General features: G+C 63.7%; 209 protein-coding genes and 2 pseudogenes (1 of these 211 cut by a window edge). 121 read left to right on the forward strand and 90 right to left on the reverse strand.

What is annotated here, in order from left to right; genetic code table 11:
- Positions 1-117 precede the first annotated feature (117 nt).
- Genes BXA07_RS11110 through tssF form a run of 3 tightly spaced genes read right to left on the reverse strand, consistent with a single transcriptional unit; the run spans position 118 to position 5732 of the window.
- Positions 118-2862 (reverse strand): type VI secretion system Vgr family protein, encoded by a 2745-nt coding sequence (locus BXA07_RS11110; protein WP_076568012.1) that lies wholly within the window; start codon positions 2860-2862, stop codon positions 118-120.
- 48 nt (positions 2863-2910) lie between these two features.
- Complete coding sequence (tssG, locus tag BXA07_RS11115; RefSeq protein ID WP_083708169.1) at positions 2911-3939, reverse strand: type VI secretion system baseplate subunit TssG; 1029 nt, start codon at positions 3937-3939, stop codon at positions 2911-2913.
- A complete protein-coding gene (tssF, locus tag BXA07_RS11120) occupies positions 3900-5732 on the reverse strand; it encodes a type VI secretion system baseplate subunit TssF (protein ID WP_076568218.1) in 1833 nt (610 codons plus the stop codon). Before tssF ends, tssG begins: the two co-directional genes overlap by 40 nt.
- A gap of 296 nt (positions 5733-6028) precedes the next feature.
- On the opposite strand from tssF, the gene BXA07_RS11125 reads away from it, so the two are divergent.
- From BXA07_RS11125 to BXA07_RS11140, 4 genes are all read left to right on the forward strand, one after another.
- A complete protein-coding gene (locus tag BXA07_RS11125) occupies positions 6029-8269 on the forward strand; it encodes a serine/threonine-protein kinase (protein ID WP_076568013.1) in 2241 nt (746 codons plus the stop codon).
- The gene (locus BXA07_RS11130; protein ID WP_139335533.1) at positions 8266-8826 is read left to right on the forward strand and encodes a hypothetical protein; all 561 of its coding nucleotides are present in this window, start codon (positions 8266-8268) and stop codon (positions 8824-8826) included. Before BXA07_RS11125 ends, BXA07_RS11130 begins: the two co-directional genes overlap by 4 nt.
- A 239-nt stretch (positions 8827-9065) precedes the next feature.
- On the forward strand, positions 9066-11759 hold the full coding sequence (gene mutS / locus BXA07_RS11135) for a DNA mismatch repair protein MutS (RefSeq protein ID WP_076568015.1): 2694 nt from the start codon (positions 9066-9068) through the stop codon (positions 11757-11759).
- Positions 11756-12799, forward strand: a complete 1044-nt coding sequence (locus BXA07_RS11140; protein ID WP_076568016.1) for a hypothetical protein — start codon at positions 11756-11758, stop codon at positions 12797-12799. Before mutS ends, BXA07_RS11140 begins: the two co-directional genes overlap by 4 nt.
- Positions 12800-12999: 200 nt before the next feature.
- Here BXA07_RS11140 and BXA07_RS11145 read toward each other — a convergent pair whose 3' ends face one another.
- Positions 13000-13545: an FKBP-type peptidyl-prolyl cis-trans isomerase gene (locus BXA07_RS11145; protein WP_076568017.1), complete on the reverse strand. Its 546-nt coding sequence runs from the start codon at positions 13543-13545 to the stop codon at positions 13000-13002.
- Between the two features lie 93 nt (positions 13546-13638).
- On the opposite strand from BXA07_RS11145, the gene BXA07_RS11150 reads away from it, so the two are divergent.
- Together BXA07_RS11150 and BXA07_RS11155 are read left to right on the forward strand one after the other, a co-directional pair.
- The gene (locus BXA07_RS11150) at positions 13639-14760 is read left to right on the forward strand and encodes a cupin domain-containing protein (protein ID WP_076568018.1); all 1122 of its coding nucleotides are present in this window, start codon (positions 13639-13641) and stop codon (positions 14758-14760) included.
- Between the two features lie 354 nt (positions 14761-15114).
- Entirely contained in the window at positions 15115-15369 is a 255-nt protein-coding gene (locus tag BXA07_RS11155) for a hypothetical protein (RefSeq protein WP_071650198.1), read from the forward strand.
- A gap of 171 nt (positions 15370-15540) precedes the next feature.
- Here BXA07_RS11155 and bamC read toward each other — a convergent pair whose 3' ends face one another.
- The 9 genes from bamC to BXA07_RS11200 form a co-directional block, all read right to left on the reverse strand.
- Positions 15541-16734, reverse strand: coding sequence for an outer membrane protein assembly factor BamC (bamC, locus tag BXA07_RS11160; protein ID WP_076568019.1), 1194 nt, complete (start codon positions 16732-16734; stop codon positions 15541-15543).
- A gap of 81 nt (positions 16735-16815) precedes the next feature.
- On the reverse strand, positions 16816-17694 hold the full coding sequence (gene dapA / locus BXA07_RS11165) for a 4-hydroxy-tetrahydrodipicolinate synthase (RefSeq protein WP_076568020.1): 879 nt from the start codon (positions 17692-17694) through the stop codon (positions 16816-16818).
- 85 nt (positions 17695-17779) lie between these two features.
- A complete protein-coding gene (locus BXA07_RS11170) occupies positions 17780-18352 on the reverse strand; it encodes a class I SAM-dependent methyltransferase (RefSeq protein ID WP_076568021.1) in 573 nt (190 codons plus the stop codon).
- A 43-nt stretch (positions 18353-18395) separates the two neighbouring features.
- Positions 18396-19073: a site-2 protease family protein gene (locus BXA07_RS11175; protein ID WP_076568022.1), complete on the reverse strand. Its 678-nt coding sequence runs from the start codon at positions 19071-19073 to the stop codon at positions 18396-18398.
- A 220-nt stretch (positions 19074-19293) separates the two neighbouring features.
- Entirely contained in the window at positions 19294-19917 is a 624-nt protein-coding gene (locus tag BXA07_RS11180; RefSeq protein ID WP_076568023.1) for an L-threonylcarbamoyladenylate synthase, read from the reverse strand.
- A gap of 38 nt (positions 19918-19955) precedes the next feature.
- Positions 19956-20840, reverse strand: a complete 885-nt coding sequence (gene htpX, locus BXA07_RS11185) for a protease HtpX (protein WP_076568024.1) — start codon at positions 20838-20840, stop codon at positions 19956-19958.
- A gap of 143 nt (positions 20841-20983) precedes the next feature.
- Positions 20984-21817, reverse strand: a complete 834-nt coding sequence (locus BXA07_RS11190; protein WP_076568025.1) for a 3',5'-nucleoside bisphosphate phosphatase — start codon at positions 21815-21817, stop codon at positions 20984-20986.
- A gap of 127 nt (positions 21818-21944) precedes the next feature.
- Positions 21945-23648 carry a group II intron reverse transcriptase/maturase gene (ltrA, locus tag BXA07_RS11195; protein WP_070221431.1) on the reverse strand — a complete coding sequence of 568 codons (1704 nt, stop codon included), beginning with the start codon at positions 23646-23648 and terminating at the stop codon, positions 21945-21947.
- 1193 nt (positions 23649-24841) lie between these two features.
- Positions 24842-25723, reverse strand: a complete 882-nt coding sequence (locus tag BXA07_RS11200) for an alpha/beta fold hydrolase (RefSeq protein WP_076568026.1) — start codon at positions 25721-25723, stop codon at positions 24842-24844.
- A 207-nt stretch (positions 25724-25930) separates the two neighbouring features.
- Here BXA07_RS11200 and BXA07_RS11205 point away from each other — a divergent pair, with 207 nt between their 5' ends.
- The 5 genes from BXA07_RS11205 (at position 25931) to BXA07_RS11225 (ending at position 31554) form a co-directional block, all read left to right on the forward strand.
- Positions 25931-26455 carry a gamma carbonic anhydrase family protein gene (locus BXA07_RS11205; protein ID WP_076568027.1) on the forward strand — a complete coding sequence of 175 codons (525 nt, stop codon included), beginning with the start codon at positions 25931-25933 and terminating at the stop codon, positions 26453-26455.
- 4 nt (positions 26456-26459) lie between these two features.
- Positions 26460-27440 (forward strand): Hsp33 family molecular chaperone HslO, encoded by a 981-nt coding sequence (hslO, locus tag BXA07_RS11210; protein WP_076568028.1) that lies wholly within the window; start codon positions 26460-26462, stop codon positions 27438-27440.
- Between the two features lie 141 nt (positions 27441-27581).
- The gene (locus tag BXA07_RS11215) at positions 27582-29990 is read left to right on the forward strand and encodes a TonB-dependent receptor (protein WP_244556250.1); all 2409 of its coding nucleotides are present in this window, start codon (positions 27582-27584) and stop codon (positions 29988-29990) included.
- A complete protein-coding gene (locus BXA07_RS11220; RefSeq protein WP_076568029.1) occupies positions 29990-31120 on the forward strand; it encodes a glycerophosphodiester phosphodiesterase in 1131 nt (376 codons plus the stop codon). Before BXA07_RS11215 ends, BXA07_RS11220 begins: the two co-directional genes overlap by 1 nt.
- Positions 31121-31272: 152 nt before the next feature.
- Positions 31273-31554: a hypothetical protein gene (locus BXA07_RS11225; RefSeq protein ID WP_076568030.1), complete on the forward strand. Its 282-nt coding sequence runs from the start codon at positions 31273-31275 to the stop codon at positions 31552-31554.
- Positions 31555-31909: 355 nt separating this feature from the next.
- On the opposite strand, the gene ftsB is transcribed toward BXA07_RS11225, so the two are convergent.
- From ftsB to BXA07_RS11240, 3 genes are all read right to left on the reverse strand, one after another.
- Positions 31910-32233: a cell division protein FtsB gene (gene ftsB / locus BXA07_RS11230; RefSeq protein ID WP_035821182.1), complete on the reverse strand. Its 324-nt coding sequence runs from the start codon at positions 32231-32233 to the stop codon at positions 31910-31912.
- Positions 32234-32294: 61 nt separating this feature from the next.
- On the reverse strand, positions 32295-33578 hold the full coding sequence (eno, locus tag BXA07_RS11235; protein ID WP_076568031.1) for a phosphopyruvate hydratase: 1284 nt from the start codon (positions 33576-33578) through the stop codon (positions 32295-32297).
- A 140-nt stretch (positions 33579-33718) separates the two neighbouring features.
- On the reverse strand, positions 33719-35371 hold the full coding sequence (locus BXA07_RS11240; protein WP_076568032.1) for a CTP synthase: 1653 nt from the start codon (positions 35369-35371) through the stop codon (positions 33719-33721).
- Between the two features lie 246 nt (positions 35372-35617).
- Here BXA07_RS11240 and BXA07_RS11245 point away from each other — a divergent pair, with 246 nt between their 5' ends.
- The gene (locus tag BXA07_RS11245; protein WP_070221439.1) at positions 35618-36025 is read left to right on the forward strand and encodes a PRC-barrel domain-containing protein; all 408 of its coding nucleotides are present in this window, start codon (positions 35618-35620) and stop codon (positions 36023-36025) included.
- Between the two features lie 31 nt (positions 36026-36056).
- On the opposite strand, the gene BXA07_RS11250 is transcribed toward BXA07_RS11245, so the two are convergent.
- The 5 genes from BXA07_RS11250 to BXA07_RS11270 all read right to left on the reverse strand — a co-directional run bounded on the left by BXA07_RS11250 (position 36057) and on the right by BXA07_RS11270 (position 41354).
- Entirely contained in the window at positions 36057-38312 is a 2256-nt protein-coding gene (locus BXA07_RS11250; RefSeq protein ID WP_076568033.1) for a TonB-dependent receptor domain-containing protein, read from the reverse strand.
- 41 nt (positions 38313-38353) lie between these two features.
- Positions 38354-39151, reverse strand: coding sequence for an energy transducer TonB family protein (locus tag BXA07_RS11255; RefSeq protein WP_076568034.1), 798 nt, complete (start codon positions 39149-39151; stop codon positions 38354-38356).
- Positions 39148-39573: a TonB system transport protein ExbD gene (exbD, locus tag BXA07_RS11260; protein WP_076568035.1), complete on the reverse strand. Its 426-nt coding sequence runs from the start codon at positions 39571-39573 to the stop codon at positions 39148-39150. The genes BXA07_RS11255 and exbD overlap by 4 nt, the downstream gene beginning before the upstream one ends.
- Positions 39574-39576: 3 nt before the next feature.
- Complete coding sequence (gene exbB, locus BXA07_RS11265; protein ID WP_076568036.1) at positions 39577-40332, reverse strand: tonB-system energizer ExbB; 756 nt, start codon at positions 40330-40332, stop codon at positions 39577-39579.
- Positions 40333-40448: 116 nt separating this feature from the next.
- Positions 40449-41354 (reverse strand): ChaN family lipoprotein, encoded by a 906-nt coding sequence (locus BXA07_RS11270; protein WP_076568037.1) that lies wholly within the window; start codon positions 41352-41354, stop codon positions 40449-40451.
- Positions 41355-41543: 189 nt separating this feature from the next.
- On the opposite strand from BXA07_RS11270, the gene BXA07_RS11275 reads away from it, so the two are divergent.
- Positions 41544-42953 (forward strand): FAD-binding oxidoreductase, encoded by a 1410-nt coding sequence (locus tag BXA07_RS11275; protein ID WP_076568038.1) that lies wholly within the window; start codon positions 41544-41546, stop codon positions 42951-42953.
- On the opposite strand, the gene BXA07_RS11280 is transcribed toward BXA07_RS11275, so the two are convergent.
- Both BXA07_RS11280 and BXA07_RS11285 read right to left on the reverse strand, forming a co-directional pair.
- The gene (locus tag BXA07_RS11280; RefSeq protein WP_076568039.1) at positions 42954-43433 is read right to left on the reverse strand and encodes a GNAT family N-acetyltransferase; all 480 of its coding nucleotides are present in this window, start codon (positions 43431-43433) and stop codon (positions 42954-42956) included.
- Between the two features lie 39 nt (positions 43434-43472).
- Complete coding sequence (locus BXA07_RS11285; RefSeq protein WP_076568040.1) at positions 43473-46610, reverse strand: error-prone DNA polymerase; 3138 nt, start codon at positions 46608-46610, stop codon at positions 43473-43475.
- A 97-nt stretch (positions 46611-46707) separates the two neighbouring features.
- On the opposite strand from BXA07_RS11285, the gene BXA07_RS11290 reads away from it, so the two are divergent.
- Positions 46708-47493, forward strand: coding sequence for a PhzF family phenazine biosynthesis protein (locus BXA07_RS11290; protein WP_076568041.1), 786 nt, complete (start codon positions 46708-46710; stop codon positions 47491-47493).
- Positions 47494-47670: 177 nt separating this feature from the next.
- Positions 47671-50073: a TonB-dependent receptor plug domain-containing protein gene (locus BXA07_RS11295; protein ID WP_076568042.1), complete on the forward strand. Its 2403-nt coding sequence runs from the start codon at positions 47671-47673 to the stop codon at positions 50071-50073.
- A 93-nt stretch (positions 50074-50166) separates the two neighbouring features.
- Here BXA07_RS11295 and BXA07_RS11300 read toward each other — a convergent pair whose 3' ends face one another.
- Positions 50167-50925 (reverse strand): substrate-binding periplasmic protein, encoded by a 759-nt coding sequence (locus BXA07_RS11300; RefSeq protein WP_083708170.1) that lies wholly within the window; start codon positions 50923-50925, stop codon positions 50167-50169.
- A 204-nt stretch (positions 50926-51129) separates the two neighbouring features.
- Between BXA07_RS11300 and BXA07_RS11305 the strand changes: the two genes are divergently transcribed.
- Both BXA07_RS11305 and BXA07_RS11310 read left to right on the forward strand, forming a co-directional pair.
- On the forward strand, positions 51130-53328 hold the full coding sequence (locus BXA07_RS11305) for an OsmC domain/YcaO domain-containing protein (RefSeq protein WP_076568044.1): 2199 nt from the start codon (positions 51130-51132) through the stop codon (positions 53326-53328).
- Positions 53329-53343: 15 nt separating this feature from the next.
- Positions 53344-53940 carry a 2-hydroxychromene-2-carboxylate isomerase gene (locus BXA07_RS11310; protein WP_076568045.1) on the forward strand — a complete coding sequence of 199 codons (597 nt, stop codon included), beginning with the start codon at positions 53344-53346 and terminating at the stop codon, positions 53938-53940.
- A 6-nt stretch (positions 53941-53946) separates the two neighbouring features.
- On the opposite strand, the gene coaD is transcribed toward BXA07_RS11310, so the two are convergent.
- From coaD to BXA07_RS11335, 5 genes are all read right to left on the reverse strand, one after another.
- Positions 53947-55092, reverse strand: coding sequence for a pantetheine-phosphate adenylyltransferase (gene coaD / locus BXA07_RS11315; protein WP_076568046.1), 1146 nt, complete (start codon positions 55090-55092; stop codon positions 53947-53949).
- Positions 55093-55187: 95 nt separating this feature from the next.
- Positions 55188-56522: an ATP-binding protein gene (locus tag BXA07_RS11320; protein WP_076568047.1), complete on the reverse strand. Its 1335-nt coding sequence runs from the start codon at positions 56520-56522 to the stop codon at positions 55188-55190.
- Between the two features lie 2 nt (positions 56523-56524).
- The gene (locus tag BXA07_RS11325) at positions 56525-57184 is read right to left on the reverse strand and encodes a response regulator (RefSeq protein WP_076568048.1); all 660 of its coding nucleotides are present in this window, start codon (positions 57182-57184) and stop codon (positions 56525-56527) included.
- A 51-nt stretch (positions 57185-57235) separates the two neighbouring features.
- The gene (locus BXA07_RS11330; protein ID WP_076568221.1) at positions 57236-58750 is read right to left on the reverse strand and encodes a Do family serine endopeptidase; all 1515 of its coding nucleotides are present in this window, start codon (positions 58748-58750) and stop codon (positions 57236-57238) included.
- Positions 58751-59008: 258 nt separating this feature from the next.
- Positions 59009-59482: an Hsp20 family protein gene (locus tag BXA07_RS11335; protein ID WP_076568049.1), complete on the reverse strand. Its 474-nt coding sequence runs from the start codon at positions 59480-59482 to the stop codon at positions 59009-59011.
- Positions 59483-59681: 199 nt separating this feature from the next.
- Between BXA07_RS11335 and BXA07_RS11340 the strand changes: the two genes are divergently transcribed.
- Positions 59682-61565: a M61 family metallopeptidase gene (locus BXA07_RS11340; RefSeq protein WP_076568050.1), complete on the forward strand. Its 1884-nt coding sequence runs from the start codon at positions 59682-59684 to the stop codon at positions 61563-61565.
- A gap of 71 nt (positions 61566-61636) precedes the next feature.
- A complete protein-coding gene (locus BXA07_RS11345) occupies positions 61637-61987 on the forward strand; it encodes a hypothetical protein (protein ID WP_034783462.1) in 351 nt (116 codons plus the stop codon).
- 82 nt (positions 61988-62069) lie between these two features.
- On the opposite strand, the gene BXA07_RS11350 is transcribed toward BXA07_RS11345, so the two are convergent.
- The 5 genes from BXA07_RS11350 to imuA form a co-directional block, all read right to left on the reverse strand.
- Positions 62070-62828: an alpha/beta hydrolase family protein gene (locus tag BXA07_RS11350; RefSeq protein ID WP_076568051.1), complete on the reverse strand. Its 759-nt coding sequence runs from the start codon at positions 62826-62828 to the stop codon at positions 62070-62072.
- 70 nt (positions 62829-62898) lie between these two features.
- On the reverse strand, positions 62899-63603 hold the full coding sequence (locus BXA07_RS11355; RefSeq protein ID WP_076568052.1) for a glutathione S-transferase N-terminal domain-containing protein: 705 nt from the start codon (positions 63601-63603) through the stop codon (positions 62899-62901).
- A 92-nt stretch (positions 63604-63695) separates the two neighbouring features.
- Complete coding sequence (locus BXA07_RS11360) at positions 63696-65336, reverse strand: S41 family peptidase (RefSeq protein WP_170909648.1); 1641 nt, start codon at positions 65334-65336, stop codon at positions 63696-63698.
- Between the two features lie 218 nt (positions 65337-65554).
- Complete coding sequence (locus BXA07_RS11365) at positions 65555-67042, reverse strand: Y-family DNA polymerase (RefSeq protein ID WP_076568054.1); 1488 nt, start codon at positions 67040-67042, stop codon at positions 65555-65557.
- A complete protein-coding gene (gene imuA, locus BXA07_RS11370) occupies positions 66972-67682 on the reverse strand; it encodes a translesion DNA synthesis-associated protein ImuA (RefSeq protein ID WP_070310954.1) in 711 nt (236 codons plus the stop codon). The genes BXA07_RS11365 and imuA overlap by 71 nt, the downstream gene beginning before the upstream one ends.
- A 206-nt stretch (positions 67683-67888) precedes the next feature.
- Between imuA and BXA07_RS11375 the strand changes: the two genes are divergently transcribed.
- Positions 67889-69154 carry a putative Na+/H+ antiporter gene (locus BXA07_RS11375; protein ID WP_076568055.1) on the forward strand — a complete coding sequence of 422 codons (1266 nt, stop codon included), beginning with the start codon at positions 67889-67891 and terminating at the stop codon, positions 69152-69154.
- Between the two features lie 51 nt (positions 69155-69205).
- Here BXA07_RS11375 and BXA07_RS11380 read toward each other — a convergent pair whose 3' ends face one another.
- From BXA07_RS11380 to BXA07_RS11390, 3 genes are all read right to left on the reverse strand, one after another.
- Positions 69206-71239, reverse strand: a complete 2034-nt coding sequence (locus tag BXA07_RS11380) for a GNAT family N-acetyltransferase (protein WP_076568056.1) — start codon at positions 71237-71239, stop codon at positions 69206-69208.
- Between the two features lie 78 nt (positions 71240-71317).
- Positions 71318-72532: an MFS transporter gene (locus tag BXA07_RS11385; protein WP_076568057.1), complete on the reverse strand. Its 1215-nt coding sequence runs from the start codon at positions 72530-72532 to the stop codon at positions 71318-71320.
- A 273-nt stretch (positions 72533-72805) separates the two neighbouring features.
- Complete coding sequence (locus BXA07_RS11390) at positions 72806-74017, reverse strand: extracellular catalytic domain type 1 short-chain-length polyhydroxyalkanoate depolymerase (protein WP_076568058.1); 1212 nt, start codon at positions 74015-74017, stop codon at positions 72806-72808.
- 399 nt (positions 74018-74416) lie between these two features.
- On the opposite strand from BXA07_RS11390, the gene BXA07_RS11395 reads away from it, so the two are divergent.
- Complete coding sequence (locus BXA07_RS11395) at positions 74417-74995, forward strand: PRC-barrel domain-containing protein (protein WP_076568059.1); 579 nt, start codon at positions 74417-74419, stop codon at positions 74993-74995.
- A gap of 176 nt (positions 74996-75171) precedes the next feature.
- Here the strand turns inward: BXA07_RS11395 and hrpA are convergent, their stop codons facing one another.
- On the reverse strand, positions 75172-79377 hold the full coding sequence (gene hrpA / locus BXA07_RS11400) for an ATP-dependent RNA helicase HrpA (protein WP_076568060.1): 4206 nt from the start codon (positions 79375-79377) through the stop codon (positions 75172-75174).
- 56 nt (positions 79378-79433) lie between these two features.
- On the opposite strand from hrpA, the gene argA reads away from it, so the two are divergent.
- Positions 79434-80744 (forward strand): amino-acid N-acetyltransferase, encoded by a 1311-nt coding sequence (gene argA, locus BXA07_RS11405; protein WP_046685875.1) that lies wholly within the window; start codon positions 79434-79436, stop codon positions 80742-80744.
- 45 nt (positions 80745-80789) lie between these two features.
- On the opposite strand, the gene kdsA is transcribed toward argA, so the two are convergent.
- A complete protein-coding gene (gene kdsA, locus BXA07_RS11410; protein WP_034750794.1) occupies positions 80790-81635 on the reverse strand; it encodes a 3-deoxy-8-phosphooctulonate synthase in 846 nt (281 codons plus the stop codon).
- Positions 81636-81854: 219 nt separating this feature from the next.
- On the opposite strand from kdsA, the gene BXA07_RS11415 reads away from it, so the two are divergent.
- Both BXA07_RS11415 and BXA07_RS11420 read left to right on the forward strand, forming a co-directional pair.
- Positions 81855-82127: an oxidative damage protection protein gene (locus BXA07_RS11415; protein WP_034750797.1), complete on the forward strand. Its 273-nt coding sequence runs from the start codon at positions 81855-81857 to the stop codon at positions 82125-82127.
- 175 nt (positions 82128-82302) lie between these two features.
- Positions 82303-82827, forward strand: coding sequence for a DUF6622 family protein (locus BXA07_RS11420; protein WP_076568061.1), 525 nt, complete (start codon positions 82303-82305; stop codon positions 82825-82827).
- Between the two features lie 36 nt (positions 82828-82863).
- Here BXA07_RS11420 and rpiA read toward each other — a convergent pair whose 3' ends face one another.
- Complete coding sequence (gene rpiA, locus BXA07_RS11425; protein ID WP_076568062.1) at positions 82864-83541, reverse strand: ribose-5-phosphate isomerase RpiA; 678 nt, start codon at positions 83539-83541, stop codon at positions 82864-82866.
- A gap of 205 nt (positions 83542-83746) precedes the next feature.
- Between rpiA and BXA07_RS11430 the strand changes: the two genes are divergently transcribed.
- From BXA07_RS11430 to BXA07_RS11540, 23 genes are all read left to right on the forward strand, one after another.
- Positions 83747-84115, forward strand: coding sequence for a response regulator (locus tag BXA07_RS11430; protein WP_076568063.1), 369 nt, complete (start codon positions 83747-83749; stop codon positions 84113-84115).
- 2 nt (positions 84116-84117) lie between these two features.
- Positions 84118-84744, forward strand: a complete 627-nt coding sequence (locus BXA07_RS11435) for a chemotaxis protein CheC (RefSeq protein ID WP_076568223.1) — start codon at positions 84118-84120, stop codon at positions 84742-84744.
- A gap of 5 nt (positions 84745-84749) precedes the next feature.
- The gene (locus BXA07_RS11440) at positions 84750-85721 is read left to right on the forward strand and encodes a GGDEF domain-containing protein (RefSeq protein ID WP_076568222.1); all 972 of its coding nucleotides are present in this window, start codon (positions 84750-84752) and stop codon (positions 85719-85721) included.
- A 150-nt stretch (positions 85722-85871) separates the two neighbouring features.
- Positions 85872-87539 carry a sensor histidine kinase gene (locus BXA07_RS11445; protein ID WP_170909649.1) on the forward strand — a complete coding sequence of 556 codons (1668 nt, stop codon included), beginning with the start codon at positions 85872-85874 and terminating at the stop codon, positions 87537-87539.
- Positions 87536-88237 carry a response regulator gene (locus tag BXA07_RS11450; protein ID WP_244556251.1) on the forward strand — a complete coding sequence of 234 codons (702 nt, stop codon included), beginning with the start codon at positions 87536-87538 and terminating at the stop codon, positions 88235-88237. Before BXA07_RS11445 ends, BXA07_RS11450 begins: the two co-directional genes overlap by 4 nt.
- A gap of 213 nt (positions 88238-88450) precedes the next feature.
- Positions 88451-88633, forward strand: coding sequence for a hypothetical protein (locus tag BXA07_RS11455; RefSeq protein ID WP_139335535.1), 183 nt, complete (start codon positions 88451-88453; stop codon positions 88631-88633).
- An 83-nt stretch (positions 88634-88716) separates the two neighbouring features.
- On the forward strand, positions 88717-88887 hold the full coding sequence (locus BXA07_RS11460; protein WP_076568067.1) for a Flp family type IVb pilin: 171 nt from the start codon (positions 88717-88719) through the stop codon (positions 88885-88887).
- Between the two features lie 95 nt (positions 88888-88982).
- Positions 88983-89156 (forward strand): Flp family type IVb pilin, encoded by a 174-nt coding sequence (locus BXA07_RS11465; RefSeq protein ID WP_076568068.1) that lies wholly within the window; start codon positions 88983-88985, stop codon positions 89154-89156.
- Positions 89153-90223 carry a phosphatase PAP2 family protein gene (locus BXA07_RS11470; RefSeq protein ID WP_076568069.1) on the forward strand — a complete coding sequence of 357 codons (1071 nt, stop codon included), beginning with the start codon at positions 89153-89155 and terminating at the stop codon, positions 90221-90223. Before BXA07_RS11465 ends, BXA07_RS11470 begins: the two co-directional genes overlap by 4 nt.
- Positions 90220-90807, forward strand: a complete 588-nt coding sequence (locus BXA07_RS11475; RefSeq protein ID WP_212592289.1) for a prepilin peptidase — start codon at positions 90220-90222, stop codon at positions 90805-90807. The genes BXA07_RS11470 and BXA07_RS11475 overlap by 4 nt, the downstream gene beginning before the upstream one ends.
- A 39-nt stretch (positions 90808-90846) precedes the next feature.
- Positions 90847-91467 (forward strand): methyltransferase family protein, encoded by a 621-nt coding sequence (locus BXA07_RS11480; protein WP_076568224.1) that lies wholly within the window; start codon positions 90847-90849, stop codon positions 91465-91467.
- Positions 91468-91500: 33 nt separating this feature from the next.
- Positions 91501-92847, forward strand: a complete 1347-nt coding sequence (locus BXA07_RS11485; protein WP_076568071.1) for an ATPase — start codon at positions 91501-91503, stop codon at positions 92845-92847.
- Positions 92844-93692 carry a Flp pilus assembly protein CpaB gene (gene cpaB / locus BXA07_RS11490; protein WP_076568072.1) on the forward strand — a complete coding sequence of 283 codons (849 nt, stop codon included), beginning with the start codon at positions 92844-92846 and terminating at the stop codon, positions 93690-93692. Before BXA07_RS11485 ends, cpaB begins: the two co-directional genes overlap by 4 nt.
- Positions 93693-93714: 22 nt before the next feature.
- Positions 93715-95325 carry a type II and III secretion system protein family protein gene (locus tag BXA07_RS11495; RefSeq protein ID WP_076568073.1) on the forward strand — a complete coding sequence of 537 codons (1611 nt, stop codon included), beginning with the start codon at positions 93715-93717 and terminating at the stop codon, positions 95323-95325.
- A gap of 9 nt (positions 95326-95334) precedes the next feature.
- Positions 95335-95622 carry a hypothetical protein gene (locus BXA07_RS11500; protein ID WP_076568074.1) on the forward strand — a complete coding sequence of 96 codons (288 nt, stop codon included), beginning with the start codon at positions 95335-95337 and terminating at the stop codon, positions 95620-95622.
- A gap of 46 nt (positions 95623-95668) precedes the next feature.
- The gene (locus BXA07_RS11505; RefSeq protein ID WP_076568075.1) at positions 95669-97216 is read left to right on the forward strand and encodes a TadE/TadG family type IV pilus assembly protein; all 1548 of its coding nucleotides are present in this window, start codon (positions 95669-95671) and stop codon (positions 97214-97216) included.
- A gap of 7 nt (positions 97217-97223) precedes the next feature.
- Entirely contained in the window at positions 97224-97691 is a 468-nt protein-coding gene (locus tag BXA07_RS11510) for a TadE/TadG family type IV pilus assembly protein (protein WP_076568076.1), read from the forward strand.
- 10 nt (positions 97692-97701) lie between these two features.
- Complete coding sequence (locus BXA07_RS11515; RefSeq protein WP_076568077.1) at positions 97702-98220, forward strand: TadE/TadG family type IV pilus assembly protein; 519 nt, start codon at positions 97702-97704, stop codon at positions 98218-98220.
- A 22-nt stretch (positions 98221-98242) separates the two neighbouring features.
- Positions 98243-99394 carry a CpaE/TadZ family protein gene (locus BXA07_RS11520; protein WP_076568078.1) on the forward strand — a complete coding sequence of 384 codons (1152 nt, stop codon included), beginning with the start codon at positions 98243-98245 and terminating at the stop codon, positions 99392-99394.
- 24 nt (positions 99395-99418) lie between these two features.
- Positions 99419-100786 (forward strand): TadA family conjugal transfer-associated ATPase, encoded by a 1368-nt coding sequence (locus BXA07_RS11525; RefSeq protein ID WP_076568079.1) that lies wholly within the window; start codon positions 99419-99421, stop codon positions 100784-100786.
- A 10-nt stretch (positions 100787-100796) separates the two neighbouring features.
- On the forward strand, positions 100797-101771 hold the full coding sequence (locus BXA07_RS11530) for a type II secretion system F family protein (protein WP_076568080.1): 975 nt from the start codon (positions 100797-100799) through the stop codon (positions 101769-101771).
- Positions 101772-101790: 19 nt separating this feature from the next.
- The gene (locus tag BXA07_RS11535; protein WP_076568081.1) at positions 101791-102738 is read left to right on the forward strand and encodes a type II secretion system F family protein; all 948 of its coding nucleotides are present in this window, start codon (positions 101791-101793) and stop codon (positions 102736-102738) included.
- Positions 102739-102751: 13 nt separating this feature from the next.
- Positions 102752-103789: a LytR C-terminal domain-containing protein gene (locus tag BXA07_RS11540; RefSeq protein ID WP_083708172.1), complete on the forward strand. Its 1038-nt coding sequence runs from the start codon at positions 102752-102754 to the stop codon at positions 103787-103789.
- 6 nt (positions 103790-103795) lie between these two features.
- On the opposite strand, the gene BXA07_RS11545 is transcribed toward BXA07_RS11540, so the two are convergent.
- The 3 genes from BXA07_RS11545 to edd all read right to left on the reverse strand — a co-directional run bounded on the left by BXA07_RS11545 (position 103796) and on the right by edd (position 106917).
- Positions 103796-104308 carry a hypothetical protein gene (locus BXA07_RS11545; protein WP_083708173.1) on the reverse strand — a complete coding sequence of 171 codons (513 nt, stop codon included), beginning with the start codon at positions 104306-104308 and terminating at the stop codon, positions 103796-103798.
- 62 nt (positions 104309-104370) lie between these two features.
- The gene (eda, locus tag BXA07_RS11550; protein WP_076568084.1) at positions 104371-105000 is read right to left on the reverse strand and encodes a bifunctional 4-hydroxy-2-oxoglutarate aldolase/2-dehydro-3-deoxy-phosphogluconate aldolase; all 630 of its coding nucleotides are present in this window, start codon (positions 104998-105000) and stop codon (positions 104371-104373) included.
- Positions 105001-105003: 3 nt separating this feature from the next.
- A complete protein-coding gene (gene edd, locus BXA07_RS11555; protein ID WP_076568085.1) occupies positions 105004-106917 on the reverse strand; it encodes a phosphogluconate dehydratase in 1914 nt (637 codons plus the stop codon).
- 311 nt (positions 106918-107228) lie between these two features.
- Here edd and pgi point away from each other — a divergent pair, with 311 nt between their 5' ends.
- Both pgi and BXA07_RS11565 read left to right on the forward strand, forming a co-directional pair.
- A complete protein-coding gene (gene pgi / locus BXA07_RS11560; protein ID WP_076568086.1) occupies positions 107229-108893 on the forward strand; it encodes a glucose-6-phosphate isomerase in 1665 nt (554 codons plus the stop codon).
- A 14-nt stretch (positions 108894-108907) separates the two neighbouring features.
- A complete protein-coding gene (locus BXA07_RS11565) occupies positions 108908-109804 on the forward strand; it encodes an SMP-30/gluconolactonase/LRE family protein (protein ID WP_076568087.1) in 897 nt (298 codons plus the stop codon).
- A 69-nt stretch (positions 109805-109873) separates the two neighbouring features.
- Here BXA07_RS11565 and BXA07_RS11570 read toward each other — a convergent pair whose 3' ends face one another.
- Both BXA07_RS11570 and BXA07_RS30115 read right to left on the reverse strand, forming a co-directional pair.
- Entirely contained in the window at positions 109874-110827 is a 954-nt protein-coding gene (locus BXA07_RS11570) for a chemotaxis protein (RefSeq protein WP_076568088.1), read from the reverse strand.
- A gap of 210 nt (positions 110828-111037) precedes the next feature.
- Positions 111038-111379 carry a hypothetical protein gene (locus tag BXA07_RS30115; RefSeq protein ID WP_139335536.1) on the reverse strand — a complete coding sequence of 114 codons (342 nt, stop codon included), beginning with the start codon at positions 111377-111379 and terminating at the stop codon, positions 111038-111040.
- 2 nt (positions 111380-111381) lie between these two features.
- On the opposite strand from BXA07_RS30115, the gene zwf reads away from it, so the two are divergent.
- From zwf to tal, 3 genes are all read left to right on the forward strand, one after another.
- Positions 111382-112854 (forward strand): glucose-6-phosphate dehydrogenase, encoded by a 1473-nt coding sequence (zwf, locus tag BXA07_RS11575; RefSeq protein WP_076568089.1) that lies wholly within the window; start codon positions 111382-111384, stop codon positions 112852-112854.
- Positions 112855-112941: 87 nt separating this feature from the next.
- Positions 112942-113796 (forward strand): SIS domain-containing protein, encoded by an 855-nt coding sequence (locus tag BXA07_RS11580; protein ID WP_071075885.1) that lies wholly within the window; start codon positions 112942-112944, stop codon positions 113794-113796.
- Positions 113797-113874: 78 nt separating this feature from the next.
- Positions 113875-114810 carry a transaldolase gene (gene tal, locus BXA07_RS11585; protein ID WP_076568090.1) on the forward strand — a complete coding sequence of 312 codons (936 nt, stop codon included), beginning with the start codon at positions 113875-113877 and terminating at the stop codon, positions 114808-114810.
- A 209-nt stretch (positions 114811-115019) separates the two neighbouring features.
- Here the strand turns inward: tal and BXA07_RS11590 are convergent, their stop codons facing one another.
- A complete protein-coding gene (locus BXA07_RS11590) occupies positions 115020-115838 on the reverse strand; it encodes a hypothetical protein (RefSeq protein WP_139335537.1) in 819 nt (272 codons plus the stop codon).
- 209 nt (positions 115839-116047) lie between these two features.
- Here BXA07_RS11590 and BXA07_RS11595 point away from each other — a divergent pair, with 209 nt between their 5' ends.
- Positions 116048-117121: a patatin-like phospholipase family protein gene (locus BXA07_RS11595; protein ID WP_076568092.1), complete on the forward strand. Its 1074-nt coding sequence runs from the start codon at positions 116048-116050 to the stop codon at positions 117119-117121.
- A 122-nt stretch (positions 117122-117243) separates the two neighbouring features.
- Positions 117244-118965 (forward strand): methyl-accepting chemotaxis protein, encoded by a 1722-nt coding sequence (locus BXA07_RS11600; RefSeq protein WP_076568093.1) that lies wholly within the window; start codon positions 117244-117246, stop codon positions 118963-118965.
- A gap of 31 nt (positions 118966-118996) precedes the next feature.
- Here BXA07_RS11600 and BXA07_RS30120 read toward each other — a convergent pair.
- Positions 118997-119185: pseudogene (locus BXA07_RS30120) on the reverse strand (IS1595 family transposase); the annotation flags it as partial.
- Positions 119186-119381: 196 nt separating this feature from the next.
- Between BXA07_RS30120 and BXA07_RS11605 the strand changes: the two are divergent.
- Entirely contained in the window at positions 119382-120560 is a 1179-nt protein-coding gene (locus tag BXA07_RS11605) for a tetratricopeptide repeat protein (RefSeq protein WP_076568094.1), read from the forward strand.
- Here the strand turns inward: BXA07_RS11605 and hemW are convergent.
- From hemW to rph, 3 genes are all read right to left on the reverse strand, one after another.
- Positions 120557-121831, reverse strand: a complete 1275-nt coding sequence (gene hemW / locus BXA07_RS11610; protein ID WP_076568095.1) for a radical SAM family heme chaperone HemW — start codon at positions 121829-121831, stop codon at positions 120557-120559. The two genes, BXA07_RS11605 and hemW, sit on opposite strands and share 4 nt — an antisense overlap.
- Positions 121828-122412, reverse strand: coding sequence for an RdgB/HAM1 family non-canonical purine NTP pyrophosphatase (gene rdgB / locus BXA07_RS11615; protein ID WP_076568096.1), 585 nt, complete (start codon positions 122410-122412; stop codon positions 121828-121830). Before rdgB ends, hemW begins: the two co-directional genes overlap by 4 nt.
- Before the next feature lie 138 nt (positions 122413-122550).
- On the reverse strand, positions 122551-123279 hold the full coding sequence (gene rph / locus BXA07_RS11620) for a ribonuclease PH (RefSeq protein WP_034787067.1): 729 nt from the start codon (positions 123277-123279) through the stop codon (positions 122551-122553).
- A gap of 299 nt (positions 123280-123578) precedes the next feature.
- Between rph and BXA07_RS11625 the strand changes: the two genes are divergently transcribed.
- Positions 123579-124469 carry a YicC/YloC family endoribonuclease gene (locus BXA07_RS11625; RefSeq protein ID WP_076568097.1) on the forward strand — a complete coding sequence of 297 codons (891 nt, stop codon included), beginning with the start codon at positions 123579-123581 and terminating at the stop codon, positions 124467-124469.
- Between the two features lie 3 nt (positions 124470-124472).
- Positions 124473-124799 carry a hypothetical protein gene (locus BXA07_RS11630; RefSeq protein WP_076568098.1) on the forward strand — a complete coding sequence of 109 codons (327 nt, stop codon included), beginning with the start codon at positions 124473-124475 and terminating at the stop codon, positions 124797-124799.
- 15 nt (positions 124800-124814) lie between these two features.
- On the opposite strand, the gene BXA07_RS11635 is transcribed toward BXA07_RS11630, so the two are convergent.
- On the reverse strand, positions 124815-125225 hold the full coding sequence (locus tag BXA07_RS11635; RefSeq protein WP_083708174.1) for a DoxX family protein: 411 nt from the start codon (positions 125223-125225) through the stop codon (positions 124815-124817).
- A 221-nt stretch (positions 125226-125446) separates the two neighbouring features.
- On the opposite strand from BXA07_RS11635, the gene gmk reads away from it, so the two are divergent.
- The 3 genes from gmk (at position 125447) to BXA07_RS11650 (ending at position 128706) form a co-directional block, all read left to right on the forward strand.
- Positions 125447-126085: a guanylate kinase gene (gmk, locus tag BXA07_RS11640; protein WP_077407781.1), complete on the forward strand. Its 639-nt coding sequence runs from the start codon at positions 125447-125449 to the stop codon at positions 126083-126085.
- Between the two features lie 61 nt (positions 126086-126146).
- The gene (rpoZ, locus tag BXA07_RS11645; RefSeq protein ID WP_010400723.1) at positions 126147-126350 is read left to right on the forward strand and encodes a DNA-directed RNA polymerase subunit omega; all 204 of its coding nucleotides are present in this window, start codon (positions 126147-126149) and stop codon (positions 126348-126350) included.
- An 82-nt stretch (positions 126351-126432) separates the two neighbouring features.
- A complete protein-coding gene (locus BXA07_RS11650) occupies positions 126433-128706 on the forward strand; it encodes a RelA/SpoT family protein (protein WP_076568100.1) in 2274 nt (757 codons plus the stop codon).
- Positions 128707-128763: 57 nt separating this feature from the next.
- On the opposite strand, the gene greB is transcribed toward BXA07_RS11650, so the two are convergent.
- The gene (greB, locus tag BXA07_RS11655; RefSeq protein WP_076568101.1) at positions 128764-129330 is read right to left on the reverse strand and encodes a transcription elongation factor GreB; all 567 of its coding nucleotides are present in this window, start codon (positions 129328-129330) and stop codon (positions 128764-128766) included.
- 95 nt (positions 129331-129425) lie between these two features.
- On the opposite strand from greB, the gene BXA07_RS11660 reads away from it, so the two are divergent.
- From BXA07_RS11660 to BXA07_RS11715, 12 genes are all read left to right on the forward strand, one after another.
- Complete coding sequence (locus tag BXA07_RS11660) at positions 129426-130013, forward strand: hypothetical protein (RefSeq protein WP_076568102.1); 588 nt, start codon at positions 129426-129428, stop codon at positions 130011-130013.
- 17 nt (positions 130014-130030) lie between these two features.
- Complete coding sequence (locus BXA07_RS11665) at positions 130031-131530, forward strand: sensor histidine kinase (protein WP_244556252.1); 1500 nt, start codon at positions 130031-130033, stop codon at positions 131528-131530.
- A 23-nt stretch (positions 131531-131553) separates the two neighbouring features.
- Entirely contained in the window at positions 131554-132201 is a 648-nt protein-coding gene (locus tag BXA07_RS11670; protein ID WP_076568103.1) for a response regulator, read from the forward strand.
- A 222-nt stretch (positions 132202-132423) separates the two neighbouring features.
- The gene (locus BXA07_RS11675) at positions 132424-133995 is read left to right on the forward strand and encodes a GGDEF domain-containing protein (RefSeq protein WP_076568104.1); all 1572 of its coding nucleotides are present in this window, start codon (positions 132424-132426) and stop codon (positions 133993-133995) included.
- Positions 133996-134336: 341 nt separating this feature from the next.
- The gene (locus BXA07_RS11680) at positions 134337-135815 is read left to right on the forward strand and encodes a flagellin N-terminal helical domain-containing protein (protein WP_076568105.1); all 1479 of its coding nucleotides are present in this window, start codon (positions 134337-134339) and stop codon (positions 135813-135815) included.
- A gap of 84 nt (positions 135816-135899) precedes the next feature.
- Positions 135900-136271, forward strand: coding sequence for a flagellar protein FlaG (locus BXA07_RS11685; RefSeq protein ID WP_076568106.1), 372 nt, complete (start codon positions 135900-135902; stop codon positions 136269-136271).
- Between the two features lie 228 nt (positions 136272-136499).
- The gene (fliD, locus tag BXA07_RS11690; protein WP_244556253.1) at positions 136500-139181 is read left to right on the forward strand and encodes a flagellar filament capping protein FliD; all 2682 of its coding nucleotides are present in this window, start codon (positions 136500-136502) and stop codon (positions 139179-139181) included.
- 21 nt (positions 139182-139202) lie between these two features.
- Entirely contained in the window at positions 139203-139649 is a 447-nt protein-coding gene (gene fliS, locus BXA07_RS11695) for a flagellar export chaperone FliS (RefSeq protein ID WP_076568107.1), read from the forward strand.
- Positions 139650-139652: 3 nt separating this feature from the next.
- Positions 139653-139979, forward strand: a complete 327-nt coding sequence (locus BXA07_RS11700; protein ID WP_076568108.1) for a flagellar protein FliT — start codon at positions 139653-139655, stop codon at positions 139977-139979.
- A 44-nt stretch (positions 139980-140023) separates the two neighbouring features.
- Positions 140024-141190 carry a flagellar hook-length control protein FliK gene (locus tag BXA07_RS11705; protein WP_244556254.1) on the forward strand — a complete coding sequence of 389 codons (1167 nt, stop codon included), beginning with the start codon at positions 140024-140026 and terminating at the stop codon, positions 141188-141190.
- Positions 141183-141509 carry an EscU/YscU/HrcU family type III secretion system export apparatus switch protein gene (locus BXA07_RS11710; RefSeq protein WP_076568110.1) on the forward strand — a complete coding sequence of 109 codons (327 nt, stop codon included), beginning with the start codon at positions 141183-141185 and terminating at the stop codon, positions 141507-141509. The genes BXA07_RS11705 and BXA07_RS11710 overlap by 8 nt, the downstream gene beginning before the upstream one ends.
- Positions 141510-141534: 25 nt before the next feature.
- The gene (locus BXA07_RS11715) at positions 141535-142281 is read left to right on the forward strand and encodes a flagellar brake protein (protein WP_083708175.1); all 747 of its coding nucleotides are present in this window, start codon (positions 141535-141537) and stop codon (positions 142279-142281) included.
- 143 nt (positions 142282-142424) lie between these two features.
- Here the strand turns inward: BXA07_RS11715 and fliE are convergent, their stop codons facing one another.
- On the reverse strand, positions 142425-142727 hold the full coding sequence (gene fliE / locus BXA07_RS11720) for a flagellar hook-basal body complex protein FliE (protein WP_244556258.1): 303 nt from the start codon (positions 142725-142727) through the stop codon (positions 142425-142427).
- A 327-nt stretch (positions 142728-143054) separates the two neighbouring features.
- Here fliE and fliF point away from each other — a divergent pair, with 327 nt between their 5' ends.
- The 13 genes from fliF to fliR all read left to right on the forward strand — a co-directional run bounded on the left by fliF (position 143055) and on the right by fliR (position 154367).
- The gene (fliF, locus tag BXA07_RS11725) at positions 143055-144770 is read left to right on the forward strand and encodes a flagellar basal-body MS-ring/collar protein FliF (protein ID WP_076568113.1); all 1716 of its coding nucleotides are present in this window, start codon (positions 143055-143057) and stop codon (positions 144768-144770) included.
- Positions 144763-145761 (forward strand): flagellar motor switch protein FliG, encoded by a 999-nt coding sequence (fliG, locus tag BXA07_RS11730; protein WP_034787109.1) that lies wholly within the window; start codon positions 144763-144765, stop codon positions 145759-145761. Before fliF ends, fliG begins: the two co-directional genes overlap by 8 nt.
- A 43-nt stretch (positions 145762-145804) precedes the next feature.
- Entirely contained in the window at positions 145805-146506 is a 702-nt protein-coding gene (locus BXA07_RS11735; protein ID WP_076568228.1) for a flagellar assembly protein FliH, read from the forward strand.
- Between the two features lie 89 nt (positions 146507-146595).
- Positions 146596-147912 carry a flagellar protein export ATPase FliI gene (gene fliI / locus BXA07_RS11740; protein ID WP_244556259.1) on the forward strand — a complete coding sequence of 439 codons (1317 nt, stop codon included), beginning with the start codon at positions 146596-146598 and terminating at the stop codon, positions 147910-147912.
- A gap of 32 nt (positions 147913-147944) precedes the next feature.
- A complete protein-coding gene (gene fliJ / locus BXA07_RS11745) occupies positions 147945-148385 on the forward strand; it encodes a flagellar export protein FliJ (RefSeq protein WP_076568115.1) in 441 nt (146 codons plus the stop codon).
- A gap of 19 nt (positions 148386-148404) precedes the next feature.
- Positions 148405-149640 carry a flagellar hook-length control protein FliK gene (locus BXA07_RS11750; protein ID WP_076568116.1) on the forward strand — a complete coding sequence of 412 codons (1236 nt, stop codon included), beginning with the start codon at positions 148405-148407 and terminating at the stop codon, positions 149638-149640.
- Between the two features lie 185 nt (positions 149641-149825).
- A complete protein-coding gene (fliL, locus tag BXA07_RS11755) occupies positions 149826-150338 on the forward strand; it encodes a flagellar basal body-associated protein FliL (protein WP_076568117.1) in 513 nt (170 codons plus the stop codon).
- A 6-nt stretch (positions 150339-150344) separates the two neighbouring features.
- Complete coding sequence (fliM, locus tag BXA07_RS11760; protein ID WP_034754035.1) at positions 150345-151331, forward strand: flagellar motor switch protein FliM; 987 nt, start codon at positions 150345-150347, stop codon at positions 151329-151331.
- A 50-nt stretch (positions 151332-151381) separates the two neighbouring features.
- Positions 151382-151816: a flagellar motor switch protein FliN gene (gene fliN / locus BXA07_RS11765; RefSeq protein ID WP_034754038.1), complete on the forward strand. Its 435-nt coding sequence runs from the start codon at positions 151382-151384 to the stop codon at positions 151814-151816.
- Entirely contained in the window at positions 151813-152409 is a 597-nt protein-coding gene (gene fliO / locus BXA07_RS11770; RefSeq protein WP_076568118.1) for a flagellar biosynthetic protein FliO, read from the forward strand. The genes fliN and fliO overlap by 4 nt, the downstream gene beginning before the upstream one ends.
- A gap of 7 nt (positions 152410-152416) precedes the next feature.
- Positions 152417-153202 carry a flagellar type III secretion system pore protein FliP gene (fliP, locus tag BXA07_RS11775; protein WP_244556255.1) on the forward strand — a complete coding sequence of 262 codons (786 nt, stop codon included), beginning with the start codon at positions 152417-152419 and terminating at the stop codon, positions 153200-153202.
- A 9-nt stretch (positions 153203-153211) separates the two neighbouring features.
- A complete protein-coding gene (fliQ, locus tag BXA07_RS11780) occupies positions 153212-153481 on the forward strand; it encodes a flagellar biosynthesis protein FliQ (RefSeq protein WP_035821365.1) in 270 nt (89 codons plus the stop codon).
- A gap of 22 nt (positions 153482-153503) precedes the next feature.
- Entirely contained in the window at positions 153504-154367 is an 864-nt protein-coding gene (fliR, locus tag BXA07_RS11785; RefSeq protein ID WP_076568120.1) for a flagellar biosynthetic protein FliR, read from the forward strand.
- Between the two features lie 6 nt (positions 154368-154373).
- Here fliR and BXA07_RS11790 read toward each other — a convergent pair whose 3' ends face one another.
- Entirely contained in the window at positions 154374-155018 is a 645-nt protein-coding gene (locus tag BXA07_RS11790) for a LysE/ArgO family amino acid transporter (RefSeq protein ID WP_076568121.1), read from the reverse strand.
- Positions 155019-155091: 73 nt separating this feature from the next.
- On the opposite strand from BXA07_RS11790, the pseudogene BXA07_RS11795 reads away from it, so the two are divergent.
- Positions 155092-156010: pseudogene (locus tag BXA07_RS11795) on the forward strand (LysR family transcriptional regulator ArgP).
- Between the two features lie 9 nt (positions 156011-156019).
- Here the strand turns inward: BXA07_RS11795 and BXA07_RS11800 are convergent.
- The 13 genes from BXA07_RS11800 to flgB form a co-directional block, all read right to left on the reverse strand.
- Positions 156020-157279 (reverse strand): MFS transporter, encoded by a 1260-nt coding sequence (locus tag BXA07_RS11800; protein WP_076568122.1) that lies wholly within the window; start codon positions 157277-157279, stop codon positions 156020-156022.
- 48 nt (positions 157280-157327) lie between these two features.
- Positions 157328-157771 (reverse strand): MarR family winged helix-turn-helix transcriptional regulator, encoded by a 444-nt coding sequence (locus tag BXA07_RS11805; RefSeq protein ID WP_139335539.1) that lies wholly within the window; start codon positions 157769-157771, stop codon positions 157328-157330.
- 164 nt (positions 157772-157935) lie between these two features.
- On the reverse strand, positions 157936-159177 hold the full coding sequence (gene flgL / locus BXA07_RS11810) for a flagellar hook-associated protein FlgL (protein WP_076568124.1): 1242 nt from the start codon (positions 159175-159177) through the stop codon (positions 157936-157938).
- Between the two features lie 51 nt (positions 159178-159228).
- Positions 159229-161196, reverse strand: a complete 1968-nt coding sequence (gene flgK, locus BXA07_RS11815; RefSeq protein ID WP_076568125.1) for a flagellar hook-associated protein FlgK — start codon at positions 161194-161196, stop codon at positions 159229-159231.
- 88 nt (positions 161197-161284) lie between these two features.
- Positions 161285-162211 (reverse strand): flagellar assembly peptidoglycan hydrolase FlgJ, encoded by a 927-nt coding sequence (gene flgJ, locus BXA07_RS11820; RefSeq protein WP_076568126.1) that lies wholly within the window; start codon positions 162209-162211, stop codon positions 161285-161287.
- Between the two features lie 10 nt (positions 162212-162221).
- Complete coding sequence (locus BXA07_RS11825; RefSeq protein ID WP_076568127.1) at positions 162222-163337, reverse strand: flagellar basal body P-ring protein FlgI; 1116 nt, start codon at positions 163335-163337, stop codon at positions 162222-162224.
- Positions 163338-163339: 2 nt separating this feature from the next.
- Positions 163340-163990, reverse strand: a complete 651-nt coding sequence (locus BXA07_RS11830) for a flagellar basal body L-ring protein FlgH (protein ID WP_076568128.1) — start codon at positions 163988-163990, stop codon at positions 163340-163342.
- 50 nt (positions 163991-164040) lie between these two features.
- Positions 164041-164823, reverse strand: a complete 783-nt coding sequence (flgG, locus tag BXA07_RS11835) for a flagellar basal-body rod protein FlgG (RefSeq protein ID WP_076568129.1) — start codon at positions 164821-164823, stop codon at positions 164041-164043.
- 60 nt (positions 164824-164883) lie between these two features.
- Positions 164884-165627 (reverse strand): flagellar basal body rod protein FlgF, encoded by a 744-nt coding sequence (locus BXA07_RS11840; RefSeq protein ID WP_076568130.1) that lies wholly within the window; start codon positions 165625-165627, stop codon positions 164884-164886.
- A gap of 57 nt (positions 165628-165684) precedes the next feature.
- The gene (locus BXA07_RS11845) at positions 165685-167232 is read right to left on the reverse strand and encodes a flagellar hook protein FlgE (RefSeq protein ID WP_076568131.1); all 1548 of its coding nucleotides are present in this window, start codon (positions 167230-167232) and stop codon (positions 165685-165687) included.
- 54 nt (positions 167233-167286) lie between these two features.
- A complete protein-coding gene (locus BXA07_RS11850) occupies positions 167287-167985 on the reverse strand; it encodes a flagellar hook assembly protein FlgD (RefSeq protein ID WP_076568229.1) in 699 nt (232 codons plus the stop codon).
- 15 nt (positions 167986-168000) lie between these two features.
- Positions 168001-168402, reverse strand: a complete 402-nt coding sequence (gene flgC / locus BXA07_RS11855; protein WP_071075845.1) for a flagellar basal body rod protein FlgC — start codon at positions 168400-168402, stop codon at positions 168001-168003.
- A 2-nt stretch (positions 168403-168404) separates the two neighbouring features.
- Positions 168405-168857 (reverse strand): flagellar basal body rod protein FlgB, encoded by a 453-nt coding sequence (gene flgB / locus BXA07_RS11860; RefSeq protein WP_076568132.1) that lies wholly within the window; start codon positions 168855-168857, stop codon positions 168405-168407.
- Positions 168858-169048: 191 nt separating this feature from the next.
- Between flgB and flgA the strand changes: the two genes are divergently transcribed.
- The 3 genes from flgA to BXA07_RS11875 all read left to right on the forward strand — a co-directional run bounded on the left by flgA (position 169049) and on the right by BXA07_RS11875 (position 170640).
- Positions 169049-169744, forward strand: coding sequence for a flagellar basal body P-ring formation chaperone FlgA (gene flgA / locus BXA07_RS11865; protein ID WP_076568133.1), 696 nt, complete (start codon positions 169049-169051; stop codon positions 169742-169744).
- Positions 169745-169855: 111 nt separating this feature from the next.
- Positions 169856-170164 (forward strand): flagellar biosynthesis anti-sigma factor FlgM, encoded by a 309-nt coding sequence (gene flgM / locus BXA07_RS11870; RefSeq protein WP_076568134.1) that lies wholly within the window; start codon positions 169856-169858, stop codon positions 170162-170164.
- Between the two features lie 8 nt (positions 170165-170172).
- Entirely contained in the window at positions 170173-170640 is a 468-nt protein-coding gene (locus BXA07_RS11875; RefSeq protein ID WP_076568135.1) for a flagella synthesis protein FlgN, read from the forward strand.
- Between the two features lie 17 nt (positions 170641-170657).
- Here BXA07_RS11875 and BXA07_RS11880 read toward each other — a convergent pair whose 3' ends face one another.
- The 12 genes from BXA07_RS11880 to BXA07_RS11935 form a co-directional block, all read right to left on the reverse strand.
- Positions 170658-171218 carry a hypothetical protein gene (locus tag BXA07_RS11880; RefSeq protein ID WP_139335540.1) on the reverse strand — a complete coding sequence of 187 codons (561 nt, stop codon included), beginning with the start codon at positions 171216-171218 and terminating at the stop codon, positions 170658-170660.
- A 121-nt stretch (positions 171219-171339) separates the two neighbouring features.
- Complete coding sequence (locus tag BXA07_RS11885; protein ID WP_076568137.1) at positions 171340-172197, reverse strand: hypothetical protein; 858 nt, start codon at positions 172195-172197, stop codon at positions 171340-171342.
- 71 nt (positions 172198-172268) lie between these two features.
- Positions 172269-172631, reverse strand: coding sequence for a translation initiation factor Sui1 (locus BXA07_RS11890; RefSeq protein ID WP_076568138.1), 363 nt, complete (start codon positions 172629-172631; stop codon positions 172269-172271).
- A 51-nt stretch (positions 172632-172682) separates the two neighbouring features.
- A complete protein-coding gene (motD, locus tag BXA07_RS11895; protein WP_076568230.1) occupies positions 172683-173471 on the reverse strand; it encodes a flagellar motor protein MotD in 789 nt (262 codons plus the stop codon).
- Positions 173472-173476: 5 nt separating this feature from the next.
- Complete coding sequence (locus tag BXA07_RS11900; protein WP_076568139.1) at positions 173477-174223, reverse strand: flagellar motor protein; 747 nt, start codon at positions 174221-174223, stop codon at positions 173477-173479.
- Positions 174205-174936, reverse strand: coding sequence for an RNA polymerase sigma factor FliA (locus BXA07_RS11905; RefSeq protein ID WP_076568140.1), 732 nt, complete (start codon positions 174934-174936; stop codon positions 174205-174207). The genes BXA07_RS11900 and BXA07_RS11905 overlap by 19 nt, the downstream gene beginning before the upstream one ends.
- Before the next feature lie 45 nt (positions 174937-174981).
- The gene (locus BXA07_RS11910; protein WP_076568141.1) at positions 174982-175845 is read right to left on the reverse strand and encodes a MinD/ParA family ATP-binding protein; all 864 of its coding nucleotides are present in this window, start codon (positions 175843-175845) and stop codon (positions 174982-174984) included.
- Positions 175838-177166 carry a flagellar biosynthesis GTPase FlhF gene (gene flhF, locus BXA07_RS11915; RefSeq protein WP_076568142.1) on the reverse strand — a complete coding sequence of 443 codons (1329 nt, stop codon included), beginning with the start codon at positions 177164-177166 and terminating at the stop codon, positions 175838-175840. The genes BXA07_RS11910 and flhF overlap by 8 nt, the downstream gene beginning before the upstream one ends.
- 328 nt (positions 177167-177494) lie before the next feature.
- Positions 177495-179591 (reverse strand): flagellar biosynthesis protein FlhA, encoded by a 2097-nt coding sequence (gene flhA, locus BXA07_RS11920; RefSeq protein WP_076568143.1) that lies wholly within the window; start codon positions 179589-179591, stop codon positions 177495-177497.
- Positions 179588-180781 carry a flagellar biosynthesis protein FlhB gene (gene flhB / locus BXA07_RS11925; RefSeq protein ID WP_076568144.1) on the reverse strand — a complete coding sequence of 398 codons (1194 nt, stop codon included), beginning with the start codon at positions 180779-180781 and terminating at the stop codon, positions 179588-179590. The genes flhA and flhB overlap by 4 nt, the downstream gene beginning before the upstream one ends.
- Before the next feature lie 263 nt (positions 180782-181044).
- The gene (locus BXA07_RS11930) at positions 181045-182043 is read right to left on the reverse strand and encodes a fumarylacetoacetate hydrolase family protein (RefSeq protein ID WP_076568145.1); all 999 of its coding nucleotides are present in this window, start codon (positions 182041-182043) and stop codon (positions 181045-181047) included.
- An 85-nt stretch (positions 182044-182128) separates the two neighbouring features.
- Entirely contained in the window at positions 182129-182839 is a 711-nt protein-coding gene (locus tag BXA07_RS11935; protein WP_076568146.1) for a pseudouridine synthase, read from the reverse strand.
- A gap of 258 nt (positions 182840-183097) precedes the next feature.
- Between BXA07_RS11935 and BXA07_RS11940 the strand changes: the two genes are divergently transcribed.
- On the forward strand, positions 183098-183472 hold the full coding sequence (locus BXA07_RS11940; RefSeq protein ID WP_076568147.1) for a hypothetical protein: 375 nt from the start codon (positions 183098-183100) through the stop codon (positions 183470-183472).
- A 377-nt stretch (positions 183473-183849) separates the two neighbouring features.
- Here BXA07_RS11940 and BXA07_RS11945 read toward each other — a convergent pair whose 3' ends face one another.
- The 4 genes from BXA07_RS11945 to BXA07_RS11960 all read right to left on the reverse strand — a co-directional run bounded on the left by BXA07_RS11945 (position 183850) and on the right by BXA07_RS11960 (position 187009).
- Entirely contained in the window at positions 183850-184848 is a 999-nt protein-coding gene (locus BXA07_RS11945; RefSeq protein WP_076568148.1) for a S49 family peptidase, read from the reverse strand.
- A 41-nt stretch (positions 184849-184889) separates the two neighbouring features.
- Entirely contained in the window at positions 184890-185267 is a 378-nt protein-coding gene (locus BXA07_RS11950) for a Rieske (2Fe-2S) protein (protein WP_139335541.1), read from the reverse strand.
- Positions 185264-185923 (reverse strand): HAD-IA family hydrolase, encoded by a 660-nt coding sequence (locus tag BXA07_RS11955; RefSeq protein ID WP_076568149.1) that lies wholly within the window; start codon positions 185921-185923, stop codon positions 185264-185266. The genes BXA07_RS11950 and BXA07_RS11955 overlap by 4 nt, the downstream gene beginning before the upstream one ends.
- Positions 185924-186013: 90 nt before the next feature.
- Entirely contained in the window at positions 186014-187009 is a 996-nt protein-coding gene (locus BXA07_RS11960) for an RluA family pseudouridine synthase (protein WP_034785281.1), read from the reverse strand.
- Between the two features lie 679 nt (positions 187010-187688).
- On the opposite strand from BXA07_RS11960, the gene BXA07_RS11970 reads away from it, so the two are divergent.
- From BXA07_RS11970 to BXA07_RS11995, 6 genes are all read left to right on the forward strand, one after another.
- A complete protein-coding gene (locus BXA07_RS11970) occupies positions 187689-190865 on the forward strand; it encodes an Rne/Rng family ribonuclease (protein WP_076568151.1) in 3177 nt (1058 codons plus the stop codon).
- A gap of 88 nt (positions 190866-190953) precedes the next feature.
- Positions 190954-192294, forward strand: coding sequence for a chromate efflux transporter (gene chrA, locus BXA07_RS11975; RefSeq protein WP_076568152.1), 1341 nt, complete (start codon positions 190954-190956; stop codon positions 192292-192294).
- A 29-nt stretch (positions 192295-192323) separates the two neighbouring features.
- Positions 192324-193445 (forward strand): GTP 3',8-cyclase MoaA, encoded by a 1122-nt coding sequence (moaA, locus tag BXA07_RS11980; protein WP_076568153.1) that lies wholly within the window; start codon positions 192324-192326, stop codon positions 193443-193445.
- Positions 193446-193507: 62 nt separating this feature from the next.
- Complete coding sequence (glp, locus tag BXA07_RS11985; RefSeq protein WP_076568154.1) at positions 193508-195355, forward strand: molybdopterin molybdotransferase MoeA; 1848 nt, start codon at positions 193508-193510, stop codon at positions 195353-195355.
- A 270-nt stretch (positions 195356-195625) separates the two neighbouring features.
- Positions 195626-196543, forward strand: coding sequence for an MHFG family PEP-CTERM protein (locus tag BXA07_RS11990; RefSeq protein ID WP_076568155.1), 918 nt, complete (start codon positions 195626-195628; stop codon positions 196541-196543).
- Between the two features lie 57 nt (positions 196544-196600).
- On the forward strand, positions 196601-197386 hold the full coding sequence (locus tag BXA07_RS11995) for a hypothetical protein (protein ID WP_076568156.1): 786 nt from the start codon (positions 196601-196603) through the stop codon (positions 197384-197386).
- Positions 197387-197413: 27 nt separating this feature from the next.
- Here the strand turns inward: BXA07_RS11995 and rmuC are convergent, their stop codons facing one another.
- Positions 197414-198799, reverse strand: a complete 1386-nt coding sequence (rmuC, locus tag BXA07_RS12000; RefSeq protein WP_076568157.1) for a DNA recombination protein RmuC — start codon at positions 198797-198799, stop codon at positions 197414-197416.
- 4 nt (positions 198800-198803) lie between these two features.
- On the reverse strand, positions 198804-199199 hold the full coding sequence (locus BXA07_RS12005) for a group II truncated hemoglobin (RefSeq protein ID WP_076568232.1): 396 nt from the start codon (positions 199197-199199) through the stop codon (positions 198804-198806).
- Between the two features lie 131 nt (positions 199200-199330).
- On the opposite strand from BXA07_RS12005, the gene BXA07_RS12010 reads away from it, so the two are divergent.
- Genes BXA07_RS12010 through BXA07_RS12020 form a run of 3 tightly spaced genes read left to right on the forward strand, consistent with a single transcriptional unit; the run spans position 199331 to position 201480 of the window.
- On the forward strand, positions 199331-200596 hold the full coding sequence (locus BXA07_RS12010) for an MFS transporter (RefSeq protein ID WP_076568158.1): 1266 nt from the start codon (positions 199331-199333) through the stop codon (positions 200594-200596).
- Between the two features lie 12 nt (positions 200597-200608).
- On the forward strand, positions 200609-200956 hold the full coding sequence (locus BXA07_RS12015; RefSeq protein WP_076568159.1) for a GIY-YIG nuclease family protein: 348 nt from the start codon (positions 200609-200611) through the stop codon (positions 200954-200956).
- 56 nt (positions 200957-201012) lie between these two features.
- Positions 201013-201480 (forward strand): MarR family winged helix-turn-helix transcriptional regulator, encoded by a 468-nt coding sequence (locus BXA07_RS12020; protein WP_076568160.1) that lies wholly within the window; start codon positions 201013-201015, stop codon positions 201478-201480.
- Positions 201481-201486: 6 nt separating this feature from the next.
- Here the strand turns inward: BXA07_RS12020 and cqsA are convergent, their stop codons facing one another.
- Positions 201487-202731 (reverse strand): alpha-hydroxyketone-type quorum-sensing autoinducer synthase, encoded by a 1245-nt coding sequence (cqsA, locus tag BXA07_RS12025; protein ID WP_076568161.1) that lies wholly within the window; start codon positions 202729-202731, stop codon positions 201487-201489.
- 165 nt (positions 202732-202896) lie between these two features.
- Here cqsA and BXA07_RS12030 point away from each other — a divergent pair, with 165 nt between their 5' ends.
- Together BXA07_RS12030 and BXA07_RS12035 are read left to right on the forward strand one after the other, a co-directional pair.
- Positions 202897-204228: a sensor histidine kinase gene (locus BXA07_RS12030; protein ID WP_076568162.1), complete on the forward strand. Its 1332-nt coding sequence runs from the start codon at positions 202897-202899 to the stop codon at positions 204226-204228.
- A gap of 3 nt (positions 204229-204231) precedes the next feature.
- On the forward strand, positions 204232-205239 hold the full coding sequence (locus BXA07_RS12035) for a response regulator (protein WP_076568163.1): 1008 nt from the start codon (positions 204232-204234) through the stop codon (positions 205237-205239).
- Positions 205240-205246: 7 nt separating this feature from the next.
- Here the strand turns inward: BXA07_RS12035 and BXA07_RS12040 are convergent, their stop codons facing one another.
- A complete protein-coding gene (locus BXA07_RS12040; RefSeq protein WP_076568164.1) occupies positions 205247-207778 on the reverse strand; it encodes an ABC transporter permease in 2532 nt (843 codons plus the stop codon).
- A gap of 23 nt (positions 207779-207801) precedes the next feature.
- Entirely contained in the window at positions 207802-208833 is a 1032-nt protein-coding gene (locus tag BXA07_RS12045) for an adenosine deaminase (RefSeq protein WP_076568165.1), read from the reverse strand.
- A gap of 87 nt (positions 208834-208920) precedes the next feature.
- Here BXA07_RS12045 and BXA07_RS31600 point away from each other — a divergent pair, with 87 nt between their 5' ends.
- The 15 genes from BXA07_RS31600 to BXA07_RS12115 all read left to right on the forward strand — a co-directional run bounded on the left by BXA07_RS31600 (position 208921) and on the right by BXA07_RS12115 (position 226324).
- Positions 208921-209052, forward strand: coding sequence for a hypothetical protein (locus BXA07_RS31600; RefSeq protein ID WP_280175052.1), 132 nt, complete (start codon positions 208921-208923; stop codon positions 209050-209052).
- A 329-nt stretch (positions 209053-209381) separates the two neighbouring features.
- Positions 209382-211304 (forward strand): PrkA family serine protein kinase, encoded by a 1923-nt coding sequence (locus tag BXA07_RS12050; RefSeq protein WP_034754154.1) that lies wholly within the window; start codon positions 209382-209384, stop codon positions 211302-211304.
- Between the two features lie 69 nt (positions 211305-211373).
- Positions 211374-212642: a YeaH/YhbH family protein gene (locus BXA07_RS12055; protein WP_076568166.1), complete on the forward strand. Its 1269-nt coding sequence runs from the start codon at positions 211374-211376 to the stop codon at positions 212640-212642.
- Positions 212642-214243, forward strand: coding sequence for a SpoVR family protein (locus BXA07_RS12060; protein ID WP_076568233.1), 1602 nt, complete (start codon positions 212642-212644; stop codon positions 214241-214243). Before BXA07_RS12055 ends, BXA07_RS12060 begins: the two co-directional genes overlap by 1 nt.
- 584 nt (positions 214244-214827) lie before the next feature.
- The gene (locus BXA07_RS12065) at positions 214828-215484 is read left to right on the forward strand and encodes an energy transducer TonB (protein WP_034754161.1); all 657 of its coding nucleotides are present in this window, start codon (positions 214828-214830) and stop codon (positions 215482-215484) included.
- Between the two features lie 86 nt (positions 215485-215570).
- Complete coding sequence (locus BXA07_RS12070) at positions 215571-216500, forward strand: MotA/TolQ/ExbB proton channel family protein (RefSeq protein ID WP_212592290.1); 930 nt, start codon at positions 215571-215573, stop codon at positions 216498-216500.
- A gap of 5 nt (positions 216501-216505) precedes the next feature.
- Entirely contained in the window at positions 216506-216934 is a 429-nt protein-coding gene (locus BXA07_RS12075; RefSeq protein WP_071322342.1) for an ExbD/TolR family protein, read from the forward strand.
- 105 nt (positions 216935-217039) lie between these two features.
- A complete protein-coding gene (locus BXA07_RS12080; protein ID WP_212592291.1) occupies positions 217040-217471 on the forward strand; it encodes an ExbD/TolR family protein in 432 nt (143 codons plus the stop codon).
- Positions 217472-217549: 78 nt separating this feature from the next.
- Positions 217550-218761 carry a tetratricopeptide repeat protein gene (locus tag BXA07_RS12085; RefSeq protein ID WP_076568168.1) on the forward strand — a complete coding sequence of 404 codons (1212 nt, stop codon included), beginning with the start codon at positions 217550-217552 and terminating at the stop codon, positions 218759-218761.
- 190 nt (positions 218762-218951) lie between these two features.
- Positions 218952-219923 carry a bifunctional riboflavin kinase/FAD synthetase gene (locus tag BXA07_RS12090; RefSeq protein ID WP_076568169.1) on the forward strand — a complete coding sequence of 324 codons (972 nt, stop codon included), beginning with the start codon at positions 218952-218954 and terminating at the stop codon, positions 219921-219923.
- 67 nt (positions 219924-219990) lie between these two features.
- Complete coding sequence (ileS, locus tag BXA07_RS12095) at positions 219991-222891, forward strand: isoleucine--tRNA ligase (RefSeq protein ID WP_076568170.1); 2901 nt, start codon at positions 219991-219993, stop codon at positions 222889-222891.
- A 93-nt stretch (positions 222892-222984) separates the two neighbouring features.
- Entirely contained in the window at positions 222985-223494 is a 510-nt protein-coding gene (gene lspA / locus BXA07_RS12100) for a signal peptidase II (RefSeq protein ID WP_076568171.1), read from the forward strand.
- Between the two features lie 15 nt (positions 223495-223509).
- Positions 223510-224730 carry a bifunctional phosphopantothenoylcysteine decarboxylase/phosphopantothenate--cysteine ligase CoaBC gene (gene coaBC, locus BXA07_RS12105; protein ID WP_076568172.1) on the forward strand — a complete coding sequence of 407 codons (1221 nt, stop codon included), beginning with the start codon at positions 223510-223512 and terminating at the stop codon, positions 224728-224730.
- Between the two features lie 30 nt (positions 224731-224760).
- Positions 224761-225210 carry a dUTP diphosphatase gene (gene dut, locus BXA07_RS12110; RefSeq protein WP_076568173.1) on the forward strand — a complete coding sequence of 150 codons (450 nt, stop codon included), beginning with the start codon at positions 224761-224763 and terminating at the stop codon, positions 225208-225210.
- 10 nt (positions 225211-225220) lie between these two features.
- A complete protein-coding gene (locus tag BXA07_RS12115; RefSeq protein ID WP_076568174.1) occupies positions 225221-226324 on the forward strand; it encodes a M48 family metallopeptidase in 1104 nt (367 codons plus the stop codon).
- Positions 226325-226483: 159 nt separating this feature from the next.
- Here BXA07_RS12115 and BXA07_RS30795 read toward each other — a convergent pair whose 3' ends face one another.
- On the reverse strand, positions 226484-226624 hold the full coding sequence (locus BXA07_RS30795; RefSeq protein ID WP_170909650.1) for a hypothetical protein: 141 nt from the start codon (positions 226622-226624) through the stop codon (positions 226484-226486).
- Positions 226625-226724: 100 nt separating this feature from the next.
- On the opposite strand from BXA07_RS30795, the gene BXA07_RS12120 reads away from it, so the two are divergent.
- The 5 genes from BXA07_RS12120 to BXA07_RS12140 all read left to right on the forward strand — a co-directional run bounded on the left by BXA07_RS12120 (position 226725) and on the right by BXA07_RS12140 (position 230481).
- The gene (locus BXA07_RS12120) at positions 226725-227732 is read left to right on the forward strand and encodes an XdhC family protein (RefSeq protein WP_076568175.1); all 1008 of its coding nucleotides are present in this window, start codon (positions 226725-226727) and stop codon (positions 227730-227732) included.
- 68 nt (positions 227733-227800) lie between these two features.
- The gene (locus tag BXA07_RS12125; protein WP_076568234.1) at positions 227801-228712 is read left to right on the forward strand and encodes a DNA-3-methyladenine glycosylase family protein; all 912 of its coding nucleotides are present in this window, start codon (positions 227801-227803) and stop codon (positions 228710-228712) included.
- A gap of 57 nt (positions 228713-228769) precedes the next feature.
- A complete protein-coding gene (locus BXA07_RS12130; protein ID WP_076568176.1) occupies positions 228770-229141 on the forward strand; it encodes a COG4315 family predicted lipoprotein in 372 nt (123 codons plus the stop codon).
- Between the two features lie 21 nt (positions 229142-229162).
- The gene (locus BXA07_RS12135; RefSeq protein WP_076568177.1) at positions 229163-229684 is read left to right on the forward strand and encodes an RNA polymerase sigma factor; all 522 of its coding nucleotides are present in this window, start codon (positions 229163-229165) and stop codon (positions 229682-229684) included.
- The gene (locus BXA07_RS12140) at positions 229681-230481 is read left to right on the forward strand and encodes an anti-sigma factor family protein (protein WP_076568178.1); all 801 of its coding nucleotides are present in this window, start codon (positions 229681-229683) and stop codon (positions 230479-230481) included. Before BXA07_RS12135 ends, BXA07_RS12140 begins: the two co-directional genes overlap by 4 nt.
- A 30-nt stretch (positions 230482-230511) precedes the next feature.
- On the opposite strand, the gene BXA07_RS12145 is transcribed toward BXA07_RS12140, so the two are convergent.
- A protein-coding gene (locus BXA07_RS12145) for an MFS transporter (protein WP_076568179.1) crosses the window boundary here: on the reverse strand, positions 230512-230686 show its final stretch. 1028 nt of this gene lie beyond the right edge of the window; the window shows 175 of its 1203 coding nt (coding positions 1029-1203); its start codon lies off the right edge, out of view; the stop codon is at positions 230512-230514.

The following is a 230686-nucleotide window of genomic DNA, read 5'->3' on the forward strand; positions in this document are numbered from 1 at the left end:
GTCGCTGCTCTGGAAATTGGCGTTGCAGGAAAACTGGCCGAGGATATCGATTTGGGGATCGTCGCACAGCGGCGGGTGGGGATCGAATTGCATGGTGTGCTCTCCAGTGACGGGGGTTCAGGAACGGCGGCGGAAGAAAAATCCCTTCAGCCGCTGCAGATGATCGGTCGCCACCGTCGGCCCGCGCCCGTCGGCACCGCTGACGCCCGTCATGGGACTATCGCCTTCGCGCTCGATGTGCACTTCCACGCCTTCGACGGGCAAACCGTCGGTTGGACGCAGCAAGCGCGGCACGCGGCCCAGCTCGCCTTCGCCGAAGGTGGGCAGTTCCGCCTTCATGCTGGCCGGGCCGTTCCAGTGGTGGCCATCGGTTTTGACCGTCAGCGCGCCGGGGCCGCCCAGTTCCACCGCGCCGCCGGACAGTTTCAGGTAGGCGCCGCCCGCCGTCATGAAGGTGATCTCATCCTGCGCCACGCCGACCAGGCGCGTGCCCGCTGTCAGGCGGATATCCTTGGCGGCGTCCGCCTGCAGAAGATCGTGCTGGCTTTGCAGCAAAAACTTGCCGAAATGGGCCGCCTGCACGATGCCGTCCTGGTGCGCGAACAGGGAAATGCCCTTGCCCGCGTTGACGTTGCAGCGCTGGGCCGCGCTCAGTTGCAGATGCTGCTGGGCCACCAGGTCGATATTCGCGCCCGCGTTGCCGGCAATGGTTCGGGGCGTGCTCAGCGCCACGCCCTCGGGCGCCGTGATGCTGACGGCGGGCTGGTCGGCGGCAATCGCCGCTCCCAGCGCCTTGCTGCCGGCCGCGTCCAGCGCCAGCGCCTGGTGCTGGGCGGCAAACTCGCCCAGGGAAGTCAACAATTCCAGGCATTCTTTCATCACGGCGGCATGCTCGTTGCCGTCGAGCTGCTTGCCGCTGGCGCCCAGCTGTTTCCAGGCAGAGATCAGCAGCGAGCGGGCAGTGCGCACGCTGCCGCTGGCGTCGCTGCGCAACTCGAAGCCGTCGCCGCGCTGCCGCCCTGCGCCATCGCTGCGCGGTTCGGTCAGATAGCCGAGATTCAATTGCGTGGCCGCCTGGTCGCTGGCCAGCTGCGCGCTGATCTGCGACGGCGTGTCGTCAAAGCACAGCTGGTTGCCGCGCCCGCCCCGCACTTCGCGGCTGCGCATGCCGGACAGATAACGGTTGCCCGGCAAGGCGCCGCGCGCGCTCAAGCCCGGCGGCGCGCCCACGGCGTTGTACAGCTGCCCGACGATAATGGGCCGGTCCGGGTCGCCGCCGAGAAAATCGATCAGCACTTCCGTGCCGATGCGCGGCAAGCTCAAGGTGCCGCATTGGCTGCCGCTGCCCGGGCCATTGCCGGTCCAGCTCGATGCCACGCGCACCCAGGCCGAATCGCGCTCCGTATCGGAGGTGCCGGAACCGTTGGCATGCGCGTGGTCCGGCGCGCGCGTCGCAACAAAACGCACCTTGATACGCCCCAGCGCATCGCAATGCACTTCTTCGCCGGCCGGCCCGACGACCAGCGCGCTTTGCAGGCGGACGACGGGAAAATCGCTGCGCGGGTCAAAAGCGGGCACGATGGCGATGCCGCGCCGCACGCAAGTAAAACGGTTGCGGTAGCGCAAGGCCGGCTGGCCATCGGCGCCTGCCCCTTGTGCCGGGCCGGCATCGCACTGCCAGCCGCTCTGCGCAAACAGGCGCCCGACCCTGGCATCCAGGCCTGTCGGCAAGTTATTGCTGGCAGCCACGCTCAAGGCCGTGATGACGAAACTGCGCTCGGCCGCCGGGTGGCTGTCGATATCGGCATGCCCTTCCAGGCTGAACCATTGGCCCGCGCAAAAGTCGCGCACGCAGCCCTCTCCCTGGAAACACTTGCTGTCCATATCGTGACGCGCCATCGCCAGCTGGCCCAGTTGCCGCAATTCGTCATTGCTGCCGGCGGCCAGCGGCGGCTCCACGATATAGTCGTCCAGGCTGGCCGCCAGGCGATTGCCATTCCCGCCCTGATCCACGGCCCCCTGAGACTGCGTGGCCATGAACTGCGGACTGTGCGGGTGGCCATCGTCCCAGCTGTAACGTTCGGATTTTCCCGGCTGCAAACGGCGTACGGCGCTCCAGGCCGTCACGGCATCCCTTTCCTCGGTGGCGTCATCGCGGTGATAGCGCACCGTGCCAGCGGCATTTTCCGCCAGGCGGCTGGCGTCGTCGAACAGCAGCAGGGCATGCACGGGAGTGGTGGCGGCGTTCGGACCGGACGGCGCTCCCGTCTGGAAGCACCAGGCAATGCCGCGGCGCCGGAGCAGGCGGCGGATAAAGGCGGCATCAGATTCATTGTGTTGCATCGTGAATTCGCGCACGGGCAAGCTGCGCGCCGCCAGCGCCGCATCGATGGACAGATCCAGGCTGGCGGCAAGCACGCTATTGCACTGCCGCCATTCCTCAAACAGTAGCTGGACGATCTGCAATTCGTGCTTGTTGCGAAACACCCGCGTGTTGACGCGCTTTTCCATCAAGGCCAGGCCATCGCGCAGTACCAGTTGATAGGTGGCCAGGCCGCCGTCGCTTTGCCCCGCGCACGCTTCGGCGACGATGCCGCAGACCCTGCGCAGCTGCCCCTGGTCCGTCACGATCTGCAATTCGGCCGGCACGGCGATGAACTGTTTCAGCGGCAAGCGCGCTTCGGTGGCGACGCACAGGATGCGGTACTCGATCCCGCCGCAGATGGCCTCGCTGCCGCTGATGCGCTGCGGCAGCAAGACATCCTCATTGCTGCCTTCCGGGTAGGCGAGGCGCAGCCGCAAGGCCCGGTTGCCGGCGTTCAAGGCCTTGTCCACGGCCATCCATTGCGCGAAGTCTTCCATGGTTTTCTTCCTTCCAGCAGTCATCGGGGCACAACATGTATGGCGGTCTCAGGCGGAACCAGCGAATCGAATGTCGTAATGCATGTCGTCACGGTCGCGGGCCGGCAGCTTGCCGGCCAGAAACGCATCCTCCGCCAGGCAGGCACCCATGCCCAGGGCGCAGGTGCGCACGTCTTCCCGCCGCAGTACCAGGCGTATCTCGAAGCCCACGCCGGGCAAGCCGAACAGCGCCAGCATCTGGCGCAGGGCCAGCGCGCCCGGCCGGCCGGGCAAAAAATCCTCGTAGACACGGCGCGCCAGCGGTCCCAGCATCAGGCGCACGCGCAAGTCGGCGCGCCGGCAGCGCTCGCCCAGCATGGCGCCGTGCCCCAGCCGGGCGTGCGCGGTGGCCAGCAGGGTGCGCTCCTGCGGCGCGCGCCGGAACCAGGCGCCCACAAAACGCTGCACGCGCACGGGCACGCCGAAATACTCGGCCAGCACCGCCTGCATCACGTCGGCCGCCACGGGCCGATGCCGCAGCAAGGCCGCGTAATGGGCCAGCACATGCGCAGGCAAGCCATCCTCCTGCCGTGCCACCTCGGCAGGCCAGGCACCGGCCAGGGCCAGTTGCAGGGGCAGGAAATCGCCGCCGTCGGCGTCCATCTGGCATTCGATGCGGTAACGTGCCCAGGCCCGGTAAAACAGGGCCAGCGCGCGCTGCGACAGCGTATCGAGCCAGTCACGGGGCCCCCCATCGCCCGTTTGCCGTTCGTGGCGGGCGAGCGTTTCCGTGTAATGCAGCGGCAAGCTGCCATGCACGCCCAGAAAACCCAGCATCGCCGCCTGCACATGTACCTGCGTATGACCATCGGCTTCCTGCTCCAGCCACAGCTGTTCGATTTCTCCCGGCGCAAACGACAGCGATGCGCTGCCATGCAGGCGCAGGCAATCATCAAACACCTGCTCCTGCGAGATGCCCTGCTGCATCAGCCAGGCAGACAACAGCCGCACCGCCTGAAAGAAGCCTGTGCCGGACGGGTCGGCCAGCAGGCGCGCGACTACACCAGCGTCTGGTTTCCATTGCGGGGTAGGCAGCACAGCAACTCCTTTCCAGTCTTCTGCGACAAGACGATCAGGCGGGTAAACGAGCCCAGGTGCACGTACAGTCCGAGAAAACGTTCGATCACCTGGGCAAACGCATGCAAGCCGCTGCCGACAAAGGCGTCCTCATCGACGGATAGCAGGACGTCGATGCCGAACACCAGGCTGCCGCCCGCCTCATCCTGCAGCCAGGTACTGGCGGCGCGCTGGCGCAGTCCCGTCATGCCCGCGATCTGGCGCGCGGCGCTGGCCGAACCGGGCAAGTTGTACAGCTCGAGTATTTGCTTGAAGAGCGGCAAGCCCTGCTCGCTCAGCGACTGATGGTTCAGGGACAGTTGCGCGATCAGCCGCCAGTGCGATGCCACTCCCGCAGGGAAGCGGCAAGCCGCGCTGGGCTTGCGCAGCAGGCGCACCGGCAAGGCGCTGGCCACGCCGTCATGGCGCAGGTCGCCCGCGGCATTGCCGAATACCAGGCGGCTCGGCAAATCGCGGTTGCTGCAGGTGAGCATAACGGACACCGTTTGCGTGGCGTCGTGCAGCGGCTGCATGGTGCCGTCGACAAAGGCGATGCGCATGTCGTAGCCGGGATTGCTCAGCGCCATGTCCTCGTCGCGCCGCGTCACCCAGTAGCGTCCCTGGCGCCCGCCCGCCTCGCCATGGCGCATCGAATAGAACGGGTGAAACGCATCGAGTGCGCCATCTCTCTGCGTTTCACTGAGCACCTGCACGCTGTCGACGCTGTAAATATCGTAGCAATGCGCCTGCCGCACCGATGGCAGCAGCACATGCTCGGCGCTCGCATGCGTCAGGCGGACGGGAGTGGCCGCCTGGCGGAACAGGTTGACGACGGGCGTGCATCCCGTCAGCAGATGCCTTGCGGACAGGGGCCGCAAGATGCGCGCGATATCCGCATCGGCCTGCACGTCGGCCAGCAGCAGGTGCACAGTGCAGTGCCGGCAGGCCGGCGGCAACTGCGGGCGCAGCGCGGCCAGGTCCAGGTCGACGAAATTGAATTTATCCGGAAAGGCAAACCATTCGCCCAGCAAGCGGTAAGCGGGATGCGAGGCGGCCATGGCCGGCATCAATGCCTCCTCGACGGCAAAGCCGGCCGGATGCAAGGGCACCGCGTCCAGCGCATGCCATGCGCCATCGGCTTCCACATAGGCACAACGCACACGCAGGAACAGGCTGTCGCGCAAGGTGGCGCAAAACGCAGGCTCGCCATCGAGGAACAGGCGCAGCGCCGGCAGCGGCAGCCCGTCCAGCGTGGACGTGGCGCCCGTCGCTTCGAGCGTGATGCTGATCGCCGCCCCCAAGTCCGGCGTCAGGCGCAATGCGGGCGGCGCCGCCACGATGGACTGAAAGCGCACCTCGGACAGGCGCAGCGGCGCCACGGCGACATCGTAGGCGGTGGTGAACTTGCAGGCAATACCCTGATGCTCCGCTGCATGCATGAGCGTGCCGCGCGGGATCATGGCCGGCTCGGTCACCGTCGCAAGGTCGTTATCGATGCGGGCAATGGCGCAGGCAGGAAACGGGCGCAAATAATGGGGAAAGTTCACTTCCAACAAGGTTTCGCTGAAGGCGCCGAAGCCATCGGCCAGCCGCTTCGCCGTGCGCGCATTGAACATGGCAAACGCCTGCAGCATGCGCGCCAGGTGCGGGTCGCCCATGTCTCCACCCTGGATGCCCAGCGCGCCGGCGATGGCGGGATAGCGCCGGGCAAACGCCTGGTTGTGCGCATGCAAGGTGCCCAGTTCGCGCTCGTAATATTGTAGCAACTCGTCCATGTCCGCTCCCATCGCTTGCCCCGCACATGTAGATACAGCCCCATCTGCATTATTGAGGACGCGGGAAACAGGCAAATTGAGTTTGAACAAGATTGCAAGCATGAATCGGAAAGCAATGCCGTCCGCCCTGCGCCTTGGCAGCTTTTGTTCACTCCTTGCCAATATTAATTGACTTATTCTAAACAATCGTTTTAAATCAGGATGTTACTCAAAATCAATCATTTTGGGCATTCAAGCATCGCATTAACCCTCTCGGTGCTTGACGTCCACACTGATGCACTCTGAAGCCAAGGTATATGGAACTGCTCGACTCCCTGCGTCAGACCCCACCGCAAGACGACACGATCAGCGGGCACTATGAAGTGCGCCGCTTGCTGGGCGAAGGCGGTTTCGGCCATGTGTTCGAAGCGTGGGATGCCAAGCTGTGCCGCAGCGTGGCGCTCAAGCGCCTGAAGCCGCAGGCCGATGTGCTGCATCCGGAAAAACTCATCAATGAAGCGCGCCTGGCCGCCTCACTCAGGCATGCCGCCTTCGTGCGCATCTTCGCCATCGAGGGCCAGGGCACGGGCCAGTCCATCGTCATGGAACTGGTGGAAGGCCAGACCCTGGGGCAATACATGCACGGCGGCAAGGCCGAGCTGCAGGCCGCGCTCGACATCGCCTATCAGATCGCCGACGCCATGGACGAGGCGCACGCGATGGACCTCGTGCACGGCGACCTGAAACCGTCGAACCTGATGCTGGAGGCGAACGGCAAGGTGCGCATCCTCGATTTCGGCCTGGCGCGCCACATGGACCCGCAAGCCACGCAAACGACGACCCTGTGCGACTTGCAGGGCACCATCGCCTACATGGCGCCCGAGCGCCTGATGGGCCGCCTGCCCGACACGCGCGGCGACGTGTATGCCTTGGGTGCCATGCTGTACGAAATGCTGGCCGGCCAGCGCCACTTCGCCCACCTGAACGGCCTGGCCCTGGCCGCCGCCCACATGCAGGCAACGGAACCGTGGCCCGACCTGCCGGACTCCGTCCCGCCCGCCATCAACGCCCTCGTGCGCGCGATGACGGCGCACGACCCGGCCGAACGGCCACGCACCATGCGCGACGTGCGCGAGGCGATAGGCGCGCAGCGCGGCGAACCACTCACCCTGGCCACGCCCCTTGCCGACGCTACGCCGGCGAAGGTAGAGCCGCCCGCCAGCGTCTCCATCCGCCTGCCGCTGCCCCGCAAGCGCACCCTGCAATGGGGCGCGGGCGTGGCGCTGCTGGCGGTACTGGCGGGATGGCAGCTGCCCAATATCGTTCCTGCCGTCAAATCGTTCGTCACGGGCGAGAAAGCACCTGCGCCGTATTCGGAAATGGCCAGCATGGCGGCGGGGATGGAAGCGTTGCGGGTGTTTGATCGCGATACGAGCCAGGCACAGGCCATCGAGCACTTCACCACTGTATTGACACACAGCCCTGCAAGTGCGGCGGCGGCAGCCGGACTATCCTTGGCCTATAGCCTGCGCTACACAGGCAATGGTCGTGACGATACATGGCTGCAACGCGCTGATGCCAGCGCACAACAGGCCCTGGCCTCAGACAACCAATTGGCGCTGGCCCATGTGGCACAAGCGTGGGTACTGGAACTGAAAGGTCAGCACCAGGCATCCTTGATATCCACGGCAACAGCACTCAACCTCGATCCACACAATCTGATGGGTCTCATTGGCAAGGCGAGGGTGCTGATACGGACGGAAAAATTTGAACTGGCGCAAGCAGTCATCGACTTGGCACAGCCGGCATATCCGCGCGAGCGCCTTTTCCAAATTTTGCAAGGAATGCTGCATTATCGCAAGGCCCAATATGTTGAAGCGGAAAATGCCTTCCGTAAAGCGATCGAACTTGACCCCCAATCTGCCAATGCTTATGCCTACCTGAATGCAGTCCTGCTACGCCAGGATCGCGTCGATGAAGCCTTGCGAGTTTTGCAGCAGGGATTGCAAGTTCAGCCACATTGGGAGCTCTACAACAATCTGGGCACCTCTTTATTCGCCAAAGCCGATTATCTTGGCGCCGTTGAAGCGTTCAAGAACGCGGTTTCTTCCAGTAAAGGTAGCCCTGGAACTTATTTACTATGGGCTAACCTAGCCGATGCTCAGCGCTGGATTCCAGCACAGGCAAACGCATCGAAAGACTCCTACCGGCACGCGATCAATTTGCTAAGTCCGATGTTGCAGGCTATGCCCGATAACGGTAACTTTCAGTCACGTATGGCGTTATATCGCGCATATATCGGCGATAAGCAGGAAGCGCTGACCCATATCCGACATGCACTAAGCATTGCAAGCGAGATAGCTGACGTACAGTTCCGCGCCGCGCTAAGCCATGAACTGCTTGGCAACCACCACGAGGCGCTAACGGCATTAATGCAGGCCGTGAACCTTGGTTACCCCCTCAACCTGATCGAAACGGCACCCGATCTGTTGACCCTCAGGCGAGATGCTCGCTACCAGCAGTTTATTATTAACCTGAAAAGAGATCGTAAAACATGACGCATGTAAGCCCTTGGATGAAGTTATCCGTACATTTTGATGCAGACCAGACCAGCAGCCAGCTCGACTACAAATTCACCTCCTGCGATGGCACGGCAGATCCCCGCCACGGCGAATATATGGGAGGCGTGCACTTCCAGCAAGGGCAGCATGTCTACGTAGACGTCAATTGCTGCGGCTCCAAGAAAAGCGGCTTCACCTCATTTCAGATCGTCGATTGTTGCATCGTCACCATTCCGCAACTGACTCAGATTGGAGCGAATGTGCCGACCGTTTACTCGGCCCCCTCGCCATTCCTGCAAGCCATCGGTGCCACCTATCCGCTGCAACTGGATTTCGAATCGCACCTGCTGCCGCCAGATCCTGAACTGCCGGACCTGCGCCGCATTCGCCAGGAGTGGAAACATACGCTGGACGTCGGGCATACAAAAGGCCGCTGGGAATTGTCCTTTGTCATCACTGTACGCATACTGCGCGGCGAGGGTGTGCAGCCTGAGTTACGCGTATTCTCATTCGACCCGGAAAGCTCCGTGGGCGGGACACTGGGCGTCGACTGATCCTACGACACCTGGGAATGCCGTCAACAACGCATTGCCAAACCTGGATACCAGAAGCCGCGCCCCACCAGCGCGGCTTTTTCACATCCGCACGCAATACGCCGCCCCGCCCGCCGAAAGCGGTAAAATGACGGCCTTAACCCGAGCTGCGCCCACTGGCGCGGCCTGGCACGCACACAGCACCACCCACAGCCCGGCAGGCATGCATTCCCTGCCGCCGGACCAACGACAAAGAACACATGACCACCGTCCCAAAAGAAATCAACGCCGCCGCGGCAAAGAAGAATTCGGCTGAAAAGCTCACGCCCATGATGCAACAATATATGGGCATCAAGGAAAACCACCCGACGATGTTGGTCTTCTACCGCATGGGCGATTTCTATGAGCTGTTTTTCGAAGATGCGGAAAAAGCGGCGCGCCTGCTGGGCATTACCCTGACGGCGCGCGGCGTGGCCAGCGGCAACCCCATCAAGATGTGCGGCGTGCCGTTTCATTCGCTCGACGGCTACCTGGCCAAGCTGGTCAAGCTGGGCGAGTCGGTGGCCATTTGCGAACAGATCGGCGACCCGGCCACCAGCAAGGGCCCCGTCGAGCGCAAGGTCATGCGCGTGGTCACGCCCGGCACCCTGACGGATGCGGACTTGCTGCCCGAAAAGGCCGAGCGCCCGCTGCTGGCCATGTGCAGCATCACGCAGCGCAAGACAGTGACGACGGGCCTGGCCTGGCTGTCGCTGGCCAGCGGCGCCTTGAAACTGATGGAGTTTTCCGGCGACAGCGCCACCGTGGCGGCGCGCCTGCAGCAGGAATTGGAACGCATCGTGCCCGCTGAAATTCTCAGCGGCGACAACGGCAACCTGTTCGACGACTACGCGGGCACCCACATCAACCGCGTGCCGGACTGGCATTTCGACGTGGTGGGCGGCCACAAGGCACTGCTCGATCAATTGGGCGTGGCGACCCTGACGGGCTTTGGCGCCGATGGCCTCGGCGCCGCGTTCGGCGCGGCCGGCGCCCTGCTGCGCTATGCGCAATCGACGCAAGGGCGGGGCTTGCAGCACGTGCGCTCGCTGACGACGGAAACGGAAAGCGAATTCATCGGCCTGGACGCGGCCACGCGGCGCAACCTGGAATTGACGGAAACCATCCGCGGGCAGGAATCGCCGACCTTGTTCTCCCTGCTGGATCATTGCCGCACGGCCATGGGTTCGCGCATGCTGCGCCACTGGCTGCACCATGCGCGGCGCGACCAGAACGTGGCGCGCGCGCGCCATGAAGCGATCGCCGCGCTGGCGCAGAGCGAAGCGGCGGGACCGCTGGCCGCCACCCTGGCGCAAGTGCCCGACATCGAACGCATCACCACGCGCATCGCGCTGCTGTCGGCGCGTCCGCGCGACCTGGCCGCCTTGCGCGATGGTTTATTACAACTGCCGGCGCTGCGTGGCGACGTAGTCCGTTGTTACGGCCCTGGCCAGGGCGGCGAAAGCGGCTTGCTGGCCGCCATTCACGCGGCACTGGCGACACCGACCGCCTGCCTGGACTTGCTGGTGCGCGCCGTGGCGCAGGAGCCGGCGGCCATGGTGCGCGACGGCGGCGTGTTTGCCACCGGCTTCGACGCGGAACTCGATGAACTGCGCGCGCTGTCGGAAAACGCGGGCCAGTTCCTGCTCGACCTGGAAACGCGCGAACGGGCGCGCACGGGCATCGCCAACCTGCGCGTCGAATACAACAAGGTGCACGGCTTCTATATTGAAGTGACACACGGCCAGACGGACAAGGTGCCGGACGACTACCGCCGCCGCCAGACCCTGAAAAACGCCGAGCGCTACATCACCCCGGAACTGAAGGTATTCGAAGACAAGGCCCTGTCGGCGCAAGACAAGGCCCTCGTGCGCGAAAAACTGCTGTACGACCTGCTGCTGGCCGAGCTGGCACCGCACATCGGCACCTTGCAAACGATTTCGCAGGGCCTGGCCCAGCTCGATACCCTGAATGCGCTGACGGAACACGCGCAGCAGCACAACTGGGCCGCGCCGCAACTGGTCGACGAGCCGTGCATCAACATCGTCGAAGGCCGCCACCCGGTGGTGGAAAAGCAGATCGAACGCTTCATCGCCAACGATTGCCGCCTCGTCAACGAACGCCGCTTGCTGCTGATTACCGGTCCGAACATGGGCGGTAAATCGACCTTCATGCGCCAGGTGGCATTGATCACCCTGCTGGCCTACGTGGGCAGCTACGTGCCGGCCGCCTCCGCTACCATCGGCCCCATCGACCGCATCTTCACGCGCATCGGCGCCACCGACGACCTGGCGGGCGGACGCTCGACCTTCATGGTCGAAATGACGGAGTCGGCCGCCATTTTGAACGGCGCCACCGAACACTCTCTGGTGCTGATGGATGAAGTGGGCCGCGGCACCTCGACCTTCGACGGCCTGGCCCTGGCGTGGGCCATCGCGCGCCATCTGATCGACACCAGTCGTAGTTTCACCCTGTTTGCCACGCACTACTTTGAGCTGACGCAACTGCCGGACAGCCACCCGAGCGCCGCCAACGTGCATTTGTCCGCCGTCGAACACAAGGACAGCATCGTCTTCCTGCACGCCGTGCAGGCCGGTCCCGCCTCGCAAAGCTACGGCTTGCAGGTGGCGCAGCTGGCCGGCGTGCCGCAGCCCGTGATCAAGGCCGCGCGCAAGCACCTGGCGCGCCTGGAAGCGCAGGCGCTCGACGCCACGCCGCAGCGCGACCTGTTCGCCGCACCGGCAGCCGATCCATATGCGCAAGAGGAAGACGAGGCAGCGGCGGCGCCGCTGGCCGCGCTCAATGAAGCGCAGCAAGCCTTGCTCGACGCCATCGCCGACCTTGATCCCGATGCGCTCACGCCGCGCGACGCGCTGGAGCAGCTGTACCAGTTGAAACGGCTGGCCGCCGCATGACCATCGGGCGCCGCTTCGTTCGCCTGTCCCTGCTGGCGGCCGGCCTGCTGGCCGCTTGCCTGCAGGGACAGCCGGCGCTGGCCGCCCCCGCCGACCAGGCCGGCTTCGAGTTTGCCGTGCTGGGCCACTCCTTCAAGGCGGGGCCGGACGACGCGCCCTTGAAAAAGGCGATTGCCGACACGAGCGCCTTCAATGCCTCCTTCGTGGTAGCGACCGGCATCAAGGCGGCCAGCGAGTCGTGCAGCGACAAGCTGTACAGCCAGCGCAAGGACTTGCTCGACGCCAGCGGTCCGCCGCTGATTGTCTCGCTGTCGGCCAGCGACTGGGCCAACTGCCGCAATTCGCGCGGCCGCATCAATGCCATCGAACGCCTGAACCGCCTGCGCGACGTGTATTTCGCGGACGACCAGAGCCTGGGCCAGCGCAAGCTGACCCTGTCGCGGCTGTCATCGACGGCAAAGTTCCGCAGCTATGCGGAGAACGCGCACTGGGAATACGGCGGCGTGCTGTTTGCGACCGTCAACCTGCCCGCCAATAACAACCATTTCCTGCCGGAAGCGGGCCGCAACAGCGAGTTCGAAGACCGCCTGGTGGCCAACCGTTCCTGGCTGCAGCGGTTGTTCGCCATGGCGCAGCGCAAGAAACTCGATGGCATCGTGCTGTTTTCCGACGGCGACGTGGGCGTGCTCGATGAAGACGACAGTTCGCTGCTGCCCAGCTTCAGCGCAAAGCAGGATGGCTTTGCGGGACCGCGCAAGCAGATCCGCACCCTGGCGAAGAAGTTCAGCGGCAAGGTGTTACTGGTCGATACGCAGCGTGATGGCGACGCGGACGGCAAGGAAGGAAAAAGTAAAAAGGCCGCGGCCAGGACGGGCGCGCCGGCAATCCGCTGGAAAGGCAACCTGGGCCACGTCAGCATCGACAACGACTGGTCCGCCATCGCCGTGCGGCCCGGCAAGACGCCCTTCTTTGAGGTGCGTCAACGTGCCACGCGCCCATCGGCGCAAGCGCGGGCCAAGGCGTCGACTGTACGCAGATAAACGTGCGCCGCAATAGATAAAGGCCGACGCAAAGCCAGCCTTTATCTAATAGACAACAGACGTCACGACGCCTGACAAAACCGTCGCGAGCAGCTGCGCGGCGTGGCCGAGAAGCGCAACCGTACTCGGTACGGGGGCGCCGAGCCGGTGAGCATCGCCGGCCGCGCCCCGCCGCGCGCAGCAGGTTTGGTCAGGAGTCCTCAGTGGATAGGGTGGGTGCGGAAGTGATCGCCCTCTTCGCCTTCATCTTCATCATCGCCATGGTCATGGCCGTGTGCGCCATGCACGTGGCCATGGGCGATTTCTTCGTCGGTGGCTGCGCGCACGTCAGCGACGGTCAGCGAGAAGCGCAGCGCGATGCCGGCCAGTGGATGGTTGCCGTCCAGTACGACCTTGTCGTCGGCGATATCAGTGACGGTGAAGATCATCGCTTCTTCGTCGGTCGAATCGCTTTCCGGCATGCCTTCGAACTGCATGCCCACTTCCAGCGGCTCAGGCAGGCGATTGCGCGGCTCTACCTTGACCAGGGCTGGGTCGTATTCACCGAAAGCATCATCCGGTTCGATCTGGATCGTGTTGGAGTAGCCAACTTCCTTGCCGTCGAGCTCTTCTTCGATCTTCGGCAGGGTGTTTTCATAATCACCATGCAGGTAGACCATAGGCTGGCGGCCGTCTTCGATCAGATTGTCTTGCGCGTCTGACAGTTTGTAGTTGACAGTCACGACCGTATTCTTGGCAATCTTCATTATGCTTCCTTTCATTGTATAAGCTGGCAAATTATACCTTTACGCCGCCAACGACAGGCGCATTCCTGCATTTCCGGTTGTTATAATGGGCGCATGAATAAATTAACTCTCCTCGGCGATATCACGCCGGCGCAATTTTTGCGCGACTACTGGCATAAAAAGCCCCTGCTGATCCGCCAGGCCGTGCCTGGCTTCAAGGCGCTGTTCGATTTCAAGGCCCTGGCCGAACTGGCCACCCTGGACCACGTCGAATCGCGCCTGGTCAGCCATGCGGATGGCCACTGGAACATGCAGCAAGGTCCGCTGACCAGCCTGCCCTCGCTGAAACAGAAGGAATGGACCTTGCTGGTGCAGGGCGCCAACCTGCATAGCGCCAAGGCCGACGCCCTGCTGCGCCAGTTCCGCTTCCTGCCGGACGCGCGCCTGGACGACCTGATGGTCAGCTTCGCCACCGATGGCGGCGGCGTGGGCCCGCATTTCGATTCCTACGACGTGTTCCTGCTGCAAGGCCAGGGCAAGCGCCACTGGCGCATCGGCGCGCAGAAGGACCTGAGCCTGATCGACGGCCTGCCGCTGAAAATCCTCAGCAATTTCACGCCCGACGAAGAATTCACGCTGGAACCGGGCGACATGCTGTACCTGCCGCCCCACTACGCGCACGACGGCGTGGCCATCGGCGACTGCCAGACGTATTCGATCGGTTTCCGCTCGCCCACGTTCCAGGAGCTGGGCGAAGCCTTTTTGCAATTCATGGCCGACTCGATCGACTTGCCGGGCATTTACAGCGATCCTGACCTGAAAGCATCGGGCAAACCGGCGGAAATCCCCCGCGACATGCTCAGCACCATCACGGAAGAGCTGAACAAGGTGCGCTTCACGGAAGAGGATGTGACCATTTTCCTGGGTGAACACCTGTCGGAACCGAAGCACAATGTGTTTTTCACTCCGTTATCGAAGCCATTGACGGTGGGCCGCTTTGCGGATGCCGCGCAGAAAAAGGGTGTCGTGTTGTCGCGCAAGACCCTGATGCTGTATCGTGGCAAGAATGTCTTCATCAATGGCGAGTCGTTTGCCATTGGCAAGGCGGACAAGGCGGCGCTGGAAACCCTGGCCAACGAACGCGCCCTCGATGGCGCGGCCGTGGCCCAGGCCTCCGATGACGTCATGGATGCCTTATATACCTGGTATCAGGATGGCTGGATCGAACTGGCTTGAATGACGGCGGCGTAGCAAAAGTGGTATTGCACGGGCAACTGGTATGCGTTCTGCGCCAGCGCAACAAAACATATTATTTTTATATCGTTTTGTCGCGCTTTCGCAAAACACTTACACTTGCTTGCAATTTGCTTCGGCAAATATTGCGATATCACAAAATAGTTGCGAATTTGCCTCTTGCTCCTATTGCGACGCACCAAAAATCGCTATAATATTCGGTTAGGAAGTTTCCGTTGTCTGGCAGGCACCACCTGGTACGAAAAGCCTTCGAAGACGACCTAACGAGCGATAATTACCGGTAATTATTCATCGCAACAATATTGATTTATTTTTTGAAATAATTAAGGAAAACAAATGAAAAAATCCCTGCTGATCGCCTCCCTGATGGTTGTTGCTCTGGCTGCTTGCAGCAAAAAAGAAGAAGCTCCTGCACCAGCACCAGTAGTTGAAACCCCAGCACCAGCACCAGCAGTTGAAGCTGCTCCAGCTGCTGCTGCTGACGCTGCTGCTTCGGCCGCTACCGACGCTGCTGCTGCTGCTTCGAGCGCTGCTTCGGCCGCTTCGGACGCTGCTGCTGCCGCTTCGGCTGCTGCATCGGCTGCTAAGTAATTAGCACCCAGCACTAGAGAAAGCCGGCCTTCGGGCCGGCTTTTTTGCGTCCAGCGCTTTATCCGCAGGATAAAACGCTGGACGCAGGCAATAAAAAAAGGCTGGCCCGGTTTCCCGGGCCAGCCTTTTTATGATGGGTGACAGCTCTTGATCGCCGCCACTCAGCACACCTTATTTCAACTGGTCGTTCAACAGACCCAGGATCTTTTCGGCCACTGGCGAGGTATCAGGCTTGCCTTCGTTGCTGAGCACACTGACCAGGCTGGTCGAACCGTTGCCGGCCTTGACGAGAACGCGGTAGCGCTGCGCTTCCTTGTCCTTGTCGGACGACGAGCCCCAGCTGAACAGCTTCGAGAAGAAACCATCTTTCTTGACGGCGTCCGGATCGACGTAACGCACGAAATACGTGCCTTGCGTGCGGTCGCGGTCTTCCACGGTAAAGCCGACGCGGTCCAGCGCCAGGCCGACACGGCGCCAGGCGCGGTCGAAACCTTCATCGACCTCAATGGCGCGCGCCGGCGTGGCGGCGTCGCCCACGAGCTTGGCATGCTGCGGCTGCACGATGGCGGCATCGACGGCCGTCTTCGCTTGCGCCTCGTCGCTGGCAGCGCCCAGGCGCGTCATCAGCTTGGCCAGGAATTGCGCTTCCAGGCCGGGATCGTTGGGACGCGCCGTCCAGGTGGTGGTTTCCTTGTCGCGGCCCGTAACGACCTCTTCCACGCCGCGGTGGCTGATGTAGATCTCGGTCGAGCCGTCGGCCAGGCGTTCCACGCGGGTGCGGAACTTGTCTTTCTCGCCCGTCGAATACAGCGAATCGAAGGCCTTGCCGATGGTGTTGCGGATAAAGTCCTGCGGCAGCTTGGCGCGGTTCTCGTTCCATTCGGTTTCCAGGATGCCGGCCGTCGGCTGGTCGACGGCGATGGTGAAGCCGGAATCTTCCCAGAACTGCTTGAGTTGCGGCCACAGCACCTCAGGCGACTGCTTGACCACCAGCCAGCGCTGGTTGCCCGCGCGCTCGACCTTGACACCGCCTGCCGTGACAGGCACGACACCCACCACGCCGTCGGCACCCACGACGACAGGCGCGCCTGCAGCGGCATTGCGCTGGGCGTTGTAGCCGGACGCCGTGGCCACGCCGTTTTTCGCATCCGGCAGCGAGTAACGGTTGTCCTGCTGCAATTGCGTCAGGTCAGGCGGCACGTCCAGGGTGCTGGCTTTCTTGACCGACTTGTAGTCGACCTTGTCGCCGCCGACCACCGAACTGATCATGCCGCAGCCCGCGAGGCTGGCTGCGACGGCGCCGATGACGATGCCGCGGACGGCGATGGTGGCAGGCGCCGGTTTGGTTTTCTTGCAATTAGTCATGTCGTAACTGGATAAGAAGCTAAGTAGCAGCTGGAATCAGGGAAGGTCCGGACTGGTCGAGTCCGGGCTTGAAGTTCGGCCTTAAGACAGGACGCCCGCGTCGCGCAAGGCGTCGCGCACGGTGGCATGGCAATTGTCAGCCAGCGGCACCAGCGGCAAGCGTATGCCGGCAGGCATCATGCCCATTTCGGCCAGTGCCCATTTGACGGGCACCGGGTTGGGCTCGACAAACAATTTCTGGTGCAGAGGAAAAACTTTGTTATTGATGGCAATGGCCGTGGCGCGCTCGCCCGCCATCGCTGCCACGCACAGTTCGTGCATGGCGCGCGGCGCGACGTTGGCCGTCACGGAGATATTGCCGTGGCCGCCGCAGAACATCAGCGCCATGGCCGTCGGGTCATCGCCCGAGTACACGGCGAAGTCGGCTGGCACGAGGCGCAGCAGGTCGACGCCACGGCCGATATTGCCGGTCGCATCTTTCACGCCGACAATATTCGGAATGGCCGACAGGCGCACGATGGTGTCGTTGCTCATGTCGGCAACGGTGCGGCCCGGGACGTTGTACAGGATGACGGGAATGTCGACGGCTTCGGCGATGGCCTTGAAGTGCTGGTACATGCCTTCCTGGGTAGGACGGTTGTAGTACGGCACTACTTGCAGGACGGCATCGGCGCCCGCTTCTTTCGCATAACGCGTCAGCTTGATGGCCTCGGCCGTGGAATTGCCACCGGCGCCGGCGATGATAGGAATGCGTCCCTTGGCGTGCTCGACGGTCAGCTGTATCAGTTCGCAGTGCTCTTCCACGCTCACAGTTGCCGATTCGCCCGTGGTGCCCACGATAACGATGCCGTCCGTCCCCTCGGCGATATGCCAGTCGATCAGCTTGCGCAGACCTGGAAAGTCCAGACTGCCGTCCGCGTGCATCGGGGTGACGATTGCTACAATGCTGCCCTTGATCATAGTAAGTTTATAGCGCCGATAAATAAAACAACGATTGTAGCGGATAGCCCGCGCCTGTGGTGCATTCTGAAGTATAAACTGCCGCTCAAAACGTCGGCAGCAAGGCTGCCAACCGTGGAAAATCTGGCCGGACGGCGCAAATTCGTTGCACCAGAGCAGCTTTTGGCTGTTCCACCCTTCCATCCTCGTACGCTACCACACGCAAGCCGTGCTGCACGGCCCAGGCCAGCATTTCGCCTTCCTTCAACAGGAATTTCGGATTCGATGGCTTGCCGAACTGCTCATTTCCTTCAGCAAACGTTTCGTACAACAACACGCCATCGGGCGCCAGGCTGGCCACCATGGCTTCCAGCAGGGGGCGGTGCAGATAATTGGTGACGACGATGCCGGCAAAGCGGCCGGGAGCGAAGGGCCACACGGCGCCCGGCGCTTCCAGGTCCACCAGCGAGGTGGTGATGCCCGTGCCGGCTGCCTTTTCCAGCATTTCCGGATCATGGTCGAGCGCGATCACGGGGTGGCCCAGGCTTACCAGGTGGCGCGCGTGGCGGCCGGCGCCGCAGGCCAGGTCCAGCACTTCGCCGCCGGGCATCAGGGGCGCCCAGCGGCGCACCCAACCGGAAATCGTTTCAGTGTCTACTACTTGTTCAATTGCTTGCATCGGTACTTCCATCAGTTAGTTGCGTGCATCAGCTTGCGCGGCATCAAGTCAAGATGGCCGTCAGCGGGGTGACCAGGGTGACAAAAATGCCGATGACAAACTGGATCGCCACCAGCAGGGCGCGGTTCAGGATGCCCGTATACATCAGCAGCACCAGTGCGCCGAAGACATACAGGCCATAGCGCTCGATGCTGGCATACGGGCGCGCCAGGTGCATCGGCAGCAGGCCGGTGACGATGCGCCCGCCGTCGAGCGGCGGCACGGGAATCAGGTTAAACACAAACATGGCCGCATTGACGCTGACGCCGGCGCCAGCCATCTTGCGGAAAAACATGCCCATTTCCGTCGGCGGCAAGACGCTGAGCACGACGAAGGCGATCATCCAGCCAAGACCCATGACGAAATTCGAACCGGGACCGGCAAACGCCACCCAGGCCATCTGCTTCTTCGGATTGCGCAGGCGGCTGAAATCAACGGGCACGGGCTTGGCATAACCGAACGGTACCTGGATCGTGAAATACAGTAGCAATGGCAGCAATATCGTGCCGAAGGGGTCGATATGCCGCATGGGGTTCAGGCTCAGCCGGCCCTCGTTCGAGGCCGTGGGATCGCCGAAATAGCGGGCGGCGTAGCCGTGCGCCGCCTCATGCAGGGAAATGGCAAACAGCACCGGCACCAGGTACACGGCAACGGTCTGGACTATCGTATTGAAATCGCTCATGACCGCGATTCTACCAGAGGCGTCCCAGGCCCTTTCTTACGTTGTCATTAAAGACACCTGTCAAAACCTACTGCGCGTCGTAATTTGCGGCCTGCGATGCTCACCGTACTAAAGTACGGCTGCGCTTCTCGACCACAACTTACTTCCGCTCGCTACGGTTTTGTCAGGCGTTGCAACGATAGGTAAATATGGGCAGGCAATGCCGGTCTGCCGCATCGACCTAAAAGCCCAGCACGGCCGGGTCGCCGCGTCCCACGCGCACCACTTCCGGTTCCGGCCCCGTCAGGTCGATCACGGTGCTGGGGCCATGCGCGCAGACGCCGCCGTCGATGATCAGGTCGACCAGTTTTTCCAGCCGTTCGCGGATGGTGTCGGCGTCCGTCAGGCTGTCTTCGTCGCCGGGCAGGGTCAGGGTCGCGCCCAGCAGGGGCTGGCCCAGCTCTTCCAGCAGGCATTGCACGATGCGGTGCTGCGGCACGCGCAGGCCGATGGTCTTGCGCGAAGGATGGCTGAGACGGCGCGGCACTTCCTTGGTCGCTTCCAGGATGAAGGTGTAGGCGCCCGGCGTGGCTGCCTTAAGCAGGCGGAACTGGCGGTTGTCGACCCGGGCGTACACGCCCAGCTCGCTCAAGTCGCGGCACAGCAGGGTCAGATGGTGCTTTTCATCGACGCCACGGATGCGGCGCAGGCGCTCGACGGCGCCCTTGTCATCGAGCTGGCACACCAGCGCGTAGCAGGAATCCGTGGGCAAGGCCACGACGCCGCCGGACTGGATGATCTGCGCCGCCTGCTTGATCAGGCGCAATTGCGGATTGTCAGGGTGAATATGAAAAAATTGACTCATGTCTAAGCGTTCTGGCGAACCAGCTTGTTAAGTTAGCATTATTGTACGCTGCGCAGCGCGGCGATGCGTTGTTCGATCGGTGGATGGGTGGCGAACAGCGCGCCCCAGCCCCCATTGCCGCCGCTGATGCCCAGCGCCTGCATCGACTGCGGCAGTTCGCCCGGCGGCACGCCGCCCAGGCGGGCCAGCGCATGCATCATCGGCGTGGGACTGCCCAGCAATTTAGCTGAACCGGCATCGGCGCGGAATTCGCGCTGGCGCGAGAACCAGGCGACGATGATGGAAGCGAGCAAGCCGAAGATCACTTCGCACACCATCACGGTCACGAAGTAACCGATGCCGCGCCCGCCGCCTTCGCGGTTGTTATTTTTCAACAGCACATTGTCGACAAAGAAACCCACGACGCGGGCCATGAAGACGACAAAGGTATTCACCACGCCCTGGATCAGGGTCAAGGTGACCATGTCGCCATTAGCAACGTGGGCGATCTCGTGGCCCAGCACGGCTTCGACTTCATCGCGGTTCATGCTTTGCAGCAAACCGGTGGACACGGCCACCAGCGCCGAATTCTTGAACGCGCCCGTGGCAAACGCATTCGCGTCGCCTTCGTACACGGCCACTTCCGGCATGCCGATGCCGGCCCGCTCGGACAGCGCACGCACTGTATTGACCAGCCACAATTCCGTCGAGGACGTCGGGTTGTCGATCACGCGCGCGCCCGTGCTCCACTTGGCCATGGGCTTGCTGATCAACAGGGAAAAGATGGACCCGGTAAACCCGACCACGAGCGAAAACACCATCAGGCTGCCCAGGTTCAGGGTGCTGCCGCGCGCCGGATTGCCCACGCCCAGCAAGCTGAGGACGATGGACAGCACCAGCATCACGGCCAGGTTGGTAACAATAAAGAGGACGATACGTTTCATGGGCGATGGCTCCAGATGACTATGTATGACAAGAATAACGAAAAGATAAGTACGGACAGGCATATTTTCAAGCAGCTATGGCGATACGCCAGCGCATCGCCGGCCGCAAAGCGCGCCGCGCAGCAGATTTGCCTGGCTGCAAGCTAGAACCAGTCGTGCCAGATCGGGGTCACGTTGGCGGGTAGCGGAGGCAACTTGGCAAAATCCACGCGCGACTCGCCCGGCGCATGGAAATCCGTGCCGCGCGAGGCGAGGAAGCCGTAGGCATTGGCCAGTTGCGCATATTCCGGGTACTGGTCAGGACTGTGACTGCCCGTGACGACTTCGATGCCGACGCCGCCCAATTGCTTGAATTCATCGAACAGCACGCCTTGCGCCATGTCGCTGAAACGGTAGCGGCCCGGGTGGGCGATGACGGCCACGCCGCCCGCGCCGCGTATCCAGGCCACGGATTCGGCCAGGGTGGCCCAGCGGTGCTCGACGTAGCCCGGCTTGCCTTCCGACAGGTATTTCTTGAACACGTCAGGGATGTTTGCGCATTTCCCTGTTTCCACGATGTAGCGGGCAAAGTGCGTGCGCGACATCAAATCCGGGTTGCCGACGAATTTCAAGGCCCCTTCATAGGCGTCGGGGATGCCGGCCAGGTCCAGCTGGCGGGCAATTTCGCGGCCGCGTGCGTCGCGCCCCGAACGGGTCTGGTGCAAGCCCTGCACGAGGCCAGGATTGTTTTCATCGACTTGCAAGCCGACGATGTGCACGGTTTCGCCGGCCCACGTAATGGAAATTTCCACGCCGGCCACGAAGCGCATGCCCAGGTCCAGCGCGGCCGCGCGCGCGGCGGCGACGCCCGATACTTCATCGTGGTCCGTCAGCGCCCACACGTCGACGCCCGCCTTGCGGGCGTACGCGGCCACGGCGGCCGGTGACAGCACGCCGTCGGAGATATTCGAATGACAATGCAGGTCGACTTTAAGCATACGAAAACAATACCCTGCACGGGCTCTACATGAAGGAGGGTAGGAAGGGCCTGTTACCAGAGCCCCTCCCCCCTAAGAACCGTGCTTGCGACTTTCATCGCACACGGCTCAAGCTTAATAAAAATTCCTATACAGGAACCGGCTTAACAACTTGTAATTTCAGATTATGCACTTGATTATGACAGTTCGGGTGAAGTAGTACGCGATTTCCAAGGGCATCGGAGCCTCCCATCACACGGTATTCCATGTGGTGGTCGTGCCATCCAGTGTCCATGTTCATCTCATACCCACACAAAGCGCACAGGCCGCGTTGATCGAAATACAACTTCGCCCATTCCTTTCGGTAGCTCATCCTTTTCAGCATGCGCTCCTGTCGGAGGGTTTCGCCGTACACCTCCCATTGCGGATCATAGGGATGATAGTCCCCTTTGATCTTCCTGTGGCGCTCGATGAGCGTACCCGAAAGCGAATACAGCTCCATCACACCTTTACCGCCATCCTTTGTGACAACGTCCACAGCAAACACCCAATTTCGGTCACCGATTGTCCGCCAGTATTTCTTGCGAATCCAATCAGCATCTTTGTTCGGGTGTCTGCGCTTGGCCCACCTCATCAGTCGCCAGAATAGCAGCGACTGCATATACGAGAACGCCTGCTTGGCAACTACGGGACTGTGATATTGCGCCCAGCCTCGTAGCACCGGATTCAGCAGCCGGATCAAATCCTCCTGCTTTGCCGTCAATTGTTCGCCGATCACCTTCCTCAACTTTTCATAGAACGCTTTCACGTTTTTCTGACTCGGTTTGATGAGCAGCTTTCCCTCGTATTTCCGGAAATTCCACCCAAGGAAGTCAAAGCCTTGGTCAATATGTACGATATTGGTCTTGGCCTGCGACAGTCGCAGCCCACGCTTTGCGAGGAATGCTTCTATCCATGGCCGGATTTCTGTTTCCAGCAACTCTTGTGAAGCACTGGTTACCACGAAATCGTCCGCGTATCGCACGACACCAACTTTTAGCTTTTGGAATTTCGACGTTCCGAATCGGACACCGAGGTGTTCGATCAGTTCCGATTCCAGTCCATTCAGCGTCCAATTTGCCAATGCAGGGCTGATGATGCCGCCCTGCGGTGTTCCCGCTGTGGTTGCCAGCAATTGCGTCCGGTGAACCACCCCGGATTTCAACCACTTCCGAAGAATCAATTTATCCATGCAAACATGGTCAATCATCCAGTCGTGGTTGATGTTATCGAAGAAACCTTCAATATCCGCATCCAGTACCCATTGGGCCGAAGTCCTCTGGGACATTCTTACGAATATCTGGCTCATTGCATCGGCCGTTGAGCGGCTTTTCCGAAAACCATAAGAATTCGGGTCACTCACCGTTTCCAATACCGGATCAAGCGCCAGCAAATACAACGCCTGCATGGCTCGATCTTTCATGGTCGGGATGCCCAAGGGGCGCTCCTTCCCATTGGCTTTGGGGATATAAACCCTCCGTAGTGGCAGGGGTCGATACCGACGCTTCTCCAACTGCGCAATCGCCGCAAATTTCTGCGACGGCGTTTCCCATAACTGCCGGTCTACGCCTGCGGTACGCTTACCTTGATTCTCTGTCACCCGTTTAACTGCCAGCGCTTTTGCGCTGAACGAGCGGGTCAGCCACCGCTGCAAGGCTTTCACCCTGCGCCAGTCACCTTCCTGTGTTGCCTTCGTTAAACGAATCTGCATGACTTTCACGCTCTTCTGAACGCGTTGCCAGTTGATGGCAGCCCATTCATTGGGAACGTGCGAGGACGCAGAATCGATTGCGATACCTTCGATTACTTCCATTGCTGAACCTCGTCGTAGTAATGCCCGCCGAAGACGCAGCTTCCCCCGAAGGGGAGAACTGCATCCCTTCGGGGCGATTGAAATTAACCTACTTTTGTCTATGTAGTCGCTGACGACTATTGCACCAGATGGAAGTCTGCACGTTTTCACGTCGGGACAAATTTTGAATCCCTATTCCTGCCATTACAGCCGGACATTCACTTTTTCCATCCTCCCATACCCGCTCCGCCATGGGTTTCCCTCACGGGTTACTTGCCTTCGATGATCCGATAAGCGACGAGTCGGGCTTACCACGTTCCTTGAGATGCCCGCACGGCCGAATTGCGCCGCACATGACTGTTTAGGGTCTGACTTTCCCCCGGTGGTTTGACGACGACGTATCCCCAACTTCTACGGAGATATCCAACCACATACCTTTTGGTTCAGGCCAACAGCAGATTAGGCCTGTCAATGATCACGAGGGTTCAAGCGTCAGTTCACATTACATTACCCATGCAGCCTCACCTAGCCCCTCAACCGCCTTTCTGCTGGCAGTTTCCGCTCGACCATTCGCATGGCGTTCACGCCGCTTACGCGGGGGTACATTGTCATCGGAGCTTCAAAACCCCTCCGTTACCGGAGACGCATGTCCGAGTAGGTGACAAGTGGTCGCACACCCGGTCACAGCATCAGCATTCCAGGACGCAGAATAGTTGAGTGTGACAAGGCATCTCAGAGCTTGCGCGATCTTGCTGTTCCATTCTGTTTAGACAAGGCCGAAAATGACCTACCGTAGATTTCCTGCTAACGAGGAAATCAGATTGTTCAAAATCCCTAAAATTTCGTGGAATTTGTCGCAAATTAGCAACGCAATGACCGCCTTGTCAGCGGAGAATCGAGAAAAATAGTGCCTAAATTACAAATAACTCAGTAATCAAGACGTATTAAACCAAGTCATTGGAACATTGCGATTGTTTGATTTATCCCCGAATTTGCAGACGCAATTAGGGAGCCCACGGTGTTTAGTGCCAGTCTTATTTTTAAATTTAACGTAGTTAAATCAAAGACTTACCGCGAGGCTTGCAGGATGGATACAGCTTTCTTGATTACTACTTACTGCTTCGAATCAATGCCGCAGAGCGACGGATCGCGACTATCGTGTCGCACAGAAGTTTTCATTGTACGCTGCTTGTCAAAAGCGCATAGCGTTCGCGTCACGATCCGGCGAGGAAGGCCTCCACCAGGCGCGCCAGTGCCGCCGGCTGGTCATGGTGCAGCATATGGCCCGCGTCCGCCATCATTTCGCAGCGCACATCCTTGATGCAACGCAAACGCCGGTCGATCTCGATGCGCGCCTCCGCTTTCGGCCCCATCCACTGCCACATGTTCGTGTCATCGGCCTCCACCCACAGCACGGGCGCCGTGATGCGGCGCCAGCACGCCATCACTTCCTCCACCTGGTACAGGATGGGATTGACGCGCTTGTGCTGCGGGTCGCCGAGGATGTCCCATTCGCCTGCTTCGTTCTGCGCCGACCAGTGCTCGGCCAGGAAGGCAGCGCGGTCGTCCGGCAGGCGCGGATTGGTCTTTTGCAGGCGCTCGGCCACGGCCTGCTGACTCGGATAGCTGCGCATGGCGGGCGGCTCGCGCAATTCGGCCAGCCACTTGGCGTAGCGGCCCGGCGCCTGCTCCGGCTGCGTTGCCATCATGCCGAAGCCTTCCAGGTTGATGAAGCGGCTGATGCGCTCCGGGCGCACGCCTGCGTACAGGCCGGCCACGTTGGCGCCCATGCTATGGCCGAGCAGCTTGACCGGTGCGTCCGGCGAATAGTGGAGCAGCATGGCGTCCAGGTCGGCCAGGTAGTCGGGGAACCAGTAGGTATCGGACTGCGTGTAGTCGCTCAGGCCAAAGCCGCGCCAGTCGGGCGCGATCACGTGCCAGTCGCCGTGCAACTCGTCGACGACGAACTGGAACGAGGCGGCCACGTCCATCCAGCCATGCACCATGAACAGCATGGGCGCGCCTACGCGGCCCCAGTGGCGCACATGGGTGCGGGCGCCACGGATGGTGATGAATTCGGAACGGGAAAGTTTCATGGGTTTCATCTGATTGCCTGCCTTGAAAGTGGCGCGGATGGCGCCACATGCTGTGTCTGTAGATATTGCATGAATAAAAGTACGACCGTTCGATAATTATACCGGATTGACGGTCGGCGCTCGGACTTGTCCTGCAACAGCGTAAAATAGCGCAAAACTTCCGCGTCCGGCCGTGCCCGGCGCTTCCACCACCGCCACAGGCTAACGATGACACTCTACCAATTGGGCGCCGACGCGCCGCAGATTGACGCTTCCGCTTTTGTGGCCGACACGGCCAACGTGATCGGCAAGGTCACCCTGGGCGCGAACAGCTCCGTATGGTTCGGCGCCACGATTCGCGGCGACAATGAACGCATCACCGTGGGCGCCAACAGCAATGTGCAGGAAGGCGCCGTGCTGCATACGGACCCGGGCTATCCGCTGGACATCGGCGAGAACGTGACCATTGGCCACCAGGCAATGTTGCATGGATGCACGATCGGCGATGGCGCCCTGGTCGGCATCCAGGCCGTGATCCTGAACGGCGCGAAGATCGGCAAGGGCTGCCTCGTCGGCGCGGGCGCGCTGGTCACGGAAGGCAAGGAATTTCCCGACAATATGCTGATCCTCGGCTCACCGGCGAAAGCCGTGCGGGCCCTGACGGCAGACGATATCACCAGGCTACAAGGCAACGCCGTGAACTATGTACAGCGCGGCCAGCTATTTAATACGCAACTCAAGAAGATTGGATAAGAGAATGACGACTGAAACGACGGGCGCAGTCAGCGCAGCCGCTGCCGGCCAGGATACCCTGCAAAAATTTATTTTCGACAACGCCGCCGTGCGCGGCCAGTTCATCGACGTTTCCCACACCTGGCAGGAAGTGGTGTCGCGCCACGCCTATCCGCTGGCCGTGAAAAAAGTCCTGGGCGAAATGGTGGCGGCCGCCGCCCTGCTGTCGGCCAACCTGAAATTCAATGGCTCCATCATCATGCAGATCCACGGTGACGGTCCCGTGCGCCTGATGGTCGTCGAGTGCGATTCGGACCTGCGCCTGCGCGCCACGGCCAAGCTGGACCCGGACGCCGCCATCGCCGACGGCGCCACCGTGCCGCAATTGCTCAACGCCACGGGCAAGGGCCGCTTCATCATCACTCTGGACCCGGCCGACAAGGTGCCGGGCCAGCAGCCATACCAGGGCATCGTGCCGCTGGACGGCGACGACATGGCCACCGTCATCGAAAACTACATGCTGCGCTCGGAACAACTGGACACCCGTTTGTGGCTTGCAACGGACGACACCGTCTCGCGCGGCCTGCTGCTGCAAAAGCTGCCGCACCACGGCGGCAAGGCGGAAGCGACGCCCGTGTCGGAAGAAGACGCGCTCGACACGTGGAACCGCGCCGTGATGCTGGCCTCGACCCTGAAAGAGGAAGAAATCCTCGCCACCGACATCGACACCCTGATGCAGCGCCTGTTCTGGGAAGAAACGATCCGCGTCTTCGACCCGCTGCATCCGAGCTTCCACTGCACCTGCACCCGCGAAAAAGTGGGCAATATGCTCAAGATGCTGGGCGAGGAAGAAGTCAACAGCACCCTCGAAGAAATCGGCCATGTGGGCGTGAACTGCGATTTCTGCGGCCAGCACTATGATTTCGACAAGGTCGATTGCGCGCAGCTGTTCATCACGGATGCGCCGGCCGAGGTGCTGATCCCTCCCGCAGCAAGCATTAACTAATTGTAATATCCTCCCGCGCCGCCCCTCAGGCGGCGCAATTGTTTCCACTGTCATCGTTCCGTCATCAGTTCGTCATCAGCCCGTCACGCGCCGCCGTTACGCTGCGCAGCTTGTATTACTTCCAATATTTTCCACAGGCTGATGATGACGACCCACTTGACGCTGGCCCTGCGCCGCCATTCCTTCCATGTGTTGCTGGGCGCCTGCGCCGCAGGCTGCTCGCTGCCCGCGCTGGCGCAAACGGCCGTCGCCGCCGCCGTGGCGTCCGCCGCCACCGAGATGGCCGCCGCCCCGGCTGCCGACGACAACGCCCCGATGGCCACCGTGGAGATTTCCTCGCGCAAGACGCGCTCCTCGGTGGCCCTGAGCAAGAATGAAATCCAGAAAATCCTGCCCGGCACGAATCCGCTGAAAGCCCTGCAGACCTTGCCTGGCGTCAGCTTCCAGACGGCCGACCCATGGGGCAACAACGAGCAGAACCTGTCGCTGTTCGTGCACGGCTTTTCCGGCCAGCAACTCGGCTACACCATGGATGGCGTGCCGCTGGGCGACCAGCAGTACGGCAACTACAACGGCCTGTCGCCGCAGCGCGCCGTCATCAGCGAAAACGTGCGCAGCGTCGTGCTGTCCTCGGGCGCGGGCGACCTGGCGACGGCTTCGACGAGCAACCTGGGCGGCACCATCGAGACGTATTCCAGCGACCCGCTGGCCACGCAGGGCGCCAGCGTGCAGCAGACCGTGGGCAGCCACCGCACCTCGCGCACCTTTGCCCGCTACGACACGGGCGTTTTCGGCGACGGCAGCAGCGCCTATGTTTCCATCCTGCACCACGAAGCGCGGGCCTGGGATTTCGATGCGCGCCAGGGCGGCGACCAGTTCAACGCCAAATACGTCAACCGCAGCGAAGCGGGCAAGCTGACCCTGTTCTTCAATTACTCGGACAAGATCGAGCCGAACGAAGACAGCACCGTGCATGTGGCCGGGGAGACGAGCGCACCGTACACGCGCCCCTTCCTGTACCCGGACTTCAAGGCGGCCCTGAACTACCTGTCGCCCACGGGGGCGACGCCTGCCGCCGACGGCAACAATTACCGCAATTACTACAGCGATGCGCAGCGCACCGATTACCTGGCCTACGCCAAGTTCGACGCCAACCTGTCCGATGGCGTGACTTGGTCCAACCAGGTGTACTACCACAAGGATGACGGCGCGGGCGTGGTGGCCGGCCCCATCGGCGTGGCCGGCTTGCCGGGCCTGTTCAGCGTGTACTACCCGAAACAGAACCTGAAGGAAGTCTTCGGCAATTCCGGCTACGCCGTGCGCACGACGGAATACGACATCAAGCGCGGCGGCTTCCTTTCCACCGTGCGCAAGGAGCTCGGCAATCACCAGCTGGAAGCGGGCCTGTGGCTGGAACAGAACCGCTCGTCCGCCTACCGCCGCTGGTATGCGCTCGACGTCAATAAGCCCACTTCGCCATATGACCGCCCCAGCAATCCTTTGATCACGCAGTACGGCAGCGAGATCGACAACAAGGTGGTGCAGCTGCACCTGCAGGATGAATGGCGCATCCGCCCCGATATCGCCCTGCAGGCCGGCTTCAAGTCCAGCCTGCAGTTTGCCGACGGTCAATTCCCCGTGCAGCCGGCCAAGGGCGCCATCGCGGGCGGCTCGACGGCCTTGCCGGTCGGCACCATCAACACGAAAAAATGGTTCTTGCCGCAAGTGGGCGCCCGCTGGGATGTCACGCCGCAAGACCAGCTGTATTTCAACATCCAGAAAAACATGCGCCAGTTCGTCACCTATGGCGGCGGCGGCGCCTCGCCCTGGAGCTTGTCGAGCCAGGCCGCGTTTGATCTGTTCAAGCGCGACGCCAAGCCGGAAACGGCCCTCACCTATGAAGCAGGCGTGCGCGGCAGCCATGCCTTGAGCCTGGGCGCCATCACGGCCATCGATGGCCAGGTCAACGTCTACCACGTCGATTTCAGCAACCGCTTGCTGCAGATCAGCCCCACGCCCGTGATTTCCTCCATCATCGGCGGCAACCCCGTGCTGGCCAATGTGGGCAGCGTGCGCACGGACGGCATCGATATCGCGGGTACCGTGCACTTTGGTAACAATTTTTCGTTCTACAATGCCCTGTCGTACAACCGCTCGCAGTACGCGGACAATTACAACAATGGCGCCGCGCTGGTCTTGACGGCGGGCAAGAACGTGCCGGGCTCGCCGGAATGGCTGAACAAGTTCGTGGCTTCCGCCACGTTTGGCGATATCGAAGTGCAACTGACGGGAGACTATGTGGGCAAGCGCTACGCGACGTACACCAACGATTTGTCAGTCCCCAGCTATTTCCTGATGGGCCTGGGCGTGTCGGGCAAGCTGCCAGCCATGGCCGGCTGGCTGAAAAACCCGCGCTGGAGAGTCAATGTCAGCAACCTGGCCAACCGCGAAGGATCGCTGAACGTGGTCGTGGGCGCGGCCGACAAGACGTACAACACCTTCCCCATCGCCCCGCGCCAGGGCTTCCTGACCTTGACGGCGGACTTCTGATGCGCTCCCCCATCCTCCCGCAACGGCACTTCTCGCGCCGCAGCTTCGTCCAGGCGGCCGCGGGCGGCCTGGCCCTGGCGGCGGCGCCCGGCTTTGCCGCCGGCCTGCTGGCCACGCCCCCGAGCCGTCCGCTCGTGTTCGCCCACCGGGGCGCCAGCGCCCTGCGCCCCGAACATACCTTGGCGTCGTACGCCAAGGCCATCGCCGATGGCGCCGACTACGTGGAACCGGATCTGGTGGCCACGCGCGACGGCATCCTCGTGGCGCGCCACGAAAGCAACCTGATCGACACCACCGACGTGGCGCGCCGGCCCGAGTTCGCCAGCCGGCGCGGCAAGAAGATGGTCGACGGCGAATGGCACGAAGGCTGGTTCGTCGACGACTTCACCCTGGCGGAACTGAAAACCCTGCGCGCCGTCGAACGGCTGCCGAAAGTGCGCACCGGCAACACCTTGTACGATGGACAATTCCAGATCCCGACCTGGGAAGAAATCATCGATTTTGTTGCAGCGCAATCAGCCGCCAGCGGCCGCGTCATCGGCCTCGTACCGGAGCTGAAAAGCTCGACCTATTTCCGCGATGCGGGCCTGGCGCTGGAAGACCGTTTCCTTTCGACCATGCTGGCGCACGAGTACACGCGCCGTGCGCCCATCGAGATCCAGTCCTTCGAAGTGGCGAATCTGAAATACCTGCGCGAGAAGCTGGGACGGCGCGCCAACGTGCGCCTGATGCAGCTGGTGGTGGGCGGAGATATCCGCCCCATGGACGTGGGCAAGGCGGGCGGCAAGCTGACGTTCGGCCAGATGACGACGCCGGCCGGCCTGCGCGACATCGCGGGCTATGCGGACGTCGTGGCGCCGCCCACGCGGGGCGTCATCGCGCTGGGCGCCGACCAGCGCCTGGCCGCGCCCTCTTCCATCGTCGACGATGCGCACCAGGCGGGCTTGCTGCTGCACACGTGGACCTTCCGTCCGGAAAACCGTTTCCTGGCGGCCGACTTCCGCGATGGCAACGGAGACAATGCGCGCAACGAAGCCGGTTCCGTGGCCGAAATGCGGCGCTACATCGAGACGGGACTGGACGGCTTTTTCAGCGACGATCCGGGCCTGGGACGCATCGCGGCCGGATAAACATTTCGTAACAACTTTAATTTCAGGGCGTGGCCGGCGGCTACGCCCTTATTATTCGTTTCTTGAATTTCTGAAATTGGAATTTGAAATTAGACATATATCGCCAACTCCATTATTGTGCAATGCAACAACAGACCATACATGGAGGGCATATGTCCACTTTTACCAACACCTACAGCAACGACAACGACAACTACTTCAGCAACCTGGGCCGCGCCACGCGCGCCTTCCTGGGCGCCCTGCTCGCCTCCAAGCCGTACCGCGAACTGGCCCAGAAGGAAGTCATCGCCACCGCGACGACCAGCGCCGACGACGAGCGCTATGTGCGCCCAAGCAAGCGCGATTTCGCCCTGCTGAACTCGGAAGCGAACCGCTACGAAAAGCTGATGCCGAATCTGGCTTCGGAATTGCGTTTCCTGGCGTCGCGCGGTTAAAAAAACGCCCAAGGCGGCGTTGCCTGCGCCTCGCCGTACGTTCGTACTGTCTTCGGCTGGGCGCCTGGCCTTGGACGTTTTTTAAGCTAACTATTTACTCACAAGGATTTTTATGATGTTTCTCGAAACCGCACTGATCGCCGTAGCCGTCGTCGTTACCGGCATCCATTTCTACCTGATCTCGACCGGCAAGGCCCGTTTCTGATCAGCAAGCAGCAAGGCAGTCGCAGCACGCCGCGCCATGCGGCCAGTCGTGTGCAGCAGTACAAAGTAGCAAATACAAGGTAACAAGGTAGCAATATGACATGTCAGCCTGGCAATCGGTCCAGGCTGGCAAGCGGGAAATGTGTATGACTTAGTGTGGCGCGGCAGCGTCCACCGGTGTTTCCAGCAGTGGCGGGGTCTGGCCCTTGCGCACGATCTGCACGAAAATCTCATTCTGTTTGACCATGCCCAGCTCATAGCGGGCACGCTCCTCGACGGCGCCCGTACCATCTTTCAGGTCGCGCACTTCGGATTCGAGCTTGGCGTTTCTCGCCTTCAATTCCATATTCTTCTTGTTCGCCACCGCCACCTGGGCTTCCATGTCGGCAACACGCAGCCAGCCGCCTTTACCCAGCCAGAGGGGAAATTGTATCAACAGCAGCAAGGCTGCCAGGGCGAGCGTAATCAGGCGCATGGGGCATTCAGTTAAAAAACCGGCCGGATATCTCCGGCCGGCCAGTGGGTTTTACAGCAGCTTACTTCAGATTATAGAACGCATCGCGGCCAGGGTAGCTGGCGATGTCGCCCAGGTCTTCCTCGATACGCAGCAGCTGGTTGTACTTGGCCATGCGGTCCGAACGCGACATCGAGCCGGTCTTGATCTGCAGGGCGTTGGTAGCGACGGCGATATCGGCGATGGTCGAGTCTTCCGTTTCGCCCGAGCGGTGCGAAATGACGGCCGTGTAGCCGGCGCGCTTGGCCATTTCGATGGCGGCGAAGGTTTCCGTCAGGGTGCCGATCTGGTTGATCTTGATCAAGATCGAATTGGCGATGCCTTTCGAGATGCCTTCTTTCAGGATGCGGGTGTTGGTGACATACAGGTCGTCGCCGACCAGTTGCACTTTCTTGCCCAGTTCCTGGGTGAGGATCGCCCAGCCGTCCCAGTCGCCTTCGTGCATCGCGTCTTCGATCGAGATGATCGGGTACTTGTCGCACCAGGTCGCCAGCAGGTTGGTGAACTCGGTGGCCGTCAGGCTCAGGCCTTCGCCTTCCATTTCGTACTTGCCGTTCTTGTAGAACTCGGACGCGGCGCAATCGAGGCCGATGGCGATCTGCGTGCCTGGCTCGTAGCCCGCTTCTTCGATGGCCTGGATGATCAGCTTGATGGCTTCTTCATGGTTGGCCAAGGATGGCGCGAAACCGCCTTCGTCGCCCACGTTGGTGTTCAGGCCCTTCTTGTGCAGGATCTTTTTCAGCGTGTGGAACACTTCCGCGCCGTAGCGGACGGCTTCCTTGAACGACGGGGCGCCCACGGGAATGATCATGAATTCCTGGATGTCCAGGTTGTTGTCGGCATGCGCGCCGCCGTTGATGACGTTCATCATCGGCACTGGCATCTGCATGGCGCCCGAACCGCCGAAATAGCGGTACAGCGGCAAGCCCGCTTCTTCGGCGGCAGCCTTGGCAACGGCCATGGAGACGGCCAGGATGGCGTTGGCGCCCAGGCGCGATTTGTTTTCCGTGCCGTCCAGGTCGATCAGGGTACGGTCCAGGAAAGCCTGTTCATTGGCGTCCAGGCCCATGATGGCTTCGGAGATTTCGGTATTGATGTTTTCGCATGCTTGCAGCACGCCCTTGCCGAAGTAGCGCTTGGCGTCGCCATCGCGCAATTCCACGGCTTCGCGCGAACCGGTCGAGGCGCCCGACGGTACGGCCGCACGGCCCATCACGCCCGATTCCAGCAACACATCGCATTCGACGGTCGGGTTGCCGCGCGAGTCCAGGATCTCGCGACCGATAATATCAACAATAGCACTCATGTCATTCTCCAAAGTTAAGCGTAACAGGGGCTGCACACTGCGTTCTGATGCGCAATTGCACAAAGGGGGCAAAGAAACTCCCGGCGGGAACCATCTGGCCGGGAGCTGTCTTACGGGTAATACTGTCGTGATCGACCGCGTTATTCCGCGGCGGCGTTGGCTTGCTTGTGCGCCAGCGCTGCCTTGATGAACGAGGTAAACAGCGGATGGCCGGTGCGTGGCGTCGACTTGAACTCAGGATGGTATTGCACGCCCATATACCATGGGTGGGCATTTTCACCCGTGCGCGGCAATTCCATGATTTCGCACAAATCTTCGCTCGGCGTGCGGGCCGAAACGATCAGGCCAGCCGCTTCGACACGGGCCAGGTAGTGATTATTGGCTTCGTAGCGATGACGGTGACGCTCGGTCACCACGCTGCCGTAGATCTCGGAAGCGAGGGTGCCCGGATTGACGGCGCAGGTCTGCGCGCCAAGGCGCATGGTACCGCCCAGGTCCGAGTTTTCATCGCGCAACTCGACTTTACCATCGTGGTTTTGCCACTCATTGATCAGTGCAACGACAGGTTGATCCGTATCAAGGTCGAACTCGGTCGAATTCGCGTTCGGCATGCCAGCCTTGTTGCGCGCGTATTCGATCAGCGCCACCTGCATGCCCAGGCAGATGCCCAGGTAAGGGATCTTGTTTTCACGGGCGAACTGGGCCGCCTTGATCTTGCCTTCCACGCCGCGCTTGCCGAAGCCGCCCGGTACCAGGATGGCATCGTACTTGGCCAGGTTCTCGCAACCGGTCGTTTCGATTTCTTCCGAATCGATGTACTCGATGTTGACGCGGCTTTCCGTGTGGATGCCGGCGTGGCGCAGCGCTTCGATCAGCGACTTGTACGACTCGGTCAGCTCGACATACTTGCCGACCATGCCGACGGTCACTTCCGCCTTCGGGTGTTCCATCGTGTAGATCAGCTTGCTCCAGATCGACAGGTCGGCCGGTGCGGGATCGAGGTCCAGCGCGTCGCAGATGATCTTATCGAGGCCCTGGTCATGCAGCATTTGCGGCACTTTGTAGATGGTGTCGACGTCCCACACGGAAATGACGGCGTCTTCCTCGATGTTCGAGAACAGCGAGATCTTCGCGCGTTCGTCTTCCGGGATGGCGCGGTCGGCGCGGCACAGCAAGGCGTTCGGCAAGATGCCGATTTCGCGCAGCTTTTGCACCGAGTGCTGGGTCGGCTTGGTCTTCAGTTCGCCGGCCGAGGCGATGTAAGGCACCAGGGTCAGGTGGACGAAGGCCGTGTTCTTGCGGCCGGCGCGCAGGCTCAGCTGACGCGCCGCTTCCAGGAATGGCAACGATTCGATATCGCCGACGGTGCCGCCGATTTCGCACAGGGCCACGTCGTAGCCTTCGGCGCCACGGCGGATGTAATCCTGGATTTCATTGGTGATATGCGGAATCACCTGCACGGTCTTGCCCAGATATTCGCCCCGGCGTTCCTTGCGGATCACCGATTCATAGATCTGGCCAGTGGTGAAGTTATTCACCTTTTTCATGCGGGTGGAGATGAAGCGCTCGTAGTGACCGAGGTCGAGGTCGGTTTCGGCCCCGTCATCGGTGACGAAGACTTCACCGTGTTGCATAGGGCTCATCGTGCCAGGATCGACGTTGATATACGGGTCGAGCTTGAGCATGGTGACTTTAAGGCCGCGCGATTCGAGGATCGCGGCGAGGGAGGCGGCGGCAATCCCTTTTCCAAGGGAAGACACAACGCCACCAGTGACGAAGACAAATTTGGTCATTGCAGATGGTGCCGAACGGCACGTGCGGGAAATTGAAATTATACACTAAAGCCCGCCTGCGTCGCCCCCCGCACGTGGAAATTTGCGCCAAATACCGACTATCCGCCGCCCTCCTGCTGCCTACGCGCAACAAAATTACCGAATGGCAATAATTGAAATATTTCCAATTCCATACTTTGTGTGGGCGAGCGAACAGACCCTGCCGCGCCCCGGCCGCAGACTGGCATTTTCAACAGGAGGTCCATCATGAGCTACGAAGAACGCGACGCCTACGGCATGTATGTCAACCGCGGCCACAAAGGCCCCGGCCCTGAACTGATGGGTGCCGACACCCTGATCGGCGACCATGTGCACAACGCCAAGGATGAACACCTGGGCGAAATCAAGGAAATCATGATCGACATGCGCAGCGGCAAGATTGCCTATGCCGTCATGTCGCACGGCGGTGTCTTCACCATCGGCGAAAAGCTGTTCGCCGTGCCCTGGGAAGCGCTGCTGCTCGACACCGTCAACAAGCGCTTCACCCTCAACGTCGACAAGGAACGCATCGAAAACGCGCCCGGCTTCGATACGGATAACTGGCCGAACATGGCGGACCAGACGTGGGCCAATTCCATCCACAGTTACTATGGCACCACGCCGCGCGAGTATTAATTAGCCCCTGAGCGAAGGGCTGGGGTGCACCTTAAAACCGGTACTCCAGCCCCGCCACATACGTCCTGCCCCGCGCCGTGCTCAGCGGCGTGTTGTCCTGCGACTGCGACGGCATCGAGTTCAGCCGGTTCAGCGCTTCCGAGAAATCCTTGTTCATGGCGTTCTGCACGGACAGGCGCAGAAACAGGTTTTTCGACACCTGCCAGCTGGCATACAGGTCGACCACGGCCGGAATCTTCGGATTGTCGGCCTTCAGCACTTCGCCCGTCGCTTCGTCGGCTTCGTTGTCCGGCGACAGGCGGCGGTTCGCCCCCGTGTGCTTGATGATGGCGCCCAACTCCATTTTATTGTCCAGCAAACGCGTACCCACGTCGAGGTTGTAATACGTGCTGGGCAGTTCGCTGATGTCGGACGCGTCGAACCACGCGCTGGCGATCGACGTGGGCTGGCGCGTCGTTTCGCGCGTGTACGACAGGCGCGCATACGCCGGGCCCAGCTGGTATTGCGCTTCCAGTTCCCATCCGCGCGAGTGCACGGGCGTGGCCGAGTTGATGTAGATATACATGTTGGTCATGTAGTCATCCACGTTCTGCCAGTCATTGGCGAGCACTTCCGCGATATTACACTTGCGGCCGCGGTCGCACACGAGGAAGGACTGGCTGGTGATATAGCCGTCGATCTTGCTCTTGAAATACAGCGCCTTGAAGTGCAGCGCATCATTGGCGCTCAGCACGCCATGCAGGCTGGAATTGAAGCCCAGCTGATAGGTCGTCGCTTTTTCGCCCTTCAGGAACGGATTCATCGAGGCCCCGCCGTCGTTCGAGAAAAACACTTCCTGCGGATTCGGGCCGCGCATGGTGCGCTCGGCGCTGGCAAACGGCTGGAACCACGGCGTCAGCTGCGCGGAAACGAGCAGCGAAGGGTTGATGCCATGTTCCTTCAGCGCGATATTGCTCGCCCCTTGCGGGAAACACTGCACGCGCTCGTCGCAGGCCGGCTTGTGGCCCGTCAGCTCGAAGCTGGTGTAGTTCAGGCCCGCGTTGATCTGGGCCATGCCGCGGTTGTATTGCAGGCCAGCATACAGGCTGTCGATCTTTTGCTTGCCGACAGGGCCAAACGTGTTGTTTTCAATCGATTGCTGGTTCGCATCCCGATTATCCGGATCGTCGACGAGGCTTTCCACGTGCTTGCTGTACTTGTTGCGCATCAGCTTGCCACCCACCGTCACCAGCGCGTCGCCACCGGCCAGCCTGAAGCTGCTGGTGTTGTTGATATCAAAGGCATCGGCGCGGTTGGCCGCATTCGTGTTGATGAAATTGGTCAACGCCCCGGGCAAGTATGTCTGCTTGCCACGGCTGCTGCTGGCCACCACATTGAGGTCGATCAATTCGGAAAATGGCGTGTAGTGATATTTCACATAGTAATCATTGCTCTGGATATCGCGGCGCGTGTACGTATTGCGGTAATCGCGCGCCGACAGTTCCAAAGCGTGGAAGTCGCTCAAGGTGAGGTCCAGCTTGAGCAGCTGCGACTTGGGCTTTTGCTTGTAATAGCGGTTGTAACCGAAACCGAATTCCTCGCTGTTGACGCCTTTCGCATTCGTGTAGTTGTTGCCGATCACGCTGGCGCTGGTGGCGGCCATGAAGCCCACGCTGCCGCCGTCGAAGGCCGGGTTTTTCATCGCCACGGCCAGCATGGCGCTGCGGCCCACGCCGTTATTTCCTGTCGACAGCTTCGTGCGCGCGCCCGTTTTTTCGCCGGCGAAGACGACGTCATCGATGCCGATGGTGCGGAAGTTGGCGCTGCCTGCCAGCGCATTGACGCCGTCGCCGCCGGCGACATTGCCGCGCGACACGTCCACGCCGATGATGAAATTCGGGTCGATCAGGGCGCCGAACTGGCTGCTGGGCACGCCGCCGTGCGACACGGACGAGGGCGCGCTGCCATAGTAATTCTGGCTCACGCCATCGACCATCATGTTCACGCGGCCCAGGCCCGACAGGCCGCGGATGTTGACGCTGACGGCCCCTTGCGCCGGATCGATCTGGGTAAACGTGCCCGGCATGCTGCGCACGATCTGATCCACGCTCTGCAAGCGCGTGTCCGCGCCGCGCGCGCTGACGGCGCCCGGTTTTTCCAGCGCCTGCTGTTCCACGGAAACGGTTTCACCCGATACGTTCAGCGGCGAAAACACCACCTTGCCGCTTTCCTGCGACTGCGCCCCGGCTTGCTGCGCCAGCAGCGCCATGCAGACGCCCACGGCCCGTGCCATTGTCTTGATATGCATACACCCTCGATTTGTTATGTGATTGAAATAATGTGAAAAAATCAGCTGGCGCCGTGGCCGCTCCCGGCATCGAGCTTGAACGACACGGGCAAGGTGACCGTCACCGTGCCCTGGTGCAAGACGCTGGCGGGCGGCGCCGGCAGCGGCTGCGCCCGCTGCAGCACTTGCAGCGCTTCGCGGTCGAGCAGCACCGTGCCCGACGAAGTGACCAGTTCGCTGGCCAGCAGCTTGCCGTCGCCATCCACCTGGAAGCGCACCCAGGCGGCGCCGGCCCGCTTGCGCTGGCGCGCGTCGCCCGGATAGCGCGTGAAATGGGCCAGGTGGCCAAGCACCCGGCTTTGCCAGCTGGCCGGCGCCGCGCTGGCGGGCGGCGTGTCGCTGTCGAACGGCGCCGCCTGCGGACCGCGCACGGAGCTTGGTGCGGGCGTGGCGCTGCTGCTGGCCTGCGCGGGCACGGCAGCTTCCTTCGCGGCATCCTTGCCGGGATCAGGCGACGGACTGGCTTCTGCCTTCGCTTCTTGTTCCGCCACGGCAATGTCCGGCGCGGCGGCGCGCGCCAGCACGGGCAGCGCTTCTTGCCTGGTCGTACTCTTTTTCGGTTGGGCGGCGCTGGACGCGGCCGACCGGCGCGCCCCGACCGCTGCCGCCTGTTGTGTCTCCGGCGACATCGCCTGTGCGGCAAACACGACCATCACGCTGGCGGGCGGCTGCGCGGATGCCAGGGGCGCGGGGCGCCAGGCCGCCCACAGCAGCAGCGCCAGCGCCGTGGCCGCCACCAGCGCCGTGGCGATGCCCCAGCTCAATACCGGACGCAATTCCAGCGTGTACGGCCCTTTCACCCGCCCTCCCGGCCCACCAGGCCCACTTTCAGGTAGCCGGCCCGGCGCAGGGCATCCATCACGCCCAGCACGTCGTCATACGCGGCTTGCTTATCGGCCTGGAAGAACAGGGTGCGCTGGCGGTCGCCGCCCGTCTGCGCGTCGAGCAGACTGCCCAATTGCTCGCGCGCCACGGGCGACTCGCCCAGATACAGGCTGTGGTCGGCTTTCAGGGAAACGAACAGGGGCTTGTCGGGACGCGGTTCGGGCTGGGCCGTGGCGGCCGGCAAGTCGATCTTCAGGTCGACGGTGGCCAGCGGCGAGACCACCATGAAGATGATCAAGAGCACCAGCATCACGTCGATGAAGGGCGTGACATTGATCTCGCTCAATTCCGGCATGTCGGCCGCGTCGTCGTCCTGCGACGGGAAAAGGCTGGCCATGGCTCAGGCCTGCCGGCGCGCGTCGAGGTCGCGGCTGAGCATCAGCAGCACTTGCGCGGAAGCGGCGCGCAGCTGCGCCTTGTACTGATTGATGCCACGGCTCAGGACGTTGTAGATGACGACGGCGGGTATCGCCGCCACCAGGCCCAGCGCGGTGGCCAGCAAGGCTTCCGCGATACCGGGCGCGACGGTCGCCAGATTCGTGCTCTGGCTGACGGCGATGCCGATAAAACTGTTCATGATGCCCCACACGGTGCCGAACAGGCCGACGAAGGGCGCCACGGCGCCGATACTGGCGAGCAGGCCGATGCCCTGCGTCATCGCGCGCACCTGCTGCGCAATGAACTGTTCCTGGCGAAAGCCGGCCCGCTCCCTCAAAGACTCCGCCGGCGCGCTGGCGTGCGACAGGCTCAGCTCCTGCTGTACCTCAGCGAGCAGCTGCTGCGCCAGCGAGGCTGCACCGGCACCCTCCGCCTTGACGGCCGCATCCGGCAGGGACGTGGCCGTCTTCAGCACGGCGACGGCTTGCGCCGCCGCGCGCCGCGCCTGCAGCAAGCTGGCGCCCTTCACCAGCAGGACCACCCAGGTGGCCAGCGCGGCGAGCAGCAAGCCGATGAGCACGCTTTTGACGACCTGGTCGGCGGCAAGGAACATGCCCAGCGGCGACATATCGTGCGGCAAGGCGGACGCTTGCGCCGTTGCATGGAACAGGGAAAGAAACACGCCGCCGGCGGCGGCTTTGATACAGAGGATACGCATGGGAGCTTCAACAGGTAACAGGCATGGCTGCGCCAACGGCGCGCACGCGCATGCAAAAAATCGGAAAAACTACCTGGCTGCTGCGAAGAAGCTTGCTGGGGAGGAATTACAACGGATTACTTGGCGCTGGCGACGGCGGGCGCCGCCGCTGGCGTGTACCAGACGAAATCGGCCTGCGGCGCCTGCACCGTGGCGCCCTGCTGCGCCAGCACCAGCACCAGCGGCGCGGGGCCGCCCGTCAAGTCCTGCACGTGCAGCGGCACGCCCAGGTCCTTGTGGGCATGGTAGGCGCCGGCGATCAGCAGGGCCGGCGCGGGCGCGGCCAGCAGGCGCTCGGCCATGCGGCGGTCGCGCTGCTGCTGCACCGACAGCATGGCCGCCAGGCGCGGCGCGTCGATCTGGTTGTCGTGCATGACGCGGATGATGTCTTTCAGTTTGTCATGCACCTTGCCCTCGTTGGCCAGGTTCGAATGCTTGCCCTGCACGGCCGGCTGGTCGACAAACAGCTGCTTGATTTCGCTGCGGTCCAGGTTGGCCGACCAGACGGGATACGGCGCGCGCATGACGGTCATGACCAGCTCGCCATATTGCGCCCACTTCCAGCCTGGTTGCCACGCCAGCAGCTCGGCCACGTGCTCGGGGCGCACGACGGGGTCCGTCTGCAGCCAGGGCTTGACCTTGTCCACCTTGGCTTGCTGGTCCGGGTTCAGCATTTCCAGCAGCACGCTGCCTTGCGGACGCTGGCCCTGCAACTGCTGCAGCAGCCACTGCTCGATCCGGTGGTGGCTGAGCTGGTCATGCTGCTCGCCCACGATGACCCTCGGGGCGGCGGCCAGCCGGGCCAGCAATTGCTCGGCAGTCAAGCGCTGGCCGCTGCGCAGGTCGACGATCTCGCCCAGCTGGCGCACGTCCTGCGCCGTGGCGGCGGAGACCGTGCCTGTGACGGGCGCGACACTGCTGCAGGCGCTCAGCGCCAGCACGCAGGCGGGCAGGACGGCGGCGAGGGACAGGGGGAATTTCATGGCATGGCCTTTCGGGTGGAAGCACGCATTGCAAAATAACTACTGGCGGGCATTCTAATGGAAATGATTCTCATTTACAACCAATGCACGGCGCGCCGGGCGGAATTTTTTACAAGCGGCAAAAAAATCAAATGGCGCGTCGGTGAAATCCCCGGGCGCGGAGTAGAATAAAAAAAACGGAGGACTTGCGTGAATCAAACTGACCAGTTGGCGGTGCTGAAAAAACCGCTGCCCGAATCTCTTGCTGCCGTACTTTCCCTGATCTTTGCCGACCGCTTTTCCATGACGCAAGCCATGCGCGCACACCATGGCCGCGACGAGTCGAGCTATCCTCCCATGCTGCCCGATGCCGTCATCTTCGCCCATTCCACCGAGGAAGTGGCGGCCGCCGTCAAGCTGTGCAGCGCGCACGACGTGCCCGTCATCGCCTACGGCAGTGGCACCTCGCTCGAAGGCCACGTGCTGGCCCTGCATGGCGGCGTGACGATTGATCTGTCGCAAATGAATCACATGGTAGCAGTGCATGATGAAGACTTGACGGCCACCGTGCAGGCGGGCGTCACGCGCAAGCAGCTCAACGAGGAAATCCGCGACACGGGCCTGTTCTTCCCCATCGACCCGGGCGCCAATGCCTCGCTGGGCGGCATGGCCGCCACGCGCGCCTCGGGCACGAATGCCGTGCGCTACGGCACCATGCGCGAAAACGTGCTGGCCCTGACGGTGGTCACGGCGGACGGCCGCATCATCAGGACGGGGACCAGGGCGAAAAAATCCTCGGCCGGCTACGACCTGACGCGTTTGTTCGTCGGCAGCGAGGGGACCCTGGGCATCATCACGGAAGTGACCGTGAAACTGTATCCGCTGCCCGAAGCGATTTCGGCGGCCGTGTGTTCGTTTCCCGGCACGGGCGAAGCCGTCAGCGCCGTGATCCAGACCATCCAGATGGGTATTCCCGTGGCGCGGGTCGAGTTTCTCGATGAAAATGGCGTGAAGGCCATCAATGCCTATGACAAGATGGCGCTGCCGGAAAAGCCGCTGCTGCTGTTTGAATTCCACGGCACGCCGGCCAGCGTGGCCGAGCAGGCGCAGCTGGTGCAAGCCATCACGGCGGAACACGGCGCCAGCGATTTCGAGTGGGCCAGCCGCCCCGAAGACCGCTCGCGCCTGTGGGCCGCGCGCCACAACGCCTATTTCGCCCTGCTGCAGATGCGCCCCGGCAGCCGCGCCATTTCCACCGACTGCTGCGTGCCGATTTCGCGCCTGGCCGAATGCATCCTGGCCACCCAGGCCGATTGCGAGGCGCAGGGCCTCGTCTACGCCATCATCGGCCACGTCGGCGACGGCAATTTCCACGTGCAGATGCTGGTCGACCCGGACGACCCGGCCGACGTCGCCCGCGCGGAAAAGGTCAACAGCGACATGGTCACGCGCGCCATCGGCATGGACGGCACCTGCACCGGCGAACACGGCGTGGGCATGCACAAGATGGCTTTTCTCGTGGAAGAACATGGTGAGGGCGCCATCGACACCATGCGCGCCCTCAAGCATGCGCTGGACCCGAAGAACATCATGAATCCCGGCAAGATCGTGCGCTGGTGATCAGGGCGTCAATGCCATGCGCATCGGCACGAAGGCAATCCCGCCCGTCTCCACCTTCGGCCCCGTGGCGACAAAGCCCAGGCTTTCGTACAGGGGCAAGGCGTAGACCGAGGAATTGACGGTAAACGCCGTCACCTCGCCCCTGGCCAGCGACGCATCGCGGGCCGCCTGCCACAGGCGGCGCGCCATGCCGCGCCGGTGCAGGGCGCGCGGCACGAACATGTGGAACAGATGCGTGTTGTCGCGCATGGCCACCACGCCGGCCAGCGCGCCGTCGATATGCGCGAGCTGGTAAGCATAGTTGGGCAGCGACAGATATTGTTCGATGGCCGGCTGGCGGCAGTGCTCGATGAACTTTTCCGCGCCCGCGCCGTCCGGGTGCAGGGTCAGAAAAGGCATCAGGTCGTCGATCAGGGCGACGATGGCGGGCGCGTCGGCGACCAGGGCGGGACGCAGTGTCGGTTCGGGTAAGGTAGTCATATGACAATCATGCCACCGTCCGGACGATGTTGACAAGCATCAACAAAAATCGCGGCTGCTCGTGCGCAAGCGCCCCAGCAAATGCGACATGTCGACCAGGCGCTTGGCCACCAGGTTGCACACCATGCCCTCCCTTTGCCACACGCCGTACACGCCCAGCAGCGGCGCGCTCAAGACCTCGCGCCGCTGGCTTTCCACCAGGTCGGGCCAGACGATGACGTTGACCGTGCCCGTCTCGTCTTCCAGGGTCATGAAGAGCACGCCCTTGGCCGTGCCCGGACGCTGGCGCACGGTGACGATGCCGCAGGCGCGCGCCACTTGCCCGCTCGTGTAAGTCATCAGGGTGGACGCGGGCAGGAAGCGCTGTTCCAGCAATGACTTGCGCAGCAGCGCCAGCGGGTGGCGCCCCAGGGTCAGGCCTTGCGCGCGGTAATCGCTGACGATGCTCTCGCCTTCCGTGGGCGCGGCCAGCATGGGCAAGTCTTCCTCTGGCGTGGTATCGCGCAGCAAGTCCCTGTCGGGCACGGCGCCGGCCGCCTGCCACAGCGCCGCGCGCCGGTGCCCGGCCAGCGCGTGCAGCGCGTTGCCGGCAGCCAACACCTGCAAGTCATGGCGGTCCAGGCCGCCGCGCCGCGCCAGGTCGGCCACGTCGACGAAGGCGGCGATGGCGCGCGCATCCTCGATGCGCGCGGCCGCCTGCGCGCGCATGCCGAACAGGCTGTTCAAGCCCAGGCGCACGGCCGGCGCCCTCCCCTCGCCTTCCAGGGCCGCCTCCCAGCCGCTGACGGCCACATCGACGGGCAGCACGGGCACGCCATGGCGGCGGGCATCCTGCACCAGTTGCGAGGGGCTGTAAAAGCCCATGGGCTGGCTGTTGAGCAAGGCGCACAAAAAGGCGGCCGGCTCGTGGCATTTCAGCCAGGAACTGGCGTAGGTCAGCAGGGCGAAACTGGCCGCGTGCGACTCGGGAAAACCGTATTCGCCGAAACCCTCGATCTGGCTGAAGATGGCGTCGGCAAACTCTTTATCATAGCCATTCTTCACCATGGCGCTGACGATGCGTTCCTGGTAATTATTCATGCCGCCCTTGCGTTTCCACGCCGCCATGGCGCGCCGCAACTGGTCCGCTTCGCCGGGCGTGAAATTGGCCGCGATGACGGCCACCTGCATCACCTGCTCCTGGAAGATGGGAATGCCCAGGGTGCGCCCCAGCGCCTTTTCCAGGCCCTTCGGATACTCGACCGCTTCTTTCCGCTGGCGCCGCTGCAGATACGGATGCACCATGCCGCCCTGGATGGGGCCGGGGCGCACCAGCGCCACTTCGATGACGAGGTCGTAGAATGTGCGCGGGCGCAGGCGCGGCAGCATGCTCATCTGCGCGCGCGACTCGATCTGGAACACGCCGACGGTATCGGCCTCGCACATCATGTCGTAGGTGGCGCGGTCTTCAGCGGGAATATCCTGCATCCGGAATTGCTCGCCGCGCCGCGCCCCCACCAGTTCCAGGGCGCGGCGCAGGGCCGACAGCATGCCCAGCGCCAGCACGTCGACCTTCATCAGGCCCAGTTCTTCCAGGTCGTCCTTGTCCCACTCGATGACGCTGCGCTCGGCCATGGCGGCGTTTTCTATCGGCACCAGGCGCGACAGCTTTCCTTGCGCAATCACAAAGCCGCCCGGATGCTGCGACAGATGGCGGGGAAAGCCCAGCAACTGCTGCGCCAGCGAAGCCCACTGCTGCGACAGTGCCGCCTGCGGGTCCAGGCCGCATTCGGCCAGGCGGCTCAACAGATCGTGCTTGCCGTCGAACCAGCGATGCGCCTTGCATACTTTTTCCACGATGGCCAGGTCCACGCCCAGCGCCCGGCCGCTGTCGCGCAAGGCGCTCTTGGGCCGGTAGCTGATCACCACGGCGGCCAGCGCGGCCCGCTCGCGCCCATATTTTCCGTAGATATACTGGATGACTTCTTCGCGCCGCTGGTGCTCGAAATCGACGTCGATGTCGGGCGGCTCGTTGCGCTCGCGCGACATGAAGCGCCCGACCAGGCAATTGCCGCGCGCCGGGTCCACTTCCGTGATGTGCAGGCAATAGCAGACGGCCGAATTGGCGGCCGAGCCCCGGCCCTGGCACAGGATGTCTTGCGAGCGCGCAAAGCGCACGATATCGTAGACGGTCAAAAAGTACGCTTCGTAGGAAAGATCCCGGATCAGCTCCAGTTCCTGCTCGATCTGCTCCTGCACGTTGGCCGGGATACCGAGCGGAAAGCGCACGCGCGCGCCCGCATACGTTTCTTCGCGCAAATACGTCGCCGGCGTGTGGCCGTCCGGCACCAGCTCGCCGGGATAGTCATAGCGCAGGCTGTCGAGCGAAAACGTGCACAGCCCCGCGAGGCGCACGGTTTCCGCCAGCGCTTGCGGCGGATACACATTGGCCAGGCGCAAACGGGCGCGCAGATGCTGCTCCGCATTTTGCGCCAGCGCATAGCCGCACTCGCCCACGGGTTTACCCACGCGTATCGCGCACAGGGTGTCGAGCAGGGGCTTGCGCGACCGCACATGCATGCACACATGGCCGACGGCCACCACGGGCAGGCCCAGCGCCTGCGCCGCCGCCTGCACGGCGCCGCGGTGCGCATCATCCTGCGCCCGCTGCAGCAGGTTCAGGCCGATCCAGCTGCGCTCGCCGCCAAAGGTGGCCGCCATCCACGCGCCGTGCGCGCGCACGGTTTCCGCCTCGGCCGGATAGCCGGGCAGCAAGACCATCAGGCAGCCAGGCAGCCCCCGCAAATGGGCAAACCCGGCCGATGGCGCGGCGAAATCGTCGGGCGTCAGCAAGTAGCGCCCCTTGGCCGCCCGCGTGCGCGCCATGGTGATCAGTTCCGACAGGTTGCCGTACCCTTCGCAATCGCGCACCAGCGCCAGCAGCGACGGCCCCGCGCTGCCGTCGGCCTGCGTGAGGTGAAAATGCGCGCCTATGATCAGCGGAAAGTCGGCCCGCTTGGCCACCGCATGGGCGCGCACGACACCGGCCAGCGAACACTCGTCCGTGATGGCCAGTGCGTGATAACCGAGCTGGACTGCGCGCGCCACCAGCTCCTGCGCATGCGAGGCCCCCTGCAAAAAGCTGAAATTGCTCAGGCAGTACAACTCAGCATACTCGGGTAAGACTGCGCCCCACATGATCCACCTCAATACTGTATATAAACACAGTATATTATACTCATCTGGAATAGGGCTTATCGTTTATGCTGGCGTTTTCCCTTTTGCCCCGACCGCCATGATCGTCCAACTTCTGAAATGTTTCGGCGCCGCTCCCGGCAACGGCAATGCGGCCCTGGTCGTGGAAAACGACGGCAGCAGCGAAGCCGAGCGCCAGGACTTCGCCCGCGCGCGGCAAGTGAGCGCCTGCGTCTTCCTCGACCGCCAGGCGGACGGCGGCATCGTGCTCGACTATTTTTATCCGCACACGCGCAGCCCCCTGTGCCTGCACGCCACCCTGGCGGCCGCGCACGTGCTGCTGACGGCGCCCGGCGCTCCGGCGGCGCTGACGGTGAGCACCGCCATGCGCGGGCAAGCCCTGCAGCTGCTGCGCCGCGCGGAAGGGATATTCATCGGCCTGGCGCCGCAGCCCGCGCCGGCCGTCACGGTGGAAAAATATGTGCCGTCCGAACTCATGGGCCAGCACATGCACTTGCCGTCACCGCCCGTGATCGCCTCCGTCGGCAGTCCGAAGCTGCTGCTGGAAGTGGCCGACCGCACCACCCTGCGCGCGCTGCGGCCGAACCTGGAACTGATCGCCGACTGGAGCGCCCTGCACCAGGTCAGCGGCTGCTACGCGTATTGCCGCACGGGCGAAAACGAGTTCGAGGGGCGCAACTTCAACCACCGCGACCCGGCACTCGAAGACAGCGCCACGGGCGTGGCGGCGGGCGCGCTGTCAGCGCATCTGCAACGGTCGCTGCGCCTGCATCAGGGCCACGTGATGCAGCAGCCGTGCCTGATCGAGGTGCACTACGGCGCAGACGCAATCTGGGTGGGCGGCATGGTGCAACGCAGCACCTGAACGGGGCAGCGCGCACCGGTACAAGGCAAGCGGGGCAGCGGCCAAAAGATAATCAACCAGGAAACAACAGTTACAGTAAATTTGTAATAACAAAACAAAGTATCGCTGGTGAATGCTGAAATGAAGGCACTAGAATCAAGTCACGAATCTTGCTCATCAGCCACTTGGAGACACCGCGTGCCCACCCTCACCACCTTGCGTCAAGCCATCCTCATCAGCCTCTACGGCAGCGCCGCCCTGGCCACGTTCAGCCCCGCCGCCATGGCACAGAGCGGCGACACGGCCGCCACGGACGGTCCCGTGCAAACGGTCAGCGTGGTCGGCTCGCGCCGCGTCGCCAGTTCCGCCACCGACACCATGGTGCCGGTCGATATCATTCCGATTTCCAAGGTGGCCGAGCAAGGCGGGCAGTTTGACCTGGCGCAATCGCTGCAATACATCTCGCCCTCGTTCAACTCCACGCGCCAGACGGGTGCCGATGGCGCCGACCTCGTCGATTCAGCCGCCCTGCGCGGCCTCGGTTCGGACCAGACCCTCGTGCTGGTGAACGGCAAGCGGCGCCACACGACGGCCCTGGTCAACCTGTTTGGCGCGCGCAACCGCGGCAACACGGGCACGGACATGAATGCGATTCCTTTGCTGGCGATCAAGAACGTGCAAGTGCTGCGCGACGGCGCCGCGGCCCAGTACGGCTCGGACGCCATTGCCGGCGTGATCGACATCGAACTGAAGAAAAGCCTGGGCTGCGAAGCGGTGGCCGGCTACAGCCAGTACTCGGCCGGCGACGGCAAGAATTACATGACCTCCGCCTACTGCGGCATCGCGCTGGGCGACAAGGGCACGCTCGCCATCACGGGCGAATACCTGGACCGGGGCCGCTCGAACCGGGCCGACGCGGACAGCATGCGCATCATCGGCGACACCAAGGCCAGGAACAAGACCCTGTACGTCAATGGCGATTACGCCACCAGCAGCACGGGCAAGCTGTACTTCACGGCCGGCGCGCAGACGCGCGACGCATCCAGCGCCGCGTTCGGCCGGGGCGGCATCGGCAGCGATGACATTCCATCGCGCAATTCGGCCGCCATGTATCCAAACGGTTTCGTGCCCTTCATTAACGGCAAGATCGACGACCAGTACGCCACCATCGGCCACCGCAGCCAGATCGGCGAATGGCATGCTGACTTTTCGCAAACCTATGGCTACAACAAGATGCGCTACGACATCAGCCATACCCTGAACGCCTCGATCGCCAACCTCGACTTGATGAACGGCGGCAAGGGCATCAGCGCCAGCAACTTTGACGCGGGCGGCTTCTCGTTCCAGCAGCTGACCAGCAACGCCGATTTCAGCCGCTATTACGATACGGTAATGAGCGGCATGAACGTGGCCTTCGGCGCCGAGTACCGCAGCGAGGAGTACAAGATCATGGCGGGCGAGCCGAACTCCTACATCGATGCCGACGGCGTGGGCGTGGGCGGCAATGCGGGCAGCCAGGGCTTTCCCGGCTTCCAGCCAGGCGACGCCACCAAGGCCAAGCGCCACAGCATCGCCGCGTATGCCGACGTGGAACTGGACTGGACGGAACGCCTGAAAACCCAGGCCGCCCTGCGCTATGAAAAATTCAGCGATTTCGGCTCCACCGTGACGGGCAAGCTGGCCGCCAGCTATAAAGTGGCGCCCAACGTGCTGCTGCGCGGCTCGGCCAGCACGGGTTTCCGCGCGCCATCGTTGCAGCAAGTGTATTTCTCGTCCACCTTCACCGACTTCATCGGCGGCGTGCCCACCGACGTGGTGCTGGCGCCGAACGGCGGCACCGTCGCCAATGCGGCCGGCATTCCCAAGCTGAAGGAAGAAAAATCCACCAGCTTTACGTTCGGCACCACCTGGACGCCCACGCAAGCCATTTCCGTGACGGCCGACTTGTACAACATCAAGATCAAGGACCGCATCGTGCTGTCGGGCCGCTTCAATGCCGACAACTACCCGGACCTGGCCGCGCGCCTGGCCCTCTTGGGCGTGGGCGAAGCGCAATTCTTCGTTAACTCCATCGATACGCGCACGCGCGGCCTGGACCTGACGGCCTCGCACAAGGGCGAACTGGCCGGCAACCGCCTGACCACCTTCCTGGCCTTGAATTTGAGCAAAACGGAAGTGACGAAAGTCAAGACGCCCGCCTCGCTGGCGGGCTTCGAAGACGTGCTGCTGTCCGAACGCGAACGCCTGTTCATCGAACAGGGCGGCCCCCGTTCGAAAGCCACGCTGGGCTTCGACTACGTCACGGGCAAGCTGGAGTCGGACCTGCGCATCATCTATTTTGGTCCGCAAACCCTGGGCACCTTCAGCGGCACGGCCGCCGGCGTACCGAACGCCCATTACGCGGCCAAGACCTCGGCCGACCTGAGCTTCACCTACAGCATCAACAAAAACACCAAGCTGACCTTTGGCGGCAACAACATCTTCAACGTCAAGCCCACCACGCAAAACGCGGACGAGACGGACAATGGCTTCAAGTACGACAGCGTGCAGTTCGGCCTGAACGGCGCCTCGTATTTCGGACGGCTGTGGGTGAAGTTCTGACCACCGTGTCCGCATAAGAAAACAGCGGCTGCGCCGGCATGGGCAGCCGCTGTTGTTTCCACTTGCCTCGACGCGCCGGATCTGGCGCACAGCTTATTTCTGCGGCAGATCCATGCTGAACGATTTGGTGTACTTGCCCATGATCTGCCTGATCTCGCCACTGCTGGTGAGTTTTCGTAGCGCCTCTTTTAATGCCAACTGGGTTTCCGGGCGTGCGTTTTTCCTGGATAAAAACAGAATGAAATCGTTGCTGCCCAGGACGAGCGGAGTACCCAGGTCTGCCGCTTTGATGCCGGCCATATAGGCGCCGTAATACAAGCCCACGCTGGAGCCTATTCCCGCATCCAGACGTCGCATTGACAACATTTTTGCCATTGCCACGTAGTCATTGACAGAATACTTCTGGATCGCATTGTCCGTATCAAATTGCTCTACATATTTGCTGGTGCGGACGATGCCTACGGTCTTGCCGCGCAATTCGTCCAGATGACGGTAGTGCGTCCCCGACGGGCCGACCACGATGACAGGCATCGACACGACAACGCCGACCGCCACGGCGCCGCGCGTCATCTGCTCATTGCCGAAACGTATGGTAAAGTCGGCGCTTCCGTTTTCAATATCGGCGGCGGTTCTGGGATAGGGGATCAGGGAATTGGTGTAGGCGAAGCCGGCCACTTCTGCGATGCGATTGCCGATTTCGTACATCATGCCGGTGGGCCGGCCATCGCTGCCAACGAATCCCCACGGCGGGCCGTGGATGGTTTCAATCCTGAGCGGCGCGCTCATGGCGCACCAGGGCTGCACCAGCAACATCACGGCAATTGCAAGCCGCCTGAAAATTATCACGTTCATCACTTTGCTACGTTCGTGTATTCAATTCGGACATTATATGGCATGCCCGAACTGGCTCCATGCATCGCCGCGAGTCCCCAGGCCACGCTTGAGCCATCCCTGCAGGCCAAAGCGAGCGGCGTGGGTGCGGCCAACTTTCTTTGCCCCGCGGCGGAAAGCACGGATAATAGCGCCTAACTCATAAGCACAGTATTGGATTACCTCATGGAAATTAAAGTCAACTTTCTCGACAAGCTGCGTCTCGAAGCCAAGTTCGACGATTTTACGGTCATTGCCGACCAGCCCATCCGCTACAAGGGCGATGGCTCGGCGCCTGGCCCGTTCGACTACTTTTTGGCCTCATCGGCACTGTGTGCCGCGTACTTCGTGAAGTTGTATTGCAATACACGCAATATTTCCACCGAAAACATCCGTCTGTCGCAGAACAACATCGTCGATCCGGAAAACCGCTACAAGCAGATTTTCAAGATCCAGGTCGAGTTGCCGGAAGATATCTCCGCCAAGGACCGCCAGGGCATCCTGCGCTCGATCGAGCGTTGCACGGTAAAAAAAGTGGTACAGGAGGGGCCAGAATTCGTCATCGAAGAAGTCGCGAATCTGGATGCCGATGCGCAATCCTTGCTGATGCTCAATCCAGCCGGCGCAGCGCATACCTTCATTGCAGGCAAGGATCTGCCGCTGGAGCAGACCATCGCCAATATGTCGGGCGTGCTGGCGAACCTGGGCATCAAGATTGAAATCGCCTCGTGGCGCAACATCGTGCCCAATGTGTGGTCGCTGCATGTCCGCGACGCGCACTCGCCCATGTGCTTTACCAATGGCAAGGGCGCGAGCAAGGAAAGCGCGCTGGCCTCGGCCCTGGGCGAGTACATCGAACGTCTCAGCAACAACCATTTCTACGCGGGCGCGTACTGGGGCGAGGACATCGCCAACGCGGATTTTGTCCATTACCCGAACGAGCGCTGGTTCAAGCCGGGCCGCAAGGATGCGCTGCCCAAGGAAATCCTCGATGCATACAGCCTGGGCATCTACGACCCTGATGGCGAGCTGCGCGGTTCGCACCTGATCGACACCAATTCCGGCAATGCGGAGCGCGGCATCTGCTCGCTGCCATACGTGCGCCAGTCCGACGGCGAGACCGTGTATTTCCCGTCCAACCTGATTGAAAACCTGTATGTCAGCAATGGCATGAGCGCCGGCAATACGCTGGCCGAAGCGCAGGTGCAATGCCTGTCAGAAATTTTCGAGCGGGCCGTCAAGCGCGAAATCATCGAAGGCGAGATCGCCCTGCCCGACGTGCCGCAGGAAGTGCTGGCGAAATATCCGGGCATCGTGGCCGGCATCGCCGGCCTGGAAGAACAGGGCTTCCCCGTGCTGGTCAAGGATGCGTCGCTGGGCGGCGTGTATCCGCTGATGTGCGTCACCCTGATGAACCCGCGCACGGGCGGCGTGTTCGCCTCGTTCGGCGCACACCCGAGCTTTGAGGTGGCGCTCGAGCGCAGCCTGACGGAATTGCTGCAGGGCCGCAGCTTCGAAGGCTTGAACGACTTGCCGCAGCCGACGTTTGCCAGCGAAGCCGTCACCGAGCCGAACAACTTCGTCGAACACTTCATCGATTCGAGCGGCATCGTCTCGTGGCGCTTCTTCAGCGCGAAGGCCGATTACGATTTTGTCGAGTGGGATTTTTCCGGCCACGGCGAAAACTCGAATGCCGAGGAAGCGGCGACCCTGTTCGGCATCCTCGCCGGCATGGGCAAGGAAGCGTACACGGCCGTGTATGACCAGCTGGGCGCCGTCGCCTGCCGTATCCTCGTGCCCGGTTACTCGGAAGTGTATCCGGTCGAAGATTTGATCTGGGACAATACCAACAAGGCGCTGCTGTTCCGCGCCGACATCCTGAACCTGCATCAGCTGGACGACGCCCGCCTGGAAGACCTGCTCGACCGGCTGGAAAACAGCGAGCTCGACGAGTACGGCGACATCGCCACCCTGATCGGCATCGAGTTTGACGAAAACACGGTGTGGGGCCAGCTGACGACCCTGGAATTGAAGCTGCTGATTCATCTCGCCTTGCAGCAATTCGAGGAAGCGAAGGAACTGGTGGAAACCTTCCTGCAGTACAACGACAACACGGTCGAGCGCAAGCTGTTCTATCAAGCCTTGAACGTGGTGCTGGAAGTGGAACTCGATGACGAGCTGGAACTGGACGACTACGTCGTCAATTTCCGCCGCATGTATGGCGACGCCCGCATGGACGCGGCGCTGGGCTCGGTGGACGGCAGCGTGCGCTTCTTCGGCCTGACCCCGACCAGCATGCAGCTGGAAGGCCTGGACCGGCACGAGCGCCTGATCGACAGCTTCAAGAAACTGCACGCGGCGCGCGCCAGGGCGGCTGCCGCCTGACCTGGGAGCGATACCATGGCGGCACTGGAATTCTGGTTGGATTTCGGCAGCAACTACAGCTACTTGAGCGCCATGCGCATCGAAGCGCTGGCGCGCGAAAAGCAGGTCCATGTGATCTGGAAACCCTTCTTGCTGGGCGTCGTCTTCAAGGCGCTGGGCTGGGAGACGTCGCCCTTCGTCCTGCAAAAACTCAAGGGCGACTACACATGGCGCGACATGGCGCGCCAGTGCGAAAAGTATGGCTTGCCATGGCGGCAACCGGGCGCATTCCCCCGCACGGCCCTGCTGCCCATGCGCGTGGCGCTGATCGGCGCGGACCAGGGATGGATTGCGCCCTTTGCGCGCCGCATGATGACGATGAATTTTGCCGCGGACCGCGATATCGACAACATCGCGGCCGTCAGCGAGGCCTTGGAGGAACTGGGCCTCGATGCACGCGCCATCCTGGCGCTGGCTTTGACACAGGACAACAAGCTGCGCCTGCGTCGCCAGACTGAGCAGGCACAAGCGCTCAAGCTGTTCGGCGCCCCCAGCTTCATCAGTGACGGTGAACTATTCTGGGGCAACGACCGGCTCGACGATGCGCTGGCGCATGCCGCCGCCCGCCCCTGACAGTCATCAGCCCGCCAGCGCCGCCATCTCCTTCTGCATGTTCTCGATGGCCCGCTCGTTGTACTGGTCGGCGAAATACGCGTCGCCGAACAGCTGGCCCGCCTGCGCCTTGGCGCACAGGTGCTGCAGGGCCAGGCCCCGCTGCTGCTTGAAGCGCGCGGGGTCCACGTGCGCATATTCGCGGCCGATCGCTTGCGTGTAGGCCTGGTACACCTCATCGTCCTGCCCCAGGATGGCCAGGTCGGCGCTGAGCATGGCGTCTTTCAGCGCATGGCTGATGCCGGGTCCCTGGAAGTGGTCCGTGACGCGGATCAATTGCGCCACATCAATGTTATCGTCCGCATCGAGGCCGCTGGCCAGCCACAGCTGGGCGCTCGCCTCTTCGCTCGAATACAGGGCTTCTTCGTCGTGGCTGTAGACGGCGTCGTGGAACCAGAACGCCTTCTTCACCAGCGCGCTGTCGCGTTTCGAGGCATACGTGTTGTCGGCCCACACGCGGATCTCGGACAGGCCGTGCACCAGGTGGTCGAGGTTGTGATAGTGGCGGTCCGCGCCGCCGTAGGCCTGCGGCCCCGTCAGGTGCGCGAACCAGTGATCCGCCAGCGCGATGCCGGCCTGCGAGGCGGCGGCATAGTTCCACAGCGCTTCCCACTCCTTGCGCAGGCAGTCGAGTATCCACGCGTGGTAGGCGGGGCCGGGGACGAATTTCTTCATGGTCCAGTTCCAGCCGACCGGGCCTTCCAGCGCCTTGACGAAGCTGGAGCTGACGGAGCCGAGGTCGCGCGGCGGCATGACGAAGATGGTCTTGGCACCCTGCAACACGTCCACATTCGTTTGCTGGATCAGGTTTTCATAGTCGAAATCGGCCGTCGTGCGGATGCCGCGTATCAGGTAGTCGCAGCCGTGTTTTTTCGCCGCGCGCGCCGTGTAGTCGCCCTTGACGATGACCACCTGCACATTGTCCCAGCCGCACTCGCGCGCGCTCTGTTCGATGATGCGCTTGCGGTCTTCGGCGGGGAACTGCGGTTTCTTGGCGGGGTTTTGCGACAGGAACACGATCACCTCGTCGGCAAGCGAACGCGCCTCGCCGATCACCCACATGTGGCCGTTGGTGATGGGGTCGAGGGTTCCTGAAAATCCGATTCTCTGCATGCTGCGCTCCGTGGTCTGGTTCTGCTTGTTTCGCAGACAATATAGGGCCACGGCGCGCGCGTCAATGCAACATGCCAAAGATCATGATCAAAACGCTATTTCTTCACGGCTTGCGGGAATTCCACGCGCACGCACAGGCCGCCCAGGCGTTCTGATTTATCGAGCACCAGGCGCGCGCCATGGCGTTCGGCGATGGCCTTGATGATGGCCAGCCCCAGGCCGCTGCCGTTGGCGTCCGTGCCGGGCACGCGGTAGAAGCGGCTGAAGACGCGCTCGCGCTCCTCGGGCGGGATGCCGGGGCCGCTGTCTTCCACCGATAAGGTCACGCCGACGGGGCTGGCGCGCAGGTCGATGTCGACCGTGCCGCCCTGCGGCGTGTACTTGATGGCGTTGTCGACCAGGTTGCGCAGCATGATGTTGAGCGCGTCGGCCTGGCCGGCGACGCTGGCCGCATCCATGTGGTGCAGGCCCAGGTCGATCTTGCGCGCCTGCGCAATGCCGGCCATGTCGCCCAGCGCGCGCTTGACGACGTCGTTCAAGTCCACCGCCTGCAGCTGGTCGCCGCTGGCGGCGCTGGCCTCCTGGCGGGCCAGCACCAGCAGCTGCTCGACCAGGCGCGTGGCCCGCTCGATGCCGGCGCTGACGCGGCTGATCGCCAGGCTGCGCTTTTCCTGCGATTCGGCCCGCTCCAGGCTCAAGACCTGCAGTTTCAGGGCCGCCAGCGGCGTGCGCAGTTCATGCGCGGCGTCGGCGACGAAATGCTGCTGCGCGTCGAACGCCGTCTTGACGCGGCCGAACAGCAAATTGAGTTCATGCACGAGGGGCCGCACTTCGTCGGGCAAGCCCGCTTCCGAGACGGGCGACAAATCGTCCGCCTGGCGCGCCGCCACCTGCTTGCGCACGCGCGAGACGGGCGCCAGCGAACCGCTGACGACCCACCAGACGACGAGCATCAGGATAGGCGCCATCAGGGCGATGGGACCGACCGTGCGCAGCGCCAGGCTGCCGGCCATGCGCTTCCTGACGGCCATGTCCTGGGCGATCTGCACGGTCTGGGAACTGGTTTGCACGGAAAAGATGCGGTAGGTGGTGCCGTTGGCCTTCACGTTGGAAAAGCCCAGCACGGCGCGCTGCGGCAATTCCGCGCGCGTGATCGAACGGAACACCTGCACGCCGTCCGGGGTCCACACCTGCACCACCATGTCATTGTTGACGGGGTCGGCCGGCAAGGCTTGCGCGTGGTTGGCCAGCGGCGCGCCCGAGCGCAGCGACAGGGCCATCTGCTGCATGTGATAGTCGAAGATCTGGTCGGCGTCGTACAGGGCGCTGCGGTAGGCGATCGACGCTTGCGCCAGGGCCGCCATGATGATGGCCGCCAGCAGAAACCACAGCAGGCGGCCGCGCAGCGAGTGCGTCACCGTGACCTTCATCCTCATGCCTTGGGCACCATGTAGCCGAGGCCGCGCACGTTCTGGATCAAGTCGCTGCCGAGCTTCTTGCGCAAGCCGTGGATATACACTTCGACGGCGTTGCTGTTGACTTCATCCTTCCAGCTGTACAGCTTTTCTTCCAGCTGCGCGCGCGACAGCACGATGCCGGGACGCGCGATCAGTGCTTCGAGCACGGCCCATTCCCGCGCCGACAGGTTGACGGGATGGCCATCGGCGATCACTTCGCGCGTCAGCGGGTTGATGGAGACGCCCTGGTGCTCGAAGACCGGCTCCGGCCGGCCCGAGGCGCGCCGCAGCAGGGCGCGGATGCGCGCCAGCAGTTCGTCGAGGTCATACGGTTTTAATACGTAATCGTCGGCGCCCGCGTCCAGGCCCGCGATGCGCTGCTCGACGGCGTCGCGCGCCGTGGCGACCAGCACGGGCGTATCGAGCTTGCGCAAGCGCATCGAGCGCAGCACGTCGAGGCCATCCTTGCGCGGCAAGCCCAGGTCCAGCAGCACCAGGTCATAGGTCTGCGTCTGCAGGGCCGTGTCGGCCATGTCGCCATCCTTGACCCAGTCCACCGCGTAATGCTCGGCGCGCAGCAGGTCGAGCACCACCTCGCCGATCATCGTATCGTCTTCCACCAGCAACAGCCGCATGCCCTACTCCTTCATATTTACTGATTATCCGACCTGGCATCCTGTGCCAGATCAACCGAGGCGCACGGGAATAAAAATCTTGTCCGGGCCGCGCTGTATCAGCAAGGCCACCGACTTGGCGGATTTCTCGACCACGTCGCGCACCTGCTCGACCGTGTTGACGGGACGGCCATTGACCGACAATAGCACGTCACCCGGCTGCACGCCGGCATTCGCCGCCGCACCGCCCGCGTCTTCCACCAGCAGGCCGGCGCTGATGCCCGCCTCGCGTTTTTCATCCGATTGTAACGGACGCAGGGCCAGGCCCAGCTTTACCTTGCCGGCGGCGCTGTCGCTCTTCGCCACTTCGGCCACCTTGTCGGCCGCATTGCCCAGCGTGGCCGTCAGGGTGACGATCTTGCCGTCACGCCAGACATCCATGCTGATCTTGTCGCCTGGCAAGGACGTGCCCACCAGCGCCGGCAAGTCGGCCGAGCCGATGATGCGCTGGCCATTCACCTTGCGCACCACGTCGCCCGATTTCAGGCCCGCCTTGTCGGCCGGGCTGCCCCGCTCGACATTGGCCACCAGCGCGCCTTCCGGCGTGGCCAGCTTGAACGAGTCGGCAAAGCCCTGGTTGACTTCCTGCACCGTCACGCCCAGCTTGGCGTGGCTGGCCTTGCCCGTGGCAACGATCTGGTCCTTGATGCGGCCGGCCAGGTCGATGGGGATGGCGAACGACAGGCCCTGGAAGCCGCCCGTCTGGCTGTAGATCTGCGAATTGATGCCGACCACTTCGCCACGCGTGTTGAACAGGGGGCCGCCCGAGTTGCCGGGGTTGACCGCCACGTCCGTCTGGATGAAGGGCACGTTGCTGTCATCGGGCAGGGAACGGCCCTTGGCGCTGACGACGCCCGCCGTCACCGTGCTGTCGAAGCCATACGGCGAACCGATGGCCAGCACCCACTCGCCCACTTTCAGGTCGCTCGAATGGCCGAGCGGCACGACGGGCAGGTTGTTGGCGTCGATCTTCAGCACGGCGATATCGGTCTTCGGATCCGTGCCGAGCACCTTGGCGCGGAATTCGCGGCGGTCATTGAGCTTGACGGTCACTTCGCGCGCATCGCGCACCACGTGGGCATTGGTCATGATGACGCCGTCGGGGCTGACGATGAAGCCGGAACCGAGGCCGTGCGTGGGCACGTCGCGCCCGCCCCGCTGTCCGCCCTGCGGGCCCTGGAAGCGGCGGAAGAATTCGAAGAAGGGGTCGTTGCCGAAATCGTCGTTGCCGGCCTGGGCCGAGGGGTCGTAGGCCACCTTGGTGCTGCCCGTGACGCTGATATTGACGACGGCCGGGCTGTTGCGCGCGGCGATCTGGCTAAAGTCGGGCAAGGCCACCAGCGGCGCGCCAGCGGCGGCGGGCGCCACGGCAGCGGCCACGGGAGCCGAAGCAACGGCGGCGGCATTCGCGCCGGCATTGTTCTGATGCACCACCATGGCGCCGCCGGCGCCCAGCACACCGATCGCGGCCAGCGCGGCTACGGTGCGTTTGATGTTCAGGGATGCGGTTTTCGTTTGCTTTTCCATGAATTGCTCCTCATTCAATGAGATTTTGATGTATGCAATAGTGGGCCACGAGTCTTAGGCAGTGCTTAACATTTTTCCATTTGGAAACAGGCATTTGCGCCTTTAAGCATCGCTTAATCTTGCGTTCCGCACGCGCATCGCATGGCGGGCTATGGAAGGGCATACCGGGCCTGGACGTGACACTGGCCGGATCAACCGGCCAGTATTTTACTGCATGCAAAGGGGCTGTCCGGGCGCCCGGGGGGCGCCGCGATCAGATCAGGCCGCCTGGCGCTGTTCCAGCGTGCTGACGGTGGCGGCGGAAATGGTCCCGCTGCCGGTGCCGATCTCGATCTTGCGCGGTTTCAGCGCTTCCGGCACTTCCCGCACGAGGTCGATGGTCAGCATGCCGTTCTCAAACGTGGCGCCCGTGACCTTCACGTGGTTGGCCAGCTGGAAACGCTGTTCGAAATCGCGGGCAGCGATGCCGCGGTGCAAGAACGTGCGCTCGACGCCATCTTTCTGCTTGCGGCCCGTGACGTGCAGCGAGTCGCGTTCGGTGATGATGTCGATCTCTTCGCGCGAGAAGCCGGCCAATGCCATCACGATCCGGTATTTATCTTCCGACACCAGTTCGATGTTGTATGGGGGATAGCTCGGTTGCGCATCGGCGCGCTGTTCGTTGAGCAGCTGTGCCAGGCGGTCGAAGCCGATGGCGGAACGGTACAGGGGAGCAAGGTCAAAAGTACGCATGATAAATATCCTTTTCAAATAAAGCGATAAGAGGGGCGGACCTCACCGTGAGCATCCGCTTGCTACCAATCTAAGGACGATCAAGCGGCCTTCAAGGCCTTGAAATTGGCGCAACACGCCCCAGACGGAGCCAAATTTGTAAGAAATTTTTACAGAGTGCTAGACTCGGCCTTTGCCCTCCACGAAGCCGCCCCGTCCCATGCCTTGTTCCCGTGCCGTCCTGTCCTTGTCCTTCTCCTTTCTCGTTTCCGCAGTGGCCCAGGCCGCCTCGCCCATGGCTCCCCCCATCGTGCTGCATGTCGATGCCAGCAACGTGGCGCAGCAACTGTTCAGCATCCGCGCAAGCATTCCCGCCGCGCCCGGCAAGCTGACCCTGCTGTATCCGCAATGGGTACCGGGCAACCACGGCCCCAGCGGCCCGCTGAACCAGCTGGCCGGCCTGCGCCTGTCCGCCAATGGCCAGCCCCTGGAGTGGCGGCGCGATCCCGTCAACATGTTCGCCTTCCACCTCGACGTGCCGGCCGGTGCCACGGCCGTGGAAGCGCAATACCAGTTCCTCTCGCCCGTCGACACGAGCCAGGGCCGCATCACCATGACGGGCGCCATGCTGGGCGTGCAATGGCATGCGATGACACTGTATCCGGCCGGGCGCGCCGCGCGCGACATCCTCGTGCAGCCGAGCCTGAGCCTGCCCGCCGGCTGGGAATTTGCCAGCGCCCTGGAAGTGCGCGCGCGGGCGGCCACGCCGGCCGGCCAGCAAGTCGATTTCGAGCCGCTGGACCTCGACACCCTGGTCGACTCGCCCGTCTTTGCCGGACGCCACTTCGAACGCATCGACCTCGATCCCGGCGCCAGTGTCCCCGTGCACCTGAACGTGATGGCCGACAGCGCCGACAGCCTGGAAGCGACGCCGCAGCAAGTCGAGCAACACCGCGCCATGCTGCAGCAAGCCTATAAACTGTTCGGCGCGCGCCATTACCGCCACTATGATTTCCTGCTGGCCCTGAGCGACGAGTTCGGCGGCATCGGCCGCGAACACCTGCAATCGAGCGAAAACGGCGTCAAGCCCGGTTATTTCAGCGAGTGGGACAAGAACGAGGCGGGCCGCGTGCTGCTGCCGCACGAGCTGGTGCACTCGTGGAACGGCAAGTTCCGCCGCCCCGCCGGCCAGGACACGCCGGACTTCAACACGCCGCTGCAGAACAGCCTGCTGTGGGTCTACGAAGGCCAGACGCAATACTGGGGCAATGTGCTGGCGGCCCGCTCCGGCCTGGTGGCCCCGGCCCACATGCGCGACCTGTTCGCTGCGACGGCCGCCCATTACGACGTGATGCCGGGGCGCAGCTGGCGCACCATGCAGGACACGACGAACGACCCCATCATCAATGGCCGGCGCCCCATCGCCTGGAGCAGCTGGCAGCGCGACGAGGATTACTATATGGAAGGCGCGCTGGTCTGGCTCGACGTCGACACCACCATCCGGCAACTGTCGGGCGAGCGCCGCTCGCTGGACGACTTCGCGCGCAGTTTCTTTGGCGTGCAGGACGGCAGCACGACGCCCCTGCCCTACACCTTCGAGGACGTGGTGGCGGCCCTGAACGCCGTGCAGCCGCACGACTGGACCACCTTTTTGCGCACGCGCCTCGACGGCCACGGCCCCGGCGCACCGCTGGACGGCCTGGCCCGTGCCGGCTGGAAACTCGTCTACCGCGACGCGCCCACGCCGTTCATGAAAGCCAATGAAGAGCGCAGCAAGGGCACGGACCTGACGTACTCGCTGGGCTTGACGATCGACAAGGATGGCAAGCTGGGCAAGCTGCTGTGGGACGGCCCCGCCTTCAAGGCGGGCTTGTCGGGCAATACGACCTTGCTCGCCGTCAATGGCACGGCTTACACACCCAAGCTGCTGAAGGCGGCCATCCAGGCGGCCAAGACGAGCCCGCAACCGATCAACTTGCTAGTCAGAAAGGGCAAGCAATTCCAGACGGTGGCGCTCGACTACCACGGCGGCTTGCGCTACCCGCAGCTCGAGCGCATCGCCGGCACGCGCGACCGCCTGTCGGCCATCCTGCAGGCGCGCTGAGGCGGGGATAAGCATGGCGATTTTGCGCCGCGCCCCCCATGCGGGGCCGGTTTTTGGTGTATGCTGGCGGCATGAACAATGACACCGACATCCAGCTCAGCGGCCCCTTCAAGGCCACCGACGGCTCCGGCCGTGCCCACGACATCAAGGCCATCCGCATCTTTGACGAAGGCTACGGCATCATCGACGTCTACGTCGATTTCGCCGCCCCGCTCGAAGCGGGCGCGTACAAGGACAAGACCCTGGTCGGCCACATCCTGGCCCGCCTGCGCAGCCTCGGCTACGTGGGCCCCGACTTCGGCCATGGCGACCTGGGCTTGCAAGACAAGAAACTGATCGTCCTGGAAGCGCCCGAGGAATTTTCCGCCTTTGCAGTCAGCAAAGGCTGGAAGGATCTTTCGGCAGAATTCGACGAAGACTGAGCCTTCAAGCTATCAGCACCATCTGCGCCGTACCCGCATCTCGCCGGTACGGCGTTTTTCATGCGCGACAATTTGGTTCAGCTTAGTTGATATAGCGCGCGCTCCAGGCGGCGATCACATTGGCGACATAGGCCGCATCATTGCGCCCCGTCAATAAGTGGTCGGCATCGTCGAGCGAGACGAAGCTTTTCGGGTGCTTGGCGGCCGTAAAGATATCCATCGCGTTCGACAGGCTTACCGTCGTGTCGTTCGGCGCGTGCATCACCAGCAGGGCGCGGCGCAGGCCGGCGATGTGCTCTTTCAGACTGTGGCTGCCCGCGTCGTCGACGAATTGCTGGCGAATGCGGAAGGGCCGCCCTTCCAGCTGCACCAGCGCCTCGCCCTCGGCGGCGATTTGTTCCAGGTGCTCGCTGAACATGCGCGTGACATACGCGGGCGTGCTCGGTGCGGCCAGGGTGGCAATGGCGGTCGCTTCCGGCACGTGCGCGGCTGCGGCCAGCACGGCGGCGCCACCCAGGCTGTGGCCGATCAGCAATTGCGGCGCAGCATGTTTTGCCCGCAGGAAATCGGCGGCAGCGATCAAATCGTCCACATTCGACGAGAAATTCGTGGCGGCAAACTCGCCTTCGCTGGCGCCCAGTCCCGTGAAGTCGAAGCGCAGCACGGCGATGCCGTGTTCCGTCAAGCCTTGCGCGATGCGCCGCGCGGCCAGCACGTCCTTGCCGCAAGTAAAACAGTGGGCGAACAGCGCGTAGGCGCGGATGGCGCCGTCGGGCGCATCGAGCCGCGCCGCCAGCACATGGCCGTGGGCGCCGGGAAAATCTTGCCGGGTGGATTTCATTTTCTCAGATCAAAGCTGCCGCACAGGGCGGCCGATGGCGCATTGTAGCGCCGCCCGGCCGCCGCCTGTTTTAAGCACGCTTGGGAATATCCACGCCCCTGGCAACGGCGGGCCTGGCCAGGAAGGCGTCCAGAACGCGCCGCACGTTCGGGAAATCGTTAAAACCGACGAGCTCGCCGGCGCCATAGAAGCCCACCAGGCAGCGCACCCACGGGAAGATGGCGATGTCGGCAATCGTGTACTGGCTGCCCATGATCCAGTCGCGGCCCTGCAGGCGCTGCTCGAGCACGCCCAGCAGACGCCTCGCTTCGCCCAGGTAGCGTTCGAGCGGACGCTTGTCTTCGTATTCCTTGCCGGCGAATTTGTGGAAGAAACCCACCTGGCCGAACATGGGGCCGACGCCGCCCATCTGGAACATCAGCCACTGGATGGTTTCATAGCGCAAGGCCGCGTCCTGCGGCAGGAACTTGCCCGTCTTTTCCGCCAGGTACAGCAGGATGGCACCCGACTCGAACAGGGCCAGCGGCTGGCCAGCCGGACCATCCGGGTCGAGGATGGCGGGAATCTTGTTGTTCGGATTGAGGGACAGGAAGGCGGGCGACAGCTGGTCGTTCTGCTCGAAGCTGACCAGGTGCGGCTCGTATGGGAGACCCAGCTCTTCCAGCAGGATGGACACCTTGATGCCGTTCGGCGTCGGCAGCGAGTACAGCTGCAGGCGCTCGGGGTGCAGGGCCGGCCATTTGCGGGTGATGGGGAAGTCGGAAAGTTGGGACATGAAAATCCTTATTGAGTGTATGACGTGGCGCAAGAAAGCAAGTATAGCCAAGCATGGCAATGTGCGTTGCGCGGCCATCGCCACTGCCGGCGTCACTGCGTGCGCTGGCCCAACAGGCTCACCGCCTTGCTCAGCACGACATCCTCGCCTGCGGCCAGGCTTTCCCTGGTGGCACGCACCTCGACATCGGGGAAAATGCCCACACCCACGAATTCCCGCCCATCAGGATAGGTATCGCGCTTGGCACAAATCCGTCCGTAGCCGCCGCCGGGTAAATACACAAGGATGGGCTGGCCCGTGCTTCCGCCTGTCGCCTCGCCTATCTTTACTCCCCTCTGCAATGTATCGAAGGAAACAAGAAAATCCTCTGCCGCTGAAAACGTAGCGGCGCCTGTCAGCACCGCCACCGGACCGTCAAAAACGCGCTCGCGCGAATAGTGCGCTTCACTGCCCTTGCCGCCCATAGCTTTCCATACAATATGCGCCCCGTCGTTGCGGGTAAACCCATTATCGCTTCGCACATAGCTTTTCGAAAACGGTATCGGCTTCTGGGTCAGATAACTGAGAATATCTGCACCGAACTGCGTCGAACCTCCGCCATTTTTCCGGATATCGAGCACCAGCGCCTTGGCCTGCAGGATGTCAGGCAAAACCTTTTTCAATTTCCTCACGCCTTCATCGCTCTCAAAATGATCGAGAGACAGATAGGCTATACGTCCTGGCAACATCTTGAAATTAAAGACTTCTTTCTTGTCAATGTCGGCATGCTCCGACCTGGCGATGACTTCAATACGCTCCAGCCCGGCCATATTGCGCAAGCCCAGCGTGACTGGCCTGTCCGCATCGCCCGCCAGGAGCTGATAGCCGTAGGTACGCAGTTGACGATCTTGCTCCGTCGAACTACTCACCAAGGGCAGTATGTATTGTTTCGCGTAATCCTGAACCGGTATGCCGTCGATGGTCAGCACTTCATCGCCAAGCGCAAGCCGGGCCTTCAGCGAAGGGCTATGAATTTCTGCTATGAGCACTTTGCCATCCAGCATGACGGTGCGCAGCGGCGGCCTGGCATACAACTTCTTGCCGAGCTCTGGCGGCGCATAAATATTCGTGTGGCCGTCCCTGAGCAAGGGCGCCAGTTGCGACAGCACGCGGTAATATTCTTCCGTCGTTGCGGCCGCGATCACCTTGCCCAGATATTCCAGGTAGACCTTGTTCCAGTCGAGCTCCGGCACGTGGTCGAAATAGACGAAACTGTCCCTGACCTGGTGCCAGAATTGCGAAAGCCCCGCCACCCGCTCTTCGACGCTCAAGGTGGCGGCATAAGGGTACGTGGCCTCGGATGACCATAGCTGGGTAGGGATGGCGGCAACGGACAGTATCTTTTGCACGCGCGGCTCATCTGCCATCTTTGCCAGGCTGGGCCTGTCTTTCATCACGTTCAGCAGTACCGGCGTCCAGCTTATGTCGTTGATTTCCTGCAAAGTTTTGGCCGCCTTGTCTTGCTGCTTCAGTTTGCCATACGTTTCGGCCAGGTCCAGCCGCAGATTAAATCCGCAAAATTGCAGGTACGTATTACCGGCCGCCAGATCACGCACCTCCGGCCTGTCCAGGTAGACGAGGATGGCTTCCAGCGCCCGCGCATATTTTTTCAGCGCTGCCGGGTCATCCCTGGCGTTGACAATGATGTTGAAAGCGCTTTCCCGCAAAGATTGCACCTGCTCATAGCTTGCCATGGCCGTATGCGGAGACGGCTGATGAGCGGCACGCGCCGGAGTCTGACAGGACAAGAGTAGCAATACCAGCAGCCGTAGCAGTTTCATATTTCCCCAAAGATATCATCACGCCTTCTGGCCAGGTATTTTACAGGGGCAGGCAGTATCAATTCTCCCCATTTATCACGGGAAAGCCAGAGCAAAACAGGCAGGCCAGGCATGCAGGAATGCCCCCTCGTTCAGCCAAACAAACCATGCAAAAACCAGCGCGGCGCGGCGTCTTCGCCGCTGCCGGCGATGCGTTCGCGGTAGACCCAGTAATGGGCGTGGTCGAGGCCTTCCGCAATAAAATAATCGCGCGCCTGCGACTGGCCCCACCAGCCCGCCTCGATGCGCTCGGCCACGGACACCATTTTCAGGGGCGAGCCATAGAAGGGCCGGTGCTCGCGCATCAGGAGGGCGATGGGCTGGGCCAGCAGCCAGCCGGGACGGGGCATGCCGGGCAAGCCGGGCGGCAAGTCGGGCAGCGCGTTTTTTCCAGCCGGCTTGGTCGGCAGCGGCAGCCACCGGTTGGCCGCTTCGGGGCGGTAATCGGCGCGCGGCGCGGCCTGCAGGACATTGTCCATGCCCAGGCGCGCCACCAGCAATTCCAGCAGGCGCTGGCGCTCCTGCGGCGTGCCGCCCGGCTCGGGGAACAGGCTCTCGCTGGGCGGCGCCATCGGCTGCACCTGCAGCGCTTCCAGGCTCAAGCCGATCACGGGCGCGTCCAGCACCAGCTGCGCCAGGCGCTCCTTGAGCAAACGCAACAGATGCTCGTCGCGCCAGACGGCTTCCCCCAAGGCCAGGTCGATGACGGTGGGCGGGCGCGCCACCCTGCCCCGCTCATGCGCCAGCAGCAACTGGATGCGCTCGACGGCGAATTGCCGCGCGCACAGCCAGCCCGTCATCTGCTGCAGCAAGCGGCGCGCGCCGAACAGCAGCGCGTCAGCGTGCTCGACGCGGTCGAACAGTTCCAGGCTGGCGCGGAACGTGGGCGGTGCTTCCAGCCACGCGTACAGTTCCGTGCTGTGGCCATGCGCGTCGTCGAACATGGCCAGCAAGGCTGCGCCGCAGCGGCGCTGCAAGCCGGGCCGGGGCAAGTGGCGCAGCTGCCCCAGGGTGCGGCAGCCGATGCCGTCCAGCCAGTCCAGCCAGGGGCGCGCGGGCGGCAGCAGGGCGCACGGCAGGCCGTCGAGGCGGCGCACCAGGCTGGCCATGCCCAGCACGCGCCCCCGGCGCGTGGCGGCGCGCGCCAGCAGCCAGGCGCCGCGCGCCGTGGGGGCGCACGACAGCTGGGCCGTGTAGCCGAGCGCGCGCAAGCTGGCCGCGATGTGCCGGCACAGGGCGCGCACGCCGCCGAACAGGCGCAGGCTGGCGCCCGCGTCGACGAGCAGGGTCGCTTCCTCGCCCTGCGCCACCAGCGGCGAATATTGCAGCAGCGCCAGCGCCACCGCCTGCAGGGCCTGCGCTTCCAGCTCGGGCGAGCGTTCGTGCAAACGCGCCTGCGGCGCCAGCATCAGCGCACCGGCGCGGCGCATGCCGGGCCGGATGCCGGCCGCCAACGCCAGCGGCGACAGGGCCATCACTTGCTCCTGCTCCAGTACTACGCCGAGGCTGTCAGCCGACCAGCGCGGGCAAAATACTTCGAGCGGGAGCCGGGGCAGGTACAGGCCGATCCAGAGTCGCATGGCGCAGCAATAAAGAAGGAGGTTGCAGGGGCAGGAACAACGGCGCGTCGCGCTGCGGTCCCCGGCGCTTGATGAAGCCGATCTCGATGCCGCCGGCGGCCGGGCGCACGGACAGGCGCAAGGGCGCGGGCGACGCATCCTGCGCGCCGTGCAAGGGGCGCAGCATGCAGAACAGGGTGTTGCCCGACTGCGCCGCCAGATGCAGCCGGCGCAGGCTGTCGGCGCGTACGTGCGATTGCCAGAACAGCAGGGCGCCGCACGTGCCGCTGCGCAAGATGTTTTCTGCCGCCCACAAGGCATCCTTGCTGCCGGCGCTCTTGAGCCACAACAATTGCGATGGCGCCAGGCCCTGCGCGGCCAGGGCCAGCGCCTGCGGCGGATGGGGCGGCTGCAGCAGCACGATGGGCAAGCCCGGCAGCTGCGCCAGCGCGGGCGCCAGCAGCCGCAATTCGCCGCTGCCCGGCTGCTGCACCAGCAGATCGATGAGGCTGCCGCTGGGCCAGCCACCGCCGGGCAGCTGCGCCGACAGGGCGGCAAAGCCCGTGTCCAGGCAGCGCGCGGCGCCCTGGCCCAGCTGCGATGCGCGCCATAAAGACGGATGCAAGGCTTCCGGTGACGCCATCAATTCGGAATGTTGCATAATTGAATATGAAGATGAATACTGTATGCATATACAGTACTATCCAGCCCCGCTTTTGGCAAGACTTATCTGCCAGATGGCGTGCCCGGGGCCGCTTCGCCATGTCCGAAAAACCCCGTTTCTGGCATCGATTGCTGTACCATAAGCACTCTCCTTACCGCTCGGGAATGCACCGGGCGGCTTCCTCCGTCCATAAGGAAACGCATTTGACCACCATCCAACTCATCAGCGCCATCGTCTTCGGCCTTGCGCTCATCCACACCTTCGCCGCCAAGTCGTTTGAGACATTATCGCGGCGCCACCCCCGCCACGCGGGCCTGCTGCACTTGCTGGGCGAAGTGGAAGTCGTGTTCGGCTTCTGGGCCTTCATCCTGATCATCATCATGGCCTTTGTCTCGGGCAGCGATGCGGCCATCGAATATGCCGAGTCGCGCCACTACACGGAACCGCTGTTCGTCTTCGTCGTCATGGTCGTGGCCGCCTCGCGCCCCGTGCTCGACGCCGTGCAGCGCCTGCTGAAAGGCGTGGCGCGCGTGATGCCGCTGCGCACGGAACTGGCCCTCGTCTGGCTGGGCCTGGCGCTCGTGCCCCTGACGGGCTCCCTGATCACGGAACCGGCCGCCATGACCCTGGCCGCGCTGATGCTGGCGCCGCAAATCTTTCGTCCGGGCATCCCTGAATGGCTGAAATACGGCGCCTTGGGCGTACTGTTCGTCAACGTTTCCATCGGCGGCACCCTCACCTCGTATGCGGCGCCGCCCGTGCTGATGGTGGCCACCACATGGAACTGGGACAGCGCCTACATGGCCAGCCATTTCGGCTGGAAGGCGGCCATCGCCGTGCTGGTCAACGCCACGGGCGTGAGCATATTGCTGCGCAAATATCTGCACAGCAACACCTCCGACATCAAGCCGAAAGCGGGCGAAGTGGAAGCGCCGAAAGTGCCGCTGGCCGTCAGCCTCGTGCACATGATCGTGCTGGCCGGCGTCGTTACCCTGGCGCATCATCCCGTGCTGTTCATCGGCCTGTTCCTGTTCTTCCTCGGCTTCGTGCAAGCGTATGAGCGTTATCAAAGCCCGCTGATCCTCAAGGAAGGTTTATTGGTCGGCTTCTTCCTCGGCGGCCTGGTGGTATTAGGCGGCATGCAGCAATGGTGGCTGCAGCCCATCGTTTCCAGCCTGAAACCGCTGGCCCTGTTCTTCGGCGCCCTGGGCTTGACGGCGATCACGGACAATGCGGCCCTCACCTACCTCGGTTCGCTGATCGTCGGCATGACGGACGAAGCGAAATACATGCTGATGGCGGGCGCCGTGGCCGGCGGCGGCCTGACCGTCATCGCCAATGCGCCGAACCCGGCCGGCGTGGCCCTGCTGCGCCGCGGCTTCAAGGATGAATCGATCGGCGCCGTCGGCCTGCTGGCGGGCGCCCTGCTGCCGACGGCCGTGGCGGGCCTGGCCTTCCTGGCTTTGTAAGCTGCATCACGGGGCGGCTGCCGGCCGCCCTGCCTCCCTCAGTTTCCCTCCTCAGTTTCCTTCATACACGAGAAAGTGCAGCCGGTCATAGAACAGGCTGTAGGCATAGTCGAACGTGCCCACGCTGCGAAAGCCCTTGTGCAGATACACTTGCAGCGCCTCGCTCTTTTCCCACACCGTCAGGGTGATGCGCGCACAGCCCTTGCGGCCGGCCAGGTCGCGGATTTCATGGAACATTTGCCGGAACAAGCCCTGGCCCCGGTATTTTTCGTCGATGGCCAGGCTGCTGACGAAACAGTCGTCGGCGCGCGCATGCGCGAGCACGAAGGCGTCATACGCATCGTCGAGCGCCTTCATGTCATCGCGGTAATACGAGACGGCGCCGCAGGCCTGGAATTCATCCATCGTCGCGGCCGTGAAGAAGCCGACGAAGCGCCCGTCCTCGTCATGCAGGCCGTGGATGTGCGCCAGGTAGGGGTCGATATTCTGCCGCCGCTGCAATTCGACGAACTGCAGATTGAGTTTATTGCCAAACGAACAGTATTCGAGGTAGCTGGTAGCAAACAGCAATTTGGCCATGCGGTTCTTCGTCTCGTCGCCCAGCAGTTCTCCCGCCACCAGCTTGAGCGGCGCATGCGACAGCAAGCCCGCCTGCGTCTCGTCACCGGGTGGCGCGGCATCGCTGGCGGCCGGCATGCGGCTGCCGTGGCGGCCCACGGTGGGGCGCCAGAAATTGCCAGCGGCAATGTGCTGCGAACGGCGGGCCAGCAGGTAGCGGCAAAAGACGTCGTTCACGCGGTCCAGCAGCGGGTCGTCCGACAGCACCGAGTAATAGTGAAAGTGGTCGATATCCGCCCGCAGCTGGGCAGCATACGCCATGCGCGGCACTTCCTCGATGTCGAACACGTCGACGATATTGGGCAAGATCAAAGGATCGTCAAGTTGCCAGCCGATGTCATCGAGCCGGGCCACGCAGCGCGCATACGCGCGGCGCTCCTCGTCGCTCAAGGGGATGTGCATGCCGGTGATGATATCGTCCAGCAGCCGCATGCCGCGGATGCCGCCCGCCACCGCTTCGCGCGCGCCGTCATACAGCACGCAATAGCGCTGGTAGAACTCCGCATGGCTGAGCACGGTCACGCCCAGGTTCTTCTTCCATTCGGCATAGAACTGGCCGAACAGCCGCGCCTCGAATTGCGGGCAGGAACGGGGAATTGCCCCTTCGATGCCCGCATAGGCAAGGTTCACATTGCGCTGGATCACGCGCAGCGCCGCGTCGTTCTTCTTGGCGATCAGCATGCCCGTTTCATCGAGAAACAGATTCATCCAGCTGACATGCCGGCGCGCTTCGCCCTCGCCTTCCCCCTGCTGGAAATAATCGGGCACTTCCGGCTTCATCAGGAAAATCGTCGCCGGATTGTGGGGGATGGTATCGACATCCATGTAGATGCCGCCGTATTCGCACATGATGAGGATGCGGAAATAATCGGACAGGGTGGCAAAGTAACGCTGCGCATGCAGGGCATCGAGGATGTCGAAACGGGCCGGCGCGAAGTCCAGCGCCAGCGCGCGCAGCGAGTTGATGTGCAGGGTCGTGCCGCCGATGGCGTAGCGGCCTATCGTGTAGCGTCCGGCGCCGCCCGTGGGGCTGAAGCGCGCGTCATTGCGCAGCTGCTGCGCATCCCACACCCACAGGATGGAGACATACGGCGCGCCGCCGTTGTGCCGCACCTCGTCGAGCGCCGCGCCCCACTGCTGTATTGCCTCGGCGGCGATGGCCGGCAGCGGCCCGCCCATCCAGATGCGGTGCAGGTAGCGCTCGTCGTCGCCGAGCGCGCGCGTGGGGATGCAGCTGAGCGAGGAACAGCTTGCCGCATTGAAATGATTGAAGTTCAGGGCGACGAAGCTGCGCAGGGCCGCGATGCCCGCCTGGTGCTGCGCAGCCAGTTGTTCCAGATCAATGCCGGGGGGCCGCACGTCGGCCAGGGTGATGTAATCGAGTTTCAGCCGGTGGATGCGGAACTCGTATTCCAGGTTGAAAATCTTTGCTTGATCGTGTTTCGAGGCCAGGTCATCTATTTTCATGGGCGCACCATTTTCCGCAGGAGAGTGTCAATAAACGTCGCAGGAGGTAAAACAGGGTCGGGGACATGCGCTGCGCCATCAGTGCCGGGCCAGCCGCACCCCGCTTTCCCGGCCCCCCGCCATGCCCCGCGTAAACAACAGCAGGCAGGCGGCGATGACCACGATGACGGGGATATTGAGCAGCGCATACGTTTCCAGCGCATAGCCGAAGCGCTGGCACAGCACGTTGTACAGCTGCAGCCAGGCGGACAGATAAATGCAGTACAGCAAGCTCATGGCGGCCGTCGTCAAGGTCATCGATTCCTTGCTGGCCGTGATCGCGCTGCGTATCAGGGCGCCGTTGAACAGGCCGAAGCCGATGGAATAGACGAACATGCAAGCGGCAAACACATCGACGTGATGGCGGCCCGCGCCGGCCCCCAGCATGCCGGCGGCCGCGACCAGCCCGCCCAGGCGCAGCAGATGCACGAGCGGAAAATCCTGGCGCAAACGCTGGATGGCGATGCTGCTGAGGACGAAGCCCGATAAAATCACGCATTGCAGCGCGATATAGGTGGCGTAGGAGGCGCGCATTTCCTGCAGCACGAAGATGGGCGAGAAGCCGATCCAGGCCGTCAGGGGCACGGTGGCCAGCCCGGCCGTGAACATGCCGAACATGAAGCGCCCGTTGCTGAAAATGGCGGCATAGCTGCGCACGATGGCGGCAAGGTCCAGGCGCGTGACCGTGGGCGCCGTGCGCGGCATGGTCTTGGACAGGCCCAGCAGGGACAGCAGCGCCAGCAGCGCGGAGAGGAAGAACACGTAGCGCCAGTCCAGGCGGCTGATGATGGCGCTGCCGAGGATGGGGCCGGCCAGGGGCGCGAGGATGGTGGTGCTCGACAGAATGCTGCTGAGCTTGACGGCCGCCATGTCGTCGAACAGTTCATGGATCATGGCATAGCCGACGAAGATGAAGCAGCAGCCCATGCCTTGGATGAAGCGCACGGCAAGAAATTGCTCGATGGAAGTGGCAAACGGCACGGCCAGGGTGGCCAGCAGAAACAAGGTATTGCCAGTGAGCACCAGCTTGCGCTTGCCGATGGTGTCGGCCAATGGCCCGAGGAAAATCTGCAGCGAGCTGCCGCCCAGCAGATACAGGCTCAGGGACAGCGGGACGAATTTTTCGTCCGCCCTGAATTCGTCGACGATGCCCAGCATGGCCGGCATGATCATGTCGTTCGACAGATAGATATTCAGTTCAAAGACGAGAAAAAACGCAAAAAACCACAGCAACTGCCTGGACTTGATGGACATGGCGCGTTCCGTAACGTGGGTGGCTGCCGTCAGCGTATGGGACGGCGACACGGTTTCACACTAAAAACGTGTACCAATTGTATACCACTTTGTGTTTTTAACGGCTGTTTTTGTGATTTTTAAATACCGAAACAATACCACTTACGATAAAACCATGGCATTGCGGCAATGGCGCGCACCCTGAAAAGGACGCGGCCAGCATGCCGGCGCGCGGGCGCGGGCATGCCGGGGAAGGAAGAACGATGCGTACCAGTCGGCACGCGGCGCACCGGCCTAGCGGCGGCGGTGGCTGGCGAAGAAATCGAGCAGCATCTTGCTGGCGTCGGGCCTGGCCTTGTCGTTGAACGGCAGGCTGGCGTCGCCGCCGCTCCACGCGTGCTCGAGGTGCTCGACCTGCGCCACACGCAGCAGCACCTCCTTGCCCACCTGATACTCGTGCAGCGCGTACGCATGGGCCGGATTGCGCCCGCCCGCCGCGCCGCCGGGCAGGCGCTGCACCGTCACCAGGGTGTCGGCGGGCATGCGGTTCACGCGCACGCTCTGGCGCACCAGCTGCGTCTGGTTAATGGGCCGCACCACCTTGTCGGCCAGCCCCTGCAGCAGGATGGTAGGCAGGCGGGGGAACGCGGGCTGGCGCGCCAGCACTTCATCGATGGCCGCGTCGGCGCGGGCGGCGGCGCCATGCTGCATCACCTGCAGGGCGCCGATCAGATTATGCCCGGCGCCAAACACGGGCCCCGAATGCAGGCCCAGCGCGGCGAACAGATGGGGATGGTTCAGGGCCACGATATGCGCCATGCCGGCGCCGGCGGAAATGCCGCAGATGTAGATGCGCGCGCGGTCGATCGCATAACGGGCCGCCACCTGCTCGATGGCGCCGACGATCAGGCGCACATCGCCGCCGCCCTCCTGCGTCAGCTTGTCGTACCACTTCCAGCAGCGGCGCGCATGCGCGCGCAGCGATTGCTGCGGATACAGCACGGCATAGCCCTTGCGCTCGGCCAGGCGGTTCATGCGCGTGCCGTCGGCAAACTGCGTGGCGCTCTGCTCGCAGCCATGCAGCATCACCAGCAGAGGCCGGCCCCGGCTGCGCATGGCGGCGCTGGGCGCCTTCTCGGGCAGGTACAGGAAATACGGCAGACGCCGGCCCGGCAACTGTCCCAGTTCCGGCAGGGGCGCATAGTGGGCGGCGAGCCACTTGCCCGGCGGAGGCGCCGTTCGCTTGCGCACGCGCGGCGGCGACAGGGGCGTGGCAAACGGCGCCAGCGCGGGCACGGCGTCGCGGGCGGGCCTGGCGCGCGGCTTGGCGACAGGCTTGGCCACGGCCTTGGCAACGGCCTTGACCACGGGCTTGCTGCGTGGCCTGGCCCTGGGCTTGGCCGGCACGGGCCCAAACAGCACCTTGGCCAGCTTGGTCGCCGTGCGCTGCTGCGCCTTACCGGCGCGCAATAGCCCGCGCAGCCATTTGGTGGCGGGCTTTACCATGGCGCGCGGCGCGCATGTCGTGGTGGAGCGTACCGCAAGTTCATCCCTGTGCATCGTTGCATCGTCAGCATGCGCGGCCTCCTCCGTAGAATGCATAGAGTACCGCAATTGGGCCATGGCACCGTACGTTTGCGCACCGATAAAAGTGCCGCTAAGTAATCCTCAGGAAATTATTGTGAATTTATGACGAACAGAACCGGATGCTATGCAAGGCGCCCACTGCGACGCAGTGCGAGCACTGCTAGCAGTGGGCAACGCCGCAGAGCGCCGGTTATGGAAGTCAGAAATCATAATAATTTATTGGGGGTTACTTAACACGATTGAGGCAGATCAAACGTGACCTTGGGCGTATGCTTACGCTAGGTGTTCGATCAGCACTTCACCAGAGGAGAGAACACCATGAGCTACCTGGACCGCGACATCCTGGGCATGTACCGCAACCACGACGGCCCCGGGCCAGCCCTGATGGGGGCCGACACCCTGATCGGGGACGAAGTCTACAATCACAACGACGAGGAATTGGGCGACATCAAGGAAATCATGCTCGACATGCGCACGGGCCAGATCGCCTACGCCGTGCTGTCCTTCGGCGGCATCCTGGGCATGGGCGACAAGCTGTTTGCCGTGCCGTGGGAACGCCTGACCCTGGACACCGTCAACAAGCGCTTCCTGCTGAACGTGGACAAAAGCCAGCTGAAAGACGCGCCCGGCTTCGACAAGAACAACTGGCCCGACATGGGCAGCGACGCCTGGAACCAGCAGATGGAAGCCTTCTATGGCAGCGGCACGCGCTACGGCAGCATGGCGGGCAGCCGCATGCCATCCGGCAGCGAGCTGCGCGGCGGCGCCAGCCTGCAATCGGGCAGCGAGGGCAGCCTGTCCGGCTCCTCCATGAGCGGCAGCCGCGCCGGCACCAGCAGCCAGAGCGGCTCGCGCTCATCGCTCGGCGATGATGATCTCAATAAAGATAGAACGTAAGTCGGGCAGACCGGACAGGTCGCACTGGTCGCACTGTTCGGGTAGGTCGGGTAGGTCGGATTAGCGGCGCAGCCGCGTAATCCGACACCACCAGCGACACCGTTAACAGCAGCGCACCATCGCCCGCCCAACGATGACGTCGGATTACGCGCGCCCTGCGGACGCGCTCATCCGACCTACCGCTGCATCGATTCCCATACCTTCTGCAAACGCTTGGCAGACACAGGCATCGGCGTGCGCAGTTCCTGCGCAAACAGGGACACGCGCAGCTCTTCCAGCATCCAGCGGAAATCGACCAGTTTCGGGTCCGTGTTCTTGCCCGCCTGGCGGTCCTTGGCCTGGCGCAAATACGGCGCGGCAGCCGATTGCCATTCGGCCATCAACTTGGTGTCGCGGGCGGGGTCGGCGCGCAGTTTTTCCAGGCGGACATTGATCGCCTTTAAGTAACGGGGGAAATGCGCGAGTTGCGTGTACTCGTTTTCCGTCAAGAAACGTTTATGCACGATGCCCTGCAGCTGCGCCTGGATATCGCTGGCCGCCGCTGCGGGAATGTTTTGCAGCCGCTTCGGCAAGCCGTGGAATTCCGTCAGCACTTGCGACAGCAAACGGGCGATTTCATTCACCAAGAGAACCAGGCGCGACTTGCCTTCCGCCTGGCGCTTGGCGAACGAAGCGGCGTCCAGCGGCAGCGGATCTTGCAAGCAAGCAATATCGAGCGCCTTGTTGATGATTTGCTCGCGCAACTCTTCCTGCGAGCCCAGGGCCATGAACTGCATGCCCATCTGCTGCAGGCCGGGGATGCTTTTCTCGACGTACTTGATCTGCTCCTTCATTTGCAGCGCAAATAAACGGCGCAAGCCGACCTTGTGCGTGCGGGCGGCCACGGTCGGGTCGTCAAACACTTCCAGGTCGCAATGCGTGCCCTTGTCGACGAGGGCCGGGAAACCGATCAGTGTCAGCTTGCCCTGCACGATTTCGAGCAGTTCCGGCAATTCGCCAAAGGTCCAGGCCGTCAAGCCCATGTGCTGCGAGACGGTGGCATTGCCTGGCGCCGGCGCGGCGCCAGCGGCCGCGCCCTTGACTGGCGCGCCCCCCTTGCCTGCGGCGGCAGCGGCACCCTGCGCCTGCAGCCGCGACGCCACTTGCGCGCCCGCCACCTTGGCGCCGGGCGTGCCCGTGCCCGAGACGCCCGACACTTCGGCCAGCTTCTGGAAGCTCTGGCGCGCCTGGCCGCCGAATTCCGCCTGCAGGGTGGCCAGGTTGCGGCCCATGTCCAGCTGGCGGCCATGCTCGTCGATCACCTTGAAATTCATGAAGTGATGGGCCGGCAGGGTTTCCGGCTTGAAATCCGTCGTCAGCACGTTGATCGTGATCTGCGTGCGGATATCCGCGATGATGGCGTCGATCAAATCGCCGCGGCCGAACACGCCCGCCTCATGCACGCGCTCGCAGAACTTCGCCGCGTAATCAGGCAACGGCACGCAGTGGCGGCGCAGCTTCTGCGGCAAGGATTTCAATAGCAGATGCACTTTTTCCTTCAGCATGCCCGGCACCAGCCATTCGCAGCGCTCGCGCGGCAGCTGGTTCAAGGCATACAGGGGCACGCTCAAGGTCACGCCATCGCGCACGCTGCCCGGCTCGAAGTGATACGTCAAGCCCATTTCCAGGCCCGTCACGGACATGGTTTTCGGGAACAAGTCGGTGGTCACGCCGGCCGCCTCGTGGCGCATCAGCTCTTCGCGGTTCAGGTACAGCAGCTTCGGGTTTTCGCGCGTGGCCTCTTTATGCCATTTCTCGAAGCCGGCGCCATTGCACACGTCCGCCGGCAGCAGCTGGTCGTAGAAGGCGGCGATCAGCTCATCGTCGACCAGCACGTCCAGCCGGCGCGACTTGTGCTCAAGGTTTTCGATATCCTTGATCAGCTTGTGATTGTGCGCAAAGAACGGCGCGCGCGTGTCGAAGTCGCCGCCGACGAGGGCGTCGCGGATGAAGATCTCGCGTGCTTCCGGCAAGTTGAAATTGCCGTAATTGATGCGCCGCTGGCTGTACACCACCAGCCCGTATAAAGTCGCCCGTTCGGACGCCGTCACCTGCGCCGAACGTTTTTCCCAGCGCGGCTCGCCCCACGATTTCTTCAGCAGATGCTCGCCCACCTTTTCCAGCCACTCGGGCTGGATCTGCGCCACGCAGCGCGCGTACAGGCGCGTCGTGTCGACCAGCTCGGCCGCCATGATCCACTTGCCCGGCTTTTTCAATAGCGAGGAACCGGGCCAGATGTGGAACTTGATGCCGCGCGCGCCCAGATACCCCGCGCCCGGCTCGTCCTCGCCCTTGAAGCCGATATTGCCCAGCAAGCCAGTCAGCAAGGCCATGTGCAGATTATCATAGGTGGCCGGCGCTTCGTTCAGGCGCCAGCCCTGTTCCTTGACGATGGTCAACAACTGCGAGTGCACGTCGCGCCATTCGCGCAGGCGCATCTGCGACAGGAAATTCGTGCGGCAATTGTCCTGCAGCTGGCGGTTGGTTTTCTTGTGCTCGATGGCGGACTCGAACCAGCGCCAGATCTTCAGATAGCTGAGGAACTCCGATTTTTCATCGGCGAATTTCTTGTGCGCTTCGTCGGCCGCCTGCTGGTGTTCCATCGGGCGGTCGCGCGGGTCCTGCACGGACAGGGCGGAAGCGACGATCAGCACTTCCGTCAGACACGCGTTATCGAGCGCGGCGAGGATCATGCGGCCCACGCGCGGGTCCAGCGGCAGCTTGGCCAGCTTGTTGCCCAGCGGCGTCAGTTTATTGACCTCATCGACGGCGCCGAGTTCCTGCAGCAACTGGTAGCCGTCGGCGATGGCGCGCGCCAGCGGCGGCTCGATGAAGGGGAAGGTTTCCACGTCCGTCAGGTGCAGGGACTTCATGCGCAGGATGACGGCGGCCAGCGAGGAGCGCAGGATTTCCGGCTCGGTGAATTTGGGCCGCAGCAGATAATCCTGCTCTTCATACAGGCGGATGCAGACGCCATCGGCCACGCGGCCGCAGCGGCCGGCGCGCTGGTTGGCGGCCGACTGGGCGATCGGCTCGACCTGCAGCTGCTCCACTTTATTGCGGTAGCTGTAGCGTTTCACGCGCGCCAGGCCCGCGTCGACCACGTAGCGGATGCCGGGCACGGTCAGCGAGGTTTCCGCCACGTTGGTGGCCAGCACGATGCGGCGCGCATTGCTGGTCTTGAAGACGCGTTCCTGCTCTTCGGCCGACAGGCGGGCGAACAGGGGCAGGATTTCCACGTGCGGCGGATGGTGCTTGCGCAGCGCTTCGGCGCAGTCGCGGATTTCGCGCTCGCCCGGCAGGAACACGAGCACGTCGCCCGAGCCGATGCGGCACAGCTCTTCCACGCCATCGACGACGGCATCCATCAGGTCGCGCTTTTCACGCGCGGCGGCCGTGCGCTGGCCCGGCTTGTCGGTGTTCGCGGCACCCGGCATGGCCACCTGCTCGCGTTCCACGGGACGGTAGCGCACTTCCACCTGGTACAAACGGCCCGACACTTCGATCACGGGCGCCGGCTTTTCCGGCGTGCCGAAATGGCGCGCGAAGCGTTCCGCGTCGATGGTGGCCGAGGTGATGATGATTTTCAGGTCGGGCCGGCGCGGCAGCAGCTGCTTTAAATAACCAAGCAGGAAATCGATGTTCAGGCTGCGTTCGTGCGCTTCATCGATGATGATGGTGTCGTAATTTTTCAACAAGGGGTCGGTCTGCGTCTCGGCCAGCAGGATACCGTCCGTCATCAGCTTGACGGAGGCGCCCTTGGTCAGCGTGTCGGCAAAGCGGACCTTGAAGCCCACGGTTTCGCCCAGCGGCGTGCCCAGCTCCTGCGCGATGCGCTTGGCCGTCGACGAGGCGGCGATGCGGCGCGGCTGCGTGTGGCCGATCAGGCCCTTCTGCCCCCGTCCCAGTTCCAGGCAAATCTTCGGCAGCTGCGTCGTCTTGCCGGACCCCGTCTCGCCCGAGACGATGATGACCTGGTTTTCCGTCAATGCCTTGGCAATTTCTTCGCGCCGGCCCGAGACGGGCAAGTCTTCCGGATACGTAATCGGTGGCAGCGGATTGCGGAAAGCCTTTTCCGCTTCGCGTGCGGCGCGGGCCGCCTCGCGCGCTTCGCGGCTCTCCCGGCTGTCACGCCCGTCGCGCGCAGGCTGGCATTCGCGCGGCGCGCGCTGCTGCTGTTGCTGTTTCTGCTGTTCCGCGCGCGGCGCTTGCGGCCTTTGCTGGCTCACGGGCGGGCGTGATCGGCCCGGCGCAGGCGCGGCGGCAGGCGTGGCACTACCGCCGCTGGCGGGCACATTTGCAACGGTGGAAGGAGGGGAAGACTTATTGCTGGCTGAAGACATTGTTTTTTACAGGTATTTTAAGCGCGCACATCGCGCAGCGAATTATAATGCGCTTAATGGAAAACCCTACCCAATTCGTCCAATGGCTGCGCTCCGTCGCGCCCTACATCCACGCCTTTCGCGGCAAGACCTTCGTGGTCGCCTTCCCCGGTGAACTCGTCAGCGCCGGGGCGCTGCAGGTGCTGGCCCATGATTTGTCCCTGCTGCATGCGCTGGATATCAATGTCACCGTCGTCTACGGCTCGCGGCCGCAGGTGGCGGAACAGCTGGCCCTGCGTAACGTCGAAGGCCGCTTCCACAACGGCGTGCGCATCACGGATATTGCCGCGCTGGAATGCGCCAAGGAAGCGGCCGGCGAGCTGCGCCTCGATATCGAGGCCGCCTTCAGCCAGGGCTTGCCGAACACGCCCATGTCGCATGCGGCCATCCGTATCATTTCCGGCAACTTCATCACGGCGCGCCCGCTGGGCGTGATCGATGGCGTGGACCTGGAACTGACGGGCATCACGCGCAAGGTCGACGCCGAAACCATCCATTCCATCCTCGGTTCGGACGGTCTGGTGCTGCTCTCGCCCCTGGGCTTCTCGCCCACGGGCGAAGCGTTCAACTTGACCATGGAAGACGTGGCGTGCAGCGCCGCCATCGCCCTGCACGCCGATAAATTGATTTTCATCACGGAAACACCGATGATGGAAGACGCCACGGGCGTGGAAATCCGCGAACTGTCGTCGCACCAGGCCGAAGCCGTGCTGATGGCCGGCTTCTTGCCGGACGCCACGGCGTTTTATTTGAAACATTGCGTCAAGGCATGCCACAACGGCGTCGAGCGCTCGCACATCGTGCCCTTCTCGATGGACGGTTCGGCCCTGCTGGAATTGTTTACCCATGATGGCGTGGGCACCATGATCAGCCATGAAAACCTGGAAAGCCTGCGCCAGGCCACCATCGAGGACGTGGGCGGCATCATCAAGCTGATCGAACCGCTGGAAGCGGACGGCACCTTGGTCAAGCGGGGCCGCGAGCTGATCGAGCGCGAAATCGATTATTTCTCCGTCATCGAGCATGACGGCGTGATCTTCGGCTGCGCCGCCCTGTACCCCTTCCCCGCGCAAAAGATGGCGGAAATGGCATGCTTGACCGTCAACCCGGAAGTGCAGGCCCAGGGCGACGGCGAACGCATCCTGAAACACATGGAAAACCGCGCGCGCGCCGCCGGCCTGAACAAACTGTTCGTGCTGACCACGCGCACCTCGCACTGGTTCAAGAAACGCGGCTTCGTGCCCGCCACGGTCGACGATTTGCCGAAGGACCGCCAGCATATGTATAACTGGCAGCGCAAGTCCCAGGTATTAATTAAAACCCTGTAAAAACAAAAAAAGCCCGGCATGCCGGGCTTTTTCACATTGGGATCGTTATTTGATATTCAATGGCGCAAACGATTTCACCAGGTCGTCGAGCGCCTTCAATTGCGCCAGGAACGGTTCCAGCTGGTCCAGCGGCAAGGCGCTGGGGCCGTCGCAGCGGGCGTTGTCCGGGTCCGGGTGGGCTTCCAGGAACAGGCCGGCGATGCCGACGGCCAGGCCGGCGCGGGCCAGGTCCGCCACTTGCTGGCGGCGGCCGCCCGACGCGGCGCCGCCGGGATCGCGCTGCTGCAGCGCGTGCGTGACGTCGAAGATGATGGGCAGGTCGTCGCAAGTCTTCTTCATAACGCCAAAGCCCAGCATGTCGACCACCAGGTTGTCATAGCCGAGGCAGGTGCCGCGGTCGCACAGGATCAGCTGGTCGTTGCCCGCTTCCTTGAATTTTTCGACAATATTGGCCATCTGGCCAGGACTCAAAAATTGCGGCTTCTTGATGTTGATCACTTTACCGGTTTTCGCCAGCGCCACGACGAGGTCCGTCTGGCGCGCCAAAAAGGCCGGCAGTTGCAGTACGTCCACCACTTCGGCCACCTGCTGCGCCTGCCAAGGTTCGTGCACGTCGGTAATCACGGGCACGCCAAAGGCCGCCTTGACGTCCTGGAAGATGCGCATGCCTTCTTCCAAGCCGGGGCCGCGGTAGGAATGGATCGAGGAGCGGTTGGCCTTGTCGAAGCTGGCCTTGAACACATAGGGAATGCCCAGTTTTTGCGTGACACGCACGTATTCTTCGCAGGCGCGCATGGCGAGATCGCGCGATTCGAGCACGTTGATGCCGCCAAACAGCGCGAAGCTGCCGGTATTGCTGACATCGATGCCATGGACTTTCACTGAGGTCATAGGGATTCCATATTGGTTAATTGTTACTACTTGCTTGGACGAGGCGCCGCCAGCGGCTGGCGCGATAAGCCATCTTACTAGCTAGGGCGGCGCAGATCAAATTTGATCCAGCGCAAGGGCGTGGCAAACGGTGCGTGGCCTGGCCGCGACGGCCCCGCGAGGGCAGGCGCAAAGTGCCTTATAATCACGCTTTATCTCTACACTGATTCAGGAGCACAGATGGCCCGCACGATCCACTGCATCAAACTCAACAAGGAAGCCGAAGGACTGGATTTCCCGCCGTACCCGGGCGAACTGGGCAAGAAGATTTACGAATCGGTGTCGAAAGAAGCCTGGGCTGCCTGGCTCAAGCACCAGACCATGCTGGTCAATGAAAACCGTTTGAACCTGGCCGACGCGCGCGCCCGCAAATACCTGGCCACGCAGATGGAAAAGCATTTCTTCGGCGATGGCGCCGATGCCGCCATGGGCTACGTGCCGCCTACGGAATAAGTTTTTCAGCATTCCCGCCCGTGGCCGCCGTGCCTCGGGCAGTTTCGCCTGCGTTTCACGCCCGTCCCCGCCGTTTCACGGCACCGCCGCCCCGTTTCGTCGCATCCCGCTCGCCGCCCATGCCGCCGGCTGGCACAGTACGTCCATCGACAACCTCACACCAAAGGCGGACACCATGTTGCAGCACATCTTCAGCCACACTCCCCTCTACGTCTGGGCCATCCTGGGCTTTCTCGTGTACCGTGGCGTGCTGGCCAGCCGCGCGCGCGAAGTGACTTTGCGCAAGCTGTGCATCATTCCCCTCGTCATGCTGGCCCTGTCCCTGAGCGGCGTGCAGGGCAGCTTCGGCCTGGCCGGCATGGCGCCGTTCGCCTGGGCAATCGGCGCCCTGGCCGGCGCGGCGCTGGCCTGGACGCTGGTCGATGCGCGCAAGATCCTCGCCATACCCGCGCGGGCCAGCGTGCAGCGTCCCGGCAGCTGGGTGCCGCTGGTACTGATGATGAGTATTTTCTGCATGAAATATGCGGTGGCCGTGACCCTGGCCATCGCGCCGGCCTACGCCCATGCGGCCGGCTTCAGCGTGCCCGTCTGCCTCGCCTATGGCGGCTTCAGCGGCATCTTCCTCGGCGGCTTGCTGCGCACCGTGGCCGTGTACCGCCAGGCACACATGACAAGCGGCCCGCAAGGGGCCGCCGTGTAAGACTGGTGCGAATGCCGGCGAACGCCGGCGATCACCTTAGTACGTCAGGGTACGCACGCCTTCCGGCATGCCCAGCAAGCAAACGTTGGCGCCGCGCACGGCGAACAGGCCGACGGCGATGACGCCGACGATCTGGTTGATCTGCTGTTCCAGCGCCACCGGATCGGCAATTTTCAAGCCCACGACGTCGATGATCTCGCCGCCATTGTCGGTGATAAATGCTTCGGTGCTGCCGGCCTTCAGGCGCAAGCGGGGCGTGCCGCCCAGCGCGGCCAGCTGGCGCGAGACGGCGGCGCGCGCCATCGGCACCACTTCGACGGGCAGGGGGAAGGCACCCAGGGTTTCCACCAGCTTGGAGCCGTCGGCGATGCAGACGAACTGTTTCGCCACGGAAGCAACAATCTTTTCACGCGTCAATGCCGCGCCGCCGCCCTTGATCATGGCGCCGCTGGCCGTGATTTCATCGGCGCCATCGATGTACACGGCGATCGACTCGACGTCGTTCAGGTTGAAGACAGGAATGCCATGACCGGCCAGGCGGGCGGCCGTCGCTTCGGACGATGCGACCGTACCCTTGATGCGGTCCTTGATCTTGGCCAATTCATCGATGAAAAAGTTAGCGGTAGAGCCGGTACCGACACCGATGATTTCACCATCGACTACATAGTTAATGGCGGCGCGGGCTACGGCTTGCTTCAATTCGTCTTGGGTCATGGCAAAAAAGGCTAAAGTGAGGAATACCGCTATTTTACCGGATCGCCGGCCCGCCAAGCGGCCCTTGGCCACCCACCGTGGCATTTGATCCACCATCTCGCCTGGAATTTTGCTCAAAAGCAACTGATTGGTCAATTACTCCGTATGCCCGTTAAAATATGCGAAAATGGAACGATTGACAGATATGACGTTTCAGGAATCACACATGAATCACAGTAAACAGGTACTTGTTGTCGATGACAGCCGGGTTTCACGTTTGATGTCGCATCAGTTCATCCTCAGCAAACATGCGGACTGGCAAGTCATTGAAGCGGCGACGGGTGAAGAAGCGCTGGAAAAGGTCAAGACTTTTACCCCCGCCCTGATACTACTGGATGTCAATATGCCCGGCATGGGCGGCGTGGCGGCAGCGGAGCAATTGCGCACGCTGTGTCCGCAGACGCACATCATTCTCGTCACGGCGAATGTGCAGAACGCCATCCGCAACCGCGCCAGCGAACTCGGTGTCGGCTTCATGGAAAAACCGATCACGGAAACGCGCATTCATCAGCTGATCGACTCCCTGGGACTGTGAGCATGATCAATCTCTCCGAACTCGAGAACGATGCCCTGGTAGAGATCTTCAATATCGGGGTGGGCCACGCTGCCGCCGCGATGAGCGAAATCGTCAATGAGGAAGTCACCATGTCGGTGCCCTCCATCACGTTCCTGAACCGTGCCGATGCGGCAGCCTTGCTGGGCAGCAAGAAGGATGGCGAACGCATCTGCGGCGTCAGCCAGCACTACGACGGCGCCTTCGCCACCGAGGCCATCCTGATGTTTCCGGAAGACAAAAGCCTGGAAATCGTGCGCCTGATGGTGGGCGACGCCATGCCGCTGCAGGAGCTGACGGAGATGGAACAGGAGGCGATGAGCGAAATCGGCAATATCATCCTCAATTCCTGCGTCGGGACCCTGGCCAACCTGTTCGACAGCGAACTGCATGGTTCGCTGCCGCTGTACCACGTGGGCACCAGCGCGGAGATACTCTCTTCGTTCGGCGGCCAGGACGACGAGGCTGTCGTGCTGATGCTGCATATCGACTTCGTGCTGGCCAAGCACCAGATCCACGGCTATGTCGCCTTCGTCCTCGACCTGTCCGCCTTGCATGACCTGAAACAGCAGGTGAGCCACTATCTGGCCAAGGTCCTGGGACAGGCGTGAAGATCATGCCGGATGCCTTACATCGACTCGCCCTGCTCGAAAGTATCATCGGCGCCGTCAACCTGGGCGCCATCGTGCTCGACGAACAGCACCGCATCGTGCTGTGGAACAGCTGGATGGCGCGCCACTCCGCCCTGCCGCCCGAGGCGGTGCTGGGCCAGGATTTCTTTGCCATCTACCCGGACCTGCGGCACAAGCGCATCGATTCGGCCATCACCCAGGCCTTGCGCGATAATTTTCAGTCGCTGCTGTCACAAACCCTGCACAAGGCGCCGTTTGCGCTGTACACGCACGGGGCGGCCGCCGGCGTGGCCGAAGGGCAGGAACGCATGCAGCAGGCGATCGCCGTCACACCGATCAATTTACCCGCTTCGCCGCGCCACTGCCTGATCCAGATCAATGACGTCACCATCGCCGTGGGCCGCGAAAAGCTGCTGCGCGAACAAACCATGGTCTTGCGCTCGCAAACCTTCTCCGACGGCTTGACGGGCATCGCCAACCGGCGCCACTTCGACGTGGCCATCGAGAAGGAAATGCGGCGCGCCATGCGCACGGGCAGCCCCTTGTCGCTGCTGATGATCGACATCGACCATTTCAAGGATTACAACGACCATTACGGCCACCAGCAGGGCGACGGCTGCCTGATCCGCGTGGCGGCCGAACTGGCCGCCATGCTGCAGCGCCCCACCGACCTGCTGGCGCGCTATGGCGGCGAGGAATTTGCCGCCATCCTGCCCGACACCGAGGCCACGCAGGCGCTGCGGATGGCCGAGGCGATCCGCCAGCGCGCGGCCGACTTGCGCATTCCCCATGCCAAGACGGGCGATGCGCTCAAGCACGTCACGATCAGCATCGGCATCGCCACGCAGCAGCCGCATCAAGCGCTGGAAACACCCGAGCTGATCGGCGCCGCCGACCGCGCCCTGTACCTGGCCAAGCGCGCCGGGCGCAACTGCGTGATGGTGCAGCCGCTGTAGAAAATGCAACGTGCCGCAAGCAATTCCAGTAGACATCTTTCTGACGGGTGCGTAGACTCATAGCTGATTGCAGCTAAAACAACAAGAATTTGTCTGTGGTATCTATCCCTGCGCATGGCCAAACCATGCGGGACACGGCCTGGAGCGCTTGTGAACCTCGACCCGCCCATCAGATCCGGCTTGCCCGGCGCCAGCATGGATACGACCATGGTCAATGGCATGCGCCTGCTGCTGTCGAGCGCCACCCTGCTGACCCTGTTCATCGATCCCGAAAGCGCCGGCAAGGTGGGCAAGATCACCTGGCTGATCTTTTCCGCCTATACCATGCACAGCCTGGTGCTGTACGTGCTGGCGGTGCTGGGCGTGAGCTTGCCGCACGATATACTGCTGTACTGGCTGGACGTGGCCTGGTATGCGCTGATCGTGTTTTCCAGCAGCAGCCACAACAACCTATTCTTCCTGTTTTTTTTCTTTGCCATCCTGACCTCCTCGTTCCAGCGCGGCTTCGAGGAAGGCGCCCGCGTGACCCTGGCCTCGGCCGGCCTGTTCGCCGCCACGGCCCTGTTCGGGGAATCGGATGCAGAAATGTCGCGCCTGCTGCTGCGCACCACCTTCCTGCTGGCGCTCGGCTACATGATCGCCTACTGGGGCGGCTCGGCCATCACGCAGCGCAGCCACCTGGCCCTGCTGCGCGATGTCAGCCAGCTGTCCAATCCCCGCTTCGGCGTCGACCAGACCATCACTTCGGTGCTGGAGAAAACCCGCAGCTACTTCAACGGCAGCAGCTGCCTGCTGATCATGCAGGACAAGGGCACGCGGACATGGTCGCTGCGCAGCGTGCTGCAAACGGCAACGGGCGTCGTGCATACCAGTTCGCTCCTCAGCGATGAGGCGGCCAGCCCCCTGCTCACCTTTCCGCACGACAAGATTGCACTGTACAACCAGCCCGTCGGCCGCTGGCTGCCATGGATAGGCGGTGCGCGCATGCTCGATACCGACAGCGGGCGCTGGCTGCGGCATGACGATGCGGCCGGCGCCCGCCTGGCCGAGCTGCTCGAGGCGCACGCCTTCATCAGCGCGCCGCTGCCCTTGCGCAATGGCAAAGGCCGCATCTTTGTCGTGTCCGCCACCAGCATGAGCAAGACGGACGCCCTGTTTCTCAGCCATATCGGGGCGCAGGCGTTTCCCGTCATTGAAAACATCGATCTGCTCGACCGCCTGGCCTCGCAGGCGGCCTCGCGCGAACGGGAAAAGATCGCGCGCGACCTGCATGACACGGCCGTCCAGCCATACATCGGCCTGCGCCACGGCCTGGCCGCCCTGCGCAACGAAGCCACGCCCGGCAATCCGCTGCTGCCGGAGCTGGAAAAGCTGATCCTCATGTCGGGCCAGGTGATCACCGACCTGCGCAGCTATGCGCGCACGTTCAAGAACGGCCAGGTGCAAAGCGAGCCGGAACTGCTCGTCGCGCTGCGCCGCCAGGCCACGCAGATCCGCGAATTCTTCGGCATCGACATCACCCTGCATATCGAGGGCGACCTGCATATCAATGACCGCCTGGCGGCCGAGGTGTTCCAGATCGTCAACGAAGGCATGAGCAATATCCGCAAGCATACGTCGGCGCGCCACGGCGCCGTCAAGCTGACCTGCGTGCAGGGGGCGCTGCACATCAGCATCGACAACGAATGCGCGGCCGCGCACGTACCCGATTTCCTGCCCGATTCGCTGGCCGAACGGGCCGCCGCCCTGGGCGGCACCGCCCGCGTCACCCACAGCCTGCTGGGCAACACTTCCGTCCAGATCGAGATTCCCATATGAATGACAGCCGCCACATGCCATCGCCCAGCCACGTCATCAGCGTCATGCTGGTGGACGACCACAAGACCATGCTGTGGGGCCTGGAGCGGCTGATCGGCGGCGAGCATTCGGGCATGCGCGTGGTCGCCACGGCCTCCGACAGCGCCGAGGCGCTGGAGCTGGCCAGGGCGCTGCAACCCGACGTGATCGTGCTGGACCTGGACCTGGGCGGCATCAGTTCGCTGGCCATCCTGCCGGCCCTGGCGCAATGCGGCAGCACGCGCATCCTGGTGCTCACGGCCAGCCATGACCAGGCCATCCTGGACCAGACCGTGCTCAAGGGTGCGCGCGGCATCGTCAGCAAGGATGCCCCGGCGGAAATGGTGCTCAAGGCCATAGAAAAGGTGTACCACGGCGAACTGTGGCTGGAACACGCGATGCTGGGACGCATGCTCACGCAGCTGACCCAGCCCGGCGGCGGCTCCGCGCAGGCCGTCGCCGTGGCCAGCCTGACGCTCAAGGAAAGAAAAATCATCGCCGCGCTGGTGCACGGCAGCGGCACGCCCGCCAAGCTGCTGGCCGACCAGTTGTTCATCTCTGAACATACCCTGCGCAATCACCTGACCTCGATCTACCGCAAGCTGGGCGTCTACAATCGCCTGGAACTGTACGCCTACGCCACCAAGCACCACCTGGGCGAACTGCCGCCCGGCGCCTGACGCCGCCGCCTCCCTGCACGGCCACCGCCCGGCCGCGCCTTCCCTCCCCGCCTCCTCCTGCGCCAGCCAGCCGCACGGCCTTGGCCTGCGCGCGCCAAACTCAACCATGACAATTGTCACGAAAAAAACAAGCAGTTCCTCCTTGCAATAAAAGGAGGTTCTTCTGATGTAGATCAAACCATGAACTTCTATAGTGGAACTACCGGAGTGCAGATGACCGCGACGGCCCACCACGACACGGAGCACAGCATGCGTCTTGACAAGTTTCTTCCGACAGCCCTGATCAGCTATTTACAGGGCAAGGAAAAGGCCGCGTTCTACCGCTATGCCCTGGTGGCGGCGCTTATCGCTGTGGTCTGCGTCATCGGGCTGCTGGCACTCGGTGAAAGCCCATGAAGCGGCCAGACCGACGCACCCGCAAGCAACGTTGCCAAACCGTTTTATCCACCGTAGTAGTTCAACCACCACCAGGAGTTGTCATGAACCTCATCAAAAACTTTATCCGCGAAGAAGATGGTGTCACCGCAATTGAATACGGTCTGATCGCTGCCCTGATCGCCGTGGTGATCATCGCCGCCGTCACCATCGTCGGTACCCAGCTGAAAAAGACCTTCAGCACCATCGGCACCAAACTCACCGCCGCGAATTGATGCAGCGCAGTCCGGGCCGGCCCCGCGCCAGCCCGGACAACCTTTTACGGCATTCCCCGGCACGCCCACCTTGACGACGCATAGCGAGGCCCATCGTGAAATCTCTCTTCACCCGTGTATCCGACGAGTCAGCCGTCACAGCGATCGAGTACGCGCTGCTGGCCGGCCTGATAGCGGCAGTGCTGGTGCTCACGATCACGCTGCTCGGTGACCAGGTCAGGCTGCTGTTTGTCTACGTCAAGGACCAAGTGGTCCTGGCCCTGTCATGAACACCCTGCGCGCCTCGCTGCGCACCCACCGCGCCCTGCTGCTGATCGTGCTGCTGTACGCCGCCGCAGCCACCGTGCTGGCCGGCAGCCTGCCCAGCCCATCGGACATCTTCAACGTGCTGGCCGGCTTCCTCGTGGCCATCCTCACGGGCCCCGTCTTCATCCTGTGCGGCTACACCATCCGCGTGATGGTGGTGCAGCGTCCGCACCGCCTGTGCCACTACCTGTACCATGATCTGCGCCGCTACCTGAGCAACGAGCGCCTGCTGCACGCGCTGCCGGCCATGCTGCTGATCCCCATCTTCGCGTCCAGCTTCACCGTCTTCAAGGCCGCCATCCCGCGCCTGCACCCCTACACCTGGGACGCCACCCTGTCCGGCTGGGACATGGCCCTGCATGGCGGCGTGGCCCCGTGGGAAAGGCTGCAGCCGCTGCTGGGCCATCCGCTGGTGACGGCCCTGCTGAACTTTTCCTACCATTTCTGGTTCTTCCTGTTTTACGCCGTGCTGTACTGGCTCATCCTCGATACCCGCCGCCCGCTGCTGCGCATGCAGTTCCTGCTCAGCTTTGCGCTGACCTGGATCGCGCTGGGCAGCATCATGGCCGTGCTGTTCGCCTCCGTCGGCCCCTGCTACTACGGCCACCTGCACGGCAGCGACCCGTATGCGCCGCTGATGGCCTACCTGCATGAAGCCAACCAGCACATCCCCGTCTGGGCCCTGCAGGTGCAGGAGATGCTGTGGCAAGGCTATCAAAGCAAGGGCGCGAACGGCGATCTGGGCATCTCCGCCATGCCCAGCATGCATGTGGCCACGGCCGTGCTGATGGCCATGATGGGCTGGCGGGTCAGCCGCGCCGCCGGGATCGCCCTGTCCGCCTTCGCCGTGCTGATCCTGCTCGGCTCCATCCACCTGGGCTGGCACTACGCCGTTGACGGCTACGTGGGAGCAGCCGGCGCGGCACTGGTCTGGCACCTGGTGGGACGCATGCTGGGAAGCCAGGCGGCGGTACCCGCGGTGAGCATGGCCACGGTGCCCTGCATGAGCAAGGGAGGGCTCACATCATGAACGCCCCCCTCCCCATGCTGCTGTGCCTGGCCGTGCTGGCCACCCTGCTCGCCGCCGCGCTGTGGCATGACCTGCGCACGCGCCGCATCCCCAACCAGCTGGTGCTGTGGGGTACCTTGGCGGGGCTGCTGCTGAACAGCTTCGTGCCGTCCGGCGCCGGCCTGTTCGACACCCCTTTCGGCGGCCTGGGCCTGCTGCAGGCGCTGGCCGGCGCCGGCGCCGGACTGGCACTGCTGCTGCCCATGTATCTGCTGCGCGCCCTGGGCGCCGGCGACGTCAAGCTGATGGCCATGTGCGGCGCCTTCCTGGGCCCCGATGCCGTGCTGGAAGCGGCCCTGCTGACGTTCCTGTGCGGCGGCGTACTGGCCCTGGCCGCCGCACTGGCCGGCCAGCGCCTGCGCCAGGTGCTGAAAAACACCTATCACATGATGCTGGGCGCCCTGCTGCACAGCCTGGCCGGCGGCGCGGCCACCATCGCCGAGCCGCCAGCGGCGACCGGCAAGCTGGCCTACGCCTTTGCCATCGCCAGCGGCACCGGCTTGCAGGTCTTCCTGCATTACACGCACCTGTGGAGCTTGCGCTGACATGCGCCGCTCCGGTCACCCCCACTAAAGGACATGATCATGGATACCCTCGCCACCCTGTGCCACTCCCGACGCGCCAGCCTGCTCACCAGCATCACCATGGCCGTCCTGTGGACCGTCTTCGCCACCGCCCATGTGGTGGGCTACCTGCACAGCGGCGACTGGAGCTATCTGCTGTTCTGCGCCGCAGAAACCCTGGCGGCCCTGTTTTTCATCGTGCGCTCGGCGCCCGTCAGCGTCTCCACCGATGCGGGCGACTGGCTGCTGGCCATCGGCGCCACCTTCGCCCCCTTCCTCTTCGCGCCATCCGACATGGCCATCTGGCCAGGCGCGCGCTACCTGCTGGCCGTCGGCAGCCTGCTGCAGATCGCCGGCCTGCTGTCGCTGAACCGCAGCTTCGGCCTGGTCGCGGCGCAGCGCGACATCAAGACGGGCGGCGTCTACCGCGTCATACGCCATCCGCTGTATGCCAGCTACCTGATTTCCCTGAGCGGCTACCTGCTGGCCAATACCTCGGCCGCCAATACGGTGACCTACGTCGCGACGATCTCGATGCTGGTGGCGCGCCTGCTGCGCGAAGAGCGCTTCCTGGCCACCGACGTGCGCTACCGCGTCTACATGCGCCAGGTGAAGTACCGCCTGCTGCCCTTCATTTTCTGATATCCGGCCATCCAAGCAAGAGGAGTACACATCATGCCTGACACCTACCCAGAACGCAGCGACGGCGGCGGCATCGAGCCGGCAGCCAGGCGCGCGCCACGCACGGTCGAGGAAACGGGACTGCCCTTCCTGTTCCTGGTCGAACTGCTGGTCAAAATACTCTTCCTGCGCGGCCAGGTCGGCCTGCCGGCGCTGTCGACCCATGTGAAGCTGGGCGCCGGCGTGCTCGAACCGCTGCTCGCCTTCATGCGTGCCGAAAAACTGTGCGAAGCGCGCCGCAACGGCAGCAGCGGCACCGACGCCGACCTGTATTACCAGCTGGGCGACCAGGGCCGCCTGCGCGCCGCCGAGTACCTGCGCCGCAACGCCTACAGCGGCCCCGCCCCCGTCACCCTGGCCGACTACAGCAACCAGGTATTGGCGCAGAGCGTGGCCCACATGCACGTCACCCGCGACGACGTGCTGCGCGAATTCCGCGACGTGGTGGCCAGTTCGGCGGTGCTCGACCAGCTGGGCGCGGCCATGAACTCCGGGCGCGCCCTGTTCTTCCACGGCCCCGCCGGCAGCGGCAAGAGCTATCTGGCCGAGCGCCTGAACGGCCTGCTCAGCGGCGCCATCGCCCTGCCGCATGCCGTGATGGTCGACGGCGAGGTACTGCCCTTCCTCGACCCCATGCTGCACACCCTGTCGAACAAGGGGCCCGTGCCGTCCGACCCGCGCTGGGTGCGCACGCAGCGTCCCGCCGTGCTGACGGGCGGCGAACTGACGCTCGACATGCTGGACCTGCAGTTCGACCAGGGCGCCCGCCTGTACCAGGCGCCGCCGCACCTGAAGGCCAACAACGGCATCTTCATCATCGACGACCTGGGCCGCCAGCGCTGCTCGCCGGTGGAGCTGATGAACCGCTGGATCGTGCCGATGGCGCGCCATATCGACTACCTGTCGCTGCACACGGGCTACAAATTCCCCGTGCCCTTCGACGTGATCGTCGTGTTTTCCTCGAACCTGGCGCCGCAGCAGCTGGCCGACGACTCCTTCCTGCGCCGCATCGGCTACAAGATCCATGTGGGTCCGTTGAGCGCCTACCACTACCTGGCCGTGTTCCGCAGCACCTGCGCCCAGCTCGGCATCAACTACGACGAAGCCTCGTACACCTACCTGCTGCACCTGCACAGCCTCTACAAGAGGCCACTGCTGGCCTGCTATCCGCGTGACATTCTGGCGCAGGTCTGCGACCAGGCACGCTATGAAGACCATCCGGCGCGACTGTCCCCGGAAGTCCTGTTCTGGGCCTGGGAAAACTATTTCGGCAGCGATGACGACCTTGCAAGCACACACACCGGACCGGCAGCGGTCCAGCAAAAAGGGGAAGCAAAATGAGAAACGCACGCGCTCTGACGATGATGGCCATTGCGGTCATCCTGGCGTTCGCCGCGGTCATCGTGGCCGCGCGCTGGATCAATGCCCAAGCCTCGGGCAACATCAACAAGGTGGCCGTGGCCCAGGTCGACATCAGCCTGGGGGCGCGCATCACGCCCGACATGGTGCGCATGGTGGACTGGCCGTCGAACGCGCTGCCGCCGGGCGCCATCAACGATCCCAAGCTGCTGGAAACGCGCGTCACGCGCACCAGCATCCAGCATGGCGAACCGATCATGGAAGGCAAGCTGGCGCCTCCGGGCACCCAGGGCGGCCTGTCGGCCGTCGTCGCCGAAGGCAAGCGCGCCATGACCGTGCGCGTCAACGATGTGGTGGGCGTGGCCGGCTTCGCCCTGCCCGGCAACTTCGTCGACATCCTCGTCAACACCCAGGGCGAGGGCGCCCGCAAGACGCCGGACCGCGATCCGAACATTTCCAAGATCGTGCTCGAACGCATACTCGTGCTGGCCATCGCCCAGGAATCGAGCCGCGACGATACCAAGCCCAAGGTGGTCAACGCGGTGACCCTGGAGCTGACGCCGGAGCAGGCGGAAAAGCTCGACCTGGCGCGCAGCGTGGGCACCCTGTCGCTGGTGCTGCGCAATCAGGTCGAGGACAAGCCCGTCAACACGGACGGCGCCACCAAGACCAGCTTGCTCGACGAAAAAGCCGCCGCCGTCGCCCCTGCCGCCATGGTGCAGGCCAAACCGGTTCTGCGCCGCCGTCCCGCCGCCGCACCCGCGCCGCAGGCCGGCCCCCGCGTCGATGTCATCAAGGGGCTGGAACGCAGCTCCCAACAATTCTAACCTGCACCAGAGGAGTCATGCCATGAGCACAAATTGCACAGCAAGCGGAAGCCGGGTACTGAGCCTGGCGCTTGCCCTCGCCATGATCGGCGCCCTGGCGCCCCAGGCGCGCAGCGAACCACTCGCCGCTACCGCCGTTGCCGCCGAAGCGGGCGCTGCCCGCAGCAGCCGCGCCGCCGCCCGTCCCAAGGCCACGCCGCCGCAAAGCGATTCGCGCGCCGGGCGCACCGAAATGGCGCCGCAAATGAGCCTGGCCGAAGGCAAGTCGACCCTGATGCGCCTGCCGTTCGCCGCCAGCCGCATGTCCGTCGGCGACCCGCGCATCGCCGACGTGATCCTGCTCAACCCCAGCGAGGTGTATCTGCTGGGACGCTCCGTCGGCACCACCAACCTGATCCTGTGGAACAAGAACAACGACGCCACCATCATCGACCTGGCCGTCGGCATCGACAGCAGCAGCCTGCAAGCGCGCATGAGCGAATTGCTGCCGAATGAAAAGAACATCCACATCACCGTGGCGGGCGACACCCTGATCCTGTCGGGCATGGTCAGCGATGCCGTCAAGGCCGACCAGGCCCTGTCGCTGGCGAACGCCTACGTGCAGCGCAGCGCGCGCAGCAGCTCCGCCAGCTCCGGCGCCGCGCCTGCCGCCCCTGCCGCCGGCGCAGCGGCCGCCCCCGCAGCCACGCCCGATGCCGCCGCCCCGCGCGTGATCAACCTGCTGTCGATCGCCGCGCCGCAGCAGGTGATGCTGGAAGTGAAGGTGGCCGAAGTGTCGAAAGTACTGGTCGACCAGCTCGGCGCCAGCCTGGGCATCAACAAGACCATCGGCAGCTGGTCGTACTCGCTGCTGTCCAGCCTGCTCAGCAACAATCCCAGCGGCTTGAGCGGCGCCAGCAAGAACAACTTCTTCAACCTCGACGCGCAAAAGCGCGATGGCCTGATCAAGGTACTGGCCGAGCCGAACATCATGGCCATCAGCGGCCAGGAAGCCAGTTTCCTGGCCGGCGGCAAAATCTTCATCCCCGTCAGCCAGACCAACAACGGCGGCGTGCCGACCATCACGCTGGAAGAGAAGGAATTCGGCGTGGCCGTGAAATTCACGCCCACCGTGCTCGAAGGGGGCCGCATCAACCTGAAGGTGGCGCCGGAAGTGTCCGACCTGAACAAGGACGGCATCGGCATCACCGCCACCGGCATCTCGACGACGGCCATCCTGCCCTCGTTCACGACGCGGCGCGCCACCACCACGGTGCAGCTGTTCGACGGCCAGAGCTTCGCCATCGGCGGCTTGATCAAGAACAACGTGACCAGCAACATCAAGGCCCTGCCGGGCCTGGGCGAAGTGCCCGTGCTGGGCGCCCTGTTCCGCAGCACGGACTTCCAGACGGACCGCTCGGAACTGGTCTTCATCATCACGCCACGACTGGTCAAGCCGCTGCCGGCCGACTACAAGCTGCCCACCGACGAATACGTGCAGCCGACGCGCGGCGACATGTTCATGCAGGGAAAAATGGAAGGTACTGCGCCCGCCGCCACGCCTGCAGCGGCACCGGAAGCGGTACCTGCGGCCCCCATGCAGCCGCAAGCGGCCGCTTCCCAGCCTGCCGCCGCCGGCTTCGACCTCAAATAGGAGAACACCATGAAAACCGCACATTGCCTGCCCTGCGCCACCCTGCTGTCGCTGCTCTCGCTGCTGGCCGGCTGCGCCGCCACCACCACGCCCGTGCTCGACTCGCATTTCGGCGAATCCGTGGCCCTGCTCAAGGCGCAGCAGATCATGTATCCGGACGCCTACCGCAACACGGACCCCGTCAGCGGCATGGACGGCAAATCCGGCGTGAGCGCCTACCAGCGCTACCAGAAATCGTTCAGCACGCCGGAACCGCAAACCAACGTCTTCGCCATCGGCGTCGGCTCGCGCCAGTAAGCGTCCGCCACGCGGCGAACTCCCCCCAGGCCACCAGGAGAAGCACATGCACACCTCATTTCGCAGGCACGACAAGCAGCAGGGCGCGATCGCCATCGTGCTCGGATTGACCCTGGTGGTGCTGTTTGCCATGGGCGGCCTGGTGCTGGACCTGGGCCACCTGTACATCGCCAAGGCCGAGCTGCAGAACGGCGCCGACAGCGCCGCGCTGGCAGGGGCCGTGGAGCTCAACCAAAGCGCGGCCGGCATCGACAATGCACAGACCCAGGCCATCGCCATCGCGCAGAAGAACCGCTACGACTTTTCCACCGCGCTGACCATCACGGCGGCCAACATCAGCTTCGGCCCCGGCCCCGACGGCCCCTGGTCGTCCGGCGCCAGCGCCCGCACCAGCCCACAGGGCCAGACCTTCATCCGCGTCGACACGGGCAGCAAGACCTTCGCCACCTACCTGATGGGCATCGCCGGCATCGCCAGCACCAGCACCTCGGGCGTGGCGGTGGCGGGCCGCTTCGTCAACGACGTCACGCCCATCGGCGTGTGCGCCGTCGACCCTGCCAACAAGACGGCGCAATACACGTATCCGGCCGCTCCGGCCGGCACGGGCCTGACGGAGCTGGTGGAATTCGGCTTTCGCCGCGGCGTCACCTACAACCTGTTCGGCCTCAATCCGCTGGGCGGCTCGTCCGACCCCTACCTGATCAACCCCGTCGACGCGCCGCCCGGCAGCTGCAGCGCCTCGCACGCGAGCGCCGCCTCCACCGCGCCGTTCATGTGCACGGGCAGCAGCGCCGTCATCACCAGCGGCACGGGCCAGGTGTACACGAACACGGGTTTGACAGCCTCGCTGGCCGCCTCGCTCAACTCGCGCTTCGACGATTATTCCTCGCCCTCCGTGTGCGACCCCATGACGGCGCCGCCCGACAGCAACATCAAGGAATATCCCTGCGTGGGCAGCTCGCCGTGCGCCGCCACTGCCGCCAATTCGCCGCCCACCGGCTGGATGCAGCCGGGCGCGAGCACCGTGCCGAGCCAGCAGTCGGTCAGCCTGGCCGGCAACAAGCCGAACTACCAGCTGCCATCGACAGGCAGCGTGCCAGTTCCCTCGGCCACGTTCGCCCAGTTCGCCGGCTACGGCGTGCTGTGGTCCTACGGCCCCGCCTACCAAAGCAATGGCGCCACGCCGGCCAAGGCCGGCACGGCGTACAGCGTCACGGACGGCAACGCCAATCCCATGTACAACACCACCAAGGCAAATTACTTCGACACGGCCAGCTACCCCGTCAGCGCCGACGCGTCCTTCCCGGCCGGCACGCCGCCGTCGCCATACAACCAGACGAGCGGCCCCACGTTCCAGGCGCCATCGGTGGCCCATCCGGGCCAGCGCAACCGGCGCATCCTCAACGTGGTGCTGGTCGACTGCCGCACGGCGCCCGTGGGGCCGGCTTCGTGCGGCAGCATGAACGCCGTCGGCATCGGCAAATTCTTCATGACGATGAAAGCCGATTTCAGCGGCGGCACCAAGCGCCTCGACGTCGAGTTCGCGGGCCTGATCGAGCCCGTGCCGAATTCCGAAATCAAGCTCTACAAGTGAGGCGGCCATGCGTACTCCCATTTCCCATCTCAGGCAGCGCGGCGGCGCCGCCGTCGAATTCGGCATCGTGCTGGCCCTGCTGGTGACCCTGCTGGCCGGCATCTTCGGCTTCGGCCGCGCCTTCTGGTATTACGACGCACTGACCAAGGCCACGCGCGACGCGGCGCGCAACATGTCCGTCAAGGCCAAGGCCAGCATCGCCTCGCAGGGCGTGCCCGCCGCCAGGCAGACGGTAGTCGATGCCGCCACCAGCGCCGGCATCAGCGGCTTCACCACGGCCAACGTAACGGTCACCTGCCTGGACGCGAGTTTCGGCGACAGCAGCTGCACCGACGGCACGGCGCCCGGCGGCATCCGCGTCGAGGTTGTCAACTACACGCTGTCCGTCGGCCAGTACCTGCCCTTCGTGATCGGCTCTGCCACCAGCTACAACACGCCGCTGGCGCCGCGCACCACCATGCGCTACATGCTGTAAGGAGAACGCCATGCGCCACCGCCTCCCCCCCGCTACCCGGGCCGGCCGCCAGCAAGGCGCCGCCGCCGTCGAATTCGCCCTGGTGGCGCTGCTGTTTTTCACGCTGCTGTTCGCCATCCTGGAATTCGGCCGCCTGCTGTACCTGTACAACACGGTGCAGGAAGTGAGCCGCCGCGCCGCACGCGAGGCGGTGGTGCGCTGGATCGACCAGACCGACACCGTCAAGACGCTGGCCCTGTTCGGCGGCACGGCCCTGCCGGCCGCGCCCGAGGTCACGGCGGCCAATATCACCATCAGCTACCTGAACAAGAGCGGCGCCGAAGTGACGCTGGCGCCAGCCGACCCCGGCGACAACCTGTCGGCCTGCGGCGACATCACGCGCACGGCCAGCTGCATCGACAGCGTGCGCGTGTCGATCGACAACGTCAGCTATACGCCGATGGTCAGCCTGTTCGGTTTCCTCAATATCGCCCTGCCCGCCTCGGTAGTCGTCATGCACGCCGAAAGCCTGGGTTTCCAGATCAACTGAACGCCATTACCGGGAGCACCAAGTGAATATCGTCATCGTTTCGAAGAATGAAGCCCAGCTCAAGCGGCTGACCCGTCTGCTGCGCGAACGCAGCGCGGCCGACCGCGTCTCGCTGCTGGCGAGCACGCCGGACATGTTCGACAACGGCATCACGCCGGACCTGCTGCTGCTGGAACAGGAACACATCGGCGAGGAGGAGCTGGAACGGCTGGAGCTGCTGGGCGGCCGCCACCCGGCCCTGGCCATCATCCTGCAGTGTCCTCAGCAAAGCCCGCAATTCCTGCTGCGCTCGATGCGCGCCGGCGTGCGCGAAGTACTGCCGCCCGACGATGATGCGGCCTTGTGCGCGGCGCTGCGGCGCATCGAGGACAAACTGCAGAAGCAGGTCACGCGCAAAGGCCAGGTGCTGGCCTTCGTGTCATGCAAGGGGGGCAGCGGCGCCACCTTCATCGCCGCCAACCTCGGTTATGCGCTGGCCGCCGGCGACCAGCGCAAGGTGGCGCTGTTCGACCTGAACCTGCAATTCGGCGACGCTGCCCTGTTCGTCTCGGACCACAAGCCGGCCACCACGCTGTCGCAGCTGTCGCAGCAGATACTGCGCCTCGACGCCTCGCTGCTGAACGCCAGCATGATCCAGATCACGCCGTCCTACAGCGTACTGGCCGCCGCCGACGACCCCGCCCATGCGACGGACATCGAAGCGGACCATATCGACCGCCTGCTGACGCTGGCGCGCAGCCAGTACGACTACATCCTGCTCGACGTGGGACGGGGCCTGGACGCCGTCAGCGTGCGCGCGCTGGACCGGGCCGACCTGATCTTCCCCGTGCTGCAGGCGACCCTGCCGTACGTACGCGACGGCAAGCGCCTGCTCGACGTGTTCCGCGGCCTCGGCTACCGCGAAGACAAGATCCGCCTGATCCTGAACCGCTATGCCAGCAGCGACAGCATCCGCGTGGCCGACCTGGAGGCGGCGTACGGCAAGCACGTCTACAAATCCATCCCCAACCACTACGAGGCGGTGGCGGCCTCCGTCAGCCAGGGCGTGCCCATCCTCAAGCTGGCGCCGCACAATCCCGTCTCGCGCGCCCTGCAGGAACTGGCCGCCAGCCTGGCCGGCGAGACGCCGCCGGCCGCGCAAGGCTGGGTGGCGCGCCTGCTGGCGCGCGCCTGATTCCCCATTCACCGGAGACCGACCATGACTGCCGAAAAACTCACCTTGCGGGACCGCCTGGGCTACGCCCACGATGACGCCAGCCTGAATGACGGCGCCGCGCACCAGGGCGCCGCCAGCCAGAGCTACCAGCAATTGAAGCACCGTACCCACCAGGCCCTGCTCGACCGCGTCGACCTGGAAGGCATGCAGCGCCTGTCGCGCGAGCAGATCCGCGAGGAGCTGAAGATCCTCGTCAGCGACGTGCTCACGGAAGACAATGTCGTGATCAACGACCTGGAACGGCGCTCGCTGATCCGCGACATCCAGGACGAGGTGCTGGGCTTCGGCCCGCTCGAACCGCTGCTGGCCGATCCCAGCGTGTCCGACATCCTCGTCAACAACTACCGCCAGGTGTATGTCGAGCGCCATGGCCGCCTGGAACTGAGCGACATCTGCTTCACCGACGATGCGCATTTGATGAAGATCATCGACAAGATCGTCTCGCGCGTGGGCCGCCGCATCGACGAATCGAGTCCCATGGTCGACGCGCGCCTGCCGGACGGCTCGCGCGTCAACGCCATCATCCCGCCGCTGGCCATCGACGGCCCGGTGATGTCGATCCGCCGCTTTTCGGCCCAGCCCCTGCGCCTGGCCGACCTGATGCTCAAGCACAGCCTGACCGAGGAAATGAGCACCGTCCTGCAGGCGCTGGGCAAGGCCAAGATGAACATCCTGATCTCGGGCGGCACAGGCAGCGGCAAGACCACCATGCTCAACGCCATTTCCGGTTTCATCAGCGCGGCCGAGCGCATCGTCACCATCGAGGATGCGGCCGAGCTGCAGATGCAGCAGCCGCACGTGGTGCGCCTGGAAACGCGCCCGCCGAACATCGAGGGCAAGGGCGAGGTGACGCAGCGCGCCCTGGTGCGCAATGCGCTGCGCATGCGCCCCGACCGCATCATCCTGGGCGAGGTGCGCGGCGCCGAGGCGCTCGACATGCTGGGCGCCATGAACACCGGGCATGAAGGCTCGATGGCCACCATCCACGCCAACACCCCGCGCGATGCGCTGACGCGGCTGGAAAACATGATCAGCATGGCCTCGGCCGCCCTGCCCGTGAAAGCCATGCGCCAGCAGATCAGCTCCGCCATCAGCGTGGTGGTGCAGGTATCGCGCCTGACGGATGGCAAGCGCAAGGTCACCTCGATCCAGGAAATCACGGGCATGGAGGGCGAGATGATCACCATGCAGGAAATCTTCACCTTCCGCCAGACGGGCATCGCCGAAGACGGCAGCGTGCAAGGGCATTTCCATGCCAGCGGCGTGCGCCCCCGCTTCCTCGAGCGCCTGCGCGCCTTCGGCATCACCCTGCCGGAGACCCTGTTCGATCCTGCCCGCCAGTACCACTAAGGGGAACGCCATGGACTATCTTTACTACGTATTCGCCATCCTCACCTTCATCGCCGTGGTGCTGCTGATCGAAGGCCTGTACCTGGCGTGGAACAGCGCACGCGGCCCGGAAGCGGAAAAAGTCGCGCGCCGCCTGCGCATCATGTCGGCCGGCGCGCATGGCGAGACGGGCAGCTCGATGATCAAGAAGCGCCTGCTGAGCGAAACGCCGGCCCTGCAGCGCCTGCTGCTCAGCGTGCCCCGCGTGCATGCGCTCGACCGCCTGCTGGAACAATCGGGGCTGACCTGGAGCGTGGCCAGCTTCGTCGGGGTGATGCTGGCCACGGCCGGCACCGCGTTTCTGCTGCTTAGCTATTTCAGCGTGCCATGGGCCCTGCGCCTGCCGCTGGTGGCCGGAGCAGCCCTGCTGCCGCTGCTGGTGGTCCTGCGCGCCAAGGCCAAGCGCCTGCAGCGCATCGAACAGCAGTTGCCCGACGCGCTGGACCTGATGGCGCGCGCCCTGCGGGCCGGCCACGCCTTTCCCACGGCCCTGAAGATGGTCGGCGATGAAATGAACGCGCCGCTGGCCGTGGAATTTCGCGCCACCTTCGATGAAGTCAATTTCGGCATCGCCATGCCCGATGCCCTGATGAACCTGGCAACGCGCGTGCCCAGCACCGACCTGCGCTACTTCGTCATCGCCGTGCTGATCCAGCGCGAAACGGGCGGCAACCTGGCCGAATTGCTCGACAGCATCAGCCGCATCATCCGCGAACGCATCAAGCTGCTGGGCCAGGTGCGCGTGCTGTCGGCCGAGGGCCGGCTGTCGGCCTGGATACTGTCGCTGCTGCCCTTCGGCGCGGCCGCCATGATCCACCTGACCAACCCGCAATTCCTGGAAATGCTGTTTGTCGATCCGGGCGGCCGCAAGATGCTGATCGGCGCCCTGCTGCTGATGGTATGCGGCGTCTTTGTCATGCGCAACATCATCCGCATCCGCGTCTGAGCCAGCAAGGAGAACTCTCATGAATCCCGTGAATATCGCATTTCTCGCCCTGCTCTTCATTGCCGTGTTCGGCACCGCATTGCTCGCCCTGCGCAGCTTTTCGCCGGACCCGCTGCGCCAGCGCCTCGACAACGCCGCCGGCAAGGCCGCGCCGTCGCCGGGCGCGTCGGCACCCAACCCCTGGCTGGCGCGCATGGTACGCCTGACGGGACCGCTGGCAAAACTGTCGCTGCCCGAGCAGGGCTGGGAAAACTCCGTGATGCGCCGGCGCTTCATGAATGCCGGCCTGCGCCAGGCTGCCACGCCCATCCTGTTCTTTTCCGCCAAGACCATGCTGGCCATCGGCCTGCCGCTGCTGCTGTTCCTCGGGCTGAGCGCATCGGGCCATCAGATGGCCGGCAAGGCGATCCTGTTCTGGCTGCTGACGGTGGCCGCCATCGGCTATTACCTGCCCAATATTGTGCTGGCGCAAATGATCAAGCGGCGCCAGCGCGAGATTTTCGAAAGCTTTCCCGATGCGCTGGACCTGATGACGGTGTGCGTGGAAGCGGGCCTGGCCATGGACGCGGCGCTGGCCCGCGTCGCCGCCGAGATCGCCCTGAAAAGCACGGTGCTGGCCGAGGAACTGCACCTGGTGATATTGGAGCTGCGTGCCGGCAACACCAAGGAGCGCGCGCTGCGCAATCTGGCCCTGCGCACGGGGGTCGAGGATGTCGACGCGCTGGTGGCCATGCTGATCCAGGCCGAGCGCTTCGGCACCAGCATCGCCGCCTCGCTGCGCGTGCAGTCGGACCAGCTGCGCACCAAGCGGCGCCAGCGCGCCGAGGAAGAGGCGGCGAAAATCGCCCTCAAGCTGCTGTTTCCGTTGATTTTCTTCATCTTTCCCTCGCTGCTGGTCGTCCTGATGGGGCCAGCCTTCCTGCAAATCTACCGCGTGCTCCTGCCCAGCATGGGCAGCGGCAGCTGACCGGAGAATCGCCATGTCACAGCACACCTCATTGATGCTCATGCTGGCCTGCGCCGGCCTGCTGCCCGCCTGCGGCAACCTGCCCGCCCCGGCCAACCACGCTGCGCCGCCCCAGGCGCGCAGCGACACCAGCCCAGCCACGCGCGCTGCCGCATACTGCAAGCTGGGCAAGCGCATGCAGGAACTGGGCGACCCGCGCGCCGCGCTGGCCGCCTACCACGACGCGCTGCTGCTCGACCCCGTCTCGCCCGATGCGCGCAATGGCGCCGCCGTGCTGCAAGCCCAGCTGGGCCAGCTGGAAACGGCGCGCACCATGCTGCAGGCACTGGCGCACGAGGCGCCCACGGCCAGGACCTACAACAACCTCGGCTACGTGCTGTACCTGCAGGGCGACTACGCCCAGGCGGCCACGGTGCTGCGCCAGTCGCTGCAGCTCGACAACGGCCAGCAGCCGGCGCGCGCCAACCTGGACCTGGCCATCGCGGCGCTGGCGCGCAGTGTCAGCACGCTCGACACGACAACGGCCGCCATCGCACCCGACCTGGCGCCGACGCCCGCGCCCAGCGCGCCAGCCACGCGCCTGCAACTGACGCAATTGCAGCCCAACATCTTTGTGCTGGGCTGGCGCGAGGCACCCGCCGTGGCTGCCAGCGCTGCCATGCAGGCAGCCGCCGCAAAGGCCGCGCCTGCGCCAGCGGTGGCGCTGGCAAACAAGGCGAGGCTGGAAGTGATCAACGGGAATGGTGAAGCGGGCATGGCCGCGCGCATGCGCAAGCTGCTGGGCGGCATGGGCATCGCCGTCTTCAGGCTGGGCAACCAGCGCCCCTACGGGCAGCAGGCCAGCAGCATCGTCTACCGGCCCGGCCATGCCGCCGACGCGGCCGCGCTGGCGCAGGCGCTCGGCGGCATGCCGCAATTGCAGGCGGAGAAGGACGACGGCGCGGGCATCGGCAGCAACGCCGACCTGCGTCTGTTGCTGGGCAAGGATGCCGTGGCGGTCGCGGGCCTGCGGGCAGCGGCGCCGCTGCTGGCGTCGAACCTGGCGCCCTAGGAGCGCTTAGCGGGGCAGCAGCGTGCGGTCGGCCGGGTCGAGCAAGAAGCGTTGCAGGATGTCCTGCAGCTGCGGCAGCTGCGCCACGTAGGCGGGAATGCCCAGCTGGCGCGCGCCGAAATAGTGGGCGATGATGTCTCCCTGCTGTTCCATGTTGAAGTCGGACAGGACGCCGCCGGCCTGCGCATCGTAGCGGTAGGCGCGCTGCCCGATGTAGCCGCCGCGCAGCGCCAGCAGCACGCCATGCAGCAGCACGCTGTAGCCGAGCTGGTACTGCCACACGTGCACCATTTCGTGGATGAAGAACAGCTTGCCGCCATTGCCTTCGCGGGAAAAATCGTCGCGGTACTGGGCCGGCATGAAATGCAGGCTGCCGCGCGGCGTCATGGCCGTATTCTGGTCCTGCAGGCCGAACGGCAGAAAGGAGCCGCGCACCACGCGCACGCGCGCGTAGTCGATGGCGCCCTGGAAGACGCTGCGGGCCATGGCGGTTTCGCCGATGGTGAGGGGGCGGCGCAAGACTCGCATAAGAAGAAGAGAAGAAAGCGCGGCAGGCGTAAAGCCTGCCGCGCCAGTACCGCTTAAGCCAATCGAAGACCGCTGGCAGCCTTGGCGATTTCCGTGATGCGGTCCCAGTTGCCGGCCGCGATCGCGTCTTTCGGCGTCAGCCACGAACCGCCCACGCAGGCGACGTTCTTGCAGGCCAGGAACTGCGACGCCGTCTCTTGCGAGATGCCGCCCGTCGGGCAGAAGGTGATGTCCGGCAGCGGGCCGTAGATGGCGTTGAGCATGCCGATGCCGCCGGCCGGCACGGCCGGGAACAACTTCAGCTGCTGGAAGCCGTTTTCACGCGCCGCCATCACTTCACCGGGCGTCATCACGCCCGGCAGCAGGGGCAGGCCGCTGCTTTTCGCCGCCGCCACCAGGGCCGACGTCAGGCCCGGCGAGACGCCGAAGACGGCGCCCGCATCGCGCGCCTGGGCGAATTCCTCGGGACGGGTCAGGGTGCCCACGCCGACGATGGCGCCCGGCACTTCCGACATGGCGCGAATCGCTTCCAGGCCGTGCTTGGTGCGCAGGGTCACTTCCAGCACGCGGATGCCGCCCGCCACCAGCGCGCGCGCCAGCGGTACGGCGTGGTCGGGGTCGTCGATCGCGATCACGGGGATCACGCTCGAGGTGCGCATAATTTCCAGTAGTGTCATGGTCATCTCTTATTTCCTAGCCAAAAAGTCTTCATCGGAACCCGGCACGGTATCGCCGACATTGTCGGCGTCGTGCAAGGCGACGGTGGTGGGAATCGGCGACGGCAGGCCGAAGGTGGTGGCACCCTCTTCCGCCGCGCTGACGGTGGAACGGAACATGGAAAACAGCTCGCGGCCCATGCCGATGTGGTTCGGCGACAGGTCGGCCGTGACCAGCGCACGGGCGTGCCAGACGTCGGCCGGCACCAGCGCCTCCAGTACGCCCGTGAAGGCGTCGAGGCGGATGATGTCGCCGTCGCGCACGAGGCCCAGGGGGCCGCCGGCGAGGATTTCAGGCGAGACGTGGATGGCGGCCGGCACCTTGCCCGACGCGCCCGACATGCGGCCATCGGTGACCAGCGCCACGTGACGGCCCGCATCCTGCAGGTTGGCCAGCGCGGGCGTGAGTGCATGCAGTTCCGGCATGCCGTTGGCGCGCGGGCCCTGGAAGCGCAGCACGGCGACGAAATCGCGGTCCAGCGTGCCGGCCTTGTAGGCGGCCATGAAGTCTTCCTGCGAATTGAATACCAGCGCAGGCGCCTCCACCGTGCGGTGCTGCGGCTTGACGGCCGAGACCTTCATCACGGCGCGGCCCAGGTTGCCCGCCACCAGCACCATGCCGCCGTCCGGCGCGAACGGGTTCGAGGCCGGGCGCAGCACGTTTTCGTCGGCGCTGGCGGCCGGCGCATCCTTCCAGAAGACCTTGCCGTCTTCGCCCAGGAACGGTTCCATGCAGTGCGCGCGCAAGCCGTGGCCCAGGATGGTGTTGACGTCCTCGTGCAACAGGCCCGCGTCCAGCAGTTCGCGGATCAGATAACCGGTGCCGCCGGCCGCGTGGAAATGGTTCACGTCGGCGTCGCCGTTCGGGTAGATGCGCGTGAGCATGGGCACGATGGCCGACAATTCATTGAAATCGTTCCAGTCGATGACGATGCCGGCCGCCTTGGCAATCGCCACCAGGTGCAGGGTGTGGTTGGTCGAACCGCCCGTGGCCAGCAAGCCGACGACGGCGTTGACGATACATTTCTCGTCAACAATATGACCGACTGGCAAGTAATTGGCGCTTTGCGCCGTGATGCCGGCCGCGCGCTGGGCGGCGGCCTTGGTCAGCGCATCGCGCAGCGGCGTGTTCGGCGTAATGAAGGCGGCACCCGGCAAGTGCAGGCCCATCACTTCCATCAGCATCTGGTTGCTGTTGGCGGTACCATAAAAAGTACAGGTGCCGGCGCCGTGGTAGGCTTTCGACTCGCCTTCGAGCAAGTCTTCGCGCGTGGCCTTGCCTTGCGCATACAATTGGCGCACCTTGGCTTTTTCCTGGTTCGACAGGCCCGACGTCATCGGACCGGCCGGCACGAAGACGGCCGGCAAGTGGCCGAAGTGCAGCGCACCGATCAACAGGCCCGGCACGATCTTGTCGCACACGCCCAGGTACAGCGCCGCATCGAACATATTGTGCGACAGCGCCACGGCCGTCGACATGGCGATGGTATCGCGCGAGAACAGCGACAGTTCCATGCCCGGCTGGCCTTGCGTTACGCCATCGCACATGGCGGGCACGCCGCCGGCGAACTGGGCGACGGCGCCCACCTCGCGCACGGCCTGCTTGATGATCTGCGGAAAGCCCTCAAAAGGCTGGTGTGCCGACAGCATGTCGTTGTACGAGGAAACGATGGCCACGGACGGCTTCTTGTACTCTTTCAGCGACAGTTTGTCGTTGGCGGGAAAGGCGGCAAAGCCGTGCGCCAGGTTGGTGCACGACAGGGCGCCGCGCTGCACGCCCTGGATGCGGGCCGCATCCAGATGCGCCAGGTAGGCGCCGCGCGATGGCCGGCTGCGCGCGATGATGCGCGCTGTTACGGATTCGACTACTGGATGCAGCGCCATATGGATTTCCTTAAAAATGAGTATTTCGTGAAATTTTACTACAAAATGGTCACGCAGAAGCACTCTTGCCGTGGCCAGTGGCGAAAATAATCCATTTTTCCACGACCTTTCAAGGCAAAACAACAGCGCGCCACGTCCATCCGTCTTGCCTTCCTATCTAATGCAGCGCGGAGAAAACGGTGAAAAAATGCTGAAAATGCCATGCGCCTGCACAAACTGTAGTGAAATTACGTTTTTCTGATGTATTATTCTCATACCAACGCCGGAACCCCCGCCCCTTTCAACCGAGACAAGCACCCAAGCCGACCGCCATGCGCCAGCCAGCACCTACTCCCGCCATCACCGCCACCGCCAGTTTCCAGTCCCTGCAAGCGCATAGCGCCAGCCTGCGCGAAGTGCATCTGCGCCAGCTGTTCGCGGCAGACCCCGCCCGCTTTTCCAGCATGACGGTGGATGCGGCCGGCCTGCTGCTCGATTACTCGAAGAACCGGGTCGACAGCACCACCATGGCACTGCTGATGGACCTGGCCCGCGAGCGCGGCGTGGAGGCGCAGCGCGAAGCCATGTTCACCGGCGAGAAAATCAATCTTACCGAACATCGGGCCGTTCTGCATACGGCCTTGCGCGCACCGCGCGGCACCCGGCTGGTGGTCGATGGCCAGGATATCGATGCCGATGTGCAAGATGTATTGCAGCGAATGAAAGCGTTCACGGACAAAGTGCGCAATGGCAGCTGGCTCGGCTACACAGGCAAACCGATCTGCGACATCGTCAATATCGGCATCGGCGGCTCGGACCTGGGGCCGAAGATGGCTTGCCTGGCGCTGCGCTCGTATGCCAACCCCGGCCTGGAAATGCACTTTGTGTCCAACGTCGACGGCCACGACATGGAAGCGACCCTGTCGAAGGTCGATCCGGAAACGACCCTGTTCATCGTGGCTTCGAAAACGTTTGTGACAGCCGAAACCATGCTCAACGCTAACACGGCGCGCGCCTGGTTCCTGCTCGAAGGCCAAGAGCAAGACCTGGCCAGGCACTTCGTGGCCGTCTCGACCAACACGCAAGCCATCGTCGACTTCGGCATTGCGCCGGAAAACATGTTCCCGTTCTGGGACTGGGTGGGTGGCCGCTATTCCGTCTGGTCGTCGATCGGCCTGGCCGTGGCGCTGTCGGTCGGTTTTGAATACTTCAGCGATTTCCTCGCCGGCGCGCATGCGATGGATCAACACTTCCGCCAGGCCCCGCTGGAAGACAACATGCCCGTCGTGCTCGCCATGGTGGGCTTCTGGAACCGCCAGTTCCTCGACTGCGGCTCCGTGTCCATCGCGCCCTACCACCAGGATCTGAGCCGCTTTGCCGCCTATTTGCAGCAGCTGGACATGGAGAGCAACGGCAAGGGCGTCACCAAGGATGGCGTGCCTGTCGACGTGCCCACCGGCCCCGTCATCTGGGGCGATTGCGGCACGAATGCGCAGCACGCGTATTTCCAGCTGCTGCACCAGGGCACGGACATCACGCCCATCGACTTCATCGCCGCCCTGCGCGCCACGCACGACTTGCCGGGCCACCACGATGCCCTGCTGGCGAACTGCTTCGCCCAGTCGGAAGCCTTCATGACGGGCAAGACGGCCGAGGAAGTGCGCCTTGACCTGCAGGCACAGGGTTTGCCGGACAGCGAGATCGAGGCACTGGTGCCGCACAAGACCTTCCCCGGCAACCGCCCCAGCAACACCATCTTGATGGACCAGCTGACCCCGACCACCCTGGGCGCCCTGATCGCCCTGTACGAACACAAGACCTTCGTGCAGGGCGTCTTGTGGAACGTCAACAGTTTCGACCAGTGGGGTGTGGAACTGGGCAAGGTGCTGGCCAAGAAAATCCAGGCCGAGCTGACGGGCGAAGCCCGTCCCGACCACCACGACAGCTCGACCAATGGCTTGATCGCGCTGGCGAAAGCCGCCAAGGCGGCGTATTAACTTAATTGAGGTTTATGAATATTTACGAAATCAAAGTAGTCAGCGACAAGCCCATGCAAGTGGGCGAATGCCCGCTCTGGCATGGCAAGGAAGCGGCCCTGTACTGGGTCGACATCGATGGCCGCGCCGTGCACCGCTTGCACCCGGCCAGCGGCAAGCATGAACAGTGGAACATGCCGACGGAACCGTCGGCGCTGGCGATCAACGCGGGCGGCGGCCTGATCGTCGCCCTGCGCAGCGGCTTCGCCCACCTCGACACGAAGACGGGCAGCCTGGCGGAAATCGCCCCGGCGCCGTTCGACATGGCCACCACGCGCTTCAATGACGGCAAGGTCGATCCGGCCGGGCGCTTCTGGGTCGGCACGATTTTCGAGCCGCGCAGCGCCGATGCGGCGGAAATGTTCGTGCTGGAAAAGGGCAATGTGCGCAAGGTCTGGTCGGGCGGCATGACGGTGTCGAACGGCCTGGGCTTTTCCCCGGACAAGCGCACCATGTACCACTCGGATACCACCACGCACCGCATCGACCGCTTCGACTTCGACGCGGCCACGGGCGCCATTTCCGCACCGCACCCGTTCCAGCGCTTTTCCACGGACAAGAAAGCGCTTGATTACGGCGGACGCCCCGATGGCGCGGCCGTCGACAGCGAAGGCAATTACTGGGCGGCCATGTTTGAAGGCGGCAAGATCCTGCGCTTCGCTCCCGATGGCCATCTGCTGGGCGAGATCGCCGTCCCCGTGCGCTGCCCCACCATGGTGACGTTCGGCGGCCCGGACCTGCGCACCCTGTACATCACCAGCGCCAGCCACAACCGCTCGGCAGAGGAAATCGCACACTACCCGTTGACGGGGCACGTGCTGTCCGTGCGCGTGGACGTGGCGGGCCAGCCGGAAACACCATACCAGGCGTAAACGCCTGCCAGCATGAAAAAGCGCCGGCCCCTCGCGGGTACCGGCGCTTTTTAACAAGCGGCCACCGGATTAGCGGGCCAGTACCTTACGGATCGTCTCGGCCAGTTCGGCTGCCACGAACTTGGCCACATAACCGTCGGCGCCCACGCCCTTGACGTGGTCTTCGTTGGTCGAGCCCGTCAACGACGAGTGGATCACCACGGGTATCGTGGCGAAGCGGCCGTCGTTCTTGATGTTGCGCGTCAGGGTAAAACCATCCATTTCCGGCATTTCCAGGTCCGTCAGCACCAGCGCGACCTTGTCTTTCGCCGTCTTGCCTTCCGTGGCCGCCTGGGCCGAGATCGCTTGCAGGCGCTCCCACGCTTCCTTGCCCGTCTTGGTCATGATGAAGGGCACGCCCATCGCTTCGAGGCCTTTTTCGATCAGCGAGCGGGCCAGCGAGGAATCGTCGGCCGCGAGGATCACGGCGCCGGCCGGCAGGCGCACTTGCGGGCCGATGCTGTTTTCGTCCACGTCCGGGTCGCCCGACGGCAGCACGTTGCGCAGGATTTGTTCTACGTCAAGCACTTGCGCCAGGCGCGTCTTGTCCGTGTCGCCATCGAGGCGCGCGATGCTGGTGACGAGGCCACCGCCCACGCTCGATTCGGCCGACAGGACCTGGTTCCATTCCAGGCGCACGATTTCATCGACCTCTTCCACGGCAAACGCCTGTGTCGAGCGCGCGAACTCCGTCACCATCAGGATCTTCAAGCCGCTGCTCTTGCAGCCGACTGCCATCGGCAAGTCGATCACGGGCACGATCTGGCCGCGGATGTTGACCACGCCTAACATATGGGGATGGGAACCGGCTACCGCAGTGATAGCCGGCATCTCCATGATTTCGCGGACTTTGAACACATTGATGCCGAACAGTTCGCGGCTGGTCGAGTGATCGCTGGTGCCCAGCTTGAACAGGAACAGTTCAAATTTATTATTGCCTGTCAGGCTGGTGCGTTCATCGACATCCTGCTGCATTGAATTCATTGTGTCCCCTTGAGCCGTCTTGTAAAGTTAGGTCTGCCTGCCCGCGATGCGGACAGTACTGACTGCACGCCGCATGGACGTCGGGAGGCGGGTTCGGGGCATGGCCGGCGCTGCGGTGCAGTAATCGCGCAACTGCGTACTACCGATAGTTGCGTCGATTTGAGTCTGAATTATACGGTTTTTTACTTTCCTCAAAGCTACTTTACGCCGTCAGCCGCCATCCTGACAGCATTTCTTGACTTCTCTGTTGCTATAGCGCAAATCGTGACGAAAAGCATCAAATATTTCCCCTGCAACCATGGTTGCTTTGAAAAGTCGGACGGCGCATGCGCCGTGCGCCAGCGGCGGCGAAGGGCATATAATGGCCGCGCGGCAGTCCAGCGCGGGCAGACAGGGCAAAACTGCGACGCAAGCACATGGAATGTAGTAAAATTTCTTGCAATTGATGGTTCTGCGTAGTAAATTTACACCACCGATTTCAGTAGCGACAGACTGGCACTTCCGGTCGGCCTCCTCCCGCTCCGGCTCTTTTACTTTTGCGACGACACTCACTTATGGCTCTTACCGATTTTGACCTGGTCCTGTTTGGCGGCAGCGGCGATTTAGCAATGCGCAAATTGCTGCCTGCCATGTATGCGCGCGACGTCGCGAACGATTTGCCGCCGACGGCGCGCATCATCTGCGTGGGCCGCCAGGACAGCGGCCAGGACGCCTTCCTGAAAATGGTGGAAAGCAACTCCCGCCCGCACATCAAGGCCAGCACGCTGAACGCCGCTACCTGGAGCCGCTTCTGCGCGCGCATCGTGTACGTGTCGCTCAACGCCAGCGACGCCTCCACCTACGCCCCGCTGGTCGAAGCGCTGCGCGACGGCGCCGACCTGACCCGCGTGTACTACCTGGCCACGCCGCCGCACCTGTTCGCCTTGATCTGCGACAACCTGGAAGAAAACGGCCTGGTCACGCCGAATTCGCGCGTGGTGCTGGAAAAACCGCTGGGCCGCGACCTGGCCAGCGCCAAGCAGATCAACGCCGAAGTGGGCAAGGTCTTCCAGGAATCGCAGATCTACCGTATCGACCATTACCTGGGCAAGGAAACCGTGCAGAACTTGCTGGCCCTGCGTTTCGGCAATATCCTGTTCGAACCGCTGTGGCGCCGCGAATGGATTTCCGACGTGCAGATCACCATCGCCGAGAAACTGGGCGTGGGCAACCGCATGGGCTACTACGACACCTCGGGCGCGCTGCGCGACATGCTGCAGAACCACTTGCTGCAACTGCTGTGCATCGTCGCCATGGAACCGCCGACTTCGATCGCGCCGGACGCCGTGCGCGATGAAAAGCTGCAAGTGCTGCGCTCGCTCAAGAAATTCACACCGACCACCCTGGCGCAAAACATCGTGCGCGGCCAGTATCGCGCCGGGCATGTCGACGGCGCCACCGTGCCGAGCTACCGCGACGAGCCGGATGCGCCCGAACATTCGCGCACCGAAACCTTTGTCGCGCTGAAGGCGGAAATCGACACCTGGCGCTGGGCCGGCGTGCCGTTCTACCTGCGCACGGGCAAGCGCATGGCCGACAGCCTGGCCGAGATCGTCGTGCGCTTCAAGCAGATCCCGCACTCGATCTTCAACCAGCCCACGTCGAGCTTCCAGCCGAACTGCCTGGTGATCCGCTTGCAGCCCGACGAAGGCTTGCGCATGAACCTGATGGCCAAGACTCCGGGCGACGGCATGCGCTTGAAACCGGCGGAACTGGAACTCGATTTCCGCGAATCGTTCAAGACCCCGCGCATGGACGCCTACGAGCGATTGCTGCTCGACGTCCTGCGCGGCCAGCTGACCCTGTTCATGCGCGGTGACGAACTGGAAGCGGCCTGGGAATGGGTCGAGCCGATACTCGACAACTGGGAACAGAACGACAGCGCGCCGATTCCGTACACGGCCGGCACCTGGGGCCCGGCCGCGGCCAGCGCCCTGATCGGCCGCGACGGCTTGCAGTGGCGTGAAGAGGCCTTGCCTGAGGATTAACAGGCAAGGCAAGGGCCTGCCAGCAGGTGGGCAGGCCCTTTATCTATCATCCCTACAATCCTGAACACCTACCAGAAGACTACCCTGATGCTGCTTGATTCCATCCGCACCCAGCTCGATTCGCTCTCCAAGTCGGAGAAGAAGGTCGCGCTGGCCGTGCTAGACCAGCCCAACCAGACGGTCAGCCAGAACATCACGGCGCTGGCGAAGAGCGCGCAGGTGTCGGAACCGACCGTGGTGCGCTTTTGCCGCACGCTGGGTTACGACGGCTGGCATGAATTCAAGCTGAAGCTGGCGCAGGGCCTGGCCCTGGCCATGCCCGGCGCGAACGAGCAGCCGGCGCAGGACGACCTGGCGGCCGACCTGGTGAATAAAATCTGCAGCCGCTCGATCAACACCCTGCTCGACCTGCGCAACAACCTGAACCCGGAAGCGATCCAGCGCGCACTCGACATCCTGTCGCGCGCCAGCAAGATCGAATTCTACGGCCAGGGCACGTCGGGCATCGTGGCGGCCGACGCGCAGCACAAGTTCTTCCGCTCGGGCGTGCCGACGGTGGCCTACAGCGACCCGAACATCCACAGCATCGCGGCGGCCCTGCTGCGCGGCGGCGACTGCCTGGTGGCCATCTCGCAGCGCGGCAACAGCCCCGCCCTCGTCCGCTCCGTGAAGCTGGCGCGCCGCGGCGGCGCCGACGTGATCGTGCTCGCGCCGTCGGGCACGCCGCTGGCCGACCTGGCGACCGTGCTGATCCCGATCGACCTGGTCTTCAACACCGACCCCTACACCCCGATCTCGGCGCGCCTGGCCTACCTGGTGGTGATCGACGTGCTGGCCGTGGGCCTGGCCCTGCAGCGCGGGCCGGAATTCCGCAAGAAGATGCAGAATGCGCAAAAGGCCTTGCAGGAATTCGACATGCAGTTCGATTCCTTCATCGGTTGAGGCAATAAAGAGCACAGGCGGACTTGCCGGATTAGGTACAATACTTCGGCAAGCCCATTCACTCTTTCCCGTGCAGCCATGAACCAACTCGAACAACTGAAGCAATTTACTACCGTGGTGGCCGACACCGGCGACTTCCAATCGATCCAGGCCTACACGCCGCGCGATGCGACGACGAATCCGTCGCTGATCCTGAAAGCCGTGCAGAAGGATGAATACAAGCCGCTGCTGGAGAAGGCCGTGCGCGACCATCCGAACGCCTCCAACGGCGACATCATCGACCGCCTGCTGATCGCGTTTGGCGTGGAGATCCTGCAAACCATCCCCGGCCGCGTCTCCACCGAAGTCGATGCGCGCCTGTCGTTCGACACGGAAGGCACGGTGGCCAAGGGCCGCGACCTGATTGCCCTGTATTCGAACGCTGGCATTCCACGCGAGCGCGTGCTGATCAAGATCGCCTCCACCTGGGAAGGCATCCGCGCCGCCGCCATCCTGGAACAGGAAGGCATTCGCTGCAACATGACCCTGCTGTTCTCGCTGGCCCAGGCCATCGCCTGCGCCGAAGCGGGCGCGCAGCTCATTTCGCCGTTCGTCGGCCGCATCTACGACTGGTACAAGAAGTCGACGGGCATCGACTACGTGGGCGCGGAAGACCCGGGCGTGCAATCGGTCAAGCGCATCTACAATTACTACCGCAAGTTCGGCTACAAGACCGAGGTGATGGGCGCGAGCTTCCGCAACACCTCGCAAATCCTCGAACTGGCCGGCTGCGACCTGCTCACCATCAGCCCCGACCTGCTGCAAAAGCTGGCCGACAGCGACGCGCCCGTGGAACGCAAGCTGAGCGCCGAGGCGGCGCCGTCGACCAACATCGTGCAGATGTCGCTGAACGAGGAAGCCTTCCGCTTCATGATGAATGAAGACGCGATGGCGACGGAAAAGCTGGCCGAGGGCATCCGCGCCTTCTGCGTCGATTCCGGCAAGCTGAAACAGATGATCGCCGCGCTGCGGTAATCGCATCATTACAACGGGCGAAAAAAAGCGGCGCCGTGCATTGCACGGACGCCGCTTTTTTTATTGGAGTCGTCCTCGTTGGCCTCACGGCGACTGACGGCACCATTGCGAGCGGCAGGGAGGTGTGGCCGAGAAGCACAACTGTGCTGTAGCACAGCGAGCATCGCCGGCCGCAAATCACGACGCGCAGCAGGTGCCGTCAGGCGTCATCAGGAGCAGCGGAAGGTGGCCACGCCCTGATAGTTGCCGCCGTTCGCCAGTTGCACCTTGTAGGCCGCCAGCAGCAGGTAGCGGCCGGTGCCGCCGTCGCCCAGCACCAGCTGCGCGCCCGTGCCACCCGACAGATAGCCGCCGGTGATGCCGCTGGACGCCGGTGAAGCAATGGTGGTGGAAGCCGTTACTTTGCCCGTGCTGCCGCCGGCGCTGGCGTCGATGGCCAGTACGACCTTGGCGCCGGAGGCATCGAAAGCCATGCTGGCATTGCCGCTGGCCGTGCCGAAGTCGGCGCCCGACGGGACGCTGCTGCCGCCCGTGTAGCTTGGCGCCGTGAACGTGCCCGCATCGCAGGCGAACGTGCCGCTCGCTGGCAGCGCGGCGAGCACATTGTAGGCGACGTAATGCGCGCTGGCATTGTTGCCGGTCAAGGTCGTGGCGCCAGTGCTGCTGCTGAACGCGCCCTTGAACCAGCGCCCCTGCGCGAAGGTCGCGTCGCCGCTGATCTCGCGCGTCACGGCCGGGTTGCCCGTAAAGACGATGCCGCCGATGGTGCTCAAGGCGCCGGACGCATCCTGTACCAGCGCGCCAGCCTTGCCATTGCTCTGCAAGCCTATCGACGTCAAGACGAAACGGCTGCTGTCGCCACTGGCGAAACGGGCGCTGACGGAGCCCGTGCTGTCGCCACTGGCCGTTGGCGCGACGGGCGGGTTTACGGCAACAGCCGGGTCCGCTGGGGAAGACGAGCCGCCACCGCCGCAGGCAACCAGTGAGCCGGCGACGAGGGTCAAAACAAGAGCGTGATTCAATTGCATGCTGTTCCAGTAAAAAATGTAACGCATCCTTGGCACATGCCAAAAATTTAACGCCGAATATTATGCAATATTTCTCAAGAGAATGCTTTCTCAGAAGAAAGTTACTAATGTCAACAATGTGACTATAGCGCGCACAACTGTGTCATGGCGCCACGCAGAAGGTAGAATGCAAAGCTACAGTCCGCTTCTCGCTTGCCAACGTCAACGCCATGCAATCACCGATCACCATCCGCCTGGGCCGCCGCGCCCGCGCCCGCATCGCCGAACGCGGCTTGCGCGCACTCGACGTCGCCATCGTGCCTGCCGCAGCGGGCGGACCCAAAGGCCTGATCCTGCACCAGCTTGACTGCTGGCTGTTCGGCGACTTTCTGGCGCAGGCGCCGCGCCCGCGTCATTTCGTCGGCGCCTCGATCGGCGCCTGGCGCATGGCTGCCGCCGTGTTTCCCGACCCGGTCGCCGCGCAGCGCCGCCTGGTGCGCGAGTACGTGGGCCAGCGCTATCCCGACAAGCCCGAGGCGGCGCACGTCAGCCGTACCTGCCGCGCCCTGCTCGACGCCGTGCTCGATGGCCAGGATGCGCAACTGCTGCGGCATGCGCACCACAGCCTGGGCGTGCTGGCCGTGCGCGGTATCGGTGCGCTGGCGCAGCCGGGCACATGGCGCGACCGGCGCGGTTTCCTGCTGGCGGCCGCCAACAACGCCGTGGCGCGTGCGCGGCTGGCCGCCTCGCTGGAACGGACTGTATTTCATGCAGGCCCGGATGGCGCCAGCTGGCTGCGTGCGCGCTTCGACGCCTTTCACTCGCATTTCGTGCCGCTGGCGCAGGACAACCTGCGCGAAGCCTTGCTGGCTTCCGGCGCCATCCCGCTGGTGCTCGACGCGGTGACGGACATCGCCGGCGCGCCGCCCGGACGCTACTGGGATGGCGGCCTGGTCGACTACCACCTGCACCTGCCCTACCAGCGGGAACCGGACCTGGTGCTGTACCCGCATTTTGCCGACCATATCGTGCCGGGCTGGCTGGACAAGGCCATGCCCTGGCGCCGCGTGCGCGGCGGCGATAGCGCACTCGACAACATGATCCTCGTTTCGCCCTCGCCCGCCTTCGTGGCCAGCCTGCCAAACGGCAAGCTGCCGGACCGGCGCGACTTTTCCCATTACGGGCAAGACCACGCGGCGCGCATGCGCGACTGGCGCCGCGCCATCGCCGAAAGCGAGCGCATGGCCGCCGCTTTCGCCCGCTGGGCCGAGCAGCCGGACCTGCGCCAGGCGCTCGACCTGTAGCACGGGCGAGACTGCAACAGGCGCACGAACAAGCGCGCGTTTCCCTCGCCTCTTGGTCACTTATCAGTGCATACTATGTCGCACAGGCAATTTAAATCCCCTTTGCGCCAGGAGTTACGACCATGCACGCTCTCTCCCACCTTCGTATCGGCACGCGCCTGGCAGCGGGTTTCGCGCTGGTGCTGCTGCTCTCCGTGGCCTCCACCGCATACGCGTTGTACAGTGCCCATGCGAATGCCGAGGCGACCCGGCACATGATGGAAAAGCCGCTGGCCAAGGAACGCCTGGTATCAGACTGGTATGTACTCATTTATTCGGCCATCGCGCGCACCTCGATGATCGCCAGGAGCACGGATGAAACGCTGTCGAGCGTGTTTGCCGAGACCATCGCCGACAGCACCAGGCAGGGGGGCGAACTGCTGAAGCAAATCGAGTCCCTGCTCGTCAGCGAAGAGGAAAAGTCCATTTTCAAGGCGTCCATTGCCGAGCGCGTCAAATACCAGGATGCCAAGACACAGGTAATGAACGCGCGCAAGGGCGGCAGCGCGGCCCAGGCGGAAAGCATCTACCGCGACAGCTTTGCCCCGGCTGCGGCCCGCTACCAGAACCACGTCAAGGTCCTGCTGTCGCAACAGCGCAAGGCCATCGACGCCACGGCGCACGCCATCGAGGCGGCCAATGAGCGCAGCTTCACCCTGTTGCTGCTGCTATGCGCCCTGGTGGTGGCGCTGGGCAGCGTCTGTGCCTGGCTGATCACGCGCTCGATCACCGCGCCCCTGCAGGCGGCAGTGAAAGTGGCAGAAACCGTTGCGGCGGGCGACCTGCGCACGCAATTCGACAAGGCGAGCGGCGATGAAATTGGCGACCTGATGCGCGCGCTGCAAGGCATGAACGAAGCGCTGCGCAAGGTCGTCTCCGAGGTACAGACGGGCACCAATGCCATTGCCACCTCTTCAGGCGAAATCGCCGCCGGCAACGCCGACCTGTCGGCACGCACGGAGCAGCAAGCCAGTTCACTGGAAGAGACGGCCTCGTCAATGGAGGAGCTGACGTCGACCGTGAAACAGAATGCCGACAATGCGCGCCAGGCGAACCAGATGGCCGTGGCCGCCTCCGGCGTGGCCGAACGGGGCGGCAGCATCGTCAGCCAGGTGGTCGACACCATGGGCGCCATCGATACGGCATCGACGAAGATCGTCGACATCATCGGCGTCATCGACGGCATCGCCTTCCAGACAAATATCCTGGCCCTGAACGCGGCCGTCGAAGCGGCGCGGGCGGGCGAGCAGGGGCGCGGCTTTGCCGTCGTCGCCACGGAAGTACGCAGCCTGGCGCAACGCTCGGCCGCCGCGGCGCGTGAAATCAAGACCCTGATCGGCGACTCGGTGGAACAGGTCAACAACGGCACCCGGCTGGTGCAGCAGGCCGGCAGCACCATGGGCGAAGTGGTCGACAGCGTGCGTCGCGTCACCGACATCATGGCCGAGATCACGGCCGCCAGCGCCGAGCAAAGCATGGGCATCGACCAGGTCAACCAGGCCATCGCGCAGATGGACCAGGTAACGCAGCAAAACGCGGCCCTGGTGGAGGAAGCGGCGGCCGCCGCCGAAAGCATGCAGGACCAGGCGGCGCGCCTGGCGCAGGTGGCGGCCGGTTTCCAGCTCGACCACGTGGCCGTGGCGGCGCCGCCGGCGCACCGCGCGCGCCCGGCCGCCAGCCATTTGGCCCACAAGCCGCCGCCCCGCAAGCCGCTTGCCAGGCCACAAGGCGCGGCCCCGGGCACGCCACCGGTGCGCCAGTCCCCCACGCACACGGCAAGCGAGCAGGACTGGGAAGAGTTTTAAGGCTGGCAACGCCACCACCTGAAAGAAATGGCTATTTCACCGTCAGGTGTGGGAATGCTCCCAGCGTTGCTTTCAGTAACGCTTCTGGCGAGCGGATGCGCCCGGCGTCGAGGTTCCAGCGCCGTGCCAGGTAATTCGACAGGCAGCGCGTCGCCACGCCGTGAAAGGGCCGCAGCCATGCGCGCAGGCGGCTGTGATAAGCGTTGACGTTCTGTACATGGGCGGCTCCTGTTTGTCTGCTATAGACAGTCAGACAGCCGGGGCGGAGCAAGATTCCTGGAAATCCCCTACTTAACAGGGACAGCGCCAAAGAAATTGACAGCGGCATGGCGCGCGAGGATACTTGTTTCAGGTGGGATGGCGCGCCACCGGCTGCTGGACAAGGGCGCCTCGCATCGTTCTGCGGGAGCACGAACATGATACGCATCAGAGAGCAACTGCGTCTGCGCCTCCTTTCCCCCCTGCTGCTGTGCACAGTCCTGGCCTCCTGCGCCACCGCGCCCTCCCCGCCGCCACCGCCACCCGACCTGTTCAACGACACCAACTTCGCCCCGCCCGCCACGCCGGTCGAGCCGCAGCGGGCATTTGCCGTCAGCGAGGCCATGCAACGCTATGTGCGCATCGATATTGCGCGCGAGGCACGCGGCAAGAATCCGCGCCGCGCGCTCGCCAACGCGCTGTACAACAAGGCCGGCCTGCAGGTGGAATACGATGCGGCCATGACGCGCACGGCGGCGCAAACCTTCGATGAGCGCCGCGGGAACTGCCTGTCGCTGGTGTTGATGACGGCTGCCCTGGCCAAGGAAATGGGACTGGAGGTTCGCTATCAGGCGGTACTGGGCGACGATGCGTGGAGCCGTAGCGGAGACTTATACTTTGTCGCCGGCCATGTCAACCTGGTGCTGGGCCGACGCATGGCTCAGGAAAGCGGCATTTATGACGTCGATACGGAACTGCTGATCGACTTCCTGCCGCCCCAGGATCTGACGGGCCAGCGCACGCGCACAATCAGCGAAACGACCGTCCTTGCCATGTACCTCAACAACCGCGCCGCGGAAACCATGGCCAGCGGTGAGCTCGACCAGGCTTACTGGCTTGCCCGCGCCGCCATCGTGCAAGACCCCGCATTTTCGGGCGCGTTCAACACACTGGGCATCATCCAGCTGCGCCACGGCGACCTTGAGCCGGCACGGCGCACACTGGCCTATGCGCTGGAGCGCTCGCCATCGAACACCGTGCTGCTATCGAACCTGGCGCAGGCGCTCGATGAACTGGGGCGGACAGATGAAGCGCTGCTGATGCGGCGCAGGCTGCTGGCCCTGCAGCCCGAGGCGCCATTCCACTTTTTCAACCTGGGCCAGCTGGCCATGAAAAACGCCGACTACCAGGAAGCGGCGCGCCTGTTCAAGCGCGAAATCGCACGCGATCCGTACTACCACGAATTCCATTTCTGGCTGGCGCAAGCCTATGCGCGCCTGGGCCAGCTGGCGCAGGCCGGCCAGCAGCTGCAGCTGGCGATGGACAACAGCACCACGCGCAGCGATCACGGACTGTACGCCGCCAAGCTGCAGCGCCTGCGCGCCGCCAACCGTTAATCTTCCAGGAACATCTGCTGCAGGTCGTTCAGGAAGCACAAGCCCCGTTCCGTCGGGCGGATGAGCTGGTGGTCGCGGTACAGCAAGCCTTTCGCCTCGGCCGCATCGAGCGCCTTGTCGATGGCGTTGAGGGCTACGCCCGTGCGCTCGGCGAACAGGTTGGGCGAAAAGCCCTGCGTCAGGCGCAAGGTATTGAGCATGAATTCGAAGCCCATTTCCTCGCGCGCCAGTTCGCGCTCTTCCTGCACCGGATTGCCGGCCAGTACCGCGTCCATGTAGGCGCGCGGCTGCTTGTAGCGGGCCTGGCGCAGCACGCGGTGCGGGAACGAAATCTTCGAATGCGCGCCCGCGCCAATGCCGAGATAGTCGCCAAATTCCCAGTAATTGCGGTTGTGGCGCGCCTGGCGGCCCGGCTGCGCGTAAGCCGACACTTCGTAGCGGCCATAGCCCGCCTGCGCCGCGCGCGCGGCCACCATGTCGGCGATGTCGGCGCTCTCGTCGTCGTCCGGCAGCACCGGCGGATACTTGGCGAACAGGGTGTTCGGTTCGAGCGTCAGGTGGTACAGCGACAGGTGCGGCGGCGCGAACGCCAGCGCCGTCTCCAGGTCCTGCTGCGCCTCGGCCAGTGTCTGCGTGGGCAGCGCATACATCAGGTCGAGATTGAAATTGTCGAAATTCGCGTGCGCGATGTCCACCGCGCGGCGTGCCTCGCTGTCATCATGGATGCGCCCCAGCGCCTGCAAATGGCGCCCATTGAAGCTCTGGATGCCGATGGACAGGCGGTTGATGCCGCTGGCACGGTAGGACTTGAATTTTTCCGCTTCAAAGGTGCCCGGATTGGCTTCCATGGTGATTTCGCAGTCCGGCTCCAGCGGCAGCAGGGTGCGCACGTCCGACATCAAGCGGTCCAGCCCCGCCGCCGACATCAGGCTGGGCGTGCCGCCGCCGATGAAAATCGTGTGGATCTTGCGGCCCCAGATCAGCGGCAGCGCCATTTCCAGGTCCAGCCGCAGGGCCGCCAGGTATTCGGCTTCCGGCAAGTCGCCGCGCACCTCGTGCGAATTGAAGTCGCAATACGGGCATTTTTTCACGCACCACGGAAAATGGATGTACAGCGACAGCGGCGGCAGCGCCGTCAGGTTCAGCGCGCCCGGCTGCAGGTACTTCAGGGCCGCCCCGGCGGCGCCGGAGATACCTTCCTGCGGCGCCGGGGCGGCGCCGGGCTTGGCTGCAGATTTGGCAACGGCGCCCACCAGTTTGATCGGGATCATCGCAGCTTTTCCACCAGCGCGCGCAGGGCCTGGCCCCGGTGCGACAGCGCGTTCTTTTCGTCGGAAGTCAGTTCGGCCGCGCACTTGCCCAGCGCGGGAATGAAGAAATGCGGATCGTAGCCAAAGCCGCCGTTGCCGCGCGGCAAGGCGATCATCTCGCCGTTCCAGCGGCCGTCGGCGATCACGGGCTGCGGGTCGTCCGCATGGCGCACGTACACCAGCACGCAATAGTAGTACGCGGACTTGTCGGCATGCGCTTCCAGGTCGGCGATCAGTTTGGCGCTGTTGGCCGCGTCCGATTTCGGTTCGCCCGCATAGCGGGCCGAATACACGCCGGGCGCGCCGCCCAGCGCATTGACGCACACGCCGGAATCGTCGGCCAGCGCCGGCAAGCCCGTCAGGCGAGACGCGTGGCGCGCCTTTTGCAGGGCGTTTTCGACGAAGGTGTGGAACGGTTCGTCGCTTTCCGGGACGTCGTACTCGCCCTGGGCATGGACGGAAAAACCGATGATCGAGAGCAGCTCGTTGAACTCCTTGAGCTTGCCGGCATTGTTCGAGGCGAGGATGAGGCGTTGGGTCATGTCAGTAATCCGGTTGAAGTGCCGACATTGTAAACCTTTTGCACGCCCCCCACCTCGCCCCGCCGCTGCCGCAAGAAGCGGCAAATGTGGGTTTTTTGCCCGGCGCGGCGGGCGGCCATGTGTAAATTTACGTAAAGATCAGATGCCCAATGCCTGCTTCTGCAGGGCGATCAGGTCGGCGATGCCGCCTTGCGCCAGGTCCAGCAGGCGGTTCATGCCGGCGCGGTCGAAGGCGGCGCCTTCGGCCGTGCCCTGCACTTCGATGAAGTGGCCCGCTTCCGTCATCACCACGTTCATGTCCGTGTCGCAGCCCGAGTCTTCCACGTAGTCGAGGTCCAGCACCGGCATGCCCTGGTAGACGCCCACCGAGATGGCGGCGACGAAGCTTTTCACGGGAATGGCGGCGATGGCGCCGCGCGCCTGCAGCTGGGAAAACGCGTCATAGGCGGCCACCATGGCGCCCGTGATGGAGGCCGTGCGCGTGCCGCCGTCGGCCTGGATCACGTCGCAATCGAGGTGCAAGGTGCGCTCGCCAAACGCCTGCAAATCGAAGGCGGCGCGCAGCGAGCGGCCGATCAGGCGCTGGATTTCCTGCGTGCGGCCGGACTGCTTGCCGCGCGCCGCCTCGCGGTCCATGCGCGTATGCGTCGAGCGGGGCAGCATGCCGTATTCGGCCGTCAGCCAGCCCTGTCCCTTGCCCTTGAGAAAGCCCGGCACCTTGTCTTCGATGCTGGCGGTGCAGATGACCTTGGTGTCGCCGCACTCGATCAGCACCGAGCCTTCGGCATGCTTGGTGTACTGGCGGGTGATGCGGATGGCGCGCAGCGCGTCGACGGCGCGGCCGCTCGGGCGGGATTCAAATGTCATGGAAGGTCCTGTGTGATTGGGTTGCGGCAGCGATTTTACCACCGCGCGCCCATCCATTTGCAGTCATGCAACAGCGCAGGCCGCAATGACGGGGGCGCACACATGATCCCTACAATCCTGCCCCGCCATACACAATTTTCTTTACAATGCCGTAAAACGCACACTATTCAGCAATTTTCAGGCCATCATGCGATCTGGCACTGTTTTACGACGCGGGCGGTATTGCCTGCGCTGGCTGATTAAGTGTATAAGTGACTGTATACAAGACCAAATCGGGGAATCCTTTGAGCATTTCAAGCATGACAGGCTACGCGGTTGCCACCAGCGAAGGTGCTGCAGGCACGCTGACAATTGAAATCAAGAGCGTCAATTCGCGCTTTCTCGACCTGCAATTCCGCATCAACGACGATCTGCGGGCGCTGGAGCCTGACTTGCGCGCCGCCGTCATGTCCGCCATCACGCGCGGCAAGGTCGAAGTCCGCCTGAGCTTTGGCCGCAAGGCCGCCACCGCCGGCACGCAGGCCCTGAACCTGCCCCTGCTGACGGAACTGGCGCGCCTGCAAGCGGAAGTGGGCCAGCATTTCGTCTCGGCCCCCGTCATGACGGTGGCTGAACTGCTGCGCTGGCCTGGCGTCATTGAGGAAGCGCAAGTGGGGCAGGAGTCGCTGCAGGCGGACGTGGGCGCGCTGACCCGCCGCACCGTGGCCGCCTTCGTCGACAGCCGCAAGCGCGAAGGCGCGGCGCTCGAAGCGGTGCTGCTGTCGCGCATCGAAGCGATGGAAGCCATCGTCAAGCGCATCACGCCGCTGATCCCGCAAGTGGTGGCGGCCTTCCAGCAAAAAGCCATCGAGCGCATGCAGGACGCGCTGGGCCTGGCCAGCCAGGGCTCGAATTCGGCCCTGTCGCGCCAGGATGCCATGGAACGCATCCGCCAGGAAGTGATCCTGTACGGTATCCGCATCGACGTGTCGGAAGAACTGGCGCGGCTGTCGGCCCACCTGGGCGAAACGCGTCACATTCTCACCAAGGGCGGCCAAGTGGGCAAGCGCCTGGACTTCATGATGCAGGAACTCAACCGCGAAGCCAACACGCTGGGCGCCAAGGCTTCCGTCAAGGAACTGGCCGACGCGTCGATGGACTTGAAACTGCTGATCGAGCAGATGCGCGAACAGGTACAGAACCTGGAGTAGGCGATGAGCGCAGCACGCACCCTGACACTGGCCAGCGTGGCCCTGGCGCTGCTGGCGGCCGGCGCGCAAGCGCAAACCGCGCAGCAGCCGTCGCCGTATGCGATCGAAGGCTGCGCCTCCGGCTGCTTCGCGCTCAAGGAACGCGGCGCCGCCATCTACACGGGCGCCGACGCCGCCTCCTACCGCATCTGCTCGCGCAGCAATCTGGGGGCCGAAATATCGGTCGACAGCGCCGTCGTGCGCATCAGCAACCGCGACTGCACCGATGTGAACGGGCGGGCCATCGTGCTCAATAGCGGCGAAATCGCCCTGGGCCGGCTGCCCCGCTGAGACAGGACAGGCAATTTACGCCAGGCGCGTACCGGCGCGGCCGGGGTCGCTGGCGGCAATGACGACGCAGGCGACAAACAGCACGATGCTGTATTCCACGCCGCCGGCGCCATGTTCGCCCACGAACCAGCCCTTGGCCGCATGCACGATGACAATGCCGCCGATGCAGATGGCCATCAGCCCGGCCGCCGCCCAGCGCGTATGCTTGCCGATGATGAGCAGGCTCCCACAAACGATCTCGACCACGGTGATCGCCCACACGACAGCCATGCCATAGATAAAACCCTTGTCTTCGAGGAAACCGGCAAAGCGGGGAATCGTGCCATTGGCGATGCGCGTGATGGCATGCGCCATGAACATCACGGCGATGGCCACGCGCAGCAACAGCATGGCCTGTGGAAAACTGAGAAACGGGAAATTTTTCATGCGCGCCCCTGTCCGTCAAGAATCGTTATTAAGAAAAATACATGCCAAATTAAATAACTATTTCCGCAAGATAACAAGCAAAATATGCGCTGCGGCCCGGCATGCGGCGGCGCAGGCCATCAGGGGACTGGCTGGCCGCCTTGCCTCTTGGTAAAATACCGAATTGGGCGGCGCCCATGCCAACGCACGCGCCGCCATCACACGCATATGGAAAGATCCGCATGAGCCACCCTACCGCCTTCTCCGGCAGCCTGTTCGTCGTTGCCGCGCCATCGGGCGCCGGCAAATCGACACTGGTCAATGCATTGCTGGCGCAAGAGCCCGGCATCAAGCTGTCGATCTCGACCACCACGCGCGCGCCCCGTCCGGGCGAGCAGCATGGCCGCGAGTACTATTTCACCACGGCGGAAGACTTTGTCGCGCGCGCCGACCAGGGCGAGTTCCTGGAATGGGCGGAAGTGCATGGCAATTACTACGGCACGTCGCGCATCATGGTGGAGCAGCAGATGCTGGCCGGCACCGACATCCTGCTGGAAATCGACTGGCAGGGCGCGCGCCAGGTGCGCAAGCAATTCCCGCGCGCGGCCGGCATTTTCATCCTGCCGCCATCGATCGATGCGCTGGAAGAACGCCTGAACAAGCGCGGCCAGGACGAGCCGCATGTGATCACGCGCCGCCTGCTGGCGGCCGGCGGCGAAATCGCACACGCTCCCGAGTTCGAGTATGTTATTATCAATGAAGAGTTTACGGTCGCTTTGTCCGAACTGAGCGCGATCGTGAGAGCGGCCCGTTGCCGGTTTGCGCAACAAGCGGCCCGCAACGCATCGCTATTCGCCCAGCTGGGCCTGCACGCAGAATAAAAACGCTGCGACAGCACGCCAGTTCATACACAGCACCACGCAAAAAATTTTAGGAGTTACTATGGCCCGTATCACAATCGAAGATTGCCTGAAGCAGATCCCTAACCGTTTCCAGCTGACCCTGGCTGCAACCTACCGCGCACGTCAGTTGTTGCAAGGCCACACCCCTAAGGTGGAAGCCAAGGACAAGCCTACCGTTGTCGCACTGCGTGAAATCGCTGCCGGCAAAGTCGGTATCGAAATGCTGAAAAAGGTCCCGATGTAATTGGGAGCCCGCGTGCCGGAACAGTGCTGACCCCTGGTTCTACCGTATCCTTTATTCACACTGTAAAGCAACGCGACGTTTTATGAGTCTGACCCCAGCCGACACGACTTCCGCAGCACTGCCGCCCCTGGCCCCGCGCCAGGCGGCAAAACCGCTGGGCGCTTCCGCGCCCGGTGCCGGCACGTCCGCAGGCGGCGCTCCCGCAGCGCCCGCCCTCGGCGTGGCCTCCGTCAGCCACCTGGCCGACAAGCTGGCCGAATACCTGTCCCCCGCCGACCTGAAAAAAGTCAAGGAAGCCTACCGCTTCTCCGACGAAATGCACCTGGGCCAGATGCGCCGCTCGGGCGAGCCCTACATCTCGCATCCGATCGCCGTCGCCGAAATCTGCGCCGACTGGAAACTCGACGCGCAAGCCATCATGGCCGCCCTGCTGCACGACGTCATGGAAGACCAGGACGTCAAGAAGGAAGAATTGATCGAACGCTTCGGCGCGCCCGTGGCGCACCTCGTCGATGGCCTGTCGAAACTGGAAAAGATCGAATTCCAGAGCCAGATCGAGGCGCAGGCGGAAAACTTCCGCAAGATGCTGCTGGCCATGGCGTCGGACGTGCGCGTGATCCTGATCAAACTGGCCGACCGCCTGCACAATATGCGCACGCTGGACTTCATGACGGCGGCAAAAAAACGCCGCATCGCCAGCGAAACCATGGAAGTGTACGTGCCGATCGCGCACCGCCTCGGCCTGAACAATATCTACCACGAGCTGCAGGACCTGTCGTTCTCGCACCTGTATCCGATGCGCTACCGCACGCTGGCGAAAGCCGTCAAGGCGGCGCGCGGCAACCGGCGCGAAGTGGTCAACAAGATCATGGAAGCGGTGAAAAGCACCCTGTCCATGGCCGAGCTCGATGCCGAAGTCACGGGCCGCGAAAAGACCCTGTACGACATCTATAAGAAGATGCGCAACAAGCACTTGTCGTTCTCGCAAGTGCTGGATGTGTACGGTTTCCGCGTGGTGGTGGGCAGCTTTGCCGACTGCTACGTCACCCTGGGCACCCTGCACAGCCTGTACAAGCCCATGCCGGGCAAGTTCAAGGATTACATCGCGATCCGCAAGCTGAACGGCTACCAGTCGCTGCACACGACCGTGATCGGCCCCTACGGCACGCCCGTGGAATTCCAGATCCGCACGCAGGACATGCACCGCACGGCCGAATCGGGCGTGGCGGCGCACTGGCTGTACAAGAGCGGCGAATCGAACCCGTCCGACCTGCAGCAGCGCACGCATGCGTGGCTGCAATCGCTGCTCGACATCCAGCAGCAGACGGGCGACTCGGCCGAATTCCTCGAACACGTCAAGGTCGACCTGTTCCCCGATTCCGTCTACGTGTTTACGCCGAAATCGAAGATCATCGCCCTGCCGCGCGGCGCCACGGCCATCGACTTCGCCTACTCGATCCATACGGGCATCGGCGACCAGACCGTGGCCGTGAAAATCAACAACGAGACCTCGCCGCTGCGCACCGAGCTGCACAATGGCGACATCGTGGAAATCATCACCGATTCCTCGTCGCGCCCCAGCCCGACATGGCTGTCGTTCGTGCGCACCGGCAAGGCCCGTTCGGCCATCCGCCACCATTTGCGCACGATCAACCTGCCCGAATCGATCGCCCTGGGCCAGCAATTGCTGTCGCAGGCGCTGCAGACGCTCAATATCGACGCCGACCTGCCGGCGCCGCTGGTCGAACGCCTGCTCAACGAGTCGAGCGCCAACTCCATGGACGAGCTGTACGCGGACATCGGCATCGGCAAGCGCATGGCCACGCTGGTGGCGCGCCACATCTTCGGCCTGATCGGCGGCGAAGCGGCCAGCATGCCCGTGGAACACAACAGCGGCAGCGAACTGGACCCCGTCACCATCTGCGGCAGCGAAGGCGTCTCGGTACAGCTGGCGCCGTGCTGCCTGCCGATTCCCGGCGACCAGATCATCGGCCAACTGCGCCGCGACCAGGGCTTGCTCGTGCACACGAGCGACTGCTCGCAAGCGAAACGCCAGCGCGCCAAGGAACCGGACCGCTGGATCGCCGTGCGCTGGGGAACGGAACTGAACCGCCGCTTCGACTGCCGCATCAAGGTGCTGATCAACAGCGAACGGGGCATCCTCGCCCGCGTGGCCGCCGAAATCGGCGAATCCGACGCCAACATCATCTATGTCGGCATGGACGAAGACAAGGACAACGTGCTCGACCAGCTGCGCTTCACCGTGCAGGTCAAGGACCGCGTACACCTGGCCGCCCTGCTGCGCAATGTGCGCCGGGTCGCCGGGGTCAACCGGATACTCCGGGAGCGCAATTAAAAAAAACGGCTGGCCAGATTCTCTGCCCAGCCGTTTTTTCATGCCGAGAGCATCAGCTCAAGTTTCCCCCGGCGCCGGATACGTCACTTCCAGCAACTCCAGTTCCTGCTCGCCCTGCGGCGTGTTGAGGGTGATCAAATCGCCTTCGCGCGCCTTGGTGATGGTGCGGGCCATCGGAGAGACCCAGCTGATCTTGCCGTTCAGGGGGTCGAATTCATCGATGCCGACGATGGTGATGGTGTGCGTTGCGCCGTCCTCCGTGCGGTATTTGACGGTGGCGCCAAAGAACACCTGGTCGTTGCCATGGTGCACGCTGGGGTCGACGATGGCGGCCAGATCCATGCGCTTGGTGAGAAAGCGGATACGGCGGTCGATTTCGCGCAGGCGCCGCTTGCCGTAGATATAGTCGCCATTTTCGGAGCGGTCGCCGTTCGACGCCGCCCAATGGACGATGCGCACCACTTCCGGACGGTCGACGTCGATCAGCTGCAGCAGCTCATCCTTGATGCGCTGGTAGCCGGCCGGCGTGATGTAGTTCTTGGCGCCGGCGGGAATGGCCAGCGCCAGCGCGGCCGCTTCTTCATCGTCGTCGTTGTCGGATTCTTTTACAAATGCTTTATTCATGCAGCTATTGTAGCCCCGTCAAGGACTGCCGGACACACCGATTTATCGTATCATCGAGGCAATGGCTGCCATACCGGGGCGCCACACGGAGACGGATGAAAAAATTCTACAGATTCAGGCGCTGGCTGTTCGCGCCGCTGGTCTACCTGGCCGCCATCGTCTTGCTGATCGAGGAATGGCTGTGGGCGACGGGCGCGCGCATCATGCAGGTGGTGGCGCAGTTTCCGCCCCTGCATGCGCTGGAAGCGTGGATCAGGCGCCTGCCGCCGTACTGGGCGCTGGCCGTCTTCGTGCTGCCGGCCGTGCTGTTGTTCCCCGTCAAACTGCTGGCCTTGCTGGCGATCGCGCGCGGCCATGCTTTCTCCGGCATCGGCGTGATCGTTGTCGCCAAGCTGGGCGGCGCGGCCGCCGTGGCGCGGCTGTATACCCTGACGCGCCCCACCCTGCTCAGCCTGCCCTGGTTTGCGCGCTGGCACGGTGTATTCATGGAAACCAAGGACCGCTGGATCGCCCGCCTGCGCGCCACGCGCCCGTGGCGCCGTGTCAGCCGCCTGTCGGCCGCGCTGGGCCGCGCCCGCCGCGCCTGGTGGCAGCGCTTGCGCAAGAGCACCCCGAGCCGTCATAATTCCCGCCCGGCCAGAGTACTGCGCCGTTTCGCCGCCTTCTGGCGCGCGCGCCGCTGATGAAGAAACCTGCCGCCATGCCCGACACCCCTGCGCCACCGCAACTGGCCCCCGCCATGCGCGCGGCGGCGCCGGAAATCTATCTGTACGACGCGTCCAGCCTGCAATTGCTGGACGTCAACGACAGCGCCTGCGCCAACCTGCACTACGCGCGCGAGGAACTGCTGGCGCTGGCGCCCCCGCTGCAGGCGCCGGCACGCCAACTGGCCGCCCTCGACGACGCCGTCGGCGCGCAAGCCATCCTGCATCTGCAGCCGCAACGGCGCGACGGCAGCCAGTATTCGCTCACCCTGCACCTGTCGCGCGCCAGCCACCACGGGCGCGCCCTGATCCTGGCCGTGGGCGAAGACTTGCGCACGCCGCAGGCGACGGCCGCCGCCCTGGCCCAGGTGCAGTCGCGCTTCAACGCCATCGTCTCGAATACGCCCGGTCTCGTGTACCAGTTCTGCCTGCACGGGGACGGGCGCGCCGCCTTTCCCTACCTGAGCGACGGCTGCCAGGCCCTGCTGGGGCTGAGCCCGGCGCAGCTGCATGCGCGCCCGGAACTGTTTTACGAGCTGATCCTGGCCGACGACCGCGCCTCGTACCTGGAATCGATGCAGGTGTCCAAGGCCGCCCTGTGGAGCTGGAACTGGGAAGGCCGCATCTGGGTCGATGCCTGGAAGGACGTCAAATGGATCAACCTGCGCTCCACGCCGCGCGCGCTGGCGGACGGCACGGTACAGTGGGAAGGCATCATGACGAATATCACGGAAAGCCGGCTGGAACAGATCGAAGTGCGCCAGTCGCGCGCGCGCCTGGCCGAGCTGACGGCGCATATCGACAAGGTCAAGGAACACGAGCGCACGCGCCTGGCGCGCGAACTGCACGACGACCTGGGCGGCAATTTGACGGCGATCAAGATGGCGCTGGCCATGCTGGCGCGCCGCCTGCCGCCGGATGATGCCCAGCTGCAAGAAAAAGCCGCCTATGTCGACGCCCTGGTCGACCGCAGCATCGACGCCGTGCACAGCATTTCGCTGGACTTGCGCCCCTCCATGCTGGACCTGGGCCTCGTCGCCGCGCTGGACTGGCAGGTGAAGGAATTTGCGCGCCAGGCTGGCATCGAATGCCGCTTCATCTCGAACCGCCAGCACATCGAGCTGGAACTGGACCAGGCCACCAGCCTGTTCCGCATCGCCCAGGAAGCGCTGACGAATATCGCCAAGCATGCGCAGGCGACCACGGTGACGGTGCGCCTGGCCCGCCAGCGCCAGCACATCAGCCTGTCGATTGCCGACAATGGCGTCGGCATGCGCCTGTCCGACCGCGCCAAGCCGCAGTCGTTCGGCATCCGCGGCATGATCGAACGCACCAGCGCGCTGGGCGGCACCCTGACCCTGATGGACGGGCCGGACGGCGGCACGGTCCTGAGCATAAAAATCCGGCTGACCACGCCGCGAGAGGCGATAATAGCGGCTGCAGCCAGCGCGCCAACGCACAGCGAGCCGCCGCAAGACCCGGCCTGGCGCGAGTGAATCAGATAGGAAACAATGTAGTCATGAAAGAAAAAGCCACCATCCGGGTATTCATCGCCGACGATCACGCGATCGTGCGCGAAGGCTTGAAGCAGATCCTGGCCGATACCCGCGACATCGTCGTTGCCGGCGAAGCGGAAAACGGCCACGACGCCATCAAGCTGTTCCGTGGTTCGAAATGCCAGGTGATGCTGCTCGACATCTCCCTGCCCGACCGCAGCGGCATCGAAGTGCTCAAGCAGATCAAGAAGGAAAAACCGGAACTGGCCGTGCTGATGCTGTCCATGCACCGCGAAGACCAGTATGCGATCCGTTCGCTCAAGGCGGGCGCGGCCGGCTACCTGACGAAGCAGAGCGCGCCGCGCGAACTGGTCACGGCCATTCGCCAGGTAGCGGAAGGCTTGAAGTACATCAGTGCCTCGCTGGCCCAGGAATTGGCCAACACGGTGGGCGAAGACCATGACACGGCGCTGCACGATACGCTCTCAGACCGCGAATACCAGACCCTGGTGATGATTGCCTCGGGCAAGACGGTGGGCGCCATCGCCGAAGAACTCAAATTGTCCGTCAAAACCGTCAGCGAATACCGCGCCCGCCTGCTGGTCAAAATGAAACTCAAGAACAGCGCCGAACTGACGCATTACGCCATCCGCAACCAGCTGGTGGAATAGCGGCAAAGTTGCGGCCCAGGCCGCCAACACGGCATGGACGCTGGCATCGGGCGAATTGGATGGACTTCCCCTTGCTTCTCGCACAATAAGTTCTTTGCCAACTAGCCTATCATGAGGATAATGAGAAATATCTAAAAAGGCTGTGCCTACATGTCCAGTAAATTGCCCTCTCCGCCAGCAAGCGCTCCCGCTGGCGCCACGAACACCGCCGCCGTCCCTGCGATGAATCCGGCCGATATCGCCCGCGAAGCATTTCGCCGCCTGGCGACGCGCCGCATCGCCCCCACGCCCAGCGCCTACCGCGACATCTACAATGAAATCGCCGGCATCAGCGAAGCGGCCGACAGCCCTGCGGCGCCGGCAGCCGTGCTGGCGGCCAGCGCACCGACGGAGAGCGGCGCGGAAAACGTGCTGACGCAATTCGCTGCCAAGATGAGCGAATCGGCGGGCGAACTGGGCGACTTTGGCCGGCGCTTCCAGCGGGCACTGAAAGCGCGCGACTGGGACAGCTATGCGCGCACCCTGGCGCAACTGGCCGAGAAACAGGTGAAGAAAGGCGGCGGCATCGAATTGCCGCCCCTGCCGGACGGCGAACAGACGCGTACCCTGCGCGAGTTGCTCAGCCGCACCCTGGGCTTTGCCGTCGCCACCCTGCTGACGGGCACGCCCGCGCTGGTGGAAGAAGCCGAATCCCTGGGCGCCGCCATCAAGCAGGCGCATACGGAAGACGCGCTGAACGAAGCGGCCCTGCGCCTGAAGCAGCTGTGCTACCAGATCGAACTGAAAAGCGGCGACACGGCCGAGCAGCAGGAACTGCTGCTGCGCCTGTTCAAGTTGCTGCTGGACAACGTCAGCCAGTTGCTGGACGACGACAGCTGGCTGCGCGGCCAGGTCGACGCCGTGCAAAACCTGATCGCCGGTCCGCTCGACCAGCGCGCGCTGGAAGACGCCACGCGCAGCCTGAAGGAAGTCATCTACAAGCAAAGCCAGCTCAAGCACAGTCTGTCCGACGTCAAGCTGACGGTCAAGAACATGATGATGACCTTCATCGACCGCCTGGGCCAGGTGGCGGCCAGCACGGGCGACTTCCACGAAAAGATCGGTGGCTATTCGGAAAAGATCAGCCAGGCGGAAAATATCAGCGAACTCAACAGCGTTCTCGACGAAGTCTTGCGCGAAACGCGCATGGTGCAGAACGAAGCCTTGCGCGCACGCGACAACATGGTGCTGGCGCGCCAGGAAGTACAGGACGCAGAACAGCGCATCCATACCCTGGAAGCGAAGCTCCAGCATATGAGCGAACTGGTGCGGGAAGACCAGCTGACGGGCAGCCTGAACCGCCGCGGCCTCGACGACGTCTTCGAGCGCGAGACGGCCCGCTCCGACCGCCGCGGCACGCCGCTGTGCATCGCCATGCTGGACCTGGACGACTTCAAGCGCCTGAACGACACCTATGGCCACCTGGCCGGCGATGCCGCGCTGAAGCATCTGGTGAAGATCGTCAAGGAAACCCTGCGCTCGATGGACGTCATCGCCCGCTTCGGCGGCGAGGAATTCCTCATCCTGCTGCCGGAAACGACGGTCGAGGCGGCCTCATCGACGATGACGCGCCTGCAGCGCGAGCTGACCCGGCATTTCTTCCTGCACGACAACGAAAAAGTCCTGATCACCTTTTCCGCCGGCGTGGCCCTGCGCCGGCCCAACGAAGACCAGGCCGAGCTCGTCAAGCGCGCCGACCGCGCCATGTACCAGGCCAAGCAGACGGGCAAGAATCGGGTTGTGGTGGCGGACTAAGCCCGGTCCGCTTCACGCCATGCCGTCCCGCCAACCGGCCGGACGGCATTTTTCATGGAAAAACAACAACACCCCTCTCCCCCTGTAGCATGCCGCCAGCGTCCGCGCGATATGAAAATAAAACTATTTTTACCCTCAAGTTTCTCCAAATCATGTCGTTTAGCGCACGGCCAGCGGCAAACTGAAGGGTTAAAAATTAAAATTTAAAGCGTTTTTCGCCATAAATTTTCCCGCAGAGCAACCGTTACCCTAAACAACAGCGGCTTGATTGTCCCGGAACAGCGGGGCAGGCCAAAGTGACTAGCACATAGCGCAATGTAGTACCTGTTTGGAGAATTATCATGGCTGCAGTAATTAATACCAACATCTCGTCCCTGAATTCGCAACGCAACCTGTCGACCTCGCAGTCGGCTTTGAGCACCTCGCTGCAACGCCTGTCCTCGGGCATGCGCATCAACAGCGCCAAGGATGACGCCGCTGGCCTGGCGATTTCCGACCGTATGACGTCGCAAATCCGCGGCATGACCCAAGCCACCCGCAATGCAAACGACGGCGTCTCGCTGGCTCAAACGGCCGAGGGCGCACTGTCGAGCTCGGGCGACATCCTGCAACGTATCCGCGAACTGGCCGTGCAATCGTCGAATGCCACCAACTCGTCGAGTGATCGTCAAGCGCTGCAAACCGAAGTCGGTCAATTGAACTCGGAATTGAACCGTATCGCCACCACGACTTCGTTCAACGGCCAGGCGCTGCTGGATGGCACCATGGGCACGGCCAACTTCCAGGTCGGCGCAGATGCAAATCAGTTGATTTCCGCCAACGGCGCGAACTTCCTGACCAGCACCTACGGCAACAACCGTGTGGAAAACGATGCAGTCGCGATCGGCACCACCTCAAAAACCACCGCTGGCGCGGTCACGATCAATGGCAAACTGGGCTCGGCCAGCTACACGGCAGCCGCAGGCGACTCCGCCAAATCGATCGCTGCTGCCCTGAACGCCAAAACGTCGTCCACGGGTGTCACAGCAACAGCCAAGACAGAAATCAACGTCGGCATGGATGCTGGTTCGTACTCGTTCGCCTTGGTCGGTGACAACACGGGCGCTGGCGCAGCCGCAACCGTCTCGTTCTCCGTCACTGGTTCAGCCAACCAGGCAGCGGACTTTGCCGCAGGCATCAACGCGATCAATGCACAAACGGCAAAAACCGGCATCAGCGCCAGCTACGATTCGACCAACCAAGGCATCAAGCTGAGTAACACAAACGGCGCCGACATCAAGATCACAAACGGCACCACCGCGGCACCGCGCCTGGACGTAGCCAGCTATACGCTGGCCGGCGGCCTCACTGCGGTTTCCGATACCAAAGCGCCAAATATCAGTGCAGTCGGCAATGGCACCGTGACCTTCGACTCCGATAGCAGCTTTTCGGTTACCGATGCAGGTACGGGTCTGGGCCTGGGTGCGGCAGCAGGGGCAGCCACGAACACGGGGTCGACCTTGAAATCGGTCGCTTCGCTCGACGTCACCACCTTCGCTGGCGCCCAGTTGGCGCTGAAAATCACCGATGCAGCCTTGTCGACGGTCAACAGCCAACGCGCCCAGTATGGCGCATTGCAATCGCGCTTCGCCTCAGCTATCTCAAACCTGCAATCGACGACGGAAAACCTGTCCGCATCGCGCAGCCGCATCGTCGATACCGACTTTGCATCGGAAACGGCCAACATGACCCGCGGCCAGATCCTGCAACAAGCTGGTACGGCCATGCTGGCGCAAGCGAACTCGCTGCCAAACGGCGTCCTGAGCCTGCTGCGCGGCTAATCTCCGATTAGTCAGGCAACAGCGCAGGACTCTGATTCCCCTGCCGGATTTTTTCGGCAGGGGAATTTTCACTAGGAGAGCACCATGACTATCGATACGATAGCGGCCGCCTCCGCGGCCAGGATAGACAAGAATTACGTGTCTGCAGATACGTCGGCAGCACGCCCGGCAGCGCCTCGCTCGGCCACGGAAAATGGCGCCATTGCGCCACAGCCAGCCGACAAGGAACCGAGTCGGGAACAGTTAACCAAGGCGGTGTCGGAGCTGAACCAGTCGTCGCAACTGAAGACCCAAGGCATCGAATTTTCCATCGACGAAGACAGCCAGCGCACGGTCGTCAAGGTCATCGACCAGGAAACCAAGGAAGTGCTGCGCCAGATTCCCACCAAGGAAGCCTTGGAACTGGCTAAGACCTTTGACTCGGCCAAAGGTTCGCTGATCAGTCAAAGCGCATAAGATGACCTGGCCCACGGACAGGCAGCAGCGTGGCAGTATGCATCGGCATGACCACGGGGTTCGATAGCCTGGCTATCCGACCCTTTTTTCATTGCAATCCAAATAACACCCTCCCGTTTCTTCCCATATTTTTTACGCCCGCTGAAAACAGCGCGGTAAATCCCCCTCTCAAGTCCTGATTGATTCTGCCGATAACAGCTTATATTAGTGTTTTCCTAGGAGTATTCAGTGGCCATCACACCTACACTTTCATCCATAGGCATCGGCGCCGGCGCCAGCGGCCTGGATGTGAATGCCATCATCGACAAGCTGATGACGGCCGAAGCCGCACCGCTGGGTACTTTTGACAAGAAAACAGCATCTTATCAGGCCAAGCTCAGCGCCATGGGTACGCTCAGCGGCGCCGTCAGCACTTTCCAGAATTCACTGTCCTCCCTAAGCAACACCAATAATTTTCGAGCGGTCTCGGCCACGCCAGCCGACCCCCTTGTATTCACGGCAACAGCTGGTGCCAAAGCCGTACCAGGCAGCTACAATATTAGCGTCAGCCAATTGGCACAGGCTCAGACCCTGACATCAGGCGGCAATGTGAGCAAACTATCAACCATCGGCCTGGGAGCGAAGACAACCATCTCCTTCCAGCTCGGCGCTGTTGCCGGAGGCACCTTCGGCATAGCCGGCACGCCGCTTGGCGGTAGTACCCTGCTTACCGGCGTGAGCAACGGCTCGCTGACGATCAACGGCACGGCTATCCCGACCGACTCCAGCACGAAGAGCGCACGCTCCCTGGCAGACGCCATCAATGCAAAGAGCAGTACTACCGGAGTGACGGCCACAGCCCAGCCAGTCTCATCAGATGCGGCCATGTTCAGCGGCTTTGGCAGCATCAGCACGAATGCAAGCAGCACCTATTCGTTGGCTGTGGGCGGCATCGAGATTGTCACGCAAGGCGAAAATGTCGCTGCCGGCAGCGGCATTACCGCTGCCTCGCTCGACACGACACTGGAGGGGCCAAACGCCGTTTCCAACGCTCTGGCGGCAGCCAACATCACGGTCACAGGCAAGGCGGCCGATGGCACACTGAAATTTACGCGCGCCGACGGTTCCAACTTGAATATCGAGGAGGTAGTCACCGGCGATACCCGCGGTGGCATTGGCCATGCGGCCGGAGCCACTAATGATGGCTCCAACGTTACGGTGGCCGGTACCATTACCCTCGCTTCCGGCAATGCCAGCCCGATCAACATTGGCGGCAGTAATCCAGCGGCGGCGGGACTAACCGCCGGGTCCGGCGGTGCATACATGGGCACATCGTTTACCCAAGATGGAACGCAGGCCACTGGCTCGGTTGTCATCGATGCCACTAACAATTCGCTGCAGGGTATACGGGACGCCATCAACAATGCCTCGCTCGGCGTGACCGCCAGCATCGTTTCCGATGGCACGGACAAACCGTATCACCTTGTACTGAGTTCGACCAAGACAGGCGCTAACTCCGCCATGAAAATATCACTGAGCGGCAGCGATGGCCAGCCGGCCGACAGTGCGCTGAGTAATCTGCTGTCCTATGATCCGGCCGGCACGCAAAACCTGAAACAAAACAGCGCAGCACAAAACACCATGCTCAGCGTGAATGGGATTCCCATCACGAACAGTTCAAACAGCATTGACAGCGCCATCGAAGGCGTGACGCTTAATATCATCAAAGTCGGCACAACCACCATGTCGGTTTCCAAGGATACAACGACCGTCAAGACCAGCATCAACGGATTTATCAAGGCATATAACGACTTGAACGGTTCCATCGCGAAGATGACTTCCTACGATACTGAAACCAAGAAGGCGGGAATCCTGCTGGGCGATTCAACAGTGCAATCGATCCAAACCCAATTGCGCAAGCAATTGAGCACGTCGATTACCGGTCTTTCCGGAAATCTGACCACTCTGGGGCAAGTAGGGATTTCCTTTCAAAAGGACGGCACCCTGAGCCTGGACGCTACCAAACTCGACAAAGCCATCAGCGAAAACTTCAACGATGTAGCGGGTCTTTTCGCTGCTTTGGGCAAAACTTCGGACAGCAATGTGTCGTTCACCAGTTCGACGGCCGCCACCAAGCCGGGTACTTATGCGCTCACGGTCACGAGCATGGCCAGCCAGGGCACGCTGACTGCGGCCGCGCCTCTGCCGGCAAGTACCGTTATCGACAATGACACCACCTGGAACGTCACGCTCAATGACACCGAGCCCTCCGTGGCAAAAAACACTGCGAAGGTTACCATTCCGGCGGGCACCTACACGCCAGTCCAATTAGCGGCGCTGGTGCAATCCTCGATCAACGGAGTAAAGTCTTTTTCAGACGCTGGCTCCAGCGTCTCCGCATCTATCGATCCGAGCGGCCGCTTGGTACTGGTCACGGCGCGCTATGGCTCGGTTTCCAACCTCGCCGTATCCACTTCCACAGGCACGCCGCCCAGCAACATCTTCGGCGCGGCCACGCCGGTCAAGGGTACCGATGTGGCAGGCACTATCGGCGGACAGCCGGTGATCGGCTCCGGCCAGACCCTGACCGGAGCCCCAGGTTCGGATGCAGACGGCCTGAAAGTAGAAATTACAGGTGGTGGGATTGGCGACCGCGGCACAGTCAGTTTTTCGCAAGGCTATGCCTACCAACTGAACAACATGGCCAAGGCTTTCCTCGGCACGGATGGCATGATTACCAATCGCAGCAAGGGCCTCAACGACAGTATCAATGATGTGGCGAAACAGCGTGACAAGTTCAGCGACAAACTGACCACCATCGAAGCGCGCTATCGCGCCCAATATACGCGCCTGGACGTATCCCTGAACAAATTGCAGGGTACGCAAACCTATCTGACCCAGCAGTTGGCCGCCATCGCCGCCAACCGTTAAGCCCCATCATCAGGAGAATATATGTTTGGAACCCAACAACGCGGCGTCAACGCCTATGCCAAGGTGGGCCTGGAAACGGGCATCGTTTCGGCCTCGCCGCACAAGCTGATCGTGATGCTGTACGACGGCGCCCTGGTGGCCGTGCTCAGTGCGCAAATGCACATGAAATCGGGCAATATTCCAGAAAAAGGCAAATCCATCTCGAAAGCCATCCAGATCATCGACAATGGCTTGCGCGCCAGCCTGGACAAGAAAGCGGGAGGCCAGATCGCCGAAGGCCTCGACGCCCTGTATGAATATATGAGCGCGCGCCTGCTGGCCGCCAATATCCACAACGATCTGGCCCTGCTCGAAGAAGTCCAGCGCCTGCTCACCGACCTGCGTGAAACCTGGAATGCCATCGGTTCCACGCCTGCCGCCATCCCCGGCGCCGATTTGAAACGTATGCCCAGCCTTGCGAGCGCCTGACCCATGATGACCCATCAAGAAGTCCTGACCACCTATGAAACCATGCAGACCCTGACGGGCCGGATGGTGACGGCCGCCAGCAACGCCGACTGGGACGCGCTCGAAGCGCTGGAGCAGCAAGTGAGCGCGCATGTGGAAGCGCTGAAGGCGAATGAAGCGCAAGTCGTGCTGGAAAGCGCCGGCCGCCAGCGCAAGGTTGCCCTGATCAAGCAGATCCTCGAAGACGACCGCAAGATCCGCGACCTGACCATGCCGTGGATGGCGCAATTGTCCAAGCTGATCAACAGCACCGGCACCGAACGGCGCCTGGCCAACGCCTACGGCGCGTAAACGCAAGCGGGGGCGCCATGTTGCCGAAGATGGATGCGATCGGCATGACGCCCTTGACCCCGGTCAAGGCCACGCGCCCGGCCGATACGGTCGCCGACCCGCGCCAGGCTGAATTCCAGCGTTCGCTGCAGGGATTGATCGGCAAATCCATGCAGGGGCAGGTGCTGGCCCGCATGGGCGACGGCAGCTATCTCGTGCGCGTGGCCGGCACGCCAGCCCGCATGCAGCTGCCCGCCGGCGCCCAGCTGGGCACGGAGATTCCCCTGACCTTGATCGGCATCAATCCCCGCCCATCATTTCAAATTGGCAACAATCGCGACCAGGCCGCCGCTCCCCTGCTGACGTATGCGGACGCCGAGGCCGAACCCGACGCAGCCGAAGCGCGCTCGCCCCAGGCCGGCGCCGCCCAGGCGGGCACGCGCGCCAGCAGCACGGCCGCGACCCTGCTCAGCCGGGCGCCGCTGACGCCGGCCAATTTGCTGCCCGACCTGGCCGGCGACTCGCCCGCGCCGGAACTGAGCACCACCGCGCGCGCCATCAGCAGCGTGCTGAGCCAGGCGGAAAGCGCGCCCGGCACGCCTCTGGCCCTGGTCGGCAAGACGCCGCTGATGGCCGCACCGGGCGCCAATCCCGCGCAGCTGGCGCAAAAACTGCACGACGCCGTCGGCAGCAGCGGCCTGTTCTATGAGTCGCACGTGGCCGAATGGGCCGAAGGCAAGCGTCCGCTGGCCTCGCTGCTGCTGGAACCGCAAATGCAGAAGGCCCCGCCCGGCGAAGCAGCCAGGACGGGCACCGACCTGGCCTCGGCACAACTGATCAATTTGCAGCTGCATGCGCATGAACAGGCGCGCGTGCAATGGCAGGGGGAAGCCTGGCCGGGGCAGAAGATGCAGTGGGATATCAGCAGGGATGCGCCGGAAGGCGGGCAGCAGGACGGCGCGGAAGCGGACGAGGCGACGGCCTGGCGCAGCAGCGTGCGTTTCCAGTTCCCCCTGCTGGGCGACCTGGCCGCGCACGTGGTCCTGCAAGGCGGCCGGGTATCAATCCAGATGCAGGCCGGCAGCGAAGGCAGCGCCGCCACCCTGCGCCAGCATGCGGCGCGGCTGGAAGCGGCGCTGGACGCGGCCGGCTGGCCCTTGTCGTCGTTGACGATCGCCGGCAAGGACGCTGCCGCGCCCGAGGAAGCGCCAGCGGGAGACGCCGATGCTTGACGACAGCAGGCGCAAGGTGCCGCAGACGGCCGTGGCCCTGGCCTATCAGAGCGGTGCGGCGGCGCCCAAGGTGGTCGCCAAGGGCAGCGGCCTGATCGCCGACCGGATCATCAGCACGGCGCGCGAACACGGCGTCTTCGTGCATGAATCGAAGGAATTGGTGGCCTTGCTGATGGATGTCGACCTGGACCGCCAGATTCCGCCGGGCCTGTATCGGGCGATTGCGGAACTGCTGGCCTGGTTATATCATATTGAATCTGCGAATGGCGGCCCCATCCCCCCGCCGCCCGACACCAGCTTTCTTCCCATCGATACATAGACAGGCATCAATGCAAGCACATATTATGGATTCCGGCCTCGAAAACTGGCATGACTTTGAAGTGGAATCGCGGCGGGAAATCATCGCCTTGTTGCGCAGCATCTGCGAAAAGAACCAGCTGATCCGCATGCTGATCCACGGCGAATCCGATGTGTGCGTCACGTCGATCCTGGAAGTCGATGCCGAGCGCAATACCGTCATCCTCGACCGTTCCGTGAACGCCGACCAGAACCGGCGCATGGTGGCCGCCACCGGCATCTCGTTTGAAACCTCGCTCGACAAGATCCGCATCCTGTTCGCCAGCGCCCTCGTGGAAGAGTGCAACTATGGCGGCACGCCCGCGTTGAAAATTGCCGTTCCGGAAACATTAATCCGCCTGCAACGGCGCGAGTATTACCGCATGACGACGCCCGTGAGCAATCCCGTGCGCGTCGCTATCCCCCTGCCCCCCTCGCTGGGCGGCGCCGATACCCTGTTTCCGCTGGCCGACATCAGCTGCGGCGGCATCGCCATCCTCGACAATAAACTGATGCTGGGCGAAACCATCGGCAGGGATTATCCGGGCTGCCGCATCGAGCTGCCCGACGTCGGCATCGTCACCGCGACTTTGCAGATTCGCAACTCGCTGGACATGACCTTGCTCAACAATAAACTGAACCGCCGCCTGGGCTGCCAGTTCGTCGACCTGCAGCGCAGCATGCTGGCGCACGTGCAGCGCTATATCACGCGGCTGGAGCGCGAGCGCAACGCCCGCATGGCGGGGTTAGGTTAACACCTTACAAACCTACTGCGCGTCGCCATTTGCGGCCTGCGATGCTCACTGTACTAGAGTACAGTTCCGCTTCTCGGCCACAACTGGCTTTCGCTCGCTACGGTTTGTAAGGCGTTCGTTACATACCAATACACTTGCCTATATCAAACTTGCATGTTCATGATGTCATGATATGCAGAAACTAATTTATTGCGCACCTGCACCGTCGCCTGGAATTCGATGCTCGATTTCTGCATCGCCACCATCACGTCCGACAGGCTGACCTTTTCGTCGCCCATGGTAAAGCGCTGGCCCAGCGCCGATGAGGCCTTTTGCGCACCGCTCACGGAATCGAGCGCGCTCTTGAAGGCATCGGCGAAGTTCACCTTGGCCGCCGGCGCTTCGGTCTGGATCGCCGGCACTTTCGCCTCCGGCCGCGTGGCCGCCGACTTCAGCTGCGCGATCATCGCCTCGATCCTGCTGCTATCGATACCGCCTGTTTTCACTTTGCCTCCCGATTCTCGTCGATTTCTGCCTGTTGCACCCAGAGAACAAAACCCTGGCTCGCACGGCAACGACAGGTACAATAACTTCCGTCACATGTTGCCAGGGTTCCACAATACCAGCGCCAACGCCAGCCGCTCGGCCGAGCAGGCGGTGAAAGCGCCTTCTGTTTGGACGATTGAAGCGCGTGACAGTGGCGGATAATTCTGCATATCGCCCCCTCCTCCTGAGGAAGCGGCCCCCCACGCAACACCCAATACCTGTCAAACCACGCGCCCTGGAAGGCAATCATGGCTGTAGCCGAAGAAATCGATGTAAACCGCATACCACCGGAGCCGGCGCCCGCCCGCTCGCCCGTGGAATCCGTGCAAGCCTTCGCCAAGACGCCGATGGGCAAGAATTTCCTGCGCGGCCTGGGCGTGGCGGCACTGATCGCCATCGGCGTGGCCCTGTACATGTGGAACCAGCCGCCCGAATACAAAGTCCTGTTCTCCAACTATACGGACCGCGATGGCGGCGCCATCACCGCGTCGCTGGACCAGCTGGGCATCAAGCACAAGTTTTCCGAAGGGGGCGGCGCCATCCTCGTGCCGACCGAGCAAGTCCATGATGCGCGCCTGAAACTGGCCGCGCAAGGCTTGCCGAAAGGCGGCAACGTGGGCTTCGAGCTGATGGAAAACCAGAAGCTGGGCGTGTCGCAATTCCTGGAACAGGTCAATTTCCAGCGCGCACTCGAAGGCGAACTGGCCAAATCCATCGAATCGGTCTCCGCCGTCGACACGGCGCGCGTCCACCTGGCCCTGCCGAAACCTTCCGTCTTCGTGCGCGACCAGCAAAAACCGACCGCATCCGTGCTGCTGAACCTGCACCCGGGCCGCGGCCTCGACCAGCTGCAGGTCAGCGCCATCGTGCACCTGGTGGCCTCCAGCGTGCCGGAGTTGCTGCCGATCAACGTCACCGTGGTCGACCAGGCCGGCAACCTGCTGTCGAACCAGGAAAAGGACAAGGACCGCGCCAACGGCGTGAAAAGCCTGGACCCGAACCAGCTGAAGTACGTGCAGCAGCTGCAGCAAAGCGTGATCAAGCAGGTCGAATCGATTTTGCTGCCCATCGTCGGCGAGGGCAATGTGCGCGCCGAAGCAACGGCTGACGTTGATTTTTCGCAAAGCGAGCAGGCGGCCGAAACCTACAAGCCGAATTCGCCGCCCGAGGCGTCCACCATCCGCAGCCAGCAGACGAGCGAATCGACGGGCGCCGGCAATGCCAACCCGTCCGGCGTGCCGGGCGCGCTGTCGAACCAGCCGCCCGGCGTGGCCACGGCGCCGCTGACGGCCGAGGCACCGGGCGCCCCGGCCGGCGCACCGACGGCGCCCACGCAAAAGGAATCGACGACCAATTATGAAGTCGACAAGACCGTGCGCTACGAACAGAAATCCATGGGCGGCCTGCGCCGCCTGTCCGTGGCCGTCGTCGTCAACTACCGCCGCAGCATCGCCAAGGACGGCAAGGTGACGGTCACGCCGATTTCCCCTGCCGAAATGGTCCAGATCAATAATCTGGTCAAGGAAGCGATGGGCTACAACAAGGAGCGCGGCGACAGCTTCAGCGTGGCCAATTCGCCGTTCGACGGCATCGACCGCGCGCCGGAAGGCAAGCTGGAGTGGTGGCGCGACCCGGCCAACTTGCCGCTGGCCAAGGAACTGGCGAAATTCCTCATCACGGCCCTGATCCTGCTGTACATTTTCATCAAGATCGTGCGCCCGATGCTGCGCCCCGTGATGCGCAAGATCGACGATTTCGGCGCCCCGCGGCCCGTCATCGAGCCGGAACTGCCGAAGACGGAAGAAGAAAACGAGGTCCTGCTCAGCGAAGCCGAGCTGGAGGAGCTGGAAGAAGACACGGCGCGCGGCTACCGCGAAAACCTGGCCATGGCCAGGAAGCTGGCGCAGGAAGATCCGCGCGTGGTGGCCAACGTAATCAAGGCATGGGTAGGCAATAATGACTGAGACAACGGGACTGCAAAAAGCGTCCATCCTGATGCTGGCCCTGGGCGAGAGCGAAGCGGCCGAAGTGATGAAATTCCTCGGCCCGCGCGAAGTGCTGAAGCTGGGCGCCGCCATGGCCACCATGAAGGGCATCGCCCACGAGCAGGTGGTCGAGGTGCTCGACGACTTCCGCGCGCAGACGGAACTCAATTCCACCGTCGGCCTCGATTCGGACGAATATATCCGGCAAGTCCTCACCAAGGCGCTGGGCGACGACAAGGCCTCCGTGCTGCTGTCGCGCATCCTGGGCGGCAAGGACGCGTCCGGCATCGAATCGCTGAAATGGATGGATTCGCAATCCGTGTCCGAACTGATCCGCAACGAGCACCCGCAGATCATCGCCACCATCCTCGTCCACCTGGAACGGGACCAGGCCTGCGAAATCCTCGGCCATTTCACGGACCGCCTGCGCAACGACGTGGTGCTGCGCATCGCCACCCTGGACGGCGTGCAGCCGGCCGCCTTGCGCGAGCTCAACGATGTGCTGACGAAACTGCTGTCGGGTAACGAAAACATCAAGAAATCGTCGCTGGGCGGCGTGCGCGCGGCGGCCGAGATCCTGAACTTCATGAGCGGCGAGCAGGAAGGCTCCGTCATGGACAATATCAAGAACTACGACAACGACATGGCGCAAAAGATCATGGACGAAATGTTCGTGTTCGACAACGTGATCGATATCGACGACCGCGGCATCCAGCTGCTGCTGCGCGAAGTGCAGTCGGAAATGCTGATCATCGCCCTGAAAGGCGCGTCGCAGGAACTGCGCGACAAGATCTTCAAGAACATGTCGCAGCGCGCCGGCGAGATGATGCGCGAAGACCTGGAATCGAAAGGCCCCGTGCGCCTGTCGGAAGTGGAATCGCAGCAGAAGCAGATCCTGCAGATCGTGCGCCGCCTGGCGGACGAGGGGCAGATCGTCTTAGGCGGAAAAGGCGAGGATTCGTTTGTCTAATTTGATTCCCAAAGAGCAACAAACCGCCTACCAGCGCTGGGAAATGACCTCGTTTGGCGACGAGCGTCCCAGCGTGGTGGCGGCGCGCAAGCTGCTCGAACCGGACCCCGAACCGGAAGCCGATCCGTACGGCGAGCTGCACGAGGAAGAGCCGGCCCCGCCTCTGGAATATCCGACGCAGGAAGAGCTCGACGCCATCCGCGAAGAGGCGCGCGCCACCGCCTTCGACGAGGGCCGCGCGGCCGGCTATGCGGAAGGCCACGCGGCCGGACACGCCGACGGCCATGCGCAATCGTACGCGGAAGGCAAGGCCGCCTCGGCGGTGGAACTGGCCCACCTGCAAACCATCGCCGTCGACTTCGGCACGGCCGTGCAGCAGGCCGACGAGCTCATCGCCAATGACGTGATGGAACTGGCCCTGCAACTGGCCAAGGGCATGCTGAAGACGGCCTTGCCCGTGCGCCCGGAGCTGATGCTGCCGCTGGTGCGCGAAGCCATTGAATACTTGCCTGTACTGCAACAACCTGCCTTGCTGATGCTCAACCCGGAAGATGCGCAAGTGGTGCGCGACGGCATCGGCGACGAGCTCGACAAGGGCGGCTGGCGCGTCATCGAAGACCCCAGCGTGGAACGTGGCGGTTGCAAGATCGACACGGCCAGCAACCAGATCGATGCGCAGACGTCCACCCGCTGGCAGCGCCTCACGCATGCGCTGGGCAAGGACCTGGACTGGCTGGCGCCGTGAACGAGCCCGTCAAAGGCCCGGCAGCCCATGCGGCGCGCTGGCGCGCCTACCTGAACGATTGCACGGCCGTCGTCGGCTTCGTCGAGCCGATGCAGGTGTCGGGCCGGGTCACGCGCGTGGCCGGCCTGGTGATGGAAGCGGTGGGCCTGCGCCTGGCCGTGGGCGCCGCCTGCACCGTGCCCCTGCCCAACGGCGGCCGGGTCGAGGCGGAAGTCGTGGGCTTCGAAGGCGACCGCCTGTTCCTCATGCCGCAAAGCGACGTGGAGGGCATCGTGCCCGGCACGCGCGTGTTTTCCGTCGAACCGGCCATTCCCCGCCCGGGCAGCGTGGCGCATCCGCGCCGCCGCCCCAGCGACCGCGCGCGCCACCTGCCCGTGGGGCCGCAACTGCTGGGCAGGGTGCTCGATGGCGCGGGCCGCCCGCTGGATCAGCTGGGGCCGCTGCACACGGTCGACAGCGCCCCCATCAACGTGCGCCCCGCCAATCCCCTGGGCCGCGCGCCCATCGTCGCCACCCTGGACGTGGGCGTGCGCTCGATCAACGCCATGCTGACCGTGGGCCGCGGCCAGCGCATGGGCCTGTTCGCCGGTTCCGGCGTGGGCAAGAGCGTGCTGCTGGGCATGATGGCCCGCTACACGGAGGCGGACGTCATCGTCGTCGGCCTGATCGGCGAACGGGGACGCGAAGTGAAGGAATTCATCGAGCAGATTCTCGGCGCCGAAGGCCTGGCCCGTTCCGTCGTCGTGGCCGCGCCGGCCGACACGCCGCCGCTGATGCGCCTGCAGGGCGCCGCGTATGCGACGGCAATCGCCGAACATTTCCGCGACCAGGGGCAAAACGTGCTCTTGATCATGGATTCGCTGACCCGCTACGCCATGGCGCAGCGCGAAATCGCCCTGGCCATCGGCGAACCGCCCGCCACCAAGGGTTATCCGCCATCCGTCTTCGCCAAGCTGCCCGTGCTGGTGGAACGGGCCGGCAACGGCGAGGAAGGCGGCGGCTCGATCACGGCCTTCTACACCGTGCTGACCGAGGGCGACGACCAGCAAGACCCGATCGCCGACTCGGCGCGCGCCATCCTGGACGGACATATCGTGCTCAACCGGCGACTGGCCGAGGCGGGCCACTATCCGGCCATCGACATCGAACAGTCGATTTCACGGGCCGCCCACTCGATCACCACGCACGAACACCAGCAAAAGGCGCGCAAGCTGAAACAGCTGTATTCGCGCTACGAGCGCAGCCGCGACCTGATCAGCGTGGGCGCCTACAGCGCCGGCACCGACCCCGTGCTGGACCAGGCCATCGCCCTGCATGAAAGGATCGAAGCCTTCCTGCAGCAGCAAATCACGGAGCGGGTCAGCATGGACGAGAGCTTGGGGCAACTTACCGCTCTGTTCGACTGATTGGGGCTTGCATCGGGGGAATATAATCAGCCATGGCCTCTCCTTCCCAACTTGCAACCCTGATCGACCTTGCCCAGCGCGAAACGGACGATTGCGCCAAGCGCCTGGGCGCGGCCCTGAAGGCGCTCGACGATTGCCGGCAAAAGCTCGACATGCTGACCGGCTACCGCGACGACTACGCCCAGCGCTTCGAGGCCACCATGAGCAGCGGCATCACGCCCATGGCTTACCGCAACTTCCAGGCTTTCATGGTCAAGCTCGACAGCGCCATCCTGGGCCAGCAGCAAGTGGTCGAGCATGCACAGGCGCGCAGCGACAATGAAAAACTGCGCTGGCAGGCGGCCGAACGCAAGCGCATGTCGTACACCACCCTGAACAACCGGGCGCAGGAACAGGCGCTGAAGCTGGAAAACAAGCGCGACCAGAAGGCAATGGACGAGCACGCGGCGCGACAAGCCTATTACAAACGCTAAGCAACACTGAGGCAGCATCATGCAAACCCAGCCAACCCCGATTTCCCAGATTATCTCGCCGAACGCCACACCGGGCGCCGCCAACCGCGCCCAGCCTTCGGGCGGCGGCGATGGCGACTTCCAGCGCACCCTGAACCGCCAGATGGAACAGCGCCAGGCCAACCGCAATATTGCGCAAGCGCAAGCACCGGCAACGCGCCCGGCACCGGCGCCAGCGCCCGCCACACCGGCGCCAGCAGCCCAAGCGCCCGCCAGCGACGCCAAGTCCGCCGAACCAGCCGTCGCGCAGGACAAGCCGGCCACGTCCACCGCCGAAGCGTCCGCGCCAGCGGCCAGGGACAAGGCCCCGGGAGAGGACAGTGCGCCAGCGGCCGCGCCGCCAGCCGATCCCGCCGCCGAGATGCTGGCCCTGGTGGGCAGCATCCAGCTGGCCATGCAGCCAGCGGCGGCCAGCGGCAAGACGGCGCAGGAACTGGCGCCGCGCGGCGGCGTCAAGGCCGATGGCAAGAGTGCAGCGGCAAGCGCCTTGCTGGCTGCAGGACAGGGCGGCAAGGCGGCGGCTCAAGCGGATGACGCTGGCTTCGCCGCCAGCCTGGGCCAGGCCCAGGGGAAGACGCCAGCCACGCCGCAAGCTGGCGGCAAGGTTGAGGCCGGCAAACTGGCCATCGACGCCCAGCTGGCGGCCACGGCCAAGGCTGGCGCCGCCATTGCCGAACCGATCATCAAGGAAACACCAGCTGACCTGAGCCGCCTGGCGGCCCAGCTGCAGCCGGGCGCCCTGCAACAGGCGGCCGCTGCGGCGGCCGTGCCGGCAGACAAGCTGGCAGGCAGGGTCGGCACGCCCGCCTGGGACCAGCAACTGGGCCAGAAAGTCGTGTGGATGGCGGCCGGCGGCGACCAGAGCGCCACCCTGACCCTGAACCCGCCCGACCTGGGGCCGCTGCAGGTGGTCCTGACGGTCACCAACGACCAGGCCGATGCGGCCTTCATGTCGGCCCAGCCCGAAGTACGCCAGGCGCTGGAAGCGGCCATGCCGCGCCTGCGCGAAATGATGAGCGAAGCGGGCATCGCCTTCGGCAGCGCCACCGTCTCGGCCGGCACGCCGGAACAGCAAAACCAGGGCGAGCGTGCCGCCTCGGGCGAGCGCCGTGGCAATGGCCAGGGCGGCGGCGCAGCGGGCGGCGAAATCGCCATCGCGCCGGCGACCAGCACGCGCGGCCGGCCCAGCCTGAGTGCCGTGGATACCTTTGCCTGAGGATAATTCGTCGTCCGCACGCCGCCGGTGTGCCCCGCAGCGTACTTTTCGTCTAAAAACAGCGAGTTGAGGGCGCTTCCGCCCTCTTTTCACTGCATCCTTCTGCGCAGAATTTGCCGATAATGACATAATGGCGTCGTGATCCACTTCCATGCACTCGAGTACCATTGAAAGCAAATCCAAAAATGAAAGCAGATCCGAAAGCAGATGCAGGCCTGGCACCGGCCGGCGCCTCCAAAAAGAAGCTTCTGATCATCGTGCTGGGCGCAGTTCTGGTCGCGGGCGGCATCGGCGGCGGCGCTGCCTGGTATTTTCTGCATGGCAAGGCCGACAAGGAAGAAAGCGCGCCCAGCAAGAAAAAACATGCCGCTTCCAAGGCCGGTCCGCCCGTTTTCGTGCCCATCGATTCCTTCACCGTCAACCTGCAGCCGGAAAACGGCGAGCAATACCTGCAAATCGCGTTTACCTTGCAGGCCAGCAGCCCGGAAGAAATGGACTTGATCAAGGTCAACATGCCGAAGGTGCGCAGCCGCCTGCTGTTGCTGCTGTCGGGCAAGAAGGCCTCGGAACTCAATACCGTGGAAGGCAAGCAGCAACTGGCGGCCGAAATCATCAATCAGGTGAACCAGCCGTTCGAGGACAAAGGGCCGGAGCAGGACGTGACGGACGTATTATTTACCGCATTCATCATTCAATAAGCAGCCATGGCCGATAATTTCCTCTCCCAGGAAGAAGTCGATGCCCTTCTGAAGGGCGTCAACGGAGACCAGGACGACGCGCAGGCGCCGGAAGACGTCACGGGAGTTCGTACCTACAACCTGGCGACCCAGGAGCGCATCGTGCGCGGCCGGATGCCGACGTTGGAAATTATCAACGAACGTTTCGCCCGCCTGCTGCGCGTGGGCCTGTTCAACTTCCTGCGCCGCAGCGCCGAAGTGTCGGTGGGTTCCGTGCGCGTGTCGAAGTACAGCGAATTCATCCGCAATCTGGTGGTGCCGACCAATCTGAACCTCGTGCACATGAAGCCGCTGCGCGGCACGGCGCTGATGGTGTTTGATCCGGGCCTCGTCTTCTTGCTGGTCGACAATCTGTTCGGCGGCGACGGGCGCTTTCATACGCGCGTCGAGGGCCGCGACTTTACGCAGACGGAGCAGCGCATCATCCTGCGCATTCTCGACATCGTCTTCGAAGCCTATACCAAGTCGTGGGAACCGGTCTTCCCCGTCGAGTTTGAATATATCCGTTCAGAAATGAACACGCAGTTCGCCAACATCGCCACGCCGAACGAGGTCGTCGTGGCCTCCACGTTTACGGTGGAACTGGGCTCCGTTTCCGGTCAAATCCACTTCTGCATGCCGTATTCGATGATCGAGCCTATCCGCGATTCGCTCACCTCGAGCCTGCAGGGCGAGGCGCTGGAAGTGGACAAGCGCTGGATCCGCCTGATGACGCAGCAGATCCAGATCGCCGAAGTCGAGCTGGTGGCCTCGCTGGGCACGGCGCGCGTGTCGTTCGACGAGATCTTGAACATGAAGGTGGGCGACATCATCCCGCTGAATATTCCCGAACTGATTGCCGCCACGGTCGACGGCGTGCCCGTGATGGATTGCACTTACGGCGTGTTGAACGGACAATATGCGCTCAAAGTCGAAAAGTTGCTGGCGAATGCCGACAATATGAATAACCATTAAGAAATACCCGGATCGCGCTGCGGTCCGTATCTGTACAACAGGAGAAACACATGTCTGACAACCAAGACGACCAAAGCGCGGAAGACGATTGGGGCGCGGCCATTGCCGAGCAGGCCAAGGCGGAAGCCGAAGCGCTGCAGAACCAGGCCGCCAATACGGCCAGCGCCGCCAGCGCCGCCGTGTTCAAGGACTTTTCCAAGCAGGCGTCGAAGTCGGAAACGCACAACGATATCGATTTCATCCTCGATATCCCCGTGCAGCTGACGGTCGAACTGGGCCGCACCAAGATCGCCATCAAGAACCTGCTGCAGCTGGCGCAGGGTTCCGTAGTCGAGCTCGACGGCCTGGCCGGCGAACCGATGGACGTGCTGGTCAACGGCTGCCTGATCGCCCAGGGCGAAGTGGTGGTGGTCAATGACAAGTTCGGCATCCGCCTGACCGACATCATCACGCCGTCCGAACGCATCCGAAAACTCAATAAATGAAGCCTGGCCTGTTGATTTCCACTCTGCTGCCGCTCCTGGCGGCATGCAGCATCGCCCATGCGGCACCGGCAGCGGCCTCGGCGCCGGCGGCCAGCGCCGCCGTCGCCAGCGCACCGGCCGAGGTTGCTGTTGAGAAAGTAGCGGCTGCGCCCGCCGCTGCCGAGACGGCGCAGACGGCGCCCGCGCCTGCCGCCGCCCTGCCCGCCATACCGCCGGGCGCACCGATGACGATGGCGCCCGCATCGTCCGCCGGCAGCCTGCTGCAAACCATTTTCGCCCTCGTCTTCGTCCTGGCCCTGCTGATCGGCCTGGCCTGGTTCATGAAACGCTATGGCCCGAAAACCCTGGGCGGCAACAGCAAGATGCGCGTCGTCAGCTCGCTCAACCTGGGCGGACGCGAACGCATCGTCCTCGTCGAAGTGGCCGACCAGTGGATCGTCGTGGGCGCCTCGCCCGGGCGCATCAACGCGCTGGCCACCCTGCCGCGCCAGGAAGGCGAGCCGCCCCAGCTGGCGGCAGCGCAACACGGCCCCGCGGCCGCCAATTTTTCCGAATGGCTGAAACAGACCATCGAAAAACGCAATGGGAAATAAGCAGGCAATGAAGCACCTGACGCACAAGCCGTCCCTGACGTTGAGCAATATCAAGACTCCCCTGGCCTGGCTGCTGGCGGCCGCCGCCCTGGCCTTGCCGCTGTGGGCGCTGGCCGAACCGGGCATCCCCGCCTTCAGCAGCACGCCGGCGCCGGGCGGCGGCCAGAACTACTCGCTGCCGGTGCAGACGCTCATCCTGATGACGTCGCTCACCTTCCTGCCGGCGGCCCTGCTGATGATGACCTGCTTTACGCGCATCATCATCGTGCTCTCCTTGCTGCGCCAGGCCATCGGCACGCAATCGGCGCCGCCGAACCAGGTGCTGGTGGGCCTGGCCCTGTTCCTGACCCTGTTCGTCATGGGCCCCGTGTTCGACAAGATCTATACGGATGCATATCAACCGTATCAGGAAAACAAGATTACCATGCAGCAGGCCATGGACAAGGGTGTCGAACCGCTGAAAACCTTCATGCTCAAGCAGACGCGCCAGGCCGACCTGGCCCTGTTCGCCAAGATGTCGCGCTCGCCGGCCCTGCAAGGTCCGGAAGACGTGCCGCTGCGCATCCTCGTGCCCGCCTTCGTCACCAGCGAACTGAAGACGGCGTTCCAGATCGGCTTTGCCATCTTCATCCCGTTCCTGATCATCGACATGGTGGTCGCCAGCGTGCTGATGTCGATGGGCATGATGATGATGTCGCCGGCGACGATTTCGCTGCCGTTCAAGCTGATGCTGTTCGTGCTCGTCGATGGCTGGCAGCTGCTGCTGGGCTCGCTGTCACAGAGTTTTTACTAGGGGAATACGATGACACCCGAAAGCGTCATGACCCTGGGCCGCCATGCGATGGAAATCACCCTGATGGTGGCCGCGCCCATGCTGCTCGTCGCCCTCATCATCGGCCTGATCGTGAGTATTTTCCAGGCGGCCACGCAGATCAACGAGGCGACCCTGTCCTTCATCCCCAAGCTGGTCGGCATCTTCGTCGCCCTCGTCGTGGCCGGTCCGTGGATGCTGTCCGTCATGCTCGACTACATGCGCCAGGTATTTACCGGCATTCCGAACCTGGTCGGCTAGGCATGGGGCCACGGCATACGCCATGCTGACCCTGTCGAGCATCGAACTGAACACGTGGATCGCAGCGCTGCTGTGGCCGCTTAGCCGCATCCTCGGCCTGATCGCGGCCGCGCCCCTGTTCGGCAACGCGGCCGTGCCGGCCACCGTCAAGGTGTCGCTGGGCGCCCTGCTGGCCATGATCATCGCCCCCACCGTGCCGGCCTTGCCTGCCGTCAACCCGATGTCCTTGCCCGGCTTGCTGATCCTCACGCAAGAGATGCTGGTGGGCCTGGCCATGGGTTTTTCCATCCGCATCGTGTTTTCCGCCATTGAAATGGCCGGCGAGATCAGCAGCCTGACCATGGGCCTGGGCTTCGCCTCGTTCTTCGACCCGCAAACCAAGGGCCGGTCGTCCGCCATCAGCCAGTTCCTCGTCATGCTGGCCACGTTGATGTTTCTCACAGTCAATGGCCACCTGGTCTTGCTGGCGGCGCTGGCGGAAAGCTTCGTCAGCCTGCCCATCTCGGCCAGCCCCATCAACAGCGGCGGCTTCCAGCAACTGGCCGCCTGGGGCGCGGAAATTTTCCGCTCGGGCGTGCAGATTTCACTGCCCATCGTAGCGGCCCTGCTGCTGACCAACGTGGCACTGGGCATCTTGACGCGGGCCGCGCCGCAGCTGAACATTTTCGGCATCGGCTTTCCCGTCACGCTGGGCGTGGGCTTGCTGGTGATCGGCATGGTCCTGCCCTACCTGGCCACGCCCTTCCAGAACATGTTCCTGCGTGGCATAGAAACGGCGCGGCTGCTGCCGCGCGGCTTTGCCGCGCGCGACCGGCCACCGCCGCCCGCGCCACCGAATCCCCTGCGTCCGGCGGCACCGGCCACGCCGCTGCCGCCAGCGCGCTGACCAAGGCTAGCCGCCCAGCGCGTGGCGCAGCAGCAGCGCGGCCAGCACGAACATGGTGACGCCGATCAGGCCGTCGAGCACTTGCCAGGCGCGGGGCCGCGCAAACCACGGCGCCAGCCAGCGCGCGCCGACTCCCAGCGATGCAAACCACAGCAGGCTGGCCGCGCTGGCGCCCAGAATAAACCAGCCACGCAGCGCGCCCGGCTGCTGGGCACCAATACTTCCCACCAGCAATACCGTATCCAGATACACATGGGGGTTGAGCAAGGTAAACGCGGCCGCCTGGGCCAGCACGGCGCCCGCGCCCAGGCCATGTCCCCCTGCGGCGGCGCGCAATTGCTGGGGCCGGCGCGCGCGGCGCAGCGCCTGCCAGCCATACGCGGCCAGGAAGGCGGCGCCGCCCAGCGCCAGTGCGCTGGCCAGCAAGGGGCGCTGCCCCAGCGCGTGGGCCATGCCCAGCACGCCGGCGGCGATCAGCGCGGCATCGGCGAGCGCGCAAAACAGCACGATCTTGCACACATGTTCGCGGCGCAAACCTTGCCGCAAGACGAAGGCATTTTGCGAACCGATGGCAACGATGAGTCCCAGGCCCAGGGTCAAGCCCTGGAGAAACACGGAAAAGGCGTATGGAGCAGTCGAGGAGAGTGTCATGCGTGCATCTTGCCTGCCCGATAAAATGAAGGCAAACTACCTTTTCTGTCGCTAGTTAAGGAATACTTCATCCATGCTCGACTATGCATCGCTCAGCGCGCTGGCCGCCGTGATCCGGGAAGGCAGCTTCGAGCGCGCCGCACGCGCCTTGCACGTGACGCCATCGGCCGTTTCGCAGCGCGTGCGCCTGCTGGAAGAGCGCGTCGGCTGCGCGCTGGTGATACGCGACCAGCCCTGCCGCGCCACGGACACGGGCCGGCGCCTGTGCCGGCACGTGGACCAGGTGCAGCTGCTCGAACAGGATTTGCAGGGCAGCTTGCCAGCGCTGGCGCAGACAGCACTGGGCATGGCGCGCGCCACCTTGCCCGTCGCCGTGAATGCGGACAGCCTGGCCACGTGGCTGGCGCCCGCCCTCGCCGTCTTCGCCGCGGCACATCCGGTGCTGATGGACGTAGCGGTCGACGACCAGGACCATACGGCCGAATGGCTGCGCAGCGGTGCCGTGCTGGCCGCCGTCAGCGCCATGGCCCGGCCCGCGTCGGGCTGCAACAGCCGCCCGCTGGGCGCCATGCGCTACCTGGCGGCCGCCAGTCCCGCCTTCCTGCAGCGCTATTTTGCCCACGGCGTCGGTGCCGCCAGCCTGGTGCTGGCGCCCAGCCTCGTCTTCAATGCCAAGGATGAATTGCAGGCGCGCTGGGTGCGGCGCCTGTGCCACCGGCACGTGGAATTGCCGCGCCATGCCCTGCCCTCGCCGCATGCCTTCGTCACGGCCGCGCTGGCCGGCATGGGCTGGGGCCGGCATGGGCTGGGGCCTGCATCCGCAGGCGCTGATCCAGCCCCATCTTGATACGGGCGCGCTGGTCGAGCTGCTGCCCGAAACGCCCCTGGACGTGGCCCTGCACTGGCACACGGCGCGCGCCGCGTCCAGCCTGCTCGACGGGCTGAGCGGCGCCGTCCTGGCCGCCGCCCGCGCCGCCCTGCTGCCGCCCTGACGGGCCGCCTCAATGCTGGTCGCTGCTGAATGCGAAGCGCCAGCGCCGCAGGTCGAGATTCAGGCGCAACTGGTGATGTTTCACCAGGTAGCGCACGCCAACGAGGGCCGCCGCCAGGCCCGACAGGGCACCTATGCCCAGGGCCCAGCGCGGGCCGAAGGTATCGGCCACCCAGCCCACGATGGGCGCGCCCAGCGGCGTGCCGCCAGCCGAGATCGCCAAAAGGATGGCCATCACGCGGCCCCGCATGGCCGGTGCCGTCGACAGTTGCACGCTGCTGTTGACACTGGTGGTAAACGTTTGCGCGGCGATGCCGATGACCACCAGCATGACGCCGAACAGCCAGTAATTGGGCATCACGGCGGCCAGCGCACAGCCGAAGCCGAACAGCGCGGCCGCGCCCAGCAGCAGGGCCAGCGTGGGCCGGCCGCGCCCCGCCGCAAGCAGGGCGCCGGCCACGGAACCGCAGGCCATGATGGAACTGAGCACGCCATACTGGCCGGCGCCCGCATGGAAGGCCGTCACCGACATGGTCGAGAGGAAAATCGGGAAGTTCAGGCCGAAGGTGCCGATCAGGAACAGCATCAGCAGGATGGCCATCAGGTCCGGCCGCTGGCGCACGTAGCGGAAGCCCTCGCCCAGGCTGGCGCGCGTGGCCTTGATGCGCGGCGCGCGGCGCAGCAGTTCCACGCGCAGCAGCAACAGCGAACCGATCACGGCGGCAAACGAGACGGCATTGATGATGAAGACCCAGCCGCTGCCGACGCTGCTGATGAGCAGGCCCGCCACGGCCGGGCCCAGCATGCGCGCCGCGTTGAACGAGGTGGAGTTGAGCGCCACGGCGTTCGTCAGGTCTTCCTCGCCGACGATTTCAGCAACGAAGGTCTGCCGCACGGGGGAATCGAAGGCCGTCACGCACCCCAGCAAAAAGGCAAACACATACACATGCCACAGTTGTACCAGGCCGCTGATGCACAGCAAGCCCAGGCCCAGCGCCAGCAAGCCCATGGCCGCCTGCGTGCACAGCAGCAGTTTGCGGCGGTCCAGCAGGTCGGCCGCCATGCCCGTCAGGGGCAGCAACAGCAGCTGCGGCCCGAATTGCAAGGCCATGACGATGCCGACGGCGCTGGCCTTGTGCTGCGTCAATTCGCTCAGCACCAGCCAATCCTGCGCCGTGCGCTGCATCCACGTGCCGACATTCGACACGAGGGCGCCGCCGGCCCAGATACGGTAATTGGGAATGCGTAGCGAACGGAATGTGTTGTTCATCTGGGCGTGCGGGCTCCTTGCCGGGGTCGTGGTGAAAAAATCAGCGGATCACTCCGCCAAGCGTCTGAGTAATGCCACCGCCTTGTCCAGCTCGCTAACTTCAGCCGGCGTGTAGCGGGTTTCTATCGTGCGCGCCAGCCAGTCTTCGCGCGCGGCGCGGCTGGCCGCGATCCACGCGCGGCAACTGTCCGTCAGGGTCAATAAGGTCTGCCGGCCATCGAGCGGATCGGGCGAACCCGTCACCATCCGCGCTTGCGTCAAGGCTTGCACGGTGGCGGCCATGGACTGGGGCCGCATGCCTTCGGCGCGCGCCAGGCTGCTGGCGGTGGCCGGGCCGTCGCGCTCGAGACGGCTCAGCACGGAGGCTTGCGACATGCTGACGTCGCCCAGGTGCGCTTCCTCGCGCAGGCGGCGGCGCAGCTTGCCGATGACGATGCGCAGTTCGCCGGCCAGCTGCAATACGTGTTCGTGGTCTTCTTGCGGGGTGCTCATGGTAGCCATGTGGTGGATCAACGGCCCCTACTATAACAGATATGCAGGTAGACTGCACAGTTTGACTGCATATCTTATCAGGATGGCCAGATGGCGGACGCAAAAAAGCCGGGGCGGAAGATGCACTCCCTGCCCCGGCCCGGCCCGCCATCGCGGCCGACGGCTTAGCTGATGTAGTTGAACAGCGACAGGCCCGAGATCGAGGTGAACGATTTTTGCGCCGCCTGCAGCGTCACCTGCTGCTGGCTGAAGGTGGAAATGGCTTTCACCATGTCCAGGTCCTGCAGGTCCGACAGGGTGGTGGCGTACTGGATGTCGAGGTCGTCGCCGGCGCTGTCGAGATAATCGAGCTCCTTCATGCGGGCGCCCACTTCGGCGCGCACGGACAGCACATTGTCGTAGGCCGTGTCGAGAATATTGTGCGCCGCGTTCAGGCCGTTCGTCAGGCGCGCCTGGCCCGCGTCGCCGCTGCCCGGCTGGCGCAGCACGCCGATCAGGTTTTTCACGGTGGTAAACAGCGATTCCTTGGCGCTCGGCTCCAGCGTAAAGCTGTCCTGGTCGGCCGGCTTGCCCGTGATGTTCACCTGCTGGCCGTCGAAGGTAATGGCGTCGCCCGCCTTGTAGGCGATGGGCACGGCGGGATTGGGCACTGTCTGGCCCAGCGTGGCGTCCATGACGGTATAGGTGGTGACGGCGTCGGTGCCCGTGCCCGTGACCTTGAAGTCGATCGAATACTTGTGCCCTGTCAATGCCGACGGGTCCGTCACGGTGCCGCCCGAGATCACGCCCGAGCCGCCGCGCGTGAAGTTGGCCGTGGCCGCCGCCGTGGTGAATTTACCGTTGCCGGTCAGGTTATTCTCGAACACGGTGGCGCCGGAATCGCTGGTGGCCAGGTAACGGGCCGACCCCACCTGCAGTTCGCGCTGGCCCTGGTCGCCCACGTAGCTGGCGCCCGTCGGCGTCTGGCTGAAAGGCTGGGTGGTGGATTTATAGCCGGAAAACAGGTAGCCGCCCGCGCCATCGGCCGTATTGGCGATGCCCAGCAAGTCGGTCAGCCGGCCTTCCAGCTCCTTGGCCAGGGTATCGCGGTCGACGTCCTTGAGCGAAGGATTGCCGGCCTTGAGGACCAGGTCCTTCACGTCGGCGATCAGCGAAGTGGTGCTGGCCAGCGCCAGCTCTTCCTGCGACAGGAAATTCTTCGCATTCGAGCGGTTGGTGACGAACTGGGTATTGATCGATTGCGACTGCGTCACTTCCAGCGCGCGCGCGGAGGCGATCGGATCGTCGGCCGGCGTCAGGTTGCGGCGGTTCGACGACAGCTGCATCTGCGTACGGTTCAAGGCGCCCTGCAGATTGTTCAGCTGCGAGCTGCCCTGGTCATAAATCATTCGTGTGCTGATGCGCATGATGCTGCCCTTCCAGAAAGCCGCTGCGCATTGCGCTGCGGCAAAAATTGATTAACGTCCCAGGCCGATCACCACGTCGAACAGGGTGCTGGCAATCTGCATGACCTTGCCGCACGCCTGGTAGGACTGCTGGTAGCGCAGCAGGTTGGCCGCCTCTTCGTCGAGGTTGACGCCGGAGACGGCCTGCTGCTGGGTACTGGTCTGCTGCAGCAAGGCCAGGCTGGCCAGGCCGCTGACCTGCACTTCGCGCGTCTTGTTGCCCACGAAGCTGACGGTTTGCGCATACGAGCCCTGGAACGTGGCATTGCCGCCATCGATGACGTTCTTCGTCTGCAAGCCCGCCAGCAGCGCCGCGTTGCGGTTGTCGCCCACGCCGCCCGAATTCGGCGCAATGGTGAAGGTGTCACCCTGGGCCGGCGCGCCCGTCATGCTGACATTGATGCCGCCAAAACTGAAACTGTCGCCTTCCGTATAGGGGATGTTGGCCGTGCCGGCCGGATAGGTCGTCGTGGCGCCGTTCAAGCCCTTGACCGTCACCGCCTGGCCCGCCGGGAAACCCGTCAGCGAGGTGGTCGCCTTGTCATAGGTCAAGGTCAGGGGACCCGTCAGGGCATTGCCCGGGGTCAGGTAGGCCTTGTCGACGGAGCCGGCGCTGAGCTTGCCGGAACCCGTATTGGCCACCGGCGCCGAGGTGGCGATGGGGGCCGCGGCGGCGATCTTGTTGCGGTCCGTGATCTGCACGGCCAGGCCGGCCGCGCCATTCGCCGTCGGCCTGATGACGTAATTATCACCCTGGGCGGCCGTGCCCGAGATCGAGAAATCGACGCCGTCGATGGTTTGCGGCCCCGTTTGCGGATACGGATTGATGATGGTGTGGGTGCCGTCGGACTCGCGCGTCACCACATAGTTGCTGCCGTCGTACTTCAGGCTGTAATCGCTGGCCGTCAGCTTGGTGGGGTCGCTGACCTTGGCCGACAGCACGGTGGTGCTGCTGGCGTTGTTGCCGCGGTCGGCGCCGATCACGGGGTCCGGCACCTTGAAGAAATCGCCGCCCATGGCGCCGTTCAGGTCCTGGCCCAGCTTGTGCTGGTCGTTGAAGGTGGTCGCCAGCGCGATGGCCACCTTGCCCAGCGAGTTCTGGACATTGTCCAGCGTGCCGCTGCGGAAATCCAGCAGGCCGCCCAGCGAGCCGCCGGCCAGGGAGCTGTCCGGCAGCACGGAGACGGTGCTGCCCGTGACATAGCCCACCTCGATGCGGTTCGGGTCCGTCCGCGAGGGCGTGGCCGCCAGCTGGAAGCTGCGGTCCGCCACCACCAGGGGCTGGCCCGCGCCGATGGAAATGGTGACGGTATTGTTGGCGGCGGGCTGTACCGTCGCCTTTACATATTTGTTCAATTCCGTGATCAGCTGGTCGCGCTGGTCCAGCAGGTCGTTGGGCTGGTTGCTGGCGTCGACCGACAACTGGGAAATCGACTTGTTCAGGTCGGCCAGCTGCTTGGCGTAGGTATTGATGACCGTCACATTCGACGTGATCTGCGAATTGACGCCGTCGCCGATCTCCGTCAGGCGCGCGCTCAGGCCCTGGAAACGCGAAGCGAGCGAGCCGGCGCTCGACAGCAGCGCCTGGCGCGAGGCCACCGACGAGGGATTGGCGCTGAAGTCCTGCACGCCCTTGAAGAAATCCTGCATGGCCGGCGACAGGCCCGCCGTGGGATCGGCCAGCAGGTTGTCGATCTGGCTGATCTGGGTGTAATAGGTGTCGAGGGCGCTGGTGGCGCTTTGCGCGGCATTGACCTGGGTGGCCATGAAGCTGTCGTACTGGCGCTTGATCTGCGACACTTCCGTGCCCGTGCCGACGAAGCCATAGCCGGCAAAGTTGGACTGCGAAGTCTGCTGCAGCACCACCTGGCGGTTGTAGCCGGCCACATTCGCATTGGTGATGTTATGCCCGGTCGTCGACAGGCCCACCTGCGCTGCAAGCAAACCGCTCTTACCGATGCTGAGTAGATTCGAAGTCATGGTGTCTTAATGGTTACCGTCAAGAGTATTTACGGCAGCCGCGGCGAAAACTTGAAGCGCGCGGCCGGCACAGGGGCATGGAAGAGGATTAACCGACCAGCGAATTTTTGATGATTTTTGTCAATTTGGCAGCGTAATTCGGGTCCGTCGCATAGCCGGCCTTTTGCAAGCCCTGGGCGAACGTGCTGGCGTCGCCCGCGCTGGCCAACACTTTTTCGTAGCGTTTGTTGTTGGTAATCAACTGCGCATAATCCTTGAAGCTGTCCGCGTAGCTGTCGTAGGCGCGGAATTTTTCCACCTTGCGCTGCGCCTTGCCATTCACATATTCCGTGGTGACGGCTTCCGTGACCTTGCCCTTCCAGTCGCTCGACGCCTTGATGCCGAACAGGTTGTGGCTGCTGCTGCCGTCGCGGCCGACGATTTCGCGCTTGCCCCAGCCCGTTTCCAGCGCCGCCTGGCCCAGCATGAACTTGGCCGGGATGCCGGTGGCGCGGCTCGCTTCTTCCGCATGCACGCCCAGCTTTTCCTGGAAGGCGCGCACGTGCGGCGCCTGCGTGGCGTTGGTCTTGTCGCTGAGTGTCTTGCCGGTGGCCGCGGCGCTGGCGGCGCCGTCCGTCAGCGCGCCCTGCTGCTGGCGGAAGGCGGCCAGCGCCTGCGCCATGCTCGAGGAACGGGGCGACGGCGCTTCGGCGCCATCGGCGGCCAGCGCCTGGTTCGAGGACGACAGCTGGCGGATCAGCACGTCAGCCAGGCCCGTGCCCCGCTTGGCCAGGTTCTGGCTCGTCTGCTGGTCCAGCATCGAGGTGTACATCTTGCTTTGCTGGCTATCCATGATGCCGTCCTGCGGCGAGGCGTCACGCATGCTTTTCATCATCATGTTGATGAACATGGCCTCGAATTGCGTGGCCGCTTCTTTCAGCGCGGCAGGGTCCTTCGCCTTGGCGGACTGGCGCAAGCCATCCATGCCCTTGACGTCGTAGGCGGCGGTATTGCTGAGGTCGGTTTGACTGATCATGGCGTGCCCATCAAATGATTTCGAGTTCGGCGCGCAGCGAACCGGCCGCCTTCATCGCCTGCAGGATGGCCAGCAAGTCTTGCGGCGAGGCGCCGATGGCGTTGAGGGCTTTCACCACGTCCGACAGCGAGGCGCCGCCCTTGACCAGCATGACCTTGCCCGGTTCCTTCTTGATATCGATCTGCGCCGTCTGCGTGACCACCGTGCGTCCGCCCGACAGGGGTGCCGGCTGGCTCACCTGCGGCTCCACATTGATGGTGACGGACAGGTTGCCGTGCGAAATGGCGCACGTGTCGAGGGTCACGGACTGGTTCATCACGACCGATCCCGTGCGCGCATTCATGATGACCTTGGCCGCCAGGCGGGCCGGGTTGACTTCGATGCTTTCCAGCTGGCCCAGGAAGGATACGCGCTGGTCGCTGCCGCCCGGCGACTGCACCTGGATCACGCGCCCGTCCAGCGCGGCGGCCGTGCCGGGGCCATAGCGGCTGTTGATGGCCTCGACGACGCGGCTGGCGGTGGCGAAATCGGTGGCGTTCAATTCCAGGCGTATCGTGTTGTTGGCGCCCAGCGCCGAAGGCACGGTGCGCTCGACGGTGGCGCCGCCCGAGATGCGGCCCACGCTCAGGTGATTGATGACGACGGAGCTGCCGGCCGCCTGCGCGCCCACGCCGCCCACCAGCACGTTGCCTTGCGCCATGCCATACACCTGGCCGTCGGCGCCCTTCAGCGGCGTCATCAATAACGTGCCGCCACGCAAGCTTTTCGCATTGCCCATCGACGATACCGTCACGTCGAGCAGCTGGCCCGGCTGGGCAAACGGCGGCAGCGACGTCGTCACCATCACGGCAGCCACGTTTTTCAGCTGCAAACTGGTGCCTTGCGGCAAGTTGATGCCCTGCTGCTGCAGCATCGCCGCCACGCTCTGGATGGTGAACGGGGTTTGCGTGGTCTGGTCGCCGCTGCCGTCGAGGCCGACGACGAGGCCATAGCCCATCAGCTGATTCTGGCGCACGCCGGCGATGCTGGCCAGGTCCTTGATGCGCTCGGCCTGCGCCACGGGCGCCAGCAGCGCGCAAGCGAGGCCGCAGACGGCCAGCAAGCGGGGAAAGGTCAGGGTCGCCATGATCAGAACGGCAACAGGCTGAGGAAGAAGCGCGACGCCATCGAGGCCATCTCGGCGCGGTCGATCTGGCTGTTGGTGCGGTATTCGACGCGCGCGTCGGCCACCTGGGTCGATGGCACGACGTTACCGATGCCGATGGTATCGGGATTGACCATGCCCGAGAAGCGGATGAATTCCGTGCCCTTGTTCATGGCAATCTGCTTCTCGCCAGCAACGATCAAGTTGCCGTTCGGCAATACTTCAATGACCGTCACGCCGATCGTGCCGGAAAAGGTGTTGCTGGCGGACTGGTTGTCGCCATCCGCAAACTTGGTCGCGCCGTTCGCCGAGACGGTGCCGCCCAGGCGGCCCTGGGCGAAACCAGGCGTGCTGAAACCCACGCTGCCCGACTTGTTGCCGGAGCTGGCGCCCGCCTTGACGGCGTTCGTGCGCTCGGTGATGGCGATCGTCATGGTGTCGCCCACATGGCGCGCGCGGCGGTCTTCGAAGGCGGGACGGTAGGTCGACGGCTGGTAGATGGAGCCGTTGTTGACGACCACGGGTTCGGGCATGGGCGCGCGCGTGGTGGTCGGGTATGGCACGATCGAGGTGGGCGTGATGGCGCAGCCGGACAGCAGGACTGCGGACATGAGGGCGATGATGGGGTATTGCATGACGAACCTCCGCTGCCATCCGGCGGCGGATGGCATGACGACTATGAAAATTAAAGTTGCGACAACTTCTGCAGCATCTGGTCGGACGTGGTGATGGCCTTGCTGTTGATCTCGTAGGCGCGCTGCGTCTGGATCATGTTGACCATTTCCTCGGCCACGTTGACGTTCGACGTTTCGATATAGCCCTGCATCAGCACGCCGGCGCCGTTGGTGCCCGGGGTATTGGTCTGCGCCACGCCGGAGGCGCCCGTTTCCATGTACAGGTTTTCGCCCTTCGATTCCAGGCCGGCCGGATTGACGAAGGTGGTCAGCTGCAGCGAGCCGATTTGCGATGGCGCAACAGTGTTGGGCAAGGTGACGGAAACGGTGCCGTCGCGCGCCACGGTCAGGCTCAGCGCATTCGTCGGCACGGTGATGGCGGGCTGGATGACGAAGCCTTCGGACGTCACCAACTGGCCGTTGGCATCGGTCTGGAAGGAGCCGTCGCGCGTGTAGGCGGTGGCGCCGTCCGGCAGCAGCACCTGGAAAAAGCCCGTGCCGTTGACCATCACGTCGCGCGAATTGCCGGACGCCTGGGGATTGCCCTGGGTATGGATGCGTTCGGTAGCCACGGTGCGCACGCCCGTGCCGATCTGCAAGCCCGATGGCAGCTGGGTCTGCTGGGAAGATTGCGCGCCCGGCTGGCGCACATTTTGATACAGCAAGTCTTCAAACACGGCGCGCGACTTCTTGAAGCCCGTGGTGCTGACGTTGGCCAGGTTATTGGCGATCACGTCCATCTGCGTCTGCTGCGCTTCCAGGCCGGTTTTGGCAATCCAAAGGGAACGAATCATGATTTTTCTCCAATAACAGCGCTAGACTATTTCTATGCGACCATTATGCGGGCGCCCCCATCAATTCAAAGCGAGGATCTGGGTGGCTTTCGCCGCGTTATTCTCGGCATTCTTCAACAAACTCATTTGCGTTTCGAACTGGCGCGCCAGGGCGATCATGCTGACCATGGAGTCGACGGGGCTGACATTGCTGCCTTCCAGGGCCCCGGTGGTCAGCTTGACGGCCTGGTCGGCCTGCGCGACGGTGCCATCCTTCAGGCGGAACAGGCCGTCGTCGCCGCGCACCAGCTGCTGCTCGGGCGGATTGACCAGCTTGATGCGGCCCAGCACCGTGGATGGCCCCGGCGGCACGTCCGTGGAAATCGTGCCCACCGTGCCGTCGCTGGCGATGGCCACCGTCACGCCCGGCGGAATGGCCATCGGCCCCGTGTCGCCCTGCACCATCAGGCCGCCCTGCGTCTGCAGCATGCCGTTTTCATTGAGCTTCAGGGCGCCGTTGCGCGTATAGGCTTCGGAACCGTCGGCCGACTGCACGGCGATCCAGCCCGCGTTTTCCACGGCCACGTCGAGCGCGCGGCCCGTGTGCAGCATGGGCCCTTGCGTAAAATCAGATCCGACCGTCGAATCGACGACGAAGGCGCGCGTCGGCATCATGCCGTCGGCCACCACGGGCACGGCGCGGAACGAGTCGAGCTGGGCACGGAAACCCGTGCTGGTGGCGTTCGCCAGGTTGTTCGCCGTGGTCGCCTGCTTGTCCAGGATGTGCTTGGCGCCCGAGCCGGCGGTGTAGATGAGACGGTCCATTTTTTATTTCTCCCAAACCAACAATAAAATCGGGGGCATGCGCCCCCGGTCAACTTATTAGCGGAGGTTGACTAAGGTTTGTAACACCGAATCCTGCGTCTTGATGGTCTGCGCATTCGCCTGGTAGGCGCGCTGCGCCGTGATCATGTTGACCAGTTCGGCCGTCAGGTCCACGTTCGACACTTCCACGGCCGAGGCGCGCAAGTCGCCCAGGCCGCCCGAGCGCGGCTCGCCCGTCATCGGGCTGCCCGAGGTCGAGCTTTCCGCCCAGGCATTGTTGCCCAGCGGCTCAAGGCCGTTCGGATTGGAAAACTTGGTCAATACCACCTGGCCCAGGTCGCGCGTCTTGCCATTGTTGTACTGCCCCTGGATCACGCCATCGCTGCCCACGACGAAACGGTCCAGCTGGCCGGCCGAGTAGCCATCGGCCACGGTGCGCTTTTCGCTGGTGGACGAACTGAGCTGGGTGGAATTGGTAAAGTCGACCTTGATCGCCAGGTTGGCATTCGCGCCCGTGGCGGGGAAGACGGGCAGGTTGATCGTCACCGGCAGGGTTTGCGGCGGCGTCAGGGCCAGCATGGCGGCCTTGTCCAGGCTGCCGACGCTGTTGAACACCAGCGAAGCCGACCTCACGGCGGGCACCTCGGTCACCGAGGAAATATTGGCGTCGATCTGGTCCGGCGTCAGGCTGGAGTTGATGCCGTCGGGCACGGCGCTGCCGTAGGTGGCGCTGATGGCGGCCAGCTGGGCCGGGCTGGCGCCGGCGGCGGCGGCGGCAGTGCGCACGGCGGCGCCGGCCGCATTGCCGTAGGCCACGGCGGCGGCCGTGATGTTGGCGGGTACCAGCGGCACGGCCGTGACGGCGGCCTGGTAGGCGGCGCGCGCGGCCACCGAGGCGGCATCGGTCTGCGCGGCGGACGCCACTTTCGCGCTGGTGATTTCCTTGCCGTCAGTGGCCGTGTAGACATCCCAGGTATTGGTGCCCGTCTTGACGTAGAAATTCGACATGGTGTGCGAATTGCCCAGCGAATCGTAGACGGGCACGGGGAATTGCTTGGTCCACGATTTTTGCTCGCCCACGGTGAACGGCACCACGGTCGGCATGGCCGAATTGGAATCGAGGTTGACCTGGGTATCGACCTTGGTGGTCGCCTGCGGCGCCATGTCGGACGGGTCGATCTGCAGCGGCACGGTGGCGCCGGCCAGGATCTTGCCGTTCGCATCGGCCGGGTAGCCCGTCAGCTGGGCTTTCTGGGCATTGATGATGAAGCCGTTCTTGTCGACCTGGAACTGGCCGTTGCGCGAATACTGGATGGCGCCGTTCACGCTGGTGCGGAAGAAACCGCCGCCGTTGATGGCGATGTCGAGCGGATTCGACGAGCTTTCCAGGTTGCCCTGGTTAAACAGCTGCGCCACTTGCGACACGGACACGCCGATGCCGGGCTGGTTGCCGCCCACGCCATACAACGAGTTGGCATAAATGTCGGCAAACTGCGCCTGCGACTGCTTGAAACCCACGGTGGCCGAGTTGGCGATATTGTTACCGATGACGTCCAGCGATTTGGCGGCGCCATTCAAGCCGCTCAGGCCTTGTTGGAAAGACATTGTGTTCTCCTGGTAGGAAATAGGGGTAGAGGGTCTACGCTACAAATGAGCGGCTTACAAAATCTGTTTCACGTCGGCCATGGTGATGCTGCCCACACCCGGCACGTTCAATTTCACGCCATTCGCCCCCGTCGACACGCTGGCGACCGAACCGAACATCAGCGCCGCCGCATCCGTGAGCTTGGCGCCGCCGCGCGTGGCTTCCACCGAGAAAGTGTAGGCGCCGTCAGGCAGCACGATGTTCTTGCCATCCTTGTCGAGGTCGGCGGTGGAGCCGTTCCAGCCCAGCGGCAGGGTACCGGCGTCCTGCGGCCCCAGGTCGATGGAATGGACTTCCTTGCCCGCGCTGTTGTAGATGATGACCTTGACGCTGTCGGCCGGCGTCGCCAGGTCCACGCCCAGCAGGGCCGCGCTCTTGCTCAGGTTGATACTCTTGCCTGCAGTCAACACGCCGTGGCCGATGATATTCGCCGCCTGCATGGATTCGGCCTGCTGGTAGCTGGTTTTCAGGGTTTCCAGCGTGGTATTGAGCTTGTTGACGCCCGTCACCGTGGACAGCTGGGCCAACTGGCTGGTCAGCTGCGCATTGTCGAGCGGGTTCATCGGGTCCTGGTTTTGCAGCTGGGTCACCAGCAGCGTCAGGAACTTGTTCGTTTCCTCCTCGACGCTGCCCTTCGCGGCCGTCGTCTTCTTCGGATTCATCGTCGCCATCAGGTCGGTGACGGGGGCGGTGCTGGTATCGATGGTTGCCATAATGGTCAATCAGCCTTATTGGCCGAGCGTGAGGGTTTTCAGGAGCAGCGACTTGGCCGCGTTCATGGTTTCCACGTTGGTCTGGTAGGAACGCGAGGCCGACAGCATGTTGACCATCTCGTCGACCGTATTCACGTTGGGCATGGTGACGTAGCCCTTCTCGTCGGCCAGCGGATTCTTCGGGTCGTACACCAGCTTCATCGGCGACGGGTCCTCGATCACCTTCTGCACCTTGACGGCCGTGGCGCCGTTGGCCATGGGCACGGCTTCAAACACCACCTGCTTGGCGCGATAGGCTTCGCCCGTGGCGCTGGTGGCGCTGTCCGCATTGGCCAGGTTGCTGGCCACCGTGTTCAGGCGCTGCGCCTGGGCGCTCATGGCCGAACCGGACACATTAAAGATATTAAACAGCGACATGATTACTGTCCTCCCTGGATGGCCGTCAGCATGCCCTTGATCTGCGAGTTGAGGAAGGTCACGGCCGCCTCGTAGCGGATGGCGTTGTCGGCAAAGGCGTTGCGTTCAAGGTCCATGTCGACCGTATTGCCATCGACGGCGCCCTGGGCCGGCGCGCGGTACAGCAGCGGCGTGCCGTCGACCAGGGTCTCGACCTTGCCACCGGTGCTGCCACCCACGGCTGCGGCGACGCCCTTGCCCGGCATATGCTGCGGCGCCGTGCCCTTCAGGGCGGGCGGCACGCCATCCTTGCGCGCCATCGCTCCCTTCAGGGCGGCGGCGAAATCGACGTCGCGCGCCTTGTAATTGGGCGTGTCGGCATTGGCGATATTCGAGGCGAGCAATTCCTGGCGCGTCGAGCGCAGGCTCAGCGCCGTCTCGTTGAAGCGCATGTAATCGTCGAGTTTCCCTATCATGTCAGGCTCCGGAAAGATCTGCCACTGGCGCCAGAGATGGCGGAAGGATGGCGGTATAGTGATGACAGGAAATATAGTAAGGCGGGCGCCTGCCAGGCCATCGCCGGATCAGACCGCACTTTTACCCCTTAATCGGCGCTTCAAACAGGGCGGCGGGCACTATCATGGCAACATTCCAGAGGCCTATCACCATGAAGACACCGCTTGCTTTCCTCCTCGCCCTAGCCGCCCTGACTCCTACGGCGCAGGCGCAAACCGCCGGCCGGCAGACGCCGGAAGCCTTGCGCAACAGCGTGGAACAATTTCTGCAAGTGCAAAGCAATGGCTTGCCCGGCAAGGTGACGATCACCGTCGGCGCCGTCGATCCGCGCCTGAACCTGGCCGCCTGCCCCGCGCCGCAGGCGTTCATGGCGCCCGGCAGCCGGGCCTGGGGCAAGACCACCGTGGGCGTGCGCTGCACGGCCCCGTCCAGCTGGACCATCTACCTGCAGGCGAATGTCGCCGTCGTCGGCGACTACGTGGCCAGCGCCGTGCCGCTGGCGCAAGGACAGGCCATCGACGCCAGCCAGCTGGTGACCATGCAGGGAGACCTGGCAGCATTGCCCGCAGGCATAGCCACCGACATGGCCCAGGTGGTGGGCGCCAGCACGAATATTTCCTTGCCGCCAGGCACGCCGATGCGCCTCGACACGCTGCGCCGCAAGCCGGTCGTCATGCAGGGCCAGCTGGTGCGGGTCGTTTCCAGCGGCAACGGTTTCCAGGTAGCATCAGAAGGACGCGCCATCGGCAGCGCCGGCGACGGGCAGACGGTGCAGGTGCGCACGCAGAGCGGCCAGCAGATCAGCGGCGTGGCGCGGCCCGGCGGCATGGTCGAAGTAGCATTCTGAACACGGATCGATAGCGATATTGTAGTCTGGCGCACTAAAGTTCCTGGATATGATGCCGATAAGTAGACATATCCCGGAGTTTTTTGACTTCGACCAGACGAGGATCACGCTGTGAAAATTACCGACAACACCATTAAAAGCAATCCCGGCCTGCCGGTAGCGCCCGCGAATACCTCGGGCGCCCGCAATGCCGAGAAAGCGCAAGCAGCACCGACGACGTCGGACAATGTACGCCTGTCGCCGCAAGGACAGGCATTAGCGGCCAGTGCAACTGCCGGCAGCGGCGCCGTGTTCGACACGAAAAAAGTCGAACGCATCAAACTGGCGATCGCCGACGGCCAGTTCCAGGTCAACTCTGAAAAAGTGGCGGACGGGCTCCTCGACACGGTCAAGGACTTGCTGCACTCACGAAATAGATAGGTTTCCTCATGCAATCAGTGACTCCGTTTTCCAGCCTGCGCGACGAGCAACAGCTCATGACCACATTGCTGGCATTGATGAAAGAAGAACAGCTGCATCTGGTTGCGGCTGACATCGATGCAATCACGGAGCTCACGGCGCGCAAGACGGCACTGGTGGGACAATTGAACAGGCTGGCGGCGCAACGCCACCAGGCGCTGGCGGCGGCGGGCTACGCGGCCGCCGAAGCGGGCATGGAAGACTGGCTCGTCGGCGCCGGCGAAGCCGAAGCGGCGCCCCTGTGGAAATCCCTGCTCGAGACGACACGCGAGGCGAAGGAACAGAACCGGCTGAACAGCCTGCTGGTCAACAAGCACATGCTGCACACGCAAGGCGCGCTGAACGCCATGCGCCCCCCGGCCCAGAGCGGCAATTTCTACGGCCCCAGCGGCCAACCGACGACGAACACGGCCAGCCGGCGCGTCGTCATCGGCTGACAGCCTTGATTTGGCGCTCATCCCGACAAATCGGGAAACACGAGCGACCCGCACAGTATTAATCCATTGCTGCACGCATGCGCCGTGGCGGCCGCCACATAGGCGGGCGCCAGGCCCTGGCTGCGCGCCGCCAGGTAGCTGGCCGCGAAGATACCTCCGGCAATCAAGGTCATGCTGGCATGCAAAATGCCGGAGCCGCTCATGACATGCAGGAAGGAAAACAGCATCGCGCCGACCAGCAGGCTGTAGCCGGCACGCACCTTGTAGCGGCGCAACACTTCAAGCGGCAGCCACTGCCCGATGAGCGTCTCGAACAGCGGCGCCCAGATGACGGCTGCCCAGAATATCCGGGCCGTGCCCGCACCTTCCAGCGATGATGAAGCGGCGCCGCCCAGTTGCTGTGGCGAGAACAAGGCCAGGACTGCCAACAGCAGCAGCATGGCAATGAGAGCATTGATGGCGCCCGCACACAAGCCCAGGCACATGGCGCTCCGCATCGGCTGCGTTGCCATGCGTGACCGCAGGGCAGCCCACTGGATATCGAGCGGCGACACCGCCAAAATTATCGCTTTCAACACCGTCTATTGTTCCTCATGGCACCCTGCCCCCGTGGGCCGTTGCGGCACCATCATAGCGCGGCGCGGCGGCGCCAAATGACGTGAATTGTTTCACCAGACAGGCATCCGCAGCCCGCGCACCTCAGCCGTGCCCGGCACGCCCCGCATGCTGGCGGAACTTCGCCGCGATGGCTTGTCCTTTTGCCATGGCGGCGGCCTGCTGCGCCGGCGTCAGTTCGTCCTGCAGCCAGTGCCAGTATTCGTCCTGGTAGGGATTGGTGACGCCGGGCGCGAGGATATCGCCATAGACCATGCGCAGGGCCAGCAGGTAGCCGTAGGCTTGCGCCGCGTCCTTCTGCACCACCTCGCCATCGCGCAGGTAGGCCATCATCAGGGTCGAGACACTGCTCAGTTCCGCCTCGTCCGCCTGCGCCGTCAGCTGGGCGATGGCCTGCCGCTTCCACGCCTGCACCAGCGGATCGTCGGGACGGTTGCGCAGCGCGCTGCGGTCGCCGAACGGGCCTTCCGACAGGAACAGCGTGGCCGCGCCCGGCACGCCGGCCTGCGCGGCGGTGGCCAGGTAGCCGAGGCGGTCCTCGCGCTGGCGCTGCGTCAGGCCCGCGCACAGCTGCCGCTGCGCGGCTTTTTCCTCGGCCGTCATTTCGCGTCCCAGCTCGAATTCCAGCCCGGCCAGCCGGCCTTCTTTCTCAAACGAAATACAATCGTCGAGCAGGTTGTAGGCCGCATACGCGTCTTCCGGCCTGCCGCTGGCGCCCAGGCGCGCAAGCTGCTGCGCCAGCGTCACGGGAACTGGCGCGGCATCGGCGGCCGGGCTGGCGTCGAGCTTCAGGTACGATTCCAGGCTGCGTCCCGGCGGCGCGCCGGCGGCAGCGGTGGCGCCAGTGTCCGGCGCGCCGCCATCGGGTGCGGGCCAGTACACGAGCGCCAGCACTGCCGCGATGGCAGCGGCGATGGCGATACCGCTCAGTTTGCTGTTCATATGAGGTGGCGCATAAAAGGAAATGCACGTTACCACAGGCGCACGGCAGCGGGCCGCACGCCTCCGCACGCTCAGCCGCCGGCCTTTTTCGCCTGGTGGCCCAGCTTGGCCAGCGCCGCCATCACTGTCTCGACATGATCGCCCTGCACTTCGATCACGCCATCCTTGACGGTGCCGCCCGAGCCGCACTGCGTGCGCAGCTGCTTGCCCAGCAGGGCCAGGGCGATGGCGTCCAGCGCCAGGCCTTTCACCACGGTGACGCTCTTGCCGCCGCGGCCCTTGGTCTGGCGCGACACGCGCACCACGCCGTCGCCCGCGGGCGCCGCCTGGGCCTGCGCCTTGCACGCGCACTGCGCCAGCGGCTGGCGGCAGGCGGGGCACATGCGGCCCGTTTCGGTGGAATACACTAAACCGCCCGGGGAACTGCTTTTCATGATGGAGAAGGAAGAGTATGGAAAGGCCGCGATTGTACCAAGCGGCGGGGTTCAGTTGGCGGGAGCCGGCGCTGGCGCCACGGGCGGCGTCGGCACTTCCGTCACCGTCTCGGGGATGCCCGACAAGATCGTCACGGCGACCCGGCGGTTGCGCGCGCGCCCTTCCGGCGTGGCGTTGGGCGCCACGGGGATGTTGTCGGCGTGGCCGACGGCCGTCAGGCGCGTGGCCTGCACGCCGCTGGCGATGAACAGGCGCACGACGGCGCTGGCGCGCGCGGCCGACAGTTCCCAGTTCGAGGCGAAGTTCGAATTGCTGATCGGCTGGACGTCCGTATGCCCTTCCACCTGCACGTCGTGCGTGTCGTCCTTGAGCAGCACGGCGACGGCGCGCAGGGCCTGGTCCGATTCCGGCGTCAGGCGCGCCGCGCCCGGGTCGAACAGCACGCTGGCGTTGATTTCCACGCTCACGCCACGGCTCGTCTGCGTCACGCGCACCTTGCCCTCCTTGACCAGCGGCGCCAGCGTGGAGGTCAGGTCCTGCGCCAGGCGCGTCATGTGTTCGCGCTCGCGGCGGATGGCTTCCGTGCGGCGCTTCAGGGCGGGGTTCGGCAGCGCAATGGCCTGCGGCGCTTCCATGATGATGGGCGGCGCGCCCTTGTCCAGGCTGAAGGCCTGGCCGATGGCGTTCTGGAAGACGCGGTATTTTCCCTCGTTGACTTGCGAAATCGCATACATGACGACGAAAAACGCGAACAGCAGGGTGATGAAGTCGGCATACGAGATCAGCCAGCGGTCCTGGTTGTCCGGTTCCTCGTCATACTTCCTGCGCGCGCGCCGCATCATGGTCAGTGCTCGTGCAGGAGGCTGGCGACGCGCTCTTCGATGATGCGCGTATGGTCGCCCGTGGCGATGTCGTACAGCACGGCGGCCGTGATTTCGTACTGCACCACCCGGCGCGAGACGATGGCCTTGAGCTTATTGCCTACTGGCAAGAACAGCAGATTGGCCAGGCCTACGCCATAGATCGTCGAGACGAAGGCCACGGCGATGCCGCCGCCTAATTTACTGGGGTCGGTAAGGTTTTCCATGACGTGTATCAAACCGAGCACGGCGCCCAGGATGCCGATGGTGGGCGAATAGCCGGCCGCCGATTCCCACACCTTGACGGCCTGGCGCTCGGCCATTTCGTAGGCGGAGATTTCCACGTCGAGCAGCTGGCGCAGCTTGTCGGGCGCGATGCCGTCGACGATCATGCGCAAGCCCTTGGCGTTGAAACGGTCGGCCGTGTTTTCCATCAGGCGCTCGAGCGCCAGCGGGCCGTCGCGGCGCGCCGTCAGGCTCCATTGCCCGATGTCGCGCGCCAGCGCGGCGCGCGTGTCCGGCGGCGGCAGGAAGACCCAGCGCAGCATTTCCAGGCCGCGGACAAAAGTACGCAGCCGCGTCTGCAGCAGCACGGCGCCGAAGGTGCCGACGATGACGATGGCGAAAGCGGCCGGCTGCAGCAGCGAGGCCATCTTGCCGCCTTCCAGTGCCTGGCCGACCAGGAGGCCCGCCAGCGCCAGCGCCAGCCCGATTACGCTGGACCAGTCCACGCCAGCTCCCTCAAGGTTGCGCGCAGGCGCGCGACGGCCTGCGTATGCAGCTGCGAGACGCGCGATTCGGACACGCCCATCACCGCGCCGATCTCCTTCAGATTCAGCTCTTCTTCGTAGTACAGGCCCATGAGTATTTTCTCGCGTGGCGGCAGCGCATCGATGGCGTCGATCACGGACTGCCGGAAATCGGTATCGAGCAGGGACCGCAAGGGGTCGCTGCCCTCGTCCACGCAATGGCGGTCGAGGAAGCTGTCATTGCCGTCCGGGTCATGAAAATCTTCGTAGTACACGAGCTGGTGGCCGCCGCCGTCGCCCAGCATTTCCTGGTAGTCGGCCAGCGACATTTTCAGCAGTTTCGCCACTTCCGACTCCGTCGGCGGGTGGCCGAGACGCTGCTGCAGGATGCTCATCGCCTCCTCGATCTTGCGCATGTTCTGGCGCATGCTGCGCGGCAGCCAGTCGCTGGTGCGCAGCTCATCGAGCATGGCGCCGCGGATGCGCAGCACGGCATACGTCTCGAACTGCGCGCCATGCGTTTCCTCGTAGCGGCTGATGGCGTCGAGCAGGCCGATCATGCCGGCCTGGATCAGGTCATCGACCTCGACCGAAGGCGGCAACTTCGCCTTCATATGGTGCGCCAGACGCTTTACCAGCGGAATATGCTCCGTCAGCAAATAGTCCTTGTTCGATTTCCCTTTGACCGTGTACATAGGCTGCTTATTGTTTTATCGTCTTATCTGGTGCTACGGTTGGATTCAGGCGCTGAAATGGTGTGCGCTCCCCGTCTGGTACAAGGTGCTTCCCAATACGGGCGCCGCCGAACGCACCAGCCGCTCGGCCAGTCCGCGGAACGCCACCGACGCGCCGGCCAGCGGAAACGCATCGACCACGCTGCGGCCCAGGCGCGCGGCGCGGTGCAGGTATTCGTCGGCCGGCACGGAACCCATCGACGTCAGTTTCACGGCCAGATAGCGGCTTGCGGCTTGCGCCATATTATCGTACACCACTTTTGCCTCGGTTTCGGAAGCGCCGGTAACCAGGATGCCGAAGGGACGGCGTCCCAGCTCCTGGTTCAGGCGCTTGATCAGGCAGTACGCCGCCTTGATCGAGGTGGCGCTGTTGGACACCTGCACGACGATGTCCGACGAAGCCATCAGCGGCACGGGGAAGCAGTCGCCCTGCTCGGCCACGACGCCGTCGACCAGCACGATGCCGCTCTGGCGCGCCATCACCTCGAAGGTCTTGCCCAGGCGGCGCGTATCGTCGTCGCCCGCATAGTCCATGCTGTCCATCAGATGGTTGCGCGCGCCCATGTGCGCCACGCCGAAGCCCTGCGGCACCTGGTGGATCACCTGGTTCAGGCCGCACTGCTGGCGCGCCACGTCGAGCAGGCTGGCGCCGTGCGCCAGGCCCAGGCGCGAGGCGACGCCGTCGCTGCTGCCGCTGGCGTCGACCAGCAGCACTTCATTGCCGCCGTAGGCCAGCGAGGCGCCCAGGTTCACCAGCATGGCGCCCTTGTCGTCCTGCGGCGTGGCGGACAAGAAGGTCATGACGCGCGGCTGCGGTCCGGCCAGCATGCGGCGCAGGCCTTCGGCCTGATCGAAATCAAAGTTAGCCAAGGCGCACCCCGCGTGCTTCATTGTTGCGGGCGGCCGCCTGCGCCATCAGCAGCGGCAGTTCGGCGTCGGAAAACTGCGTCGCCGCCGTATCGCGCTTGAGCTTGAAGGCGCGGTCGATCAGGTAGCCACGGTCGGCCAGGTGCAGGTCTTCCGGCACGCGCTGGCCGTTCGACACGTAGAACAGGTTGAGTTTCTGGCGGATCACCACGTCGAGCACGTTGCCGATCGAGGCCGCTTCATCGAGCTTGGTCATGATGCAGCCGGCCAGGCCGCTGCCCTGGTAGGCGCGCACCACTTCGTTGAGGGTTTCCTGCGTCGCCGTGGAGTTGAGGCACAGCAAACGCTTCACGTCGGCGCCGGCGCCCGACAGCATGGCCACCTGTTCCGTCACCATCTGGTCGCGCTGGCTCACGCCCACCGTATCGATCAGCACCGTGTGCTTGTTCTTCAATTCCTTCAGGGCGATGCGCAAGTCCGCTTCATCCTTCACCGAGTGCACCATCACGCCGAGGATCTTGCCGTAGATGCGCAGCTGTTCGTGCGCGCCGATACGGTAGGCGTCCGTGGTGATCAGGGCCAGCTTTTCCGGGCCGTGGCGCATCACGCAGCGGGCAGCCAGCTTGGCCGTGCTGGTGGTCTTGCCGACACCGGTCGGCCCCACCAGCGCGAACACGCCGCCCTGCTCCAGCATGGCGTCTTCATTGGCGACGGAATTCAGGTTGCGGCTGAGGACGGTCTTGATCCAGCGCATGCTTTGTGCGCCGTCCAGGCCGGCCGGCAGCTTGTCGATCAGATAACGCGCCAGGCTGGCCGAAAAGCCGGCGGCCAGCATCTCGCGCAGCACGACGGCCTTTTGCGGCTCGCGCTGCTGGGTCGAGCCCCACGAGATTTCCGCCAGCTGGGTTTCCATCATGCCGCGCATGGCGCGGATTTCATTCATCATGCCGCTCATTTCGGCGGCCGCGTTTTCCTTCACGTGCGCCAGGGCGCTGGCCATCATCTGCTGCATGCGGGCCATGTCCACTGGCTCGCCGGCTGCCTGGCGCGGCGCGGCAGGACGTGGCGCCGCAGGGCGCTGGGCCGGGGCGGCCGGACGCTGCGGCGTGGCGAACTGGGTCTGCAACTGGGGACGGGGCTGGGCCATTTCCGAGGCGGCCGGCGGCGACGCCAGCGAGGCGGCGTCGTCATTGGCCAGCGCGAGGATTTCCACCACGCCATCGCCCTGGCGGTTCGACAGGATCACGGCGTCAGGGCCGAGCGCCTCGCGCACCTTGCGCAGCGCATCGCGCGACGAGGCGCCCGTAAATTTCTTCACATTCATGACCGGCCTCCCGGGGCGGGTGTGGCGCAATATGGGCTGAACTGTGTGACCATCATCGACTCCTGTTGCTTGAGTGCTGTCTTCCACATGGACACAGATCACCCGGACAGTTTCCATTATTAGCGATGCTTGGAGGAAATGATCGAAGGAACAGGACGGGAAAGTACCCGTTATTCAGTTTGCCGAATGGAAATTGATGAAAAAATAAGCAAAATGGCGAAGCGGCAGTCGCTGGGGGTCAGACGGGGGCGCCGAGTCCCCCTCGCACGTTGGCGATGACCTTCGTGCTGGCGGTGTTGAGGGGTTGACGCCGGCATTGACAAGGCAACTATTGCGCGCCCACCAGCGCCGTGACGCGGATGGTCTTGGTTTCCGGCACTTCCGCATGCGACAGCACCTTCAGCTGCGGCAAGGCGCGACGCAGGAAGCGCGACAGCAGGGCGCGCAGCGGCGCCGGTACCAGCAGCACGGGCGTCAGGCCCAGCGCTTCCTGCTGCTGCGCGGCCAGGCCCGCCTGGTGGGCGATGGTGTCGGCCAGGCCCGGCTCGATGCCGGCGCCGTCGCCGCCATTGCCCATCGCCTGCATCAGCAGGCGCTCCAGGCGGCTGTCCAGGGTCATGACGGACAGCTCGGCCGCGCCGGGGAACAGCTGCTGCACGATGGCGCGGCCCAGGCCCACGCGCACCAGCGCCGTCAGGTCGTTCGGGTCCTGCGTATTGACCGTATGCTCGGCCAGGGTTTCGATGATGGTGCGCATGTCGCGGATGTGCACGCCTTCGGCCAGCAGGTTCTGCAGCACCTTCTGCAGGGTCGACAGCGACAGCATCTTCGGCACCAGGTCTTCCACCAGGCGCGGCGACTCCTTGCCCAGGTGGTCGAGCAGCGACTGCACTTCGGCGCGGCCCAGCAGTTCCGACGCGTGCGAGGTGATCAGGTGGTTCAGGTGCGTGGCCACCACGGTGCCCGCATCGACCACCGTGTAGCCCATCGATTGCGCCTGGTCGCGCAAGCTGGCCTCGATCCACGTGGCAGGCAGGCCGAAGGCGGGGTCGGTGGTGGCCAGGCCGGGCAAGGTACCGCTGGCCATGCCGGGGTTGATCGCCAAAAACTGGCCGTTGTAGGCCTCGCCCACGCCCACTTCCACGCCCTTGAGGGTGATGCGGTAGGCCGAGGGCTTCAGTTCCAGGTTGTCGCGGATATGCACGGGCGGTGCCAGGAAGCCCACTTCCTGGGCGAATTTCTTGCGGATGCCTTTGATGCGCTTGAGCAATTCGCCACCCTGCGTCTTGTCGACCAGGGGAATCAAACGGTAGCCCACTTCCAGGCCCAGGGTGTCGACGGGCATGATGTCTTGCCAGCTGGCTTCTTCCTGCTCGGGCGCCACGGTCGCTTGCGGCACTTCGGCCGGCGCCTCGGCCGCCTCCTTCGCCTGCGCCCGCGACTTGCTGATCAGGTAGGCGGAACCGGCCAGCAGCGAGGCCAGCAGGATGAAGACCATGTTCGGCATGCCGGGAATCAGGCCCATGCCGCCGATGATGCCGGCGGTAATGTACAGCACTTGCGGTTTCGCAAACAATTGACCGACCAGTTGGGTGCCGATGTCCTGTTCGCTGGCCACGCGCGAGACGACGATACCGGCCGCCGTGGAAATGATCAGCGAAGGAATCTGCGCCACCAGGCCGTCACCGATGGCCAGCAGGGTGTAGTTCTTGAGCGCATCGGCAAAGCCCATGTCGTGCTGCAGCAAACCCACCAGCAAGCCGCCGACGATGTTGATGACGGTGACCATGATGCCGGCGATGGCGTCGCCGCGCACGTATTTGCTGGCACCGTCCATGGCGCCGTAGAATTCCGCTTCCTGCGCCACTTCCGTGCGGCGGCGGCGCGCCTCGTCCTCGCCGATCAGGCCGGCGTTCAGGTCGGCGTCGATGGCCATCTGCTTGCCGGGCATGGCGTCCAGCGCGAAGCGTGCGCCCACCTCGGCGATACGGCCCGCACCCTTGGTGACCACCGTGAAGTTGATGATGGTCAAAATGATAAACACGACGATACCGACCGTGTAGTTACCGCCAATCAAGAAGTGACCGAAGGCTTCAATGACTTTACCGGCCGCGTCGGCGCCCGTATGGCCTTCCGTCAGCACCACGCGCGTGGAAGCCACGTTCAGCGACAGGCGCAGCATGGTCGACACGAGCAAAATGGTCGGAAAGGCCATGAAATCGAGCGGCTTGACCGTGTACAGCGCCGTCAGCAGCACGATGATGGACAGCGCAATATTAAAGCTGAAGAAAATGTCGAGGATGAAGGCAGGCAGCGGCAGCACCATCATCGCCAGCAGCATGATGATGATGACCGGTGCGGCGATGCCCTTGCTGGCGTTGCCCTTCAATCCGCTGAGCCAGGCTGGCATGGTCAGGCCGTTCATGGTGTGCTTCCTTTATTCTTGTCTGCCGCGTCTGCCGCGGCCTTGATCTGCGATGCGGGGTCGAGCGGGTCGAGCTCGGGCGGCACGTCGAGTTTTTTCGGCTTGTCGGGACGCTGGCCGTGGCCGCTGCCATAGCTGCGCAGCTGGAACACGTAGGCCAGCACTTCGGCCACGGCGCCGTACAGCGCCTCGGGAATCTCGTCGCCGATGTCCGTGTGCTTGTACAGGGCGCGGGCCAGGGCCGGCGCTTCCAGGATGGCGACCTTGTGCTCGCCGGCCAGCTCGCGGATCTTCGCCGCCACCTCGTCGACGCCCTTGGCCACCACCTGCGGCGCGCCGCGCGAATTCTCGCCGTATTTCAGCGCCACCGCGTAGTGGGTCGGGTTGGTCACCACCACGTCGGCCGTGGGCACGTCGGCCATCATGCGGCGGCGCGACATTTCATGCTGCATCTGGCGGATCTTCGCCTTGATCTGCGGATTGCCGTCCGATTCCTTGGACTCCTGCTTGACTTCCTGCAAGGTCATTTTCATCTTGTTGGCGTAATGCCACATCTGGTAGGGGCCGTCGATGGCGGCGATCAGTCCCAGCGCGCCGACGATCAGCAGGAACGCCGTGATCAGCAGGCTGATCAGGTGAGCGGAACCGGCGCGCAGGGATTCGACCGACAGGCCCAGCACGGCGTCCTTCTGGTGCTGCATCACCATCCAGGCGACGACGCCGACGACGAGGGTCTTGGCGATGGCTTTCAGCAATTCCACCAGCGCATTCTTCGACACCATATTGCCCAGGCCGCGAATCGGGTTGAGCTTGCCAAAATTCGGGGTAAATGCCTTGGAACTGAACAGCCAGCCGCCCACCAGCAGCGGCGACGCCAGGGCCACGAGCATGATGGCCACGGCATAGGGCAGGCAGGTCAGCAGGACCGAGCCCACGTCGTAGCCGATACGCAACATCATCGCATCGGGATTGAGTATCTGCTCCCGGTCCAGCGACAGCCCGGAGACCATGACGGCCGTCAGCCGCCGCACGATGGCGTCGCCGGCGAACCACAGGCAGCAGCCGGACGCCATCAGCACCGTAAACGTGGCCACTTCACGCGATCGCGGAACGTCGCCTTCCTCACGCGCCTGCTCGAGGCGCTTCGGTGACGCGGCTTCGGTCTTTTCTGCGTCGCTGTCTTCCGACATCAATCAACTCCGGTGAAGTCCTGCGGCCTGGCTAGGCGCAATACGGACTGGGCATGACGCATTATCGGTTCAATCATCACGACGCCATCAAGGGAAAAGGAGGGCGAATCCCCTGCTTTTCCTTTGCCAGGATGAAACCAGGCGCCGCAGGCGCCCAATTCAGAGGGGACCGAAAAATGGGCAGGACAAGGCGCAGCCCCGAAGACAGTACGAGTAGTACGGCGAGCGGCTGCAACGCAGTCATGGCCATTTTCTCGTGGCCCCTAACGATTTTTTCGCGCCTCGGCCTGTTTCACCGTCTGCTCTATCGCGCCGAACAAGGATTTGCCGTCGTCGCCCAGCATTTCCAGTCGGACAACATCGCCAAACAGCAAGTACGGCGTGCCGGCCACGCCATCGGCGATCATCTCCTGGTTACGTCGCTCAACGATGCTGGAAAATCCCTTCTTGACTTCCTTGTTGGCGATACCGCCCGCGCTGACCACGCTGCCGGCGCGCGCATTGCGCGTCTGGCACAGGTGGGCGAGCAATTGCGGGTAATTGAAGGCCATGTCGGCACCCGCATGGGGCTGGCCCGTCAACTTGCCGTTCAGGCTGCAGCGCACGGCGTAATGCACCTTGCCGCCGCGCCAGGCGTCGCCCAGCTCGTCGGGCGTGATGGCGACAGGCGAGCAGGCCATGGCCGGCTTGGCCTGCAAGTAGCCGTAGCCGCCGGCCTGCTCGTCGGGCGCCAGGTTGCGCAGGGTGATGTCGTTGACCAGCATCAAGAGCTTGATGTTCAGGTGCGCCTGGTCCGGCGTCGAGCCCATGGCCACGTCGTCCGTGATGGCGGCGATGCCCGCCTCGTAGTCGATGCCCCACTGCTCGTAGGCCAGGGTGATGTCGTCGTGGGCGCCAAGGAAATCGTCGCTGGCGCCCTGGTACATCCGTGGCGCGTCGCGCAAGTTGGCGGGCGCGTCAATGCCTGCCGCCTTGCAGGCCCGCTCGATCTGCTGCAGGTAGGACGCGCCGGCCACGCGCAGGCTGGTGCGCGGCAAGGGCGCCATGCAGTTGGCAGGATCGAACTCGAAGGCCCGGTGGCCGCGTCCGCTATTGATGGTCTGGTACAGCAAATCGAGCTGGGGGGCGATGAAACTCCAGTCATCGAGCGCCTTTTGCAGGGTCGGGGCGATGCCGTCGGCCAGATGGGCCGTTTTCAGGTCGCGCGAGACGACCGCCAGCTGGCCATCGCGCGTGCCATCCTTCAGTGTAGCTAATTTCATGTACGGAAAACTTCGTCAAATGCGGGCAATAGGAGGCTAAAGACGCCAAAAAGCCGGGAAAACCCGGCTTCGGCGCTGTGGGACGTTATGCCAGGAGGGCGATCTGTTCAGGCGTGAGGTAGCACCACTCGCCTTCGGCGATGCCCAGCGATTCCAGGGGCAGGCTGCCGATGGCGGAACGGTGCAGCGCGCTGCAATGGTTGCCGGCGGCCGCCAGCATGCGCTTGACCTGGTGGTATTTGCCCTGTTCGAGCACGATTTCGAGCTGGAATTCTCCGCGCTTGACGCAGACGAGGGCCGCCAGCGGGGCCGGTTCGTCGTGCAACTGCACGCCGGCCAATAGCTGCGCCACCAGCTCATCGGTCACGGGTTCTTGCGTCGTGGCCTGGTAAATCTTGGGAACGTGACGCTTCGGCGACGATTGTGCATGGATAAACGCCCCATCGTCGGACATCAGCAGCATGCCGGTCGTGTCATGGTCGAGCCGGCCGACGGGCTGGACTTCGCGCCAGCTGAACTGTTCCGGCAGCAGGGTCAGCACGCCAGGGTGATGGCTGGGCTTGCGCGAGCATTCGAAGTTGGCGGGCTTGTACAGCGCCAGATACAGGTGTTCGCGGTAGACCCACTCTTCCTCGAAGACGTGCAGCACCAGGCCTTCGGTCTCGACGGTGGTGCGGTAATTGGTCTGGGTGACGCCATCGATGACGACGTCGCCATCATCGATAAGGGAACGGCAATACTTGCGGGTGCCAAAGCCCTGCGATTGCAGGATGCGGTCTAGGGATAATTTACTCATGGGCGTGACTGTACCAGAAGCGGCTGGCAGCGTGAAGCGGCGCCGCGCGCCGCCTGCGCCAGGGATGGCGCAGCAGGAAACCATGACACAGGCAGAAATATAAAAAAGAACAAGGTGAGATTTGGCGGCAAATGGCCAATTCCTTTGAGATATATCAAGCGCTCGGAATATCGGATTGATAGACTGAAACTTCGTTAGGAATCCGCCTAACGTGCTTTAGGAATTATGTCAGCAGCCACGACCTCACAAGGATATCGTATGAAGCACATCAACACCATTGCCTTACAAGGCAGCATCGCCGACATGCGCAGCCGCATGGCCGCCGAACAGAGCGCCATGCATAAAGTTCATCTGGGCCTGGCGCGCTGGCGCGGCGCCCTTCCCGCGCAGGACACAGACGGGCCGGCGCCGGACGACAGCCCCGCTCCGGCCAGCCAGGCACGCTGGCATGCCGAAGCCCAATGCCATTTCATGTGCTGGCTGGAACAGGGCGGCTTTGCCCTGGCGGAAGAGGAAGCGGAACAGGCGGCAGCGCCAGCGTCCGCGGCGCACGGCGCAAAGGGAGCCAGCGCGCAGGCTAAGCCATCCACCGCCCCGATCTTGCCTGCGCATTGCGACGACTGCGCCGCCTGAGGCGCAACACCCGGCTCCCATGCCCTGCCTTCGCATGCACGCCCACCACCGCCATCCGGCCCACGCCGCGGCAGCCACGACGTCCAGGTCATCCGCGACGTCGACGCACAAAAGGAAACGGCGGCATTGCGCCGCCGTTCCCAAGCCCCAACGGGACTTTAGTGAGGAATGTAAATTCACTCAAAACCACATCTGCGATGCGGCGAGTAGTTCCAGGACCTGCCCATCAAAGTACTGACAACATAGTAGATATATCGCCCCTCCTTGAAAAGAACTACGCTTTCACTATAGCCCAGTAGGGGCGATTTTCAAGGCAAATTGCCATCTTATTGAAAATCATTCTCGATTAGCTTATCAAGTTACTACGAGAGATATCTTCAACGCAACGCCGGTTGCGCCTGCTGCGCGGCTGCCTTCATGGCGCCCGCGCCCATGGCGGCGCCGAATTTCTTCAGTACCCGCTCCGGCAAGCCTTCGTGCTGCGTGTAGTCGACGATGTCTTCCGCCTTGACGACGTCGCGCGCCACGCTGTCGACCGTGCCGAAATCGTCGGCCAGGCCCATTTCCACGGCTTTCGCCCCCGTCCAGTACAGGCCCGAGAAGGTGTCCGGCGTTTCCTTCAGGCGCTTGCCCCGTCCCGCCCGCACCACCTCGATGAACTGCTGGTGGATTTCATTGAGCATGCCCTGCGCATGGGCCTTGTGCTTGTCGGTCAGGGGGCTGAACGGGTCCATGAAGCCCTTGTTGTCGCCGGCCGTCAGCAAGCGGCGCTCGACGCCCACTTTTTCCATCACGCCCGTAAAGCCGAAGCCATCCATCAGCACGCCGATGGAGCCGACCACGCTGGCCTTGTTGACATAGATGCGGTCGGCGGCGGCGGCGATGTAATAGCCGCCCGAAGCGCACATTTCATCGACCACCACATATAAAGGCTTGTCCGGATAGCCCTTGCGCAGGCGCTGCATCTCGTCGACGATCATGCCCGCCTGCACGGGGCTGCCGCCCGGACTATTAATATGCAGCACCACGGCCACGGAGCCGGCGTCGGAAAAGGCCTTGTCCAGCGCGGGGATGACGACGGCGGCCGAACCGGCGCCTTCGGACTCGATGGCGCCGCTGATGTCGATCAGGGCCGTGTGGCGGCCCAGGGTTTCACTGTCGTCGGCCGTGTTGTAGTCATAAAACACCCACAGGGCGAACAGCACGATCAGCAGGCCGAAGATCTTGAAGAAGATGCTCCAGCGGCGGTGCGCGCGCTGCTCTTGCAACGTGGCAAATACCAGTTTTTCCAGCACGTCGCGTTCCCAGTGGCCGGCAGGGGCGCCGTTGCCGGCGGCCGCACCACTGTCCAGCTTGTCATTCGTGTTATCGCTCATAATTCACTTCGCTCACATTGCAAAAAGGCCGGCACCAGGCATCAGGCCGGCACAGGCCTGACATAGTCATCGGGCTGCCAGTACAGTTGGCCATCGCGCTCGGCCACGGGAATCGGACGCAAGCGGCCGCCCTTGCAGGGGCCGCCCGCGCACAAGCCGCTTTCCGGCACATAGATGGCGCCATGCGTCGAACACATCAGGTAAAGTCCGCTCGACTCGAAAAACTCGCCCTCGGCCCAGTCCAGCTCGATCGGCACGTGGGCGCAGCGGTTCAGGTAGCCATACGCCCTGCCGCCATGGCGCACGACAAAGCCTGTCGTCGCTTCGCCGCCGGCCAGCACGGGAAAACGCACGCCCTTGCCGCCGTCGGCCACGGCGTCGGCGGCGCAAATGAGCACTTCCAGCACAGCGCCCATCATGCGTGCTCACTGAGCCATTGATGCAGGTCGGCCACCGTGGCGGCCGAATACAGGGGTTTGCAAGCCTGCAACTGCTCGACGGGATGCGCTCCATACTCTACGGCAATACCGGCCGCCCCTGCATTGCTTGCCATCAATAAATCATGGCTGGTGTCGCCGATCATCACGGTGCGGCGCATATCCTGGCCCAGCTCGCGCGTCAGCTCCTGCAGCATGGCCGGATGGGGCTTGGAGAAAGTTTCATCCGCGCAACGTGTCGCATCGAACAGGGACAGCAGCTTGACGGCGTTCAGCGAACGGTTCAGGCCGACGCGGCTCTTGCCCGTGGCGACGGCAAGAAAATACGCCTGCTGCGACAATTCCAGCAGCATTTCATGCACGCCCGGAAACAGGGCCAGTTCATGGTCGCGCGACAGATAGTGATAACGGTAGCGCTCGGCCATGCGCGCATGGTATTTCGGCTCCACGTCCGGCATCGCCAGCTGCATGGCTTCCTGCAAGCCCAGGCCGATCACGTGCGAGGCTTGCAATTCGGTGGGAACAGGCAAGCCCAGGTCTTTGGCCGACGCCTGGATGCACTTGACGATGGTCGAGGTACTGTCTATCAGGGTGCCGTCCCAATCGAAGACGATCAGATCAAATTGCTTTCTTGCCATGTTTTCCGACGACCCAGCCGCCGGCTCCTTGAGAATGAATGATGGCGACTGACTACCTTGTGGGTAGCGTCGCGCGCACGCGTTTGATGACTATCGCGCGGCAACGGCCAATGGTTTGCCCAAGCTTACCAAGAAACGCTCGCATTCGGCAGCCAGCGGCGCATTCAGGGTCATCGTCTTGCCCGTTTCCGGATGCGTAAACGTGATCTGGTGCGCGTGCAGGAACATGCGTTTCAGGGCGCCGCGCGTGCTGTCGGCTTTCAACAGGGCGCGGTTGAGGGCGAAGTCGCCATATTTATCGTCGCCGGCGATGGGGAAACCGGACGAGGACAGGTGCACGCGGATCTGGTGCGTGCGGCCCGTCTTCAATTCCGCCTCCAGCAAGGCGAAGTTGTGATATTTATGCAACAGTGAAAATACCGTGTGCGACGCCAGGCCATCGGCCTGCACGGCCACCCTGCGCTCGCCTTCGGCCGTCGTATATTTATGCAATGGCAACTTGATATGCTGGCGCGCATTCTTCCAGTCGCCCGCCACGAGCACCAGATAGCGCTTGTCGGTGACGCCGTCGCGCATCTGTTCGTGCAAGTTCGTCAACGCGGAACGTTTCTTTGCAAGCAACAACAAGCCGGACGTGTCGCGGTCCAGGCGGTGCACCAGTTCCAGGAACTTGGCGTCGGGGCGCGAGGCGCGCAATTGCTCGATCACGCCGAACGACACGCCCGAGCCGCCATGCACGGCCACGCCGGCCGGCTTGTCGATGACGAGCAGCTGCGCATCCTCGAAGATGATCTTGAATTCGGCGGCCGGCGCGCCCGTGGGCGCCTTTTCGGCCACGCGCACGGGCGGAATGCGCACCACGTCGCCGGCGGCGAGACGGTACAGCTGATCGATACGACCTTTATTTACCCGCACTTCTCCCGATCGCAAGATCCGGTAGATATGGCTTTTAGGCACTCCCTTGCACACTCTTAATAAGTAGTTGTCGATGCGCTGGCCTGCTTCTTCCTCGGCGATCGTTACGAATTGGGCTTGCGGCTGAACCGGGGGTGTTGAAGGGGGAACAACATCATTTTGACTCTTCATTTACTATGTCTTCCCAGAAATCTCTCTAAGTCCTTCATTTTGAATATATAATTGTTTTTGCTGCGGCCCTGGCTGCTGCGAGTGTAAGAATAAAAGCACATTTTACACAGGGGCGTCTCCACCGGCCTCGCCAAATTGCAAATTCGGTGGAAAAAAATGTATATGCACCATCCCTGCGCGAATCAAGGTTGCACCGTAGTTGTAATCGGATAACGCGTGGAGATGCTGAAGTGAGTGTGGGATTATAAGGATAAGTACCCGTTAGCGCGACTTATCGAGTCGGGCTCGCGGGTTGATGAAGTTGATAACGCTTGCCGTTTTCGCCAAATCCCGTATGCGGCCACCTGAGGTTGTCGATGAATAGGCTGAGGCCAAGCCTCGCCATCGCGATCCCTGTAATGAGCCGGCTTACGATTTGGCTCTGAATTTGCTGACCACTTGCATTCTCTGCCCCCGGCATTCGGGCTGTTTCAGATGAGTTGCAAGTGTCCCGTGCACTCGGCATGACGATTGACCTCACCGCGCCTGTTGCGGCCGTAACGTATACCTCGTACGCGTTGTTGCTCCGCACGCCTGGGCATTTCCCCCGCCAACACTCCCGTTCTCGCATATATCCCTGTACTTCGCCGCTTCCCCGGAAGCGGCTTTGAGATGGCCTACGGGTCGCGGAGTTATAAAAATGAAACGCATGTTGTTTAATGCCACGCAGCAAGAAGAACTGCGCGTAGCGATTGTCGACGGACAAAAACTGATCGACATCGATATCGAGACAGCCGGGCGCGAACAGCGCAAATCCAACATCTACAAGGGCGTGATCACGCGCATCGAGCCTTCGCTCGAAGCGTGCTTCGTCAGCTATGGCGAAGACCGCCACGGCTTCCTGCCTTTCAAGGAAGTTGCCCGCACGTATTTCCGCGAAGGCGTCGACGTGCGCAATGCGTCCGTCAAGGAAGCGCTGCGCGAAGGCCAGGAAATCATGGTCCAGGTGGAAAAGGAAGAGCGCGGCAACAAGGGCGCCGCCCTGACCTCGTTCGTCTCGCTGGCCGGCCGCTACCTGGTCCTGATGCCGAACAACCCGCGTGGCGGTGGCGTATCGCGCCGCGTGGAAGGCGAAGAGCGCCAGGAATTGCGCGAAACCATGGATAAACTGGACTTGCCTGCTGGCATGTCCGTCATTGCCCGCACGGCCGGCATCGGCCGCAACGTCGATGAACTGCAGTGGGACTTGAATTACCTGATGCAACTGTGGCGCGCCATCGAAGGCGCCGGCAAGTCGGCCAACGGCGCGTTCCTGATCTACCAGGAATCGTCGCTCGTCATCCGCGCCATCCGCGACTACTTCCAGCCCGACATCGGCGAGATCCTGATCGACACCGACGAGATCTACGACCAGGCGCACCAGTTCATGAGCCACGTGATGCCCGACATGGTGCACCGCGTCAAACGCTACAGCGACGACGTGCCGCTGTTCTCGCGCTTCCAGATCGAACACCAGATCGAAACGGCCTACAGCCGCACCGTGCCGCTGCCATCGGGCGGCGCCATCGTGATCGACCATACGGAAGCGCTGGTCTCCGTCGACGTCAACTCGGCCCGCGCCACGCGCGGTTCGGACATCGAGACGACCGCCTTCAACACCAACTGCGAAGCGGCCGAAGAAGTGGCCCGCCAGCTGCGTTTGCGCGACCTGGGCGGCTTGATCGTCATCGACTTCATCGACATGGAAGTGGCGAAGAATCAGCGCGAAGTGGAACAGCGCCTGAAAGATGCGCTGCACCATGACCGTGCCCGTGTACAAATGGGCAAGATTTCCCGCTTCGGCCTGATGGAACTGTCGCGCCAGCGCCTGCGCCCTTCGCTGTCCGAAGGCTCGCACGTGACGTGCCCGCGCTGCTCCGGCACCGGCCACATCCGCGACACGGAATCGTCCGCCCTGCAGGTGCTGCGCATCATCCAGGAAGAAGCGATGAAGGAAAACTCGGCCACCATCCACGTGCAAGTGCCCGTGGACGTGGGCGCCTTCCTGCTCAACGAAAAACGCGGCGAAGTGCTCAAGATCGAGAACCGCCACCGCATCGCCGTGATCCTGATCCCGAACAAGCATCTGGAAACGCCGCACTACAAGCTCGAACGCATCAAGCACGACGATCCGCGTCTGGAAGACAGCCAGGCCAGCTACAACCTGGCCGAAAGCGCTGAAACCGACATGGCCTACAGCAAGCGCCAGAAGGAAGAAGCCAAGCCGCGCCAGGAAGCCGTCGTCAAGACGATCACGCCTGACCAGCCGGCGCCGCTGGTCGAGCGCAAGCCCGTCGAAGTCAAGCCAGCCCCGGTGGCCGCGCCTGCCGCGCCGCAGGGCCTGATCGCCAAGATCATCAGCTTCTTCACGGGCGCGCCGGCTGCTCCGGCACCGGCACCCGCCCCTGTCGCGCCAGTCAAGCCGGCCGGCAATGCCGACCGTGGCGACCGCAACAACCGTGGCCCGCGTGGCCGTGGCCGCAACGGCAAGCCTGGCCGCGAAGAGCGCGAACCAGGCCAGGGCCGCCCGGCCCAGGACGACGCGGCGAAAGAAGCGGAAGCACTGGAAAAGGCGGCCCGTCCGCCACGCCCGCCGCGTCCGCCACGCGAACCGCGTGAAGCTGGCGAGGCAACGGCAGCGCCACGCGAACGGGGCGAGCGTCCTGAGCGCGCCGAGCGTCCGGAACGCGCAGAGCGCCCGGAACGTGCCGAACGTCCGCCACGCCAGCCGCGCGAAGGCCGCGAACCACGCGCCGACAAGGCTGTAGTTGCTGAAGTGAAAGCTGAAGAGCTGGCATTGGTTGGCGCCAGCGCCAGCGCAATCAACGTCGTCGTGGCCTCAAACGGCCCGGACGCAGATGCCGCACCAACGAGCTTGCTGAAAGCCCCGGCCAATGCCGGTCCTGAAGGCGAAGAGACGGAAAACGATGTCGAAGGCGAAGAACCGCGCCGCCGCCGTCGTCGTGGCGGCCGCAACCGCAACCGCCGCGACCGCGAAACGGGCGAGCTGATCGAATCGGCAAACGGCGAGAACGAAGGCACTGACGCACCCGTGATCAGCTTTACGGTCGCTCCGGCGCCGGAAGCGGGCGCGGATGCCGCTCCGGTCGCCGTCGTGGCTGCCGCCGCTGTCGTCGCCGTCGCGGCGCCAGTGGAAGCTGCCGTCGTGGACGTGGTCGAAGTGGTGGAAGTGGCCAAGGTGGTGGACATCGCCAAGGCCGAAGTAGCCGCTCCTGCCGCTGAAGCCGCAGCAGTTGCTGAAGTGATCGTGCCGGAAGCCCCTGTGGAAGCCGTCGTTGCTGCAGCGCAAGCTGAACCAGCCGCTGCGGAACCAGCACCAGCTGCCGAGTACAGCTTTGCCGAGAAGGCCGCGCCTGAAGCAGCAGCTGCTGCTCCAGCGGAAATCATCGTCGAAGCCGTGCCTGTCGCCGTCGTGGAAGCCGCCCCGGTGGTGGAAGCCGCGCCGCTGGTCGAAGCCATCGCCGTGATCGAGGAAGCACCGGCACCGGTCGCAGAAGCAGCACCTGCCGTCGTGGAAGCCGCTCCGGTGGCCGCCGCACCGGCGCCAGCCCCTGTGGCTGCTCCTGCACCAGCGCCTGCTCCTGCGCCAGCGCCTGTCGCCGCTCCCGCTCCGGCACCAGTGGCCGCGCCGCTGGACCTGAACGCGGTGCTCGGTTCGGCCGGCCTGACCCTGGCGGCCACCGATCCGGAAAAACTGCGCCTGGCGCAGGAAGCGGCCGCCAAGGCGGTCGCTCCCGTGCGCAAGCCGCGCGAACGCAAGCCATTGCCGCCGCAATCGGATGAGCCGTTGATCCAGGTCAACACGCAACGTCCATAAGCGTGCCGGGTTTGCCCAGCCGCGAATGATGAAAGGGGGAGCTCAGGCTTCCCCTTTTTTACGTCCCCACCTTTGCCAGCCAGCCGCCATGCACGAGAACGCCGACCTTTCCCCTCCCGCCCCCGTCAGCCTGCGCAGCGCCTTCTGGTACTGGCTCAAGCTGGGCTGCGTCAGCTTTGGCGGCCCGGCCGGGCAAATCGCCATGATGCATGCGGAACTGGTCGAGAAGCGGCGCTGGATTTCCGAGCAGCGTTTCCTGCACGCCCTCAATTACTGCATGCTGCTGCCAGGGCCGGAAGCGACCCAGCTGGCCATCTACATCGGCTGGCTGATGCACCGCACGCGCGGCGGCATCCTGGCCGGACTGCTGTTTCTGCTGCCCTCGCTGCTGCTGCTGATCGTCCTGTCCTGGCTGTACATGGCATATGGCCACGTGGCCGCCATCGCCGGCGTCCTGTACGGCGTCAAGCCGGCCGTCGTCGCCATCGTGGTGGCCGCCGCCTGGCGCCTGGGACGGCGCACCTTGCGCAGCCCCGGTCTGATGAGCATTGCGGCCGCCGCATTTGTCGCCATCGTCGTCCTACAGCTACCATTTCCACTGATCGTCCTTGGCGCGGCCCTGCTGGGCATGGCCGGTGGGCGCTGGCTGCCAGGCCAGTTCCACGCCGGCGGCGCGGCACATGGCGGTGCGGCCCGGCACGCGCCCGCCCTGATCGACGACGATACGCCCACGCCGGAGCACGCGCGTTTCACCTGGCCGCGCCTGCTGGCCATGGCCAGCCTGGGCGTGGCGCTGGCCTTGCTCGCCTGGCTGGGCCTGGCGCTGCTGGGCGGAAAGGATCAGCCGCTGGCGCAGATGGGCGTGTTTTTCAGCAAGGCCGCCCTGCTGACGTTCGGCGGGGCGTATGCCGTGCTGCCCTATCTGGTGCAGGGCGCCGTCGAGCAATACCACTGGATCACGAGCGCGCAGATGATGGATGGCCTGGCGCTGGGCGAAACGACGCCCGGCCCCTTGATCATGATCGTCGCCTTCATCGGTTTTGTCGGCGGCTGGAGCCACGCGGTGCTGGGTGGCAACCTGTGGCTGGCGGGCGTGTGCGGCGCCCTCGTCACGGCCTGGTTCACCTTCCTGCCATCATTCATCTTCATCCTGGCCGGCGCGCCGCTGGTGGAAGCGACGCGCGGCAACCTGCGCCTGAGCGCGCCCCTGAACGCCATCTCGGCGGCCGTCGTGGGCGTCATCGCCAGCCTGGCCCTGTTCTTTGGCCGCCACGTCGTCTGGCTGCAAACGCCCGTGCCGCACTGGGACTGGCTGGCCCTCGCCATCGGCGCGGCGGCCGGCGTGGCGCTGCTCAGGTTTCAAATGGGCACCATCAAATTGCTGCTCGCCTGTGCCATCTTCGGCCTCGTGCTATCGTATCTGCCTTGAACGACTTAATGTAACTGGCATCACCTTTCATGGCTGACAAGATTATCTACCTCGCCGAGGCCCGCAATGGGGCACCGGCGATACCCGACCGGCTGGAAAGCCCCAGCGGCAGCGTGGCCGACCGCCTGGGCCGGCCCCTGCACGACTTGCGCATCTCGATCACCGACCGCTGCAATTTCCGCTGCGTGTACTGCATGCCGAAGGACGTGTTCGACAAGAACCACGTGTATCTGCCGCACACGGATTTGCTGTCCTTCGAGGAAATCACGCGCGTGGCGCGCCTGTTCGTCGCGCATGGCGTGGAAAAGATCCGCCTGACGGGCGGCGAGCCGCTGCTGCGCAAGAATATCGAAAAACTCATCGCCATGCTGGCCGCATTGCGCACGCCGTCAGGCCAGCCGCTGGACCTGACCCTGACGACCAACGGTTCCTTGCTGGCCAGAAAGGCGCAAGCGCTCAGGGATGCGGGCCTGAACCGCGTTACCGTGTCGCTCGACTCGCTCGACGACGCCACCTTCAAGCGCATGAACGACGTCGATTTCGCCGTCGCCGACGTGCTGGACGGCATCGCCGCCGCCCACGCGGCGGGCCTGGGCCCGATCAAGGTCAACATGGTCGTCAAGGCCGGCATGAACGAGCAGGAAATCGTCCCCATGGCGCGCCACTTCAAGGGCACGCCCTACATCCTGCGCTTCATCGAATACATGGACGTGGGCGCCTCGAACGGCTGGAACTTGCAGGAGGTCATCCCCTCGGCCGAGGTCGCGCGACGCATCGGGGAACACATGCCCTTGCTGCCCATCAACCCGAACTACACGGGCGAGACGGCGGCGCGCTGGCGCTACGCGGATGGCGGCGGCGAAATCGGCCTCATTTCCAGCGTCACGCAAGCGTTCTGCGGCGACTGCAGCCGCGCCCGCCTCTCGACCGAGGGCAAGCTCTACACTTGCCTGTTCGCCACCAGCGGCCACGACTTGCGCAGCCTGCTGCGCGGCGGACGCAGCGACGCAGAGATTTCCTCGGCCGTGGCGCAACTGTGGCGCGGCCGCGCCGACCGCTATTCGCAATTGCGCACCAGCCACACGGATTTGACGGGCGGCGCGCTTGAGCACGGTAAAAAGAAAGTGGAAATGTCGTACATCGGCGGCTGAATCGGGCGCGGCACGCGCCCGCCGCTGCTACCATGGCGCATGCATCTATTTTCCTACCTGACATGATCAACAAACACGACATTACCGGCCTGATCCTGGCCGGCGGCCTCGGCACGCGCATGGGCCAGCGCGACAAGGGCATGCTGCCCCTGCACGGCCAGCCCCTGGCACGCCACGTGCTGCAGCGCCTGGCGCCGCAGGTGGGCCAGCTGGCCATCAGCGCCAACGAGCACGCCGGCGATTACGCGCGCTTCGGCCTGCCCGTCTGGCAAGACGCGCTGCCGGGCCACGCCGGCCCGCTGGCCGGCTTGCACAGCGGCATGCGGCACGCCGCCACGCCCTACCTGCTGACGGTGCCGTGCGACTCGCCCCTGCTGCCGCCCGACCTGGCGGCGCGCCTGGCAGCCGGCTTGATGGAAAACGATGCCGACCTGGCCATCGCCGTCACCGAAGAGCTCGATCCAGCGACGGGTTCGGCCGTGCGCCGCCCCCATCCTGTCTTTTGCCTGGTGAAAACATCCGCCCTGTCCCAGCTGGACGCCTACCTGGCCGCCGGCGAGCGCCGCATGCGCACCTGGCACGGCCCCCTGAAGCTGGCCGAAGTGCTGTTCGACGATGGCGCCGCGTTCGGCAACATCAATACCCCGGACGAGCTGGCCGACCTGCAGGCGCGGGGATTGAGCGTGCCGATGGCGCAAGCCATCCTGGCCGACAGCGTCGCGCCCGTCGCCGACATCGAGGAACTGCCGTTGCCGCAAGCCTTGGAGCGCATCCTGGCGGCCGATATCATCTCGCCCATCAGCGTGCCCGCGCACGACAATTCCGCCATGGATGGCTATGCGCTTTACGGGGCTGACCTGGGCGGCGACACTGCTGTCACCCTCACCGTGGTCGACACCATCCTGGCCGGGCGTCCCGGCACGGTTAAAGTTGGACGCGGGCAATGCGCGCGCATCATGACGGGCGCCGTCATGCCCGACGGCTGCGACAGCGTGGTGCCGCAGGAACTCGTGCTGCAAGCGGGCGAAACGAGCATCACGCTGGCGCCGGACTGCATCCGCCCCGGCGACAACCGCCGTTTCAAGGGCGAAGACTTGATGCAGGGCAAACCGGCCCTGCTGCAGGGCAAGCGCCTGGGCCCGGCCGAACTGGGTTTGCTGGCCTCGCTGGGCATCGCCACGGTGCCCGTGCGCCGCCGCCTGCGCGTGGCCTTCTTTTCCACGGGCGACGAATTGCGCTCGCTGGGCGAACCGCTGGCCGCCGGCTGCATCTATGACAGCAACCGCTACACCCTGCTGGGCATGCTGACCCGCCTCGGCTGCGAAGTGCTCGACATGGGCATCGTCAAGGACAATCCGCAGGCGCTGGAAGCGGCCCTGCGCGGTGCTTGTGCTTCGGCCGACGTCATCATCACTTCGGGCGGCGTGTCCAGCGGCGCCGCCGATTTTACGCGCGACATCCTCGCGCGCCTCGGCGACGTGGCCTTCTGGCAGATCAACATGCGGCCGGGCCGCCCCATGGCGTTTGGCCGGATCGCCAGCGAGGGCGACACGGCCTTGCTGCTGGGCCTGCCCGGCAACCCCGTGGCCGTGATGGCGACCTTCTATTTCCTCGCCCGCCCCGCCCTGCAGCGCATGATGGGCGCCGATGCGAACGCGTCCAGCCTGCCGCTGCTGCAGGTGGCGGCGCAAGCCCCCATCCGCAAGAAGCGGGGCCGCACGGAATACCAGCGCGGCATCGTCGGGCGCGATGCGGACGGGCGCCAGCACGTGCGCGTAACGGGCGCGCAAGGCTCGGGCATCCTGCGCTCGATGACGCAAGCCAATTGCATGATCGTGCTGCATGAAGGGCAAGGCCACGTGGCGGCCGGCGACCTCGTCGACGTCGTGCTGTTCCATGGGCTGATGTAAGCAACTCCCCCCTCCCCTTCTCCGTCTCCTTGACGGCCCGCCCTGCGCGGGCCGTTTGCTTTTCCCCATTGCAATCAATTTCCCCCGCGCGGCAGCCGTTCGCCTATCGAGATAAAAATATTAATAATCTCCCGATAAAATAAATCAATAAACACAACACTAATTATAATAATTTTATTTATTCGTTGATATTGAAGTTTCTTCGGTGATAACATTCGAACTCAAACAAAAGAGTTCAATTTTGATATTGTTTTCACGAGGAAACTACCAATGAAACACGGCCCATCGATCACGGATGCCTGCATGCTGGGTGCCGCCGTCTTCCTGTTCAGCATGTTGTCCCTGGCGCCACTGCCCGCCAGCGCGAAAGGCATGGGCCGCGCCGATGTGCTCGATAATTGCAGCTGGAACCGGCCCGGCGTCGATCCGTTCATGGGGGACGTGGTGGCGGCCGTGGACCGCTATACGGACATCGCGCCGCAGGTGCGCGAACAATTGAAGGAGCGCATGCGCGCGCGCCAGTACGACGAGATCGTCGTGATCAGCCGCGACGCCATCCGCGGCAAGGGCAATTACAACGCGCGCATCAGCGAGATGCATTTCGGCCCGGGCCGCGTCTGCCGCAATGTCACGCGCGCGGGCTGGAGCGAGCAGATGCAGGAGCGGGGACTCGTGTATTGCGTGCAGGGCCAGTGCATCCTGGTGCCCACCGTGTGCCGTAATGTCAGCCGCATCACGCAGGCGCCCGCGTCGGCGCCGCCGGCCGCCGGTGCCGCTCCCGGCGGCGCCGCACCCGTTGCCGCCGCACCCGCAGCCGCCCCGCAAGCGGCAGGCGTGCCCGCGCTCGACAACCCCGACGCCTTGCGCGGCGGCTCGTTCACGGGCGGCGCCATGCCGCCCGAGGTGGCCAGCACGGCTTTCCTGCCCTACGATTACGTGCGCACCGTCGGCGGCATCGGGGCGCCGGCGGGCACGGGCGGCGGTGGCGGAGGTGGTGGCGGCAGGCCGCCAGACCAGGGCAGCAGCATCATCGTGCCGCCCACCGTCACCCTGCCCACCTTGCCGCCCACTGGCCCGAATGTCTTGCCGGCCGTGCCAGAACCGCATACCTGGGCCATGCTGCTGGCGGGACTGGCGCTGACGGCCTTCGGCGCCAGAAAACGCCGGGCCGGCAAGCATGCCGCCTGAGGCCTGGTCAGCCCGGTGCGGACTTGTTACTATGATGCATACCAGACAAGGACCGCCATGCCCGACATCGATAGCCGTTTGACAAGTCTCATTGCGCTGCGCGAGGCAGGCCGCCATGCGGAAGCGCTGCCGCTGCTGCAACAACTGTTCGCCGAAGCCGGGCGAACCATGAATCCGCCCAGGTCGCGCTATTTCATCACCATGCTGCAGTGGAAGTTTTTGGCCGAGGCCTACGCGCCGGCCTACGCTGCCCTGCAGGTGGAGCGAGATGCGCAAATACGGCTGCTGCTGTCAGGCGAGCATGATTTCGGGCGCCACGACAACAGCGACCCACAGGGAAGCGGCGCGTTCGGCCGCACATCGCGTTTTTCTCTCATCGCCGACATGAACGAGACGCTGGGCGATGCCCATTCCACCGCCGACCTGTTCGCCCGGCTCGACGCCAGCGCCCCCGAACTGGCGCGCCAGTACGCCTGGCAAGCGCTGCCAGCCGTCGTCGAAGCGGGCAATTTTGCGCTGGCGGACCGCTATCGCCGCCCTGTCCCGCTGGGCCACCTCGATACGGTCAATGCCCTGGCCGCCAGCGAGCCTTTGTTTCCTGCGCCGGGCACGGCACCGCGCCTGGCGGCGGAGTTGATGAATCTGGTGAAAGACGTGCGGATCGCCGCTGCCGTGCTACGCGGGCAAGGGCAGGCCGCCGAGGCCGAGGCCCTGTGCGCCGCCCTGCTGGCGGGCCTGGCGCATGATGCCATGCGCGCGCTGGCGCGGCGCGAGCTCGATGCGCCCGGCAGCATCACCGCTGAAATCGTCAAGCGCCAGATGGACGAGGAGGCACAGGCCTAACTGGCCGCGCCGGCGAACAAGACGTGCCTATTCGCCGTCCGCCTCGGCGGACAGCCCCGCATCGGCCGCGCCCAGCAGCAAGGCGGCCGCCTCGCCGGGCAAGGCTTCCACGGATTTGAGCTTGCGCGCCATCTGCCGGCTGCGCACTTCCGCGCTTTCGATATTCTTCGCCGCCCGCTCCAGGGTCAGCTTGGTTTGCGACAGCACGTCGCCGAACTTGCCGAATTCCGTCTTGACGGCGCCCAGCACCTGCCACACTTCGGACGAGCGCTTTTCCAGCGCCAGGGTGCGGAAACCCATCTGCAGGCTGTTGAGCAAGGCCGTCAGGGTGGACGGCCCGGCGATGCTGACCCGGTGCACGCGCTGCAATTCGTCGGCCAGGCCCGGGCGGCGCATCACTTCCGCATATAAACCTTCCGTGGGCAGGAAGAGGATGGCAAAGTCGGTGGTCTGCGGCGGCGCCAGGTATTTCTCGGCGATGGTTTTCGCCTCGCCCCGCACGGCCCGTTCCAGCTCGCGTCCGGCCTGGGCCACGCCGTCGGCGTCGGCCCGCTCGGCCGCCTCGACCAGGCGTTCGTACTGTTCTTTCGGGAATTTTGCGTCGATCGGCATCCACACGGGCGCGCCGCCCTCGACCATGCCCGGCAGCTTCAGGGCGAACTCCACGCGCGCGCCGCTGCCCGCCACCGTTTCCACGTTCTTCGCATACTGGTCGACCGTGAGCACCTGCTCCAGCAGCATTTCCAGCTGCACTTCGCCCCAGGTGCCACGCGTCTTGACGTTGGTGAGCACCCGCTTCAGGTCGCCCACGCCCAGCGCCAGCTGCTGCATTTCGCCGAGCCCCTGGTGGACCTTTTCCAGCCGCTCCGACACCTGCTGGAACGAGGCGGAAAGCCGCGTTTCCAGCGTCGCGTGCAGTTTTTCATCGACCGTCTTGCGCATTTCTTCCAGGCGCGCGCCATTGTCGGCCTGCAAGTCGCGGATCTTGTTTTCCAGCGTGGCGCGCACTTCCAGCATGCGCTGGGCATTCGATTCCGTCAGCTGGGACAAGGTTTGATTGGTGCTGTCGGCAAAGCGCGCCAGGCTTTGCGCCTGTTCCTCGCGCCCGACCTTGCCCTGCGCCTGCATCTGCGTGCGCAGGCTGTCGAGCTGCTGCAGGGTCGCCGCCTGGAATTGCGCCAGGCCGGCCGCCAGGTCTTGCCGCGTGGCTTGCGCCGACGCCTGCAATTGCAGCCGCACTTCGCGCTCGACCCGGTCGATGCGTTCCAGGCTTTGCTGCTGGTGCTGCTGCACCAGGGCCAGGGTGGTGGCGCCGTCGCCGGCCGCGCCACGGGGGCGCAGCAGCAGCAAGAGCAACAGGACGATGGCGGCAATGGCGGCGCCCAGCAGGCTGTAGAACTCGATAGGGCTCATGGGATCAGTCCGGTTTGTTGCGCATCCAGTCGGCCGTCTGATAGAACGATTCCATCAGGCGCACGCGCAGGGATTCTTCGATGCCCGTGTCTTCCATGGCCCAGGCCATGGCGCGCAGCCACTGGTCGCGCTCGCTGGTACCTATGGCGTAGGGCAAGTGACGGGCGCGCAGGCGCGGGTGGCCGAATTTCTCGATATACAGGTCCGGGCCGCCCATCCAGCCCGTCAGAAAGAAATACAGCTTGTCGCGCGAGCCTTCCGTCGAGGGCGGATGCATGACGCGGATGCCGGCGAACTCGGGTTCGAGTTCCATCAAGTCATAAAAACGGTCGACCATGTCGCGCAGCACGGGGGCGCCGCCGATGGTCTCGTACAGGGTGGGGGCAGTGGTATCAGTCATGGCCGCCATGATAGCGCAAGCACCGGCGCGCCATCCGCCACCAGCGCCGATTGCCACAACAAATGGCAATATACTTGACTACTCAAGCTTTTATCAACTACCATGCAATTTTTAAATACGGAAAAACCAATATGCCAAGCGCCACAGACACTGATTTGCTGCGCAATACCAACTTCCGCTGGCTGCTGGGCGGCGGCCTCGTTTCCATGCTGGGCGACCAGTTCAGCCTGCTGGCCCTGCCCTGGCTCGTGCTCAGCCTGACGGGCGACAGCCTCAGCCTCGGCATTGCCGTCGCCCTGATGGGCGCGCCGCGCGCCGTGCTCATCGTGCTGGGCGGCACGTTCGCCGACCGCCATTCGCCCCGGCGCGTGCTGCTGCTGAGCAAATATGCGAACACCGTCATCCTGCTGGCACTGGCGGGACTGCTGTGGCTGGACCAGGCCAGCCTGGCGCTCGCGTATGCGGCCGCACTGGCGCTGGGCATCGCGTCCGCCTTCGCCATTCCGGCCGGCACGGCCATCCTGCCGCAAGCCGTGCCTGCATCATCGTTGCAGAAAGCCAATGGCTTGCAGATGGGTGTGCGCCAGCTGTCCTTGCTGGCCGGTCCCCTGCTGGCGGCGCTCGTGCTGGGCGCCCGCGATGGCGGGCGGCACACCTCCATGGCGGCGCTGGCCGCCGCCTTTGCCATCGATGCGCTGACGTTTGTGTTTTCCGCATGGACCTTGCGGCAAGTCAAGCTACGGCCCCGGGCAGCGGCCGCAGCGCAGGGCATGTGGCGCGACCTGGCGGCGGGCCTGGCCATGGTCTGGCGCGACCATGCCTTGCGCAGCTGCTATGCCTACTGGGCCGTGGTGGCCTTCTTCGTCATGGGTCCGCTGCAAGTGGCCTTGCCCGTGCTGGCCAGCGAACGCCTGGACGGCGTACCGGCGCTCGGTTTGCTGATGGGCGCGCATGGCGCCGGCACCCTGGCCGGCATGCTGGCGTCCAGCCTGGGCGCCGCCTGGCTGCGCCGCCATTTCGGCGCCGTCCTGCTGGCCGCCGACGCCATCGTGGCTTGCCTGCTGATGGCGCTGGGACAAATCAGCACGGCCTGGCACGGCGCGGCCCTGCTGGCCGCCACGGGCCTGCTGTCCGGCTACTTGCAGGTCGTCATCTTTACGTGGATACAGCGGCGCGTGGCGCCCGCCATGCTGGGCCGGGCAATGGCCTTGTTCATGGGTATCTTCCTGGGCCTGGCCCCGCTGTCGGCGGCGGCCACGGGCGCGCTGTTGCGCCACCTGAGCGTGGGCGAACTGTTCTGCGGCGGCGGCGCCCTGCTGCTGGCCGCCGCCATCGCCGCCGCGATATGGACCGGCATCCCCCGCATCGGTGAAGCCGATTGCATCGTTCAACCTTGAGAAAGTTCCACCATGGATAAAACACGACAAGCGGCCCTGAAAGCGGCCTACCGGCAACAAGCGCCCGCGCTGGGCATCATCGCGCTGTGCCATTTGCCCAGCGGGCGCACCCTGCTCGAACGCAGCCGCAACGCGCCCGGCGCGCTGAACCGCCACCGCTTCGAACTCACGCTGGGCACGCACCGCAACGCCGGCCTGCAGGCGGACTGGCGGCGCGATGGCGCGGCGGCCTTCCGCTTCGCGCTGCTCGACGCCGTCGAGGTGCCCGACGATCCCGCCTTCGATGCGGACGCCGAGCTGGCCGCCCTGCTGGCCCTGCACCAAGAGCAACTGCTGGAACAAGGGCAATCCCTGTATTGAGCGGCCATGCTTTACACTTGCGCACTCAAGCACTGCGCAGCCAATACAAGGAAAACATGACCGATCACCCTCCCCTGTCGCCGGACTGCGGCAACGCGCTGGACTTCTGCCTGCGCCTGGCGCGCGCCCAGGCGCTCATCGTGCGCCGCTTCGACAGCATCCTGGGCAATCTGCATGGCCTCAGTTTCAGCGATTACCAATTGCTGTACCACCTACAGCGGGCGCCCGGCGGGCGCCTGCGCCGCATCGACCTGGCCGAGCGCCTGGCGCTGACGGCGTCCGGCATCACGCGCTCGCTGATGCCGCTGGAAAAGATCGGCCTGGTGGCACGCCAGGCCGACCAGCGCGATGCGCGCGTCGGCTATGCCGCCATCACCGAGGCGGGGCAGGCGCTGCTGGCGCACGCGAACACGACGGCGCAGGCGCTGGCGCAGGAATTGCTGGGCAGCGCCAGCGCGGACCAGCTGGCGCCCCTGTCCCTGCTGTTGGGCGCTATCGCCGGCAAGCAGCCCTCTAACGGCTGACGCGCGCTACACCAGCGCCAGCTTGCGCAGGCGCCGCGTCGACGGCCAGCGCGCCATGCCCGTCTCGTCGCGGATGGCGGCGCAGGCGGCCAGCACTCTTGCGCACTCATCCTCGCGCAAGCCCGCATTCAGGGTCAGACGCACCAGCGAACGGTTCTTCGGCGTGGCTGGCGCACAGAAGACGGCGCCGTAGATGCCGTGCCGCTCCAGCGCCTTGCGCAGGATCAAGGTATCGGGTTCGCTGCCCGCTTCCAGCGCGATGATCTGCTCCGTGCCGTCGCTGACGTTGTAGCCGAGATCCATCAGCCCCTGGCGCAGCCGCACGCTGTGGCGGCGCAAGGCGGCGCGGCGGGCGTCGGCGGCGCGGATGAAATCGAGCGCCGCATCGAACCACGCCAGCTCGTGTTCCAGCAGGCAGGAACTGAAGATGGCGGGCCGCGAAGCGGACAGGAAATATCCCTTGAAGCGGGCCGAGCACGTAATCAGCCCGGCCCGGCCCGCGAAGGCCTTGGCCAGCGACGCCGTGCGGAAATGCACGCGCTCGGCCAGGCCCAGCTCCGCCACCAGCCCCGCGCCCTGCGGGCCGTGCGTGCCCAGCGAGTGCGACTCGTCGACGATCAGCATGCTGCCGCTGCGCTCGGCGATCTCCACCATCTGCAGCAGCGGCGCCACGCTGCCGTTGGTGCTGTACAGCGCATCGACGACGATGATGCCGGGGCCGTGCTTGTCGAGCTGGCGCTGCAGGTGGGCGCCATCGTTGTGCAGGAAGGCGACGGGCACGGCTTGCGCCGATTGCACGCCTTCCCACAGCGACGCATGCGCCTGCATGTCCAGGTACACGGGGATGCCGGGCCCGGCCAGGCTTTGCAGCAAGCCCACGTTGGCCGCCCAGCCCGACTGGGCCAGCACACACGCTTCGCTGCCGAGAAAATCCGCGCATTTTTGTTCGAGACGGTGCTGGCGGCTGCCTTCCTGCAGGAACACGGACGACATCAGCATGGCGCCGCCGCCCTGCAACACCTGCGCCTGGGCCGCCAGTAGCCTTGCCTCGCCGGCAATGTTCAAATAATCATTACCTGCCAGCATGACCGCACGGGCCGGCATGGCTTGCCATTCATGCAAGTGCTCGCCGCCCAGCAGCTTTTCTATGCGCTCGACGTAGTGTTCGTCCATGCGCTGGCGCACGAAGGCCGGCAAGCGTTGTTCGGCATGGACAGCGGCGGAAGACTGGGAAAAAAAAGCGTTCGACATGGAGGACTCCTGATTGGTTGCGGTGGGAACTACCGCGTCCAACATGCGCGAGCCATCCGGCACGAGATTGATCCATCTCAACAGTTATGGCGATATGGCGCTTTTATTGCGGGAACACGCCGATCATGTTGCATTGATATGCCTCAACGAATGTGTGCCCCTACCATGATGCATGCGCGGTCCCCCTTTGGAAAACACTGGCAAGGCAAGCTGCTCCAGCCTTTCCTGCATTTCCACGACGCCATCGAGCACATGCCGGTACGCCGCACCCAGGTGCGCGCGCTGGCCGTCATCGGCGCCCTGGGCATGCCCCTGTACTACTGGCTGTGGCAGTATGTTTTTCCGCAGGAATACGAGTCGCCGTTGCTGCGCGCCGTGGCGGCGCTGCTGTTCCTGCCCGCGCTATGGCCTGAGCGCTTCAGCAATACCTGGTTCGGCGCCTACCTGTTCCTGGGGCTGACGTTCGAACTGCCCTTCTTCTTCACGTATATGTTCCTGATGAACCACGCCTCGGTGCTGTGGGCGCATTCGCTGCTGGTGGCCCTGATCGTGCTGTTTCACTTCGACGCACGCATCGCCATGCTGGCCTACCTGAGCGGCACCTTGCTGGCCTGCCTGGCGTTTGCCGTGCGCGGCGACCCGGCCGTCATGCTCAGCCGCGAAGTCTTGCAGCAACTGCCCGTGCACGGGTTCACGATCGCCGTCCTGTCCGTCGTCAAGGTGGGGCGCCACGTGGGTGCGCAGGAAAAGCTGGCCGGGCTGGCGGCCGGCCTGGGCAGCGTGGCGCACGAATTGCGCACGCCGCTGGTCAGCGTCGAGGCAAACGTGCGCGGGCTGCAGCGCGGGTCGCAACAAGGCATGCAGCGCAACGCCAGCGGCCTTCAAGCGGACGCGGCCAGCCAGGAGGCGCTGGCGCGCATCCGCTTCGAAGTACGCCATATGCACCACATGATCGATCTGTTCCTGCTCAGCGCCAGCGCCGTCAACCGCAAGCTGGAAGCGAACGAAACGGTGGCCATGCACGACAGCGTCGCCGCCGTGCTGCGCCGCTACCCGTTCACCAGCACGGCGCAGCGCGACCTGGTCAAGGTCGACGTACGGGCCGACTTCACGTTTCACGGACAGTCCGAGCTGTGCGCGGCGATTTTGCTCAATTTGCTGCGCAATGCCCTGAAAGGCATCCAGCGCGCCGGCAAGGGCCGCGTGCGCATCATCATCGACGGCGCGCGGCCCGTGCCGCGCCTGCTGTTCATCGACACGGGCTGCGGCATCGCGGCCAGCCGATTGCCGCTGATCTTCGACCGCTTCTATTCGTATCCCGCGCACAACGGCAGCGGCATCGGCCTGGCCCTGTGCCGCCAGATCATGCAAGCCTGGCATGCCCGCATCCGCTGCGTGGCGCGCGAAAATGCCTACGCCATCTTCGTGCTGGAGTTTCCGCACCCCGTGTCCACGCCCAGGCCCAGCCGTTTTCCATCCATCCACCGCGCGAGGTGACGCATGCAACTGCCCGTCTACACCCATCCGACCCTGACCGTATTGATCGACGACAGCGATTCCTTCCTGAAAAGCCTGGCGTTCCAGCTCGATCCCGGCCTGGCGCGCAAGACCTTCCACGACACGAGCAGCGCGCTGCACTGGCTGCGCCACAGCACGCAGCTGGGCGAAACGCCGCTGCACGTCAATTTCGACACGCAGAACCTGCCGCCCGACCAGTGCAACGTGGCCCTCGACCTGGAACGCATCTGGCGCATCAGCGGCCAGGCGCAGCGCTTTGCCGTGCCGTCCGTGCTGGTGGTCGATTATTCGATGCCGCAGATGAACGGCCTGGAATTCTGCCAGGCCGTGCGCGACTTGCCTTGCAAAAAGATCTTATTCACGGGCGCAGCCGATGAAAAAGTGGCCGTGACGGCCTTCAACCGGGGCTTGATCGACCGCTACATCAAGAAGAGCGACGACGATGCGCTCGACATCCTGGAACAGGAAGTCCACGCCCTGCAGCGCGAATTCTTCCTGCAGCAGTCGGACACCGTGCGCGACTTGCTGTTACTGCACGACTATAGTTTCCTGCAAGACGAAGCCCTGGCCGCCGTCGTGCACGAGCTGTGCCGGCGCCACGGCTTTGTCGAGTTTTATATCTTTCCCAATCCCAGCGGCATCCTGTTCTTTACGCGCGACGGCCACGCCAGGCTGATGATCATCGAGACGGAGCGCAGCCTGCACACGCAGTACGAGATGGCGCGCGACAGCGACGCGCCCGACTCCCTGCTGCTGGCCCTGCTGGAAATGCGCGTGATCCCGTATTTTTCCGACGCCGACAGCGACGGCATGTATGCGGCCCACATCGGCGAAAACTGGTTCCGCTACTGCGCCGCGCCCACCATCTGCCTGGGCCGCGAAACGTATTTCTGGGCCCTGTTCGACGTGCCGCCCCACCAGCTGGGGCAGCCGGTGATGTCCTACGCGCAATTCCTGCGCGCGGGCGCGGGCGACAGCGTCAGCGCGTAGGGGGCCATCAGCCTTCGCGCAAGGTCTGCAGCGGCGGATGCTTCAAGACATTGCGCAAGCCCAGCCAGCCGCCGGCGATCGCGCACAGGGCGCCGGCCAGCAGGCCGAACGCCCACACGCCCGGTGCGAAGCTCCAGGCGAACTTGAACTGGTACGTGGCCAGGGCCCAGCCCATGGCCGCCGCGCCCGATGCGGCCAGCAGGCCGGCCAGCGCGCCGACGAGCGAGAACTCGATCAGCTGCGCCTGCGCCAGCTGGCGCCGCGTGGCGCCCAGCGCGCGCAGCAGGCCCGCCTCGCGCGTGCGCTCGTCCTGCGAGCCCATCAGGGCCGCATTCAGCACCAGCAAGCCCGAGGCCAGCGTGAAGGCAAACAGGAATTCGACGGCCGTCACCACCTGGTCCAGCACGCCCTGGATCTGTTTCAATACGCCGCCCACGTCGACCACCGTCAGGTTCGGATACTCGCGCAGCAGGGCGTTGCCCAGGTCCGCCTGCGCGGCAGGCAGGTGGAAGGCCGTGATCCACGTCTGCGGCGTGTCCGCCATGGCGGCCGGATTGATGATGACAAAGAAATTGACGCGCATCGAGCCCCATTCCAGCTTGCGCAAGCTGGTAATGGCCGCTTCCACGGGCTGGCCGGCGATGTCGAAGCGCAGCTTGTCGCCCAGTTTCAGCTTCAGGGTCTTGGCGATGCCCTCTTCCACCGACGCTTCCGCCGGCGCGCCCGGCGCGTTACTGAACCACTTGCCGGCGACGAGCTTGTTTTCTTCCTGCATGGTCGCCATGGTCGACAGATTGAATTCGCGGTCGGCCAGGCCCTTGGCGCGGTCGTCCTCATACGTGCTTTCCGTGATGGCATTGCCGTTCACGGCCACCAGCCGGCCACGTATCATCGGATACAGCGGTGCGTTGGCCACGCCCGCCTGCGCCAGGCGCGCGGCAATCGGTTCTTTCTGTTCCGGCAAGATATTGATCATGAAACGGTTCGGCGCGTCCGGCGGCGTGGCGTTGCGCCAGGCCACCATCAGGTCGCCGCGCACCACCGTCAGCAGCAGCAAGGCCATCAGGCCCAGCGCCAGCGACACCACCTGGATCACGGTGGCGCCCGGACGGCGCTGCAATGAGGTGACGGCAAAGCGCCAGCCCTGGTGCCGGAACAGGCCGCGCAGGCTTTTCAGCGAGCGGATGCCCAGCCAGCCGGCCAGGGCGAACAGGCCGAAGCCGCCGAGGAAACCGGCCGCCGTCAGCAAGGCCAGCTTCACGTCGCCCGCCTGCCACAGCAGCAGCACGACGAAGGCGGCGATGCCCAGGCCGTAGGTCGCCAGGGCCAGCGCCTGCGGCGGCTCCTGTTCGCGGCGGATCACGCGGTTATGGGGAACATTGCGCAACTGTAAAATCGGTGGCAGGGCAAAGCCCAGCAAGAGCAGCATGCCGGTGGCCACGCCCTGCAGCGCGGGCAGCAGGGACACGGGCGGCAAGTCGCTCTGCACCAGCTTGCCCAGCAACTCCAGCAGGACCAGGTGGCCGCCGTAGCCCACCAGCACGCCGATCACGCTGCCCGCCAGGCCCACCAATAAGAATTCGATCACGTACATGGCCGTGACCTGGTTCTGCGTCAGGCCCAGGCAGCGCAGCATGGCGCAGGCATCGAGGTGGCGCAGCATGAAGCGGCGCGCCGCCATGGCCACGGCGACGGCCGCCAGCATGGCCGACAGCAGGCCGACGAGCGACAGGAAACGGTCGGCGCGGTCCAAGGTCGACTGCATCTGCGGGCTGCCCGATTCCAGCGATTCGATGCGCACGCCTTTGATGGATTGCGCCTTGATCTGGCTTTCCAGCCAGGCTTGATATTGCGCAAGATCCGCCGCCTTGGCCGGCGGCGCCGACAGCAGCAGCCGATACGATACGCGCGAGCCGTTCTGCACCAGCGCCGTGGCGGCCAGGTCGCTCAAGGGCAGCATCACGCGGGGGGCGAAGTTCAAGAACGATGCGCCGCGGTCCGGTTCGCTGGCGATCAGTTGCGTCACCGTAAATGCCTTGTCGCCCAGGGTCAGGGTGTCGCCCAGCTTCGCGTTCAGGCTGGAAAGTATTGCCGCATCGACCCACACGGTGCCGGGCGCCGGCACCTGCTCCGTCGGCTGGCCCACGGCGTCCTGCGCTTCGCTCGGTTTGGTCGTGATTTTCAGCTTGCCCCGCTGCGGGTAACCGGGCGAGACGGCCTTGATGGACGCCAGCTGCGAGGTCGATTGCTCGCCTGCGCCCGCCTGCGCCATGCTGGGAAAGGTCACCGTGTCGGCCAGGATAAAACCGCGCTTCTGCGCTTCGGCGCGCCAGACGGCGTTGACGGGCTGGTCGGCATTGATGACGAGGTCGGCCCCCAGCAGCTGGTGCGCGTCGCGGTTCAGGCCCGCGCGAAGGCGGTCGACGAAGAAGCCCACGGCCGACAGGGCCGCCACGGCGACGATCAGCGCGACGAGGAGGAAACGCAGTTGCCCGGCGCGCCAGTCGCGCCCGGTCATTTTGAGGGAGAGGCGGAGCATGGGCGGCGGGTCTTTATGACAAGTTATTGCGTGGCGCCGTGGGCGGCGGCGTGCTGCGCGAAATACGCGTCGACGGTGGCGAGAAACGCGTCTTTCTGCGCCTGCGGCAGGAAGGCGGCGATAAAACCGTTGCGCGCCAGGCGTTGCGCATGCGACAGGCCCAGCGGCAAGGCGTCGAAGATGGCGTCGAAATTGTCATTCATGTAGCCGCCAAAATACGCGGGATCGTCCGAGTTCACCGTCACCAGCAGGCCCGCGTCGAGCAGTTGCACCAGGTTATGGTCATGCATCTGGTCGAACACGCGCAGCTTGGTGTTCGACAACGGGCAGACGGTGAGCGCAACCTGTTCGCGCGCCAGGCGGGCCGTCAGGTCCGCGTCTTCCAGGCAGCGCACGCCATGGTCGATGCGTTCGACCTTCAAATCGTCGAGCGCCGTGCGGATGTAGGCTGGCGGGCCTTCCTCGCCCGCGTGGGCCACCAGGTGCAGGCCCAGCTCGCGGCAACGGGCAAACACGCGCGAAAATTTCTCTGGCGGGTTGCCCACTTCCGAGGAATCGAGGCCGATGCCGATGAACTTGTCGCGGTGCGGCAGCGCGTCTTCCAGGGTCTCGAACGCTTCCGCTTCGCTCAGGTGGCGCAGGAAGCACAGGATCAGGCTGGCACTGACGGGGCTGTCCTGGCAGGCGCGGTGGATGCCGTTGATCACGTCGGCCATCGGCACGCCGCGCGCCGTGTGCGTTTGCGGGTCGAAGAAGATTTCCGTGTGCAAGACGTTATCGGCTTCGGCGCGGCGCAGGTAGGCTTGTGTCATGTCATAGAAATCCTGCTCTTTCAAGAGCACGCTTGCGCCAGCGTAATAAATGTCGAGAAAAGACTGCAAATCTGTAAAAGCATAGGCGCTGCGCAAGTGTTCTACCGATTCATAGCCCAGAGGCACGCCATTGCGCTCTGCCAGTGCGAAAATCAGTTCTGGCTCCAGCGAGCCCTCGATATGGATATGCAGTTCGGCTTTTGGCATGCCGCGGACGATCGCGCGCAATTGGGGGTGCATCATGGGTGTTCCTTATAGGGTGAAGATAAAAGTGCTGGCGCGCGCGCGCGGCGCGCAGGGCCATCGGACATGCAGGCATCTTAGCGCAAGATGGCCAGCCTCACCGGCGCCGGGCCGCGATGGCCCGCACCGGCACGCGCTGGCGAATTGTCGTATGATGGTTTAAAAGGGACAAAAAAGTTCATTGAAATGGATGAAAAATTTGATGTTTTATCCAATTAAATCAACAATTTACAAACAAGTATTAAGGATATGCCGACATATCTTTTGACTTCCTGATCCTTTAGAGCAATAATTAATTTCATGGGGTAAAGGTAGGTGCAACAAGCGCTATCAACACATGACAAAAAAGCCGGCTGGCCACGTCAGCACACGGCATCAAGCGCCAGTTTTTTGGTCCGGGCAATCCGGACTCGCAAAGACAGCCGGGCTTGAAACAACAATAAAAATCGATACGGGGTACAGGAAAAGTTCAGATGGCAAGCCCAGGCGAGTGGCAGGCGGGCGGCCATGGTGACTGGCAATTCAGGTTGACATTAAAGGACATTGACATGACCATTTTTGATAACTATGCAGCACGCTACGAGCGCACCCGCGAAGAGGAAATGTCGCTCACCGAGTACCTGGCCCTGTGCAAGAAGGACAAGCTGACGTATGCCAGCGCGCCCGAACGCATGCTGGCCGCCATCGGCGAGCCGCAGCTGGTCGACACGCGCAACGACACGCGCCTGTCGCGCATCTTCGCCAACAAGGTGATCAAGATCTATCCGGCCTTCCGCGAGTTCTACGGCACCGAGGAAGTCATCGAGCAGGTCGTCTCGTATTTCCGCCACGCGGCGCAAGGCCTGGAAGAACGCAAGCAGATCCTGTATCTGCTGGGGCCTGTCGGCGGCGGCAAGTCGTCCATCGCGGAAAAGCTCAAGTCGCTGATGGAACACGTGCCCTTCTATTGCCTGAAAGGCTCGCCCGTCAACGAATCGCCGCTGGGCCTGTTCAACGAGGAAGAGGACGGCACCATCCTGGAAGAGGATTACGGCATCCCGCGGCGCTACCTGCGCAACATCCCCAGCCCCTGGGCCGTGAAACGCCTGCATGAATACAATGGCGACATCAACCAGTTCCGCGTCGTCAAGCGCTACCCGTCCGTGCTGAAGCAGATCGCCATCTCGAAAACGGAGCCGGGCGACGAAAACAACCAGGATATTTCCTCGCTGGTGGGCAAGGTCGACATCCGCAAGCTGGAAGACTATGCGCAGGACGACCCGGACGCCTACAGCTATTCTGGCGGCCTGTGCCTGGCCAACCAGGGCCTGATGGAATTCGTGGAAATGTTCAAGGCGCCCATCAAGGTGCTGCATCCGCTGCTGACGGCCACGCAGGAAGGCAATTACAAGGGCACGGAAGGCTTCGGCGCCATCCCGTTCGACGGCATCATCCTGGCCCACTCGAACGAGTCGGAATGGAAGACGTTCAAGAACAACCGCAACAACGAGGCCTTTCTTGACCGTATCTATATAGTCAAGGTGCCGTACTGCCTGCGCGTGTCCGATGAAATCAAGATCTACGACAAGCTGGTGGCCAATTCCTCGCTGGTGAAAGCCCCGTGCGCGCCCGGCACCCTGCGCATGATGGCGCAGTTCGCCATCCTGTCTCGCCTGAAAGACCCGGAAAACTCCAGCATCTTCTCGAAGATGCTCGTCTACGATGGCGAAAACCTCAAGGACACGGACCCGAAAGCCAAGTCCATGCACGAATACGTCGATTACGCGGGCGTGGACGAGGGCATGAACGGGCTGTCGACGCGCTTTGCCTTCAAGATCCTGTCGAAAGTGTTCAACTTTGACAATTCCGAAGTGGCCGCCAATCCCGTGCACTTATTATATGTACTGGAACAGCAGGTCGAGCGCGAGCAGTTCGCGCCGGAACTCGAGCAGCGCTACTTCTCCTATATCAAGGAGCACCTGGCGCAGCGCTACGTGGAATTCATCGGCAAGGAAATCCAGACGGCCTACCTGGAAAGCTATTCGGAATACGGCCAGAACATTTTCGACCGCTACGTGACGTTCGCCGATTTCTGGATACAGGACCAGGAATACCGCGATCCGGACACGGGCGAAAGCTTTGACCGCGAATCGCTGAACAATGAGCTGGAAAAGATCGAGAAGCCGGCGGGCATTTCCAATCCGAAAGACTTCCGCAACGAAATCGTCAACTTCGGTTTGCGCGCGCGGGCGTCGAACGGCGGCAAGAATCCCGCCTGGACCAGTTACGAGAAGTTCCGCACCGTGATCGAAAAGAAAATGTTCTCGAATACGGAGGAATTGCTGCCCGTGATTTCCTTCAATGCCAAGGCCAGCGCCGACGATGCCAACAAGCACGCCGACTTCGTGGCCCGCATGGTGGAAAAAGGCTATACGGCCAAGCAGGTACGCCTGTTATGCGAATGGTACTTGCGCGTGCGCAAGTCATCCTAGCGCGGACAGCGGGCGCGCCCCGCCCGGAGACTGGCGGGGCGCGCAAGACGAGAAGCAAGGAGGCACCCTTTGACATACCTCATCGACAGGCGCTTGCAGAGCAAGAACAAATCCGCCGTCAACCGCGAGCGTTTCCTGCGGCGTTACAAGGGCCAGATCAAGGATGCCGTGGGGCGCGCCATCAAGGGGCGCTCGATCACGGACGTCGAGAATGGCGAGAAAGTCAGCATCCCCGTCAAGGACGTGGGGGAACCGTCGTTTGGCCACGCGCACGGCGGCGTATGGGAAGTGGTCAATCCCGGCAACAAGGAATACCTGAAGGGTGACCAGATCGCGCGGCCGAAAGGCGGTGGCGGCGGCGGGCGGGGCAAGGCGGGCAACAGCGAGGAGACGACGGAAGACGATTTCATCTTCGAATTGTCGCGCGAAGAATTCATGAATTACTTCTTCGAAGACCTGGAATTGCCGCACATGGTGAAAACCCAGCTGACGGCCACCACGGAATTCAAGAACCAGCGGGCCGGCTACAATATGTCGGGCACGCCATCGAACATCCACGTGCTGCGCTCCCTGCGCGGCGCGCTGGGCCGGCGCATCGCCGTCGGCGGCGGCGCCCGCAAGCAGCTGGCCCAGGCCGAGGAACAGCTGGCCGAACTGCTGCGCGAAGGCGCGCCCGAGGACGACGTGCTGGTGCAGGAATTGCGCCGCCTGATCCACCACATCCACACGCGCCTGCTGGCCATCCCCTTCATCGACCCGTTCGACTTGCGCTACAGCAACCGCATCAAGGTGCCCAAGCCCATGACGCAGGCCGTCATGTTCTGCATCATGGACGTCTCCGGCTCCATGGACGAATCGCGCAAGGACACGGCCAAGCGCTTCTTCATCCTCCTGTATCTGTTCCTCAAGCGCGCCTACGACAAGATCGAGGTGGTCTTCATCCGCCACCATACGGCGGCCGCGGAAGTGAACGAGCATGATTTCTTCAATTCGCGCGAGTCGGGCGGCACCGTCGTGTCGTCCGCCTTGCACTTGCTCAACACGATTATTGACGAACGCTATGGCGCCGGGCAGTGGAACAGCTATGTGGCGCAGGCGTCGGATGGCGACAACTGGGACAACGACTCCGTGCTGTGCCGCCAGCTCCTAATTAATACCATCATGCCCAAGGTGCAGTACTACACCTATGTCGAGATCACCGACGGCCCGCAGCAAAACCTGTGGGAGCAATATGCGGGCGTGCTCGACCATCACGCCCATTTCGCCATGCAAAAGATCGTCACGCCGGCCGATATCTACCCGGTCTTCCGCGAACTGTTCAAGAAACAGGTGAAATGATGAGTGCAGCCTTTGACCGCGCCAGCAACACCCCGGGCGAACCGTTCGTGCGCCTGCGCCACCCGAACGCCCTGCCCGAGCAGTCGGAATGGACGTTCGAGCTGATCGAGCAAATCCACGAGGAAATCCGCCGCGTGGCGAAACAGTTCGGCCTCGACACCTATCCGAACCAGCTGGAAATCATCACGGCCGAACAGATGATGGATGCCTACACCTCGGTCGGCATGCCCGTTTCCTACAATCATTGGTCGTTCGGCAAGCATTTTCTGTCCACCGAGAAAAGCTACAAGCGGGGCCAGATGGGCCTGGCCTACGAGATCGTCATCAACTCGAACCCGTGCATCGCCTATTTAATGGAGGAAAACAGCCTGACCATGCAGTCGCTGGTGATCGCGCACGCGGCCTACGGCCATAACTCTTTCTTCAAGGGCAACTACCTGTTCCGCGCCTGGACGGATGCGGACGCCATCATCGACTACATGGTATTTGCCAAGAACTACATCAGCGAATGCGAGCAGCGCCACGGCGTCGACGCCGTGGAATTGCTGCTCGACTCCTGCCACGCCATCCAGAACTATGGCGTGGACCGCTACAAGCGGCCGGCGAAACTGTCGATGGCCAAGGAATATGCGCGCCAGAAGGAGCGCGAAGCCTATGTGCAGTCGCAGATCAACCAGCTGTGGCGCACCCTGCCCCGGCGCGACGACGACGAGGACGAGGGCGACCAGCGCCGGGCCGCGCCGCGCTTTCCGCCCGAACCCGAGGAAAACCTGCTGTACTTCATCGAGAAGTACGCGCCGCTGCTGGAACCGTGGCAGCGCGAGATGGTGCGCATCGTGCGCAAGATATCCCAGTATTTCTATCCGCAGCGGCAAACCCAGGTCATGAACGAAGGCTGGGCCACGTTCTGGCACTACACCATATTGAACCAGCTCTACGATGAAGGCGTCGTGGGCGACGGCTTCATGATGGAATTTCTGAAAAGCCATACCAATGTCGTCTACCAGCCCCCCATCGACAGCCCGTATTACAGCGGCATCAATCCGTATGCGCTGGGTTTTGCCATGATGAGCGACATCCGCCGCATCTGCGAACACCCGACGGACGAAGACCGCGCCTGGTTTCCCGACATGGCCGGCAGCGACTGGCGCAAGAGCCTGGACTTTGCCATGCGCAATTTCAAGGATGAAAGCTTCATCGCCCAGTACCTGTCGCCACGGCTGATCCGCGAATTCCACTTCTTTGCCGTGCTCGACGACGACAAGAATGAAAAGCTGGCCGTTTCCGCCATCCACGACGATGCCGGCTACCGCTACGTGCGCCAGCAGCTGGCCGAGCAGTACAACCTGGGCAACCGCGAGCCGAACATCCAGGTGTGGTCCGTCAACACGCGCGACGACCGGGCATTGACCTTGCGCCACACGCAGTTCCAGCGCCGCCCGCTGAACCAGCAGGCGACGGAAGTGCTCAAGCACGTGGCGCGCCTGTGGGGCTTCGACGTGCACCTGGACACGGTCGATCCGCAGGGCGTCGTGCTGGGTACGCTCAATTGCCGACGGGAAAAGCGCAACCGGCGCGACGACCCCGTCGTGCGCCCCTAGGGCCGGTCGCGGCGCAAGGCCTTGCCTGCCGGGACGGCTTCAAAAAATGAACTTCCTGGCAAGAATTTTGGCAAGAACATAAGCGCGCGCTATGCCGGCATCACAATTCAGTATGGCTGACCGGCCTCGGAGGGGACTCCGGGGCCGCCTTTTTTGACCTGTGCAAAGTTCTTTCCGCACCTGTTTGGTGCGAAGGAAAGGCTAAGTGGTCTGGTTCCGAGGCAAAACATTTCACAGGGGAAATATTTTCATCCAAATTTAGCAGTTTCCATATTGGATATCACGAAATATAATTCCGCCAGATCGGCACATCGGAGAACTTAGCAGTGGTAGCCCAAAACGGCTGTAAAAAACCGATAAGACCGCCTTTTTTTCTGTCAGAAAGCGTGCAAAGATGACATAAGCAAGTACGTTTTCAGGGCGCAAAAGCGGCAAAAATTTAACCGGTTTTAGGCGTTAAAAATCTGTGTAAAATAAAGAATTCGTATGTATAATTCGGCGACGTCCCGGATACGGCTGGAGCTTTGTGTCGTCATTTTGGGGTTCAGTTGCAAGACAAGAGATGGTATTTGGAGAAAGCAGGCATGAATTTTTCGAACGAGAAAAGTCCCAAGAACTACACAGGCATCACTATCGTTGTCCTGCTGCACGTTCTCGCGGCTTACGGGATCGTGACGGGCTTGGGCAAGCGGTTGGTCACCAAAATGATGGAACCGGTTGAAACCAAGATTATCGAGGAAGTCAAACCGCCTCCACCGAAGGATCTTCCACCGCCACCACCGCCGCCAGAAATGAAGGCACCACCGCCGCCATTCATTCCGCCAGTCGAGGTGAACGTGCAGCAGCCGCCACCACAACAGAACGTGATTGCAAATACGACTGCTGTGAAGCCAGCCACGAATGTATTGGCACCGCCAGCACCGCCTGCACAGCCTGCGCCAACTCCTGGACCAGCCAAATCGGTGCGTACGCCGGCCGTGGTTGACTTCAGTGTCTGCGAAAAGCCGGCTTATCCAAAGTCGTCGCAGCGCAATGAGGAAACCGGTGTGGTGACACTGTCCTTCCTGATCGGTGTGGATGGCAAGGTCGCTGATTCGAAGATCGTGAAGTCAAGCGGCTTCAGAGACCTGGACAAAGCTGCGGTGCAAGGTATCAGCCGCTGCACATTTAAGCCGGCAACAGTCGACGGCAAGCCGGAACAAGGCTGGCAGCAAATGCAATACGTTTGGTCGCTGGATTAAAACCCGAGACAGTTATCCACTGTCTCACACCATGATTTCGTTGTCATTACGTTCAGCGATCTGTTATTTTTAATTTTGGAGGAAGCATGTTTAAGAATACCCGTTTGTCCGCATTTTTTGCCGCGGTTCTGTTGTCCGTCACCGCTACTACCGCCCTGGTAGCAGCACCAGCTTTCGCTGACGCGCCAGCATCGGCAGCCGCTTCGGCTCCAGCGGCAGACGCAGCACCGGCAGCACCAGCTGCTGATGCAGCAGCTCCAGCAGCAGACGCAGCCGCTCCAGCCGCTGACGCAGCAGCTCCAGCCAAAACCGAAGAAGTCCACAACCCGTTCGGCCTGCAAGCAGTGTGGGACGGCGGCTTCGTGCCACGCGCCACCCTGATCATCCTGGCCATCATGTCGATCGGCAGCTGGTACATCATCATCACCAAGCTGATGGATCAAATGAAGATCTTCAAGCAAGCGAAAGAAACGGCTGCCAAGTTCTGGAAAGCCCCTTCGATCGCTGCCGGTTCGGCAACCCTGACCGAAGGCTCGCCATTCCGCTTCATCGCTGAATCGGGCACCAAGGCAACCGCTCACCACGACGGCGCCCTGCTGGAACAAATCGACCTGTCGACCTGGGTGACGATGTCGATCCAGCGCGCTTCGGACAAAGTCCAGTCGCGTCTGCAAGATGGCCTGTCGTTCCTGGCAACCGTTGGTTCGACCGCACCGTTTATCGGTCTGTTCGGTACCGTTTGGGGTATTTATGGCGCGCTGACCAACATCGGCATGACCGGTAACGCTTCGATCGATAAGGTTGCAGGTCCAGTTGGTGAAGCACTGATCATGACCGCTTTCGGTCTGCTGGTCGCCGTTCCTGCCGTTCTGGGTTACAACTGGCTGGTGCGTCGTAACAAAACCGCAATGGAAGACGTACGCTCGTTCAGCGCCGACGTTCACTCGGTCCTGATCTCCGGCGCCATGTCGACCAGCGAAGCTGGCCGTGCTGCCGGCGCTAAAAAGATCGGATAAGAATCATGTCGATGTCCGTCGGCTCCGACAGCGGAGATGAAGATCAAGTAATGTCAGAAATCAACACGACGCCGCTCGTCGACATCATGTTGGTTTTGCTGATCATTTTCTTGATCACCAGTCCGGTTGTCCTCAAATTGCAGAAAATCGATCTGCCGATCGAGGCCAACCAAGCCCTTCAAAGCAAGCCAGAAAACGTCAACATCGTTGTCAACAAGGATGGCGAGATCTATCTGGGCCAGAAGAAACTGAAAGATACGAACGAACTGTTCGATTATCTGAAAGTTGAAGCAGTGAAAGTACCGCAGCCGGAAGTACACGTTCGTGGCGACCAAGAAACACGCTACGAATCGATCGGCCGGGTTATTTACACGACCCAACGTGCCGGGATCCAGAAGGTCGGCTTCATCACCGAACCACCTGACAAGGGCTGATAGCGGCTGACAGCGGCGCCCCGGCAACAGCGGGACGCCACTGTCGGAAGCTTGCCGGGCGGCAGTCTCGCCCGGCGCTTCGTTGGACTTCTTAAAGGAAATACTATGAGTATGAATGTCGGTTCGGGCAGTTCGCCAAACGCGGATCCGGAACCAATGATGGAACTGAACATGACGCCCCTCATCGACGTGATGCTGGTGCTGATTATCATGTTGATCATCACGATTCCTAAGCAAAACCACTCGGTGAACCTGAACATGCCGGTCGGCACCCCGCCGCCACCGACAACGGAACCAGTGGTCGTCACGATCGATGTCGATTTTGACGGCACCATCTTGTGGGACAATCAGGTCGTTCCTGACCGTGCGTCGCTGGAAGCCAAGCTGAGCAACGTCGCTGCGCAAGCAGACCAGCCGGAAGTGCATCTGCGCCCCAACAAGCTGGTGGAGTACAAAGTCGTCGCCGGTGTGATGGCGTCGGCACAGCGTCTGGGCGTGACCAAAATCGGTCTGGTCGGCAACGAGCAATTCCAGTAAGCTGCAGCAATCAGGTTCTCTTTACATCCGAATAGGCAGGACTTCCTGCCTATTCGCTTTTTACTGAAAGACTTTCTCATGTCCAAGTTTCGTCTCGCTCATCTCGGCCTCGTCATGGCCGCTATCGGTTTTACCGCAGCAACTCCTGTAATCGGCCTGGGCTCGCTGGCATATGCCGCCGACACCGTGCGTGCCGAAGTGGGCAAGCCACTGCAAGAAGCGCAAAAACTCGCTAGCAGCGGCAAGAACAAGGAAGCGCTGGCCAAGCTGCGCGAAGCTGACAGCGTCGGCGGCAAGACCGCCTTTGAGAGCTACCAGATCGAGCGCGTGCGCGCCTCGGCCGCTGCTGCCGCCGGCGATAACGGCACCGCCATCAAGGCTTTTGAAGCCGTCATCAATTCCGGCCGCCTGAGCGCCGCCGAAGCCCCCAAATTCACGCAAGCACTGGCCGGCATGTACTACCGCGCCAAGGACTGGCCGAACACCATCACCTGGATCAAACGTTCGCTGAAAGACCGCGAAGATCCACAGATGCGCGAACTGCTGATCCAGACCTACTATGTCAGCGGCAACTACGCCGAAGCGGCGAAAGAACTGCAAGCGCGCGGCGGCAATTCGGAAGCGAGCCTGCAGATGCTGGCCAACATCCAGTTGAAGCAAAACGACAAGGCCGGCTATGTTGCCACCCTGGAAAAACTGGCTGGCAGCTATCCGAAGACCAGCTACTGGGCCGACCTGCTGAACCGCGTCTCGGGCAAGCCTGGCTTCTCGCAACGCCTGGGCCTGGACGTCCAGCGCCTGCGCCTGGCCAACGGCCTGTTCACCAAGCCTTCCGAATACATGGAAATCAGCCAGTTGGCATTGCAAGCAGGCAATCCTGGCGAAGCGTTGAGCATCATCGAGCAGGGCTACAAAAAAGGCGTGCTGGGTACCGGCGCCGATGCCGCCCGTCACCAGCGCTTGAAAGACCTGGCCCTGAAGACCCAGGCTGACCTGAAGGCCAACGCCGCCAAGTCGGAAGCGGAATACGTCAAGAACAAGGACGCCGACAGCTTGAGCAAGCTGGGCTTCGCCCTGGTCTACGATGGCCAGGCCGACAAAGGCCTGGGCTTGATGAATGACGCCGTGAAGATGGGCACCGCCAAGTATCCGGAAGAAGCCAAGCTGCACCTGGGCATCGCCTACATCCACGCCGGCAAGAAGGCCAACGCATCGACCGCGCTGAAAGCCGTCAAGGGCACGGATGGCGCTGCCGACCTGGCCCGCTACTGGGCCTTGATGAATAAATAAGATTATATCCTCAGGATATTGTCGGGCAGCTAGTCGAGTGCCCACCACCAAAAGCGTTGCCGGCACACCCGCCGGCAACGCTTTTTATCATTTCAGCAGGGAAATTACCCCTGCGGCCGCCCTGCCGGGTGTGCATCGCTGAAACAGTCCGTATAATCCCCCTTTTGGCACAGTTTTTCATCAGATTCCTATGAAGGTATTCCGCGGACTTCCCAATGCCCAGGCTCGAGCGCCTTGCGCTCTGACCATCGGCAATTTTGACGGTGTCCACATCGGCCATCAGGCCTTGCTGGCGCGCGTGCGCGAAGCTGCCACCGAACTCGGCATCGAAGCGGCCGTGATGACGTTCGAACCGCACCCGCGCGAATTCTTCGCGCAGCGCGCGGGCGACCTGTCGAAGGCGCCGCAACGCATCGCCAACCTGCGCGACAAGCTGCAGTCGCTCGATGACGCCGGCATCGACCGGGTCGTCGTCGAGCACTTCAGCGCCCAGTTCGCCGCCCTGACGCCGCAGGAATTCACGGAAAAAGTCCTCGTCGACGGCTTGCACGTGAAATGGCTGATGGTCGGCGACGACTTTTGCTATGGCGCCCGGCGCGCCGGCGACGTGGCCATGCTGCAGGAAGCGGGCCGCCAATATGGTTTCCATGTAGAAACACTGCCCACCGTCATGAATGGCAGCACGCGCATCTCCTCGTCGGCCGTGCGCTTGGCGCTGGCCGCCGGCGACTTCCCGCTGGCGCAGCAGCTGCTGGGCCATCCCTACGCCATTTCCGGCCATGTGATCCACGGCCAGAAGCTGGGCCGCACCCTCGGCTTCCCCACCCTGAACCTGCGCGTGGCGCACCGCCCCGCCCTGTCCGGCATCTTCATCGTGCAGGTGCACGGCCTGGGACCAGTACCGCTGCCGGCCGTGGCCAGCCTGGGCGTGCGCCCGACCGTCGACGACAGCGGCCGCGTCTTGCTGGAAGTGCATCTGTTTGATTTCGCGCAATCGTGCTATGGCAAGCTGGTGCGCGTGGAATTCCTGCAAAAGCTGCGCGACGAAGAGAAATACGACGATTTGCCCACCCTGACGGCCGCCATCGAGCGCGACTCGAACCAGGCGCGCGCCTACTTCGAGCAGCGCAGCGGCGCCATTACCGCCACCGACCGAATTTGACGCCGGCCAACTCCGCCGCCTGGCGGCCCCTGCCGCCGCAAACCATTCAATATCATTAAAGAAGATTATGTCCGATCAAAACAAGCCAGCCACGCCCAAGCAGAACAAGAAACCTGAAAGCAAATACCCGGTCAACATGACGGAAACCCCGTTCCCGATGCGCGGCGACATGGCCAAGCGCGAGCCGCAATGGGTACAGCAGTGGCAAGACAAGAAAATCTACGAGCGCGTGCGCAAGGCTGCCGCCGGCCGTCCGAAATTCATCCTGCACGACGGCCCGCCGTACGCGAATGGCGACATCCACCTGGGCCACGCCGTCAACAAGATCCTCAAAGACATGGTCGTCAAATCGCGCTCGCTGGCCGGCTTCGACGCGCCCTACGTGCCGGGCTGGGATTGCCACGGCATGCCGATCGAGATCCAGATCGAAAAACTGCACGGCAAAAACCTGCCGACGGCTGAAGTGCTGGAAAAGGCCCGCGCCTACGCCAACGTGCAGGTCGAGCGCCAGAAGAAGGATTTTATTCGCCTGGGCGTGCTCGGCGAGTGGGACAACCCCTACCTGACCATGGCGCACGGCAATGAAGCCGACGAGCTGCGCGCGCTGGGCAAGCTGCTGGAAAAAGGCTATGTCTACCGCGGCCTGAAGCCCGTCAACTGGTGCTTCGACTGCCAGTCGGCGCTGGCCGAGGCGGAAGTGGAATACGCGGAAAAACGCGATCCCGCCATCGACGTCGGGTTCAAGTTCGCCGAACCGGAAAAGCTGGCGGCCGCCTTTGGCCTGCCTGCCCTGCCGACCGAGAACGGTTTCATCGTCATCTGGACCACGACGCCGTGGACCATCCCGTCGAACCAGGCGCTCAACGTGCACCCGGAAGTGAAGTATTCGCTGGTGAAGGCCGAGCGCGACGGCCAGCCATTGCTGCTGATCCTGGCGCAAGACCTGGTCGTGGCCAGCCTGGCGCGCTTCAAGCTCGATGGCACGACGATCGCCACCTGCGACGGCGCCGCCCTGGCCGGCATCAGCTTCCGCCACCCGCTGCATGCGGCTGACGCCTTCTACGACCGTTTGTCGCCGCTGTACCTGGCCGAATACGTGACCACGGAAAGCGGCACGGGCGTGGTGCACTCGGCGCCCGCCTACGGCCTGGACGACTTTATCTCGTGCAAGGCGCACGGCATGAAGGACGACGACATCATCAAGCCCGTCATGGGCGACGGCAAGTTCGCCTCGACCCTGCCCCTGTTCGGCGGCATGACCATCTGGGAAGCGTCGAAACCGATCTGCAATGCCCTGAAAGAAGCGGGCGCCTTGTTCGAAGTCAAGATGTTCGACCACAGTTACATGCACTGCTGGCGCCATAAGACGCCGATCATCTACCGCGCCACGTCGCAGTGGTTCGCCGGCATGGACCTGACGCCGAAGGACGGCGGCGCGACCCTGCGCGAGACGGCCTTGCAAGGCATCGCCGACACCGAGTTCTTCCCGGACTGGGGCCAGGCGCGCCTGCACGGCATGATCGCCAACCGTCCCGACTGGACCCTGTCGCGCCAGCGCCAGTGGGGCGTGCCGATGGCCTTCATCGTGCACAAGGAAACGGGCGACCTGCATCCACGCACGCCGGAACTGCTGGAGCAGGTGGCCAAGCTGATCGAAAAGGGCGGCATCGAGGCATGGCAGGCGCTGGATCTGAAAGACCTGATCGGCGACGAAGCGGCCATCTACGCCAAGAACAAGGATACCCTGGACGTGTGGTTCGATTCCGGCGCCACGCACCAGACGGTGCTGGGCGGCCCGCAGGCCCACGGTTCGCACTCGACGCAGCTGCAATTCCCGGCCGACCTGTACCTGGAAGGCTCGGACCAGCATCGCGGCTGGTTCCACTCGTCGCTGCTCGTGTCGTCGATGCTGAACGGCCGTCCGCCGTACAAGGCGCTGCTCACGCACGGCTTCACGGTCGACGGCGAAGGCAAGAAGATGTCCAAGTCGCTGGGCAACACGCTGGCGCCGCAAAAGATCTCGGACACCCTGGGCGCCGATATCCTGCGCCTGTGGATCGCCTCGACCGACTACACGGGCGAGCTGTCGATCTCCGACGAGATCCTCAAACGCGTGACGGAATCGTACCGCCGCATCCGCAACACCCTGCGCTTCCTGCTGGCGAACACCTCGGACTTCAATCCGGCCACGGACGCCGTGCCGGTGGCGGAGATGTTCGAAATCGACCGCTATGCGCTGGCCAACATGGCATCGCTGCAGCAGCAGATCGAGAACAACTATGCGCGCTACGAGTTCCACCCCGTCGTGTCGAAGCTGCAGACCTACTGCTCGGAAGACCTGGGCGGCTTCTACCTCGACATCCTGAAGGACCGTTTGTACACCTCGGGCCTGACGTCGCACGCGCGCCGTTCGGCACAGACGGCGCTGTGGCACATCACGCAAAGCCTGCTGCGCCTGATGGCCCCGGCCCTGTCGTTCACGGCCGAAGAAGCGTGGGCAGTCTTCGCCGGCGCGGAAGCGTATGCCGCCAGCGATGAAACCATCTTCACGCAAACCTGGTGGCAGCTGCCGGAAGTGTCGGACGCGGCCGCCCTGCTGGAGAAATACACGGCCCTGCGCGCCGTGCGCACGGACGTGACGAAGCAGCTGGAAGACTTACGCACTTCGGGCGCCATCGGTTCCTCGCTGCAGGCGGAACTGACGATCAAGGCCGCGCCGATGAAGTACAAGCTGTTGACGACCCTGGGCGAGGACTTGAAGTTCGTCTTCATCACCTCGCAGGCCAGCGTTGTCGAAGTGCTTGAGGAAGCGGCCGAGGAAGTGCTCGTGGCCGCGTCGACGGCACCGAAGTGCGAGCGCTGCTGGCACTACCGCGCCGACGTGGGCACGGACGCCGCGCATGCCACCCTGTGCGGCCGCTGCGTCAGCAATCTGTTTGGCGCGGGCGAGAAACGCCGCTTCGCCTAAGACGGCGCGGGACTGGAATTCATACCCAGTCCGCCCGCCTCCCACCGCCGCTGCCCGCCAGGGTGGCGGCGGCTTTATCTTCCCTGGAAAAATATGGCCACTAAAAACCGTTTTTCATCGAAATCGTCGTCCTCATCGTCGCTGGTGCCCTGGCTGGGCATCGCCGCCATCGTCATCCTGTTCGACCAGATCACCAAGATCACGATCCTGAAGACCTTCCGCTATGCGCAAGAGATGGTCATCACCTCGTATTTCAACCTGGTGCTCGCATATAACAAGGGCGCCGCGTTCAGCTTCCTGTCCGACCAGGGCGGCTGGCAGCGCTATTTCTTCACCGGCATCGCCCTGGCGGCCGCCATCTACATCATCTATTTGCTGAAAAAGCACGCCGGCCAGCGCATGTTCTGCTGGGCCCTGGCGCTGATACTCGGCGGCGCGCTGGGCAACGCCATCGACCGCCTGATGTATGGCCACGTGGTCGATTTCCTCGATTTTCACTGGAAGAGCTGGGGCCATTTCCCCGCTTTCAATATCGCCGACAGCGCCATCTGCATCGGCGCGGCCCTGTTCATCATCGATGAACTGCGCCGTGTAAACAAATAACAGCGGGAGAACGGCATGGAATTGTCCGGCAAAAAAATCGTCCTGGGACTGTCAGGCGGCGTCGCCTGCTACAAGGCGGCGGAACTGTGCCGCGCGCTGACCAAGTCTGGCGCCTCGGTACAGGTGGTCATGACGGATGCGGCCAGCCATTTCATCACGGCCGTGACGATGCAGGCGCTGTCCGGCCACCCCGTGCACACGAGCCAGTGGGATGCCCGCATCGATAACAACATGGCGCACATCGATCTGACGCGCCATGCGGACGCCATCCTGATCGCGCCGTGTTCGGCCGATTTTATGCGCAAACTCGCGCACGGCGTATGCGACGACCTGCTGTCGACCCTGTGCCTGGCCCGCCCGGCCCACCTGCCTTTGCTGGTGGCGCCGGCCATGAACGTGGAAATGTGGCAGAACCCGGCCACCCAGCGCAATGTGCAGCAGCTGCGCGACGACGGCATCAAGCTGTTCGGCCCGGCGGCCGGCGAACAGGCCTGCGGCGAAGTTGGCCTGGGCCGCATGCTGGAACCGGAGCAGCTCTTGACGGAGCTGATCGCCGCCTTCCAGCCGAAGGTCCTGGCGGGCAAGCGCGTGCTGGTCACGGCCGGCCCCACTTTCGAGGCCATCGACCCCGTGCGCGGCATTACCAATCTGTCTTCGGGCAAGATGGGCTATGCCGTGGCCCGGGCGGCGCGCGAGGCGGGCGCCGAAGTGCTGCTCATTTCGGGTCCCACGGCGCTCGAATCGCCGTTTGGCGTGCGCCGCATCAATGTGCAAAGCGCGCAGCAGATGCATGATGCGGTATTGGCCCATGTCGACGACCAGCATGTCTTCGTCGCCGTCGCCGCCGTGGCCGACTGGCGGGTCGTCAACGCCAGCGAACAGAAAATGAAAAAGCAGGCCGACGGCTCCGTGCCGGAACTGCAGTTCGCGCAAAATCCCGACATCCTGGCCACCGTGGCGGCGCGCACCAACCTGGCCGGCTATCCGTATTGCGTGGGCTTTGCCGCCGAATCGGAAAACCTCGTGGAATTCGGCTCGGTCAAGCGCGAGAAAAAGGGCATTCCTTTGCTCGTTGGCAATATCGGCCAGAACACCTTCGGCCAGGACGACAACACCATCATCCTCTTCGACGAGGATGGCCATACCGTGCTGCCGCGCGCCTCGAAACTGAACCTGGCGCGCCAGCTGATTTCGGAAATCTCGAAGCGGCTGGCAAAAAACTCGCTCCTCAAGTAACCCTTTATACGCATTAGCTCATTTAGATTCATGAAAAATATCGACATCAAGATCCTCGACGCCCGCATGCAAGAACTGCTGCCGGCCTACGCCACCCCGGGCAGCGCGGGACTCGACCTGCGCGCCTGCATCAACGAGGCCATCACCATCGAAGCCGGCCAGACCGTGCTCATTCCGACCGGCCTGGCCATTCACATCGGCGACCCGTCGTATGCGGCCATGATCTTGCCGCGCAGCGGCATGGGCCACAAGAACGGCATCGTTCTGGGGAATCTGGTAGGCTTGATCGACTCCGATTACCAGGGCCAGCTGATGGTATCGACCTGGAACCGGGGCCAGAGCGCTTTTACGCTCGCCCCCATGGAGCGCCTGGCGCAGCTCATTATCGTGCCGGTGCTGCAAGTGGGCTTTAACGTCGTCGAGGAATTCGGCGACAGCGAACGCGGTGTTGGCGGTTTCGGCAGCACCGGCAAACATTAAGGATCGTCTTATGCCAGGTTTCCGCCACATCGCCCCAGCCAAAACTTCGCTGCGCCATCTGGCCTCGCCACTGCTGGTGGCTTGCGTTGCCCTGCTCTCGGCCTGCACCACGCCGTCGACGACGGTCAGCGGCCCGTTCAACGTCGTGCCGGCGCCCGAAGCGCCGGCCCTGACGGCGCAGCAAAAGGCGGCGCAGGAGGAGTTGGTGAAGATGGTGGCGCTGCAGGACCGCCTGTCGAAAGTCTCGGCGCCCCTGCTGATCAACAACGCGGACCTGTGCAAGACATATGCGCGCAACCTGCTGGGCTTCACGGCGCAGAACAAGTATTCCTACCCTGGCATCTATGCCGACGCGGCGCAGGCGGCGCTCGGCTATGGCGAGCAGATGCAGGTGTCCGGCGTCTTGCCGGGCAGCGGCGCCGCCCGCGCCGGCTTGCGCAAGGGTGACGGCTTGCTGGCCGCCGAAGGCAAGCCGCTGCCGGCCGGTCCCAAGGCGGAAGGCCCGTTCGGCGCCATCGTCGGCCCGCTGGCCTCGAAAAGCGCCAGCCTGAACATGACCATCGCCCGCGACGGCCAGCAGCAGGATTTAAAGATTCCCGTCACGCGCGCCTGCGCCTTCCGCGTCGCCCTGGGCAATGCGGACAATATCAACGCCTATTCGGACGGCGCGCGCATCATGCTCACCCGCGGCATGATCAATGCGGCGCAAAACGACGAAGGCATCGCCTTTGTCATCGCCCGCGAAATGGCGCACAACATCCTCGACCACGCGCGCAGCCAGCGCACGGCAGGGACGGCCGGCAGCATCATCGACAGCCTGGGCGCCGTGCAGCCCGACGTGTCGATGCTGACGGGCGCCGCCGGCATCAAGGCTATGCCGCAGGAACTCGACGCGCAAGCGGACGCCCTGGCCATCTACCTGCTGGCGCGCGCCGGCTACAATATCGACAACGCCGCCCGCTTCTGGCAACGCCTGTCCACGCAAGTGCCGGCCAGCGTCGCCAACGGCTACACGGCCCTGCACCCGGGCACCAACTCGCGCATGGCGGCCATCAACCGCGCCGTCATCGACGTGCGCGCCAAGCAGGCGGCGAAGAAGCCGCTCAAGCCTTAGAACGCCTACCATAACCTGCTGCGCGTCGCGCTTTGCGGTCTGCGATGCTCACTGCCTCGGCGGCCCCGTGCCAGGCACAGTTGCGCTTCTCGGCCACAAATCGCTGCCGCTCGCTACGGTTCTGTTAGACGTTCTTCATCCTGATCAAACAGGGTTTGCTCAGGCGCCGGGGAAGTTCGGGAAGTAGGTGCCCATGATCCAGGTCAGGGCGCCGCAGAACACCACGGCCAGAAACAGGATGACGAGCAGCTTGCCGAACTTGGGAATACCCTCTTCTTGCGTCTTGACTTCATTTGACATGAAAATTCTCCGCAGGGTGGTGGAACAGGTAGTATATCCATAATCTTGAATACTATTCCATACTTTGCCGCAAACATACGGCATGTAACTCCCGCGCCCCATGGACAGCATCGACCTTGAAGTTCTGAAGACCAGCGCCGCGTGGCTCGCCGCCGGGCACCGCTGCGAACTGGTCACCGTCATCAAGACCTGGGGCTCCAGCTCCCGCCCCGTGGGCGCCACGCTGGCCATCTGCGACGATGGCACGGTGGTCGGCTCCGTCTCCGGCGGCTGCATCGAGGATGATTTGATCGACACCGTGCGCGTGCACGGCATCGTGCGCACGCGGCCCGACATCGTCAGCTACGGCATCAGCGCCGACGAGGCGCACCGCTTCGGCCTGCCCTGCGGCGGCACCATCGAACTGGCCATCGAGCCGCTGCATGCGGACAGCCGCGTGGCCGAACTGCTGGCGCGCCTCGAAGCGCACGAACTGGTCGAACGCCGCCTCGACCTGGGCACGGGCGCCGTCACCCTGCAAACCGCCGCGCCGGGCGCCGTGCTGGCCCTGGAAAATGGCGTGCTCACCACGCAGCACGGCCCGCGCTGGCGATTGCTGATCATCGGCGCCAGCCAGCTGTCGCGCTTCGTGGCGCAAATCGCCATGGCCATGGATTACCACGTCATCGTCTGCGACCCGCGCGAGGAATACCGGGGCGGCTGGAACGTGCCCGGCGTGCCCCTGCTGCACGCCATGCCGGACGACCTCGTACTGGAATTAAAGCTCGACAGCCGCAGCGCCGTCGTCGCCCTCACGCACGACCCCAAGCTCGACGACCTGGCCCTGATGGAAGCACTCAAATCCCCCGCTTTTTATGTCGGCGCCATCGGTTCGCGCGCCAACAACGCCAAGCGCCGCGAGCGCCTGCTGCAGTTCGACGTCAGCGCGGAGCAGCTGGCGCGCCTGCACGGCCCCATCGGCCTGTACATCGGCAGCAAGACGCCGGCCGAAATCGCCATTTCCATCCTGGCCGAACTGACGGCTGTCAAGAATGGCGTGCCCGATGCCCTGCAGATCCAGCACGCGGCCGCCCTGACGCCGCCCAACCCTGGCCTCTGCGTGCGCTGACGCCTGAAAAGCAAGAAACAAGATGCGCCAGCGGCGCGCCCCTGCTACCTTCCCTGATTTTGGCCACCATGACCCTGCTGCACTGGACCCTCCCCCTGCCCGCCGGCTACCGCCGCGACGACGTCATCGCCTTCCACAGCCGCGACGGGGAAGCCGTGGCCGAACAGGTCACCGCGACAGGCCTGCGCAAGGGCATCCTGCTTGCCGGCGTGCCTGTCGTGCTGGACGTGGCCTTCACGGACGATGCGGCCGCCTGCCGCGCCGAAATCGACGGCGGCGCCAGTGACGCTCTGCAAACGGCGCTGCACGGCGCGCTGCTCAACATCCTCGGCCTGCGCATCGACCCGCAGCCGTTTGCCCGGCTGGCTGCCGCCGATCCGCTGCTGGCGCCTTTGATCCGCATCAATCCGGGCTTGCGCATCGTGCAATCGGCCAGCCCCTTCGAGGCGCTGACGTGGGCCATCATCGGCCAGCAGATCAACCTGCCGTTCGCCATCGCCCTGCGCCGCACCTTCATTCTGCAGGCGGGGCGCCGTCATGCCAGCGGCTTGTGGTGCTACCCGGAGGCGCACGACGTGGCGCGGCTGTCCGTCGAGGATTTGACCAGCCGCAAATTCTCGCGCGCCAAGGCGGAGACCGTGCTGCGCCTGGCCGGCCTCGTCGACGAGGGGGAACTGTCGCTGGAGCTGCCTTCCTCCGGCGACGTGGCGGCCATATCGCAGGCGCTGCTGGCCGTGAAGGGCATCGGCCCGTGGACCGTCAATTACGCGCTGCTGCGCGGCTACGGCTATGCCGACTGCTCGCTGCACGGCGACGTGGCCATCCGCGCCGCCCTGCAAAAGCTGCTCGGCGAAGAAACAAAGCCGGACGTGGCGCGCACGGAAGAGTGGCTGCGCCAGTACGCGCCGCACCGCACCATGGCGGCCGCCCACCTGTGGGCCAGCCTGCACCCGAAAAATAATCCGCCAGCGGTGGAATAAACGGGCAGCACCGCGCGTCTATCCCTTGCAAGCCCCCAAAACCTCAAGGAGACCATCATGCGCTTTACTACTTTTGCCGCCACCGCCCTTTTCACCGCCTTGTCCGCCCCCCTCGCCTTCGCCGCCGACGTCATGCCCGCCAACGGCATGCTGGTCAATGCCGGCGGCATGACCGTGTACGTGTTCGACAAGGATGTCGCCGACAGCGGCAAGAGCGCCTGCAGCGGCGGCTGCCTGGCCGCCTGGCCCGCCGTCATCGCCACCGAAGCGGCGCCCGCCGCCCCCTACGGCAGCATCAAGCGCGAAGACAATGGCGCCATGCAGCTGACCTACAAGGGCAAGCCCCTGTACCTGTACAAGGAAGACAAGAAGCCGGGCGACGTTGCCGGCGACAATTTCAAGAACGTGTGGCACGTCGCCAAGCCTTAAGCATCGCGCCGCGCCGCCACGATGAGCACGCCAGAGGACAGCCGCCAGCTGCAAGCCTGCCTGCCCGGCCTGCGCCGCTACGCGCGCGCGCTGGTGGGCGCCGTTCACGCGGACGACCTGGTGCAGGACACCGTGGAGCGGGCCTGGCGCAAGTTCGACCAGTGGCAGCGGGGCGGCGAGATGCGGCCCTGGCTGTTCTCCATCATGCATAACCTGCACGTGGACCAGCTGCGCCGCCCCGGCCTGGACTTGCAGGAGCTCGACGATGACACCGTGCTGCCCGCGCCGGAACGCGCGCCGGGGCAGTCCATCGCCATCGGCGAGATGGATGCGGCGCTGGCCCGCTTGCCGCTGGCGCAGCGCGAAGTGATATTGCTCGTCGCGCTGGAACAGATGCCCTACGAGCACGTGGCGGCCGCCCTGGGCATCCCCGTCGGCACCGTCATGTCGCGGCTGTCGCGCGGACGGGACAAACTGCGCGCGCTGCTCGACGGCCGCCCCGCCGGCGACGGCGGCGCGCCCACCCTGAAAGTCGTGAAATGACAAGGCAAGCCATCAGCGAAGCGCAATTGCACGCCCTGGCCGACGGCGTCCTGCCCGAGGAACAGCGCCCGGCCGTCGATGCCCACCTGCGCGCGCATCCGCAGGACGCCGCCCGCGTCGACGCGTGGCGCGAGCAAAACCGCCAGTTGCGCGCCCTGTTCAATCCCGTGCAGGAAGAAGCCGTGCCGCGGCACTTGCTGCAGGCAGCGGCGCCGCCGGCGGCAAACCGTGGCTGGTATCGCCCCGCCATGCAGGCGGCGGCAGCCGTCGTGCTGGTGGTCGCCGGCGGCGCGGGCGGCTGGCTGCTGCGCGGCGGCGATGGCGATGGCGGCAACAGCGTGACCGCCAGCGCCAGCCCGGTCTCCCTGGCGCGCAGCGCCGCCATCGCCCACGCCGTCTACACGCCCGAAGTGCGCCACCCCGTGGAAGTGGGCGCGGAACAGGAGGCGCACCTGGTGCAATGGCTGTCGAAGCGCCTGGGCACGCAGCTGCAGCCGCCCGTGCTGTCGCCGCTGGGCTACCAGCTGATCGGCGGGCGCCTGCTGCCCGGCGACGGCGACGGCCCCGTGGCGCAATTCATGTACGAGGATGGCGGCGGCAAGCGCCTGACCCTGTACGTGGCGAAGGAGCGGGCAGGCAGGCAGGAAACGGCGTTCCGCTACACGCAGGAAAAGGAGCTGAGCGTGTTTTACTGGATCGACGGCCGGCTCGGCTACGCCCTCTCGGCAAACCTGCCCAAAAAGGAGCTGGGCAAGATCGCCGACGCCGTGTACGCGCAGCTGGAACAGCCTCGCTGAACCGCGTATCGCCGCCAGGACAGCGCCGGCTTACTGCGCCCGCTTGCGCCACAGCGCCAGCTGCAGCAGCACCGCCATGGCGGCCACCACGGCGGCGCCGGCCGCCAGCAGCCATGCGGGCCAGTCCAGCAGGAGCAGCAGCCCGCCCATGGCGGCGCCGATGGCGCTGCCCAGGTACAGCGCCGATTCATTGAGGGCGATGGCC

This window comes from Janthinobacterium sp. TND4EL3, from assembly GCF_900156175.1.
Taxonomy (GTDB): Bacteria; Pseudomonadota; Gammaproteobacteria; order Burkholderiales; family Burkholderiaceae_D; genus Janthinobacterium.

Coding starts and splice junctions, on each gene's coding strand:
- BXA07_RS11110 (WP_076568012.1), bottom strand. CDS start 2,862: ATGGAAGACTTCGCGCAATGGATGGCCGTGGACAAGGCCTTGAACGCC.
- tssF (WP_076568218.1), bottom strand. CDS start 5,732: ATGGACGAGTTGCTACAATATTACGAGCGCGAACTGGGCACCTTGCAT.
- BXA07_RS11125 (WP_076568013.1), top strand. CDS start 6,029: ATGGAACTGCTCGACTCCCTGCGTCAGACCCCACCGCAAGACGACACG.
- BXA07_RS11130 (WP_139335533.1), top strand. CDS start 8,266: ATGACGCATGTAAGCCCTTGGATGAAGTTATCCGTACATTTTGATGCA.
- mutS (WP_076568015.1), top strand. CDS start 9,066: ATGACCACCGTCCCAAAAGAAATCAACGCCGCCGCGGCAAAGAAGAAT.
- BXA07_RS11140 (WP_076568016.1), top strand. CDS start 11,756: ATGACCATCGGGCGCCGCTTCGTTCGCCTGTCCCTGCTGGCGGCCGGC.
- BXA07_RS11145 (WP_076568017.1), bottom strand. CDS start 13,545: ATGAAGATTGCCAAGAATACGGTCGTGACTGTCAACTACAAACTGTCA.
- BXA07_RS11150 (WP_076568018.1), top strand. CDS start 13,639: ATGAATAAATTAACTCTCCTCGGCGATATCACGCCGGCGCAATTTTTG.
- BXA07_RS11155 (WP_071650198.1), top strand. CDS start 15,115: ATGAAAAAATCCCTGCTGATCGCCTCCCTGATGGTTGTTGCTCTGGCT.
- bamC (WP_076568019.1), bottom strand. CDS start 16,734: ATGACTAATTGCAAGAAAACCAAACCGGCGCCTGCCACCATCGCCGTC.
- dapA (WP_076568020.1), bottom strand. CDS start 17,694: ATGATCAAGGGCAGCATTGTAGCAATCGTCACCCCGATGCACGCGGAC.
- BXA07_RS11170 (WP_076568021.1), bottom strand. CDS start 18,352: ATGCAAGCAATTGAACAAGTAGTAGACACTGAAACGATTTCCGGTTGG.
- BXA07_RS11175 (WP_076568022.1), bottom strand. CDS start 19,073: ATGAGCGATTTCAATACGATAGTCCAGACCGTTGCCGTGTACCTGGTG.
- BXA07_RS11180 (WP_076568023.1), bottom strand. CDS start 19,917: ATGAGTCAATTTTTTCATATTCACCCTGACAATCCGCAATTGCGCCTG.
- htpX (WP_076568024.1), bottom strand. CDS start 20,840: ATGAAACGTATCGTCCTCTTTATTGTTACCAACCTGGCCGTGATGCTG.
- BXA07_RS11190 (WP_076568025.1), bottom strand. CDS start 21,817: ATGCTTAAAGTCGACCTGCATTGTCATTCGAATATCTCCGACGGCGTG.
- ltrA (WP_070221431.1), bottom strand. CDS start 23,648: ATGGAAGTAATCGAAGGTATCGCAATCGATTCTGCGTCCTCGCACGTT.
- BXA07_RS11200 (WP_076568026.1), bottom strand. CDS start 25,723: ATGAAACTTTCCCGTTCCGAATTCATCACCATCCGTGGCGCCCGCACC.
- BXA07_RS11205 (WP_076568027.1), top strand. CDS start 25,931: ATGACACTCTACCAATTGGGCGCCGACGCGCCGCAGATTGACGCTTCC.
- hslO (WP_076568028.1), top strand. CDS start 26,460: ATGACGACTGAAACGACGGGCGCAGTCAGCGCAGCCGCTGCCGGCCAG.
- BXA07_RS11215 (WP_244556250.1), top strand. CDS start 27,582: ATGATGACGACCCACTTGACGCTGGCCCTGCGCCGCCATTCCTTCCAT.
- BXA07_RS11220 (WP_076568029.1), top strand. CDS start 29,990: ATGCGCTCCCCCATCCTCCCGCAACGGCACTTCTCGCGCCGCAGCTTC.
- BXA07_RS11225 (WP_076568030.1), top strand. CDS start 31,273: ATGTCCACTTTTACCAACACCTACAGCAACGACAACGACAACTACTTC.
- ftsB (WP_035821182.1), bottom strand. CDS start 32,233: ATGCGCCTGATTACGCTCGCCCTGGCAGCCTTGCTGCTGTTGATACAA.
- eno (WP_076568031.1), bottom strand. CDS start 33,578: ATGAGTGCTATTGTTGATATTATCGGTCGCGAGATCCTGGACTCGCGC.
- BXA07_RS11240 (WP_076568032.1), bottom strand. CDS start 35,371: ATGACCAAATTTGTCTTCGTCACTGGTGGCGTTGTGTCTTCCCTTGGA.
- BXA07_RS11245 (WP_070221439.1), top strand. CDS start 35,618: ATGAGCTACGAAGAACGCGACGCCTACGGCATGTATGTCAACCGCGGC.
- BXA07_RS11250 (WP_076568033.1), bottom strand. CDS start 38,312: ATGCATATCAAGACAATGGCACGGGCCGTGGGCGTCTGCATGGCGCTG.
- exbD (WP_076568035.1), bottom strand. CDS start 39,573: ATGGCCAGCCTTTTCCCGTCGCAGGACGACGACGCGGCCGACATGCCG.
- exbB (WP_076568036.1), bottom strand. CDS start 40,332: ATGCGTATCCTCTGTATCAAAGCCGCCGCCGGCGGCGTGTTTCTTTCC.
- BXA07_RS11270 (WP_076568037.1), bottom strand. CDS start 41,354: ATGAAATTCCCCCTGTCCCTCGCCGCCGTCCTGCCCGCCTGCGTGCTG.
- BXA07_RS11280 (WP_076568039.1), bottom strand. CDS start 43,433: ATGACTACCTTACCCGAACCGACACTGCGTCCCGCCCTGGTCGCCGAC.
- BXA07_RS11285 (WP_076568040.1), bottom strand. CDS start 46,610: ATGTGGGGCGCAGTCTTACCCGAGTATGCTGAGTTGTACTGCCTGAGC.
- BXA07_RS11290 (WP_076568041.1), top strand. CDS start 46,708: ATGATCGTCCAACTTCTGAAATGTTTCGGCGCCGCTCCCGGCAACGGC.
- BXA07_RS11300 (WP_083708170.1), bottom strand. CDS start 50,925: ATGAACGTGATAATTTTCAGGCGGCTTGCAATTGCCGTGATGTTGCTG.
- BXA07_RS11305 (WP_076568044.1), top strand. CDS start 51,130: ATGGAAATTAAAGTCAACTTTCTCGACAAGCTGCGTCTCGAAGCCAAG.
- BXA07_RS11310 (WP_076568045.1), top strand. CDS start 53,344: ATGGCGGCACTGGAATTCTGGTTGGATTTCGGCAGCAACTACAGCTAC.
- coaD (WP_076568046.1), bottom strand. CDS start 55,092: ATGCAGAGAATCGGATTTTCAGGAACCCTCGACCCCATCACCAACGGC.
- BXA07_RS11320 (WP_076568047.1), bottom strand. CDS start 56,522: ATGAAGGTCACGGTGACGCACTCGCTGCGCGGCCGCCTGCTGTGGTTT.
- BXA07_RS11325 (WP_076568048.1), bottom strand. CDS start 57,184: ATGCGGCTGTTGCTGGTGGAAGACGATACGATGATCGGCGAGGTGGTG.
- BXA07_RS11330 (WP_076568221.1), bottom strand. CDS start 58,750: ATGGAAAAGCAAACGAAAACCGCATCCCTGAACATCAAACGCACCGTA.
- BXA07_RS11335 (WP_076568049.1), bottom strand. CDS start 59,482: ATGCGTACTTTTGACCTTGCTCCCCTGTACCGTTCCGCCATCGGCTTC.
- BXA07_RS11340 (WP_076568050.1), top strand. CDS start 59,682: ATGCCTTGTTCCCGTGCCGTCCTGTCCTTGTCCTTCTCCTTTCTCGTT.
- BXA07_RS11345 (WP_034783462.1), top strand. CDS start 61,637: ATGAACAATGACACCGACATCCAGCTCAGCGGCCCCTTCAAGGCCACC.
- BXA07_RS11350 (WP_076568051.1), bottom strand. CDS start 62,828: ATGAAATCCACCCGGCAAGATTTTCCCGGCGCCCACGGCCATGTGCTG.
- BXA07_RS11355 (WP_076568052.1), bottom strand. CDS start 63,603: ATGTCCCAACTTTCCGACTTCCCCATCACCCGCAAATGGCCGGCCCTG.
- BXA07_RS11360 (WP_170909648.1), bottom strand. CDS start 65,336: ATGGCAAGCTATGAGCAGGTGCAATCTTTGCGGGAAAGCGCTTTCAAC.
- BXA07_RS11365 (WP_076568054.1), bottom strand. CDS start 67,042: ATGCGACTCTGGATCGGCCTGTACCTGCCCCGGCTCCCGCTCGAAGTA.
- imuA (WP_070310954.1), bottom strand. CDS start 67,682: ATGCAACATTCCGAATTGATGGCGTCACCGGAAGCCTTGCATCCGTCT.
- BXA07_RS11380 (WP_076568056.1), bottom strand. CDS start 71,239: ATGAAAATAGATGACCTGGCCTCGAAACACGATCAAGCAAAGATTTTC.
- BXA07_RS11385 (WP_076568057.1), bottom strand. CDS start 72,532: ATGTCCATCAAGTCCAGGCAGTTGCTGTGGTTTTTTGCGTTTTTTCTC.
- BXA07_RS11390 (WP_076568058.1), bottom strand. CDS start 74,017: ATGGTAAAGCCCGCCACCAAATGGCTGCGCGGGCTATTGCGCGCCGGT.
- BXA07_RS11395 (WP_076568059.1), top strand. CDS start 74,417: ATGAGCTACCTGGACCGCGACATCCTGGGCATGTACCGCAACCACGAC.
- hrpA (WP_076568060.1), bottom strand. CDS start 79,377: ATGTCTTCAGCCAGCAATAAGTCTTCCCCTCCTTCCACCGTTGCAAAT.
- argA (WP_046685875.1), top strand. CDS start 79,434: ATGGAAAACCCTACCCAATTCGTCCAATGGCTGCGCTCCGTCGCGCCC.
- kdsA (WP_034750794.1), bottom strand. CDS start 81,635: ATGACCTCAGTGAAAGTCCATGGCATCGATGTCAGCAATACCGGCAGC.
- BXA07_RS11415 (WP_034750797.1), top strand. CDS start 81,855: ATGGCCCGCACGATCCACTGCATCAAACTCAACAAGGAAGCCGAAGGA.
- BXA07_RS11420 (WP_076568061.1), top strand. CDS start 82,303: ATGTTGCAGCACATCTTCAGCCACACTCCCCTCTACGTCTGGGCCATC.
- rpiA (WP_076568062.1), bottom strand. CDS start 83,541: ATGACCCAAGACGAATTGAAGCAAGCCGTAGCCCGCGCCGCCATTAAC.
- BXA07_RS11430 (WP_076568063.1), top strand. CDS start 83,747: ATGAATCACAGTAAACAGGTACTTGTTGTCGATGACAGCCGGGTTTCA.
- BXA07_RS11435 (WP_076568223.1), top strand. CDS start 84,118: ATGATCAATCTCTCCGAACTCGAGAACGATGCCCTGGTAGAGATCTTC.
- BXA07_RS11440 (WP_076568222.1), top strand. CDS start 84,750: ATGCCGGATGCCTTACATCGACTCGCCCTGCTCGAAAGTATCATCGGC.
- BXA07_RS11450 (WP_244556251.1), top strand. CDS start 87,536: ATGAATGACAGCCGCCACATGCCATCGCCCAGCCACGTCATCAGCGTC.
- BXA07_RS11455 (WP_139335535.1), top strand. CDS start 88,451: ATGACCGCGACGGCCCACCACGACACGGAGCACAGCATGCGTCTTGAC.
- BXA07_RS11460 (WP_076568067.1), top strand. CDS start 88,717: ATGAACCTCATCAAAAACTTTATCCGCGAAGAAGATGGTGTCACCGCA.
- BXA07_RS11470 (WP_076568069.1), top strand. CDS start 89,153: ATGAACACCCTGCGCGCCTCGCTGCGCACCCACCGCGCCCTGCTGCTG.
- BXA07_RS11475 (WP_212592289.1), top strand. CDS start 90,220: ATGAACGCCCCCCTCCCCATGCTGCTGTGCCTGGCCGTGCTGGCCACC.
- BXA07_RS11480 (WP_076568224.1), top strand. CDS start 90,847: ATGGATACCCTCGCCACCCTGTGCCACTCCCGACGCGCCAGCCTGCTC.
- BXA07_RS11485 (WP_076568071.1), top strand. CDS start 91,501: ATGCCTGACACCTACCCAGAACGCAGCGACGGCGGCGGCATCGAGCCG.
- cpaB (WP_076568072.1), top strand. CDS start 92,844: ATGAGAAACGCACGCGCTCTGACGATGATGGCCATTGCGGTCATCCTG.
- BXA07_RS11495 (WP_076568073.1), top strand. CDS start 93,715: ATGAGCACAAATTGCACAGCAAGCGGAAGCCGGGTACTGAGCCTGGCG.
- BXA07_RS11500 (WP_076568074.1), top strand. CDS start 95,335: ATGAAAACCGCACATTGCCTGCCCTGCGCCACCCTGCTGTCGCTGCTC.
- BXA07_RS11505 (WP_076568075.1), top strand. CDS start 95,669: ATGCACACCTCATTTCGCAGGCACGACAAGCAGCAGGGCGCGATCGCC.
- BXA07_RS11510 (WP_076568076.1), top strand. CDS start 97,224: ATGCGTACTCCCATTTCCCATCTCAGGCAGCGCGGCGGCGCCGCCGTC.
- BXA07_RS11515 (WP_076568077.1), top strand. CDS start 97,702: ATGCGCCACCGCCTCCCCCCCGCTACCCGGGCCGGCCGCCAGCAAGGC.
- BXA07_RS11525 (WP_076568079.1), top strand. CDS start 99,419: ATGACTGCCGAAAAACTCACCTTGCGGGACCGCCTGGGCTACGCCCAC.
- BXA07_RS11530 (WP_076568080.1), top strand. CDS start 100,797: ATGGACTATCTTTACTACGTATTCGCCATCCTCACCTTCATCGCCGTG.
- BXA07_RS11535 (WP_076568081.1), top strand. CDS start 101,791: ATGAATCCCGTGAATATCGCATTTCTCGCCCTGCTCTTCATTGCCGTG.
- BXA07_RS11540 (WP_083708172.1), top strand. CDS start 102,752: ATGTCACAGCACACCTCATTGATGCTCATGCTGGCCTGCGCCGGCCTG.
- eda (WP_076568084.1), bottom strand. CDS start 105,000: ATGACCATGACACTACTGGAAATTATGCGCACCTCGAGCGTGATCCCC.
- edd (WP_076568085.1), bottom strand. CDS start 106,917: ATGGCGCTGCATCCAGTAGTCGAATCCGTAACAGCGCGCATCATCGCG.
- pgi (WP_076568086.1), top strand. CDS start 107,229: ATGCGCCAGCCAGCACCTACTCCCGCCATCACCGCCACCGCCAGTTTC.
- BXA07_RS11565 (WP_076568087.1), top strand. CDS start 108,908: ATGAATATTTACGAAATCAAAGTAGTCAGCGACAAGCCCATGCAAGTG.
- BXA07_RS11570 (WP_076568088.1), bottom strand. CDS start 110,827: ATGAATTCAATGCAGCAGGATGTCGATGAACGCACCAGCCTGACAGGC.
- zwf (WP_076568089.1), top strand. CDS start 111,382: ATGGCTCTTACCGATTTTGACCTGGTCCTGTTTGGCGGCAGCGGCGAT.
- BXA07_RS11580 (WP_071075885.1), top strand. CDS start 112,942: ATGCTGCTTGATTCCATCCGCACCCAGCTCGATTCGCTCTCCAAGTCG.
- tal (WP_076568090.1), top strand. CDS start 113,875: ATGAACCAACTCGAACAACTGAAGCAATTTACTACCGTGGTGGCCGAC.
- BXA07_RS11590 (WP_139335537.1), bottom strand. CDS start 115,838: ATGCAATTGAATCACGCTCTTGTTTTGACCCTCGTCGCCGGCTCACTG.
- BXA07_RS11595 (WP_076568092.1), top strand. CDS start 116,048: ATGCAATCACCGATCACCATCCGCCTGGGCCGCCGCGCCCGCGCCCGC.
- BXA07_RS11600 (WP_076568093.1), top strand. CDS start 117,244: ATGCACGCTCTCTCCCACCTTCGTATCGGCACGCGCCTGGCAGCGGGT.
- BXA07_RS11605 (WP_076568094.1), top strand. CDS start 119,382: ATGATACGCATCAGAGAGCAACTGCGTCTGCGCCTCCTTTCCCCCCTG.
- hemW (WP_076568095.1), bottom strand. CDS start 121,831: ATGATCCCGATCAAACTGGTGGGCGCCGTTGCCAAATCTGCAGCCAAG.
- rdgB (WP_076568096.1), bottom strand. CDS start 122,412: ATGACCCAACGCCTCATCCTCGCCTCGAACAATGCCGGCAAGCTCAAG.
- rph (WP_034787067.1), bottom strand. CDS start 123,279: ATGACATTTGAATCCCGCCCGAGCGGCCGCGCCGTCGACGCGCTGCGC.
- BXA07_RS11625 (WP_076568097.1), top strand. CDS start 123,579: ATGACAGGCTACGCGGTTGCCACCAGCGAAGGTGCTGCAGGCACGCTG.
- BXA07_RS11630 (WP_076568098.1), top strand. CDS start 124,473: ATGAGCGCAGCACGCACCCTGACACTGGCCAGCGTGGCCCTGGCGCTG.
- BXA07_RS11635 (WP_083708174.1), bottom strand. CDS start 125,225: ATGAAAAATTTCCCGTTTCTCAGTTTTCCACAGGCCATGCTGTTGCTG.
- gmk (WP_077407781.1), top strand. CDS start 125,447: ATGAGCCACCCTACCGCCTTCTCCGGCAGCCTGTTCGTCGTTGCCGCG.
- rpoZ (WP_010400723.1), top strand. CDS start 126,147: ATGGCCCGTATCACAATCGAAGATTGCCTGAAGCAGATCCCTAACCGT.
- BXA07_RS11650 (WP_076568100.1), top strand. CDS start 126,433: ATGAGTCTGACCCCAGCCGACACGACTTCCGCAGCACTGCCGCCCCTG.
- greB (WP_076568101.1), bottom strand. CDS start 129,330: ATGAATAAAGCATTTGTAAAAGAATCCGACAACGACGACGATGAAGAA.
- BXA07_RS11660 (WP_076568102.1), top strand. CDS start 129,426: ATGAAAAAATTCTACAGATTCAGGCGCTGGCTGTTCGCGCCGCTGGTC.
- BXA07_RS11665 (WP_244556252.1), top strand. CDS start 130,031: ATGCCCGACACCCCTGCGCCACCGCAACTGGCCCCCGCCATGCGCGCG.
- BXA07_RS11670 (WP_076568103.1), top strand. CDS start 131,554: ATGAAAGAAAAAGCCACCATCCGGGTATTCATCGCCGACGATCACGCG.
- BXA07_RS11675 (WP_076568104.1), top strand. CDS start 132,424: ATGAATCCGGCCGATATCGCCCGCGAAGCATTTCGCCGCCTGGCGACG.
- BXA07_RS11680 (WP_076568105.1), top strand. CDS start 134,337: ATGGCTGCAGTAATTAATACCAACATCTCGTCCCTGAATTCGCAACGC.
- BXA07_RS11685 (WP_076568106.1), top strand. CDS start 135,900: ATGACTATCGATACGATAGCGGCCGCCTCCGCGGCCAGGATAGACAAG.
- fliS (WP_076568107.1), top strand. CDS start 139,203: ATGTTTGGAACCCAACAACGCGGCGTCAACGCCTATGCCAAGGTGGGC.
- BXA07_RS11700 (WP_076568108.1), top strand. CDS start 139,653: ATGATGACCCATCAAGAAGTCCTGACCACCTATGAAACCATGCAGACC.
- BXA07_RS11705 (WP_244556254.1), top strand. CDS start 140,024: ATGACGCCCTTGACCCCGGTCAAGGCCACGCGCCCGGCCGATACGGTC.
- BXA07_RS11710 (WP_076568110.1), top strand. CDS start 141,183: ATGCTTGACGACAGCAGGCGCAAGGTGCCGCAGACGGCCGTGGCCCTG.
- BXA07_RS11715 (WP_083708175.1), top strand. CDS start 141,535: ATGGATTCCGGCCTCGAAAACTGGCATGACTTTGAAGTGGAATCGCGG.
- fliE (WP_244556258.1), bottom strand. CDS start 142,727: ATGATCGCGCAGCTGAAGTCGGCGGCCACGCGGCCGGAGGCGAAAGTG.
- fliF (WP_076568113.1), top strand. CDS start 143,055: ATGGCTGTAGCCGAAGAAATCGATGTAAACCGCATACCACCGGAGCCG.
- fliG (WP_034787109.1), top strand. CDS start 144,763: ATGACTGAGACAACGGGACTGCAAAAAGCGTCCATCCTGATGCTGGCC.
- BXA07_RS11735 (WP_076568228.1), top strand. CDS start 145,805: ATGACCTCGTTTGGCGACGAGCGTCCCAGCGTGGTGGCGGCGCGCAAG.
- fliI (WP_244556259.1), top strand. CDS start 146,596: ATGCAGGTGTCGGGCCGGGTCACGCGCGTGGCCGGCCTGGTGATGGAA.
- fliJ (WP_076568115.1), top strand. CDS start 147,945: ATGGCCTCTCCTTCCCAACTTGCAACCCTGATCGACCTTGCCCAGCGC.
- BXA07_RS11750 (WP_076568116.1), top strand. CDS start 148,405: ATGCAAACCCAGCCAACCCCGATTTCCCAGATTATCTCGCCGAACGCC.
- fliL (WP_076568117.1), top strand. CDS start 149,826: ATGAAAGCAGATCCGAAAGCAGATGCAGGCCTGGCACCGGCCGGCGCC.
- fliM (WP_034754035.1), top strand. CDS start 150,345: ATGGCCGATAATTTCCTCTCCCAGGAAGAAGTCGATGCCCTTCTGAAG.
- fliN (WP_034754038.1), top strand. CDS start 151,382: ATGTCTGACAACCAAGACGACCAAAGCGCGGAAGACGATTGGGGCGCG.
- fliO (WP_076568118.1), top strand. CDS start 151,813: ATGAAGCCTGGCCTGTTGATTTCCACTCTGCTGCCGCTCCTGGCGGCA.
- fliP (WP_244556255.1), top strand. CDS start 152,417: ATGAAGCACCTGACGCACAAGCCGTCCCTGACGTTGAGCAATATCAAG.
- fliQ (WP_035821365.1), top strand. CDS start 153,212: ATGACACCCGAAAGCGTCATGACCCTGGGCCGCCATGCGATGGAAATC.
- fliR (WP_076568120.1), top strand. CDS start 153,504: ATGCTGACCCTGTCGAGCATCGAACTGAACACGTGGATCGCAGCGCTG.
- BXA07_RS11790 (WP_076568121.1), bottom strand. CDS start 155,018: ATGACACTCTCCTCGACTGCTCCATACGCCTTTTCCGTGTTTCTCCAG.
- BXA07_RS11800 (WP_076568122.1), bottom strand. CDS start 157,279: ATGAACAACACATTCCGTTCGCTACGCATTCCCAATTACCGTATCTGG.
- BXA07_RS11805 (WP_139335539.1), bottom strand. CDS start 157,771: ATGAGCACCCCGCAAGAAGACCACGAACACGTATTGCAGCTGGCCGGC.
- flgL (WP_076568124.1), bottom strand. CDS start 159,177: ATGCGCATCAGCACACGAATGATTTATGACCAGGGCAGCTCGCAGCTG.
- flgK (WP_076568125.1), bottom strand. CDS start 161,196: ATGACTTCGAATCTACTCAGCATCGGTAAGAGCGGTTTGCTTGCAGCG.
- flgJ (WP_076568126.1), bottom strand. CDS start 162,211: ATGATCAGTCAAACCGACCTCAGCAATACCGCCGCCTACGACGTCAAG.
- BXA07_RS11825 (WP_076568127.1), bottom strand. CDS start 163,337: ATGGCGACCCTGACCTTTCCCCGCTTGCTGGCCGTCTGCGGCCTCGCT.
- BXA07_RS11830 (WP_076568128.1), bottom strand. CDS start 163,990: ATGCAATACCCCATCATCGCCCTCATGTCCGCAGTCCTGCTGTCCGGC.
- flgG (WP_076568129.1), bottom strand. CDS start 164,823: ATGATTCGTTCCCTTTGGATTGCCAAAACCGGCCTGGAAGCGCAGCAG.
- BXA07_RS11840 (WP_076568130.1), bottom strand. CDS start 165,627: ATGGACCGTCTCATCTACACCGCCGGCTCGGGCGCCAAGCACATCCTG.
- BXA07_RS11845 (WP_076568131.1), bottom strand. CDS start 167,232: ATGTCTTTCCAACAAGGCCTGAGCGGCTTGAATGGCGCCGCCAAATCG.
- BXA07_RS11850 (WP_076568229.1), bottom strand. CDS start 167,985: ATGGCAACCATCGATACCAGCACCGCCCCCGTCACCGACCTGATGGCG.
- flgC (WP_071075845.1), bottom strand. CDS start 168,402: ATGTCGCTGTTTAATATCTTTAATGTGTCCGGTTCGGCCATGAGCGCC.
- flgB (WP_076568132.1), bottom strand. CDS start 168,857: ATGATAGGGAAACTCGACGATTACATGCGCTTCAACGAGACGGCGCTG.
- flgA (WP_076568133.1), top strand. CDS start 169,049: ATGAAGACACCGCTTGCTTTCCTCCTCGCCCTAGCCGCCCTGACTCCT.
- BXA07_RS11875 (WP_076568135.1), top strand. CDS start 170,173: ATGCAATCAGTGACTCCGTTTTCCAGCCTGCGCGACGAGCAACAGCTC.
- BXA07_RS11885 (WP_076568137.1), bottom strand. CDS start 172,197: ATGAACAGCAAACTGAGCGGTATCGCCATCGCCGCTGCCATCGCGGCA.
- BXA07_RS11890 (WP_076568138.1), bottom strand. CDS start 172,631: ATGAAAAGCAGTTCCCCGGGCGGTTTAGTGTATTCCACCGAAACGGGC.
- motD (WP_076568230.1), bottom strand. CDS start 173,471: ATGCGGCGCGCGCGCAGGAAGTATGACGAGGAACCGGACAACCAGGAC.
- BXA07_RS11905 (WP_076568140.1), bottom strand. CDS start 174,936: ATGTACACGGTCAAAGGGAAATCGAACAAGGACTATTTGCTGACGGAG.
- flhF (WP_076568142.1), bottom strand. CDS start 177,166: ATGAATGTGAAGAAATTTACGGGCGCCTCGTCGCGCGATGCGCTGCGC.
- flhA (WP_076568143.1), bottom strand. CDS start 179,591: ATGAACGGCCTGACCATGCCAGCCTGGCTCAGCGGATTGAAGGGCAAC.
- flhB (WP_076568144.1), bottom strand. CDS start 180,781: ATGTCGGAAGACAGCGACGCAGAAAAGACCGAAGCCGCGTCACCGAAG.
- BXA07_RS11930 (WP_076568145.1), bottom strand. CDS start 182,043: ATGAAATTAGCTACACTGAAGGATGGCACGCGCGATGGCCAGCTGGCG.
- BXA07_RS11935 (WP_076568146.1), bottom strand. CDS start 182,839: ATGAGTAAATTATCCCTAGACCGCATCCTGCAATCGCAGGGCTTTGGC.
- BXA07_RS11940 (WP_076568147.1), top strand. CDS start 183,098: ATGAAGCACATCAACACCATTGCCTTACAAGGCAGCATCGCCGACATG.
- BXA07_RS11945 (WP_076568148.1), bottom strand. CDS start 184,848: ATGAGCGATAACACGAATGACAAGCTGGACAGTGGTGCGGCCGCCGGC.
- BXA07_RS11950 (WP_139335541.1), bottom strand. CDS start 185,267: ATGATGGGCGCTGTGCTGGAAGTGCTCATTTGCGCCGCCGACGCCGTG.
- BXA07_RS11955 (WP_076568149.1), bottom strand. CDS start 185,923: ATGGCAAGAAAGCAATTTGATCTGATCGTCTTCGATTGGGACGGCACC.
- BXA07_RS11960 (WP_034785281.1), bottom strand. CDS start 187,009: ATGAAGAGTCAAAATGATGTTGTTCCCCCTTCAACACCCCCGGTTCAG.
- BXA07_RS11970 (WP_076568151.1), top strand. CDS start 187,689: ATGAAACGCATGTTGTTTAATGCCACGCAGCAAGAAGAACTGCGCGTA.
- chrA (WP_076568152.1), top strand. CDS start 190,954: ATGCACGAGAACGCCGACCTTTCCCCTCCCGCCCCCGTCAGCCTGCGC.
- moaA (WP_076568153.1), top strand. CDS start 192,324: ATGGCTGACAAGATTATCTACCTCGCCGAGGCCCGCAATGGGGCACCG.
- glp (WP_076568154.1), top strand. CDS start 193,508: ATGATCAACAAACACGACATTACCGGCCTGATCCTGGCCGGCGGCCTC.
- BXA07_RS11990 (WP_076568155.1), top strand. CDS start 195,626: ATGAAACACGGCCCATCGATCACGGATGCCTGCATGCTGGGTGCCGCC.
- BXA07_RS11995 (WP_076568156.1), top strand. CDS start 196,601: ATGCCCGACATCGATAGCCGTTTGACAAGTCTCATTGCGCTGCGCGAG.
- rmuC (WP_076568157.1), bottom strand. CDS start 198,799: ATGAGCCCTATCGAGTTCTACAGCCTGCTGGGCGCCGCCATTGCCGCC.
- BXA07_RS12005 (WP_076568232.1), bottom strand. CDS start 199,199: ATGACTGATACCACTGCCCCCACCCTGTACGAGACCATCGGCGGCGCC.
- BXA07_RS12010 (WP_076568158.1), top strand. CDS start 199,331: ATGCCAAGCGCCACAGACACTGATTTGCTGCGCAATACCAACTTCCGC.
- BXA07_RS12015 (WP_076568159.1), top strand. CDS start 200,609: ATGGATAAAACACGACAAGCGGCCCTGAAAGCGGCCTACCGGCAACAA.
- BXA07_RS12020 (WP_076568160.1), top strand. CDS start 201,013: ATGACCGATCACCCTCCCCTGTCGCCGGACTGCGGCAACGCGCTGGAC.
- cqsA (WP_076568161.1), bottom strand. CDS start 202,731: ATGTCGAACGCTTTTTTTTCCCAGTCTTCCGCCGCTGTCCATGCCGAA.
- BXA07_RS12030 (WP_076568162.1), top strand. CDS start 202,897: ATGATGCATGCGCGGTCCCCCTTTGGAAAACACTGGCAAGGCAAGCTG.
- BXA07_RS12035 (WP_076568163.1), top strand. CDS start 204,232: ATGCAACTGCCCGTCTACACCCATCCGACCCTGACCGTATTGATCGAC.
- BXA07_RS12040 (WP_076568164.1), bottom strand. CDS start 207,778: ATGCTCCGCCTCTCCCTCAAAATGACCGGGCGCGACTGGCGCGCCGGG.
- BXA07_RS12045 (WP_076568165.1), bottom strand. CDS start 208,833: ATGATGCACCCCCAATTGCGCGCGATCGTCCGCGGCATGCCAAAAGCC.
- BXA07_RS31600 (WP_280175052.1), top strand. CDS start 208,921: ATGGCCAGCCTCACCGGCGCCGGGCCGCGATGGCCCGCACCGGCACGC.
- BXA07_RS12050 (WP_034754154.1), top strand. CDS start 209,382: ATGACCATTTTTGATAACTATGCAGCACGCTACGAGCGCACCCGCGAA.
- BXA07_RS12060 (WP_076568233.1), top strand. CDS start 212,642: ATGAGTGCAGCCTTTGACCGCGCCAGCAACACCCCGGGCGAACCGTTC.
- BXA07_RS12065 (WP_034754161.1), top strand. CDS start 214,828: ATGAATTTTTCGAACGAGAAAAGTCCCAAGAACTACACAGGCATCACT.
- BXA07_RS12070 (WP_212592290.1), top strand. CDS start 215,571: ATGTTTAAGAATACCCGTTTGTCCGCATTTTTTGCCGCGGTTCTGTTG.
- BXA07_RS12075 (WP_071322342.1), top strand. CDS start 216,506: ATGTCGATGTCCGTCGGCTCCGACAGCGGAGATGAAGATCAAGTAATG.
- BXA07_RS12080 (WP_212592291.1), top strand. CDS start 217,040: ATGAGTATGAATGTCGGTTCGGGCAGTTCGCCAAACGCGGATCCGGAA.
- BXA07_RS12085 (WP_076568168.1), top strand. CDS start 217,550: ATGTCCAAGTTTCGTCTCGCTCATCTCGGCCTCGTCATGGCCGCTATC.
- BXA07_RS12090 (WP_076568169.1), top strand. CDS start 218,952: ATGAAGGTATTCCGCGGACTTCCCAATGCCCAGGCTCGAGCGCCTTGC.
- ileS (WP_076568170.1), top strand. CDS start 219,991: ATGTCCGATCAAAACAAGCCAGCCACGCCCAAGCAGAACAAGAAACCT.
- lspA (WP_076568171.1), top strand. CDS start 222,985: ATGGCCACTAAAAACCGTTTTTCATCGAAATCGTCGTCCTCATCGTCG.
- coaBC (WP_076568172.1), top strand. CDS start 223,510: ATGGAATTGTCCGGCAAAAAAATCGTCCTGGGACTGTCAGGCGGCGTC.
- dut (WP_076568173.1), top strand. CDS start 224,761: ATGAAAAATATCGACATCAAGATCCTCGACGCCCGCATGCAAGAACTG.
- BXA07_RS12115 (WP_076568174.1), top strand. CDS start 225,221: ATGCCAGGTTTCCGCCACATCGCCCCAGCCAAAACTTCGCTGCGCCAT.
- BXA07_RS30795 (WP_170909650.1), bottom strand. CDS start 226,624: ATGTCAAATGAAGTCAAGACGCAAGAAGAGGGTATTCCCAAGTTCGGC.
- BXA07_RS12120 (WP_076568175.1), top strand. CDS start 226,725: ATGGACAGCATCGACCTTGAAGTTCTGAAGACCAGCGCCGCGTGGCTC.
- BXA07_RS12125 (WP_076568234.1), top strand. CDS start 227,801: ATGACCCTGCTGCACTGGACCCTCCCCCTGCCCGCCGGCTACCGCCGC.
- BXA07_RS12130 (WP_076568176.1), top strand. CDS start 228,770: ATGCGCTTTACTACTTTTGCCGCCACCGCCCTTTTCACCGCCTTGTCC.
- BXA07_RS12135 (WP_076568177.1), top strand. CDS start 229,163: ATGAGCACGCCAGAGGACAGCCGCCAGCTGCAAGCCTGCCTGCCCGGC.
- BXA07_RS12140 (WP_076568178.1), top strand. CDS start 229,681: ATGACAAGGCAAGCCATCAGCGAAGCGCAATTGCACGCCCTGGCCGAC.